Origin of the sequence: Leeuwenhoekiella sp. LLG6367-2.1 (assembly GCF_045055775.1) — a bacterium.
Taxonomy (GTDB): Bacteria; Bacteroidota; Bacteroidia; order Flavobacteriales; family Flavobacteriaceae; genus Leeuwenhoekiella; species Leeuwenhoekiella aequorea.
In genome coordinates this window covers 2168775-2399460 of record NZ_CP159331.1, presented here as the reverse complement: position 1 = coordinate 2399460, position 230686 = coordinate 2168775, and the positions used below count along the sequence as shown (strand labels likewise).

The window sequence follows — 230686 nt, the reverse complement described above, 5'->3', positions numbered from 1 at the left end:
AATAATGTTGATGAATGGGATCACGACTCGATGGGTGATTTTAATTACTTCAGCAATAAAAAACGTGTTTTAAAATATTGGGAAGAACGGATTCAAGAAGCTAAAGATGTAAACGGAATTTATACCATCGGGATGCGTGGCGTTCACGACAGCGGGATGGAAGGTGCCAAAACTACTGCAGATGCAGCTGCAATATTAAATGACGTTATTAAAGATCAGCGCGATTTATTACAAAAACACATAGGAGATCCTAAAAAAGTACCGCAGGTGTTTACGGTATATAAAGAAGTGCTTGATTTGTATGAATACGGCCTCGACCTACCCGAAGATATCACCTTAATGTGGACCGATGATAACTACGGGTATATTCGACAATTAAGCAACGCAGAAGAACGAAAACGCAGTGGCGGTAGTGGGGTTTATTACCATGCTTCGTACTGGGGCAGACCGCACGACTATTTGTGGTTGAGTACAACACATCCCGCTTTAATACGCGAAGAACTACTGAAAGCCTACGACACGGGAGCAGATAAAATATGGATTTTAAATGTGGGTGATATCAAGCCTGCAGAATACAATACGCAGTTCTTTATGGATTTGGCCTTTGAGCCAGAAAAATTTAGAAAGCCTAATAGCTACCAGAAGCATATGCAATATTTCTACGGAAGTATTTTTGGAGAAAATCTGGCTTTAGGTATTAGTGAACTGCGTCACGCTTATTATGAGTTAGCCTGGCTACGCAAACCCGAATTTATGGGATGGAGTCAAACTGAACCGACACGAGCCACACATCTCACCGAATTTTCCTTAAGTGCGGAATACGACGAAATTACAGCACGCATAGAAAAAAATGAAAGCCTTCAAAAAAAGGTGTACACGATTCACAATAACATTCCAAAACATCTGACTGATGCGTGGTTTGAATTGGTTGTTTACCCGGTGCTCGGCTCAAGTGCTATGAATAAGAAGTTTTTATATCGGGATTTAGCAACGCATTATAGCAAAATCGATAATCAAAAATCTGAAAAATTTAAAAATGCTATACGTGCTAATTACGAGAAGATTGAACAATTAACCAGTACTTATAATAGCCTTGCAGCCGGAAAATGGAAGGGTATTATGGATTTTAAACCCCGAAGACTTCCGGTATTTGAGCTGCCCGAAATTTTGGATAACGAGTCAAAAAGTACCGAAGCACCTAAGCTTGCGCTGGTGCGCAACGCAGCGGACTATACACGTGTTACAAACTTTGAAGCAGGGTATCCGCAACAATTAAACGGATTAGGTTATACCCAGCAGATTATACAATTCGCCGCTTCAGATGCATCCAGAATTAATACTATCACAGATTCAACTCCGGTATTGAGCTACAACATTGAGCTTTCCGAAGATTTAAAAAATGCCGAATTGACTTTAATGGCACTACCCAATCATCCCATAACCGGCACACAGCAGTTACAAATAGGTGTTCAGTTAAATGATAATGCTATTAAACTATTAGATTTTAAAACGACTGGCAGAAGCGAAGATTGGAAACAAAATGTGCTTCGCAACCAAGCCCGTAAATCAGTGACTTTGGGTGGTCTCAAATCGGGAAATCATTTAATTAAAATATACCGTCTGGATCCTGGCGTATTGCTCGATTATTTTATACTGGCCGAAAAGGACACAAAACTCCCATACACTCTACCTCAAACCCATTAATATTATGAAAGCATTCAGCCAATTTAGCCGTAACCTGTTATTAATTATCTGCGGAATTGGCTTTTCCTGCAGCGCCCAACAACGCCAGATGGAATATCTAGACCGGGGTGTAGTTGCACTTGCCCAAGGAAATGGGGAAGTAATTGTAAGCTGGAGGTTTTTAGGCACAGATGCAGAAGAACTTAGCTTTAATGTCTATCGGCAATCTGAAGATGCTAAATCTGTTAAATTAAATAAAGAGCCAATTTTAAATCGCACTTTCTTTAAAGACACTACTGCAAACCTAAAGATCCAAAACATGTGGTTTGTAAAATCGGTGACACAAAACATAGAAAATAATGAACCTGGCACATTCACAATAAAGCCTAACGCTGCTATAAAACCCTATTTATCGTTACCCCTTACTAAAATTGATGGCTATAACGCAAACGATGCAGCTGTAGGTGATTTAGATGGTGATGGGCAGTATGAACTTATTGTGCATATGACCGGCAAGGGTCACGACAACTCACATCGTGGATTAACAGACCCTCCTATCTTTCAGGCCTACGAGCTAGACGGCACCTTGCTTTGGCAACTAAGTCTAGGAAAAAATATACGTGAAGGAGCACATTATACCCAATTTTTGGTTTATGATTTTGATGGTGATGGTAAAGCCGAAATGGTATGCAAAACCGCAGACGGCACGACAGATGCATTAGGAAAAGTAATTGGTGACCCCCAAGCAGATTGGCGCGATACTGATGAGCGCTCCCGCACCTTTGGTAAAATTTTAAAAGGCCCAGAATATCTTACGGTTTTTAATGGTCAAACCGGTGAAGCTGTTGCAACCACAGACTATATCCCCGAGCGTGGAAACATTGGTGCATGGGGTGGAGCCGGTGGTAATGGCAGAAATGATAATACCGGGAATCGGGTAGATCGCTTTACGGCTTGTGTTGCTTATTTTGATGGAGTACACCCGAGTATTATAATGGGCCGAGGTTATTATGGACGTACTGTACTGGCAGCTTTTGATTTTAAAAATAATCAATTACACTCCCGCTGGACCTTTGATTCGGAAAATGGGGAAAATCCCTACTCAGGGATGGGTAATCACAACCTTTCGGTTGCAGATGTAGATGAAGATGGTAAAGATGAAATCATTTTTGGTGCGATGACGATAGATGATGATGGTAGCGGTTTATACACCACAGGGTTTAGACACGGCGATGCGATTCATGTAAGTGATCTAGATCCTGAAATACCCGGTTTAGAACGTTTTGGGGTACATGAAATTGAAGAAGGTACAAAAGGACCGGGAGTAGTCTTATATTCAGCAAAAGACGGAAACGTATTGTTTGAGGCTCAGCCTAATGAGGATGTGGGCCGCGGTGTGGCCGCAAATATAGATTCGACACGCATAGGAGCACAAATGTGGTGGTCTGGTAATCGGGATCTTCACGATATAAAAGGCAATCCTATAGGCAGAGCTCCCCGAGTTGCAAACTTTTTAATATGGTGGGATGGTGACCCTACTCGTGAACTTTTAAACAGCAACTATATTGAGAAATATGGAAAAGGCAGAATTTTTAAAGCTGAAGGTGCTCATTCAGTAAACGGTTCAAAATCTACTCCCAGCCTTTCCGCAGATATTCTGGGCGATTGGCGTGAAGAATTAATTCTACCTAGCGATGACGGTACAGAATTGCGTATTTACACTACTTCTATTCCCACTACAATACGTCAATATACCCTGATGCATGATCCGCAATACCGATTGAGTATTGCTTGGCAGAATATTGGGTACAACCAGCCTCCTCATGTAGGATTTTATATGGGTTACGGGATGCAAAAAGCACCTAAACCTAACATCAAATTAGTCCTAAATAAACTTGAATCTAATTAATATGCGCAATCCATTAATATTACTGGGTTTATTCCTGAGCCTTGTAGGAATGCAATCTATTTTTGCTCAGAAAAGCGATACGTTACATCTGGAAGGCAACTGGCGTTTTGAGATCGATGCAGCCGATGTGGGTACAACCGCGCAGTGGTTTTCCCGCAAACTTAAAGACAACATTATACTTCCGGGTTCGATGTTAACGAATAATAAAGGCAATGATATTACCATAAAAACCCAATGGACAGGTAGTATTTATGACAGTTCGTTTTACTTCAATCCGCGATTTGAAAAATACCGTCGAGCGGGAGATGTAAAATTCCCGTTTTGGCTTACACCTGAAAAAGAATATGTAGGTGCAGCCTGGTATCAAAAAGAAATTACTATTCCCAAAGATTGGGATAATAAACATATTTACCTCTACCTAGAACGTCCACATACTGAAACGCTGCTTTATTTGGATACTCAAAAAATAGGGATGCAAAATTCTATGGTAGCACCACATCAATTTGATTTGAGCAGCTACTTAACACCTGGAACTCATACGCTGAGTATTCGCGTTGATAACCGTATAAAAGATATTAATGTAGGGCCAGATTCGCATAGCCTTACCGATCATACCCAAGGCAACTGGAATGGAATTATAGGTAAACTCAAATTAATCGCCACACCCGAAATCTATATTGAAGATATTCAGGCATACCCCGACCGTACTGCAAAAGAAGTTCGTTTTAAAGTTGCTATCGCACAGTTAAAACAACAGGCAGAAAAATTAAAATTAAATGTTGAACTGGAAACATTTAATACAACTACTACTCAAAAACTTAAACCCTACACCGCATCTTTCAAAATCAGCTCAACCCGGGATACGCTATTTGCAACCATTCCGTTAGGTGAAAAAATTGCGCTTTGGGATGAGTTTGACCCGGCGCTATATCGTGCAAAAGTCACCTTATCTTCTTCCGCAGGAATAGATCAACAAGTGCTACAATTTGGAATTCGGGATTTTAAAACGAAAGCTACTTCCTTCTTAATCAATGATAGGCCCGTCTTTTTGAGAGGAACTTTAGATAATGCAATTTATCCACTTTCCGGACATCCACCCATGGATGTAGACTCCTGGACAAAAGTATTTAAAACTATTAAAGACCACGGGCTCAATCACGTAAGATACCACTCTTGGTGTCCCCCCGAAGCTGCTTTTAAAGCTGCAGATTTAGTGGGAATCTATTTGCAACCCGAAGGTCCCAGTTGGGCAAATCACGGTAGTGCTCTAGGCCTGGGAAGGCCCATAGATACCTATATTTATGAAGAAACTAACCGTATGGAAACCCATTACGGTAACTACGCCTCCTATGTGATGCTGGCTTATGGCAATGAACCTACGGGGCGTCAAGTTGAATATTTAAGTGCCTTTAATGAGTATTGGAAACAAAGAGATAACCGCCGCCTGTACACAGGGGCATCTGTAGGTGGAAGCTGGCCGATTGTACCCAATAATGAATTTATGGTACGCGGCGGTGCCCGAGGACTCGACTGGAAAAATGAAACGCCACAAACCCTAAAAACTTTTACCAAAAATATCGCACAATTTGAAGTTCCGTTTGTGTCTCATGAACTCGGACAGTATTGTGTTTTCCCGAATTTTAAAGAGACTGAAAAATATACAGGCCCGCTTAAAGCTAAGAATTTTGAACTTTTTGAAGAAGATCTTGCAGATCATCATATGCTTGATCAGGCAGACGATTTTTTTATGGCTTCCGGTAAGTTGCAGGCGTTGTGTTACAAATATGATATAGAAAAAGCATTGCGCACACCTAATTATGCCGGCTATCAAATGCTTTCCTTAAGTGATTATTCGGGTCAAGGAACTGCCCTTGTGGGTATGTTGGATGCATTTTGGGATCCAAAACCCTATATAGATGTGACTGCATTCCGGGAATTTGCAAACACTACAGTGCCTTTAGCAGAACTACCTAAGTTTGTATATACCAATGACGAATTGTTTACTGCTACCGCTCTTGTTTCTCATTATGGTAGGACTATTTTAAACGCTAATCAAAATTGGCAGATTACTAATGAAAAAGAAGCTATTCTAGCTTCAGGTAGTTTTGATACTCCTGAAATAGGATTCGGTTTATCAACTTTAGGTGAAGTAAAAGTTCCGCTTAGCGAAATCAAAACTCCGCAAAAATTGACGCTTACCATAGCTATTGAAAATACCGAATTTAAGAATCACTGGGATTTTTGGGTATATCCCAAAGAATTACCCGCTGTAACTACGCAAGTTTATGAATGTACTTCGCTTGACAAAAAAGCGCTAAAAACTCTAAATGCTGGCGGTACGGTTTTATTAAATGCGGCAGGTAAGATTGTAAAAGGTGCCGAAGTGATACAAACTTTTATCCCAGTGTTTTGGAATACCTCGTGGTTTCAAATGCGACCACCACATACTACAGGAATTTTAATAGATCCTGAGCATCCGTTATTCAACGAATTTCCAACCGAATATCACAGCGATTTGCAATGGTACAGCATTGTAAATAAGCAGCAAGTGATGCATCTTGAAGACTTTCCGGCAGATTTTAAACCGCTGATTCAACCTATAGATACCTGGTTTATGAATCGCAGACTTGCGATGGCTTTTGAAGCAAAAGTTGGCAACGGGAAATTGATGGTGGTGAGTGTTGACCTTAACGATCCCGAGAAAGATGCAGCTGCCCATCAATTTTATTACAGCTTGCAAAAGTATATGGCTTCGGCAGAATTTAACCCGAAAAATGACCTTCATATTGCCCTAATTGAGGATCTATTCAAAACCCCTTCTAAGCAACAGTTTGATAAATACACAAATGACAGTCCTGACGAATTGAAGCCTAAAAACAAAGGGAAATGAGTATTTCAGCCAAAAAATTAGCTCGCTTTTTAATACCTCTATTTTTAACTGTAGTAAGTTTTACATCGGTAATCGCTCAAGAAAATGCGTTGTGGCATAATCAAAAAAGACAGCTACATTATAAGCCAGACGGCAGAAATTTTCATTTAGTAAACGGAAACCGGAAATTTAACCGCGCGTTATACGGTACAAATACTGGCTTTAGAGTAGAAACCGGAGACTTACCCGAGTTTGCTTTGTATATGCCGGGAATGGGCGGCAACTTTAAACTAGGTATTAGTAATGGAAAAAACTCCAAATGGATCACGAAAGCTGATAGTATTGAAGCTCGCTATGCGCCCGGAGTTATGGAATACATATTACGGGATGCAATTTTAGGCAACGGGATGGTACAGCTTACTGTAGTAGCTTCGGCGACACACGAAGGTTTTTTACTTAAAGTAACCGAAACCAATTTGCCAAAAACGGTTGATATCAATTGGTTGTTTGGTGGAGCCAGCGGAAAGAAATTCCATAGAGATGGAGATATTGGTGCAGACCCCGAATCTGTATTTTACCTGCAACCAGAATATTGCTTACAAAACACCTATACCCTAGCCAAAAACAAGTTTACTCTTAAATTTAATTGGGATCAAAAAACAAGTAAAAATACCAAGACACTTATTGGCACAATCCCTGCAGGCTCATTAAAACTAGGTAGTGCAACTGCGATTCAAAATCCCATAAGTTTAAACAACTCAACTGTAGATTCACTGCCTGTAGTGCTTGGCACCGTTACACGGAATGCTTCAAAAACCTATTACTGGAATATTGAAAATCCAAATTCTATAACTACTCAAGATACTAGTACTACAGAAGAAGCATTTAATCAAGCGTTAGATAAAGCAAAAATACTTGCAAATAGAGTAACTCTTACCACTCCAAACCCCTACTTCAACACGCTGGGTGGCACCCTAGCAACTGCAGCAGATGCTATCTGGGAAAGTCCGGCGTATTTACATGGTTCAGTTGCCTGGCGGATGCACCTCAACGCCTGGCGTGGTGCGTATGCCGCAGATGTATTAGGTTGGCACGACCGTGCTAAAACGCACTTTAGCAGCTACGGAAAATCACAGGTTTTAGAACCCGAGACCGGTCCTGCAGTTTTAGACAGCAGCCGTCATTTTGCACGGCAAAAGGAAGTTTTGGGCACAGCACTGTTTAGCGAGGGCTATATTAGCAGACATCCCAATCGCAATGACCGTGCGCATCATTATGATATGAATCTGGTTTTTATAGATCAGCTGCTCACGCATTTTAATTGGAATAATGACTCTGAATTTCTTGAAGAAATCTTTCCCGTGATTGAGCGGCATCTAAAATGGGAAAAGCGCAATTTTGATGCAAATGATGATGGACTCTATGATGCCTATGCAACCATCTGGGCGAGTGATGCCTTGCAATACAGCGGTGGTTCGGTGACGTATACGTCGGCATATAATTATCGTGCAAACCTTATGACTGCGCAATTGGCAGCGCTTTTAGGAAAAGATCCCCAACCTTATTTGGCAGAAGCCGAAAAAATTAAAAACGCCATTCAAAATACACTTTGGCTTCCTGAGCAAGGCGTTTTTGCAGAATATAAAGATGCGTTAGGCAATCAACTGCTACACAAAACTCCCGGAATCTGGACGGTGTATCACGCGCTTGATAAAGGTATTTCAGATAATTTTCAAGAGTATCAAAGTTTGAATTATGTGACAAATGAGATTCCGCATATTCCTGTCGCGGCTAAGGGTTTACCATATGATGATCTCTCTTTAGTTGCAACGACCAACTGGCAACCTTACACCTGGTCTGTAAACAATGTCGCTCTAGCAGAGAATCTTAATATGGCACTCGCCTACTGGCAAGGCAGTCAACCTGAAAAGGGTTTTAAACTTTTTGAAAGTGCACTTATAGAAAGTATGTATTTGGGGGCATCACCTGGCGGCTTTCAGCAGTTATCGTTTTATGATGCCATGCGAGGCGAACTCTACCGGGATTTTGCAGATCCTATAGGTGTTGCTGCACGAGCATTAGTTGAAGGGCTCTTTGGCATAAAGCCAAATTTCATCAATAATGAATTACTTATACAACCGGGTTTCCCAAAAGAATGGGAACAGGCTTCCTTACAACTGCCCGATGTCTCGTTGTCTTTTAAGAGAACAGGCAATACCGAAATCTATACCTTAGAAAATAAATTTAGTACTGATTTGAATCTTCAGCTAGAATTAAATGCCGCCTATTCTACCATTGAAAAGCTAACTGTAAATGGAAAAAAAGCAAGCTATACTATAGATACCAATTCAGTAGGAACTCCACAAATAAACATTAATGCGGGTAATGCTAAGCAGTATATAATTGAGATTAAATGGGGCGGTCAAACCTTAGATAGTATTACTTCAAAAACAAAATATGTAACAGAAGAATTATTGAATCTCAAAACTTTAGACGCAGAAATTCTGGAAGTTCACGATCCGCAAAAGGCACTTTTAGAAATTAATACTTCTGCTAAGAAAATTGAAGCAAAAATAAATTCTGGTTTAGGGCATAAAACTGTTTTCATAAAACTGAAACACGATGAGATGACCTGGTGGCAACCGATAATGTTTGAGGTTATTCCAAAATTAAAAATTATAAATAACCAATATTCTTCTGGAACCGCAACAATTAATTTACAAAGCAATAGCACAGAAACTTTAGAAGGCACTCTACAAATAAATACCCACCAACTACAAAAAATAAAATTTGCACCATCAGCGAACAAACAACTGAAAATTCCACATTCAGAAGTGGTTCCCGGAACAAATATAATACGGTTTGTTTCATCTTCTGGTGAGAAATTTGAGTTGGCATTTACTAACTGGGACATTCCCATCTACCAAGAACCTAAATTTGATTTTGTTGATTTATCGAATCATTTTAATGCTGTCGTAAACCAAATTTTCAAACCACAGTATTGGAGTCCGCGACCAGAATCACCTACACTACAACTGCCCACAACAGGAATTGGCAATTGGTGTTATCCTAACATTTCCGATGAGATAATTATAGACGATAGTGGTTTACGCAAGGTAGCAGCACCTACAGGAATAATAAAGAGTCCACAATACATACCATTTAAAACAGCACCGCAAGCAGCTGATGAGAATGTAGTTTTCACCTCAAAATGGGATACCTATCCAGACACGATTACCATACCACTTACGGGAAAAGCAAGCCACGCTTACTTGATTATGACAGGTACCACAAACCCAATGCAGACCCGAATGGAAAATGGCAGGGTTACCGTAACCTATACCGATGGAACTTCAGATATGCTGCGTCTAAAAAATCCAGAAAACTGGTGGCCCATTGAGCAAGATTATTACACAGACGGCTATGCATTTACAACCGACGCTCCAAAACCTCCGCGCCTCCTATTTAAAACAGGAGAAATAACCCGGGAATTTGATGACTATACAGACATTCACGGTTTTACGCAGTATGGAATTGATGGTGGAGCAGGAACACTTTTAGATCTTCCGCTGGATGCGAAAAAAACGCTACAAAGTATACACATAGAAAGTATTACCAATGATGTGATTATCGGTTTGATGAGTCTCACCTTACAACGCTAACTAAAATTATGAATCTTAAACAGCTATTTAGTCTGATTTTCCTCGGGTGTACATTAGCCTGCACTCAGGAAATTAAAAAAGAAACTACTTTAGAAACTAAAATAGATCGCAAAGCTGTAGTCTCGCGTCACAATGTACATCTAACCGAGATTGACACACTGGCGTCGTTAGCGCTGGGTAATGGTAATTTTGCCTTTACAACAGATGTTACCGGCTTGCAGACGTTTCCCGATTTCTACGAAAAAGGAATTCCCTTAGGAACACAATCCAATTGGGGCTGGAATGCATTCCCCAATACAGAAGCTTTCGATTTTAAAGAAACGCTATTAGATTATGATCAAAATGGCCGAAAAGTATCTTATGCTACACAAGTAAAGACACCTCAGCATGCCAAAGATGCCGCTGAATATTACCGATCCAATCCGCATCGGGTGCATTTAGGAAATTTGGGTTTTGATATCACCAAAAAAGATGGAACACCTGTAAAACCAGAAGATATAGAGGCTGTTAATCAAACCTTAGATTTATGGACGGGAATATTAATTAGTAATTTTAAAGTAGAAGGCGTTCCGGTAAAAGTGATTACCTCTTGTAGTCAGGAGCAGGATGCGATAGGTGTTACCGTAGAATCTGCACTACTCAATACGGGCCAACTTAAAATACGCTTGCGCTTTCCTGCACCCACTACCCAGTGGTCTGATTATGGCACTCATTGGAAAAATCCTAAACACTATACCAGTACGCTTACCACAAATTATGACAACACTGCGGCAATCAATCGCTCGTTAGATTCGCTGTCGTATACGGTGGGGTTAAAATGGGAAGGTGATGCAAAAGTTATAGAAAAGAAACAGCACTATTTTAGTATAGTCCCTAAAGGCGAAAAAATCACATTTACCTGTACCTTTTCTGATAAAAAAATTGATGAATTAGCCACTGCAAATACCGTACACGCAAGCAGCACTACAGGGTGGGAACAGTTTTGGGAAAGCGGAGGGATTGTAGATTTTTCTGGCAGTACAGACTCCAGAGCAAATGAACTGGAGCGTCGCGTGGTGCTATCACAATATTTGACCAAAGCGCAAACTAGCGGCAATATGCCACCTCAGGAAACCGGTTTAACCTATAACAGTTGGTATGGCAAACCTCATCTAGAAATGCACTGGTGGCACGGAGTTCATTATGCGCTTTGGGGAAGACCAGAATTGCTGGAGAACAGTTTAGGATGGTATAACACCGCTTTTGAAAATGCTAAAAAACTTGCATTCCGACAAGGTTTTGAAGGCGCAAGATGGCAAAAAATGACCGACCCTTATGGGGATGAAGGACCTTCATCGGTTGGTGCTTTTTTGGTATGGCAACAACCGCATTTTATCACCTTTGCCGAATTAGTGTACCGTGCAGACGCTACTAAAACTACATTAAAAAACTATAAAGACCGGGTGTTTGCTACAGCAGAATTTATGGCTTCGTTTCCTGATTATGATGAAAAAAATGACCGCTATGTTTTAGGTCCGCCGGTGATTCCTGCACAGGAACGTTTTGAAAAAACAGAAACCTTTAACCCAACCTACGAACTCGCCTATTGGAACTGGGGCTTAAAAACCGCTATAGAATGGAAAGAACGTATAGGTGAACCTGTACCTGAAAAATGGAAAGAAGTATTAAGTAAACTTTCAGAACTACCGATTCAGGAAGATTACTACTTGGCGACAGAAAGTGCTACAGACTCCTATACCAATCCTGAGTTTTTAACCGATCACCCTTCGGTTTTAGGAGCTTATGGGATGCTGCCTGCAACTACTTTACTTGATAAAACCACAATGCAACATACATTTAATAAAGTGTGGGAGATATGGACTTGGGAAGATACTTGGGGGTGGGATTTTCCTATGACTGCGATGACTGCTACTCGATTGAGAATGCCACAGAAAGCAATTGATGCCTTGTTTATGGATGTGCAGACCAATACATACCTCAAAAATGGACACAACTATCAAGAAGAGCGTTTAACTCTATATATGCCAGGAAATGGCGGACTATTAACCGCTGTTGCAATGATGTGCGCCGGTTGGGATGGAAATAAAATAAAAAATCCCGGCTTCCCAAAAGATGGAAGCTGGGATGTGAAATGGGAAGGTCTAAAACCGTTTTTTTAATTGCATAAGCTACTTAATAAAGGGTTTTTGATATTATCTTGCTAAGACAGTTTTTACGTTTTCCAAAAATGCTGGCGAAACTTTAATTGCAGTCCCGTGGCGTATACCATCCGGAAAAGTAACTTGATCTGAAATATCTGTCCAGGTTTTTAAGTCTGAAGACTGTACAGCACCGTATTGATGATCGATATATTTATCAAAATACACAATCCATTTTCCGTTTACATATAAAGCCGTAGGTCCTTCTGCCCAATACTTTCCAGTGATGGGTTCGCTGGCTTCAGAATAGGGACCGGTTAAATTTTCCGCGAATGCGACTTTTAAATTTTTACGAGCCGGCTCGCGGGTTTCATCTTTTAAAAACATCACATACTGCTTTCCATCCCATTGAATACTTGCATCAATAGAATTAAAACTAGGATCATAAAGCACTTTAGCTTTTGTAAATTCTTTAAAATCCTTAGTTAGGGTATAATACATGCGATGGTTGTAACCGGCGTCTTTTTCAGATTGGGTTTCGGGATACAATCCGGGAATGGTGGTTGCCCAATATATCATGTACTCCTCATTTTTAGCATCGTAGGTGATCTCTGGAGCCCAGCAGTTACGAGCGTTTTCTTCGTGTTGCATTACCGGAATCAATTGCTGCTCAGACCAGTTAATTAAATCTTTTGAGGAGGCATACCCTATACCCCGTTCTGTCCATCCAGTAGTCCACACCATATGGTATTTACCATCACCTCCAAGAATTACTGCAGGATCACGCATTAATTTTTGCTCACCAATCTCTGGAGTCAAAATAGACTCGTCCAAGTTTAATGATTCCCAATGTAAAGCATCAGTACTGTATGCCAGGTGTAAACCATCTTCTCCATTACCTTTAAAGTAGGTGAATAAATAAGCGGATTCTTGAGCTTTACAGGAAAACAAGAATAGTAGTATGAAACTAAGGGTGAAGAGTCTGATCATAACTTTAATTATTAATGTTCATTTTTTCCATCGATGAAAAAGCGAACCAAAAAAATCTAGACTTGTGAAACTCTAGCTAAATTTATTGCTCGACGTCTAAATTTTAGAAACTCGCTTTAAGCATTTTAGGTAAATCAAAAATCGTTTGGCTCAAACAGTCTAAAATTTTACGACCTCTTCACTTCAATTTATATGCTAGATTTTAAATAGGCCGGTTAAAATTTAAATGAGTAATACTAATTTGTAATGAAACTGTGTTTCTTGAGCCATAGACTTAAAGCTTCAGGCCAAGAATCTGCAGTAGTTGAACGTCCCATCCCAAAACCGTGACCACCATCTTCATAAATATGCATCTCGACAGGCACTTTTACATTTTTTAAAGCCAAAAAATAATTGATACTATTTTCAACGGGAACGGCACCGTCGTCACTGGCGTGAACTAGAAAAGTCATTGGAGTTTTAATAGTAACCTGTTCCTCTCCTGAATACTTCTTAATTAAGGCAGCGTTTGGATTATTCCCTAATAAATTATCTCGAGAGCCCTTATGGGTGACTTCATTTTTCATACTTACAACAGGATAAATTAATACGGAAAAATTAGGTTTTGCAGATACTCCTTCATCACTTTCATAAACTTTTTCATCATATAATGTTGAAGCAGTAACGGCTAAATGACCACCTGCCGAAAAGCCCATTACTCCCACCTTTGAAGAATCTAAATGGTATTTAACAGCATGTTGCCGAACGTATCTTATCGCCCGTTGTACATCTTGTAAAGGTCCAATTGTTTTGTCTTCCATAATGGCGTCATTAGGCAACCGGTTTTTCAATACAAATCCTGTAACACCCTGCTCTGCAAACCATTCGCCTAATTTATAACCCTCCTTATTAATCGCAAGATGACTGTAACCTCCTCCTGGGCAAATGATCACTGCAGTGCCATTAGCTTTCCCTACTTCTGGAGTAAAAATAGTAAGTGTAGGTTCTGAAACCTTGTTATAACCTCGTATTTGATCTCCCTCGTATTGTTTTTCTTCACTATACTTTTTGTTTGCAATACTTCCCGGTATTACCTCCCATAGTTTAACTTCTTCTTCTTGTGCCAGTAACCCGTTGCTTATAAATAAGCTCATTAAGATTATTTTTAATTTCATACTAGAAAGTTAAACAAAGAATTATTAATTGTTGTTAGTACATTTTAAATTTCTAAGCGGTACATTTCTGAACCTGCCAAAAGAAAACAACCTAAACCATAATCCTCAAAATCAGGTTGTTTATCATAACGTAATGGCTGACCATCTTTAGGTTCTTTACCCGTAGATTGCAACCAACCTAGAAAGCCATTTTCATGTACACTATCTGAAATCATCGCATTCCAAGCTTTAGTAATTACAGGTAAATAGGTCTCACGGTCTAATAAATTATTGTTAATACCATATGCAATACCGTATACAAACAAAGCAGTTCCTGAGGTCTCTTTACCTCCAAAATGTGTAGGGTCGTGTAAACTTACATTCCAAAACCCATCAGGACGTTGCACCTTTTTTAAAGCTTTTGCCATAGCCTGTAAATCTTCTACATACTGTTCACGATGTGGTGCTTCTTCAGGTATTATAGAAAGCGTTTTAGCTAAGGCAGCAATCACCCACCCATTCCCACGGCTCCAGTATGAATCTTCGCCATTAGGCTCTTTATATGGCGGATCAAAATCGGCATCTCGCCACCAGAGTCCGTCTTGAGCATTATATAAGCCCTTGCCACCTATTATATTTCGGCTTTCCATATACATTTCATACATCTTTTCAAAATAACGTGGATCCTTATCGAGCACACCCATTTTAGCAAAAACAGGCATTCCCATTTGTATAGCATCAATCCAATCCCAATCATCATTCTGTGGCGTATGCAAAAACTTCTGCATACAGGCTCGTGTATTTTTTAGCTTTTCAGGATCGGGCTGCAAATTATACAAGTCAATATATGTTTGAGCTGCGTCATAATCATCAGCATTACGAGTCTCATTACCACTTCTAAAACCCCAATCGTGGAAATTTGCCCAATCTAGTGCATATTTATAATACTCACTTTTAGGATAAATTTCGTGGAGCGCCATCAATCCTTCGTAGTATACGCCACGGGTCCAAATGTGACTTGGCCGTTCTTTGTTTGTAATAATCGTTTTGCCTACATCTGGCCATTTTTGCATAAAATAGGAATTTGTCAATTCCATTGTAGCTAAAATATCGTTACGGTCTATTGTTTTTTGAGCTGCACAGTTGATACTGAAAGCTGCAAAAAGTAGCAATGCAATAGTTTTGTTCATTTGATTATTCTTTATTTTATCAAGTTATTTGGTTACTACTTTTAGCGGAATCAATTTTACAGGACCTAATAAACCGGAAGGTGTAGGCTCCCACACAGTCGCGTCAAAAGGTTTGTAATCTTTGTTTACCATATTAATTTCGTGAAAAATTTTCCATTCTTCACCACGTAGTTCTTTAGCTCGAAGTCTGTTTGCCGCAAGATTTGTCACCTTTATTTTTAAAGTATGTTTTCCTGCATCCAGTTTACCTAAATCTAAGTTATAGGGCACAGACCAGGCTGTACCTATATACCTGTCATCTAACCAAACCGCAGCACTCTCCCTCACATCACCTAAATCTAATCGCCAACTATCTGCTTTTATATCTGGTGTATTAAACATTGTTGTGTACGTAGCAGTTCCTGAAAAATTAGTAGCATCCTCACTTACGGTCGTCCAGGATTTTAATTGTTTTAATTCCGTAGTTTGTGGCAAAACAGGACCACCTTTATCAAATTTAATTTCCCAAGAATTTGTTAACTCCACACCTGTATTAATAGCCTCAGAGTACACCCAATCATTTTTAATTGCTGAGGTATTTGTTTTAAGAATTAATGCATCGCCAGATGCGATTTGCACTTTAACGGTAGATATACCATTTGCTTTTATAGTACGTGCTGCGCCTGCTTTGCGAGTGAGTGGATCTAAGATCATCACATTATCGACTTCTCCTGCAAGCGGAATATATTGATCTATCATATTAGCTGTATGATTTACCAAGTAGTAAATTTTGCTTCCATCAACATCACGTCGTATGAATTTTAGACCTGTATTCACTAATGTTTCAGGATACACTGAAGCTGCTTGCAGGCCTGTATCTAGGTCTGCTTCTGTAAGAGAATTGCTTTCAATAAGCGTCTTTAACTCCTTGGCTTTTTCTTGATAGTTAAAAAATCCAGGAACACTTTCAGGCATTCCTCTAAAGATTATAGAAGCACCTTGATTTTTTAATTCTATTAATTTTTTTAGCGTTGCTAAAGGCATAAAATCGGTGTCGGGCACTACTAGTGATTTATAGGTTCCTCCAGGTAAAACAAGCTTCCCTTTTTGTACTTCTATTTGCTCTAAAAAATTATCTGAAAGAAAATCTACGCCGTATCCTTTTTGCATTAACTCCTGTGTGGTTTCATAAAAAGGAGTACCTAGCAACCACTCATCGAGTGAATGAATTTTAAACTCAAAAAACAATTTACCCTTTTGAAATTTATTCCACTCATCGTGTATAGGCCAATATAATAAGATTTCATTATCTGGTTTACCTTCCTGTAAAACCGATTGGACATTTGTCAAATAGGAAAACATCGCCGGTACATCCTCCCAAATCGTATTTTTTGGACTAAAATTAACCGAAGCATAAAATTTCCACCCCGGCCATCCGGCTCGATCTGGCGAATATGTTGATCCATGCAAGAAGATATGATTAACACCATTAAGCAATAACTCTTCAGCTTCAGGTTTTGTCTGTGATAGCGCTGTTTTAAAATGTTCCCGCAACCAAGTGAATGTCTCAGAGGAAATCAAAGGTTTGCCTGCAATATGCCCTGCTGAAGATGAAAATTTAAGCATTACGGGGTCTGCATCACCTGATCGAATGTTTTCTGCTTCACGTCTAAATCCCTTAATATCATAGGGCATAGAGCCAAAAGTCTCACATTCCGGAATATCTGCTGAAGCGTATAAATCGATAAGATTACCTGGTGAACCATGTGCTTGCAACTTAGTTTTAAATCCACCCTTATTAGCCCATTGCGTCCAGGGTTCATCAAATTGTGTAAGTAACAATTCAGAGATAGTATACTTATAATCTGCCTTTACTCGATTGCCAAGTTCTTCATCCTCTTCACTTAATAAAAGGTTGATGTACTGTTTAAGATCGTAGCCTCTATTTTGTTTGAAAAATGAAAAGAATTTAGGAGTAAAGTCTGTGCCATATACCTCATAACTATCATTAAAAATAGCACGTAGATTCCCATTTAGTTGGGCAAACGCCGAATCATAAGGTTTTACATACGCTTCAAAAGCATCTGTAGAATAATGATCTAATGTATAGCCTGCACCACCAGGAGCTGAGCGTTTTACCTGCTGCCCAGTTTTACCTGTAAATAGTGCATAAACGTTATAATTTGAATCCTGTGGTGTCCAATTTAATACTCCAGATTTAGTCTGAGCTGTCAAGTCTTTAAAACCTCCCTTAGAATCATAGGCTAAAACGGCTGTAAGTGTTGCAGGTTGCTTTTCTGTCGCTTCTGGTATTAATTCTTGATTGAAAAATTCTCCTTTTTTAATTCTATAATTACGTACCACCAGCTTAGTGGCTGCATATTCCCGAGAGACTTGCGGTCCGCCGTACGGCCAACCAGTTCCTAAAACCATATCAACTCCCAGTCCTAAACTGTCTGCAGTTTTAATGGTATAATCTAGCATATCCAACCATTTAGGCGAAAGATGGTCTATAAAATTCTGTTCCTCACCTTTAACACCATATATAGGAGTAATTTCTACACCTCCCAAACCTGCCTTTTGAAAGGCTATAAGATGTTTTAGAAGATTGGGTTTGTCTACAGCACTTCCCATCCACCACCATCGCGTCCACGGTTTTGTGGTGTTTTTAGTATCGGGCCAGATGCTAGCATTTGTTTTTGATAATTCAGGTGCTTTACAACTTAGTACTAATATAAATGCTAAAAAGGAAATACACTTCGAGTAGTTATTCATGACACTTAACTTGATATCTAAAAATATTCTTGAACTACATCTTTATGTAGTTATGCTAAAAATATGTTTATTATTGAATCCCCCTGTCCTGTGCCGTCCTGTTAGGGTTCACTACAATAATGAAATTTAAAATTAACAAAACACAGGATAGTACAGCCCGGTAAGTACAGGATAGCACAACTTAAATCTTTAACTACTTTTAACATAAATTCAAAACTTAAGCTTATCTCAACAAATTAGAATCAAATATGAAACAAACGCAAAAACGCCTATTACTAATTTTTAGCCTTTTGTTGCTCGCAACTCCGTTATGGGCTCAAAATAAAAATGTTTCGGGCACAGTAACAGATTCCCAAGGAATGCCTCTACCCGGTGTAAATGTTTTAATTAAAGAAACATCCTCTGGTACGCAAACAGATTTTGATGGAAATTATAATATTTCGGTAAGTGAAGGGCAGACATTACTTTTTTCTTTTGTAGGAATGAAATCGATTTCGCTAATAGTTGGCTCCTCTTCTACTTATCCTATTATATTGGAAGAGGATAGTTCTGTATTGGATGAAGTTGTTGTCGTAGGTTATGGTACGCAAAAAAAATCTGATATTACAGGAGCTATATCTCAGGTATCATCTGAAGAATTAAATGATTTTCCAGTACAAAACACATTGCAAGGTATACAAGGTAAAGCTGCGGGTGTAAATATCTCATCTAATGCAAGACCTGGTGAAATAGGATCAATACGTATACGTGGGGAACGTTCTATAAGTGGAAATAGTAGTCCATTATATGTAGTAGATGGAGTTCCTTTACAATCTGGAGGTTTGGAAGCTTTTAACCCTAACGATATTGAATCTGTTGAAATTCTGAAGGACGCCTCTGCCACAGCGATATATGGATCCCGTGGTGCCAATGGTGTGGTTTTAGTTACTACAAAAAGCGGTAAAGATGGAAGGTTTCAGCTAAACTACAGTACAAATGTTACTGTTGAAAATATACGCAATCTTGCAGATTATTGGAATGCTGGTGACTATGCTGAATACAGAAGAGATGCACTACGAGGGGCAGGTTTATATCAAGGAAAGGGGTATGCAGATCCTACCTTAGATACGCAGTATTTTGGAGGAGATGAGACTGCTCTAAATAATATTTTAGATGGTTACTCTTGGGTTGACCGAGATGCTCGTATTGTACAAATGCGACCTACTACTGCAGAGGAGCAAGCTCAATTTGGAGTGAGTGAAATTCCTGTTTATGATGGCTCACAAATACCTACTGCAAACTGGACAGATTTTGCAGAACAAACTGGGATTCTTCAACAACATAACATAAGCGGAAGCATGGGTTCTGAAAAAATGAAGGCCTATATTTCTGCAGGATATCTGGATCAGCAAGGTACTGTTCCTGGTCAAGAATATACTCGTTATAGTGCTTTAATGAATTTAGAATTATCACCAGTTGATTGGTTTACAATTGGAGGAACCATAAACACCAGTTATTCTGTTCAAGATTATGGTTATTCTGCTGGTGGCTCTAGAGGTTCAAGGACTTTATACGAAGCTTCACTAGGACAATTACCATACGCCCAGCCTTATGATGAGAATGGTGAATATATTTTTAATCCAGGCGGTAATCCCAATATAATTAACCCTATTCGAGATATTGGCGAAGTGATGAATGAACGTAAGACAGCACGGATGTTTGGAAGTTTTTTTGCTGAATTAAAGATTGCGGATGGATTAAAATTCAAAACTATTTTTGGCCCAGATATACGTAATTTTAGAAATGGGCAATTTCAAAGTGCCGCATCTAGTTTACGTGGTGGTGGTAGCTCTTCTTCTACAAATTATGCACGTTATTCAACTAGTGAGAGCGTATCGTGGACCCTCGAGAATTTACTTTACTATGATAAAAACTTTAATGATGTACATAATTTAGGAATTACATTACTACAGAGTTCTTCACGAGTAACTGGAGAAAGTAATGATATGACCGCCTCAGATCTGCCGTATGACAGTCAACTGTGGTATAACTTAGGTTCTACTAATAGAGGAGCTCTTGATGGATGGGGATCAAGCTATACTAAGAGAACACTTACCTCATACATGGCTCGCTTTAATTATGGTCTTTTAGACAAATATCTACTTACGGTAACAGGTAGAGCAGATGCCGCTTCAGTTCTAAGTGAAAATAATAAATGGGATTTCTTTCCATCGTTAGCATTAGGGTGGAAAATGGAAGAAGAAGATTTCATGAAAGATATAGACTGGATCAATCAGTTTAAATTAAGATTGGGCTACGGAGAGGTAGGAAATCAAGCAGTAGACCCCTACTCGACTTCTGGAGGTTTAGTTAGGTTGCCTTATATATTTGGTTCTATAGCTGCTCCAGGTTATGTCGTAGGAGATCCTAAGGGTTCTGATCAAGGAAGTTTACCTAATAAAAATTTGGGTTGGGAACATACTAAACAAATTAACTTAGGCTTAGATTTTGGATTTATAAACCGAAGAATAACAGGATCTATTGAATATTATGTAGCAGATACAGATGATATTCTTTTGAGAAAAACCCCTAACTCTGTTACTGGATATGGCTCTATTACAGTTAATGCAGGAAAAACCAAAAATACTGGATTTGAATTTGCACTTTCTACAGTAAATATTGAAAGTCCTGATTTTAGATGGACTTCAGATTTAACCTTTACTTCAAATCGTACCGAAATTGTATCCTTGGTAGATGGCAGTACTGATGATGATATTAATAACGGTTATTTTATAGGTGAGCCAGTAGGAGCTATTTATGATTTTAAAAAAATAGGTATATGGCAAATTACAGATGCTGATGAAATTGCTAGATATAATGCGAATGGTGCCGATTATGAGCCAGGAGATATACGGGTTGAGGATGTAAATAATGATGGAATTATAGATCCTACAAATGATCGTCAAATAATTGGGAATGGTAATCCAGAATGGATAGGAGGACTTATTAACACGTTTAGTTATAAAAATTGGGATTTGTCTGCCTTTTTATATTCAGAATGGGGTGCTACAATAAGAGGAGGGGCAGTAGATCTACAAGGTCAATATGTACATAGAGCCGTTGACTACTGGACACCGAATAATCCAACAAATGAATATCCCCGTCCTAATTACAATAATGGCGGGCAACCATTATATTATAGTGCTATGAATTACCAGGATGGTTCTTTCATAAAACTAAGATATGTATCTCTTGGTTATAATTTTGATAGAGAATCGTTAGAAAAAGTAGGTTTATCTAATTTGAAAGTTTACGCTCAGGCAATCAATCCTTGGTTATATTCTAAAGCAGATTTCTTAGACCCTGACAGTAGTTTTCAAAATGGTGGGTCAAACAACAGTGCTTCCTCAATTACAACAAATAGTTTCGTGCTAGGTCTTAACGTTACATTTTAAAAAAAAAAATAGAATGAAAAATTTATATAAAACACTAACATTTTGCGCACTTGCAGCTTTACCTCTGAGTTACAGCTCTTGTAGTGATGATTTTATTCAAGAAGAACTCGTCGCAGTCTTAACCCAAGAACGCTATAATAGTCCAGAAGGTATAGAAGAGCTGGTTAATGGTGCTTATGAGGGTCTACGCTTTCATTTTAATTATGAGTGGTCCTATGTTCTTACAAATTATGGAACAGACACCTTTACAAATGGTGGAGGAACTAATCACATTAAATGGAATCAATACAGTAGTGAATTAGACGCTACAGAATCAGACAATCTTGCTCCTTATTGGAACAATATGTATGCACAGATAAATCTTGCAAACATTGGAATTTCTAAAATACCTGAAGTACTGGCAGATAGCCCATCTTTAAAAGATACACGTATGGGCGAGCTTTACTTCTTTAGAGGATTCAATTATTATAATTTAGTAACTCAATTTGGAGATGTGCCTATTTCGACAGAACCTATAACTACAGATCGTGCAGACTTTCCTAGACAACCTAAAGCTGATGTTTTTAATCTATTAATTGACGATTTAACAAAGGCTGTAGAAATGCTACCCACTGAAGAAACTCAGGAAGGACGTCTTACAAAAGCTGCTGCACGTCACTTTTTAGCAAAAGCTTATCTTACAAGAGCTAGTGAACTCAATGCTGAAATTACTCAGCCTAATGATTTGCAAATGGCGGCTACAATAGCCGATCAAGTAATTAGTGAACGTAGTCTTGCAACTAATTACTATGATATCTTTAATTATACAGCAGTAAATGGTCCTAACGAGCAATTATCTGAAATTCTATTAGCTGCGCAATTTGATAATACACAGGCTCTTCTAGGGCGATATGGAAATCAAACTCATTTATATTTTCTATCAGTTTATCGCTTTTTTCCAGGTATGACACGTAATTTGGCAGATGGACGGGAGTTTCAACGCTTAAAGCCTACAGAATACGGCCTTGACAATTTTGACCGCGTAAATGACTCCAGATTTTACAAGAGTTTTCAAACGTCTTATATCGCTCAGAATACAAACTCAGTACCTAGATGGACAGCAGCAACTGCACCAAGTCCAGATTTAATTGGAGAATTAAAATTTAATGTAGGTGATACTGCAGCCATTTATGTTGTGAATGAGCCTGGTGACACACGTTTTACACCAGATTATAAAGCGACCTTAGCTCCTCTTGTTGTCGCTAGATATGCGGTAGATGCGAATGGTAATCAAACTACAGATTATAATATAAGTACCTACCCATCACTGCTTAAATATGCAGATCCTTTTAGAACCAATTTTAACGATGCAAAAGGAACACGTGACGGAATTATAGCACGTCTGGGAGAAACCTATTTAATAGCAGCAGAAGCTTATGGTAGAATGGGACAATACGGTACAGCCCTTGGATATATCAATGATTTACGAGAGCGTGCAGCCTATAAAGCCGGGGAAGATCGAGGTTATGTTTATTATCTTACTGAAACTGAAGTTGATTTTGATACTCAAACCAGTACCTCAGAGGCTATGCAAGCTACCGAGGCTTATTTTACACCCGGTACACCTGAAGCTAATTCTCAATTATACCCTACAGGTGCTGGATCTAAAGCAGACTTATTTGTAGAATTTATACTCAATGAGCGAGCACGTGAATTGATGGGTGAATTTTACAGATGGGTAGATTTAACTAGAACCGAGCGTTTAATAAGCAGAGCTAAAGCATTTAATCCTGATGCAGCGGCAAATGTGAGTGAAAAGTTCTTGCTACGTCCTGTACCACAATCATACCTTGATGCTCTCAAAATTGACGGCGCATCGTTATCTCCTAATGAAAAACAAGCTATGCAAAACCCAGGATTCTAATAATCGATGGTCCTGATTAACTTAGAGAATAGTCAAACACTATATATGGTGTTTGACTATTTGTGTTTATACTTTCAACATAAATATTATGCGCTTATCTAATTTTATTCTTAATTTCTTGCTTACAGCATCGCTAACAGCTCAAACTACATTGGGCGATTTTCAATCTATTGAGAGTCGGGATAGCAAACACATACAAATGAAAACGGCTGAGGGTTATTTACGCATTGAAATTTGCACTCCTGATATGGTAAGATTTAGAACCTCTTGGAATGGCAATTTTGAACCTAACGAATCTTATATGGTTACAAAATACGATTGGGAAGAAATTAATTGGGATCTAAAGGAATCAACAGATGTATTAGAGTTAAACACATCGCACCTTACTATTGAGGTGACTAAAAACCCTGTTCAGATTACCATTAAAGATCAATCCGGAAAAGTACTTTCCAAAGATGTTAATTTCGGAAACTATATCACAAATAAACAGGTGGGTACTCAAAAAGAACTTTTTGCTGACGAGCACTTTTTTGGATTTGGAGAACGTATGGATTTTTTGGACCGAAGAGGGAAAATAACAAATCTTTCTGTGGGTCGTGGAGAAGGACTACCACATATAGTAGGAGCATACAATGTACTTGAGGCAAACTACAGCCCTGTTCCATTTTTTATGAGCACTAGAGGTTATGGAATATTTTTTCATACCTCATTTGAAACGTCCTGGGATATGGGACATACCGCTAATGATGTATACCGTTTTGAAGCAAAAGGTGGAGAACTGGACTATTACTTTATCTACGGACCCGATTTCCCTTCTATATTAAATCACTATACTTCCTTGACCGGTAAATCTCCATTACTTCCTAAATCTGCGTTAGGTTTGCACGTTGGTACTTATAGTGGCGGAACTTGGGGTTACGAAGAAATGACTTCAGACCAATATCCTATTAAACTTGTAAAAAAATTTAGAGCTTTAAACATTCCTATAGACATTTTACATCTCGATTCTACATGGCGTATTTTCGGTAAAAATGGTGGTAGTGGTGCTACTACATTTGAATGGAGAGAAACATTTGAAAATCCGGAAGCGATGTTTGATAGTCTATATGCACAAGACTTAAGTATGGTAGGCGTACATGTAAGACCTCGTTTTGATAATGGTAATAAGCTGGATCTACTCGATAAAGCACGTTTGGCAGGTTTTGTATACCCTGAGCCTAATAATTCTGGAGAATTTGTGAATTTTTTTAATGAAGAAGCTGTTAACTGGTGGTGGGAGAATGGTGCTAAACGACTTGCAGATGCTGGAGCTATGTTTTTTAAGACGGACGAAGGAAGTGCTTTTGGAAGGAAAGCCAATGAAAGTGATAAAACTGGTCCGCAGGGAGAAGAAATCAAACGACTTCATAATTTGTTTCCGCTGGCTTATGCAAAAGCTCCCTATGAGAAATTTGAAAACTATAATAATCAGCGTGGTATGAATCATACGCGTGAAGGATACGCAGGTATACAACGCTATCCCTTTATTTTTGCTGGGGATTGGCCTAGTGAGTGGCAATATTTTGAGCCCGTAATTAAAGCAGGTCTAAATATTGGCTTATCTGGAGTGAGTAACTGGGCGCATTGTATGGGTGGTTTTGAACATGTGGCAGACCCCGAATTGTATATTAGATGGACGCAATTTGGATTACTAAGTCCTATTGCCCATCTTTTTGGTATGGAGCACCCCAATTATAAAGAACCATGGAATTATGGAGAAGAAGCTCTAGCAATATTTAAAAAATATGATGAGTTACGCTATAGACTGAATCCCTATTTATATAGCGCAATGTATCAGAATCATATTAATGGCTCGCCCCTAATGCGCGCGTTAGTGCTCGATTACCAGAATGATAATAATGTTTATACAATAACAGATCAATATTTACTTGGTAACGACCTTATGGTATGCCCAGTTACTACAAAAGGTGCACAAACTAGAGTAGTTTATTTCCCTGAGGGTAATTGGATAAATTTCTGGACTAAAGAAAAATATGAAGGAAAGCAGTATGTAAATATTCTGTGTCCATTAGATGAAATGCCAATATTTATAAAAGAAGGTGCAATCATTGCTACTCAACCTCTAGAACAAACTTTAGGAGTTAAAACACCAACAACTATTAACCTTGACATTTATGCAAATGCGAATGGTAAGTTCGCTCTATACGATGATGATGGCAAATCATTAAAGTATCAACAAGAGAATTTTTCATTGACAACATTTTCTTTGTCTACCAATTCGAATTCAGTGGTATTAGCAATAACATCTGAAAGAAATAACTATAAGTTGAAAAACAGAAAATATAATATTAAAATTCATTCATTAAAAGAACCAAAATCCATAATCATTGATGGTAAACCTACAGATAACTTTACATTTAAAAATGAAGTTTTAAACCTGTTATTTTTTCCCAATAAAAAAGACAGCTCAATTGTAATCAATAATTGAAAGCACTCTGCAGAAAATGTTAAAGTAACTTAAATAGAAATAGGATTTGTAATTTAACTTATAATATATATTACTTTTAGGCCCCCTAAAACTTAAGGAATTGATACCCAAAGATATTCTACGCGTTCAGAAATTGGCAGACTTAGATCTGGATTACGATGCATTGCGCAATGAATTTGGTCCGCTTAGTACCTTAGCGGCAAAAGTTGCAGGCACCGAACTTTCTGAGGTTAATTTAATCGATAACTATACGCAGTGGACGGTTGCAAGTTCGTGTAACGAATTATCTCAAATGAATCGTGAGGATTCTATTTGCAATATCACCATTCAAGAAGATACCGACTTTAAATCCCGAGTTGATCTAGATCCTCGTTTCAATCAGTCATCATTTGTCACTAAAGAGGGATACAAATTCTATTATGGTATTCCGCTTAAACTTAAAGATAATATCGCTGTAGGAACACTTTGTGTGGGTAGTAAACATATCGAAGACCTGTCTGAAGCACAGATTCAGCAGCTACATATAATTGCTAAGCAAATTGTAAAACAACTCGAACTAAAATACGAATTACAAAAGGCGAAGCAATTAACTTATGATGAAAAACTTATTAAACTAAGACTCGCTCATGATATTAGGAGTCCGTTGAGCGGTATATCTCAACTTGTCGAACTCATAGATTATGAGAATATAACAAAAACTGAGATCAAAGAAATTGTCGATTCTATTTCATCAGCTGCTGCAGGTATTCTCCAATTAACCAGCGATATTTTAAAAGACGACAATTTTGATTCTACCCATGTTGACGAAGCGACCTTTACATTAGAATCTTTAGGTAAAAAATTAACTGATTTATATACACCACAGGCAAAATCAAAAGGAATTTCTCTTTCAATAAATGCAGAGTCTAATCCTTTAAAGTTTCCTAAGCGAAACTTATTACCTCTAGTTGGCAATTTAATTGCAAATGCGATAAAGTTTACTCAATTAAAAGAACAGGTTGAAGTAGCTCTTACGATAACAAACTCAGAACAAAGAAAAATTCTTTCTATAACTGTAGCAGATTCAGGAATTGGAATGACACAATCACAGGTTAATTCTATTTTAAATACCCAATCTGTACATAAAAACGGCACCTCCGGCGAATTAGGTTACGGAATGGGACTATTGTTTGTAAAAGAACTAGTAGCAAACTTAGAAGGAATAATGTCGATTGAAAGTGAGAAAAATATTGGAACAAAAATTCAAATTCAGATTCCTATTGTTGATTAGGACCTAAATTTGAAAAAATAAAAAGCCCTTAGAATTTCATTCTAAGGGCTTTTTATTAATAAGGTATTGAGAATTATTTAGAAGCTATTCTTAAAGCGCTCCCATAAACTAGGTTGTGTTTGTCCATATGCATAACCGTATTTATTACCATAACCGAAATTTGCATTTTTCACATCATTGATAACAAAACTCACATCGTGCAATTTACCTTCATTTGTCGAATCTACCGCAAATTGTAACAAACGTTTCTCGGTATAACCTGCGCGCGTAACATATAAAATTAGATCTGCGTGCTTGCTAATTAAGAATGTGTCGGTAACGAGCATTGACGGTGCAGTATCTACAATAACATAATCAAATTTCGCCTGAAGCTCTTTTAACATCGTTCCAAACTTACTCTGTCTTAATAATTCAGATGGATTAGGAGGAATACTACCGGATAAGAATAATTTGAGATTATCATGAAATTTAGAGTCGTGTACCAGATCGTTAAGATCGTGATCATTATTAACTAAATAGTCACTTACGCCTAACAGACTCTTAGAACCCGTATCATAACGCTGTAATTGCGGATTACGCAAATCTGCCCCAATTAATACGACCTTTTTACCGGTATTAGCTATTGTTAAAGCTAAGTTAATTGAGGTAAATGTTTTCCCCTCCCCTTTTACTGTTGAAGTGGTATAAATACAATATCCTCTATCATCATTTTTTGCATTAACTAATAAGTATTGCAAATTGGTTGTAAGTATTCTAAAAGATTCTGCTAAAACCGAACGGTCATTTTCTACAATAAGATCAGATTCTCCTTTTGCGATACGGGGTAACTCTCCTACAATTGGTATTGATTTCGTCACTTTTTCAATATCCTCCCTACGCTCAATTTTATTATTAAGTAGGCGTTTAAAATATATAAAACCAAAAGGTAGAAGTAATCCACTTAAAAGAGCTCCCAATAATATACTTCCAGAATTAGGAGAAACTATACCTCCGCCATAAGCGCTATCCACAACCTTAGCTTTAGGAGGAGCAATAGCTAAGGACAATACACTCTCTTCTCGCTTTTGTAATAAAAATAAATAAAGGGCTTCTTTAATATTTTGTTGCCTTTCAATAGCTCTGAATTCGCGCTCTTGGTTTGGCACCGAAAATATTCGAGATTCAACCTTGCCTGCCTGAGTATAGAGGTTTTTTAAATTAACTTTGAGACCATTGATGGAATTTTTTAAATTTGAACTTATTTCACGTTTTAAAATTTCTAAATTGGCATTCAAATCTCTAACTACAGGGTTTTCATTTGTTGAGGATCTTAATAAACGATTACGTTCAAGAAGGGTTTGATTGAAGTTGAGGATTGCTGAATTAATATTGCTTTCTGCGATTCCTATGTTAGCAGGAATTGTAGATTCTAAATTCCCATTATCGACGTACTCCAATAGCATTTCCGCTAATTCAAGTTGGATTCTATAATTTTCAATCTCTTGTTTAAATTGATTTGCATTGTTTGTAAGAATTTGAGATTCTGATTGAATATCAATAAGTTTATTATCTTCTTTAAATACTTCTATATCGCTTTCTACGTCATCTAAATCTTTTGATAAAAGCACAATACGTTCTTCTATGAAGTTTTTTGTATTGTTAGCAATTAAATTCTTATCAGCTATAACATCTGCATTAAATTCTACAACTAACTGATCCAATATATTCTGTGCTTTTAGCAGCACAGGATCCTTCATGCTCATTTCAATAATTGAAGATTTTTCAAGAGTCACAATTCCCAACCTTCCCCTATAACTATTCGCAACGCTTTCAGAGTCATTAAAAGTTACTAAAACAGAACTGTTATCTGTCAAACTAACATCTGGATTTTTCGTTATAACAAAGCTTCCAAAACTATAATTAATTAATTTATCTAAACCTGTCTTAACTATTATTTTACCTGATAAATCCTGAAGTATAATGTTATCACTTTTTGGCACTTTAGATATCCTAAAAGAGCGTTTGTCTTTAGAAGTAGACCTTAACTCCTCTTCATCAATTTCAATTGTCTTTATTAAAAAAGGAGTGTTTTTATACAGTTCAATATCCTTCAAACTTCCTTCACCATAATATGTAATATTTATTCGAAGAGATTCTACTACGTTTTGCATTAAACGCCTGGATTTTAAAATCCCTATTTCATTTGCTATTCCAGTGCTTCCAAGATTGCCTAGAAAACCCAATTCACTGAATGCTGAAGCCTCCGAAGATTGTTGTGTATCTTTTATTAAGACAGTACTTGTAGTTTGATAAATAGCTGTTGCATATCTCAAATAAATTTTTGCAATAATTATAAATAAAAGACATGTAATTATAAACCAAGGCCAGTATCTTAAATATTTTGCGATTTCCTCTCTTAAATCTAAAGAATTATCATTTATGGAATGAATATCGTTTTGTTGTTTTCCATTCATAATTTAACGCGTGAAAATTAGTGCAAGTGAAATGATAACTGAGGTCAATCCTAAATAGGTTGATATTGTTGATAGATAGCCTCCTTTTTGAATTGAAGCCGTATTAGGTTCAACATAAACAATATCGTTTTGTTGCAAATAATAAAAGGGAGAACTAAACAACGAATTATCACGAATATCTAAATAATTATAAGTCAACTTATTATTCTCTTCTCTTATAATTAGTATATTATCTCTTCTAGCTGATATTTTTAAATCCCCAGCTTGGCTAAGTGCATTTGGTAAACTAATAAAATCCTCTTCTACAATTATTGTTTTTGGGCTAGATACTTCACCCATAATAGTAACTTTGAAGTTTTGAATTCTTACTTGAACAATAGGATCTTTTAAAAATTCTGTCAAATCGGCACTTAATTTTTTAGATAAACTCTCCTGGGATAGTCCTACCACATAAACGTCTCCCAAATAAGGGAATTTTATTGTACCCTCATCAGAAACTTGGTAAGTCTCCTTGTTTGATGAATTGCCACCACCTCCAGAATTGTTTACCCTTGTAGATAAATTGAAAGGTGTTGCTGTTTCTTGCAATGGCGCAAATACAGTAATAGTTAGAATATCATCAGGTTGTATTTTAACATTATCTTGGGGTAATTGTAAGTCTGACGGAAGATTCTCTAAGTTAAAAAAGGGTATAACCTGTTTCCGTGTAACGCAGGATGTCGCAAAAAAAATGCAACAAATTGAAAACGTAGAAAGTCTGAAAAAACGTGATAAATTCATTTAAATATTATTTTTGCAAATATAGGATTTAATAAAAAATAAGAATCATTTATGCAAAGAGTTATTAATAGGCTTTTTCTTCACCTTGAATTGCATTTATAACAGTCTTAATAACAATTTTTATATCAAGACGTAAAGACCATTTCTCTACATAAAAAATATCTAAACGTGTGCGATTTACAATATCGGACTGTTCAATAATTTCACCACGATATCCTTTTATTTGTGCAAGACCTGTAATTCCAGGTTTTACAAAATGTCGCACTAAATATTTATCTACAGAGCTTTGATACATTTCTGTGTGTAATTCCATATGAGGTCTGGGACCTACCACACTCATATCGCCCAATAATACATTAAAAAACTGAGGCAACTCATCAATACTTGTACGACGTAAAATACGCCCGAGTTTCGTAACGCGTTTATCGTTTTTAGAAATCATGGTTTTATGTGCATCTGGCGTTGTTGTCATGGATCTGAATTTATAACACCAGAATGTTTTTCGCTCTACACCATGTCTTTTTTGCTTAAAATATAGTGGCTCGTTAGAGTCAAAGCGTTGTAAAATAAAAATAAACGGACTCAACCACGATAGTATTCCCACAATAACTAAAAGTGAAAATGCTATATCAAATATGCGTTTTGTGACATGTGCCCATAAGGTGTCTAAGGGTAATTCACGCATATTTAATACGGGTACAGATCTATACATTTCAATTGTCATTGCTCGGGTAAAAACCTCCTTATTATCTGGAATAATTTTTAATTTTTTCATGTTATTATCTGCAAAAGCCATCAAATTCAAGAGTTCTGCCTGTGATAATCTAGATACTGTGCAAAAAATCTGATCAACATTATTATTTAATATGAATTGAAAACATTCTTCTATTTTTCCAAGATAAGTTGGACTTTGTGAGTATTGATTATCAAAATATCCTTTGTAGCGATAGCCTAAATCTTCTTCATCAAAAACACTTCGTATTTTTTTTAGATTACGATCCCTACCAATTACAACAACGTTAACTTGATTACCTCCCATTTCTCGATAACTGGAACGTGCCCAAAAGAAAGAAATTCGATAAACTAAAAAACAGATGTAAATTACTCCTAATGTAAAAAATAGACTACTCGATGCAGTAATATCTGCTCTTTTAAATCCAAACCAAGCAAAGTAAGCCAACCCAAAAACAACTAATAATTGCAGAAAACTGTGAAACTTATCCCAAAAACGTTCTTTACGTGATGTAGGATAAAAGTTGAGCCAATAGGTACTTAATAACCATGAGGTATTAAAATAAATTATAGCCCAAATATTCAAAAATGTGTCAGGTATAAAAATACTTAAAACCCCATTTATAAGGACTAAATGGATAAAAATGGATATCGGAATAGTATATTTTGAAAAACGCAAATTGAGCTATTTATTAAATTTATTCGTTTGTAGGCGGGGTATTATATACTGCGGGATTTTACGGGCTATTTTAAACACTAACGTACATAGTCCCCACAACCTATACCTGAGAATGATGTCCAGATCTTCTGTAGATTTCTTTTTCTGAAGTGCCGCAGTGGTGCTTTTTCCGCCCAAACGCATCTTGACCAACCATCGGTCAAGAAAATAAAATTTAATATCGGGATTTTTAAACCAGCGTAAGCTCATCTCGTAATCGCCGGCAATACGGTAACCTTCTTCATACATACCGTATTTCCTAAATACAGCGGAAGTGGCGTACATAGTTGTATGTAAAGGTACCCAGCCAAAATTCAATAATGATTTTCTAAACGCAGTACCCCTATACACCCGCTTAATGTGTGTAGGATCGTCGCGATCTACAAACATCCCATTACCGTAAAGTACATCGGTCTTAGTGCTTTCAAAAGCGGCCACTACTTCGCTTAGTGTAGAAGGACTATAGTAAAAATCATCAGAATGTAAAATACCAATGATATCTCCCTTAGAGGCGCGTATTCCTTTATTCAAGGCGTTATACAAACCGGTATCGGGTTCAGAAATATAATAGCCTAGGTTATCCTTATAATTCTCTATAATTTGCTGTGTCCCATCAGTAGAACCTCCGTCAATAACTATATGTTCTATATACGGGTAATCTTGACTTTGAACAGCCTTCAGGCAAGATTCAACAGTGGTTTTATTATTAAATACTATAGTGATTACAGAAATTTTTAGCATTGCCTATCTTAAAAGTGTATTGAAGTACGTTATAGTTTTGGACAAACCGGTTTTTAAATCTGTTTGAGCCTTCCAACCATTTAAATGCGCATAAGCTAGAGAAACATTAGGTTGTCTTTGTTTAGGATCATCCTCGGGTAAGGGCATATATCGTATTTGAGACGTAGAACCCGTTAAGCTCAATATGGTTTCCGCTAGTTCAAGCATTGTAAATTCCTCAGCATTGCCCAGATTAACAGGATTCGTAACGTCTGACCCCGTATTCATTAAGCGTATTAAACCTTCAATAAGATCATCAACATATTGAAACGACCGGGTTTGCATCCCATCCCCAAAAATAGTAATGTCTTGTCCCTTTAACGCCTGTACAATAAAATTGGACACCACACGCCCATCCTGAGGATTCATATGTGGACCATAGGTATTAAAAATACGCGCGATTTTAATAGCTACCTTGTTTTGACGGTGATAATCTACAAACAAGGTTTCTGCACAGCGTTTCCCCTCATCATAACACGCCCGCGGACCTATAGGATTTACATTCCCCCAATAACTTTCTGGTTGCGGGTGCACTATAGGATCTCCATAGACTTCAGAGGTACTAGCCTGCAGAATTTTTGATTTAATACGCTTGGCTAGTCCAAGCATGTTTATCGCTCCCATAACAGAGGTCTTCATCGTTTTAATGGGATTGTACTGGTAATGCACTGGGCTCGCAGGACACGCTAGATTATAAATCTCATCTACCTCGGCATAATAAGGTTCGGTGACATCATGCCGTACAAGTTCAAAATACGGATTGGCAAGCAGATGAATGATATTTGATTTACTCCCAGTAAAATAATTATCTAAACAAATAACTTCATTCCCTTCTTTTAAAAGACGATTACATAAATGCGACCCTATAAATCCTGCACCACCTGTGACTAAAATTCGCTTCATTAAATTTTATTTATTCGTTGACGTATAGCTTGAGCAGGATTACCTTGATATATCATATACTCCTCCATATCATTTGTCGCTATAGAGCCCACTGCTAGAACACAATGACTTTTACAACGTACCCCGGGACATACCGTACTTTGAGCACCTATCCAGACACCGTCTTCTAAATAAATAGGCCCGTTCATATAATCAAAGCTTACAGATTTATAATCATGGTTTCCGGTAAGTAAAAGGGCTCCCTGAGAGATACACACATGATTTCCGATAGAAACCCGGTCTAAATTATCAATCCAAACCTGCTCGCCTATCCATACATGATCGCCTAGGATTAACTTCCATGGAAACTTAATATTTACATTGGTTTTAATAACTAGACCTGCTCCCACCTGGGCTCCAAAAGCTTTTAGTAAATATACTTTTAAGGACACCAAAGGGAAAAAAGAACTTTTAAAAACAAGCCCGTTCACCAACATCCAGCATAAAATTTTAAACACCCCCGCTTCTTTGGAAAAAGTGGAATTGTCAAATCGGGATAAATCTACACGCATAATAAATTGATTTTCACCTGCTAGTTAAAAATAGATTCTTTTATTTTTTTTGCAAAATTCAGGTTGGTAAAATAGGTTTCATAAGCACATCTAGCATTCCGTTTCATATGCTTTTTTTCGTCCGGGCCCAGGGCAATCCACCGATCCAGCATTTCAGAAACTCCCTTAAGTTTGTCGGTACATATCAATCCCGCCTTCATTGACTCGATTTCCTTCCAGATATTTACCTGATCGCTTATCAGCACCGGTACGGAACATGCAAGAGCTTCTGCTACCGCTATTCCAAAATTCTCTTGATGACTGGGCAAAACAAAGGCCTCACACTGTTCAAAAAAGGCCCACTTTACGGCACCGGTTACCATCCCTGTAAAATGTATATGAGAAGATCCCTGCGCTAAGGCTAAAAGTTTTTTGCCATACAGACTATCCATACCTGGCCCCGCCACCACAAGATCAGGTATATTAGAATATTCAAGCCTCTTTTCAATATAAGCTTCAAGCAGTAAATCGACTCCCTTCTTGGGATCGATTCGGCTTAAAAACAAAAAATAAGGAGTTTCCTGCAATCGGGGAAATGCGGCTTTAAAGACATTAAGTTCCGTTTCCTTGACGGGCGGTGGCTCGTTGATTCCATACCCCACATTCAATTCTTTTTGAGGACAATATGCTCCAAAAGTAGTTCGTGCTAAAAGCAGTTCCTGTTCACAGGTAAATAGCAATCCGTCTACCCCATGAATCACCCGCTTTTCTAAAATGTGCCAAAAGATACGATTTCGTAAAGCCTTTAACCGGCGTTCCGGGGCTTTTTGAAAATAGGGATCCAACATCCCGTGCGGCATTACATAAAGTTGGGGATATACGGTATGGTTTTTTTTATACTGCTTCCATACCCGGTACGTTCCATAACTTGTGTACTGCCACAAGCCATGGATAATTACGGCATCAAAACGCTCAAAATGCTGCTGCAACCAGCCTTCAAATCCGGAGCAATACGAATAGGGACCCTTTGCAGGTCCTATCGCGTGAATTTTAAAAGTATCGGTTCCTAAATACAAAGAATCAGGTGCATCAAAACAAACCACCTCGTTCGCAATTCCTAAGTCCTCTAAAGGGGGTATACTATTGCGGATCCCTTGGCAAGGACCGCCATAAGAGGGATCCATAGTCACTATTACACGTAGTATTTTCATTGTCTAGTGTTTGGAATTTGATTGATAGATTTGAAATACTTTATTGTAAATAGCTTCTAGCTCCTGAAGCGCAAAATCGGTATCAAAACGCTTGGCGTTTAACAGCCCTTTAGATACAAAATCCGCCCGATCTGCTTCAGACCACCCAAGCACCTCTTGAAGAGCTGCCACTCCGGATTCTAAAAATACCTCCATGTTCATTGAAGACTTTCGGGGAATATATAAAGCGGCGTCTCCTCCCACCTCATTCATAGGGGGTTTACCGGTCGTAATTACTGGACAACCGCTCGCCTGTGCTTCTGCAATAGGCCATCCAAAACCTTCTTCTAATGAAGGATAAATCATAACTAAGGCTCCCTGATACAAAGTACGTACGAGTTCATCAGAAAGACCGCTGAAAAAATAGACCGTTGAATTACCAGACATTTGATTTTTCATTAACAGCAGATCTTCTGTTGGAGAAGATCCCACCATAACTAAAGGAACCAAATTTCCCGTTTTCATTCTATAGGCAGATACGATTTCCAAAACACCCAAACGATTTTTATAAAATTGATTTCCGCCTACATGAAGCAGATAGCCGGAGGACAGGTCGATATTAAGGTGTTTGGATAGCATTTCCCGAACTTTATAAGGCTCATCAGGATTAAAGGGTTGATTTAAACCATTATACACCACTTCAGACAGAAGGGGTTTTTCGGTTAAAAACTGATGCAAATCCTGTTGGCTTTTTTTAGAAATGGATATAAAATATTTTCCTTGTTGATATCCCCTGCGTATAAATTCTTGATACCATCTTCCAGTTTTTCCGGTTTTATTTTCTGCGAGTTCACCTAATGCCGAGCGCTGAGCCAGAAAATCGTGACAATGAATCACGTGGGGTTTGTTTTTAACTAAAGGAACCCACGGTCCTAAGGCTTGATCAGCAAAAACATAAAGGGTGTTGGCTTCAGATTTTTTTAGTTTAAACAAAACAGGAAAAACCAGATATTGATCCATATACCCTAACCACTTTTTAAAAGAACCTGGAAGCGGAAGTTTGAAAAAAAAAGGAGTGGCTGTTACTTTCTTAACTTCATAACCCCGAGCACGCATTCCTTCAGAAAGCATCCGGGCGTAACGCGGCATACTGCTGGAATTTAAAAAATCAGGATGCGTTAATAATAGTATTCTCAATTAGTAATTTTTAGCGATGCCAGTAAAAGTCCACCTCCCAAAATGGCAAAACCAAGTGATGTAGGTTGTCCCCACTGTCCTAATATGATAATTTGAGCCACAAATGAGAGAAGCAACCAACTCATTAAATTATTCGATTTAGTCGCTTTCCAAGAAGAAAGTCCCATTTTAAACACAACTAAAATGCGCATAAAAATAACAACCATTCCCAAAATATAACCCCGTTCACCTATAAGCCGGCCCCATTCACCCTCTGAAATTAAAAATCCTTTAGTTCCGGATATTAATTTAGCTCCTGCATTGGTTCCCATTCCCAACCCTTGGCCAACCCAGGAAACAGACGGATTAGTTATGTTTGAAAGTAAACCTCCAAAAATACGGTCTATTAAGGTCCCTTGAATAACATCTCCTTCTGAAGCAGATGCTGCTTGAAATCTAGTTTGTAAAACATCTACTAAATTTGAAAAAAAATTAAGATTAAGTAAGAGTACAAATCCGAAAAATCCGAAAAATACAATCCCAGCAATCCCTCCTATAATTTTTTTGTTTGTTGCCGATACAGCAACTAAAAAAAGGAAAGTTAAAACAGTTTGAAAAAAAACACTTCTACTAATACTTAAGGGTATTGCTAATATATATGCAAGAGTTGCAAGTATAAGAATAAATTTATTGACGCTTGTTTTATTGACCAACCAAAAATATAGAATAAATGGCAGCACTAGCCCGTAAAAATGAGTAAGACCATTCGTAAAAGAAAACATTCCGGGCACCCGTTTATAGCCTCCAGCCCCACTAAAACCGGAACCTTCCAAATCCCCTCCAATCCCTCGGTTTATCCATGCGGACTGTGGGCTGTAAAATTGCCAGGCCACAAGTACGGTCATAGCTATTGTAATATAGAGTAAGCATTTCCCAATTTTTAGAACATCATCTGCACTGAGAAAATGCCCTATAATAAAAATTAAGGGAAAATGGAGCAGCATAATACGACATCCGTAGAGCGCAACAACTAAATTACCATGTCCTACAATAAGCGTTAGACATAAAGAAATAGCGGTTAATATATAGGCCGTATTTATCCACTCATTAAAACGATACAACCCGCTATAAGTACTTTTATAAATTAAATAAATGGCTACCGGATCCCGAACGATAAGAAGCGGTTGGGCAAGTCCTGGTAAAACCCACTTACGTAACCCCCCCTCGATAATTAACAATATAAAATAGACCCAGATAGCCCATTTAATTTGCTTTAGATTTTTATTCCTCGAATTAGACAATTCTTGATTTATCAAAGTGAACGGGATATTAAATCAGTTACTAATGCACTAACTTTCTGAGAATACTGCGAATTTGGGTTTTCTTGTGCAGTTTCAAAAGCCAATATTCCCGCGTCCTCGATAAGTTCTGGATTTTTAAGGATGTGCTGTAATTTGGTTTCTAAAGATTTTGAATCCCCGGCCTTTACCAGCCAGCCATTCTCACCATCCCGGATATAATCGGCCCCACACGTATGTGAGGTGGTAATCACGGGAGTACCCTGTGCCATCGCTTCCGCAATAACCAGCCCATAGCCTTCAAACAAAGAAGGGAATACAAAAATATCGGCGTCTCGCATTTCGGTTAAAATTTCAGGATGAGAACAGGAAGAAATCCACTCGACTTTTTTTAAAGAGTTGTTGAGTACCTCGCAGTCTTCAATAGGCTTTCGCCCGATGACTTTCAAGCTTACCTGATCTTTTAGCAATTCACACACCTCAAAAAGTTGTGCGATACCTTTACGCTGTGATAAACCGCCCACAAATAGAAGTTTTAGTTTCCGTAACGAAGTATCACTATAGGTTTTAATTGGAATTCCTTCCGGAAACCCATACGGAATAACATGTACAGGTGCAAGTCTATTAGGATAGGTCTCAAGTGTTTTTTTGGTAAAACTGCTAGCTACAATAATATGATCCGCATGGTGAAGCTCGGCATCTTTCCGTGCTAATTTTTGTTTAGAATCTTTCAATCCGGTTAGTGTTTGTGACCATTCCGGATATAGAATACGATCCCGTTCCAATATTTCGTGCATAGCCCTCCAATAACCAATTGGTAAATCATACAGGCATACGATTCCTAATTTAGACGCCGTGGAAAAGGTATGAAAAGCACCATCTTCATAAGCATAAACCGCGTCAATTTGAGGATTCTTAGCAAGAGACAGACTTACCTTTTTGTCAAGATCATGATACATGGCATCCACACTAAAAATACCGGTCTCATGAGTTACAAGAGACGATAGTCCAAAACGGGAAGCCACAAGTCTCCCCAACTGCTTTAATGGATAATTTTTGGTCAGAGCTTGAAGATTTTCAGTATAACGCCTTCTTTTAAATTCAGAAAGTCCCGGTAGTTTCTCAAAAAACCTCCAGACGCTATCTTTAAAATTTGCGATACTGGTATGGTAACTATGTAATATTCCGGCTTCTGAAAAACCGCTAAGAAGCGCACGGAGGTTAGCGTTACCGGTTGGATGACTAACTAATATCTTTTTCTTTTCTGGAACCACGTATTCAGTTTTTATACAGTTTTCTCGTAAACAGATGCATCTTAGCTATTAAACAGTACTACTAACGAAAAACTTTTTTTTCCACTGATGTAAAATTACAGGTGATGCATATTTTTCGTTATAAAGATGTATTTGATCTTCTTGTTGCGAAGTACCGGAAAGGATATCCTTAGAAAATTGAAGTACTTTATCTTTAAACTCCTGATAAGACAAATCAAAAGGGATAACCTGAGTTGTTAAAGGATTTAAAGCGATATCCGGTATCCCTCCACGATTGGTAGCCAGCCACGGAATACCGGCACTCATAACTTCCAGTAAACTTATAGGCAAGCCTTCTGGATGTGTGGATAACAGAATAAAAGCATCGAGTTGATTTAAAATAAACTTCAATTCTTCGTCACTGCTGAAGATGCCATGATAATTTACATTGTCAAAATTTTCGAAAAAAGAATCAGGATAGGAAGCACCTTCCCCCCATATGTTAAATTTAATATGTTTTAAATCTTCCTCTTCACTCAATTTACAAATCAAATCAATCCCTTTTTCAGGTATCAGCCGCCCATAATATCCAAATTCTAAATAACCGCCTTTAGATTCCGGTTTATGGGAAGAAGCACCTATATTTCTGGAGAAACAGGGTATGCTGTCTATTTCGCGATTTAGATTAGCTTTCATAGCGAAGGCGTTACGTTGCGAACAGGCTATAACGGTATTCGCTTGCAACATAGCTTTTCGATACGTGTTACTCCATGTATTTTGATCGGCTAAGTCTCCGGAAGTATGATGATGATGTACCCAATTTTTAAATCGGATCAATTTAGAAATCCACATAATACTACTCCCCTGCCCGTTGGTATATAGTCCGTCAAAAATGATCGATCTTAATTTATATCCGATTGTAAACAACCAGCTGATTTTTTTTATAGCACTTAAATTTCCTTGACTATTTACAAAAACATGTTCACATAAACCTTCTAAAACCAATGTATTTGAAGCACTAATTTGTGAATTTAATACGATAAAAGTAATTTGTATGTTATCACGCACACATTCTTTTATAAAATGCAACAGATGGCTTTCAATACCTCCCGTAGACATCATTTGAGTGGAATAAACAAGTAAACGGTTAGGCATAGTTTTATTTTAGACCGTAGATACGTTGAAGATCTTTTCTTTTAAGTCCTAATTTAAACATGAGAAGCATCATTCGATTGTATAATTTTGCTTTTCGCTCACTTTTCCTCTTTAAATTTTGAAAATAAGAGGTTTCACCAAACTGCACGCTGTTTTTCCTTAATTCTACAGATTTGGTAACAATATTTTTTAGAAAATGCTGGCGCTCTTGTAGCTTTACATAATCAACTTTAGGGCGTTTAAATGAACTCATCTTTAATATAGACTCATAAGAGACTGTTTCCATAAACTCGTTTACAGTTTCAAGTCTGGGATCATTAGGATTAGGATGAATTAAAACCACATTAGCACCCATTCCTAAACAGGGAAGCGTGCAGTGAATTTTCGTTGTAAATATAAGTTTCGCATCACAGTACCGTTCCAATAACCTTTCCATTTGATCTTTTCCCGCCTTTACATAGTCTTCAAAAGAACCCTCTGTCTGCTCAGGATCATGAGACACCCGTATCAGTTTTGAATTGGTAAGTTGCTCTAATTTTTCAACAACGGCATCAGGAACAGGATGGTCCACGTTATCTACCAAAAGAACCTCTCCGTTATTTGAATTATTAATTGCTTTTCTTGCACACGTGGTAGTGGTAAGGCAGCCCGAATAATATGCTGGTATTCCCCAACCTAAAAACAATTTAAGCGTTTTTTGATCTCTGCAACCAATAGGAGCATGTTCTTTAAAGTGATTTCTAATTCGTTCTATTCGCAGCATAGCAGAATCTGCAATATGAACTGATAAATAAAAGGGTATAATATTTTTTGGAGGAGGAAAACTTTCAAAATGATGCATATACCACCCATTACCAATCATAAAAGCAGGTTCAGTTTTTGGTAAAGAAGATAAATTCTCACGGTTAACAGCTTTTTTAGGTTCAGGCAAAAAGGGTTCCGCAACCATCCCCTGCAAGACGTCTCCTATATTATTACGAATTTCTCCTTCTACTATATAATAATTCATCTTTTAACTTTTTATCTTATTTAGCTTTAATATATCTTAACCTAGTAGTTTTTGATAAAACATGCTAGCAATTACTTCACTCATGGGATGCTTTTCAAATGCTTTAAATTTAAGATGGATATCTTTTGAATAATGCAACTGTTCATAAAAGTATTGATCAATTAAATCATTTTTATTGACTACGCGTTCACCTTTTAGTAGAATTGGAAGTCCGTGCTCTAACATTGCCATACTTGACCCGCTTTTCCCTAACATATCCCGGTCTGCTCTGGAAATTCCTAAATCAGAAAGCTGTAATAATTTTGATATTTCGTGTTCAGACGTTCTGCCAAAATCCACAATTTCAAAATTTTGAAATTGTGACCGTATTAACTCTAAAGATTGTTCTTTATAGACACCACCAGATCCTACACACAAAATCTTTACTTCTTTAATCTGATGTTTAGAAGATATATTACAGACAAAATTCAGTTGCCCTTCCAGCTCCACCAAATCACCTGTAAAATTCCCAAAATGGATTACTCTAAATACCTTATCTTTTTCCTTTAAATCCGGAACATTAATGAATCCTATATTACTAAACAGGGGCAATACCGATACAACATAATTTTGCAATAATTCTGCATAAAAAGTATTGGATGTTGTTGCGAGACTGGGTTTTAATACTTTAAACAAGTTAAAAACAAGAGCCTTTTGGATCTTTTTTATTAATGCTTTTTTAAAACTTAATGCATGATTTGTACCTACCCATAACTCATGAAACATAATATGCCATTGAAAGTTTCCATGCAGTTTCTTTAAATGATAGACCAGAGTAATAGGCATCCCTTTTTTATGAAATGAATAAGGTACAAACTGCAAACTTATCCAGCAGGGATTAAACTTCTTTACAATACCAGATAAATGCGCATATCGCAATTGTAAATTGAATTCTATAGGTACTCTCGAAACAGCCACCTCCCTTTTTTGAGAGTATTGGCACTCTTGAGTTAGAACGTCAACATCCTTATCATAGAGGGAAACAATATGAGTAGTACACCCAAATTTTTGTAGTTCTGCGGCTAAAATACGGGTATAATCGCCAACCCCGTCCTTTCCCGGTTCTAGAGAGCCACATATAAATAATACTGAGATATTCAAAATTGATGTACAGAAATAAACTTGATATTATAAACTCCTCTAAACATTTATAACTAATTTTTGAAGTCTTTTTAATCCCCCCAATGTTAAAATTTCCCTCCTGTGGTATCTCGAAAAATAGATTGATAAAGCTTCCTTTTTTAATCCATTATTAAGAGCCTGTGTAATGGCTATAGCTGCTTTATACTTTAAAAAATCATTCCTTAACGTATTCAGAAATTCAGCATCAAAATTAAGTTTTTCAACCAGCTGAAAGGCATAAAAAGCTGAATCTGTTGTTTTAGAAACCCCATCTGCAGAATCTCGGTAATAGGATATAAACCGATTAACAAATTTAAAATTAACTTCGTTGATAGCAAGCTTATAGCAAAAATGAAAGTCCACACCATTCCCTCCGAATTCTTTTTTTCCGTAACCAATTTTTTTAGCTAATTCTGTTTTAATCAAAAAACTATTACTGGGAAGTTGTTGTCTTAAAAGAACAGAATACGGATTTAAATCTTTCCCTTCATAGCTCTCATCTCGGGAAAAGGTTTTATTCAATTTTTCAGTACCGCTCTTATTTATTACCCCATTCTGATTTATTAAATACTGTTTACCAAAAACAACATCTGTTTTAGAGTTCTCTTTAAGTATTGAATTTAAATCTTCTAGAGCATCAGTTAGCAAGTAATCATCGTCATGAATCAAGAGAAGTAAATCTGTATCTACAGCTCTAATTAAACTATCTACATTTTCACCCTGACCTAATGCAGGTTTATTATGTATATATTTTAGCGGTACAGAAGAATTTAGTTTTTCATTTAAAATCCAATTTTCTGTAACGTCGTCCTTTGAGTCATCACTTACAATAATTGCATCTGGTAATAGGCTTTGACTATAACAACTATTTAATGTAATTTTTAGATATTCTAAACGATTAAATGTGGGTATGATAACAGTAATCGACATAGGTCTAATTTAAAAAATTGATTTTCTTAGTTTGAACTGATATAGTTTATAAACTATAATTTATTAAGATAGAGCTTTTCTGCACTTTTGGCCACCTCTATCCACCGGTAATTTTTAGACACCTCAATTGATTCTTGGGAAAATTGAACTAATAAAGCCTTATCTGCTAAAAGTTCTAATACTTTTTGAACTAATTTTTTTTTATCACCTATACTCACCAATAAATCTTCAATAATAAAATCACAAGGACCTGCGCTCGAATAGGCAACTACAGGAAGACCTGCACACATCATTTCCAAGGCACCAAAACCGAAACTTTCCCAATATGATGGGAATATTCCCATCTGACAATCGGAAAGTAATTGAGGTAAATCTAAAGGATCAAATTCTGTAACGACTTTAATATTATTACGATTTTTTGAAGGAAAATAATTTAGAACTTGAGATTTAGTTTGAAATAAACCTTTAGTTCCAATTAATTTGAAAACCGCGCCGGGATACGCTTTAGATATACTTTCAACTATGTATTTAAAGTCAAATGCACCTTTACGATAGTCGAAAGTACCTACGAAAGCAATCGTGGGAGTTGTGCTAAGTGTACTATAGTTAGGATTAATATTTTGAAATAAATCAAACCGATCGTCACCTATTCCGTTAGGTATAATAATAATTTTTTTTTGTGGAAATTTTTTTTGGAGTATCTCTTTATCTTTTGTGTTTTGGACTTGAATTAAGTCAGAATTTTTTAAACTTTTGAAAGCTATCTTTTCACTATAAGTAGATTTATTTCTCCTTAATATCTTAGAATTTATAAAAGACTTAAACGTCGCTAAGAAATCCATAGGTATTTTAATTCCCTTTTTATGCTCTTTCAGTAAAGCGGGCCTTGCGATAAATAAAGTTTTAGAATGAAATAAATTTCTATCAAATGGTAAGCTGTCATATTCGTATAATATGACAGTAAATTTATAAGCATTCTCTATTAAATAACTCTTCAAACTTAAAGAGTAATTTTCTTTTGTTAGGTTTACGTTTGTTAAACCCAACTCTTTCGGTCCAATATAAAATGTTTGCCAGCCTAATTTTGATAATGCATCCCCAAACTCGATCCGATTCTTTGTAGCACCAAGTTTTTTCGAAAATTTAATAGGAGAGAAAAAAGCGATCTTTTTTTTCATTATTTTTTTTAATTAAAATGCTTTAGATTTTAAATATATTTTTAATAAAGCTGAAGACCTGTAAAAATCCATTGTGCCCAAATATAAATTACGAATTATAAATACTCCTATTTTATACATTAAGGGAATTTTTGTTTTATAGTTTTTTATTTTATTCCACTCCCAAAATTTTGGCCTAATTATCATTACGAAAGATTTTAAAATTTGAATAAAAGTTATTTTTTTAAAAAAAAATATCGATTGTCCAAGACCTACACGTTTCGCTTTTTTAAATAATTCAGTATAAGTATCCCGCGCAGGATGATTAATAATTACCTTTTCAGTAAAAACTAGTTTCTGACCTAAATCTCTTGATCTAATACCCCATTCGATATCACCTCCAGACATAGTATTCGAATTAAAATTTCCAACAATATTAAATACTTTTCTATAGGTAAATAAATTAGCTGTTACACAAGTTCCGCTTTTTGAGAGAGGATCTTTGGGAAATGCATAAATAAAGTCGTGATATTCTATAAGAGTAGGTTTTTCTTTTTCACTAAATATTTCTATTGGCCCTGTAAGTCTTTTGACATTCAAATTACTATTAAGAAAATTTACAGCTGCTTTTATCCAGTTTATATCCGGTATACAATCTGAGTCGGTAAATCCAATGATTTCCCCTTTTGCTATTTTTAAAGCTGCATTTCTAGCTGCATAAGATCCTGGTTTACCTTCGGAAATAAGAACACAATTTTTAGGTATTTGAAAAACTGATGGAGGTAGGTCATTCGGATCATTATTAACAACTATGATTTCGAAATCTGCAAAAGGAAAAGACTGATTTTCTAAAGCTTTTATGCATAAAGAAAGACGTTCCCAATCGTTATAGGTAGGTATTATAATAGATACAATCAATACTTAATATTTATTTCTGAGAGCAGGTAAAGAATATATGTCTTCAAGTTTTACGTTAGTATTTACACCTCCTGCAATTGTGCCATTCTTTTAAAATTTAAAGAACTCTGTAGAAGCCCCTTAAAATTATTGACATCTTCGATAGAACCTTTATTTAAAAGAACAATTTTATCCGCATTTTTAATAGTCGCTAGACGATGAGCCACAATTAATATAGTTAGTTTCCCTTTTAAGTTATCTATGCTTTGTTGAATTGCTTTCTCGGTTTCTGAATCTAACGCGGAAGTAGCTTCATCCATTATTAAAATATCTATATCCTTATAAAGTTCTCGGGCGATTGAAATACGTTGGCGCTGTCCTCCACTCAAGTTCACCCCTTCATTACCCAATGTAGAATTTTCCAAACCTTCTAAACCCATTACAAACTCGTATATAGATGCTTGTTTTATGGCATTATTAAAACGTTGCAAATTATCTTCATTATACTCATCCCAAAATGTAACGTTATTAAATATCGTATCATTAAATATTACTGGTTCTTGTGTAATAAAACCAATTCGCTTCTGATAACTCTTTCGATTCAATTCTGAAAAAGAAATATTATCTATTGAGATACTTCCTGAATCTATAGGCATCAATCCCGCTATGAGATTTACTAAGGTTGTTTTACCGCTGCCACTCTCCCCAACAAACGCAACAGTCTCTAATTTATTTATTTTTAGATTTATTTTATTAAGTACAACTTTGCTATCATAAGAAAGTTTAATGTTCTGCAAAACGATCGCGCTTTCAAATTTATGTATTTCGTTTACGCCGTCGATTTCAAATGCTTCAACCAACTCCATTTCAAATTTTGTCATACTATTTTGAGATCCAGAAACTTCTAAAAACTTATTATAAATAGTTTGCATTTGCATTAAAGAATTCATCGCTTTATAAAAAAACAAAAGACTTATCAATATTGCACCCAGTTCGCCACCCATAAGATTTACTTGAATAAGTATAACGGTACTTACTACAATAATCATTAATGGTTCACGTACTGAAGTTATTATAGATGAGAGTTTACCTATCTTAAGATTATGTCGCTCTATATAAAAAATAGTTTTCTTAAGCTTTTTAGTGTAGTTTTCTAACTGCCCAGTAGCTTTTAAATATTTAAAATTTGAAATTAACTGTATTATTAGTTTTTGATAAAAATGCGATCCCTCTGTAATTTCTGACGAAGAATTTTTAGTTATCTTATAAAGTGATCTGAAGAATACATTTGTAATTAAACCTCCAACGGTTATAAGTAGTGCAAATTCGGGATTGATTGTAAAAGCAAATCCCATATAGACAATTGTTAAAATAAATTGTTGAAAGGCACCAAAATAGGTTTCATAAGATTGTGAAACACGAGCCACCTCCCCTATTAAAGTATTACTAATGCGACCTGCATCAGAAAGAACGAATTTCTTATACGACATGCTTGCTATCATATCGGAGAGATTATTTCGCATAGTTCGTATAAAATACATTTTAACCCGAACAGCATAGATTGAATTTATATACGATGCTATACCTTTTAGTAAAAAAAATGTAGTCATTACTATTAAGATGTTCAACAAACTGAAAGCGATACCTAAATTAGCTATAAATTCTACAACGAAATCAAGCTTTCCTAGAGACTTAGATCCAGTGTTAGGTGATTGATCTCCAGTCATTTCTAGCAATGGCAAAAACATAACCAAACCGAACCCATCTAAAGCTCCGACACTAATATTTAAAAATATGCGGACAAAAAGTCTATGTTTTAACTTTTTATAGAAATATATAAATGTGGTAAAATACTTAACTAAAAACTTATTTAAATACTTCATATTTCAATTAAATATGTTAGCTTTTTTAACATCACTCGAACTTTCAGAACTATATAATTGTTTTGAGAAAAAAATCTTCAGTTTTGTGGCCAAATTATTTCTCCCTATTTCCTCTATCAAAATTTTTCTATTATGTTCGATTTCATCATCTGTTAATGGCATTGAAAGTGATTTTTGATCAAGATCTTTACTTATGGAGAAAACAATAGAACCTGATCTAATTAAATACTTATATAAAGTATTGCGTTCATCTAAAAATACTTTAGCTCCCATCCAAAGCATTACAAATACATTACCTACAGCTTGTTGTCTATAGTTATTCATAATTACATAACCACATCTTTTTATAAACTGAGTATATTCTGTTAGTGGCATAAAATCCTTAATAATCATTAAGTTATTACCAATTTTATTCGCACCAATAATTTCAACTTCTTTACCGTAATATTTATCACCGTAACTAAGAGGAACTATGACTTTATGATTATCTAAATCTAACTTTGATAAAATATCAAAGGCTTCGGCATGATTATTTGTGTAATGAGAGGAATTACCTAATAGAATATCATTTCCATAAATTTGATCGGATTCATCTGAAACCATCTCTTCTATGGGAAAAAAAGAGAATATAAAATGTTGTAATTTTTCATTATTAATTTTAGACTTTATAAGTTCTAAATCCTCCTCAAAAGTTACACCTAAATAATCAATGCGTTCCATTGCCTTTTTAGTCTCTAGACTTTGATTATTAGTATTAAACCAAATTCTATTAAAAATTCTTTTAATCTTCTTTCTTAAAATATTTTTAAGAGACCTTTTACTAGCCTTAATTTTTTCATCAATTTCAAGAGTCAAGTTTCCTAAAATATCTTTCCTGTTTATAAAATAAGGATTATTGTAAAATTCAAAACCATAGAAAATCCAATAAAGTTTAACGTCTTTAGAAATTTTATTGACTAGAATACTACTTTGATGAAATAATCCGTGAAAAATAACCAGGACATCAACACTTATAGACCTTGCTATTCTATCTAAATTTGAATTATTGTAAGCTTCAACTCTAAGTTTTTTTTGAAAAGTGACATGTTTCAATGGTTTTTGAGAATTTTCAACTAAAACAATATATTCACTAAGATCTGGGAAAGAATTTTCAAACTGATGGTGAACACTATTTACAAATTTCTGATCTACGGCAATATGTATAAATTTCAATTTATTAGTTTGCATAGAAACTCTTTATAGAACTTATTATATGATCTTGTTGAGTTATGTCTAATTCTGGAAATAAAGGTAAGCGTATCAAACAGTCTGAATAATTATCTGAATATTTCATCGCACTACCCTCATAAATGTCTTTATAAAATGTGCTTTTGTGTAATGACAAATAATGAAAAACGGCTAATATACCTTTCTCCTTAAGATGTTTCAACATTGCCTTACGCTCTTTTTTATTTTTAAATACGAGATAATACATATGTGCATTATTTGTTGTAAACTCCGGTATAAAAGGTAATTGAACCTCATATTTAATATCTAAACAGCCTCTAAAGGCATCATCATAGATTTCCCAAATAGCTTTTCTTTTATTTTGTATAAGTGTCAAATTCTCTAATTGCGCATAAAGAAAAGCAGCGATAATATCTGATGGTAAAAAAGAGCTGCCCATATCAACCCAGCCATATTTATCTACTTCTCCTCTAAAAAATGCGGATCTGTTTGTTCCTTTTTCCCTAATAATTTCAGCACGCTTTACAAAGCGCTCGTCATTTATTACCAGCATTCCCCCCTCACCTGAAATAATGTTTTTAGTTTCATGAAAAGAAAAAGCAGCCATATGTCCAAAACTGCCTATAGGTTTATCTTCATAATATCCATCAATAGCCTGAGCCGCATCTTCTATTACAAATAGACTATATTTAGCCGCGATATTCATTATCTTATTCATATCACAAGCTACGCCTGCATAATGAACAGGAATTATAGCTTTAGTTCTTTCGGTAATTAAAGATTCTAATTTATCTTCATCTAAACCCGGATGATCTCTCCTGCTGTCTACAAAAATAATTTTAGCACCTCTTAGTACAAAAGCATTTGCTGTAGAAACAAAGGTGTACGATGGCATAATAACCTCGTCTCCAGGTTTAATATCTATTAAAATAGCTGCCATTTCCAATGCGTCTGTACACGATGTCGTAAGTAAAACTTTTTTAAACCCTAATTGATCTTCAAAAAAATGATGGCATTTTTTTGTGAAAATACCATCTCCCGATATTTTACCAGATGCGACAGCCTCTTTAATATATGTTGTCTCTTTACCTGTAAAAAAAGGTTTATTGAAGGGTATTAAATTCATAACGTTCCGAATTTTTTGTTTTTAAACTTGATAAAAAAAGATTCAAAATAATTATATGATATATGACTAATTCCAAAACTTAGCCCGAAAATGAATATATATATTAAAATATTGAACCATATTATACTCTTATTTGGATCGATATATTCTATGAGAACAGGAAACACTAAGAACATTATAAAGGGATGGTACATGTATATACCATAAGATATTTTACCTAAGAACGAAAAATAATCATTTCTAAAAACAAGTTTATTTGTATCGTTTATCGTAATAAGAATTAATGTTAAAAAAAGTATGCTTAGCCCTATGTTTTGAAGATAACCCGGGAATAGTTTAAAAAAAAGAAAAAGAAAAATCAATAATAGATTTAATAAATAAAAATATTTTGATTGTGTATAAAATTTAATTTTTTCCGAATAATAATAGTATAAATATCCGCCGATACCCCCAATTGCCATATACTCAAATGGTATCAACTTTGTAATTAATGATATGTAGGGTATATGCAAGTATGTTGTAGTTATAAATAAAAAAGCAATACTTATAAAAACATAAATACTTTTTTTGGAGCTGAACAATAATAATATAAAAGGCCAAATGACATAAAATTGCTCCTCTACACCTACCGACCAGGATTGCGAAGCTCCAACTAAATAAATTTTAAAATAGTAAAGTGCTATATTAGGTAAAAATAAAACATAATAAATAACTGAACTGAATGAATAATTATATGGGTTGGTGATTTTTAAATAATAACTCTGAGTATTTTCGAATATATTAAATTCCTTAGTAATCAAAGGTATAATAACAAAAGAAACAAAAATAATTAAATAATATAATGGCCAAATTCTAAACATCCTCCTAAAAAAAAACTTTTTTAGAAGGATAGTATCATATTTACTTTTCTCTTGAAGTAATAAGAAAGTTATTAAAAACCCACTTAAAACAAAAAAAAGATAGACTCCGTTTTTACCTAAGTGGTCAATAAAGTAGGTAAAGTAATTGAGATTATAAATACTTGAGATTCCTTCTCTAAATTTAAATAATTCTATATGATGAAATATTACAAAACAAGCTGCTAAGGCACGTAATTCATTTAATCCTTTAAAAAAAAACTTTTTATCCTTCATCATTTATTTAACAAATCTAAAAGGATTGCCTACATAAAGACCAGACTTTACGATGTCTGAAATAACAACACAACCACCTCCTATTTGCGTATTACTGGCTATTTTCAAATTATCTATAAGAGTTGCATTAATTCCTACAATACACAACTCCTCAATTTGTATAAAACCAGCTAATGCTGCACGAGGTGATAAAAAACAATGCTTCCCTACTATAGTATCATGAGCGACTGTACAACCTATATTTAATACTGTGTTATCTAAGACCTCCGCATGAGCATCTATAAAACAACCGGGATATATAACCGTTCCTTGAGCTATGTGTGCTGTTGCATCTACCCAAGCTGTCGAATGTATGATTTTACCAAAGGGAATAATATTTAGAAAATGCTCGTAAAGCTCCTTTTTTTTTTTCAAATGTTTATACCCTATTCCTATTAAAAGCTCATGGAAATAACCTTCCCTATAATACCGTTCAATATCATCAACCCCTCCTAGAATGGAATAACCATCACGCTGAATATCTAGTGTATAATCATCAAAAAAAACAACATTCTCATAATGATTATCTGCAATTGCATAATTTGCAAATTGTTGTCCTAAATGACCAGCTCCTAAAATAGCAAGTGTTTTATACATTATATGAAATCTTTTAGATTGCGTAAACTCGAAATTCTACTATTAAGATGGGGATAAAAATTATCACGATCTATAATTAGAGTTTTAATACCTAACTTCTGAGCAGGTTCTAAATCAAGTTTAATAGAATCTCCAACATAAAGAATTTCATTAGGTCTGAAAGATAGACGTTCTAGAGCTCTCTCATAAAATTCAGTATTAGGCTTTGCTACACCCAATTCTTCAGATACAAAAACATCAGAAAAAATAGATCCGAAAAACTCTTGTATTTTATCTTTTAATGTTGTGTTGAAATTTGAGATAATTCCAATAGGTAAAGTAAAATCTCTCAAAGCATCTGTATCTTCAAACCTTTCCCAAGGTAAATAAGTGCAATTTTTAAAAATTGACGTAAGTATTTTAGTTTCTGGCACAATACCAAGAAGATATAACAAGTCAGAATTAAATTTGTTATAAAATTGTTCATCTGTCCGATCTGGAAAATGAATTATTTCAGACAGCATTTTATGTTTAAACTTTAAATCTTCTGGCGATATAAAGTGCCCATGTGCGTTTAATGCTTTTTCGATTTCACTAAATAAACTTGGCTTTCCTAATAATGTACCCGAAACATCAAAAAAAACATATTTTATCATATCAAAATATTTTAAAATTAGTTTTTTGAGCACCTTGATAATCCACTGCTTCAGGATATATGACGTCCATTAATATTCTACACGCAATACCCTTTATTGGTTTTGGTGCATCTGGCTTCTCATTTAATAAGTATTCTTGTAACGCATACTTAACATCTTGGAAACCTAAATTATGTCTGATAGAGTTCGTTCCTGATATTCTGCAATTAATCTCAAAGGGTATAATATCTCCAGTATCTGTAACAATACTTTGTATATTAAAACTACCTTTCAACCCTCCTAGATTAATCATATTTTGAGCAATTTCACGCAACTGGTTGTCATAATCAAAAACTACTATAGACTCTGTAGTGGTACCATTTGTAAGTTTACGTTGCATAGTAAATAAACCGTGCAGTTTATTATCTTTGGTTACATATACTGCGGTAGTAATTTCTAAACCTTTATGTAAAGGTTGTATCATATAACCTTCAGGTAAATCATTAGGGTTTTCAGGGTTTATCAATAGACCTCTGGAGCCACGACCTTCTTTAGGTTTTGCTATAATATCTTTTTCTGAAAAATCATAATCCCCGGTCAACCAAGATTTTGCAAAAGGTATATTATTTTCAGATAAGTAAATAAAGGTTGCATATTTATCTAAAAAGGTTTTAGCAATTACGGCATCGCTTGCCACAACTGTTACATTCAAAAGAGCTCTATTAAAGGATAAATAATAAATTTCGTAGTCTGTAGAAGGGATAATTAGGTCAATGCTTTCTTCATTTATAATTTTTATTAATGAAGGAATATAGTCGACATCATATGAATAAGGGACTTTATAGGTTGCATCGCATAAATGATTACCGGAAGTAAAGCTTTCAATATCTATACCTATCAGTCGTAAATTTAAATTTAAGGAATTTATATTACGTAATATACCCTGACCTACATTACCACCAATGCCGGTTACTAAAATTGTTTTTTTTTCCATTCAATATAGTTTCCAACCTCTTCCTGTAAGTTTGCTTTAGGATGCCAATTAATAAGAGATTGTGTAATTATGTTATTATATAATAGAGATTTTGAGAAATCTGTGTTTGTATATTTTATAACTGCATTTGTTTTACCCGCAATTATTTGTGCTAATTCTAAATTAGAGTATTCCCGGTTGTGAACAGCAAGCAATGTTTTATTCACTACCTTTTCAAAATTTAAAATACACTTTTCGATCAGGAGGCAAGTATCATCAACAAAAATATAATTCTGCTTTCTTTTACCCTCACCCCATACTTCAATTTTATTTGATGCTAGTGCCTGACTAACATAAGTTGGGATTATTGTATTTTCTTTCATTGAAATTCCATATAGTGAAGATAGTCTCACAATTACCGATCTATCAATGTTTTTAACCAGAATTTCCGCCCAGTATTTAGACATAGCATAAGAGTTAGAAGGTAAATCAGGACTTGTTTCAGATATCAACGTTACATCTGGATTATAAATAGATGCAGTTGAAATATAAATAATTTTAGAATGCTTAAATTTTTTTAAAATACGCTCTGTAACATCTACATTAACATTAAAGAGTTGCTTATTTTTTAAGATCTTATTTCCTGATGCAACTGCAGCGTGACACATAATTATAAAATCTGGCTGTAATGGTATTTCTTCTAAATCATCAGACCCATATACAGGAACTTCTCCAATAGTAGATTTCTGTGATGAAAGACCAAGTAAAGAATAACGGTCATTAAGAATTTCTTTTATCCTATTACCTAAAAAACCATGTATCCCGGTAATTAATAATGTCTTCTTAATCACTTATAAAGATTCTATTTGTACGATATCAGATTCAAACTTTTTATTTTTCCAATAAACCTCGCCACCGTCTAGCCAAGGATGATTTAATTGCTTATTCAAAAAATCTTTTTCCCAACTTTTAGGCACATCCGTTTTTTTAACTTTAATCTTAAAAACTGCATCATTAAGGTCTACATTATTTTTATGAGCCCAAAAAGCAGTAAAATCGCGCACACTCGCAGCTAATACCTCTTGATCTATTTCAGGCGCATTGGATCTGAAAGTCCATTTAGCCCAAATCTCACCATACATATATGGTCCAGGAGACCCATCATTATTAGTAATGGGAAGCCAAACTTCTTTTTCATTATTAATATATACAACACCTATAGCGTGATTATAATTTTCGAAATGAGAATCCACAAATACCCCATGATGTGTTATCCCAAAGAAAGGTTTACTAATATCTCGATGTAACTCTCGCGCATAAAAGTCTATTGTATTAATTATTTTGAAATTAGAAATACCAGAAAAATTTTTAGCATTTTTTAATAATGGAGAATTATAGGTTACAATTACCTGCATTAATACTAAAATTAATAAACCAATGAAAAGTATTCTGATTTTTAAATCCTGTAGAGTAAAGTTTGTAAGGATTTTCATTTCTTCTTCTCTTGGGGGCAATACGGGTAATTCGTAGCCGCAGCTTTCTTCTGTACAGCGTTCTGTATTTCTGTTTAAAGCTACATACCCATATACTTTTTTACCAATATGATAAATACCTGGTACAGATAAAAACCAAGATAATGGTTTAAAAAACCATATTGCTTTAAAAACTCTTATGTAGGTATCTATACCCCTATAAACTTTGTTTTTATGATCTACACTGTAAATATCATTTAAAAGGGATTGTTCATCAATACCATCTAGGGCACCCTCATCCTCTGCGTTAGCCTGCACAGTAAGAAATAAAATTTTATTATTTACATCAAGATGATTTAATACTATTCGAGTCCGGTTACACAAAGGGCATTCTGCATCATAATAAAATTTAACATATGCTTTTTTGATATTTTTTTTAGAAAATAATTTCTCCCACATACCTACTGGTACAAGTAGTATATAAATACTAATGACGCCTAATGCAAAGAAAGGTATGGGAAAAGCTATTAAAATTCCTAAATGTAATCCTACACCTATAATAATTAAGGGGGTTCGAAAACTCTTAAAGAAAAATATAAATATAAAAATCGCTTCAAAAGCTAGAGTTAACCAACTAAGGAATATTGTTAAATATTTAATATTTAGTAATGGGGTCAAATTTAAATATATTGCTTGTGGAATTGATGCTGGCAACCAAATACCATAACCTTGAAGCCAGATATTAGAAGATAATTTAAAAAAAACAGAATCGAAATAAACGAATCCTATACTCATTCCTGTTAAAATGAAATAATTAACAGCGGATACATCAGTAGGAGGATTGTACCTAAATTTTGTATTTGAATATTTTAGTTTAAGTCGGAGTCTATCTAACGAAAAATTTCTGGATATCGGTAAAAATATAAATAGAAAGTTTACAATGAGGTAGGTATAAAACATGTGATATTCAAAGGAAGTAATAGTACCTAAAACGATTACAGTAAGTATATAATTTATAATCGCTGCTACTCTGGTAAATAAACCGAAAATCACAAATATGATGGCTATTATCCAGAACAAAAAAGCAGGCCACATTGATATTTCAAAAGTTTCAATGTATGGTATCTCATCAAAGATTAAATGCCTGAAGTAATTAAGTTGAAGTACTTCTCCAAGAAATACAAGTGAAAAAACAATTCTAAAGATAGCCAAGCCCTTACCGTCAATTTTTTTTAGGTAACTTTTTTCTAAACTACTGAATATTCGTTTCATTAGACGCAGTGTGGTTAGTCTTTAATTATTAAATCAAGATACTCATAGTAGTTCCCTTTTTTTCCCGCAATAGAACTAAGTAGTTCCTCCTTAGAGATTAAGGACATACGATAAGCAATCTCTTCAAGACATGCAATTTTAAGACCTGTTCTCTTTTCTACGGCTTTGACAAACTCCGTAGCTTCTGCCAGTGCATCGTGCGTACCTGTATCAAGCCAAGCAAATCCTCTGCTTAATATTTGCATTTTCAACTCATGTTTATCTAAATAAACTTGATTAACTGTAGTAATTTCAAGTTCTCCTCTTTCTGATGGTTCAATTTTTTTTGCTATATCAATGACTGTATTTGGGTAGAAATACAAACCTACCACAGCAAAATTTGACTTCGGATTAATTGGCTTTTCTTCAATACTTATAACATTTTTTTGAGTATCAAATTCTGCTACTCCATACCTTTCCGGATCGTTAACATAATTGCCAAATATTACAGCTTTTTTTTCTTCTCTAACCGTGTTAATCGATTCAAAAAGTAGTTTTTGAAGTCCAGAGCCATAAAATATGTTATCTCCTAACACAAGACAGACATCATCATCACCTATAAACTCTTCACCAATTAAAAAAGCCTGAGCTAAACCATCTGGGCTTGGTTGCTCTTTATATTTTAAGGATATACCAAAATTACTACCATCACCTAATAAACGCTCAAAACTAGGCAAGTCGTAAGGAGTCGAAATAATTAAAATTTCTTTTATCCCCGCAAGCATCAACACAGACAAAGGATAATAAATCATCGGCTTATCATAAACAGCTAGAAGTTGCTTACTAACCGCTAATGTAAGTGGATGTAAACGTGTTCCTGATCCACCTGCTAGAATTATTCCTTTCATAAATATATTGTATTAGTAACGTTTAAAATTATAAGACAAACAACTAGAATTTTATTAACTCTCATATTGATTACTATAATATTCTTGATATGACCCTGTTGTCACATTTCTAAGCCAATCTTTATTATCAAAATACCAATTTATAGTTTTAATAAGCCCTTCTTCAAAATTAACAGATGGCTCCCATCCCAATTCTTTATTAATCTTCGAAGCATCAATAGCATAACGCAAATCATGGCCCGGTCTATCTCTAACATAGGTTATTAATTTTTCAGAAGTTCCCGGTTTACGGTCTAATTTCTCATCCATTAATTTACAAAGTAGTTTAACCAGATCTATATTTTTCCACTCATTGAATCCACCTATATTATAGGTTTGTGAATTTCTTCCTTTATGAAAAACAAGATCAATAGCTCTTGCATGATCTAAAACAAATAGCCAATCTCGTGTATAATTTCCATCTCCATAAACGGGAAGTGCTTTATTGTTAATTATATTATTTATAAATAAAGGAATTAGTTTCTCGGGAAAATGATTAGGCCCGTAATTATTTGAACAATTCGTAATAACATAGGGTAAATCGTAGGTCTCGCCATAAGCTCTTACAAAATGATCTGAGCTAGCTTTAGATGCTGAATATGGAGAATTAGGCTCATAAGGTGTTTCTTCAGTGAATAAACCTTTATCACCTAGTGAACCATATACTTCATCTGTACTAATATGATAAAATTTTTTCCCATTAAAATTATTCTTCCATATATCTTTTGCTGAATTTAATAGATTCATTGTTCCGATTACATTCGTCTTGACAAATGATAATGGATCTTTAATAGATCGGTCTACATGAGATTCTGCTGCTAAATGTATGACGCCATCAAATTGCTCCCTACTAAAAAGGGTATCAATAAAATTAAAATCTGTAATATCACCTTTTATAAATTTATAATTTGGCCTACTCTCAACATCTTTAATATTTTCAAGATTACCAGCGTAGGTTAGGGCATCTAAATTATAAATTTGATAATTTGGATAATTGATAACGAATCTACGTACTACATGAGAACCTATAAATCCTGCTCCTCCCGTTATTAATAATTTCATTTTAGTAAGTTATATATTGTATACCTGTAGATAACATTTTAGAAAAGGTGGTCTTAAAAAATATTCTAAGTATTGATTGAAAATCGGCTACTATCTAATTTAAAATATTGATATCAAAACCTTGTAGACGAGTAGCAAATTAATGGAAAGCATCTACGATCTCCAGTCTAACCATTAGATAATTTGGGTGGTATACCATCGGTACAGTTCAGTAATTCCGTCCTGTAATTTTACATTATAACCCCATCCCAAAGCGGTTAATTTGGAAACATCGGTTAATTTTTTCATGGTACCATCAGGCTTATCGGCATTAAAATAAAGTTGCCCCTTAAAACCTACGCTGGTTTGTATTAGCCTTGCCAGGTCTTTAATAGAAAGGTCTTCTCCGGTTCCGATGTTGATATGCGTATTTCGAACCTCGGCGCCGGTTGGTACGACATCCTTAAAATCCCGGCTTTCCATAATAAAGACACAGGCATCAGCCATATCCTCACTCCATAAAAACTCCCGCATGGGTTTGCCGCTTCCCCAGATTTCTACCTGTACGGAATCCCCCTCCTGACCTCCCCCTAATGGTGAGGAGTTACGAATACCGTAGTTGCCTAAAATAGTAAGTATAGCATCTTCTGATGCGGTACCATCTACTCCTTCAATAGGAAGTCTATTCAAGTCTTTTCGAAGAGCATCCCAATTGTTATTTTCGAGGGCTTTACCCAAATGCATTTTCCGGATTAAAGCTGGAAGTACATGCGATTTCTCCAGATCAAAATTATCGTTTGGCCCATACAGGTTGGTTGGCATCACCGAAATAAAATTCGTACCGTATTGCAAATTATAGCTTTCACACATTTTAATACCTGCAATTTTCGCAATCGCATAAGGTTCGTTGGTATACTCTAAGATATCCGTCAACAAATAATCTTCTTTCATTGGTTGGGGACAATTCTTCGGATAAATACACGTACTGCCTAAAAACAAAAGCTTTTGAACTCCCGCTTTATAAGCCTGATGAATTACATTATTCTGAATCATTAGATTTTCATAAATAAAATCAGCACGATAGGTATTGTTGGCTACAATACCACCCACTTTAGCAGCAGCAAGAAATACATACTCTGGTTGTTCTGCTTGAAAAAAACCAGCAACCTGATTGGAATCTCTTAAGTCAAGCTCACTGCTGGTTCTAAAAACCAGATTCGTATAGCCTCTTAACTCCAGATTTTTCACAATCGCCGAACCCACCAAACCGCGGTGTCCGGCCACATATATTTTAGACTTTTTTTGCATCAAATTCAAAATGTAATAGAAATTGCATCAATAATCTTCTACTCCCATGAGAGTGATTAGTGATGGTGGGTTCTTCAATATTATTCGAAGTAATTTAGAATTTTATAACCGCCATCCTTTAGATATTGATCTTTTTTCATTAAGCTCAAATCGCTCTTCATCATGTCTTCCACTAAGTCCAGAAGTGTATACTCCGGTACCCATCCTAGCTTTTCTTTTGCTTTGGTTGCATCTCCAATTAATAAATCTACTTCTGTAGGTCTAAAATATTTAGGATCAACTGCAAGTACTTCTTTACCGATTTCCAGTTGATACTCCCGATTAGTACATGCTTTTACATAGCCTTTTTCATCAACTCCTTCTCCTTTAAACTCCAATTCAATACCGGCGTGTCCAAAAGCCATACGCACAAAATCACGTACCGGTGTGGTCTTATTCGTGGCAATAACCCAATCTTCTGCCTCGTCTGCCTGTAAGATCATCCACATCATACGCACATAATCTTTAGCATGTCCCCAGTCTCTCTTAGCATCCAGATTACCCAAGAAGATTTTATCCTGAAGTCCTAAAGCGATACGCGATGCCGCACGGGTAATTTTACGGGTAACAAAAGTTTCCCCACGTATAGGAGATTCGTGATTGAATAAAATACCATTACACGCATACATACCATAAGCTTCGCGGTAATTTACCGTAATCCAATACGCGTACATTTTTGCTACGGCATACGGAGACCTTGGATAAAAGGGAGTGGTTTCCGTCTGTGGAACCTCCTGTACTTTACCATACAATTCTGAAGTAGAGGCTTGATAAATACGTGTTTTTTCACTTAAACCTAACAAACGTACTGCATCTAAGATACGCAATGTACCTAAACCATCTGCATTACCGGTGTATTCTGGTACTTCAAAAGAAACCTGAACGTGACTCATCGCCGCCAGATTGTAAATCTCATCAGGCTGAATTTCCTGAATCAGACGAATTAAATTCGTACTATCGGTCATATCACCATAATGCAATATAAAATTACGGTGTTCTACGTGTGGGTCTTGATACAAATGATCTACACGATCTGTATTAAACAGCGAAGATCTTCGCTTTAACCCATGTACTTGATATCCCTTTTTTAATAAAAACTCGCTTAGATAAGCTCCGTCCTGCCCGGTTACACCGGTAATTAATGCTACTTTCATAATAGATTGGTGCGAATAATTCTTTAATATTTAGGAACCTATTGCATAAAATTCAAATCCCACTGCTTCAAGTTCGTTGCGGTCTAGTAATCTACGTCCGTCAAACAGAAATGCCGGTTTAAGCATATCTTTATATACTTGCTTCCAGTCTAAAGCTTTAAATTCATCCCACTCGGTCATAATAGCAATGGCATGAGCTCCCAGTGTTGCTTCAATTGCGCTATTGACTACGGTTATATTTGCGCGATTCTCTGCTTCAGTACGCGTTCCTAAATAGTCTAAATCTGCAAGAATTTGTTCCTTGTTTACTTTAGGATCATAAATCACAAGCTCAGCTTGTTCATTTAATAAATAATCTGCAACATAAATAGCTGCTGATTCGCGCGTATCGTTAGTATCTTTTTTGAATGCCCAACCCAATAATGCTATTTTCTTACCAGATACCGTATTGTACAATGTTTTTACCATCTTCGCTGCAAAACGACGCTTCTGATGGTCATTCATAATAATAACTTGTTCCCAATAATCTGCAACTTCATTCAAACCAAATGATTTTGCTATGTAAACTAGGTTCAATATATCTTTTTGAAAGCACGACCCCCCAAATCCTACAGATGCCTGTAGAAATTTAGGTCCTATTCGGCTGTCCATTCCTATGGCTTTAGCTACTTCTTTAATATCTGCACCGGTTTGCTCACACAATTCGGATAAGGCATTAATACTGGAAACACGCTGTGCTAAAAATGCATTAGCAGTTAATTTTGAAAGCTCTGATGACCAAACATTAGTTGTCAAAATATTCTCCTTAGTTACCCAATGTCCATACACATCAACTAGAGCTTGTATTGCTTCTTTGCCCTCATCAGTGTCTAAATCCCCACCAATTAATACACGATCTGGTTTATGCAGGTCAGAAACAGCAGTTCCTTCTGCCAAAAATTCTGGATTAGATAAGATTTGAAAGTTAACTCCGTTGCCCGTATTATCTAAAATATTTTTCAGCGCTTCCGCAGTTCGTACGGGCAAAGTAGATTTTTCGACTACGATTTTATCAGTTTTAGCAACTCGTGCTATTTGTCGCGCACATAACTCTATATACTTTAAATCTGCAGCCATCCCTTTACCAATTCCGTAAGTTTTGGTAGGCGTATTTACAGATATGAAAATCATATCTGCTTCATCAATAGCTTTATCAACGTCTGTTGAAAAAAATAGGTTTCGTCCACGAGCTTCAGCTACTACCTCAGCTAATCCAGGTTCATAAATAGGTATATTATTTACATCTGCATCATTCCAGGCAGCTATGCGTTTTTCATTGATATCTACTACTGTCACCGTAATTTCTGGTGACTTTTGTGCGATAATAGCCATTGTAGGCCCCCCAACATATCCCGCACCAATACAACAGATGTTTTTAACCTTCATTTTAATCTTTTTTAAACTTTAAATTCAATCTTTTAGTCACGGCTTCGCCGTTGTAAGTCCCTTTTAGGACTCACTTATAAATTACCAATCTCAAATTATCTCAGCTAATCGCTAAGCTTCAAGCACATCTTTAAACTTTGCCTGAACAACCATTCCAAGACATTTTAGATACAGCCTCATTTTATTACCACTAACTTCAATGATTTCTGCATCGCGTCCCTTCAAAACACCTTTAGTGAGTTGAATATTGCTTCCAGGTACATAATTCTCCAATTCTATATCCTCCAGATTATCTTGATCAAGCCATTTTTTTATAGTCTCGATCTCCTCATCCCTTACAACCGCAGGTTTTCCTAACCAAAATAAATAGCGTACCGCTCCCGGAACACTAAATACTGAATTGCGTTCTGAAGCGCTAAGATTAACAAATATATAGGATTTAAAAAGGGGAGTAATCACTTTCTTTTTTCGGTCACTCCAAATCCTGGTTTCTGTAATGGTAGGGCAAAAAACTTCTATACCTTTATCTTGAAGTGCCGAAGTTACTTTCTTTTCAGATTTGGATTTAACATATAGTACATACCAGCTCATGAAACTAAGACTCTGATTTTATATCTCTAATTAATAAATAATTAAGATTTTATTCGCCGCGAAAATAAAGCAAACCAACCGTTAAGCAAGGGTAATTTAGCATTAAATTAAGAAACCACAATCATGCGCTATACTATATCTTGTTTCGCAAACGATATAAGCACAACCTTTATATGTACCTATTCTAAGTTTAACTAGGAACAAAAAAAAAGAGCCCGTTGGACTCTTTTTTTTTGCTCACTTTTTAATTCCTATTCTTCCTGGTAGGTAACCTCACCATCCCACTCCATAAAACCTCCTACCAAATTATAAGTGGTTTCAAAACCCAACTGATCCATCAACTGAGCAGCCTGACCACTACGGTTTCCAGATCGGCAATAGATGTAGTAATTTTTAGATTTATCCAGCTCATTTACTTTATCTATAAAACCCTGACCTTCATAAATATCTATATTGTGAGAGTTTGGTAAAATCCCCTCATCCACCTCATTCTGAGTGCGCACATCCAATATATAAGCATTGTCATCTTTTGCAAGCTGCTCCTCCCACTCTTCTTGTGTTATATTTTTCATCTTATGTGTATTTAAATTTGATACTCAAAAATAAGAATTGTTCTTTTCTTAATCAGATTTTCACGCTTATTCTTTAATTGAACAACCTATCGCTTTTGTACTCGTTGTCTTTATATCCTCATCACTAAGAAGTGAATTAATGGCGTTTTCCACATAATTTTCGGTTACCGTTTCAGAATCACGCACGCTGTCATCAATAGCTCCTATATATTTAACAACTAAACCACTTTCCTTTTTTAAGATAAATACGTGAGGGGTTTTCGTTGCTCCGTACTGCGGATAAACCTGTTGGCCTTCATCAAATAAATAAGGAAACGTAAAGTTTTTCTCCTTGGCGCGTTGTTGCATCGCTTCAAAATTATCTCCCGGACTCACAACCGGGTTATTCGGATTTATACCTATTACCGGGAATCCCACCGACTTATATTTTTTATCTAGTGCTAGTATGCGTTCTTCATTAGCAATTGAAAATGGACAAGTATTGCACATGAAAACTAGAATAAACCCTTTTGCATCATTGAACTGAGATAAGGAAACCTGTTTACCGCTAACATGTTTTAAACTGAAATCTGTAGCTATATCGCCCACTTCGTATCCTGATTTGTAATCCCGCATTCCAAAAATTACGGCAGCTGCTGCAACTAAAGCTACCGTTAACAGGACTAATATTTTTAATGTTTTCATAGTATGATGTCTTATTCTTCTAATAATTCTTCGATTTCAAGCGCTAATTCCTTATAAGAAAATGACTTTTCAAAAAATTTGTAGCTGTCTTGAGTGATTATTACGGTTGCAGGGATTGCACCACTCCAGTCTTCAGAAACTTGCGGTATCCATTTGTTACCATACGGGTCGTCTAAAAATAAGATTTTAGATTTTAATTTTTGCTTTTGAATAAATGGGATTACACGGCTAACTAATTGCCCGGGAAAATCTAAACTAACCAGCGTTACTTCAACCCCTTTGTCTTTGTAATTAGTATTAAGCATTTCAAAAACAGGAATTTCTTCTACGCAAGGCGCACACCAGGTAGCCCAAAAGTTAATGACCTTTATCGCTTTATCTTCAGAATTATCAAATAAAGGTTTTAGACTTTCAAAATCATGTACTTCTAAAGCTACATCTCCCTCTTTTACTATTTTATTTGGTATCAGAATTCCAGCACTTGTATTAACTGAAGAACAACCACCTATAAGAAGACTAAGGAATATTAAGAGAAGAAAATACCGCAAAATAGGAACTAATGATTTACGTGCACAAACTTAACGAATTAGCGTATTCAGTTTAACGTTTTAAGATTTGTATAACATTTTCAGCACCCTTTGAAAATAGATCCAGCTATTAAATATTAGTTAAAATTAGTACTAAAAGAAATTTGAACGATGATTCGCATTACATTTGTACCTACAAATATTGTATCAACAACATTAAATGAAAATAGAAGACGCACTTAAATTAAGTTCGAATACAGATCTTAAATCAAAGACTTTAATAAATCTGCATTATACTTCCAGATTTTTTGAAGAACGTTTTGCATCGTTATTAAAAGAATTTGACCTCAGCGTTCCTCAGTTTAATGTATTGCGCATTCTTAGAGGTCAGAAAGGGAAGCCGGCGAGTTTAGCGTGTATTCAAGAACGTATGGTCGATAAAAACAGTAATACCACCCGCCTGGTTGACAAACTCATTCTTAAAAATCTCGTACTACGTAAAGTATGTCCTGAGAATAGAAGAAAAATCGAAATAACCATTACAGAACAAGGTATGGATTTACTTAAGACTCTTGATCCAGTAACCCAAAAAAGCAATGCCGATCATACTTCGGCATTAAGCACCGAAGAGTTAGAATTATTAAATAATCTATTAGATAAACTAAAAAGTCATGAATAACTATATCGAAGATTTAAAATGGCGCTACGCCACAAAGAAATTTGACGCAACTAAAGAAGTAAGTCCCGCAGACCTCGAAAACCTTAAAGAGGCCGTTCAACTATCAGCGTCATCGTATGGCTTACAACCTTATAAAATATTCATTGTTAAAGATTCTAAGGTTAAAGCTCAACTTAAAGAAGCTGGTTACAATCAATCGCAATTTACAGATGCTTCAGAAATATTTGTGTTTGCGCATCAAACCGATTTTGGTCCTGAATTAGTAGACAGTTATATCGCTCATGCAGAACGCATTCAAGACGCAGAAAAAGGAAGTATGGATGACTATGCTAATATGATGAAAGGTAGCCTTGTTTCTCTTCCGCAGGAAGCAAAAGCAGGATGGACAGCAAGACAAACATATATAGCTATTGGAAACTTATTAAGTGCTGCTGCAACTTATAAAATCGATGCGTGCCCAATGGAAGGTTTTGATGCTGAAAAATTTGACGAAATTCTAAATCTTAAGGGTAGTAATTTACACGCAATAGCAGTAGTTGCTATCGGCTACCGAAGTGAAGATGATAAATATCAACACGGCAAAAAGGTAAGACGTCCCCAATCTGAACTTTTTAAAACTATATAAATCAACAACAAATTATCTAAATACATATTATTATGAAAACAACTATTAAATCTATTCTTATTCTTGCTGTAGGCGTTGCAGCAGCATCATTTACTTCAAAATCCGTAGAGCGCGTAACCGTTAAAAAAAGTACCATTAACTGGGAAGGAGAAAAAGTAACAGGATCACACAGCGGTACAATTAATCTTAAAGAGGGTTATTTTGAGATGGACGGTGATGCAATAACTGGCGGCGAATTTGTTATCGATATGACCAGCATCGCTGTAACCGATCTTGAGGGTGATAGTAAAGGACAACTAGAAGGACATCTTAAAAGTGATGACTTTTTTGGCACAAGCTCTCATGCTACCGCAAAACTTGTAATCACCAAGGCCGTAAAGCAAGGATCGACTTATAAGGTAACTGGAGACTTAACTATCAAGGATATAACTAAACCAATTAGTTTTGATTTAAACAAAGCGGGCAACACCCTGTCCACAGAACTTACAGTAGATCGCACAAAATATAATGTACGATATGGTTCTGGAAGCTTCTTTGATAATCTTGGAGACAAAACGATTTATGATGACTTTAAATTAGATATTAAACTATACATATAAATTTTTTAAAAGTTATTTTGAATTTTGTTTGTTAGCTGTTCTTCAATAATTATCTTTGATGTCAATATGAAAAACAAAGCATTAAATATTTGGTGGTGGATCTCGCAACAGTAACGTCGTGAACAAACCTTGTATTTAAAATTCAAATAAAGAAAGGCCTGTCTCACGACAGGCCTTTTTTGTTATTAGCAGATCAACATCATAATGAAATACACTTTAAAAACTTTTAGAAAAAAAATACTTGCAGATACCATAACTCCTGTTTCAGTATACTTGCGTTTGCGGGATAAGTTTCCTAATAGCTTATTGCTTGAAAGTAGTGACTACCGGGCTAACGACAATACCTTCAGTTACATTTGCTGTAAACCCATCGCGTCTATTACGGTTCAAGATGAATGTGTAAAAGAGATTTTTCCTGATGGCACTACTAGAGAAACAAATATCACCTCAGAAACAGATGTGGTAGGTATTATCGAAGCTTTCGCTAAAACTTTTGATACAGATAAAAATGACCAGAAATTTATTCAAAATGGTCTTTTTGGTTATATGAGTTATGATGCTGTGCGTTATTTCGAAAATATTTCAGTTACTAAAAAAGAAGGAGCCTTACAAGTGCCTGATATTTACTACGCAGTCTATCAAAATATTATTGCCATAAATCACTTTAATAACGAGGCACATATTCTCTCCCATACTTATAATGAAGATAATAATCTAGAGGAAATTGCTCAGTTACTTAAAATCAAAAGTTTTGCAGAATATAGTTTTAAGTTAGAAGGTGAGCGCACAAGTGTTACCACAGATGAAGAATTTAAAGAACTCGTAAGCACCTGCAAAAAACATTGTCAACGAGGTGATGTTTTTCAGATTGTACCTTCAAAACGGTTTTCACAAGCGTTTAGCGGTGACGAATTTAATGTTTACCGAAGCTTGCGTAGTGTAAACCCTTCTCCATATCTGTTTTATTTTGACTACGGAAACTTTAAAATTTTTGGCAGCTCTCCTGAAGCACAATTAATAGTTCAGGATGGTAAAGCTGAAATTCATCCTATTGCCGGCACGTTCAAACGCACAGGAAATGATGAGCAAGATGCAGATTTAGCAAAGAAACTTTCTGAAGATGCTAAAGAAAATAGTGAGCACGTTATGCTTGTTGATCTCGCGCGTAATGATCTAAGCCGCAATGGTTCTAACGTAAAAGTAGAAACGTATAGAGAAGTACAATTCTTTTCTCACGTGATTCATTTAGTGAGTAAAGTGACAGGTACAAAACACCCGGAAACCTCCACAATGCGTGTGGTGGCAGACACTTTCCCTGCAGGCACCTTAAGTGGTGCACCTAAACACAATGCAATGAAATTACTTGAAAGTTATGAGCCTATTAATCGTGACGTTTACGGTGGGGCAATTGGTTTTATGGATTTTAATGGCAATTTTAATCACGCTATAATAATTCGTTCATTTTTGAGTAAAAATCACAAATTACATTACCAAGCTGGAGCTGGCGTTGTTAGCGATAGTGTTCCTGAAAAAGAATTGGAAGAGGTTTATAATAAATTAGGAGCCCTTACTAAAGCACTTGAATTGGCTGAAGAAATTTAAAGAAATTAATTCGCAGACAGAATTAATTTCTTTGCTTCTGCTCTTAAAGTAGAAGCATAAAATAAATAATGAATAGTAAAGCATTTTATGCTAATTAAATATGGAAACTAATAATACAAATACAAAAGCGTCAGCATCTTTAAAAGGTTCTAAACAGCTTAAAATATTAGTTATAGATAACTATGACAGCTTTGTATATAATTTAGTACACTATCTGGAGGAACTGGATTGTACGGTTACGGTTAAACGCAATGACCAGCTAGATCTTAATGAAGTGGAACAATACGATAAGATTCTATTATCTCCGGGTCCCGGTATTCCTGATGAAGCAGGATTACTTAAGGAAATTATCAAGCAATATGCTCCTACAAAGAGTATGCTTGGTGTTTGCCTTGGCCAACAGGCAATAGGAGAGGTTTTTGGTGGTAACTTGACTAATTTAGACAAAGTTTTTCACGGCGTTGCAACCTCAGCAACACAACTAGTGGCAGACGAGCCGCTTTTTAAAAACATCGATAAAGAATTTGAAATAGGCAGGTATCATTCTTGGGTGGTTTCTTCTGAAAATTTCCCTGTTGATTTAGAGATTACCTCACTGGATCAAAACGGACAAATAATGTCATTGCGACACAAACACTATGATGTACGTGGCGTGCAGTTTCACCCAGAATCTGTATTAACTCCTGAAGGAAAGAAAATGATTAAGAACTGGGTGGAAAGTTAATTTTCTCACTTCAGTTTCAGCGCCAAGCCACCTATTTTAAAAAGTAAACTTGGAAGCTTTTATAATACAATTACAAATTAAAAACAGTTCTCTCTAATTGGAGAGATGCCCTGAGCAGCGAGCAATTATGAAAACTATATTAAACAGACTCATTAATCACGACCAACTCTCAAAAAGCGAAGCACGTGAGGTATTAGTAAACATATCTGAAGGAAAGTATAATTCGAGTCAGATTGCTGCATTTATTACTGTTTATATGATGCGCAGTATTACCGTAGAAGAGCTTGCAGGTTTTAGAGATGCTCTTTTGGATTTGTGTATCGCCGTTCCTTTTGAAGGTTATAATGCTATTGATTTATGCGGTACAGGAGGTGATGGTAAAGACACTTTTAATATCTCTACGCTATCCTCATTTGTAGCAGCAGGTGCAGGTGTGCATGTTACAAAACATGGTAATTACGGAGTGTCCTCTGTAAGTGGAAGCAGCAATGTGATGGAACATTTAGGCATTAAATTTAGTAGCGATAAAGATTTTTTAAAACGCTGCCTTGATGAAGCAGGTATTTGTGTGTTGCACGCTCCCCTATTTCATCCCGCAATGAAAAATGTAGGTCCTATACGTCGTGAATTGGGAGTTAAAACCTTTTTTAATATGCTCGGCCCTATGGTTAATCCTGCATTCCCGCAGAACCAATTAGTGGGCGTTTTTAATCTGGAGTTAGCAAGAATGTATGGCTACTTATACCAGCAGGCAAATAAGAATTTCACCATTCTTCATAGCATAGATGGATATGACGAAATTTCTCTAACAGGTGCTACAAAAGCGATTAGAAACAAAAGTGAACGCATGTTGTATGCCGAGGACTTTGGGGTAAAACAGATTACTCAAAAAGAAATATATGGCGGTGATACCATAGAATCCTCTGCAGCTATATTTAAAAAAGTTATAAGTGGTAATGGCACTGAAGCACAAAATAATGTGGTAGCGGCAAATGCAGGAATGGCAATTGCAACTGTAAATAATCTCGAGCCCAAACAAGGTTTTGACCTGGCAAAAGAATCATTACTTAGTGGTAAAGGTTTAGAAAGATTGAATAAACTAATCGAATTAAGCAAAAATCACTAGTTGAAAGCTAATTGCTTAAAAGTTTTTATTAATAGTATTAGAAAATTATAACGTGAATATTCTAGATAAAATAGTCGCAGATAAATACAAGGAAGTTGCGCTAAGAAAGCAGTTAATCCCGGTAAAACAACTTGAAAATTCAGTTTTATTTGAACGCAGGTGTACATCTCTTGCAGCTGCTTTAAGCAAGAGTAATTCTGGAATCATCGCAGAACATAAGAGACGTTCTCCCAGTAAATCTACTATAAATAATGGCTTAAACGTTCAGGACGTTGCAATGGGATATCAGAATGCCGGAGCCTGCGGAATGAGCATTTTAACAGATGGTAAATATTTTGGTGGTTCCTTAGATGATTTAATACTTGCACGTGCAGCGTCTAGTTTTCCTCTATTACGCAAAGAATTTATAATTGATACCTATCAGATTCTGGAAGCTAAAGCTTACGGTGCGGATGTTATTCTTCTCATTGCGGCTGTTCTTTCTCAGCAAGAAATTAAAAATCTTTCTGAATTTGCAAAATCGTTAGGTATGGATGTTTTATTAGAGGTTCACGATCTTGACGAATTGCAAAAATCTATTATGCCGTCGCTGGATATGCTGGGTGTAAATAATAGAAATCTCAAAACTTTTGAAGTAAGCCTGGATATAAGCAAAACATTATCAACTTCGATTCCTGATGATTTTGTAAAAGTATCAGAAAGCGGAATTAGCAGTGTTGCAGCAATAAAAGAACTGATGCCTTATGGTTATAAAGGTTTTTTAATAGGTGAAAACTTTATGAAAACTGACAATCCGGGATTAAGCGCAGAAACGTTTATTAATCAATTATAAATTGAGATCTCAAAACTGAAATACACAAGATGACACAAAATACTAGTCCCTCTTCTAGCAATAATTCGGCTTCTATAAAAGCGAAAGCATTACGCATTAAAGTTTGCGGAATGAAGTCTAACACAGCTGATGTTTCAAGACTTCAGCCAGACTATTTGGGATTTATATTTTATGATAAAAGTCCGCGTAATTTTGAGTTGCAGCAAATGCCATCTATAGCTGAAGGTGTAAAAAAAGTAGGTGTATTTGTCAATGCTGAGATTGATTTTATTTTAGAAAAAGTGCAGCAGTTTAATTTTGATGTAATTCAATTGCACGGTTCTGAAACTCCTGATTTCTGTATGAATCTGAAAAAACATCTTGCCGAAATGGTTTCAGAATTAAATCAGCCGGTTAAAATCTGGAAAGTTTTCAGTATTAAAGATGCTTTTGATTTTTCAGTTTTAGAAAGCTATGAGGCGGTAGTTGATGCATTTTTATTTGATACCAAAGGGAAAGAGAAAGGTGGGAATGGATATACTTTTGATTGGAATGTGCTAAAAGCTTATTCTTCAAAAAAACCATTTGTTCTGAGTGGCGGTATTGGACTCGAAGAAATTGAATCTGTAAAAGAATTGATAAAATTAAATCTTCCGCTCTATGCGATCGATGTTAATAGCAAATTTGAAATAGAACCGGGATTAAAAAATACAGCTGATTTAAGTGATTTATTTTCAGCTTTTAGAAATAACAAATAAAGAATCTGTCCTCGCGGAAATAAAAATAATAATATGAATTACAACGTAAACGAGAAAGGGTACTATGGTGATTTTGGAGGTGCATACATTCCAGAAATGCTTTATCCTAATGTAGAAGAGTTGCGCCAGAATTACATAAAAGTAATGCAGGAGCCAGAATTTCAGAAAGAATTTAATGAGCTTCTGAAAGAATATGTAGGACGCCCGACTCCACTGTATTTTGCGAAGCGATTTTCTGAAAAGTACGGGGTTAAAATATATCTCAAGCGTGAAGACTTATGCCACACAGGAGCGCATAAAGTAAACAATACCATTGGTCAGATCTTAATGGCAAAACGTCTAGGTAAAACGCGTATTATAGCAGAAACGGGTGCAGGACAACACGGCGTGGCGACTGCAACAGTTTGCGCTTTAATGGGACTAGAATGTATCGTTTATATGGGAGCTGTGGATATTAAGCGTCAAGCACCTAATGTTGCTCGTATGAAAATGCTGGGTGCCACGGTCGTATCTGCAGAGTCTGGTAGTAAAACATTAAAAGATGCTACTAACGAAGCAATTCGTGATTGGATCAATAATCCTACAGATACACATTATATTATAGGCAGTGTGGTGGGACCTCATCCTTACCCAGATATGGTAGCTCGTTTTCAGAGCGTTATATCTGCGGAAGTAAAAAAGCAATTACTTGAAAAAGAAGGACGTGAAAATCCAGATTATGTAGTTGCTTGTGTGGGCGGCGGCAGTAATGCAGCAGGTATTTATTACCATTATCTTGATAATCCAGAAGTAGGTATAATCGCTGTAGAGGCAGCAGGAAAAGGAATTCATAGTGGTGAAAGCGCGGCTACATCAGCCTTAGGTAAGGAAGGAATCATTCACGGTAGCAAAACGCTACTTATGCAAACAGCAGACGGTCAAATTACAGAGCCTTATTCTATCTCTGCAGGTCTCGATTACCCAGGTGTAGGACCTATGCACGCTAATTTATTTAGAAGTGGCAGAGGCGAATTTATTAGTGTCACTGATGCTGATGCTATGAAAGCAGGTCTTGATTTAAGTAAATTAGAAGGTATAATCCCTGCTATAGAAACTTCCCACGCACTTGCAATTTTTAACGATCGTAAGTTTAAAAAGGATGATATTGTAGTAATTAACTTAAGTGGCCGGGGTGACAAAGACCTTAATACTTACATAGAATATTTTGACCTAGCATAGGGGCGTTTCCCTACTCTATTGAGCAGGGTCGGGCTTTCGGCAGTCGCTTTTTTCAAGTAGTAATTACTACTTAAAAAAGAGCTCCAACAAAGTCTCAATCCCTAACTCAAATTCAAAACATATAATAATTTCCGCCTTTGCAGAAATAACTAAAGACAACTCAAATGAATAGAATAAATAAACGATTACAAGAAGATAAAGAGCTTCTATCGATATACTTCACCGCCGGTTATCCAGATTTAGAAGATACCGTTCCTGTACTTGAAGAGCTAGTGAAATCTGGAGTTGATATGATTGAAATAGGTCTTCCTTTTAGTGATCCACTTGCAGACGGACCAACAATACAGGAGAGCTCAACAGCAGCATTAAAAAATGGAATGACTACTGCCAAGCTTTTTGAGCAGATAAAGGATATTAGAAAAATGGTAGATATTCCGCTTATTTTAATGGGATATTTTAACCCTATGCTACAATATGGGGTTGAGGCTTTTTGTGCAAAATGTGCCGAAATAGGAATTGATGGTCTAATAATGCCAGATTTACCACTTGCCGAATATCAAGAACACTATCAATCTATATTTGAAAAATATGATTTAAAAATGGTCTTTTTGATTACTCCGCAAACTACAGACGAGCGCATAAGACAAATTGATTATGCTACTAATAGCTTTATTTATATGGTAAGTAGCGCAAGCACTACCGGTAAAACATCAGGTTTTGGTAATGTACAAACCGATTACTTTAAACGTATCGCAGCATTATCACTTAAAAACCCGCAAATTGTAGGATTCGGAATAAAAGATGAAGACACTTTTAAGGCTGCTACGGCAACAGCTAAAGGAGCAATAATAGGATCTGCTTTTATAAAAAACCTTACTGAAAATGGCATTTCCGGTATTGTCGACTTTATTAAATCTATTCGACCATAAGCAATTAAATCTTAACCCGTTTAGTTGCTGAGTCTTAACCTTGTTTTAGGATGCCGTTATAATATATTAACAAGACTACTTTGTAAATTTATAATGAACTAAAAAACAAGAATCATGGACAAGAAATTTGATAGAAAAACAGACCAAACAACTCCCACCAATCCAACGGGAAATAGAAACATAAAAACAAATAAAGTTGATATTGATGAACCAACAATCAAAGATCAGCAAAACAAAAAATAGCTGAATTATTCAGCATAAAAAAAGGCATTACTAACGTAATGCCTTTTTTTTATTTAAACTCGAAATATTATTCTGTTTTGTTTTCAACAAGCTTATACGTAGGATCTTCCATAATATTTACATCTATTATAGCTTCCGCATTCTTTAACAAGCGAATGCAGTCTTTACTTAAATGTCGCAAATGAACTTTTTTACCTACCTTATGATAACGCTGCGTGACAACATTTAACGCTTCAATTGCAGACATATCTGAAACGCGACTATCTTTAAAATCGATAATCACCGTTTCGGGATCGTTTACCACATCAAATTTCTCTATAAAATTTGTCGTTGACGCAAAAAATAACGGTCCGTATATCTCATAGTGTTTAACACCGTCCTCATCGACAAATTTTCGAGCTCTAATGCGTTTAGCACTTTCCCAAGCAAAAAACAAGGCCGATAAAATCACACCTACAAGTACTGCTAATGCAAGGTTATGAAGTACTACTGTAATTACGGCAACAATTATAACTAAGAAGATATCCTTTTTAGGTACTTTATTAAAAATTTTGAGGCTTACCCATTCAAAGGTTCCTATAGCTACCATAATCATAACTCCCACCAAAGCCGCCATAGGCACATGCTCGATTATAGGAGCACCAAATAAAACGATCATTAATATAGTTAGGGCAGCGATTATTCCAGAAAGACGTGCTCTTGAACCTGCTGATAAGTTTACAAGCGTTTGTGCAATCATCGGGCATCCTCCCATCCCGAAGAAAAAGCCATTAAGCATATTAGAACTTCCCTGAGCAATACACTCTCTATTCCCATTACCTTTAGTTTCAGTAATCTCGTCGACAAGATTTAAGGTAAGTAAACCTTCTGTAAGACCTACTGCAGCCATCACCATAGAATAGGGCGCAATAATTTTCAATGTTTCAAAACTTATGGGAATGTTTGGGATATGAAATGGAGGGAAACCACCACTCACCGATGCAATATCTTTAACCGTTTTAGTATCTATTCCTAAGAAATAAACCAGTACAAATACAACAATTATGGCTACTAATGAAGAAGGTACTGCTTTGGTGAATTTTGGTAAAAAAACAACTATCGCAATAGTTAGAGCAACAAGACCCGCCATTATTAACAAAGGAGTACCTGTCAACCAGGCAACCTCTCCATTTACAATAGTTTTAAACTGTTTAATTTGTGACATAAAAATCACAATAGCGAGACCATTCACAAATCCAAACATTACAGGATGCGGTACCAGCCTAATAAATTTACCCAGTTTAAACAGACCTATCAAGATTTGAATTACTCCGGCTAAAGCTACCGCGGCCAGAACATATTCTAGTCCATTAGAATTCATTAAAGCAATTAAAGTAATCACTGTGGCTCCTGCGCCACCAGAAATCATACCTGGTCTTCCTCCAAATATTGCTGTTATTAATCCTGCTATAAAAGAAGCATACAATCCCATTAAAGGGGGGAAACCAGCTAAAATGGCAAAAGATAATGATTCTGGAATCATTGTCATTGCAACGGTAAGTCCTGCTAGAATTTCGGTTTTGTAATTTACTTTTTGTGTTAAGTCGAAGAGGTTAAATACTTTTCTCATAAAATAAATAAGATTGCATTCGGTAATTATAGTATCGCTATTTACATTCAAGTGGCATTCTACGATGCTAAAAGAATAATTTAAAGAGCGATTAATACTTAGAAAAACCGAAAATGACTGTAACTAAAGGGGTTAATTTTTATGCATTCAAGCTGCAAAATTAACCTTTTATATGAGAAGAGTACACTAGACTTTTAAAGAATAGTTTGTATACAATAAGAGTGACATTTTATATGAGTTTCAGTTTAAAACCGCTGCTAAATAAAAATTGATTTGATTCTTATAATTAAGCCTAAAACTTTATCAAATTAGAAAATATCGAGCTCATAAATAAGATTTCTAATAATTATAAATAGTTCGTAACCTGTATTTACACTCCCGTTAAATTTATACTAATGCGCTGATATAAAGTCAATGCAAAATTCTTATATATTATTTTCGTAAAAAATTAAATTTATGAAAACATATCTCTACGCCGCAGTTAGTTTATTGATGCTTTCGGCATGTAAAAATGAAAAATCTGTTTCTGATGCTGAGAAAGAAGAACTAGCAGACAATGGAATTACTACAGTACAAACTGCTGTAGGTCCGCTAGATCTTGTAGCTCCTTTTTCATCTGAATCTCAAGTAAAAGAGAGTAAAGTTGTAGGATGGGAAAATGGCAAAACACCTATTGCCCCAGAAGGTTTTGTAGTAACTCGTTTTGCAGACTCTTTAGAACATCCTCGATGGACGTATGTAGCTCCTAATAATGATATTTTTGTTGCTGAAGCAAACACAAAAAAAAGCGCTAATCGCATTACACTTCTTAGAGATAGTAACAATGATGGTGAAGTAGATGCCAGGTTTGTTTTTAAAGATGGCTTAAATCAAAATTTCGGAATGCTTATTTTAGACAATTATTTCTATATCGCCAATACAGATGGTTTGTACCGATACCCATATAAAGAAGGCCAGACAAAATTAGAGGGTGAAGGAGAAAAAATTGTCCCTCTTTCTGCTAGTGGTTATAATAATCACTGGACTCGTAATATTATTACCAACAGTGCAAAAGATAAAATTTATATTTCTGTAGGATCTGCTAGTAATGTAGGTGAACAAGGAATGGAAAAAGAAGAACGTCGCGCAACAATACTAGAAGTAAATCCAGATGGTAGTGGTGAAGTTGTTTATGCATCTGGACTTAGAAATCCTGTAGGAATGGACTGGAATCCAGTAACCGGAGATTTATGGACAGCAGTTAATGAGCGTGATGAATTAGGAAATAACTTAGTGCCAGATTACGCAACTAGCGTACAAAAAGGAGGCTGGTATGGATGGCCTTACAGTTATTATGGCCAAATTAAAGATCCGCGTTGGGCAGATGATCCACACCAGGACTTAGTTGACAAAGCTATTATGCCAGATGTACCTTTAGGATCTCATACAGCTTCACTAGGTTTTACTTTTTATAAAGCAGACAAATTTCCAGCAAAATATAAAAATGGAGCATTTGTGGGTCAGCACGGCTCTTGGAATCGTGTACCTTTCTCAGGTTACAAGGTGGTTTTCATACCTTTTGAAAATGGTAAACCACAACCTGCAGAAGATTTCTTAACTGGATTTATTGCTAATGATGGAGAAAATAAAGTATACGGTAGACCAGTAGGAACAACTGTAGGCCCTGACGGATCATTATTAGTAAATGATGATGATAGTGGCATTATCTGGAAGATCTCTGCAAAATAATCTATGAATAACATAGCTATTCTTTTTCTGCTGTTACTTTCAATTTGTGCTCAGGCACAAGTGAAGGCAACAGCAGATTCTGTTTTGACCCGTAACGCACTAGGCGAAGTTTATATAACTTCTACTCCTATTCAAAATGAATTGCAGCGCATACCTGCTTCGGTAAACGTAATCAGTTCTGAAGACTTACAACGTGGCGATCAACTTTCTATCGCTAACGAAATAAACAAAAATCCCGGAATACAAATGCAGCAAGGCGCACTCAATACGAGTCGTATTAGCATAAGAGGTCTGGGAGCTCGCAGTCAATATTCTACAAATCGAGTTAAAGCTTATATTGAAGGTATACCGCTAACCACCGGTGAAGGTGAAACCACACTTGAAGATATAGACCTCAACTTGATAGACCGTCTTGAAATAATTAAAGGACCGGCAAGTAGTAGTTATGGAGCCGGGTTAGGTGGCGCGATTAATATTTCGGTTATAAAACCTAAACCACAAAGTACTTCTGTAAGATTAAATAGCCTAGGTGGCTCATTTGGTCTTTTTAAAGGAGGTGCTACTGCTCTACTTGCTTCAGAAAACACAGCCGGCTTTTTTAGCTACAATCATCTTGAAAAAAATGGATACAGAGCTAACAGCAATTACAATCGTAACACATACACCGCTTATGCTAAAAATCAAATTAATGCGGTAAGTGCACTTACTTTTTTTGGTAATTATACACGCTTAAAAGCATTTATACCGAGCTCCATAAACGAAGATGATTTCAAAAACAACCCTGAAAAAGCTGCTTTCACCTGGGCTCAATCACAGGGGTATGAATCCTACGATAAAGGATTAGCCGGACTTTCTTATAGTTGGAATTTAAATGAATCAAATTCCTGGACAACCAGCATATTTACAAATTTTAGAGATGGCTATGAGCCTAGACCGTTTGATATTTTGGACGAAAACTCAGTTGCTTTTGGAGTACGTAGTAATCTAGCTTCTTCCTTTTCAGTTTTAAATATTCCCATAAGCAGCAATATTGGTGTTGAATATTTTGATGAGCATTATAAAGCAAAACTGTATCAAAACCTATATGAAGATACCAATGGCAACGGTAGTTTACAGGGAGATCTTTTTAGTAAACAGGAACAAGATCGTAAATATCTCAATTTATTTGCTCAGGCAAATCTTAAATTATCAACGCGTTTACAAGCTGAAATAGGGCTTAATTATAACCATAGCAGATACGTACTTGATGATTATTTAAACGAATCAGAAATAGATAATTCTGGAGTCTACACGTATCCGCGTTTGTTTTTACCTCAGGCAGGATTAACTTACGAACTAGTGAATGATAAATACTTATATGCCACAGTGAGTCGTGGTTTTTCACTACCTACAGTTGCAGAAACACTTACTCCTGAAGGAGCCATTAATCCTGAAATTAAACCAGAAACCGGATACAATTATGAAGTGGGTCTAAAAGCACAATGGCTGGATAAAAAGCTATACACCGAACTAGCCTTTTATACGGTTCAAGTTTCAGATTTACTAGTTGCAGAACGTGTAGATAATGATCAGTTTGTAGGTAGAAATGCCGGAAAAACTTCTCATAATGGAATTGAAGTTTTGATGAATTACAAAGATCGTATGTTTAATTCGCTATTAATTAATCCTTACGCTTCACTTACTATTAACGATTATTCATTTGAAGATTTTACCGATAATGATATTGATTATGCAGGGAATGACCTTACCGGAGTGGCAGACAAAGTATTTAATCTTGGTTTGGATTTAATTCACGATTCGGGTTTACGCTTTAATGTAAACTATAGACATACTGGAAAAATCCCACTAGATGATGCAAACAGCATTTACAGTGACAGTTATAATCTTGTAAATCTGCGGGCTGATTACGAGTTTAAAATAGCTCAGCAATTTACTACTACGCTTTATAGTGGTGTAAATAATGTTTTTGACACCAATTATGCCGCTCAGGTTTTACCTAATGCAACAGGATTTGGTGGTGCTGCACCTCGTTATTATTATCCCGGAGATCCGGTAAACTTCTATATTGGACTTAATTTGAATATATTTTAGAACTTAAACAGCTGCTTACTAGCCGCCTTCTGACTCCTTGTTAAAATTTTCAAGCTCAGCTTTAAAATTTGCACTTAGTTTCATCAAGGCGTCTAGTAAATCCAGCTGATGTTCGGGTAGTAGAAGTTCTCCCTTTAACTGCATAGCATCACAGTACTCAAAAAATAAATTTTGATAGTAAGGTTCGATTTCTAATTGACGGGTTAAAAATTGCTGATCAAAATAATCATTAGTAGCAAATAGTTCCTGGTACTGCTCATACGTTATAGGCGCATATTCCTTTTGTTGCTTTGATGGATCTTTTTTAAACAACCCCATAAAACGCTTAGCCAGCATTATAAAATCTACCCCATTACTGGTATATTGAGGTCTGTATTTTTGAGGATTTTGCTTGATGTCATTTTGAATTAGGGTATTAACTTCGGCGGTATATTCTTCCTGACTAAATTTTTTCTCCTTTGGGGCTTCCGTAAGACGCACCTCATCCAATTCATTTAAGTTTTCATTAAGCTCTACAACCCAACGCTTTTCTAGCTGATAAGGCTCAATAATAAAAATTTGAGTTTCCATAAAGGGAGCGCTAAAAACCAAGGAATCATTGATTCTTGCAGCAATACTAAAATCGCCTTCATCTGTAGTTACCATACTCCTATTTTGAGTACGATTTTCTACCAGTACTCCCGGCACTCTTTTATCTCCTGCGTAAACTTTACCGCTAGTATTTTGTGAATAGCCTGAGAAGGCCAATATAAATATCCCCAGAAATAGAAGTACTTTATAATTCATATATAAAACTAGAGATTAAATGTGTTAGTTTTCGGTAATTGCTAGATCGTGGAATTCATCGCTTCTTTTCAATAAAAAATCTAAAAACCGAATTTGATTCTTTTTATCTAATAATCTGGAATCTATCTGCTGACTTTGACAATAGTCAAAAAATGTAGGCTCCTCTTTTTTAGAAACGGCTAATTGATTCCGAAGCAAATCTTCATTAAAAAAATCATCTTTCTTAAAGAAAACAATTAATTCTTCAAGACCTAAAATTCTAAAACGCTTGGCTGCCTGATTATCATTTCTCTTTTGATTATTAATACCCTTAAGTATCATTTTGCCTAAAGCAATAAAATCGATTCCGCCCCCAGAAGATGGCGGGCTATAAGCGTAGGGGTTATCTCTAATATCTTTTTGAAGCCAGCTATTAAAGTTCTTGCTGTACTCGGCAACACTAAACTCCTTCGCCTTAGACATACCCGTTAAAAGCACCTCATCAAGTTCGTTTCTATTTTCTAATAATTCTACAACCCAAATCTCATTTAAATGATATTCTTGTACACGAATTATTTGGGTTTTAAAAAAGGATGCGCTAAAAACCAAAGAGTCACCAATATTTGCAGCAAAATTAAAATCTCCTTTAGCATTTGTAGAAGCCATGCTATTTTGAGTAGTATTAATTATCAACACACCTTCCATAGGTTTGTTATCTGCGTACACCTTACCTGTAGTTTTTTGAGAATAGCCCTTAAGAACAATTAAAAGAATAATGAAAACTAGAATTTTTCTCAGCATAAAATAGATCTGTTAATTAAAGACCTATTCGCTGTCAAAAAGTTGCAAAGATTTAAATGCGGACAGCGTCTGGTACTAACCCCGTGTAGTCACCTCCATTGCGTATAACGTCTCGCACTATTGATGAGGAAATATAACTTTTCCCAGATGATGTAAGCAGGAATACGGTTTCAATTTGAGAAAGTTTTCTATTTGTATGTGCGATTGCCTTTTCAAATTCAAAATCCCCGGGGTTTCTGAGTCCCCGCAATATAAACGCACTATCTGTTTCATTACAAAAATCAACCGTAAGTCCTTTGTAGGTCATTACTTTAATTTTTGGCTCGTCTTTAAATGATTCTTTCAAAAAAGTTTCTCGCTGTTCTAAGGTGAACATATACTTTTTATCTGCATTAACACCTATAGCTAAAATAATCTCGTCAAAGAGTTTTAACCCACGCTCAATAATATCGTAGTGACCTAATGTAAGTGGATCAAAAGATCCTGGAAAAACTGCGCGTTTCATAGACGTTATATCGATTGAAATTAAAAGTACAAAATGTATGAGGAATATTTATTGAATCAATAAGCTTTCAACTGAAAGCAAATTGACACTTTTATATAACCTCTATTGGTTAAGCGCTTGCTCGATTACATTATCAAATAAGTCTGTCAGACTCATGCCTGCTACTTTTGCCTGCTGCGGAATGATACTAGCCGGACTCAAACCCGGAGTTGTATTTACTTCTAGAAAATGAGGCTCCCCATTATGAAAAATAAATTCTGCACGTGTAAGGCCTTTTAGTTTTAAAACTTTAAAAACCTTTTCTGCTTCTCGCTGTACTGTGCTTGTTTGCTCGTCGCTGATGCGTGCAGGAGTGATTTCTTGTGATTTACCAGCATATTTTGCTTCATAATCAAAGAAGTCATTGTCACTTACAATTTCGGTGACCGGCAACGCTTGTATTTTTCCGTGGTAATTAATTACACCTACAGAAACTTCTGTGCCCTCTAAAAATGATTCGATTATAATTTCGTCATCCTCTTTAAACGAAATTGCAATTGCCGCTTCGAGTGCATCTTCTTCATAGACTTTAGATACCCCAAAACTGCTACCTGCTTTATTGGCTTTTACGAAACAGGGTAAACCTACCTTCGCAACAATTTCTGAAGTATTTATAACATCACCTTTATTTAAAAAATAATTTGTCGCCGTTTTAATACCATACGCACTAAGTACACTTATACAATCACGCTTGTTAAAAGTAAGGGCGGCTTCATAATAATCACAAGCTGTTTGAGGAATACCCAGCAACTCCAAGTAGGCTTGAAATGTGCCATCTTCTCCGGGAGTTCCGTGAATGGTATTAAACACACAGTCAAATTTTATCTTTGTACCGTCTATGGTAATAGAAAAGTCACTTTTATCTACCGGAAATGGTTTGTGATCAGAATGGCTGCAAAACCAACCTTCCTTTATTATAGAAATAGGATAAACTGTATACTTTGAAGTGTCAAGATGTTTACAAACTGTATTTCCACTAAGCATCGATATCGCTACCTCGCTAGAAAAACCACCCATTATAACCGCTATATTTTTTTTTGACATAGTAAATAATAACTCTTTGCGTTTCTTAATAATAAATCGGGTTCAAAGAACGCTATTTTTAGAATAAATAGGCAAAAAAAATGATTGCAATTGAGGGTCACCCAATTTTAAACTAAGTTTGTAGCCGCAAAATCGCATGTGTATGGGACTAATAAAATTTATATTTAGCAAAGCATTTTTAATGCAGCTACTTCTTGCCTTAATCGTATTGGTTATTTTAGGATTTGCCTTTATGTTTTGGCTTAGCTCTTCTACAAATCACGATGAGCGCATTGCAGTTCCCGATCTTAGTAAAATGTCGTTAAGCTTAGTAAAGCAAGAGCTTGACAATGCTAATTTAAATTACATTGTGATTGATTCTTCTAATTACAATCCAGATTACCCTACGTACTCTGTCATAGAGCAAAATCCTGCAGCAGGGAAATTTGTAAAGGAAAACAGAAAAATATATCTCGTTTTAAATCCTTCCGGATACCGCGAGATTGCAATCCCTGCATTAGTAGGAAGAACACAGCGCCAGGTAGAACCTACATTACTTGCTTTAGGATTCAAAGTAGGTAGAATAGACCTGCGCGATCACATTTCTGAAGATGAAGTTTTAGAATTAAGACATAACGGGACTACCCTAAAAGAAGGTGACAGATTGCGTAAAATGTCTGTTATAGACCTTGTTGTAGGCAATGGAAAAGATAATTATTACAATAATGCTACTGAAGATTCAGTAGATATAGATGATTCTATTAACGAAGATGAAGAATTAGAAGATGCAGGATTTTAATACAGAAGGACCAGACGAACAAGAAGACGAGCTTTTTGAACATTATAATTTTACCGCAGGAAAAGGTCAAGAACCTCTGCGTGTAGATAAGTTTTTAATGAATTTTATTGAGAAAGCAACGCGTAATAAAATTCAAACTGCAGCTAAAAACGGAAATATTCAAGTTAATGGTGCAGTCGTAAAACAAAATTACAAAGTAAAAGCAGGTGATGTCGTTCGCGTAATGTTTGAGCATCCGCCGTATGAGTTTTTACTTACTCCAGAAAATATTCCGTTAGATATAGTTTATGAAGATGACACACTGCTGGTGGTAAACAAACCTGCAGGCATGGTCGTTCATCCGGGACATGGTAATTACAGTGGCACATTAATAAACGCTCTAATCTATCATTTCGAAAATTTACCTGAAAACAGTAGCGGCAGACCGGGACTTGTACATAGAATTGATAAAGATACAAGTGGCCTGCTGGTGGTGGCAAAAACCGTAGCTGCAATGACTCACCTTGCCAAACAGTTTTTTGATAAAAGTAGCGAGCGCGAATATGTAGCAATCGTTTGGGGAAATGTCGAAGAAGAAGAAGGTACAGTTGAAGGTCATATAGGCAGACATCCTAAAAATCGTATGCAGAATACAGTTTTTCCGGAAGGTGATCAGGGTAAAGAAGCTGTAACGCATTATAAAGTTTTAGAGCGTTTGGGTTATGTAACTAAGATTTCGTGTAGGTTAGAAACCGGTCGTACCCATCAAATACGCGTGCATTTAAAATACATAGGACACACCCTATTTAACGATGAGCGCTATGGAGGAGATGCTATTTTAAAAGGCACCACCTTTACAAAGTACAAACAGTTTGTAGACAATTGTTTTAAAATATTGCCTAGACAAGCATTACATGCTAAAACATTAGGTTTTGTGCACCCTAAAACCGGTGAATGGATGAGCTTTAACAGTGATATCCCACAAGATATGGTAGACTGCATCGAGAAGTGGCGTGGTTATGCCAAGCATGCGATGGAGTAATTTTTGATAGCGCTTACGCGGAAAACTTATAGTTTATCTTAAATTTAAAGTATGCTAGATTTTATACCTGAAAATTTACAGACAATACTCATTGTCGTTGTCCTTGCCTTATTATTTCTTGCGGTAATGAAAAATAATAAGCGTAATCAAAGTAAAATGAGGGATCGAAAACGACGCAGTTTTAGAGCGGACTACTTTGAAAGAAAAAACCAGCGTGATCAGGGAGATAATTCCTCAAATTAAAAAATTCAATATCTTGAAAATTTATACAAAAACCGGAGATAAAGGTACTACAGCACTCTTTGGAGGAACGCGTGTTTCTAAACACGACATTCGTATTGAAAGTTACGGTACACTTGACGAACTCAATTCACATATAGGTTTGCTACGCGATCAAGAAATAGATTCAAATAGTAAAAAACAACTTATTACTATTCAGGAAAAACTATTTGTTATAGGTGCAATTCTTGCGACTGACCCTGAAAAGGCAATCTTAAAAAATGGTAAAGAACGATTAGATATTAAGCGTATAAATGATCTTGATATCGCACTTCTGGAAACCGAAATGGACATCATGGATGAACAGCTACCTCCTATGACTCACTTTGTACTTCCCGGAGGGCATCAAACAGTGTCATTCTGTCACATAGCGCGCAGTGTATGTCGTAGAGCAGAGCGACTGGCAACTGCTCTTTATCAAGAAGTTCCGTTTGAAGATAATGCCTTAAAATATTTAAACCGTCTTTCTGACTATCTCTTTGTAATGGCACGTTTCTTGTCAAATCAGCTACAAGCAAAAGAGATTAAGTGGATACCAGAAAAATAGCTTTTCAGTATTCGTTTTAAGTCATAAGTACCGTTATCTTAACAGATTACATACGTTCTTAAAAATAATATTGAATTAATTGATATTTTCCTTGGTTATTACGCTAATAAATTTATTTTTGCAAAAAATTAAATACGTTAACTATGTACTGGACATTAGAACTAGCCTCTCACCTAAGCGATGCACCTTGGCCGGCTACCAAAGATGAATTGATTGATTATGCAATTAGAACGGGAGCGCCACTTGAGGTTGTAGAAAATTTACAATCTATGGAAGATGAAGGTGATTCTTATGATTCTATTGACGAGATATGGCCAGACTACCCGTCTGACGACGACTACCTCTGGAATGAGGATGAATACTAGATTTTACATCACGTAAACACATAAAAAGTCTCGCATTGAGGCTTTTTTTTTGCTTAAATTTGAACTGCTTGAGAAAGCAAATTGTCGTAACATAGCGTTGCGTTTATCGGAAGATTAATTTATTAATAGCCACGCCTCAAGCGCAACTTAAGCAATCTATTGATAATAAACTATTTACCAAATTATGGGCTTATTAGATAAAGTATTAAAGGTATTTGTAGGAGACAAATCAAAACAAGATGTCGCCTCTATACAACCTATTGTTGAAAAAATAAAAAGTTTCGAATCTCAACTCGAGAAACTTTCTCACGATGAATTAAGGCAAAAAACTACTGAGTTTAAAGCTAAAATTGCTAACGCTCTCGCAGATAATAACGCTGCTCAACTCAAATTACAGGCAGAAGCAGATGAAACTGAGGATATAGATCGCAAAGAAGAGATCTACACAGAAATAGATAAGCTTAAAGATGACGCCTACACTATAAGCGAGCAGGTACTTAATGATATTTTACCAGAAGCTTTTGGCGTTGTTAAAGAAACTGCTAAACGTTTTTACCACAACACTTCTATTAAAGTTACCGCAAATGCATTTGATCGCGAATTGAGTGCAGAAAAAGATTATGTAACCTTAGATGGTGATCACGCAGTCTGGGCTAATAGCTGGGATGCAGCTGGTAAAGCAATTACGTGGGATATGATACATTACGATGTACAGCTCATAGGTGGTGTGGCAATGCACCAAGGTAAAATTGCTGAGATGCAAACGGGTGAGGGTAAAACCCTGGTTGCTACTCTTCCGGTTTATTTAAATGCGCTTACCGGAAAAGGGGTTCACTTAGTAACAGTAAATGATTACTTAGCTAAAAGGGATAGTGCCTGGATGGCACCTTTGTTTAATTTTCACGGTCTTACCCTTGATTGTATAGATTTTCATAAGCCTAACTCAGCAGCGCGTCGCAAAGCATACGCGGCAGACATAACTTACGGTACAAATAATGAATTTGGTTTTGACTACCTAAGAGATAATATGGCTCACGCGCCAAACGATCTGGTACAACGCGCTCCTAATTATGCAATTGTTGATGAGGTTGACTCGGTACTTGTAGATGATGCCCGTACCCCATTAATTATTTCTGGGCCGGTTCCTAAAGGGGATCAGCACGAGTTTGATGCTTTAAAACCTAAGATTGATAGCTTAGTTAATTTGCAACGCCAGCAATTGACAGGTACGCTTTCAGAAGCCAAAAAATTAATAGCTTCCGGCGACACAAAAGAAGGAGCTATATTATTATTACGCGTTTACAGAGGTTTACCTAAAAACAAAGCGTTAATTAAATTCCTTAGTGAAGAGGGAATTCGCTTACTGCTACAAAAAACCGAAAATCAATATATGCAGGATAACAATCGCGAAATGCATGTGATTGATTCTGACCTATATTTTACAATAGATGAAAAAAACAATCAGATAGAACTTACCGATAAAGGTATTGAGCATCTGTCTGGTAAAGACGATCCTAATTTCTTCATCATGCCAGAAATGGGCGTAGAAATTAATAAGATCGAGAGCGCTAACTTAACTTCTGAAGAGGAAGCTGAAAAGAAAGAAGAACTTTTTAGAGAATTTAGCATTAAGAGCGAGCGTATTCATACGATGAATCAATTGCTTAAAGCTTATACCTTATTTGAAAAGGATACTGAATACGTGGTAATGGACAACAAAGTAAAAATTGTTGATGAGCAAACCGGTCGTATTATGGATGGGCGTCGTTACAGCGATGGCCTACACCAAGCTATCGAAGCAAAAGAACATGTAAAAATTGAAGACGCTACTCAAACTTTTGCAACCGTAACACTTCAGAATTACTTTAGAATGTACCGCAAACTTTCAGGGATGACGGGTACAGCTGTTACAGAAGCAGGTGAACTTTGGGAAATTTACAAGTTAGATGTTGTAGAAATCCCTACAAATCGTCCAATCGCACGAGATGATCGTGATGATAAAGTTTATAAAACTAAACGCGAGAAATACAATGCTGTTATAGACGAAGTACAAAATCTTGTAGATGCGGGAAGACCTGTACTTATAGGTACCACTTCGGTAGAAATCTCAGAATTGTTAGGTAAAATGCTTTCGTTAAGAAAAGTTCCTCACAATGTATTAAACGCGAAGTTACATAAGAAAGAAGCAGATATTGTAGCAGATGCAGGTAACTCTGGTCAGGTAACTATTGCTACTAACATGGCAGGTCGTGGTACAGACATCAAACTTAGCAAAGCTGTAAAAGATGCTGGTGGTCTCGCTATCATAGGTACAGAACGTCACGATTCAAGACGTGTTGACCGCCAGTTACGTGGTCGTGCCGGTCGTCAAGGTGATCCAGGTAGTTCGCAATTTTATGTTTCTTTAGAAGATAACTTAATGCGACTTTTCGGTTCAGAACGTATCGCAAAAATGATGGACCGTATGGGTCTTAAAGAAGGAGAAGTTATTCAACACGGAATGATTTCTAAATCTATAGAACGCGCTCAAAAGAAAGTAGAAGAAAACAACTTTGGGGTACGTAAGCGTTTACTAGAGTATGATGATGTGATGAATGCACAGCGTGAAGTAATTTACAAACGTCGCTACCATGCTTTGTTTGGAGAACGTCTGCGTGTAGATATCGCAAATATGATCTATGATACTTCTGAAGTAATTGCTGAAACAAATAAAGCGGCTCAGGATTATAAGAATTTCGAATTTGAATTAATTCGTTTCTTCTCAATGAGTAGTCCGGTTGATCAAAAGGAATTTGAGTCAACTTCAGCTAAACAACTAGCTTTAAAAGTTTATGATGCTGCTCTTATACATTACAGAGAAAAAATGGAGCGCAACGCAGCAGTTGCCTTCCCTATCATAAGTAATGTTTATGAGAATCCAGATAGTAATTATGAGCGCATTGTTGTTCCTTTTTCTGACGGTATCAAAGAACTTAAGGTGGTAACAAACCTTAAAGAAGCTTATGAATCTAAAGGGAAACAGTTAATTACAGATTTTGAAAAGAATATAACATTAGCGATAATTGATGACGCCTGGAAAACTCATTTACGTAAAATGGATGAGCTTAAACAAAGCGTTCAATTAGCTGTTCACGAGCAAAAAGATCCTTTATTAATTTATAAGTTTGAAGCTTTTGAATTGTTTAAGCAAATGATTGACCAGGTTAATAAAGATGTAATTTCTTTCCTATTTAAAGGAGAATTACCTGTACAACAAGAAAGCCAGATTAGAGAAGCTCGACAAGTGAAGCAAGCTGAAAAAGTGCAAACAAGCAAAGAAGAAATTCCTAATCTTGATGAGCGCGCTTCACAAAACAGATCTGCTGGCAATACGCAACCTCAACGTCAACAAGTGACTGAAACAATTACTCGTGAACGTCCTAAAATAGGTCGTAATGATAAAGTTACTATCAAGCACGTTATGAATGGTGAGAACAAATCGATGAAATTTAAACAGGCAATTCCATTGCTAGATAATGGGGATTGGGTTCTTGTAGATGAATAAGAAAACATCCTAAAATTCTTTAAAAAACACCCGTTAATAACGGGTGTTTTTTGTTAATAACATTCGTGAAATCACTCCTAAATATTCTTCACACAAACTTAATATTGCAGCCAACAAAGAGACATACAATACCCTTAAATTTATACCCTAACTACTTTATAAATTGTACAGTAAAAATCGCTTACATCAAGAATTAAAAGAGGCTACTAATATGAAAGCCGTTGAGTTACGTGCCTGGTTGCGCACCGACATTGCACCATTAACCGTAGCTAATTATGACGATGCTCCATCTATGGATCAATCGAACAAACTTCTAGTGATTTTAATGAAAGATACCGAAGATCTAACAAAATCTGACTGTCTTTTTATTCAAAGCATTTTGCAGCGTATTAAGTATATTAAAAATACAAGAAGCCGAGTTCCTCATACTAAACTAGACTGGGAAAACTCATTACGCAACTTGGGTTATGATGTGAAAAAGAAAAATCAAGCGAAGAAAAAAGTAAAAGAATATAACTAATTCTCGCTTACAAACTACCAGCCACGCCTACCCTTTTATCGATACATACTTCTCCTAAGCACAGAATATTTCTATAATTAAATTTTTATAGTATCTTCATAATTGCTTTAATACTTGAGTTATGACATTTCCACGTCTAGAGCTGAAATGGGCTTTTATCTATACCATATTTTTGTTGGTTTGGATGTGTGTTGAGCGCTTTTTAGGCTGGCACGATGAGAAAATTGATGAGCATCATCTCTACACTCTTTTTTTTTATTTACCGGCTATTGCCATTTATTTTATCGCTTTAATAGATAAAAGAAATAATTTCTACGGAGGAATAATCACCTATAAACAAGCTTTCATATCTGGATTAATCTTAACTGTATTTATAGCAATTCTAGCCATCCCCGCTCAGTTTATTATTAGCGAAGTTATTAGTCCGTATTATTTTGAAAATGTAATAGAATATGCAGTTTCTAGCGGCATAGCAAGTCCCGAAGAAGCTAATGAGTTATTTAATTTAAAAAGATACTTACTTCAATCTGTGGTGAGTAGTTTGGCATTTGGATTTGTTATTACAGCACTAGTTTCCGCATTTATTAAAAGGAAATAAAGCGGTTATTCTTTATTAAAAAATGCTTGTGTTATCTTTGAGTTATGGAAAGAAAACTAAAACTTCTTTGTTCTGATATCGATGGAACAATACTCAATACAGATCGTGATATTGCTCCCGAAACAGCATCGGCATTTGCAAAGCTACCTAAAGATTTTCCGATAATATTGGCATCTTCAAGGATGCCTTCTGCAATGTATTATGTGCAAGAGAAAATAGGTGCACACGGGAGTCCGTTAATATGCTACAACGGTGGATTAGTCCTTGACAGCAGAGGATCAACTTTGCATAGTCACACGGTCTCACTTGCCTTTTTAGATACGGTAATCCAACATCAAAAAAGCTTTGATTACAACATTAGTACATATTGCACAGATACCTGGAGAACGGCTGAAGAAGACTACTGGACCACACGCGAAATAAGAACTACTCGCGTAGAACCCGTTCTAACACCCTTAGAGGATCATATTGCCGTATTAGAAGCAATTAATGAACAACCTCATAAAATAATGTGTATGGGTGATCCTGAGGCGTTAGACGATTTAATTAAAGTGCTGGAGAAAGCGCATGGAAATGAGGCGCACTTCTACAGATCTAAGGATACGTATCTTGAAATAAGTGCAAAAAATATAGATAAAAGCACTGCGCTCGAACAGCTAATTAAAGACACCTATAATCTAGAAATGGAAGATGTGATTGCATTTGGCGATAATTATAATGACATTACAATGATTAAAAATGTAGGCTTCGGAATTGCTGTTGCAAATGCTACACAAGAAGTGAAAGAAGTTGCAGACTATGTAAGTGATTTTTCTAATAAAGAGAATGCAGTTGCACTAGCAATTGAAAAGTTTCTTCATTAACTATAGAATTAGAATGTAGTAACTAATAGAAAAAAAAGCGAGAGGCGCCCTCCAACCAAAAAGTGCGCCTCTCAAAACAACCTAACCAATAATCTTACTAACCAATTATTATCTTCAATTATTAATTCAAATATTTTGTGTAATTATTCACTGTAATTTTTGCACCTAGATCGTGCATTAAATTATACAAACCAAAAAAGGTTCTGTTTATATATAAAAAATGCTTGCTTCCCCTATTCCCATTCATTTTACGCAACTGGGTATCCTTAGAATACTTATCACTTAGATCTGCAATATGGGCAAAAAATGACTCATCGCTAAAATCAAAGCTTTCGTGATGAAATGGCTTAGTAAATAAACTAAGCATCTCGTGAAACAACTCTGAAAAGAATTTAAGCTCTTCTTCAGAATCATCTGCTCTCAGAATCTCTAACTCAAACATTTTATTTCTAAAAATATCAGGGTTATTGATATTCTCAGGTTCAGCTAATTCAAAATAGGGAGTGTAGAATTCTTCAGGAACTTTTTTAATACAACCAAAATCGATTGCGATCAAATTATTCTCTGAATCCACTAAAAAATTACCTGGATGAGGATCTGCATGTACTGCTTTCAAATGATGCATTTGATACATATAAAAATCCCATAGGGCCTGCCCTATTTTATCTGCAGCAACTTGATCTTGGTTATGCGCTGTAAATTCGCTTAAATGCTCTCCAGTCATCCAGTCCATTGTGATGATTCGTTCACTTGACAAATCTGGATAATAATTAGGAAATTTTAAGTTCGGAATTACACTACATTTTTCAGTAATCGACATACTTTGACACACTTCTAAAATATAGTCTGTTTCTTCTAAAAGCTTGTCTTCAACTTCCTGAAAATACTTTTCTTTGTCCTTACCTTTTAGATTAAACATCCGGCTAGCAATAGGCTTCACTAGAGCCAAATCACTACTAATACTATCTGCAACTCCCGGGTATTGTATTTTCACAGCAAGATTTTTCCCATCTAATGTTGCCTTGTGCACCTGACCGATACTAGCAGCATTTACACTTTGAGTTGTGAATGTATCAAATATCTCTTCCGGATATTTATCTAAATATTTTTTGAACGTCTTTCTCACTAAGGGTGCAGACAATGGTGGTACAGAAAATTGGGATAATGAAAACTTCTCCACATATGCCTTTGGCAATATGTTTTTTTCCATACTCAACATCTGTGCTACTTTAAGCGCACTACCCTTTAAACTTTTTAAGCCATCGTATATATCTTCAGCATTTTCAGAATCTAACTCTTCTCGAGTTAATTCGCCATTAAATGCTTTCTTTCCGTAGTATTTTGCATAATTACCCCCTACTTTCACGCCGGTTCGAACTAACTGTGAAGCACGCTGTAATTTATTAGTTGGGATGTAATCTATCGTTTTCATAGGTTCTTAATTAGATCTTGAAAAATTTTCTTTAAATATAAATTTCCCAAAGTCAAGAATACTTTCTAATGGTGTAGTATTGAACACATCAAAAATTGCGTTTACTGACTTTTCTATAGCTACATCTGTTTTTTCAAAACGAGCAGAATTGTCGTCCATCCAAAATTTAATCAAGAATAAAGTTTGCAGCCAAGCACCCTCACTAAATATCGAAACCGGATTTTTAGTAAGACGTGATGATTTTTCCTCGTTAGCTTCTTCTATCAAGTTACCTGCAAAATCTCTCACTTTCAATCTTAAATCTCTCAATTGACCTAAACTTTTTAAAGCATCCTTTTGCTCTTGCAAAGCAAAAAGCACATAACTACGATTTGCAGTTAACACTTCAAAAAAAGTGTAAAAAAATGAAAGCATCTTTTCCCTATTCGGGTATGTTGCGTAGGCTGGGTTCTTGCGTAATACCGCAATCGTATTTTCATAGAAACTCACCCAAATATTTTCTCTTATACCCTGAAAAGAACCAAAATAATTATAGAAAGCACCTTCCTCAATATTATGGTCTTTACAAAACTTAAATACCGAAGTTGGTCGATGACCATTTTCTAAAACATACTCCATATACATTGTCGTAATTAACTCTTTAGAGAGACTGGGAGCAATTTGTTTAATAGTGTTTTTTTTATTTGTGGTAGCCATATCTTATTGGTTTACTGATGTAAATTTAAAACTGTTTAACCCCTAATCAAAAAAAGTAAACAAAATCTTTAGTTAAAGTTCTTTCAGCAATTTTGAAAGTTGTGTCAGTTTGTCACAACCCTACATTTGGTACTTTTTTTGACTTTAGGGAAGAGAATCTGGTAGTATTACTAGGTCACGAATTAAAACATAAATAATCCGATAAATTAGTCGGCTATTTTAAAAAAATCATACACTATGTCTACAGGTAAAATTAATGTTGCTGTTGAGAACATTTTTCCGCTAATCAAGAAATTCTTGTACAGTGACCATGAAATCTTTTTAAGAGAATTAGTTTCAAATGCAACAGATGCTACGCTAAAATTAAAGCACCTAACTAATATAGGTGAAGCCAGTGTAGAATATGGGAATCCTATAATTGAAGTTAAGGTTGATAAAGAGGAAAAAACCATCCGTATTATTGACCAAGGTCTTGGTATGACCGAAGAAGAGGTTCAGAAATACATCAATGAAGTTGCATTTTCTGGAGCAGAAGAATTTTTAGATAAATATAAAGATTCGGCTAAAGATAGTGGTATTATAGGTCATTTTGGACTTGGTTTTTATTCTGCATTTATGGTTGCTCGTAAAGTAGAAATTATAACTAAATCTTTTAAAGATGAGCCAGCTGTACGTTGGGAATGTGATGGTTCTCCAGAATTCACACTTACTCCAGCAGATAAAACAGAACGCGGTACAGAAATCGTTTTACACGTTGCTGAGGATTCGGAAGAATTTTTAGAAGAAAATCGCATTAGTCAGTTGCTAAATAAGTACAACAAGTTTATGCCTGTGCCAATTAAATTTGGTACAACTGAAGAAGCAATTCCATTACCTGAAGACGCTCCAGAAGATGCTGAAGCGGAAACTAAAACTGTTGACAATATAATCAACAACCCAAACCCGGCTTGGACAAAGCAACCTACAGATCTTGAAGAGAAAGATTATAACTCATTCTACCGCGAGTTGTATCCTATGCAATTTGAGGAGCCTCTATTCCATATTCACTTAAATGTAGATTACCCATTTAACTTGACTGGTATTCTATATTTCCCGCGTTTAGGCCAGGATATGAATATCCAAAAAGATAAAATTCAGCTTTATCAAAACCAAGTTTATGTAACAGATAACGTAGAAGGAATTGTACCAGAATTTTTAACCATGTTACGTGGTGTGATTGATTCTCCAGATATTCCACTTAACGTATCACGCTCATACTTACAAGCAGATGGAGCTGTTAAAAAGATATCAAGTTATATCACACGTAAAGTTGCAGATAAACTAAAATCACTTTTCAACGAAGATCGTGCAGATTTTGAAAAGAAATGGAATGATATCAAAGTAGTGATTGAATACGGGATGCTTAGCGAAGATAAATTCTTTGAAAAAGCAGATGCCTTTGCACTATATCCTACTGTAGATAATACCTATTACACTTTTGCAGAATTGCAAGAGAAAATTAAAGACACTCAGACAGATAAAGATGGTAAGCTTATAGTTCTTTATGCATCAAATAAAGATTCGCAACATCAATATATTGAGGCTGCAAAAGCAAAAGGATATGAAGTACTACTATTAGACTCTCCTATCGTTTCTCACTTATTACAAAAATTAGAAACTTCTAAAGAGAATATTAGCTTTGTACGTGTAGATGGAGACAATGTTGAAAGTCTTATTAAAAAAGATGAAGAACAAATCTCAAAACTTTCTGATGAGGAAAAAGAAAGCTTAAAAACACTTCTTGAAGAGACAATTGCAGATAAATCATATACTGTAAAATTAGAAGCTATAGATAGTAGTGCAGCACCATTTATGATTACTCAACCAGAATTTATGCGTCGTATGAAAGAGATGCAGGCAACTGGTGGCGGTGGTGGAATGTTTGGTATGGGTAATATGCCAGATATGTACAATGTAATTGTTAACACTAACAGTGATCTTGTAAATGAGATTTTAGCAACTAAAACTAAAGAGAAACAAGAACGATTAATTACTCAATCTATGGACCTTGCTCGTTTATCTCAAGGTTTGCTAAAAGGAGAAGCTTTAACTAACTTTGTTAAGCGTTCCTATGAGATGATCAAATAGGAAGTTAGATCTTAGATTTGAGAAGCTAGATCTTAAATCCTAACTTAAATATTAAGAGCCACTCGTTTTGAGTGGCTTTTTTTATAGCTACGGTTTTCTAACGTTTCTTTAACCCTCAATTGCAAAGCCTTAATCGGTTTATTAGTAAATTCACATAGACTAAATACTTATTATGTTTCAATACACCGCAACCTACACAGACCTCTACCAATTGAGTATGGCGCAGGTTTATTTCAATAAAAAACAAAACCAGGAAGCAACATTTGATTATTATTTTAGAACACTTCCGTTTAAAGGTGGATATGCTGTTTTTGCAGGTTTAGAAGAACTCCTTACAATTATAGAAGAATTGCGATTTTCTAAAGAGGATCTGGCATATTTGAAAACACTTGATTTTGAAGATGAATTTTTAAACTATTTAAAAGATTTTCGCTTTCGCGGAAAAATAACATCAATGGCAGAAGGTGAAATTGTATTTGGTACAGCACCTATTCTTCAGGTAGAAGCAAATCTTATCGAGGCACAAATAATAGAAACTATATTATTAAACACCCTTAACTTTCAAACTTTAATTGCTACTAAAGCCAGTAGAATTAGACAAGTTGCAGGAGATAAAACTTTACTTGATTTTGGTTTGCGACGTGCACAAGGCCCAGGTGGTTATTATGCGTCTCGCGCAGCAATAATTGGTGGGTTTGACGGCAGCAGTAATGTTATTACAGGAAGAGACTTTGACATAAAAATTAGTGGTACAATGGCACATGCTTTTGTGCAAAGTTATGATGATGAACTCACGGCATTTAGAGATTTTGCAGAAAACAGACCTTCTAATTGTGTTTTATTAGTAGATACGTATGACACGCTTAAAAGTGGTGTTCCTAATGCCATTAAAGTGGCCAAAGAAATGGAAAGCCGAGGTCAAAAATTATTAGCCATACGTCTCGATAGTGGCGACCTTGCCTATTTATCTAAAAAGTCAAGAGCCATGCTGGATGATGCAAATTTGTCTTATGTACAGATTGCTGCTTCAAACCAGCTTGACGAATATGTGATTCAAAGTTTACAAAACCAAAAAGCCCCAATAGATATATATGGTGTAGGCACAAATCTAGTAATTGGCAAACCTGATGGAGCTCTTGACGGAGTCTATAAATTGTCTTACGCCAATGGTAAACCCCGCATAAAAATTTCAGAAAGTATATCTAAAGTGACTCTACCTTTTAAAAAACAGGTTTATCGAATTAAAAATAGTGAAGGAGTTTTAATAGGTGCAGATGCGATAGCTATAGCAGATGAACATCATGTAGAACGTATGAATCACCCTGTAGAACCTTTCAAAAATCTAACTATAAAGTCGCTTAGCCAAGAGCCGATGCTAAAACCAGTGATGGAAGATGGGAAGCGTATTAATAAAATAAGAACGATACAAGAAATTGCTTCTTACACTAAAGAAAAGCTCTCTGAACTTCCTGAAGAATACAAACGTTTTGATAATCCGCATATATATAAAGTGGGTATAAGCGATAGATTAAAACAAGAACGTGATAAGCTCATCGCAGAACACAAAAGATAAATGTGACCTTTAAAATAAACCAAAGTCTAATTCATATAAAACGGAATGAAAGCACTGATAATTATTGATATGCAAAATGATTTTATGCCAGGTGGTTCACTCGCTGTCCCCGGAGGAGATCAAATAATTCCGCTTGTTAATAGTTTGCAAGAAAAATTTGATCTTGTTATTGCAACCCAAGATTGGCATCCAGATAATCATTCAAGTTTTGCAGAAAATCATACTGGCAAATCTGAATTTGAACAGATAAACCTAGGTGGTATACAACAAGTTTTATGGCCGGTACATTGTATTCAAACAACGAGTGGCGCAGACTTTCACCCCCATTTAAATGTATCTCGAATAGAAGCTATTTTTAGAAAAGGTACAGATTCCAAAATTGATAGTTATAGTGGGTTTTATGACAATGCTCATAAAAAATCTACAGGTCTTTCTGGCTATTTAAAAGGTAAAGGAGTTACATCTCTTTATTTCTGTGGACTCGCAGCAGACTATTGTGTTTCATATTCTGCCTTAGATGCCCTGGCGGAAGGCTTTAAGGTTACCTTATATGAAGATGCGACGAGAGCTATAGATGACAATAACTTTGAGGAAATGAAAAAACAAATTATCGCCGGCGGCGGAAGAATTAAATATGCTGAAGAAAAATTCTAAAGTTTTCTAGCTAAGGGTTAATTTTTAATAATACTCATTTAGTATACGATTAAAAAATTTGAATATTTCACTATCAATAAACGCATTTAATTAATAAATACTGTATAACACTATATTTCAGGTATTTATTAATAATATTTAAATTCTTTTGGTAACAAAGAATTATGAAATTTAAATGAAAAAAGTATTTAAATTAGTTTGCTTTTATTGACTTATATCACTGAAAGCAATTTATTGAAGTTTTGAAACTATCTAATTTTAAATGCTTTTATGATACATCCACACACTGAAATACGTTTCATTAATGAAATTATCGGTCACGGCGTTGTTGCTACAAAAATTATCCCTGCCGGCACTATAACCTGGGCTTTAGATCGTCTAGATCGAGAGTTTACACCTGGTGAATTTGATAAGTTAGATCCATTATATCAGAATATTCTAGAAACATACAGTTATAGAAATAAACTAGGTAATCTAGTGCTCTGCTGGGATAACGGAAGATTTGTAAATCACAGTTTCAAAAGTAATTGTTTGAGCACTGCATATGATTTTGAAATAGCTATACGGGATATTCATCCTGGTGAGCAACTCACAGACGATTATGGTTATTTAAATGTAACCGAACCATTCACAGGAATAGATGAAGGTACAACCCGCAAAACTGTTTATCCCGATGATTTACTAAATTATGCATCACAATGGGATGAGCAAGTAAAAGCAGTATTTGATGATATTCTAGAAGTTGAGCAGCCATTAGGATCATTACTCTCTAAAGAAGTTTGGAATACTATAAATCTTATTAAATCAAGAAAAATAGAAATGGCCTCAATCGCTGAAAATTATTATAATCCCAGTAATCTCATAAATCATCAGCTAATTATTGATTAATGTATCCACTATAAAATCCCGATCTATTCGGGATTTTTAATGATTTAAAGAATTTTCTTATTGCTAAATAATATTTTAATTGACTTTAAAAAATCAAGTTATACCTGACTTATATAGCTACAAATAATAAAATTTTAATTAAATACTAATAATTATAGCATTCTGTAAAAAAAATTCAATCTGGAGTATTATATTGCCAGCCAATAATCTAAATATCAGGTATGATGATATTTATGCATTTTAATAGTTTGAAATCACCCCAATGAAATCAAAATTTATTACAATTATCAATTATGAAACGACATCTTTTTAAGACATCTCGAAGTATCATTAATCAAACATCCCCTACTTATTGTTTATCAACAACTGGGAAAGATGGAACTGGCAAATAAAAAGAACACTACACTCATTACATTAGCAATTGCTATTATTTGGCTAATATTTGTAATATTTAGGATCGTTCGCTATTCAACATTTAGTTGGTTTGACCTACTTATGCTTGTACTGTCTATTTATTACTTTAGCAAGTTCTACTACCTGCGTACTCATCCTTATCTTGCATTAACAAAAACTCATTTTATTAAATATTGCATACTTAGGAACACCCGAATACCTCTAAACTCATTAAAAGGGTTTAAACATAATAATCAGGGAGATCTTATAATAGTAGGAAAAAAAGATAAAATTTGGATTTCACCAAAGTCAGTAGATGCAGAGATGTATGGGAAATTTGTAAATCATATTAAACACATAGACTTCAAATCTTGATATTTTCAGAATTAAGATCGTGCTTAATAGTGACCAAGCGAATTCTAAATGACTAAATTGCTTCACGTATTAATAGAATTCAATTAATCTCAAGCAAATTTGAATATGAGTATATATCCCTGGCATCTTTACTTAATGGCCGCAATGTATATCATTGCAGGTTTTATGCATTTCATCAAACCAAAGGCCTATTTACGCATAATGCCTAGATACTTACCAAGTCCAAAATTGTTAGTTTATCTAAGCGGGTTAGCGGAGATTATTCTAGGTGTGGGTTTATGCTTTGCAGTCACCAAAGATTATGCAATATGGTCTATCATAGTTATGCTGGCTATTTTTCTACTTGTTCACTTTTATATGCTGTCTTCTGCTAAAGCAGGCCTCAATCTACCTAAATGGGTTTTATGGGGTAGAGTTATTTTACAGTTCGGCTTGATGTATTGGGCGTATATTTATCTAGCCTTATAAAATAAATAAAGCCCTCAATTGAGGGCTTTACTATATAAAAGTTTAGATGTGTAGATTAATTTATTTCAATCTCTTTTGAGAAATAGTCCTGACCTATAGTTATACCCACTAAGTAAGTTCCATTTTTTAAACCTGAGAGATTTAATGCTTGCTTTACAACAAGATTTCTATCTGTAATAGATTCAATAACCTCCCCATTTTCATCATAAACACGTGTTGTAGTTTTAACTTCTTTAGGATTTGTAAAAGAAATTAATATGATGTCGTCTTGTATTCTGTAATTAGGCTTAAAAATTGTTCTTGCCTCATCACTTACGATATCTAGACCTGTATTTTTCTTATTAATAGATGTGTATGACTTCGCATAGTCATCTTCATAAACAAGATAATACTTACCAGTAGGTAATGCCTCAAGACTTAACGTTTTATAATCGTTAGCATTTTTACCTGCAAATTCTTTGAATAACTTTTGCCCTCTAGAATCCTCTAAATAAATCTGAGCTCCCTCTATTGCATTTGTATATTCTACTTTAACAATAAAGTTTTCATTTATTGTAACTGCAATTCCATCTGCGGCATTCATGTTAAAGCTTACAGCTAGAACTAATGCCAATACCAAAGTTTTAATAGTTGTCTTCATAGTTTTGGGTTTTGTGATTTATAAAAAATTTCACATTACAAATGTATGCACATCATAGACTCAAAAATAGAAGCAACTAAACCTATTTATGTACTATCTTACCCTTACAAATAGTTTATATTGCTATTTTGCGAAAATTATACATATTAAGGTCAATTTAGCATTGAACTTAAGCTAACTTGTTGTTTATATTTATAATTAATCAATACTAAGAATATGATTAAGTCTGCAAAACCTGCATTCGAAAAAATAGAGCCCGGTTTTGGAAGTTCCTTTTCTTGCAGGACTTACGACGAAAATAATGAGAATAATAGTCATACTTTTTGGCATTATCATCCTGAATTAGAACTAGTTTACGTAAAGGGTGGCACAGGAAAAAGACAAGTAGGTAGTCATATTTCCTATTACCGAAATGGTGAATTAATTCTCATAGGTTCTAATTTACCTCATTGTGGTTTTACAGATTCTCTCAATAATTACGAGCAGGAAACAGTTATCCAAATGCGACCAGATTTTTTAGGAGAATCTTTTTTTGATATTCCTGAGATGAGAAGTATTAAAGCCCTTTTTGAACGCGCCAAAATGGGTATTGTATTTCACGGGGATGTAAAAAGACTTGTAGGTTCTAAAATCGAAGAACTTAGAAGCGCTTCTAATTATGACAGACTTACAGGACTCTTAGAAATCCTTAAACTTCTAGAGGCTGCTGAAAATTATACCGTATTAAATGCCCAGGGTTTTATTCTGGAGACAGAATTACAAGATAATAATAGAATTAATGTGATATTTAATTTTGTCAAAGAGCAATTTAAAAGACAAATTGCTCTTGAGGAAATCGCAGAATTAGTAAGTATGACCGTTCCCGCCTTTTGTCGTTATTTTAAAAAAATAACTGGCAAAACATTCACACAATTCGTTAATGAATATAGGCTCGTTCACGCTGCAAAATTACTACACGAGAAACCTATTAGCATCACTGATGTTTGCTTTGAGAGTGGCTTCAACAATTTCAGCCATTTTAATAAACAATTCAAAAAGTTTACCGGCAAAACGCCTTCCACCTACCGAAATGAGCTTAAATTTATAATTTCATAAATTCAGTTTACTAACTAGCGGCTTCAACTAAAAAACACCTAATTTCTAATTATTTTTTTTACAACTTTCTAATTATCAATATTTTAGTTAAATTTGCTATATATTGAAATGATCTGTTATCTTCTAAAAGTTGTTTGATACTTCTACTTTTTCCGTCGATAAAATCACTTTATCAAGATCCAATCTAATTTCTCTATTAAATTGAATTCTTCCTATGGAATTCATATTAATTATCATAAATTAAAAGTATAAATCCCTTAGACCCCTATCATACATATGCAAAAAACAAATTTTACCAATTATGACTCAATTGAATCTCCAGGATATATTTCTTATACAACGTTTTACAACATCGCGATGGGATAGTCAACCCAAACAAGATTTCTATTTTGAAATTATTTTCATTGAAGATGGCAGTGGTAAAATACTATTAAATGGAAAGACACACACTTACAAAGCGAGAGATCTATTTGTCCTAAGTAAAGACGAGGTGCTCGATGTTAAGATTCACGAGACCACAACTTTCGTCATATATAAATTTACGCAGCTACTACTTTCAAGTAAAATCAGCTTTCCAGATAGACAATATTGGTTAAGACGAAGCGAGTTTATATTAAATCATCCTAAACGGGTTTTTAAGGATGCAATGAATAATACCGAAGACCGTGACTTAATCTGGAGAATAGTATTCTTTATTAGAAAGGAAAATAATAATAAGGAACAATATTATTTGCACATAATTGCAAATATGGTTAGTACAGCATTAAGTGTTATAGCCCGAAATATCACAGAAGCAAATCCAGAAAATAAGATTATTAGAGCACCGGCTAAGTCAAATCGCATCGAGGAGATCTATGCTTACATCCGTTACAATATCTATGATTCTCGACTACTAAAAATCTCGACTATAGCTAAGCATTTTAAAATTACAAGCAGTACTTTAAGTAATTATTTCAAGAAAGAAACTGGAAATTCACTTCACAACTATATCCTATTGTACAAATTAGGAATAGCTAAAGACAGATTGGGAAATTCAAATTTCACAGTTTCTCAAATTGCTAACCAACTAGGCTTTACAGATGAAAGTCACCTCACACGGATCTTTAAAAAATACTGTGAAAAAACCCCTAAGCAGTACAAAGACTCCTTAACTGCAGACAAGTAATTGATTAGTTAAATAATTCATTTAAGACAGCTGCAAGACGTACTCCCCCTTTTTTAATTTGCTCTTGCACTGTTTTAAAGTTATCTGCCTGGTAACGGTAACTTAGCTTTTCTCCTATTTCTGCAGATGCATATACTTCTTTTGCTAAATCTTGACCTTCATTTACCCAATCAATAAGAGTACCTTGGGTTAAATTTTTCTGTTCTGCCTTAGTTACAGATCCAAAATTTGATGCCAACTCAGAATAAGACATTCCGTAGCTATCAATCATTTTACTATCCCACAGTGAGTGAAGATTTGTACCGTCATTAAACCACCGCACTTGAAAATCATTACCTCCTTTATCTGCTGCGTTACCAAGGTGAAGCGGTTGATGTAGATCTCCTATAAAATGAATGAGTAATTTTAAATAAAATGTCTTGTCCTCGTTTGAAGCATCCTCAGAGAGTAAAACTACTTTACATTTATTAATTCCTTGTATAAGATCTCCTTCCGGGTTCTTTATATCTTCAAAATACGTTAATCCTGGAGCTATATTTACATAATGCCAAGAGCTATATTTTCTATATTCCTCATAACTCTTAATATCATCAGCATATGTAGATACGGTTACCAGATTGTCTGATCCTAATAACTTCTTAATTTCTTTTTTAGTTTTAGACGTCAAATAGCGCTCTGCCACAGCAGCCGTCGCACGGTGACCAGTTCTTCCCCAATCATTTGCACTTAAGATATTTGTACTTAAACCAATAAAAATTAATACAATGTAAAGATGTCTCATTAGATGATTTTTTTTTGCAAATCTAAGCGATTCTCTACATAAATATCGAGGTACGTTTCTTCAAATTATCAATCGAATATTATAAAGCTGATTTTTAGATATATAAAATTTGCCAGTGTCATTTTACTTAATAACATTTAAGTTTAACTTACGTTTTATAAATTAGTGATCCCCATTTTTAGTAATAACTTTACCACACACTATAAATTTATGAAGTCAAATAAATATCAATATGTTTAAAGAGATACAACGCTTTGATCAATGGTGGTTAAGATTACTATTGATTGTAATTTTATGTATCGCCATTAGTCCGTTAGTGATGGATTATGACACGCTCATTTTATCAAGATTTGAATTGGCTTCTGTGATTCTAAGTATTTTAGTAATTCTTGGTCTCTTTATAGGTTTCTGGTATATTTTTAAACTAGAAACTACTTTTGATGAAACTGGTGTCACCTATCGTTTTGTTCCTTTTCATATAAAATCACGATTTAGATCCTGGGCAGAAATAAAATCTGCAACCGTGCGTAAATACAACCCTATTAGAGAGTACGGCGGTTGGGGATATCGTATTTCATTTACAAAGCGTAAAGCGCTAACAACAAAAGGAAATCGCGGTATACAGCTTGTATTTCAAGATGGAAATGAATTGTTACTAGGAACACAGCATCCCGATAAAATAATAGCAATACTTAAGCAGTATAATATTCCTATAAATATAAGTTCTAAATGAAAATTGTAGTTTTTATCATCGCTATCTTCATTGGAAAATTTGCTCAAGGTCAAGAGATAATAGAATCTGATGTACGCATAAATACATTTGTTAACGGAACCCTTTTGCAGCCCAAAAATGCACAAGACACTATTGCTATAATTATAGGTGGTTCTGGTCCTACAGATCGTAATGGGAATCAACGCACCTCTCAGAATAATAGCCTAAAAAAATTAGCTCAAGGCTTATCAAATGATGGTATTGCTACTTTTAGGTATGACAAACGTATTTTTGCACTTATACAACAAAATGCTCTTGTTGAAGAAAAAATAAGTTTTGATGATTTTGTAAATGATGCAATTGCAGTTATAGATTATTTTAATACTAAAGGTTTCTCAACGATTATACTTGTAGGTCATAGTCAAGGAGCTTTAATAGCAACATTAGCTGCACAGAAGAGAGACGTGGATATGCTGGTTTGCATTGCCGGTGCCGGTCAAACTATTGATAAAGTTATTGTTGATCAATTGGCTCTACAAGCTCCTGGTCTTGTAGATAATGCCACACAAGCTTTTACAGATCTAAAGCAAAAAGGTAAATCCGAAAAATTCAATATTGGTTTAGTTTCAATTTTTAGACCTTCTGTTCAACCATTTATGAAAACTTGGATGCGCTATGATCCTGCAGTCGAATTATCAAAACTATCCATTCCTATATTACTTGTTAACGGCTCTAAAGATCTACAGGTAAATGAAAAAGAAGGTGAAATTTTAAAAAATTCTAATCCTAATGCAAAATCTATACACGTTAAGGATATGAATCACGTATTAAAAATTATAGAAGGAGATGATCTTGAAAATAGTAAGTCTTACAATGAATCCTATAGACCTGTGGCAACAGAGCTAATTGAACATTTAGTAACCTTTATAAAATCCTAATTAAGATTTTAATCAACCTCATTTGATAATTGTGAAGGGTTTTTAATTTATAGTATTTTATTAGTCCACTTCATATCAAAGTCAGGTAACTTCAAATTAAGCCAATTATTAAGTATTCTAGTTTTTAAAAAAGAATTTAGGCATATTTGCACCAAATCAAACCAAAAAAAATGCGAATTAAAATTACCTTATTAATTATTTGTCTCACAACACTAATAGGTTGTAATAGAGATGCCGATTTTGTACTTACCGGAAAAATTAACGGATTAAAAAAAGGTACAATTTATTTACAGCGTGTAGAGGATACAACTTTAATTAACCTTGACAGCTTAATAGTTAATGGTGATTCAGAATTCGAATTTTACGCAAAGCTAAAAGAACCACAAATTCTGTATTTGACATTAGAAAAAGTGGATGCATTTGAATACGATGATCGAATTATGTTTTTTGCAGAACCCGGTGAGATGACATTGAATACTTCTCTTAAGAATTTTGAAAGTCAGGCTGCTATAACAGGATCAGAGAATCAAATAAAGTTAGAAGAATACAACAAAATTATTCATCGATTCAATGACGAAAATTTGGATTTAATTAAAAAAAGTTTTGAGGTACGCAAACAGGAAACCGAAGATTCTATAATCTATTATGATCAGAAATTGCAAAACTTGACAAAACGTAAATATCTATATACGGTAAATTTTGCTATGAATAATAAACAGCATGAGATTGCTCCTTATCTTGCCATATCCGAAATCTTTGATGCAAATGTTAAGTATTTAGATACGATTTATAATTCTTTAGAACCTAAAGTTAAAAAATCGAAGTACGGTGATATTTTAAAAGACTTTATCAAAGACCGAAAAACCTCTGATAAAGAAGAAGAAACAACTCAAATTACTACAGTTCAAGAATAAAATAGTCTGAACTAAAAAAAGCCCCAATACTAATTTGTATTGGGGCTTTTTTTATGAGATAAATGAAAATTTATAGTGAATTAACACGCTCTATAAGCGCTCTTCCTCTAGTCTCTAGTTCTGCATTTACCGCTTTAAGATGTTTACTTCTGTTTTCAACTTTATTATCGTTAACCTTAGCTATTAATTCATCAAAAGTTAAGATTGCATCGTCGACAACAGCCTCAGATTTAGCGTGATCTTCTTTAGGATTTAAAGCCTCCCAAAGGTATACTGCGTCTATAATATCTCCTAAAACAAAGTTTATATCTTTCTTAAGGTCTCTAATATTTGCCATAATTTAATTTTTTGCAAAAGTACACTAAATTTTTATTACTTAAAGATACACCTCAAGTATTTCGCAAGTGGAAGACTCCAGTACAACACCAGAATTTTCGGCAGGTATTAATAAAGTCTCTCCTGCTGCCAAAGTTCCTTGTTCGCCATCACCAGAAAACTCTAAACTTCCTGCTACAACTATAATAATGGTAAACGATCCAGTACGATTTATAGAATAAGGTTTATTACTCAATTTAACCCAATCAGTCTTAAAATAAGTATGATGCTTTACAACTTGAGCCGTATTTAGGCTATCTCTATTGTAATCTAACTTAAAATCTTCAGTAAGCTCAAAATCTAATACTTCTCTTGATTCAGCAACATGTAAATCTCTTAGGTTTCCAGAGTCATCTTTACGATTATAGTCATATACCCTATAAGTAACGTCTGATGTTTGCTGAATTTCGGCTAATAAAACCCCTCCACCTATTGCATGTATACGGCCTGCATTAATGAAGAATGCGTCCCCCTCATAAACGACGTGTTCATTCATCACCTCTTCTATACTCAGATTTTCAATATGAGCGTCGTAATCTTCTTTCGTAATTTTCTCCTTAAATCCTACAGTTAGTTTAGCTCCGGGATCAGCTTGCATAATATACCACATTTCCGTTTTACCTACACCGGTAGGCGAGGTTTCATCTGTAGGATGCACCTGAATGGATAAATCACTAGCTGCGTCGATAAATTTTATAAGAAGAGGAAATTGTTTACCAAATCTTTCATAAACACTTTTTCCTAAAAGACCTTCAGGATTTTTAGCTATAATTTCATTTAAAGCTGCTCCTTTTTGAGCACCATTATTGACTGTACTTTGACCTTCTTCTAAATCTGCAATCTCCCAACTCTCCCCTAACTTTGAAGTGGTATTTTCTCCTTTATTAAACAGAGAATTTAATTTATTTCCACCCCAGATTTTTTCTTTTAGGACAGGCTGAAATGTAAAAGGATATAATTCTTGGCTCATAATTTTTTAGGTATGATTAAGGGCTTTAAGTGCTTTTGTAATATGATTTTTACTTTTTATACTGTTATAGCGCATTATTAATTTTCCTGTTTTATCAAATACAAATGTTTCTCTTCCTGGCAGAAGACCTAAAAGAGATGACTTAACATTAAATATTTTTCTCAATTTTCCTTGAGAATCAGAAAGCATAATAAAGGGTAGATTGTGTTTTTTAGAAAACTTAGCGTGAGAATCTGTATCATCAGAGCTTACACCTATAACTTCTGCTCCAGCATCTTTAAAATCTTCATACTTATCTCTAAATTCGCAAGCTTCTGCAGTACACCCCGGAGTAAAATCCTTTGGATAGAAATAAATAACCGCTGCTTTGCCTTCTAACGAACTAGAATTAAATCGCTCAGCATACTGGTTCTCAAGTTCAAAATCTGGTATTTTATCTCCTAACTGCATCATTTTTAATTTCCAGAGTAGGTCACAAAGTTACGAGCAGTTTCATATAGCGTGATTTCAATATCAAACTTAGCTTCCAGTTTCTTTCTTAGTTTATCATAAATAACAACACAAATGTTCTCTGCTGTTGGATTTAAGTGTTTAAACTCCGGAACATCAAGATTGAGGTTTTTATGGTCGAATGGTTCTTCTATTTCAGTTTTAATAAGATCCTTTAAGATTTTTAGATCAATAACAAAACCAGTCTCTTGATCTATTTCTCCAGTAACCGCCACAATTAAGTCGTAATTATGACCGTGGTAATTAGGAAGGCTACACTTACCGAAAACATCAAGGTTCTTATCTGCATCCCATTCCTTTCTAAAAAGGCGGTGAGCAGCATTAAAATGCGCTTTACGTTTAACTGTTACCTTCATTGTTCGATATGCGTATAAAATTTATCAAATATGATTTTAAACCATTCTGTATAAATATCGGGATTTTCTAACATATCTGTATTAATATCAGATAAAGACATCCATTTCCATTCTGATACTTCCTCGGGGTTTAAATTGGGATCATCTTCATAGTTTCCTAGAAGGATATGATCAAACTCATGTTCTGTAAGGCCGTTATCAAATGGAGCTTTATAAATAAAAGATATGCTCTCTTCAAGATTAGTCTCAAAACCCATTTCTTCCATCAACCTGCGTTTACCCGCAGCAATATTTGATTCTCCCTGACGCTGATGACTACAACAGGTATTTGTCCATAATCCCGGAGAATGGTACTTATGGCTAGCTCTACGTTGCAACATCAACTCTTTATTCTTATTAAATACAAAAACCGAAAATGCTCGATGTAATAATGCTTTCTCGTGCGCCTCCATTTTTGGCATTAATCCGACTTCTTTATCATTTTCATCGACTAGAATGACAAGTTCTTCGCTCATAGTTCTTTTTGAATGTAAATGTACAAATACCTCAAGGTGCCTACAATAGAAAAAGCCTTCTAATTAGAAGGCTTTTTCTATTGTATACTAAAATACAGACTAATAATCTTGTACTATAAATTCACTTCTACGGTTAAGTTGATGATCTTCTTCACTACATTTTACTCCATTACTGCATTTATTCAGCAGTTCTGTTTCACCATAACCTCTTCCAGACAAACGCTCTTTTGCTATACCACCTTTCTCGATAATATAATTAATGGTAGATTGATTACGTCGTTCTGATAGCGATAGGTTATAAGCATCAACACCACGACTATCTGTATGTGATCTTACATCAATACGTAATTCTGGATATTCTTTTAATACCTCAATAATCTTAGCTAACTCTACTGCCGCATCTGGACGAATATTTGATTTGTCAAAATCAAAATAAATAGGATTTATCAACTTACCTAAATCAAAATCTGGCGGAATAGTAGTTATTGCCTGTTCTAGCTCAATCACAACAGTTACATCGCTTGATTCTTTAGGAACATTTATCAGCTTTTCTGCAGTACTGTAACCTTCCTTTTCTGCTCTTACAAAATAATCGGCATCGCAAGACGGATTTTCGAATAGGTAACTTGCATTAGGAGATTCTGTCTCTCCCGAAATTAAAAGTTCATTATCCAAATCACGCACCCCAACTAATGATTCGTTGAGTGGTTCTCCAGTCGCTTTATCAACAACCAGAATGGTAACTCTACTTTCACACGCTGTACGGATAAATTGATAAATATCATCATCTAATGGATCGTTTGCTCTGTTTGAAGCAAAATAACCAGTTTCAGATTCTGTATTATAAATAAATGTAAAGTCGTCAGAGGTACTATTGATAGGCTCACCTAAATTAGTAATTTCATTTTTTTCAGAATCAAAACTATATATATCAAGACCACCTAAACCGCCGCGTCCATCTGTAGAGAAATATAATTTTCCGTTATTATCCACAAAAGGGAATGTTTCTCTTCCTGGAGTATTTACTGATGTTCCTAAATTTTCAGGCGAACTGTAATTCCCAGATTCATCGACTGTAACTTTCCAAATATCAGACTCTCCAAAAGTACCATCTCGATCTGAGGCAAAGTATAAAACTTTTCCATCTGGAGATAATGCAGGATGTGCGGTTGAGAAAGAATCACTATTAAAAGGCAATTCTGAAGCAACTCCAAACTCTCCATTTTTATCTCTGTTAGATTTATAAAGCTTTAATTTATTTGTTCTCTTAGAATCGCTTCGGTATTGATCTTTAGTAAAATTATTTCTTGTAAAATACAATGTGTTTCCATCTGCAGATAACACAGCTGTACTTTCATGAAACTCTGTATTTACAGAACCTTTTAGCTTGGTAGCCTGTCTAACTTGTCCATCGTTTTCTACGTTCGCAGAATAAAGATCTAAAAATGGCTGATTATTCCATTTATGAATCCGAGTACTCATTGACCCCGTATCTCTAGTAGATGCGAATAAAATTTGCTCTCCATAAAATGAAGGTGCAAAATCTGAATAACCTACTGAATTTACGTTTAGTTTTTCAATCTCATATGTTCCGTTGACATAACCGGTACGAACTTCTGCACTACTACCATTGTAATAATTAGCATCCTCAGCATTCATCATATCCTTATATCGAGATATCATTTCTACCGATTTGTCATACTCTTTATTTGCTCGCAGAGCTTGAGCATATCTAAAATATTGATCAGGAGTTACTTCAGAAGGATATTTTTCTACGAGTTTATCATACCAGGTTTGGGCTTCTGAATAATCAGCATTATAGTAAAATGCATCTCCCAACTTACTAAAAAGTTCTGATGACTCATAACCCGCTTCTGCAACCTTTAAAAATATCTTTTGAGAGTCTACAAACGCATATTTATTAAACTGCTTTGTTCCGCTAGCTATTTCTCGCTCCTGAGAATTCCCAGTGAAACTAAAGGTGAGTATTATAATAAGTGTATAGAGTAATTTGTGATTCATGGGGTTGAAAATTTAGGGAATTAAAAGAATCGCGGGGTTAGCATTCTATTGTACTCCTTGAAAAGTTCAAATCGAATAAATAATTCGTAAGTACCATCATTATAAGTTGCATTACCTAAGTCTGTACTCTCTCTATCGTATGCAAATCCTATAAGCATCCCATCTGAGACTTGAAAACCTACTAAAGCACTCAAAGCAGCACTCCATCTGTATGATGCCCCAAGAGTTAACTTATCATAAAATAAGAAATTTGCGTTTACATCAACGGCCAAGGGAGCTCCTGCAACCATTTTTACAAGAGTTGATGGCTTAAATTTTACATCACGCCCTATATCAAACACGTAACCTGCAAGGCCGTAATAATGAATGCGCTCTTCAGCCACAAAAGTTTCAGCACCGCCTGTCGTCCCACTTCGTTCAAAATGGTCTGTCTGTAATAGGTATGGCGCAGATAAACCTCCATAAAATTTAGAATCATGATAAAACAAACCTACACCTACATTAGGTGAAACTTTGTTATCAATATTCTGTATAAAGGGGTCTCCTGAATTAAATGGATTTGTTCTACTAAAATCAACATCCAATAAATTTAATGTTCCTTTAATACCAAAACTCAATTTACCTTCAGCACCTGTCTCAATTGTATAACTAAAATCTCCACTGAAATTTGTTTCTCTTGCCGGACCTAAAGCATCATTAACAAGACTAAAACCAAGACCTACTTTGCCAAGTCCTATGGGACTATGAACAGAAAGATTTTGAGTACGAGGAGCACCATCCAAACCTACCCACTGGCTACGGTGAAGTAAGAGAATACTTGTCACCCCTCGGTTACCTGCATATGCAGGGTTTATTACCAAGGGATTATACATGTATTGTGTATACTGTGGATCTTGCTGACCGTAACTTGAGCTTGCAAAAAGCAACACTACAAGTACTAATATCTTACCAAAATTTTTCTTCATCATTATAAGCGTGTTACTATAATTACTCATTGAGTGATGCTTTTTTAGTTAATGTATAAGAATGAAGCCAACTTGCGTATCTCTCCTCCGTCTCTTTCATATGTAATTATATAATAATAAGTACCTGTTGGAAGTCGTTCCCCTCTTCTTACTGTTGCACGACCATCTGAATAACCTCTAAAGGCATTATCTGAATTAGGATCATAACCTTTTGTACTGAACACTTCAACACCCCAACGGTTAAATATCTGCACCGTGTTATTAGGGAAACTTGTAATGTTCTGAATCATAAATACATCATTCAATCCATCTCCGTTAGGCGTCATTACATTATAGACTGTTATATCTTCTACGGGTAAAACACCATCTAGTCTTGTAAATGTAGGATCATTAGTTGGATCACCATCTATATCATCTGTATCAAAGGTACTTTCCTCTTCATCGTCCCCATTATCAGAGAGATCTTCTATAACAGTACCATTTGAAAGAACACCACTACCAATTGCTTGATTCTTCACACCTGCATTTTCTATATCAGATTGTGTGATCACATAAACAGCACTAAAAGTATCTGTATCAACAGCTCCAATTGCAAGATCTATTGGGCCGCCAGTAACCGTTACTAATGGATCGTCAATTACGATATCAAATAGAGCAGTCTGACCCGTATTTCTAACAGTGAAAGTGTATGTAATTGTCTCACCAACTTCTGGCAACTGATCTCCATCTTCATCGTTCCAAGTTCCGAATTTGTAAACGCTTAACGCACTTAATCCCGGAGTATTAGTAATTGTAGGATCATTAGTTGGGTCACCATCACCATCCTCATCTACGGTTTCATCTCCATTATCAGAAGTATCAGTCACCTCTTCATTATATGGATCTGTTCCTGTAGCTAATGCTGAGTTCGTAACAAAACCAGTTTCAATATCAGCTTGAGTAATTTCATAACTCGCTGTTGCAGTTCCTACTTCACCTGGCAATAAATTAGCCGGTGCAATACTTAGTCCATTAATGTTTAAGAAAGCATCATCAATTGCAATATCACTTACAGGAGTATTACCCGTATTTGTAACAGTAAAAGTATACGTTATTGTCTCTCCTACTTGAGCAAAAGTATCAGCATTCTCATCATTAAATAACCCAGTTTTCACTAGAGTAATCTCAGGGTTTGGTTTTTCAGAAACTAATATATAAACCGTAGCAATATCTGTAGCAACAGGAGATCCTGCGTCAAATATCGAATATGTAAATTGATCAGTTCCTGCAAAATCAGTATTTGGAGTATATTCAAAAGTCCCATCAGGATTTATAACTAAAGTCCCATTTGCAGGTCCATTTGCTGGTGACAATGCCACATCAACAGTCTGGGTTTGACCTTCTGGATCCGTATCATTATCTAATACATTTCCGCTGATACCCGAATTGATTTCAGCAAAGTATACATCATCATTTGCATTTGTAATATTTCCAGAATCAGGAACCACTTGTATTACTACAGTTGCCGTATCACAAGCCTGTGGAGTACCATTATCACATATGGTGTACTCAAAAGAATCCTCTCCTGTAAAGCCAGGATTTGGAGTATATGTATACGTACCATCAGGATTTACTATCACTGTTCCATTATTTGGAGTTGTATTACCGGTTACTGTAATGGTATCTCCGTCAGGATCAAAATCATTTACAATTACATTACCATCAATACTTACACCCACTTCAGTTGTATTTGTATCGGCATTTGCTACTGGCGGATCATTTTGAGTAGTTTCTAAAGGTACTACTTCAAGATAAACACTAGCCGTATCACAAGCCTGTGGACTTCCACCATCACATATTTGATAAGTGAAGGTATCCTCTCCTATAAAGTCTGTATTTGGTGTGTAAGTATAGCTTCCATCAGGATTAAATACTAACGTTCCATTTACTGGCTGAGTTACTACTGTAAATACCTCTGTTCCTGCAGGACCATCAGGGTTCTGATCGTTAGTTCCTACATTTCCACTTACCGCTTGATTAACAAACGTATCGTTAATGTCATTAACAGCTAGAATTGTATTTCCTCCGTTTGGACTTGGATCGATACTGATATAAACCGTAGCAGTTGCAGTTGCTCCTGCAGCATCAGTAATTGTATACGTAAACTGATCTGTTCCGCTATACGTTCCATTTGGTGTATAGGTTAAACTTCCGTCTGCATCTAATACAACCGTACCGTTTGAAGCTGCTGTGTTTGAACTTACACTGAAACTATCTCCTTCCGGATCACTGTCATTAGTCAACACATTTCCTGTGATAACTGCTTCGATAAATCCAAAGTACGCATCATCATTAGCTACTGTAGTATTTCCAGCATCACCTATTACTTCTATAGTAACTGTTGCTGTACTACATAATGATGGAGTACCATTATCACAGATCGTATAGTCAAATGTATCTTCACCCGTAAAGCCTGAGTTTGGAGTATATGTAAAGCTTCCGTCAGGATTAACCACTACAGTTCCATTGTTTGGTGTTGTATTACCAGTTACTGTAATTGTATCTCCATCAGGATCAAAATCATTTACAATTACATTACCAGAGACAGGTGTTCCTGATTCTGTAATTGAGGTATCATCGTTAGCTACCGGTGCAGCGTTATCCGGACCTCCTTCCGGAAGTACCTGAATAGTTACACTAGCCGTATCACAAGCCTGTGGACTTCCACCATCACATATTTGATAAGTGAAGGTATCCTCTCCTATAAAATCTGTATTTGGTGTGTAAGTATAACTTCCATCAGGATTAAATACTAACGTTCCATTTACTGGCTGAGTTACTACTGTAAATACCTCTGTTCCTGCAGGACCATCAGGGTTCTGATCGTTAGTTCCTACATTTCCACTTACCGCTTGATTAACAAACGTATCGTTAATGTCATTAACAGCTAGAATTGTATTTCCTCCGTTTGGACTTGGATCGATACTGATATAAACCGTAGCAGTTGCAGTTGCTCCTGCAGCATCAGTAATTGTATACGTAAACTGATCTGTTCCGCTATACGTTCCATTTGGTGTATAGGTTAAACTTCCGTCTGCATCTAATACAACCGTACCGTTTGAAGCTGCTGTGTTTGAACTTACACTGAAACTATCTCCTTCCGGATCACTGTCATTAGTCAACACATTTCCTGTGATAACTGTTTCGATAAATCCAAAGTACGCATCATCATTAGCTACTGTAGTATTTCCAGCATCACCAATAACTTCAATAGTAACTGTTGCTGTACTACATAATGATGGAGTACCATTGTCACAGATCGTATAGTCAAATGTATCTTCACCCGTAAAGCCTGAGTTTGGAGTATATGTAAAGCTTCCGTCAGGATTAACCACTACAGTTCCATTGTTGGGCGTTGTATTACCAGTTACTGTAATTGTATCTCCGTCAGGATCAAAATCATTTACAATTACATTACCAGAGACAGGTGTTCCTGCTTCTGTAATTGAGGTGTCATCGTTAGCTACCGGTGCAGCATTATCCGGACCTCCTTCCGGAAGTACCTGAATAGTTACACTAGCCGTATCACAAGCCTGTGGACTTCCACCATCACATATTTGATAAGTGAAGGTATCCTCTCCTATAAAGTCTGTATTTGGTGTGTAAGTATAGCTTCCATCAGGATTAAATACTAACGTTCCATTTACTGGCTGAGTTACTACTGTAAATACTTCTGTTCCTGCAGGACCATCAGCGTTCTGATCGTTAGTTCCTACATTTCCACTTACCGCTTGATTAACAAACGTATCGTTAATGTCATTTATGGCTAGGATTTCATTTGAGATAATCGTTCCCGTTCCTGTTGTACTTGGAGCTGCTATAGTTCCACTAGCTACCGTTCCAGTTACCGTAAAGGTTTCATCTACTTCAAATAAAGCATCGTCTACTGTTGGGAAGGTAATTGGTCCGCTGGTCTGAGTACCTGCAGGGATAGTTACCTGTAACGGTGTTCCGTCTGTATAATCTTCAGGGTTTGTAGCTGTGCCATCTGCAAAGGTGATGTCTACTACAATATCCTGATAACTTGGCTTATCTAAAGTCACTGCAAAAACTGCATCTGCTCCTTCTGCTACCGTTACATCTTCTATAATAATGGTTGGTGCTGACCCGTCGTTGTCGGTGATTGTTCCCGTTCCGGTTGCACTTGGAGCTGCTGTAGTTCCACTAGCTACCGTTCCAGTTACCGTAAAGGTTTCATCTACTTCAAATAAAGCATCGTCTACTGTTGGGAAGGTAATCGGTCCGCTGGTAGTTGATCCCGCAGGAATGGTTACCTGTAGTGGGGTTCCGTCTGTATAATCCGCAGGATTTGTAGCTGTTCCATCTGCAAAGGTGATGTCTACTACAATATCCTGATAACTTGGCTTATCTAAAGTCACTGCAAAAACTGCATCTGCTCCTTCTGCTACCGTTACATCTTCTATAATAATGGTTGGTGCTGACCCGTCGTTGTCGGTGATTGTTCCCGTTCCGGTTGCACTTGGAGCTGCTGTAGTTCCACTAGCTACCGTTCCAGTTACCGTAAAGGTTTCATCTACTTCAAATAAAGCATCGTCTACTGTTGGGAAGGTAATCGGTCCGCTGGTAGTTGATCCCGCAGGAATGGTTACCTGTAGTGGGGTTCCGTCTGTATAATCCGCAGGATTTGTAGCTGTTCCATCTGCAAAGGTGATGTCTACTACAATATCCTGATAACTTGGCTTATCTAAAGTCACTGCAAAAACTGCATCTGCTCCTTCTGCTACCGTTACATCTTCTATAATAATGGTTGGTGCTGACCCGTCGTTGTCGGTGATTGTTCCCGTTCCGGTTGCACTTGGAGCTGCTGTAGTTCCACTAGCTACCGTTCCAGTTACCGTAAAGGTTTCATCTACTTCAAATAAAGCATCGTCTACTGTTGGGAAGGTAATCGGTCCGCTGGTAGTTGATCCCGCAGGAATGGTTACCTGTAGTGGGGTTCCGTCTGTATAATCCGCAGGGTTTGTAGCTGTGCCATCTGCAAAGGTGATGTCTACTACAATATCCTGATAACTTGGCTTATCTAAAGTCACTGCAAAAACTGCATCTGCTCCTTCTGCTACCGTTACATCTTCTATAATAATGGTTGGTGCTGACCCGTCGTTGTCGGTGATTGTTCCCGTTCCGGTTGCACTTGGAGCTGCTGTAGTTCCACTAGCTACCGTTCCAGTTACCGTAAAGGTTTCATCTACTTCAAATAAAGCATCGTCTACTGTTGGGAAGGTAATTGGTCCGCTGGTAGTTGATCCCGCAGGAATGGTTACCTGTAGTGGGGTTCCGTCTGTATAATCCGCAGGATTTGTAGCTGTTCCATCTGCAAAGGTGATGTCTACTACAATATCCTGATAACTTGGCTTATCTAAAGTCACTGCAAAAACTGCATCTGCTCCTTCTGCTACCGTTACATCTTCTATAATAATGGTTGGTGCTGACCCGTCGTTGTCGGTGATTGTTCCCGTTCCGGTTGCACTTGGAGCTGCTGTAGTTCCACTAGCTACCGTTCCAGTTACCGTAAAGGTTTCATCTACTTCAAATAAAGCATCGTCTACTGTTGGGAAGGTAATTGGTCCGCTGGTAGTTGATCCCGCAGGAATGGTTACCTGTAGCGGGGTTCCGTCTGTATAATCTTCAGGATTTGTAGCTGTGCCATCTGCAAAGGTGATGTCTACTACAATATCCTGATAACTTGGCTTATCTAAAGTCACTGCAAAAACTGCATCTGCTCCTTCTGCTACCGTTACATCTTCTATAATAATGGTTGGTGCTGACCCGTCGTTGTCGGTGATTGTTCCCGTTCCGGTTGCACTTGGAGCTGCTGTAGTTCCACTAGCTACCGTTCCAGTTACCGTAAAGGTTTCATCTACTTCAAATAAAGCATCGTCTACTGTTGGGAAGGTAATTGGTCCGCTGGTAGTTGATCCCGCAGGAATGGTTACCTGTAGCGGGGTTCCGTCTGTATAATCTTCAGGATTTGTAGCTGTGCCATCTGCAAAGGTGATGTCTACTACAATATCCTGATAACTTGGCTTATCTAAAGTCACTGCAAAAACTGCATCTGCTCCTTCTGCTACCGTTACATCTTCTATAATAATGGTTGGTGCTGACCCGTCGTTGTCGGTGATTGTTCCCGTTCCGGTTGCACTTGGAGCTGCTGTAGTTCCACTAGCTACCGTTCCAGTTACCGTAAAGGTTTCGTCTACTTCAAATAAAGCATCGTCTACTGTTGGGAAGGTAATCGGTCCGCTGGTAGTTGATCCCGCAGGGATGGTTACCTGTAGTGGGGTTCCGTCTGTATAATCCGCAGGATTTGTAGCTGTGCCATCTGCAAAGGTGATGTCTACTACAATATCCTGATAACTTGGCTTATCTAAAGTCACTGCAAAAACTGCATCTGCTCCTTCTGCTACCGTTACATCTTCTATAATAATGGTTGGTGCTGACCCGTCGTTGTCGGTGATTGTTCCCGTTCCGGTTGCACTTGGAGCTGCTGTAGTTCCACTAGCTACCGTTCCAGTTACCGTAAAGGTTTCATCTACTTCAAATAAAGCATCGTCTACTGTTGGGAAGGTAATTGGTCCGCTGGTAGTTGATCCCGCAGGAATGGTTACCTGTAGTGGGGTTCCGTCTGTATAATCCGCAGGATTTGTAGCTGTTCCATCTGCAAAGGTGATGTCTACTACAATATCCTGATAACTTGGCTTATCTAAAGTCACTGCAAAAACTGCATCTGCTCCTTCTGCTACCGTTACATCTTCTATAATAATGGTTGGTGCTGACCCGTCGTTGTCGGTGATTGTTCCCGTTCCGGTTGCACTTGGAGCTGCTGTAGTTCCACTAGCTACCGTTCCAGTTACCGTAAAGGTTTCATCTACTTCAAATAAAGCATCGTCTACTGTTGGGAAGGTAATTGGTCCGCTGGTAGTTGATCCCGCAGGAATGGTTACCTGTAGCGGGGTTCCGTCTGTATAATCTTCAGGATTTGTAGCTGTGCCATCTGCAAAGGTGATGTCTACTACAATATCCTGATAACTTGGCTTATCTAAAGTCACTGCAAAAACTGCATCTGCTCCTTCTGCTACCGTTACATCTTCTATAATAATGGTTGGTGCTGACCCGTCGTTGTCGGTGATTGTTCCCGTTCCGGTTGCACTTGGAGCTGCTGTAGTTCCACTAGCTACCGTTCCAGTTACCGTAAAGGTTTCGTCTACTTCAAATAAAGCATCGTCTACTGTTGGGAAGGTAATCGGTCCGCTGGTAGTTGATCCCGCAGGGATGGTTACCTGTAGTGGGGTTCCGTCTGTATAATCCGCAGGATTTGTAGCTGTGCCATCTGCAAAGGTGATGTCTACTACAATATCCTGATAACTTGGCTTATCTAAAGTCACTGCAAAAACTGCATCTGCTCCTTCTGCTACCGTTACATCTTCTATAATAATGGTTGGTGCTGACCCGTCGTTGTCGGTGATTGTTCCCGTTCCGGTTGCACTTGGAGCTGCTGTAGTTCCACTAGCTACCGTTCCAGTTACCGTAAAGGTTTCATCTACTTCAAATAAAGCATCGTCTACTGTTGGGAAGGTAATTGGTCCGCTGGTAGTTGATCCCGCAGGAATGGTTACCTGTAGTGGGGTTCCGTCTGTATAATCCGCAGGATTTGTAGCTGTTCCATCTGCAAAGGTGATGTCTACTACAATATCCTGATAACTTGGCTTATCTAAAGTCACTGCAAAAACTGCATCTGCTCCTTCTGCTACCGTTACATCTTCTATAATAATGGTTGGTGCTGACCCGTCGTTGTCGGTGATTGTTCCCGTTCCGGTTGCACTTGGAGCTGCTGTAGTTCCACTAGCTACCGTTCCAGTTACCGTAAAGGTTTCATCTACTTCAAATAAAGCATCGTCTACTGTTGGGAAGGTAATTGGTCCGCTGGTAGTTGATCCCGCAGGAATGGTTACCTGTAGCGGGGTTCCGTCTGTATAATCTTCAGGATTTGTAGCTGTTCCATCTGCAAAGGTGATGTCTACTACAATATCCTGATAACTTGGCTTATCTAAAGTCACTGCAAAAACTGCATCTGCTCCTTCTGCTACCGTTACATCTTCTATAATAATGGTTGGTGCTGACCCGTCGTTGTCGGTGATTGTTCCCGTTCCGGTTGCACTTGGAGCTGCTGTAGTTCCACTAGCTACCGTTCCAGTTACCGTAAAGGTTTCATCTACTTCAAATAAAGCATCGTCTACTGTTGGGAAGGTAATTGGTCCGCTGGTAGTTGATCCCGCAGGAATGGTTACCTGTAGCGGGGTTCCGTCTGTATAATCTTCAGGATTTGTAGCTGTGCCATCTGCAAAGGTGATGTCTACTACAATATCCTGATAACTTGGCTTATCTAAAGTCACTGCAAAAACTGCATCTGCTCCTTCTGCTACCGTTACATCTTCTATAATAATGGTTGGTGCTGACCCGTCGTTGTCGGTGATTGTTCCCGTTCCGGTTGCACTTGGAGCTGCTGTAGTTCCACTAGCTACCGTTCCAGTTACCGTAAAGGTTTCATCTACTTCAAATAAAGCATCGTCTACTGTTGGGAAGGTAATTGGTCCGCTGGTAGTTGATCCCGCAGGAATGGTTACCTGTAGCGGGGTTCCGTCTGTATAATCTTCAGGATTTGTAGCTGTGCCATCTGCAAAGGTGATGTCTACTACAATATCCTGATAACTTGGCTTATCTAAAGTCACTGCAAAAACTGCATCTGCTCCTTCTGCTACCGTTACATCTTCTATAATAATGGTTGGTGCTGACCCGTCGTTGTCGGTGATTGTTCCCGTTCCGGTTGCACTTGGAGCTGCTGTAGTTCCACTAGCTACCGTTCCAGTTACCGTAAAGGTTTCATCTACTTCAAATAAAGCATCGTCTACTGTTGGGAAGGTAATTGGTCCGCTGGTAGTTGATCCCGCAGGAATGGTTACCTGTAGCGGGGTTCCGTCTGTATAATCTTCAGGATTTGTAGCTGTGCCATCTGCAAAGGTGATGTCTACTACAATATCCTGATAACTTGGCTTATCTAAAGTCACTGCAAAAACTGCATCTGCTCCTTCTGCTACCGTTACATCTTCTATAATAATGGTTGGTGCTGACCCGTCGTTGTCGGTGATTGTTCCCGTTCCGGTTGCACTTGGAGCTGCTGTAGTTCCACTAGCTACCGTTCCAGTTACCGTAAAGGTTTCGTCTACTTCAAATAAAGCATCGTCTACTGTTGGGAAGGTAATCGGTCCGCTGGTAGTTGATCCCGCAGGGATGGTTACCTGTAGTGGGGTTCCGTCTGTATAATCCGCAGGATTTGTAGCTGTGCCATCTGCAAAGGTGATGTCTACTACAATATCCTGATAACTTGGCTTATCTAAAGTCACTGCAAAAACTGCATCTGCTCCTTCTGCTACCGTTACATCTTCTATAATAATGGTTGGTGCTGACCCGTCGTTGTCGGTGATTGTTCCCGTTCCGGTTGCACTTGGAGCTGCTGTAGTTCCACTAGCTACCGTTCCAGTTACCGTAAAGGTTTCATCTACTTCAAATAAAGCATCGTCTACTGTTGGGAAGGTAATTGGTCCGCTGGTAGTTGATCCCGCAGGAATGGTTACCTGTAGTGGGGTTCCGTCTGTATAATCCGCAGGATTTGTAGCTGTGCCATCTGCAAAGGTGATGTCTACTACAATATCCTGATAACTTGGCTTATCTAAAGTCACTGCAAAAACTGCATCTGCTCCTTCTGCTACCGTTACATCTTCTATAATAATGGTTGGTGCTGACCCGTCGTTGTCGGTGATTGTTCCCGTTCCGGTTGCACTTGGAGCTGCTGTAGTTCCACTAGCTACCGTTCCAGTTACCGTAAAGGTTTCATCTACTTCAAATAAAGCATCGTCTACTGTTGGGAAGGTAATTGGTCCGCTGGTAGTTGATCCCGCAGGAATGGTTACCTGTAGCGGGGTTCCGTCTGTATAATCTTCAGGATTTGTAGCTGTGCCATCTGCAAAGGTGATGTCTACTACAATATCCTGATAACTTGGCTTATCTAAAGTCACTGCAAAAACTGCATCTGCTCCTTCTGCTACCGTTACATCTTCTATAATAATGGTTGGTGCTGACCCGTCGTTGTCGGTGATTGTTCCCGTTCCGGTTGCACTTGGAGCTGCTGTAGTTCCACTAGCTACCGTTCCAGTTACCGTAAAGGTTTCGTCTACTTCAAATAAAGCATCGTCTACTGTTGGGAAGGTAATCGGTCCGCTGGTAGTTGATCCCGCAGGGATGGTTACCTGTAGTGGGGTTCCGTCTGTATAATCCGCAGGATTTGTAGCTGTGCCATCTGCAAAGGTGATGTCTACTACAATATCCTGATAACTTGGCTTATCTAAAGTCACTGCAAAAACTGCATCTGCTCCTTCTGCTACCGTTACATCTTCTATAATAATGGTTGGTGCTGACCCGTCGTTGTCGGTGATTGTTCCCGTTCCGGTTGCACTTGGAGCTGCTGTAGTTCCACTAGCTACCGTTCCAGTTACCGTAAAGGTTTCATCTACTTCAAATAAAGCATCGTCTACTGTTGGGAAGGTAATTGGTCCGCTGGTAGTTGATCCCGCAGGAATGGTTACCTGTAGTGGGGTTCCGTCTGTATAATCCGCAGGATTTGTAGCTGTTCCATCTGCAAAGGTGATGTCTACTACAATATCCTGATAACTTGGCTTATCTAAAGTCACTGCAAAAACTGCATCTGCTCCTTCTGCTACCGTTACATCTTCTATAATAATGGTTGGTGCTGACCCGTCGTTGTCGGTGATTGTTCCCGTTCCGGTTGCACTTGGAGCTGCTGTAGTTCCACTAGCTACCGTTCCAGTTACCGTAAAGGTTTCATCTACTTCAAATAAAGCATCGTCTACTGTTGGGAAGGTAATTGGTCCGCTGGTAGTTGATCCCGCAGGAATGGTTACCTGTAGCGGGGTTCCGTCTGTATAATCTTCAGGATTTGTAGCTGTTCCATCTGCAAAGGTGATGTCTACTACAATATCCTGATAACTTGGCTTATCTAAAGTCACTGCAAAAACTGCATCTGCTCCTTCTGCTACCGTTACATCTTCTATAATAATGGTTGGTGCTGACCCGTCGTTGTCGGTGATTGTTCCCGTTCCGGTTGCACTTGGAGCTGCTGTAGTTCCACTAGCTACCGTTCCAGTTACCGTAAAGGTTTCATCTACTTCAAATAAAGCATCGTCTACTGTTGGGAAGGTAATTGGTCCGCTGGTAGTTGATCCCGCAGGAATGGTTACCTGTAGCGGGGTTCCGTCTGTATAATCTTCAGGATTTGTAGCTGTTCCATCTGCAAAGGTGATGTCTACTACAATATCCTGATAACTTGGCTTATCTAAAGTCACTGCAAAAACTGCATCTGCTCCTTCTGCTACCGTTACATCTTCTATAATAATGGTTGGTGCTGACCCGTCGTTGTCGGTGATTGTTCCCGTTCCGGTTGCACTTGGAGCTGCTGTAGTTCCACTAGCTACCGTTCCAGTTACCGTAAAGGTTTCATCTACTTCAAATAAAGCATCGTCTACTGTTGGGAAGGTAATTGGTCCGCTGGTAGTTGATCCCGCAGGAATGGTTACCTGTAGCGGGGTTCCGTCTGTATAATCTTCAGGATTTGTAGCTGTGCCATCTGCAAAGGTGATGTCTACTACAATATCCTGATAACTTGGCTTATCTAAAGTCACTGCAAAAACTGCATCTGCTCCTTCTGCTACCGTTACATCTTCTATAATAATGGTTGGTGATTTATCATTATCAGTAATAGTGCCTATTGCCTCTAAATCACTGCTTGCAATATTCAAATTTGAACCTACCGGAGTAAGCACCATATTAAAAGTTTCAGAAACTTCGAATATAGTGTCATCATTAGTATTTACAGGAGTAAAGGGAATAGTAGTTGTTCCTGCCGGAATTTTAAATGTGCCGTTTGTAATAGTATAATCTACCCCTCCAATTGCGCTACTAAATGTAATTGGCGAATTATCCGCAGAACTATAATTGAAAATAATATCTTCAGAACTAGCTCGTGATAATGTTAATTGAAAAATAACATCCTGACCTTCTACAGCAGATGCATCAGATATTTTTACAAATGGATCTAATGCGTCAATAAAGTCATTACCACAAGAAGATCTTAGATTAATATTCCTTGTAATTATGTTATCATTAGGATCAACTGCATCAGAAACAGAAAAATACTTTACAGGATCTGTTTCAGTAATAGTATATTCTACATCCTTAAATGCAGATAAATCTGACGTAACATGACGATATTTTCCATTTTCATCCGTTAGTAAATTAACATTAGTTTTATTAGTTCCGGTAATATTTACAGTAACACCAGCTAAAGGTTTTCCATTATCATCAGTAACTTTTCCACAAATTACTGGAGCTGTTATTAACGTACTAACAGGCTTATCATAATCTGCATTTTTTAAACCAAGAGAATAATATCTGTCGTTATCACCATTATTCTTACCAATGGTATAATTTAAAACTGATTTATTCTCCCAATAATTACTAAATGTATATCTGGGATCAATAGAAATATCTCCACCTGGGGCTGTTGTAGCATTTCTAGCAGTCCCACGAATTGAAGCTGATTTTCTTTGAATATCTATCAAAGTATTTTGAGACTGATAATATGCATCTGGCAAACTAAGCTCAGAATATTCACGTGTTCTTTGGCTATCTCCATCAATATCGAAAGAAGTACCAAAAAACGATAAAGGAATTTGATTACTAGCAGTTCCTCCTGAGGTAACGAACATTATTTCAAATTCTACACTTTGATCTCCAGAATTTGTGCTATTTATTTGAGGCTGAAAATTTTCTGAAAGACCTGACCCCGTTACATCTATATTTAAAAGAGAAGCTCCATTATTAAATTTTACAATTTTTACGAGAGCATCTATAGGAAATGGACTATCTAAGAATACATTCGAAAATCTGTAAACAGCATCTACTTTCAAATTCTCACCGTATTCTAATTTAGGATTTACAAAGTTTGATTTTTCGACAAAAGGAGCGCAATCACAGCTTCTTTCACCAGGCAATACAACAATTACATCAGATACAGTAATTGTTACAATTGCTTTACTTTTATCTCCATTAGCATCTTCTATTGTATATTCAAATGTATCCTCTCCAGAGAAATCTTTGTTAGGAGTATATAAAATGGTATCATCTGAAGGATCATTTGGAGTACCATTTTCATTAACTATAGCCGTACCATTTTTAGGGTTAGTACTAACGCTAATCGGTTTATTAGACTTACCGTCTATTCCAAAATCATCATTACTAACAACATCAATATTTAGGGACGTATTTTCAAAAACTTGTGCAAAATCATTTTGAGCAGTCGGTTTATGATTTGTGCCATCTACAACTACTGTCTTTACAACGCTACAACCTTTAGAATCTGTAATTGTAACAGTATAATTACCCGCATTTAGACCTGTAATTGTTTGAGTCGTTAAATTGTTTTTTGACCACTTGTAAGTATACGGTCCTACACCACCAGATGCATTACCTACCGTTGCAGTACCGTCATTTCCATTAAATTTTGTTTCAGATGTAGATGAAGTTGTAGCGGTGATTTCATCATTTTGATTAACAGTGATGTTATTTATAGATTTTTTACATCCATTTTTATCAGTTACAGTAAGTGTGTATTTGCCTGCTGGAACATTTACAAGATTACTTGTTGTTGCTCCATTACTCCACTTATATGTATATGGTGCCAACCCTCCAGAAACTGTAACATTAATTTTACCAGTAGATTCGCCGAAACACACCACATCAGTTACATTAGGTGTACCAATTATTAGATTGCTTATAGAGACCTTTGTGATCTTTTTTGATTCACAACCTGAATTTATATTTTTAACCCGTATGGTATAGCTACCATCTCCTAAATTAGCGAATGTTGCAGATGATTGATAAGCACCTTCATTTAAAGAATATGCATATTGCGAACCTATAGGCTTAGTAATAGTAATACCTTGATCACTAGAATCATTGCAATCCAAAATATATTCAGCCGTCTCAGGAAGAGCTGCAAATGTGAGGGTCACTTTACCAGAATCACAAACTGAAGTATTGGGAGCCGGCAAACAAACTTTGTATTCAAAAGTTACATCTCCAACGAAATTATCTTTTGGAACATAACTATAAGTGCCATTGGGATTCAAAGTAAAAGACTTACCCGCAATAGATGGTCCGGAAATTAAGCTATATGTTGAATTAGAGGGGACATTATTATTAATATTAAGGTCACCACTAATGGTTTCATTTTCACAAGCAAGTTCATTTTGATCTACAGCATATTTCTGTAGAATAAAAAACTTACCATCACCGTGATCTCTAGTTGCAGCAATAAAATCTATCTTAGTAATTTTAGATCCCGTTGGGGCAATACTATTTAAATTAAATAGAGCAATGGCAATTGTCTGACCATTGTCTTGCTTTCTACCTGAACCCCAGTAATCACTATTTGCAACAGGGGGCTTATAAGCACCATCCCTACTATCACCAACACTTCTTACAAAAGTCTGACCTAATTTTGTTTCAGCACCTCCACCTACAGGAATACCATAAACCTCCACATAAAAACAGTTATTACCTCCTCTTTCAGTAACGGCTAATATAGCTCCTTCATTTGAAGGTATAGCTGGATCGTAGGATATTGTTTGTTTCTGAGCATCTGTAGTCTTTGCAGCTTCAAAGTTTCCGCAAATATCTCGACCATTCGGATTAGCGGTAAAATAGTGATTCAAATTTTTATCCTGAAATGCTGCTAAAGCACCAGCATTCCATGTACTAGATGCACCTCCAGTAAAGCTATTACTATTAGGTATTATTGTACTCCCATTTTTTATAATTTGGTTTTTTCCGTTCCCATCAGGCCCTAAACGAGTCATCTCATAGGCTGTTGGAACAACAAATGTATTATATAGAGTTCCGTTTACAGTTATAGATTTAATTGTAACCGCCTCGCTATTACTTGATTGCGTATTTTTCTCAAAAGTAAAAGAAACACCGGTTCGAATAGATGACGCCTGCTGAGCAAGAACTGCCGAAAACGAAAACAATAGAAGAAATATCGAAAACAATAATGTTCGATTTCTAGAAGTCAGTAAATAAAACTTCGTTAAGTAGTTTTTACCCATATTATATGAATTAAATCAAAGTATATATCAGAACAAATATTCTGACGTAAATATTTTATATAGAGAAACATGGAGTTGAATTACTCACTGTGAGGAAAGTAATTGTAATCCGTAATAAATTGAACCTGCAAAGGTCTTAAAACTATGAAGTTGGGCACCGCAAATATATCAATAGGTTAAGTGTAATTCTATTTGGAAATATTATTTTAGACATAATACACAATAGTCGGCAAAAGAACACCTTGAAGCATTATTTAGTAGGAATTTATAAAGATTTATCTTACAAAATCAAACCTTTGTTTGCGTTGATCTGGTTATATGCTAAGATGTTTTCTTTGTTTTACAACCAATAACGTCTTATTTCTATAAACAATATGATCAAACTTCATTAATTTTCTACATCGCTATTTTTAACCTTTACCTATGTAAATTTCTTGAAAATCATTATCAATATGTACTAACAGAATGAATGAAATCAATCTAAATGATCAACAAATCATATCTTTGCGTTCCTAAATTTTACAAATGAACGTTAAGAAAGAAATAGCAAGGAGACGTACCTTCGGTATTATATCACACCCTGATGCCGGGAAAACAACTCTTACCGAGAAACTCCTTTTATTTGGTGGTGCAATTCAAGAAGCAGGTGCTGTAAAGTCTAATAAAATTAAAAAGGGGGCCACCAGTGATTTTATGGAAATTGAAAGACAGCGTGGGATATCTGTAGCTACTTCTGTACTTGCATTTGAATATAATGGTACAAAAATCAATATATTAGATACACCAGGTCATAAGGACTTTGCTGAAGACACATTTAGAACCCTCACAGCTGTAGATAGTGTTATTGTTGTAATAGATGTTGCAAAAGGGGTTGAAGAGCAAACTGAGAAACTGGTTCAAGTTTGTAGGATGCGCAAAATCCCTATGATCGTATTTGTAAATAAGTTGGATCGAGAAGGAAAAGATGCTTTTGAACTTTTAGATGAAATTGAGCAGAAATTATCGCTTACAGTGACTCCCTTAAGCTTTCCTATAGGAATGGGTTATGATTTTAAAGGAATCTACAATATCTGGGAGAAGAATATCAACCTTTTTAGTGGTGACAGTCGTAAAAACATAGAAGAAACTATTAAAATTAAGGATATCCAATCTGATGATTTAGATAAACTTATAGGTGAAAAACCTGCGGAAACGTTACGTGAAGAATTAGAACTTGTAGATGGTGTTTACCCTAGTTTTGATCAAGAGGCCTACTTGGCAGCAGAACAACAACCTGTGTTTTTTGGTTCAGCTTTAAATAATTTTGGAGTAAGAGAGCTTTTAGATTGTTTTATTACAATTGCGCCTACGCCTAGACCTAAACAAAGTGAAGAGCGTATAGTTCATCCTGATGAAAAGGAATTTACGGGATTTGTGTTCAAAATTCACGCAAATATGGATCCAAAACACCGTGATAGACTCGCTTTCATCAAAATTGTTTCAGGTGTTTTTGAAAGGAATACCCCATATTTACACGTTAGAAATGGAAAAAAATTAAAATTTTCAAGTCCGAATGCCTTTTTTGCTGAGAAAAAAGAGATTGTTGATATCTCTTATCCCGGTGATATTGTAGGACTTCACGATACAGGAAATTTTAAAATTGGTGATACTCTTACTGAAGGAGAAGAAATTCATTACAAGGGAATTCCTGCTTTCTCACCAGAGCATTTTAGATACATCAATAATGCTGATCCTATGAAATCTAAGCAGTTAGAAAAAGGTATTGACCAACTCATGGACGAAGGTGTAGCTCAGTTATTTACATTAGAGCTGAATGGAAGAAAAGTAATAGGTACAGTTGGCGCTTTGCAATATGAAGTAATTCAATATAGATTAGAACATGAATATGGTGCTAAATGTACTTATGAGCCGCTAAGTGTTCACAAAGCATGTTGGGTTGAGCCTAAAGATCCTAAGAGTGAAGAGTTTAAAGAATTCATACGTGTCAAACAGCGATTTATGGCTAAGGATAAACGTGGCCATCTAGTATTTCTTGCAGATTCACCTTTTACATTGCAAATGACTCAACAAAAATATCCTAATGTGAAGTTACATTTCGTGTCTGAGTATAAATAATCATTCTAAAGCCATTTAGGAGGTCCTATGTAAACAAATGATTACTATGTCGTAAACATTTTAAAGATCCCGTAAATGCACTTAGATAACATCAAATATTTTTGAGAATAGATTTTAAAAATGGTAATTTAATTATCAATAAAATTAGATTATAATTAAAAAAGTCCTAAACTGTGTTTAGGACTTTTTTAATTTAAGCTTGACCACTAGGACCAAAATTTAAAGGAATCGGCTGTTTTTCGTAATCTTTAATTTCACCGTGCGCTTTTTCAAAACGCTTAACATTTTCCTGTAGTGCTTTTGCCAGTCTCTTGGCATGTTGCGGTGTTAAAATTATACGTGACTTCACTTTACTCTTAGGCGTGCCTGGCATAATATTTATAAAATCGACTACAAATTCAGATACTGAATGATTAATTATCGCCAGATTGGAATATTGTCCTTGTGCAATCGTCTCGTCAAGCTCAATATTTAATTGACCACTTTCATTATTTTTTTCTTCTGCCATTATATATTACTTTAAATAAAAAAAGCAGCTCCATTTCTGAAGCTGCTTTTGTATATACAGTTAAATTAATTAAAATTCACTTCTTCCCGAGCCGCATTGAGCTCTTCTAGTTCTTGTTTACTTCCTACGATAATCTTATCATATCTACGTAAACCTGTACCTGCCGGGATTCTATGTCCAACGATAACATTTTCCTTAAGACCTTCAAGATCATCAATCTTACCACTTACTGCTGCTTCGTTAAGAACTTTTGTAGTTTCCTGGAAAGAAGCTGCAGAAATAAATGATTTTGTTTGAAGTGATGCTCTCGTAATACCTTGAAGTACTGGAGTCGCAGTCGCTGCAACAACATCACGCGCTGTAGCTAGATTTTTATCTTCTCTTCTTAAGATAGAATTTTCATCACGTAAATCACGCGGAGAAATTATCTGTCCAGCTTTTAAAGTTTCAGAATCACCAGCATCTTCAATTACTTTCATTCCGAAAATTGCGTCATTTTCAGTAACAAAGTCATCTTTGTGCACGAGTTGATTCTCAAGGAAGATAGTATCACCTGGATCCTGAATTCTAACTTTACGCATCATTTGACGTACTACTACCTCAAAGTGCTTATCGTTAATCTTCACACCCTGTAAACGATATACTTCTTGTACTTCATTAACGAGATATTGCTGTACTGCAGAAGGACCTTTAATAGATAAAATATCTTCTGGAGTTACAGAACCATCAGATAATGGCATACCCGCTCTTACAAAGTCATTTTCCTGAACTAATATCTGGTTTGATAATTTAACAAGATATTTTTTAACTTCTCCAAGCTTAGACTCTACTATAATTTCACGGTTACCTCTCTTAATTTTACCAAAAGAAACTACACCATCAATCTCACTTACAACAGCTGGATTAGAAGGATTACGTGCTTCAAATAATTCAGTTACTCGAGGAAGACCCCCTGTAATATCACCTGCTTTTGCAGATTTACGAGGTATCTTAACTAAAATTTTTCCTATTTTAATCTTATCATCATCATCTACCATAAGGTGAGCTCCTACTGGAAGGTTATAAGAACGAATTACTTCGTCTTTTTTACCTAAGATATGTAATGTAGGAATCATACGTTTGTTACGTGATTCTGAAATTACTTTCTCTTGGAAACCAGTTTGCTCATCTGTTTCTACTTGATAGGTTAGACCTTGCTCGATATTCTCGTATTTAATCTTACCAGCAAATTCAGATATAATAACACCGTTATATGGATCCCAACTACAAATAACATCTCCTTTAGAAACAGTATCACCATCCTTTGCAGAAAGTTGTGAACCATAAGGAATATTATTGGTACTTAATAAAATACCGGTTTTACTATCAAATATTTTAGCTTCAGATGTACGTGAGATAACGATTTGAGAAATAGAACCATCTGGTGCTTCACCTTCAACAGTCTTAAGATCTTCAATCTCTAAGCGACCGCTAAATTTAACAACAACCTTATTCTCTTCTGAAATGTTACCTGCAATACCACCTACGTGGAATGTTCTTAGTGTAAGCTGTGTACCCGGTTCACCAATAGATTGTGCTGCCACAACTCCTACCGCTTCACCCATTTGAACCATTTTATTGGTTGCTAGGTTTCTACCATAACACTTAGAGCAAATACCTTTAGTAGCTTCACAAGTTAATGCAGAACGTACTTCAACAGATTCGATAGGTGCTTTTGTAATTTCAGCAGCTAGCTCTTCAGTAATTTCTGCTCCAGCTTTTACGATTACTTCACTATCTAACGGATTAATAACATCATTTAATGCTATACGACCGATGATACGTGCTTCTAAAGTTTCAACTATTTCTTCATTTTTCTTTAATGCAGAAACTTCAACACCTCTTAAGGTATCACAATCTTCACTGTTAATGATAACATCTTGAGATACATCTACAAGACGACGAGTTAAATAACCCGCATCTGCAGTTTTAAGAGCCGTATCGGCAAGACCCTTACGAGCACCGTGAGTAGAGATAAAGTATTCAAGAATTGAAAGACCTTCCTTAAAGTTAGAAAGAATCGGGTTTTCAATAATTGCTCCACCTCCATCATTAGATTTCTTAGGCTTAGCCATAAGACCACGCATACCAGTTAACTGGCGAATCTGCTCTTTAGAACCCCTTGCACCAGAATCTAGCATCATATACACCGAGTTAAATCCTTGCTGATCTTCGCGAATGCGCTTCATAGCAAGCTCTGTAAGTGAAGCATTTGTTGATGTCCAAACATCAATAACCTGGTTGTAACGTTCCGAGTTAGTAATAAGACCCATATTATAGCTAGACATAATTCCGTCTACCTGAGTATTTGCCTCATCAATCATTTCATACTTTTCCTTAGGAATAATAATATCACCAAGTGAGAATGAAAGACCACCTCTAAATGCAAATGTATAACCAAGAGTTTTAATACTATCTAAGAATTCCGCAGTACGTGGAACACTTGTAAGTTTTAAAATACGTGCAATTACATCTCTAAGTGATTTCTTTGTAAGAACCTCGTTAATATAACCCGCTTCATCAGGTACGCTTTCATTAAATAATACACGACCTACAGTACTATCTATGATTTGGTAAACAAGCTTACCTTCTTCATTAAAATCTTTAGTACGTATTTTAATCATCGCGTTAATATTCACACGCTTTTGATTGTGAGCTATAACAACTTCCTCTGCACTATAAAAAGTAATTCCCTCACCTTGAATAGGATGCTCTGGAGTACTCTTACGCGCTTTAGTCATATAATATAGACCAAGTACCATATCCTGAGATGGTACCGTAATAGGAGCACCATTAGCAGGGTTAAGAATATTATTAGAGGCAAGCATTAACATTTGAGCTTCCAAAATTGCTTCTGGGCCCAATGGTAAATGTACTGCCATCTGATCCCCATCAAAATCGGCGTTAAAAGCCGTACAAACTAATGGGTGTAACTGTATCGCTTTACCTTCAATAAGTTTTGGCTGAAAAGCCTGAATACCTAATCTGTGAAGCGTAGGAGCACGGTTAAGTAATACTGGGTGTCCTTTAAGAACATTTTCTAATATATCCCATACTACTGGCTCTTTTTTATCTATAATTTTCTTTGCAGACTTAACAGTCTTTACAATTCCACGCTCTATAAGCTTTCTAATAACGAAAGGCTTATAAAGTTCTGCAGCCATATCTTTAGGAATACCACATTCGTAAAGTTTTAATTCTGGCCCAACAACAATTACTGAACGTGCAGAATAATCAACACGCTTACCAAGTAAGTTTTGACGGAAACGACCCTGCTTACCTTTTAATGAATCTGAAAGAGATTTTAAAGGTCTGTTAGAATCTGTTTTAACAGCTGAAGATTTACGAGTATTATCAAATAATGAATCTACCGCTTCCTGAAGCATACGCTTCTCATTACGCAAAATAACCTCAGGCGCTTTAATTTCCATTAAACGCTTAAGACGGTTATTACGAATAATTACACGACGATATAAATCATTTAAATCTGAAGTTGCAAATCGACCACCATCTAATGGCACTAATGGACGTAATTCTGGTGGAATAACCGGAATTACTTTCATAATCATCCACTCTGGAAGATTCTCGCGATTTTTATTTGCATCTCTTAAAGCTTCAACAACTTGAAGACGTTTTAGCGCTTCCGTTTTACGTTGTTTTGAAGTTTCATTGTTTGCCTTATGACGTAAATCATAAGAAAGCTCATTAAGATTTATTCTCTTTAAAAGCTCTATAAGACACTCAGCACCCATCTTAGCGATAAACTTATTTGGGTCGCTGTCATCTAAATACATATTTTCTTGAGGTATAGATTCAAGAACATTAAGATATTCCTCTTCAGTAAGGAAATCCATTTTCTTTAAATCATCACCCTCTTCACTTTTAGCTATACCTGGCTGTATTACTACATAGCGCTCATAATAAATAATCATGTCTAATTTCTTAGATGGAAGACCTAATATGTAACCTATTTTATTTGGCAAACTTCTAAAGTACCAGATGTGAGCAACAGGCACAACTAGATTGATGTGACCTACACGATCTCTACGTACTTTCTTCTCAGTAACTTCTACACCACAACGATCACAAACAATACCTTTATAGCGTATACGTTTGTATTTCCCACAAGCACACTCATAATCCTTTACAGGACCAAAGATACGCTCACAGAACAAACCGTCACGTTCTGGTTTGTGTGTACGGTAATTTATAGTTTCTGGTTTTAACACCTCTCCGCGCGATTCAGCCAAAATTGCTTCAGGAGACGCAAGACCAATAGAGATTTTATTAAACCTCTTTACTGCATTCTTATCATTATCTCTTGCCATAATACCTTATGTCGAAAATTATTCTTTTTAAAATTCTTTGATACTATAATAAGTTTCGCTTCCGAAGAAGCGAAACCTTTATTGTATCTAATCTTCTAGACGAATGTCTAGTCCAAGACCTTTAAGCTCGTGCATTAATACGTTGAACGATTCTGGTAATCCTGGCTCTGGCATAGGCTCACCTTTTACTATACTTTCGTAAGTTTTAGCTCGACCTATTACATCATCAGATTTAACTGTAAGAATTTCACGTAAAGTTGCTGAAGCACCATAAGCTTCAAGCGCCCAAACTTCCATCTCTCCAAAACGCTGACCACCAAATTGTGCTTTACCACCTAATGGTTGTTGGGTTATTAATGAGTAAGGACCTATAGAACGTGCGTGCATCTTATCATCTACCATGTGACCTAACTTCAGCATATAAATAACACCTACAGTTGCAGCTTGATCAAAACGATCTCCTGTTCCACCATCATATAAATAAGTATGTCCAAATCGAGGTATACCCGCCTCATCTGTCAACTCATTAATTTGATCTAATGTAGCTCCATCAAAAATAGGTGTCGCATACTTACGACCTAATTTTTGACCCGCCCATCCAAGTACAGTTTCATAAATCTGACCAATATTCATACGTGATGGTACCCCTAATGGATTCAACACAATATCAACCGGAGTTCCGTCTTCTAAGAAAGGCATATCTTCTTCACGCACAATACGCGCAACAATACCTTTATTTCCGTGACGACCTGCCATTTTATCACCCACTTTTAGTTTACGCTTTTTAGCAACATAAACTTTAGCAAGTTTTATAATACCAGCAGGTAATTCATCACCTACAGAAATTGTAAATTTCTCACGACGTAAGTTTCCTTGTAGGTCATTTTCTTTGATACGATAATTATGTAACAGATCTGCGATCATTACATTGGTAGTATCATCAGTTGCCCAAGTTCCTTGATTTAAATGCGTATAATCTTCAACAGAATTAAGCATCTTTAAAGTGAATTTCTTTCCTTTAGGAAGTATTTCTTCACCTAAATCATTTTTCACACCTTGAGCAGTTTTTCCATTAACTAATTGGAATAACTTATCTACAAGAACTGCTTTTAAATCATCAAATTTTTGATCGTACTCAGCTTCTAGAGCAGCGATATCTTCTTTATCTTTAGCTCTCTTACGCTTATCTTTTATAGCACGTGCAAAAAGTTTCTTCTGTATTACCACACCTCTTAATGAAGGAGAAGCTTTTAATGAAGCATCTTTAACATCACCTGCTTTATCACCAAATATAGCACGAAGAAGTTTTTCTTCTGGAGTAGGATCAGATTCTCCTTTAGGAGTAATTTTTCCTATTAATATATCTCCAGGCTTCACCTCTGCACCTATACGTATCATACCGTTTTCATCAAGGTCTTTTGTAGCCTCTTCAGAAACGTTAGGTATATCATTAGTTAATTCTTCATTACCTAATTTTGTATCACGTACATCTAGTGAATATTCATCCACGTGAATTGAAGTAAATATATCTTCACGCACAACTTTCTCAGATATCACAATAGCATCCTCAAAGTTATACCCCTTCCAAGGCATAAAGGCTACTTTCATGTTACGACCTAAAGCAAGTTCCCCGGCTTCGGTAGCATATCCTTGACAAAGTACTTGACCTTTCTTAACACGATCACCTCTACTTACGATAGGCTTAAGGTTAATAGAAGTACTTTGGTTAGTCTTACGGAATTTAATTAATTGGTATGTTTTGCTATCTTCTTCAAAACTAACCATACGTTGTTCTTCGGTACGGTCATATTTTATAGTGATTTCATTAGCGTCAACATATTCAACTACACCATCACCTTCGGCATTTATCAATACACGAGAATCAGATGCCACTTGACGTTCTAGACCTGTTCCTACAATAGGAGAATCTACACGTAAAAGCGGTACTGCCTGACGCATCATGTTAGATCCCATCAATGCACGGTTTGCATCATCATGTTCTAAGAAAGGAATTAATGATGCAGATATCGATGCAATCTGGTTAGGAGAAACATCGGCATAATGCACCGTGTTAGGTTCCACAACCGGGAAGTCACCTTCCATACGAGCAATTACTTTCTCTTCGGTAATTGACCCATCATCAGTCATAGGATTGTTTGCCTGAGCAATTAACATTCCTTCCTCTTCTTCTGCACTTAAATATCTAGGTTCAGTTTCAAGATCAATTTTACCATCGGTTACAGTACGGTAAGGAGTCTCAATGAATCCCATGTTGTTAACCTTAGCATAAACTGCTAATGAAGATATCAAACCAATGTTTGGTCCTTCAGGAGTTTCAATAGGGCAAAGACGACCATAATGTGTATAATGCACATCTCGTACCTCAAAACCTGCACGCTCACGAGAAAGACCACCTGGTCCTAATGCTGAAAGACGACGCTTGTGCGTAATCTCTGCAAGAGGGTTAGTCTGATCCATGAACTGTGATAACTGGTTTGTACCAAAGAATGAATTAATTACAGACGAAAGTGTCTTTGCATTAATTAAGTCAATTGGAGTAAATACTTCATTATCACGTACATTCATACGCTCACGAATTGTACGAGCCATACGAGCTAAACCTACACCAAACTGAGTAGATAATTGCTCTCCTACAGTACGTACACGACGGTTAGATAAGTGATCAATATCATCAATCTCAGCTTTAGAATTAATAAGCTCGATTAAGTATTTTACGATAGTTATGATATCTTGCTTGGTAAGCACTTGCTTATCCATCCCGATATCAAGACCTAGTTTTTTGTTCATTCTATAACGACCTACCTCACCTAAGTTGTAGCGTTGATCACTAAAGAATAATTTGTCAATAATACCACGTGCTGTTTCCTCATCTGGCGGCTCAGCATTACGTAATTGACGATATATATGTTCTACAGCCTCTTTTTCTGAGTTTGTAGGATCTTTTTGTAGCGTATTGTGAATAATCGCATAGTCACCTAATTGATTATCTTCCTTATGAAGAAGAATCGTTTTAGCACCAGCATCTAATATTTCATCTACATGTTCTTTTTCTAAAACGGTATCACGATCTAAAACAATCTCATTACGTTCGATAGAAACAACTTCACCTGTATCTTCATCCACAAAATCCTCGTGCCAAGTGTTAAGAACACGAGCAGCAAGCTTACGGCCTAAATATTTCTTAAGACCGGTTTTTGAAACCTTAACCTCTTCTGCAAGGTCAAAGATTTCTAAAATATCTTTATCACGCTCAAAACCTATCGCGCGAAAAAGAGTAGTAACAGGTAACTTTTTCTTACGATCTATGTAAGCATACATTACACTATTAATATCTGTAGCAAATTCAATCCAAGAACCTTTAAAAGGTATTACTCTTGCTGAATAAAGCTTGGTACCATTAGCATGAAAAGACTGGCCGAAGAATACACCAGGTGAACGGTGTAACTGAGAAACAACTACTCGCTCTGCACCATTAATACAAAAAGTACCGCTTGGTGTCATGTAAGGAATAGTACCAAGATATACATCCTGTACTATTGTTTCAAAATCTTCGTGCTCATCATCAGTACAGTATAATTTTAAACGGGCTTTTAATGGAACGCTATACGTTAAGCCTCGTTCGATACATTCTTGAATAGAGTATCTAGGTGGATCAACAAAGTAATCCAAAAATTCTAGTACAAAGTTATTACGGGTATCCGTAATTGGGAAATTCTCTAGAAATGTGTTGTAAAGTCCTTCATTTCCTCTTTCTTCAGACTTAGTCTCTAATTGAAAGAAATCTTGAAAGGATTTAATCTGAATATCCAAAAAGTCAGGATACTCAGGTCTGTTCTTTACCGATGAGAAATTCAGTCTTTCAGCTTGTTTTGCTTGCATCTTCAACGAACGGAATTTAATTAAAATAAATTGAAGATCTGTATGATCAGATCTATTTGATTTCTTAACATAAGAAATCTAAAGCAATAATAGTCGTAAATAATATGAAAACCTTATATACGACAAATGGTTTAGGCCTATTTCGAAAAATCGAAAAGACCTAAACCCTTGTATTTATAAGTGTTAAGCTTACTTAAGCTCAACTTCAGCACCAGCTTCTTCTAACTGAGCTTTAATAGCTTCAGCTTCGTCTTTAGCGATACCTTCTTTAATTGGACTTGGAGCGTTGTCAACTAATTCTTTTGCTTCTTTAAGACCTGCACCAGTTAATTCTTTAACTAGTTTTACAACTGCAAGTTTAGAACCACCTGCTGCCTTAAGGATTACATCAAATTCAGTTTGCTCTTCAGCGGCATCATCACCACCACCAGCAGGACCAGCCATAGCTACAGCAGCTGCTGCAGGCTCGATACCATACTCGTCTTTTAAAATAGTAGCTAACTCATTTACCTCTTTTACAGTTAAGTTAACTAGTTGTTCTGCGAAATCTTTTAAATCTGCCATTTCTATCGTTTTAAAAAAAATTATTCTATTATTATTATTTGTGCGTACGTAATTATTAACCTTCCTTTTCAGAAAGAGTCTTAAGAAGTCCAGCGATTGTTTGACCTCCTGATTTAAGAGCGCCAATAACGTTCTTAGCAGGTGATTGAAGAAGACCAATAATCTCTCCAACAAGTTCTTCTTTAGATTTAATATCAACTAGAGCATCTAATTGATCGTCACCTATGTAAATCGCTTCTTCAATAAATGCTCCTTTAAGTAAAGGCTTTTGAGATTTCTTACGAAACTCTTTAATAACCTTAGCTGGCGCATTTCCAGTTTCAGAAAGCATAATAGATGTATTTCCTTTTAAAATAGAAGGTAATTCACCAAAATCCTTATCTGAACTCTCCATTGCTTTTGCAAGCAATGTATTTTTAACCACGGCTAGTTTTACGTTTGCCTTAAAGCAAGCTCTTCTTAATCTAGAAGTAGTTTCTGCATTTAAGCCAGAAATATCTGCTAAATATATGTGAGCACTATCAGCTAACTGCGCAGTCAAATCTTCTATTACTTGTGATTTTTCTTCTCTTGTCATAATTTAACTTTTACTGCTCAGCAAAACGTTTTGAATCTACTTCTACGCTAGGACTCATCGTGCTAGACATAAAGATGCTTTTAATGTAAACACCTTTAGACGTAGTAGGCTTCAATTTTACTAATGTGGTTATCAATTCTCTTGCGTTATCTGCTATTTTATCTGCATCAAAAGATGCTTTACCTATAGCAGCATGTACAATACCAGTCTTATCAACCTTGAAATCTATTTTACCAGCTTTAACATCAGAAACAGCTTTAGCCACGTCCATAGTTACAGTACCGGTTTTTGGGTTTGGCATTAAGCCACGAGGACCCAAAACACGTCCTAAAGGACCTAATTTACCCATAACACTTGGCATAGTGATGATAACATCAACATCTGTCCAACCGTTTTTAATTTTCTCTAGATATTCATCAAGACCTACAAAGTCAGCTCCAGCTTCTTTAGCCTCAGCTTCTTTATCTGGAGTTACCAGAGCAAGAACCTTTACGTCTTTACCAGTTCCGTGAGGAAGTGTTACCACTCCACGAACCATTTGGTTTGCTTTACGTGGATCTACATTAAGACGCACAGCCAAATCAACAGAAGGATCAAAATTAACTTTGCTTACTTCTTTTATTAAAGCTGAAGCTTCCGCTAGTGTATAAGCAGAACTACTGTCTACCTTAGCGCGGGCTTCTTTTTGCTTTTTTGTTACTTTTGCCATTTTAAATTGCTTTTTTGGATGTTAAAAAGGAGCTTGTCCTTTTACAGTTATTCCCATAGACCTTGCAGTACCTGCAACCATCTTCATAGCACTTTCGATTGTGAAAGCGTTTAAATCTGGCATTTTGTCTTCTGAGATAGCTTTAATTTGATCCCATGTTACGCTAGCAACTTTTTTACGGTTTGGTTCACCAGAACCTCCTTTAATCTTAGCTGCTTCCATCAATTGGATGGCAGCAGGTGGTGTTTTAACCACAAAGTCAAAAGATTTATCACCGTAAACAGTGATAGCAACAGGCAATACTTTACCGGCCTTATCTTGAGTTCTAGCATTAAACTGCTTACAAAACTCCATGATATTTACTCCGGCAGCACCTAAAGCTGGTCCAACAGGTGGGGAAGGGTTTGCGGCTCCTCCCTTAACTTGCAACTTAACAACCTTACTTATTTCTTTTGCCATTTTTAAAAATTTAGTTTGATACGTTCATTTGTGGAAGCAGTAGAACAATATCTAATATATGTGTAACACTTATACTTTCTCAACTTGCATGTAGCTCAATTCTAAAGGAGTCTTTCTACCGAAAATCTTAACCATCACCTCTAGCTTACGCTTTTCTTCATTAACCTTCTCAACAGAACCATTAAAGCCGTTAAAAGGACCATCTATAACTTTGACAGTTTCTCCAATAACAAAAGGTATAGCGACGCTATCTGATTTTACAGATAATTCATCTACTTTACCTAGCATTCTGTTTACTTCTGAGATTCTTAATGGAACAGGATCACCACCTTTAGTTTCACCTAAGAAACCGATAACGCCATTAATAGACTTTATCATGTGAGTCACTTCACCACCAAGGTTAGCATGAATCATAATATATCCAGGAAAATAAACACGTTCTTTATTTATCTTTTTACCATTACGTATCTGGATAACTTTTTCTGTAGGAACAAGAACTTGCTCAATATAATCTTCAAGGTTAAAGCGAGAAATCTCTTGCTCTATATATCCTTTAACTTTGTTTTCCTGACCACTAACGGCCCTTACCACGTACCAGTCTTTATCTTTGGTATTGTTTACTATAGCCATTGTAATTATTTTAAGCTCCTACCAGATTAAAATACGCCTCTATAGCCCTGCTAAAAACAGTATCAACACCCCAAATCCCTAACGAAAAAATAATTGTGAAAACAGCAACAACAACAGTCAAACGTTGCGCCTCAGATAGCGGAGTCCATGTTACGTGATTTTTTAATTCGTTATAAGACTCTTGAATGTAATTAACTAATCCGGCCATATTATTGTATATTATTTATAAGGCTCTATACCTTTTAAACTAACCATTACTATTTATTAGTAACAGATTAAATATTATTAAAATTTAAATAGATTTTAATAAGTCTGCACGGGCTGAGAGGCTCGAACTCCCGACACCTGGTTTTGGAGACCAGTGCTCTACCAACTGAGCTAAGCCCGTAAGAATTAAGAATTAGCTAAAGAGCTGTCTTCTTAATAAAAATCAAGGCATCCGTATAAACGGACGCCTTAATTCTATAAATTATAATCCGTGATTATTCTACAATCTCAGTTACCTGACCTGCACCTACAGTTCTACCACCTTCACGAATTGCAAAACGTAAACCTACGTTCATCGCGATTGGCTGAATTAACTCAACATTAATTGTTAAGTTATCTCCTGGCATTACCATTTCAACACCCTCAGAAAGAGAAATGTTTCCAGTTACGTCAGTTGTACGAACGTAAAACTGAGGACGGTAGTTATTATGGAATGGAGTGTGACGTCCACCTTCTTCTTTTTTCAAGATATAAACCTCTGCTTTGAATTTAGAGTGAGGCTTAACTGAACCTGGCTTAGTAATAACCATACCTCTAGTGATCTGAGATTTTTCAATACCTCTTAAAAGGATACCTACGTTATCACCAGCTTCACCTCTATCTAATATCTTACGGAACATTTCAACTCCAGTAATAGTAGATGTAAGTTTTTCAGCACCCATACCAATGATCTCTACAGGATCTCCAGTGTTTGCTACTCCAGTTTCAATACGACCAGTTGCAACAGTACCACGACCAGTAATAGAGAATACATCTTCGATAGGCATTAAGAATGGCTTATCAACATCACGAGCAGGAAGTTCAATCCAGCTATCTACAGCTTCCATAAGCTCCATAACTTTATCAACCCAAACTTGCTCACCATTTAAAGCACCTAAAGCAGAACCTTGAACAACAGGACCATTATCTCCATCATACTCATAGAAACTAAGAAGATCTCTTACTTCCATCTCAACAAGCTCAAGCAATTCTTCATCATCAACCATATCCACTTTATTCATGAATACAACGATACGAGGAATACCTACCTGACGTCCTAAAAGGATGTGCTCGCGAGTTTGTGGCATAGGACCATCTGTTGCAGCAACAACAAGAATAGCACCGTCCATTTGAGCAGCACCAGTAACCATGTTCTTAACGTAATCCGCGTGACCTGGACAGTCAACGTGAGCGTAGTGACGGTTAGCAGTAGAATACTCTACGTGCGAAGTGTTAATAGTAATACCTCTTTCTTTTTCTTCTGGAGCGTTGTCAATAGAGTCAAAACTTCTCATTTCAGAAAGACCTGCGTTAGCAAGTACAGTAGTAATAGCAGCAGTTAAGGTAGTTTTACCGTGGTCAACGTGCCCTATAGTACCAATATTTAAGTGAGGTTTGGAACGATCAAATGTTGCCTTTGCCATGATTTAAATAATTTTAATCTTAGTTATTATTAGTGTTTATTTTTTAAACTTACCTGACACGCTGATTATAGATTCTTTACAAAACGCAAAAAACCGAGCGTAAAACTACACTCGTTTAATTAGCAGCGACTGCTATTGAGCCAACGACGGGATTTGAACCCGTGGCCTCTTCCTTACCAAGGAAACGCTCTACCCCTGAGCTACGTCGGCTTAAATTACTTCCCATCAAAACGACCGAAGTCAGAATTACCCAGGACCGACCTTCTCAGCTAAAGGGCTCATAAAAGTCATATAATGACTACAACCAAAGCCTATCAGATTTGGTTTAATAAGACCGAAGATATAAATCTAACGACCTTGCTTGCGATTAATTAAATTAACAGCAATTAGAGCGGGAGACCGGGTTCGAACCGGCGACATTCAGCTTGGAAGGCTGACGCTCTACCAACTGAGCTACTCCCGCATTAACGATATGATAAATCATACGTTTTGCATAAATTGTGGGGAGAGCAGGATTCGAACCTGCGAAGTCGTAAAACAACAGAGTTACAGTCTGTCCTCGTTGGCCGCTTGAGTATCTCCCCAATATTGGTAAATCAATATTTCAAAAAACGCTTTTACCGCGCTTAGCGCAAGTTTTTAAACTTATACAATTTAAAAACTCTAGTTTAAAAAGAGCCGATGGAGGGACTCGAACCCACGACCTGCTGATTACAAATCAGCTGCTCTAGCCAGCTGAGCTACATCGGCTTTTTGTTAGATTTTGAGGAGTAAAAAACTCCGCTGTTTCTAACGGAGTGCAAATGTAAAACAAAAAACATATTACCAAAACATTTTTTGAAATTTTTTTATGCAATTGCTCTATTTTTTTCTTTTTGCTTAACCAGGAGACGCTCTAATGAGCTCGCACAACTATAGGCACCAGCCTCAAAAGATTTAGCTTGTTTTTTAACAATCAGCTCGTTACCCGGAATACTCAACAATATTTCGACAATTTTATTATTTCTACTACTCGTATTCTGAATTTTTAAAAAAATATCAGCATAAATGATCTGATCGTGAAATTGATCTAATTTATTCATCTTCTTTTGAAGATAATTAATCAATTTTTGATCGGCTACAAAATGGGGAGTTTGGACATTTACTTTCATAGATTTGGATTTAAAAGTTAATTAATACATCAAAAAACTAATTTTTAAGATTTCTAGGATGGGCATTTTTATAAACCTTACCCAATTCAGCTATACTAGAATGCGTATAAACTTGAGTTGCTGCTAAACTGGAATGACCCAATAGCTCTTTAACCGCATTTAAATCTGCTCCATTATTTAATAAATGAGTAGCAAATGTATGTCTTAACATATGCGGACTTATTTTAGTTTTTTGAGACACCTCACTAAAATAGCGAATTATGACCCTATAAACAAGAGTTTCATATAGTTTATCTCCTTTATTAGTTAATAATAAATATGGCGAATGATCACTACCCCAAGTTCGTGCTCTTAGGCTGATATATTCTTCTATGAGACCTTCTAACCATTTTATCATAGGTATTAACCGCTCCTTATTCTGCTTTCCCAGAACCTTGATCACATGAGATGAAAAATCGATATCAGAGATCTTAATATTAATTAGCTCACTTCTCCTTATCCCGAGAGCATAAAATATTGAGATAATCACATAATCCCTTTTCCCTTCAAAAGCATCTGACTTACTTAAGTTCTCTATGACTTGATTTACTTCACTCGGAGAGAAAGGAATTTGAATTTCCTTTTTAATTTTTAAGGATTTATGTTTTAATAATGGAGATATCTGAATTTCTCCTACTTTTTGCAAGAATTTAAAATAAGCCTTTATAGAAGCTATTTTTCTGTTTATACTTCGATGACTTAATTCCCGCGTAGAGAGGTGAACCACGTAAGCTCGTATAAACACATACTCCACAAGCTTAGGGTTATCGATTAGATATTCTTCCTGAAGAAAATTGAAGAATGTTTGTACATCTGCATTATATGCAAGAATAGTATGAGCACTATAATTACGTTCGAGTTTAAGATAATCTAAGAATGCCTCTAAATACATAAATTAAAAAATGAACAGGAAGATACAAAACAAAAAAAATCCGCTAAGAAATAATCTTAGCGGATTTTATATTGTTGAAAGAGGATTAGTCTCTCTGTTAATAATCCTAATAAGAATAAAAATTCTTACAGACGGAAATTATTAAATATTCTCTTGATCGCGAAGTCCTTGAATATAAGAAGCTTTTTGAATTTCACGTCTTCTAGAAACAGAAGGTTTTGTGAAAGCTTGACGATCACGCAGCTTACGCATTGTTCCCGTTCTATCAAATTTTCTTTTGAAACGCTTCAGCGCTCTATCGATATTTTCTCCGTCTTTTACTGGTATAATTAACATAGTGGTACCTCCTTTCTTTAAAATTCTTTTCAGTTTACAGGCTGCAAATATAATCTAAACTTTAAAACTAGCAAGCCTGTTTTTATTTTATTATTAGCTACGCTTAATTTGCGGCTGGCTTATATTCTTTTTTGTCAATTACCATCTTGGCTATAATTTCTTTTAATATCTCTGAAGTACCTCCTCCTATTGGCCCCAGCCTACTATCTCTAAACATTCTTGCTAGCGGATAATCTTCCATATAACCATATCCACCTAACATTTGAAGACACTTATAAATTACTTCATCTGCAATTTTTGTAGACAATAACTTAGACATACTTGCTTCCTTCACCACATAATCTCCACTGTTAAGGTTGTTAGCAATGCTGTAATTGAAAGATTTAACCATCTCAATTTCACTAGCCATCTCAGCCACAGTATGTCTCAAAGCTTGAAATTTATCTATAGTTTTCCCAAAAGCTGTACGTTCGGCCATATAACCTAATGTATATTCGAGAGCATATTCAGCTCTTGCATGAGCGTTTACACCCATAATTAGGCGCTCTAATGCAAAATGCTGCATAATATATGAGAATCCTTTGTTTTCTTCCCCCATAAGATTATCTATAGGAATTTTTACATCAGTAAAAGCAATCTCACCTGTATCTGATGCACGCCATCCCAGCTTATCCAGTTTTGTTGCACTTATGCCAGGGGTATCTCTATCTACTATAAATATACTTAAGCCTTTATTTCCCTTTTCAGGATCTGTCTTAGCCGCAACAATAAGATAGTCAGAATAAACTCCATTTGTAATAAAAGTTTTAGATCCATTTAAAATATAGTGCTCTCCACTGCGTACCGCCGTACTGCGCATTCCTGCAACATCAGAACCACCAAATGGTTCCGTAATGCAAAGACAACCTATAAGCTCTCCTGAAATACTACCTGGAAGATATTTTTCTTTTATTGCCGATGTTCCTTCTGCTTTTAAATGCGTCATTGCTAAATAGGCGTGAGCCCACATAGCAGCAGCAAAACCTCCACTATTTATTCGTTGTAATTCTTCGAGAAATATTACCGTATAGAAAATATCGAGGTCTAAACCTCCATATTCTTCTGGAGAGGCTAAGCCGAAATATCCCATATCCCCCATCTTTGTCCAGATAGAACGATCTATAGTACCGGTCTCTTCCCAAGTATCAATATTAGGAACAACTTCTTTTTGTAGAAATCCTCTAAGACTTTCTCTAAAGAGCTCATGCTCTTCTGAAAAGTATATATTTTTCATTTAATTACGCTTTATATTATTATAAGGTCACTGGAAAGGGAATTTTGCAAGGAGAAATTGCATTATTCTCAAATAAACCTGCATTTTATTGGTTGGTTGACAAATATAATTTAATTCGATCTAACTTGTATGCAGTTATACCTTCAATTTTTAGCAGTTCATCAAGATTTACAATTCCTTCATTTAAGATGCGATAATCTACTATACTTCTTGCAATATCAAATGTCACAAATGGAATAGTTGCAAGATCTGATGCATTGGCCTCATTCACATTTAAACGATCAATATTTGGTTTTGTTTTTACGGTAAATTCTTTTTTAACCTCAAAAACTTGAGCTCGCTTTAAATTGTAGATGTCGTACAATTGATCATCTTCAAGAAAACCACCTATCTTTTTTCTATAGTTTAAAACAAGCCTCGCGCTTTCGTTAGTAAAATTTGGAAGGCTGGATAAATCTGCAAAGGTTGCACTATTAAGATCACGTTTATTAGCAAATGATTTATATGCTGAATTAGTATTGCTCTTTTTACTTTGAGCATTCTTAACCCAATCTGGAAACTTAAAATAAGGTGAAATGGTAGCCAATAGCGAATCTGAAACCCCGGTGACAGTTTGAAAATCTGAAGCAGAATTAATCCATAAGTTTTGAGATCTATACGCAAGTAGCTTATCAATCTCTTCTGGACTTAATCCTAAAGAATATCCTTTATAATCTGTTATGAAATTAGGATTGAACGGAAAGATTTTAATTGTTTCTTCAGCAGCTTTACTTTTCCGAAGTGAATCTATTTGCCGCTGAATTAATAGTGCGTCGGAATCTGATATGGATTCTTGTTCGATTTTCCCTAAACTGAAGTACACCCACCAAGAACAAATAAGAATTGCTATTAAAAACAAAATCCCACTTCGCTTTTTGTTATCAAGCTGAAAGTGGGATTTTAGATTCATTTATCTTTATATTGAGACTAACTCTTTTCCTGAGCTACACGTTGCTTTTTAAATAATTCATTAGCCTTAAGTTTTCTAAAATACTCTCTCAAGTCTTTTCTCACTTCCCCACTCATAATATAGAGTCCTATAATATTAGGAAATGACATAGCTAAAATCATCATGTCTGAAAAATCGAGGACGGCTCCTAAACTTACCGAAGCACCCACCACTACGAAAAATAAGAATAAAATTTTATATAATAATTCCATCTTTTTACTTTTTCCGAATAGGTATGTCCAGGCTCTCATTCCATAATAAGACCAAGAAATCATAGTAGAAAATGCAAATAAGAATACTGCCGCAGCTAGCACATAAGGAAACCAAGAGATAACACTACCAAAAGCATCTGAAGTTAAATCTGCTCCTGCTACTCCTGTTACTTCGTGCATTCCTGTAAATATTAATACTAAAGCTGTAAGTGTACACACTACTACAGTATCGATAAAAGGCTCTAATAATGCTACAAATCCTTCAGAAGGTGGGTGATTGGTTTTAGCCACACTATGTGCAATGGCTGCAGAACCTACACCAGCTTCATTAGAGAATGCCGCACGTTGAAAACCTACAATTAAAACTCCAAGAATACCCCCTTTAAGTGCACTTGGACTAAATGCACCATCTATAATAGCATTAAATGCAGGACCTATATTCTCTATATTTATGAATATTACGGTTAATGCACCAAGAACATATACCCCAGCCATAAAAGGTACAATTTTACCGGTAACTTTAGCAATACTGCTGATTCCACCAATAATAACAACACCTACAAGAACCGCTACTGTAATTCCAAACCAAAAACCGTTTCCTTCTAACCCAGGAAACTGCCCACTTAAGATTTCAAAGGATTGATTAGCCTGAAACATATTACCTCCACCAAATGAGGCTCCAATTGCTAAAATTGCAAAAGCTCCTGCAAGCACTTTACCAAATCCACCCATATTACGCTTTTCTAAACCGTAACGTAAATAATTCATAGGACCACCAAAAACACGTCCGTCTGGTAAAATATCACGATACTTTACTCCTAAAGTACATTCCACAAATTTTGATGACATACCTAGAAGACCAGCAACAATCATCCAGAATGTAGCTCCTGCACCTCCTAAAGAAACTGCAACAGCAACACCCGCTATATTACCTAAACCTACAGTAGCTGAAACTGCAGTTGCCAATGCCTGAAAGTGAGTTATACTTCCCGGAGCATTAGGATCATCATATTTTCCTTTTGCCAATTCAAGACTATGACTAAAACCTCTAAAGTTTATGAAGCCCATACGTACGGTAAAAAATGCCGCTCCAAATATCAACCACACAACTATAAAAGGAATACTATTTGTTTTCTCATCTCCATTAGCATAAACTAACGGAACCGGATCATCATAAAAAATCTCTGCAAATACATCTGCATTTGTTTGAATTAAATGCTTTTGATTGTTCGCGTTGTATATAACATTACCTACTTCCTCAAGGTGCTTAATAGTACCATTTGCATCAGCCCTGACTATAATTTCAGTACCGTTGCTTTCAGAAATGACAGCAATCTCCTGATCTTTTTTAACTTTCGCTCCATCAGCTACAAGCCATTCATTTAAAGTAAATGTATCCTGTGTATCTGACGTCCATCCTGGTATAGAGACCATTTTTAGATCTGCATATATTACAGGATCATAAAGACCTAAAGCCGCAAAGGGATCCCAAAATAATACGGAACCCATCGCCGCTACCGCCGGTGTCATAGTACCATTAAATATTTCTGTTATAGCTTCTGCTTCAATTTTAAATTCTTTTGTAATAGTTGTTCCTGCAGCGTCGGTAACCATTACTTTATGGGTAACACCCTCTGTAAGGGAAGTAGCTTCATTAGAAGTTAGGGCGGTACTCTTGTCACTCCATTTGTAGGTATATGGAGCTTCACCTCCAGTTACTGAAATTTTTGCAACACCGTCGTTGATTTTTGAAGTAGGGTTTGAAGCTTCTGCTGTTACTTTTAAATCTTGCGCGAATACCATAATTGGTAAGACGAAGGTCAAAAGAAATAATTTTACTTTCATAGTTCGTATTAAGTTCAATATTTATTTTGTCAAAAGTTGCAATATGCTAAAAAAAAAGACCTTCTCAAAGATCAGGCTCGTTAAAAATGAAACGTTAATTGGATTTTACCTAGAATCCTGCAATTAATATCTATCATCTTTAGCAATGTGAAGCTTAAAATTTCAGCAAGGTATCAAATCAAAAAAGCTCTGCTTGCAAATTACAAACAGAGCTCTAAAGTTAAGTTAAATACCTATTATTTAATTGCTTCTCGTTTAAGTTTTATAGCAGCTAGGTATCTGTCTAATTGTTTTTTAACTACCGGAAATAAGAAAAACAATCCTACCATGTTTGGAAAAATCATAGCAAAAATCATTGCGTCAGAAAATTGCCATATAGATCCCATATTTGCTGCTGCACCAATAACTATAAAAGTCAAGAACAACATTTTGTAAACTAAATCTGCCAGTTTTCCTCTTCCGAAAAGAAATTTCCAAGATTGTAAGCCATAATATGACCAAGAAATCATTGTTGATACCGCAAAGAGAACTACAGCTATAGTTAAAAAGATATTTGAAAATGGGATATAAGCATCAAAAGCTTTTGATGTTATACCTGCTCCTTCATAAGATAACCCATCTATTATAACAGCTCCTGTACCATCACCACCATATTCAAAATATCCGCCAAAGTTGAAAATTATAATTACTAAAGCAGTCATTGTGCATATTACTACCGTATCGATAAAAGGTTCTAATAGCGCAACAAGTCCTTCACTAGCAGAATATTTAGTACGTACTGCAGAGTGTGCAATAGATGCAGAACCGGCTCCTGCCTCATTAGAAAATGCCGCTCTCTTAAAACCTACGAGTAGTACTCCTATTACACCACCTACGCCTAAAGCTGTAGGATTAAAAGCTTCTTCTACAATAAGGGCTAAAGCATCATCAATTAGCGAGAAATTAGATCCTATAATATAAATACAAGCCACTAAATACATAATAGCCATAAACGGCACTACTTTTTCAGTTACCTGAGCAATTCTTTTAATACCACCTATTATTATTATACCTACCAGAACGGCAATTACAACACCAATCCAAAAACCAGCTCCTGCACTTTGAAAGTTAAATAACTCTTTTAATACTATAGTTGCTTGATTACTTTGAGCCGCATTACCTCCTCCAAAAGAACCACCAATACAAAAAATCGCAAAAATGACAGCTGCGATTTTTCCTAAAGTCGCAAATCCTTTCTCTTTAAGACCTTTAGTCAAATAATACATAGGACCACCATACACAGTCCCATCCTCACCTACATCTCTATATTGAACACCAAGTGTACATTCTACAAATTTTGTCGACATTCCCAGTAAACCACATACGATCATCCAGAATGTTGCTCCGGGACCACCCAGTGCAATAGCTAAGGCAACACCTGCAATATTTCCATTTCCAACAGTTCCTGAAACAGCTGTAGCTAAGGCCTGAAAGTGACTAACTTCTCCTGCAGAAGCTTCATCTCGTATCGTATCTACAATATCACCATCAATTGCAAGGTTATCATCTAATTGCTCTATATGTTCTTCAATATCTACTTTATTTAGATCAACCCCATTTGCAATCCCATCTTCACCATAAAGCAATTTTGCACCGTGATTTTCTATGTCTTCATACTTACCACGAACTGTTTGTATTGCTCTCCAGAAATATTTAAAATTTGGAAAGCCGAAATAAATAGTAAAGAAAAAAGCACTAAATACTAAAAGGACCAGTACAAATGGTATTCCTAAAACATTGAAAAAAATAAGATTAAAGAAGAAGTCTGAAATCGGAGCAAAAGCCTGATCAATTTTCTGGTCGATACCTATTTCTACCGTTTCTTGAGCAGACAAATTAGATACAGATAAAAGCAAGAAACTTGCTAAAGAGAGTTGTTTCATAAAATTGAAAATACATTTAATTAAAAATAGAGTAATCCTTAAATCATTACTGATAATGTTGCTTACTCATCAATATTTAGTAAACATACTACTAAATAGCAAATTCTTTATGTAAATTTTCAATCTGTTCTGGCCTACCTATTACTATAAGTTTAGAATTTTTCTCAAGCAACATCGATGCTTCAGGATTTATCACGTAATCTCCGTTAGGAGCCTTGTAGCCTATAATAGAGCAACCAGTTTTATTACGTAAGTCAATATCTCTAATTGTGCGTGTAACGTGATCAGGACACACAGCCTCAAATGTAATTTCCTGCACATTTACGCGACCTGCAGTAGTAACTTGTAGATTATCTAAAAACTCAACTAAATCTGGAACGACCACTAGAGAAGCCATATGATCACCACCTATTTTATCTGGCATTATGACATTATCGGCTCCAGCAAATTTTAGCTTTTGATAAGTAGTCTCTTCAGAAGCTCTACTTATGATTTTCATAGATGCGTTCATTTGCCTTGCAGACAATACTACAAATAAGTTGTCAGAATCATCCGGGAGTGCAGATATTAAAGTAGATGCTCGCAAAACTCCAGCTTCGATCAACACCTCATCTTCATTAGCATTACCTTGTATAAAGGGCATGGATTCAGATTGAAATTTATTTACAACTTCTTCATCCTTTTCAATAACAACAAAAGGCTTTCCGTAGGTTGTTAATTTCTGAACCGCTTGTTTTCCATTGCGACCATAGCCAACAACGATAATATGATTTTTAAGACTATCGATTTTTTTTTGCACTCTCCGCTTTTTTAATAATTCTACATTACTCCTGCTTAAGATATATTCAGTAATTATTGAAATGGCATAACCCAGTACAAATACACTTACTAGTATGAGAATTACCGTAAAAATTTTTGCGGTATCATTAAGCGGTTGCACCTCACCAAAACCCACCGTACTAATGGTGATTATAGTCATATAAATAGCATCTGTCCAGGTATATAATGCCAGAAAACGGAAACCCATTATTCCCAGGCAAAGCATTCCTATAACCAGTATAATTGCTACATAAATTCTATTCTTAAAAATAGTCTCCATTGTTATAAATCAAACACAGATGTACGCTTCGTATAAACCAGATCTTTGAGTTTAAACCAGAAGGCTAATACTAGATAAACAGCAAAACCTAAACCAGCTGTTGCAAAGGAGAGATAGATAAAAAACAAGCGTACATTTTTTGCTCTAATCCCCATGCGATCTGCAAGACGTGAAGAAACGTAAAATCCATTGCGCTCAAAAAAGTGCCTAATATTATAAATCAATTCCATTTCTAGAGTTTTGAAGCTTCTGCAAATTACTAAAATTAAAGCTGTACCAGAATACTAAGTTTTGTTGAGAATAGAATTTCCTATTTGGCACGACAAACACCTATTCTTATTGCAGTAATTTTTTTTTAATTCTATAAAAGCTTGTGAATGTAAGGCATCATTTTTAAAATTCTGCAGTTCTTGAAACCCTGTAACTATAGTATTTTTTTCTGAAGGAATACTTCTAACTAATTTTAAGAGATCATCTTCTGTAGTTATTCCCTTTGCCCTTGCATATGCAAATTTTAGAGGGAGGAGTGTATTAATTAGTAAAAGGTCTATAAAAGAAATGGTGAGTTTCTTGACACGTTTTTTGTGTAGTTTGTTGAAGTTATAATGTGTGCTCCAATATTCTGATGTAGTTATATTAAAAAGCTTGTGAAATTCTTTCCGGTTACTTACTGTTATAATTTTAGAAAATAAGGATTCATTCTTTTCATATAAGCGTGCCAATTGCGAAAGTCGAATGGTGGGAAAATTAGGTGGGCGTAACTTAAAAAATTCGATACGGTGCTGCAAAGCAGGTTTGAAATTATATTTTGCCTTTGCATATGTATATGCCTCTTTCCAACTCTGAGTTTGAGAATCTAAATGTTCTGTTTCATTTAGAAATCCGCATAGACCAAAAAACACCGCCTCTAATTCTCCGCTACTTTGCGTAAGCTTACGAATTGTTTTTATGGGTAGCGCTTCTGCTAATTCCTCAAATGCATCAGCATTAATGACGGTTCCGAAGTTACGAGCCAACATAGTAAACAAAACAGCCTCCCAGTCTCCTTTTTTTACTTTTAATAAATGATCGACACCAATTACCTTACGCTCTAATCGTTCAAAATAAATACGCTCTAACCAATTGTTAATTATGATTGCATCTACCTCAGCAAATTGGTTTTCACAATTTATAAAATTGTAAGATTTTGCTTCCAGTAATTTTCGGTAATTAATGAGCAGTGCAGGATCTATCCTATCTTTAAGTGTTAGTGTAGGGATTGCTTGATTTGACCTATTAAACACCTCACAGTCTTCTTCCCAGACTACGTGCAAAATAACATTAGAATAAGCAGCGTCATTTTCGTGATTATGCAAATACCAGTCTGAACTTTTTATATGAATTTCTACATTACCCGCCCATAGTTGTTCTCCTATACGTAATTGGGCGCTAAAGAAATCTGGCCCAGATTGATGATTATGAATTCCGGTATTAATAATTGCTATTGTTTCACCTGAGGTGGTGACGAGAGGAGTCGATAATGTGTTAGCACCCAACTTTCGGAATTTCCATAAATAATGAAGTAATGCCTCTTTCATTACTATAAATGTAATTCAATTTTAGCAAAACCTTAATAACATCAACCAATAAGGCTTATTACTTTTAAATAAAATCTAAATATATTACTATGAAAAAATCACTTTTTATATGGGGGTTAGCTACAACTTTAGCTTTCTATTCCTGCGGAAACCGTCAAACAGATAACGATGAAATACGGCTAGAAGACAAACCCGAAAAAATCTCTCCAGACCAAATGGATCAAACCGGATTGAGCGTTTCATCACAAGATCCTGACGAACTTGCTGCAATTAACAGCGCTAAAAACCAAGTAAACAAATATTTTGAAGCGCTAAATAATGGTGATGATTTAAAAGCCTATGAAGAAATGGCTACTTCTAGCGATCGTGGTACACGCTCTTCATTTTCAGAAAAAAATGCAAATATCGAATCTGTAGAATTAAGTTTTACTGAAGATGGTGAAGTGTCCATGCAAGGTGATAACACAGACATTAAATTACCTATACGATATGTTGTAAAAACAAAACAAGGCAATACTGAATCCTATAATGGATACGCCACAATCTCCAAAAAAGGAGATGATGGCGATTTTAAAATACAAGAGATGAATGTTACTCGTGAGAACCAGTAATTAATCTAGAAATCCTTTTTCACGCATCCACTCGTCGTTATATATTTTACCTACATAGCGGCTACCGTGATCGTGAAAAAGGACTACTACAACATCATCTTTCTTAAAATGATCTTTGAGTTGTAATAAACCCTTAATTGCAGCACCGGCAGAGTTTCCAAGAAAAAAACCTTCTTCTTTTGCTAGACGCTGTGTGTAAACAGCTGCGTCCTTATCTGTAACTTTTGTAAAGCCGTCGATAACATCAAAGTTCACATTCTTAGGAAGAATATCCTCCCCTATCCCTTCTGTTATATATGGATATATTTCATTTTTATCAAAAATTCCCGTCTCGTGGTATTTTTTAAAAACTGAGCCATATGTATCTATTCCCCATACTTTAATATTGGGATTTTGCATTTTTAAATATTTACCTACTCCAGAAATTGTTCCACCTGTTCCTACACCTACGACAAAGTGTGTGATCTTTCCTTCAGTTTGTTCCCAAATTTCAGGACCTGTAGATTCAAAATGAGCTTTGCTGTTACTTGGATTATCGTATTGATTTACATACCAAGAATTGGGAGTTTCTTCGGCTAGACGTTTAGATGTACTGTAATATGAGCGTGGATCCTCCGGTTCAACATCGGTAGGACATACAATTACTTCACTACCCACAGCTTTTAAAATATCTATTTTCTCTTTACTCTGCTTATCTGAGATTACACAGACCATTTTGTACCCCTTAACTATAGCCACTAATGCCAACCCCATACCCGTATTACCAGAAGTTCCTTCGATAATGGTTCCGCCAGGTTTTAAAATGCCGGCTGCTTCTGCATCTTCAACCATTTGCAAAGCCATGCGATCTTTCACAGAATTTCCCGGATTGAAAGTCTCATACTTGGCAAGTACTAAGCAAGGTAGTTCTGCAGTTAGTTTATTAAGTTTTACAAGAGGTGTTTTACCTATCGTTTCAAGAATATTTTGAGCGTATTGCATAAAATTTTAGCTTAAGTGTGCAAGGTATAATTTTATTAGATTTTTACGTAATCACGCATCACAGTATTTAATTCGAAAAATGAGTTAAATTTTAGAGATACAAATTACATTTTCAGCAGCAGGATCACACTTAATTCTTCTAGGTAACAATTGCATAACTAGTACTTCAATTAACTTCTGGTCGTGGCGATGTTCTTCTCACCTTTTTTATATAATATATAATGAGTGCTGTACCAAAAAACGAAGGAATTATCCAAATTGCCACACCTGAGATACTTAATCCTGCTACTAGAAAAGCCGTGACAGAAGCAATGTAAGCTCCCATAATTTTACCTATATGCTGTACCAACCACGTATTTCTCGTTTTGTGAGGACTTCTTAAAAATCTATAGTCTGAAATACATAACACAACTCCAACTATTCCGAAGTATATATAAAGGACTGAAACCTGCTCAAACAGCAAACTACCACAAAGTATCATTACTATTGAAATACAAAACATAGCTATAGTAATTGTCCAGTCTAATCGAGATACCTTATTTTTTCTAAACTTATAGCGCAAAGCACGCTTTCCTACTACTACCATGTAAATCGTGAAGAGACCAATCAAAAATAGAAACGGATTAATGTGACCCGGCATGCACGCAATAGGAAGAGATATTCCAGAGCTCAACAACATACCGATTACAAACCATTTACCTGATTTTCTATGTAGTAAACTTCCTTTTTTTGTGATAACGCTTAGTGTGCCGGCAATTAAACCTATTCCTCCAAATAGGGCGTGTACATAAATGGCTAGTGTAATTAGTGTCTCAATCATATTTAAAATCTTTAATGAAATCAAATATGAAGAGATTTACCTATTATAAAAATTAGTAATTACCCAACTGTAGAATTTTCAACCTGAAGTGTTCTTTTTAAATAATACTTCTTAATTGAATTTAATGGTCTTGACAGGTGATATTCTAGTTATCACATAAGACGGTACTAAAAGCATTATAGCACAGAGCAAGAAAGTTCCTAAATTAAGAAGAACGATATAATACCAATCTAAATATACCGGTGCCTGACTCACATAATAAGTTTCTGGATTGAGAGTAATTATTCCAAAATATTTTTGAATCATCAATAACCCAATACCTATAACATTACCCCAGAATAAACCTATACCCACAAGATAGAGCGCATTATACATAAATATTTTACGTATGCTCCAGTTACTTGCACCTAAAGCTTTAAGAATACCTACCATTGGGGTGCGCTCTAATATTAACACAAGCAGAGCTACAATCATATTAATGCCAGCAACAATAATCATAACCACAATTATAAGCGCGATATTAAAGTCAAATAAAGACAACCACTCAAAAATTGAATAGTATTTATTTGTAATAGTCATCGAATTCAAAAAGGAACCTGTATTCTCAAAAACAGCATTTCCTATTTCATCAAGACGATCAAAATCGGAAACAAATACTTCAAAAGCACCTACTTGATCATCGTTCCATTTATTCAATTTTTGTACATGTCGAATATCTGCAAACAAGAAAGTCTCATCAAATTCCTGAAACCCGCTATCATAAATACCTACAATATCAAACCGTCTGTTCAAAAATCCTCCATCATCTTTTAAAAAGAAAACAATGACTTTATCTCCATTTTTAAAACCTAAACGATTGGCCTGGTAATTACTAACAAGTATTTCAGTATTAAGTGAATTAGAATAATCTGGAATTCTACCTTCAATAAGAAATTCCTGCATATAACTCCATTTGTAATCAGCACCTACACCTTTTACGATAATACCTTCAAAGTCTGAAGGGGTGCGTATAACTCCAGCTTTTGTGGCTGTAGCTTGTATATGACTTACCTCAGGAACTGAAGTAAATTTCGGATAAAATGATTGCTCTAACGGGATTGGGTTTAAGGTAATATCACTGTTGTTCCCATCAAACTGTGAGATTATAATATCTCCATTAAAAGCAGAGACTTTTTCTCTAATTTTTTGCTGTAGCCCTACACCTGTCGCAATGGTAATCATCATCATTACCATCCCCAAAATAATAGCTATAATGGCAATTTTAATAATAGGTGTTGAAGCAGTACTTTTATACTTCTTTGCGCCAATTATGCGTTTAGCTGTAAAATATTCAAAATTCAATCCTATGGCGTTTCGTTCGCTCAAAAGTACCTTTTTTTTAGTTTTTGTAATTGCAATTTCCTGCGGAAACGGTAAACAGACAAAAACTGATGATTTAAAAGCAGGTTCTAACTCCGCTTCATTACCTCAAGAGCCAAATTCCGAAGATCTTGAAAACCCACACCTTATCTTAGGGGCAAACCGCACTGAAACTTATCTACCCTTACTTTCGGGAAAAAGAATTGCTATAGTAGGTAACCCGAGTTCGTTAATTTTAAAAGACTCAAAAAAGCCAGAACGCTACACACATCTGGTTGATTCGCTGTTGAGCCTTAATCAAAATGTGGTTAAAGTATTTTCACCAGAGCACGGCTTTAGAGGCAATGCCGATGCAGGCGAAGCGGTTAAAAACGGTAAAGACCCTAAGACCGGACTTGATGTAATCTCCTTATACGGAAACAATAAAAAGCCAAAACCCGCACAATTAGAAGGTATTGATATAATCATATTTGACATTCAGGACGTTGGTGTACGCTTTTACACCTATATAGCAACTCTACATTATGTATTAGAAGCTGCCGCAGACTCTAACATTCCGGTACTTGTTTTTGACAGACCTAATCCTAATGGAAGTTATGTTGATGGCCCTGTAATGGAAAAAGAACACACCAGTTTTTTAGGAATGCACGCCGGCGTACCGTTGGTTCATGGTATGACAATAGGTGAGTATGCAAAAATGATGGCTACTGAAGGTTGGCTTAACACTTCAAAAAAAATAAATCTACAGGTGATTCCTATGGAAAACTACGAGCATACAATGCCCTATTCGCTACCTGTACGACCATCACCTAATTTACCAAACGATCAAGCGGTACTATTATATCCCAGTTTAGGACTTTGTGAAGGCACTGCTCTCAATGCCGGTCGTGGCACCGAAATGCAATTTCAGGTTATTGGTTCACCATTCTTGCCTTCTAACCTGTATAAATTAACCTATACACCACAACCTAATTTTGGCTCTAAAAATCCTAAGTTTAATGGTGTTACCTGCAACGGATTAGATTTACGATCAATAGAAAACCCTAGAGAAGTAAATCTTCGATTTATTATAGATGCTTATACTAGTTATTCACAAAAAGACACGTTCTTCGATACAAAGAATTTCACTGCACACGCTGGTACCGCTAAACTTCAAAAACAAATTCAAGAAGGAGTTTCTTTTGAAGATATACAATTAGGATGGCAAGAAGATCTGGAGAAGTTTAAGCAAATACGCCAGAAATATCTACTTTACAAATAAATTCTTGCACGATAACCCTGATTAAATCAATAGTATTTTAACTATAATATTTTCTAAATTAATTACGAAAACGATATATATTTCTGTAATTTTAATATCTTACGCGCTAATATGCTATGGCCTAGTATATGAGCTAATTTATTTTAAGCAGACCAGAAATGAAATCTTTATTACTTTTTTCTTGTTTTTTACTGTTTTCAGCTAACTTTTATGGGCAACGTCTTTACGGCACTATCTCTGACGCAGAAACAGATCAACCCATTGCGGGAGTAAATGTTTTTATAAAATCTTTAAAAAAAGGTGTTACTTCAAAAAACAATGGCGTCTTCTATTTTGAACAAGCAGATGGCTTAAAAAAAGAGGATACTATTCTTTTTAATATGGTAGGTTACAAAACACGCACGCTTACTCTAGAGGAATATGAATCTCAAAATAATAAAATCAAACTTTCAGAAGAGCAATTTAATAGTTCAAAATTATTAAAATCTTCAGGTAGAATTATATCAATAGGATCTACAAATAAAAACAGTGAGTAGAATATAGAAAATAGTTCAATTATAAATTCAATACGCCTTAATCAGGGCGTATTTTTTTTTGCGGTAATTATAAATGAATTTATTAAAGATTAGCTTATTCATCTAACTAAGCAAATGTTTAAGAATGCTCATTTTATTACTTTAATAATGTAGTGAATAAACCACATAATCATTGAAAAATCACATAGAATAGACTTCAGTGTTACTAAATCGTAACTAGTAAATTATTTTATTAAAAATAGTTGCATTATTTTTAAGACATAACTAACATCTATTTTAATGAAAAAAACCTTTTATCTACCGGTTTTAGGTCTTATGTTGAGCACAAGCCTATTTGCTCAAGACCAGAAAGAAACCGTTAAAAACATTGTAAGTGAGGCAACTACAAACTCACAACTTAAAAATCTAGCTCACGAATTACTCGACGTGGTAGGGCCACGATTAGTAGGGTCTCCAGAAATGAAAAATGCGCACGACTGGGCCGTTCAAAAATATGCAGACTGGGGCATTCCTGCCGAGAATGAACAGTGGGGTGTTTGGAGAGGCTGGGATCGCGGAATTACTCATATAGATATGGTAAGCCCGCGTAGTGTAAGCTTAGAAGGGATGCAACTTGCTTGGAGTCCTTCTACTTCATCTAAAGGAATTGAAGCTGAAGTGGTAATTCTACCTGAGGCAAAAGACTCCCTTAGTTTTCAAAAAACTTTAAATTCGGTTAAAGGCAAATTTGTCTTAATCTCAATGCCACAACCTACCGGAAGACCTGATGACAATTGGGAAAAATGGGCTACGCCAGAATCATTCGAAAAAATGAAAATGGAAAGAGAAGCACAAAATGATGCTTGGAATGCACGCATTAAAACAACGGGATATTCTTCACGAGAATTACCTAAAATTCTTGAAAAAGCTGGTGCTGCAGGAATCGTAACGAGCAACTGGTCTAGAGGTTTTGGTGTAAACAAAATCTTTTCGGCATATACAGAGAAAATACCAATGGTAGATATCGCTCTTGAAGATTACGGACTTCTATACCGTCTTGCTGAATATGGTGATAAACCGGTAATTAAAGTAATGGCACAATCAAAAGATGTAGGTGAAGTACCTACCTTTAATACAATTGCTCAAATTAAAGGATCTGAAAAACCAGAAGAATATGTAATTCTTTCTGCGCATTTTGACTCTTGGGATGGAGCTCAGGGAGCAACAGACAATGGTACTGGTACCATAGTTATGATGGAAGCAATGCGTATTCTTAAAAAAGTATATCCTAATCCTAAACGAACAATTTTAGTAGGTCACTGGGGAAGTGAAGAGCAAGGTCTTAATGGGTCACGCTCATTTGTTAAGGATCATCCAGAAATTGTAGCAGGTGTTCAAGCAGTGTTTAATCAAGATAATGGAACCGGTCGTGTGGCAACCATTTCAGGGAATGGCTTTTTAAATGCTTACGATTATGTAGGTAGCTGGTTAGCTGCTGTTCCTGATGAGGTAGCAAGTATTGAAACTAATTTCCCGGGTATTCCTGGAGGTGGTGGATCTGACTATGCTTCTTTTGTTGCAGCTGGTGCTCCGGCATTTAACCTAAGTTCATTAAGTTGGGATTATTGGAATTATACGTGGCATACTAACCGCGATACTTATGACAAAATTGTTTGGGATGATGTGCAGAACAATGCCATTCTTACTGCAGTTTTAGCTTATATGGCTAGTGAAGATGAAGATAAAACTTCACGTGATAAGATTGTCTTACCTATAAGTAAGCGTACAGGTGAGCAAATGACTTGGCCTGAAGCTCGCGATAGCATGAGACGTGGCGGACTTGATGATTAATAATAAATCACATCAATTAAGATTTTAATGAAAAGAGCCTTGAGATTATTCTCAAGGCTCTTTTTAAATATTGCTAGTTGCAGTCCTCTCACCTACACGTTTTGATTTTTTAAAGATTCTTAATTTCCATAACTTCTGTCTCACTTACAGTAAGCAAGCCAGGTTTTACTAGCCTTCCTATCATCTCGCGCCAGTTTTCATTCTGTTCAAAAATTGCTTTAAAAATAGGTTTAGCCTTCTCAAGCTGTCCATCATTTGCCATGGCCACTGCCTTCCAAAATTTCATTTCTAAGTTATCTGGAAACAACTCTTCTGCAGTACCGTATTGTTTTAATGCTTCGGGCATATCACCTGCTTCGACAGCAAGATCACCTTTATTCATATATTCATAAGCACGGGCTACTTTTAATAAACGATCGAGTTCTTCTATAGGATTCTCATGATCATCAACGCGTAAGTTAATTCGGTATTCTTCCCACGGATTTTCAACTAGATCAGGACCTACAACAATTAGTGCCGCACTTTGTTTTCCGCGGATATCTCCACCAGCTTGCTCTGCCGCCTTTAAAACTGCTACCATGCGTTCAGCCAGTGGCATTCCTTTATTGTCGCTAAATGCCTTTTCCATTGCAGGTACCGTTTGATCTGTAAGCATCATATTTGCCTGTACCGAAAAATTATCACCGGTAATTTGATCTGCATAAATCACACATTTTGCTCCAGTGTAAGCTGATGCGTTTCCGTTTACATCAAGAAATGCTACCTGACGGTAATCCTTGCCATCATCTGCAGCTATAAGGTTTTGCAAAGCTTCCTCGGCAGACAGGCCTTCTTCCATTAATTGTAAGCCCTTAGGTCCGTAGGCAGGATTTACAAAAGATTGAGTGGCTACTACCCCAACACCACTTTTTCCCCAGGAGACCAGCGACCCTACACTAAACCAATGACTTTGAACCGCCACCGCCATTTCTCCTGTAGCAGCATCTCGTGCTACAATTGAAAAAGTATGAGCAAAAGCACTTTTTTCTGCCGGAATATTTTGGCTATGACTGAGCATTGTGATTAAACCAGTAAGAATTGCAATTACAACTTTCATAATATCTATTTTAATTTAATACGGTCCTTCATTTTCTCAACAATATTATACGCTGCTGGACATACAGGAATATTCTTTAAGGTAATATTGGTGATTTGCTGAAATTTTTTACGGTTGGTATGCGGGAATTCGGCACAAGCTTTGGGGCGCACATCGTAAATCATACAGTAGTTATCTGCTCCTAAAAAAGTACAAGGCAAATTTTGTAGAACATAATCATTGTCTTCATCAATGCGCAAATAAGTATCTATAAACTGCGCATCTTTTATTCTAAAATGTTTAGCGATGCGAGTCACATCTCTATCGGTAAACAACGGTCCCGTAGTCTTACAACAGTTTGCACACTTTAAACAATCTGTTTCAGCAAACTCCTCCTCGTGCAATTCTTGCATTTTATAATCAAGATCTTTTGGTGGTTTGCGCTTCAGCTTTTTAAAATAGGCAGCATTTTCTTTATGCTTATCTTTGGCAAGATTGGGCAACTGCTCAATAAATTCATCCATAAGACAAAAATAAGTAAATAAATCGCCTCTAATTTATGCTGAAAAAAGATTCTGATCATCCTGATATTTTTGGTTCTGCTTTGCTCGATTACCATTCCAATAATTATACTGAAGATATTACTGTTATCTCCTCCCTTACCGAAGATGATGAAATACCGGTCCCTTATCTTTTTAGAGCCTATGCAGAAATGCCCGAAATAGAGCAGACGGCTTTAAATCTTACAGTAGGTAAAACGCTAGATATAGGAGCGTGTGCCGGTAGCCACAGCTTATATTTACAAGAGCAAGGTATTGATGTGTTGGCTCTTGATCAATCTAAAGGAGCAATAGAAGTGTGCTCAAAACGAGGTGTACATAAAACTAGTGTTACAGATATTTTAGATTATAAGGAAGGTTCTTATGATACGTTATTATTAATGATGAATGGCACCGGTATATTTCAGAGATTAGAATATACTCAGAGCTATTTAAAACATCTTAAGGAACTACTTAATGATAATGGACAAATACTCGTAGACTCTTCTGATATATCATTTATGTATGAAGAAGAAGATGGCAGTTATTGGCGTGATGCAAGTAAAGATTACTACGGAGAAGTAACTTTTCAAATCAAATATAAAAATCAAATATCTGAAGCATTTGACTGGTTATATCTTGACTTCGATAGTCTTGAGAAGGAGTCACTGCAAGTAGGTCTCAAATGTGAGAAAATCTTAGAAGGATCGCATTATGAATATTTAGCGCGTCTTACAAAACTTTAAACCTCGCTACTGCGTAGATTATATACGTTAACAATGCTAAATCTATCCTAAACCCTGCCATACAGGCTTGTTTAAATAAGCTTTAAATTATTTTTAGCATTTTCCAAAACAGACTAATGAAATTAAATTCGATTACCCCCTACCTTACCTTAATTGCAACCCTATTTATACTTTCTTGTTCATCAGACAGTAGCACTCCAGTAGTAGATCAACCTAATAATAAAAATCTAGGATCATCGGCCCGGGACTTTTTGAGTGCCGAAGAATATACGGGATTGAGTGTAGAGATCGCATATGTTGAAGGCTTTAAGCCATCGACTACAACTCTTAATAACCTAAGAACATTCTTTAATGAACGCCTTAATAAGCCAGACGGTATTACATTCAAAGAAACTATTGTGCCGGCTACTACTTCAGGAAGCCTAAATCGTGAAGAATACGTCAAAATTGAAAATGATAACAGAACCTTGTTTAATACAGGAGACGAGCTTGCAGTATGGATCTTTTTTGCAGATCAAAATTCTGAAAGTGATGAAGGCAACACGCGTATTTTAGGAACCGCATATCTAAATACATCTTGTATCATATATGAAAAAACCCTTCAGGAATTTAGTGGTCGCATTGGCGGAGCAAATTTAACGCTACTAGAAAGTATAACCACCCAGCACGAATTTGGTCATTTGTTTGGTTTAGTAAACCTAGGAACTGAAATGGTACGACCACACGAAGATCAGCAGCCAGATTCAAGTAATAATGAGATTATAAAAGATAATAAGCACTGTAATCAAGAAGACTGCTTAATGTACTTTCAGACGGTAGGAGACGCTTTAGGTGGAAGAATGACAACCCTACCTGCATTTGATGAATTTTGCCTGGAAGATTTACGCGCTAATGGCGGTAAGTAAATAATAATTTAGAATATAAAAAAAGACCGTTTTAGAAAACTAAAACGGTCTTTTTAATTTATTTATAATTGCTTATTAGTCTAAAACAAGACTTGTTGTTGCAATTACCTTACCTCCATCAAATACGTTGATCTTGTATAATCCTTTTGGAAAATCGCTTCCTTTTGGTGCGATATTTTCACAGATGTCAAGCGCTGTATTTTCATAATAGAACTTAGAAATTGTACTGTAAGTAATGCTAGTAGCATCATCAATCTTTACAGTTTTATTGTCTCCTAAAATGTTATTTTGAGGATCTAAAACCTGTACATATAATTGCTTGTCACCAGCTTCAGCAATTCTGTTTTGAGGTACAGTATAACAAGCTCTAATACGATCTACACGACGCGCATTGTCATTCTCTACAAGTTTACCGCTATTTCTAACAATTACACCTGTTCCTACAAGCTTGTTTGCTGCAAGAGAAGAGCCTAAAGCTACTTTTTCTGCAAGTGCATCTTTTGCTAACGCAAGACTGTCACGCTTCATTTGAGACACTTCTAGCTCATAAGACGTACTATCTACACGCATCGCTAATACACGGTTCATTCCTTTTAAACTATCATTTTGAGCAAATAAATAGTCGCGCTCTTTCTTAAGTTTATAAACCTCATCGCGGTATTTACGCAATACAGAAACGTTAGCTTCCATTTTTTGAACTGAATCGATTAACGTTTGTATACGATCTCTAGCTTGATTAAGCTCTGTATCTTTTAGGTTGTTTTCTTCGATAACAGCATCATACTTAGTCACCATTTGCTTAAGGTCATTAAGTACTAGTTCTTTCTCTTCAGTTAATTCTGCCTTCGTATTTTTTTCCTGATTATACAGTTTAATTGCAAAAGCACCGGCAATGATAAGAAGCACGGCTAGAATACCCGTTACTATCTTTATACCATTGTTTTTATTCTCGTTTTCCATAAATTCTAAATTTGATTAGTTTAAGCTTTTCTACTTAATTAATTGTTAACGCGTTTCAAGATTCAAAAGTGTGTAAAAGTTTTAAAAACAGAAACTATAATTTACTGTTTTTTAACGATAACATCAGAATTGTTCCCTAAAAAAGCGAGCAAACTTACAAAAAAGACAAATACGTTTGTTTAATATTATAAAAATGAATTAAGTAATATTTTTCATATTCCTATCTTTGTTTTATGAAAGAAGAACACAAACGCGCTAGCATTCTTTTTGGCGCATTAGCTGTAATAGCAATAATTGTATGGTTTTTTAATGCCAGCTTTGGCAAAGGACTTTTACTAGGTTTAGGGCTCGCTGCTTTGATCTATATTTTACGCAGTTTCTTACCAAAACGCCAATAATTAGAGTATTTCTAAAAGCTCTTTTGCACTAGAAAGCGCCTTAAATTTTGAGTGATTAATTGCTTCATCTACCTGCTCGTGAGACCAAGTAGTGTGAAATGGAATATGAAAAGCATATCCTCCCATAGCAAGCACCGGTATAACATCTGACTTTAATGAATTACCTATCATTAAAAATTCGTTAGGCTTAATATCTAAATGCTTTACTAGTTTTTTGTATTGCGTTTCCTTTTTATCAGAAACTATTTCTACGTGATGAAAATAATCAATTAGACCGCTCTTTATTAATTTTCGTTCTTGATCTAGGAGGTCTCCTTTTGTGGCAACCACTAATTTATATTTCTTTGACAGCTGCTCTAAGACACGTTCGATATGAGGTAAAAGGTCCACAGGCTCAGCCAGCATCTGCTTTCCTTTCTCTAAAATAAACTCTGTAATTTCAGAATTCATTTTATCTCCCATAAGACGATGGGCAGTTTCAAGCATAGATAATGTAAATCCTTTTATGCCGTATCCGTAAGTATCCAGATTTTTAATTTCGGTATCTAATAAAATACGTACGATATCTTCTTCATCACCATACGCAGATAACTCCTTTGCAAAAGCTATTTCTGCATCTCTAAAAAATGTCTCATTAACCCAGAGCGTATCATCTGCATCAAATGCTATAACCTTAATCTCGTTTAAATTCAATGTATATTATTTAGAATTAGTTGCAAAAGTACTATTTACATAGCGGAGGCAGGCAACTTATTAAGTGTTCTACTTATCATCAGAAATATTCTCACTATCTTCAAAATAAAAATTGAAACTTAAAATATGTTTGGACTATTCAAGAAGAAAACCGAAAAAGAGAAATTACAGGAAGCGTATAAAAAGCTCATGAAAGAAGCTTACGATTTATCTACCAGTAACCGTTCTGCCAGTGACAACAAATACGCTGAAGCAGATGTTGTTATGAAGAAGATTGAAAATTTAGAATAAAAAAAAGGCAATTCTACATAAGTAGAAATGCCTTTTTCATAATATAACAGAACGTTTATTTTTTCTTCTTTTTCATTTTATTAAGCCAGATAAGCGTACCAGTCACGGGTAAACTTGTAGCAATAAGACACGTGATGAAATAAATTATTTTTGAAAAATAACCATAAATTTCACCTGTATGTAGTGGTTTAATCAACGATGCTATTTGCATACCTAATGGCTTATCACTAAACTTTTCTACATCTAAAACAGCACCCGCCTTAGATAAATACACAACATCATAGGTTACTGGTGAAAAGTTAGCCGTATTGTATTTTCTCACACTATAGTACGGAGAACGACCTCCCGGTAAACTTACAGAAACCTCCCCTGCATAGTCAAGCTCAGTGTTAACAGTGGATAATACTTCTGGTAATGTAGCCACTTTTTCATCAGACATATCTACCTGATATTCTGGAGAAGATCTATTAAAAATTTCAGCACCTATAACTTTACTTAATCCTTCTCTATATCCCTCAAACGACCAGCACAATCCGGTAATACCCATAATCACAACAAAGATTAATGAATAGAACCCTAACGTGTTATGCAAATCGTGATTAACCCGTTTCCAGTTAGCTTTAGTTTTTATTTTAAAACCAGATTTTACATTTTTCCATTTTACCTTCTTCGGAAACCAGAGCACTAGTCCTGTAACCGCTAGAATAAGAAAAATGATTGTCGCTACACCTACAATAGGTCTTCCTATTGCACTGTCGAGCAATAACCAGCGGTGCATCTTAAAAAAGAAAAAACAAAAGGCATCTGCCGGGTTTGCTTCAGGAACTAAAGTTTCGGCAGTATATGGATTAACCATAAGATTTGTTCCACGTCTTTCTTTAGGATTTTCCTTAATTGAAAATATATAGGGTTCATCAGCACTTGCAGGAATATTTATACTCGTTAGAACCCCCTTATTTGCTGCTGTAACTTTTTCAGTTAAAGAAGTAATACTTAATTTTTCGCCTTTAGGTTCAACAACTAACTCACTTGCAAATGCATCTTTAATCTCATGTTCAAAAGCTAAAATTGTACCGCTTAAGCATACTAAAAATAAAATAATACCACTTGCAAGTCCTAGCCATAAGTGAACATCATTTAAAAATTTTCTAAAAGTGTATTTCTTTTTTTTCTTCATGTTGTGAAATCAGCTATAAGTAACCTTAATCTAATGAGTGATATTATTTATCGAATTAAGCGCAAATATAAAAATCAAAATGACTTTGAACTATTTAGACTTAATAAAAATAAAATATTTTCTTGTTATCACATTCACGCTCTTCAGAATTGAGCTCATAAAAAAGCCCCAGCATACTAAAACATATACTGGGGCTTACAATTGGGTTAGCTCAACTTAGCGAACTAGCTTTTTATATTTAATACGCTTTGGCATTAAATCTCCACCAAGACGTTTTTTCTTGTTTTCTTCATAATCTGAGAACCCTCCTTCAAAGAAATAAACTTGACTATCTCCTTCAAAAGCCAGAATATGCGTACAGATACGGTCTAAGAACCAACGGTCGTGAGAAATAACAACAGCACATCCTGCAAAATTTTCAAGACCTTCCTCAAGAGCTCTTAATGTATTAACATCAAGATCGTTTGTAGGCTCATCGAGAAGAAGTACGTTACCTTCTTCTTTTAAAGTCATAGCAAGGTGCAAGCGGTTACGCTCCCCTCCAGATAATGTTGAAACTTTTTTGTTTTGTTCACTTCCACTAAAGTTAAAACGACTTAAGTACGCTCTCGAGTTTACTTCTTTGCCGCCCATTAGCACAAGTTCCTGTTCATCAGAGAAGTTTTGCCATATAGTTTTATCGGGATCAATATTACTATGACTTTGATCTACGTAAGCAATTTTTGCTGTGTCTCCTACTTCAAAGGCGCCCTTATCTGCTTCTAATTCACCCATAATCATCTTGAAAATGGTTGTTTTACCTGCACCGTTAGGTCCTATAATTCCCACAATACCAGCTTGAGGAAGATTAAAATTCAAATCTTCGTACAGCAATTTATCTCCAAAGGCTTTGCTCACCCCTATAGCCTCAATTACATTTGTACCCAGACGAGGGCCGTTAGGAATATAAATTTCTAATTTTTCATCTACCTGCTTTTGATCTTGGCTCATCATCTTATCATAGTTCTGAAGACGTGCCTTTTGCTTAGTTTGACGACCCTTAGCACCCTGACGTACCCACTCGAGTTCGCGCTCTAAGGTTTTTTGACGTTTTGAAGCTGTCTTACTTTCCTGAGCCATACGTTTTGACTTCTGGTCTAACCAAGAAGAGTAATTACCTTTCCACGGGATACCTTCCCCACGGTCTAATTCAAGAATCCATCCTGCCACATTATCTAAGAAATAACGGTCGTGAGTTACCGCGATTACAGTTCCTTTGTATTGTGCAAGGTGATGCTCTAACCAATGTACAGATTCTGCATCCAAGTGGTTTGTAGGTTCATCCAGTAATAATACATCAGGTTCTTGCAATAATAAACGGCACAAGGCTACACGTCTCTTTTCACCACCAGACAATACTCCAACCTTTTGATCTGCTGGTGGAGTGCGTAATGCATCCATTGCAACCTCTAGTTTATTATCTAATTCCCAAGCCCCACGTGCATCGATCTCATCTTGTAACACAGCTTGTCTAGCCATTAATTTATCCATTTTATCAGGATCAGAGTAAACCTCTTCTAGACCAAATGAATCATTAATCTTATTGTATTCTTCAAGTATAGCCACCGTTTCTGCTGCACCTTCTTTTACAATTTCTAGTACAGTTTTTTCAGGGTCTAATTTAGGCTCCTGTTCTAAATATCCTACCGTAAACTCTTTATCTGATGTTACATCTCCTTGAAAATTTGTATCTAAACCGGCAATGATTTTCATCAAAGTAGATTTACCAGATCCGTTAAGACCTAGAATACCAATTTTTGCTCCGTAGAAAAAACTTAAATATATTTTCTTTAATACCGGGGTATTTGCTCCGGGATAGGTTTTACTCACACCGGTCATCGAAAAGATGATCTTTTTATCGTCGCTCATATGCGTTAATTAATTAGTTAGAAAACTGCAAAAATCACTTTCTACAATTGTTTTGCAGCGGTGCAAAGGTATTGAAAAGACGTGTGTTTAAAAACTGTTTATTAAGCTGAATTCGGCTCTTTTATCAACTTCATTATTTTCCCATTTTTTGTTATTTGGGAAAATTATAACAGCATATAGAAACTAAGCTTAAAGAATATTACAGAAATTTATAACTAAGCAACAACAAACTGCTTGTTACAAAATTAAATTTCATAATCCTTTATCACATAATTGATTATGTAATCACTAACCCAATTTAACAAAGGTTGCAAATGGATAATTCTCAAGACAGCTCTGAAAGTAATACCAATAAGCGAATGCTTGATGACGAGGAAAAAATTTTAGACGATCTGGGAATTTTCGGTACTGCTAGACGTTCCTTTTTAGGCCAGTTATCTGCCGCAGGCATTGGTCTTGTAGCCCTACCCCATTTTTCATCAGACTTATTTGCTCAAAAAACTAAAAATATTTTGCCATTGGAACCAAAAGCACTTCTTAACGCGATTGAAGTTCGACTTCAAATAAACGGCGACACCTATCCGCTCCAAGTAGATTCAAGAATGACATTGCTTGATGCCCTGCGTGAACGACTAGATCTTACAGGAACAAAAAAAGGCTGTGATCACGGTCAATGTGGAGCTTGTACAGTAATAATTGATGGGGAACGTAAACTGTCTTGTCTAACCCTTTCGGCATCCTGCAAGGACAAAGAAATTAAAACTATAGAAGGTATTGCGTCCGCAGATAAAATGCACCCTATGCAGGAAGCTTTCTTAAAACACGACGGGTTTCAATGCGGATATTGTACTCCTGGCCAAATTTGTTCTGCAGTCGCATTACTAGATGAAGCAAAACGCGGTGAAGTAAGCTATGTAACCCCTAACGTAAAAGATAAGGTAACTACACTTTCAGACGAAGAAATTCGAGAGCGTATGTCTGGTAATATTTGTCGATGTGGAGCGTATAACAACATCCTGGACGCAATTAAAGAAGTACACTTAGGACAAAGCACTAGTACAAAATGGAGCTTTGCAACCGAAGAACAATTAACAAACAGTAAATCTGCAGATTAACTAAAAAATAAACCAATGAGACCATTTGAATTTTATAGTGCACAATCTGCTTCTGAAGCTGTAGTACAACATACTAAAAATAAGGAAACACATTATCTTGGTGGAGGAACAAATCTTCTCGATTTAATGAAGGAAGATGTAAAACGTCCCGAGCATTTAATAGAAGTTGCAGATCTTCCATATAAAGATATTAAAACCACTTCTGAAGGTGGACTCGCATTAGGTGCAATGATGAGTAATACGCATACCGCTAATAATACTGAAGTTAAGAATAAATATCCGCTCTTATCGATGGCCATTTTAGCTGCGGCTACAGAGCAAATACGCAATATGGCAACTAATGGCGGTAATTTACTACAGCGCACACGTTGTCCATACTATTTTGAAACTTCAATGCCGTGCAATAAGCGTGAACCCGGTACGGGTTGTGGCGCTTTGGATGGTGAGAATAGCAAGCATGCCATTTTTGGATGGAGCGAATCTTGTGTAGCAACGCATCCTTCAGATATGAGTGTCGCTCTCGCGGCTTTAAATGCTACAGTGGTTGTTCAAAGTGAAAATGGAGAATCTCGCAGGATTCCTTTTACCGAATTTCACAGACTTCCAGAAGATCGCCCAGAAAAAGACACTACACTTAGTGATTCAGAATTAATTACGAGTATAGAATTACCAAAATCAGAATTCCCTACTCATTATTATTATTTAAAAGTTAGAGAGCGTTCTAGTTATGCTTTTGCCTTGGTTTCAGCCGCAGTAGGATTGCAACTTGACGGTAAATCAATACAGAAAGCGGGTCTAGCATTAGGAAAAGTTGCTCATAAACCCTGGAAACTAGAAAAGGTTGAACAATTTTTAATAGGAAAAGAAGCCACAAAAGAAGTTTTTGAGCAGGCTGCAGAGTTAGCCTTGCAAGATGCAAAACCTTTAAAACACAACGCGTATAAGATTGAACTTGCAAAGAAAACGCTCGTTCGTGCACTTTTACAAGCAACCTCTAGAAGTTAAAACCGGTATATGAAAGATCAAACAAAATCAAAAACAGGCGCTTCAGTAAATCGTTTAGAAGGTGCTTTAAAGGTAATGGGTAAGGCAAAATATTCTTCAGAATTTGCTATTGATAATTTAGCTTTTGCCCAAGGAATACAAAGTACGATATCAGCTGGAAAAATAACGAGCATTGACACTTCATTAGCCGAAAAACAAGAGGGCGTAATTAAAATTATAACCCACGAAAATGCTCTAAAGCTTAAAGGTTACGGTGGGCGCTTTGAAGAACCAGACACAAAAAGTATCTCTCCTAGTCTTCAAACTCCAGATGTACATTACTATGGAGAATATATAGGCGTGGTAGTAGCCGAAACCTTTGAGCAAGCTCGATATGCTGCTAATCTGGTCAAAGTTACCTACGCTAAAAGCGAGCCGAAATTTATTTTTGATGAGCATTTAGACGAACTCTACATGCCTAAAGAAATCAACGATAAGGCAAAAACAAATACGCAATGGGGCGATGTAGAAAAAGGACTTAAGGATGCTTACAAAACCATTGATGTTACCTACAACACTCCTGTAGAACATCATCACCCAATGGAGCTTCATAATATTATAGCAACTTGGGAAGGGGATAAGGTTATTGCTTATGCCTCTACACAAATAGTAGCTCACGCCGTAAAAACAATTGCAGATACTTTTGAAATTCCAGAAGATAACGTGCGTGTTATTACACCCTACGTAGGTGGAGGATTTGGTTCTAAATTGCAATTACGAGAGCACGGAACTTTAGGAATAATGGCTTCTAAAATGATCGGGAGACCTGTACAACTAACTGTAACACGACACGAGATGTTTACGGCAGTAGGTTTTAGACAGCACAACAGACAACATATGCGTCTGGGAGCAGATAAAGAAGGTAATCTTACTGCATTATCACATGAAACCTCAGCTGCTACATCTACTTATGAAGAATTTCAGGAACCTTGTGGCGCTATATCACAAACACTCTACAATACTCCAAACTCATTAGTAACCCATAAACTAATGAAATTAAATCTACCATCCCCGAGATGGATGCGAGCTCCCGGTGAAGCTCCTGGAAGTTTTGCACTAGAATCTGCAATGGATGAACTGGCTTATAAATTACAAATGGATCCGGCAGAATTCCGTATTAAAAATGATACACAGCACGATCTTAGCGTTGATAAACCATTCTCATCGAGACAGTTTGTAGAATGTATACGCATAGGGGCAGAGAAGTTTGACTGGAAAAATAAATGGAAACCTACACCCGGACATACTAAAAAAGAAAATTGGTTAGTAGGTTACGGTATGAGTGGTTCTTCTAGACAATCGCCCTATATGGAAAGCTCGGCGCTTATAAAGTTGAAACTAGACAATGATAAAGTGCAAGTAACTGTACAAACAGATGCTACCGATATAGGCACCGGAAGTTACACTATCATTGGGCAAACTATTTCAGAATATCTTGATATCCCATTAGAACAAATAAGTGTCGAGTTAGGAGATTCAAAATTTCCAAAAACACCTGGATCGGGTGGCTCCTGGGGTGCTGCATCCTATACAAATGGTGCAAAAGTAGCTTGTGATAATGCTATAAACACCCTTAAAACTTTAGCAAGTACCAGTGAAGATCTTTCGGTCATCGAATTAATGAAGAAGGCTGATTTAACTGAATTTGAAGCAAAAGGAACGGCGGGTCCAACTGAAGAATTTGAGAATTATTCGGTGTATTCATTTGGGGCCAACTTTTGTGAAGTGTGGGTTGATGAGTATAGTGGTATGGTGCGCCTTGAACACTTTGTAAATGTTGGATCTGCAGGAAAAATATTGAATCCAAAAACTGCTTATGGACAAATAATAGGAGGTATTACCTGGGGTTTAGGACAAGCATTAACCGAACATTCGCAGGTTGAACCTAACCACGGAAATTTCATCACACGTTCTTTTGCCGATTACCACGTACCTGTAAACTTAGATTTAGGTAAAATTGATGTAATATTTTTACCAGAAGATGATTATATCGCTAACCCCATGGGAGTTAAAGGTATAGGTGAATTAGGAATCACCAGCATCGCTGCAGCAATTGCAAATGCAGTATTTAATGCAACCGGCAAACGTGTGCGTGATCTACCTATTACGCCAGAAAAAATAATGAAGACAAAAATGGAAGTAGCTTAGTGCAGACCCAGCAGTCTTAATATAAGTGCTAATTGACCGGTATGATAAGCATTATGCTCGATAACAAGCATTAGCTCTCGAAGTATAGATTGTTTTTCGCCATGTTTTGCTACAGCCAATAAATCAACATCTTCCCGTTCAATAAAATTTGAAAGGGCAGAACGTTCTGAAATAAAATTTTCTTTAAGTTCTTTCCATTCTTTTTTTGAACTAGCAGTATTTTCTAATGGCCAGTAATCTGCTGGCCAATTAGGAAGTATATAATTTTCTGAAATACAGAAATCGAGAATATCCCGTTGAGCAAAACGTATGTGATAGAAAATTTCATAAAATGAATATGGAAGACCTACCGGACGATCACCTATACTTTTAAAACTTATTTTTTCAAGCAATTCATCAATAGACATGAACGCTTCGCCTCCTTTGAGATGTTTTAAAAGTTGGTCTTTGATCGTATTTTCTATCATTAAACCCGTCCTTTTAATGCGTTGAAAACCCAGGCAATGGCAAAAAAGCCAATACCCACTGCAGCAAAACCATAACCTGCAATTTCATTATATCTAAAAGCACCTAATGCTATAAGTGCCAGTCCCACAACTATCATTATAAAAGTTGCCCAACTAAGTACTGTATTTTTATTCATCATGAGTAATAGATTTAATTTGCAAACATCGAGAAACTGAAAGATTTATTAAATACTGCGTTGGATATATAATCTAAGTATAAGTTTTTTTTTGCAACGCAGCTACAATCAGGAATATAATGCAAAAAGCAAATATCGCCTTTTTTTCATTTAAATATAACCGAAGTTACGAAAGCGATTTCGTATTTTCGTTACAATACAATCAGGCCCTGTTCTGCAAGTAATCAGCTCTTATAACAAGGGCTTTTCTTTTCAGTTATCAGCTTGATCTGAACATTATACACGTATCGAATGGATATAAAATTTAACAAAAACGAAGACCATAATAAACTTCTCGTATCTGATTTAAAAAGACGCTTCGCGAAAGTAAAATTAGGTGGTGGTGAAAAACGTATAGAAAAACACCACAACGCTGGTAAGCTTACTGCTAGAGAACGTATAAATTTTTTACTGGACAACTCGGAGAAAGCAATAGAAATAGCTGCTTTTGCGGGTGATGGTATGTATGAAGAGCACGGGGGTTGTCCCAGTGGTGGTGTCGTTGTTAAAATAGGAGAAGTGAGTGGCAAGTTATGTATAGTTGTTGCTAATGATGCTACCGTGAAAGCAGGCGCTTGGTTTCCCATAACTGGAAAGAAAAATTTAAGAGCCCAGGAATTAAGCATAGAAAATAATCTTCCTATAATATACTTGGTTGATAGCGCTGGAGTTTACCTGCCTATGCAAGACGAGATATTCCCAGATAAAGAGCATTTTGGCCGTATTTTTAGGAATAACGCCGTAATGAGTAGTATGGGAATTACTCAGATAAGTGCAATAATGGGTAGCTGTGTCGCCGGTGGTGCATACTTACCAATTATGAGCGATGAAGCCATGATCGTTGATAAAACCGGGAGCATCTTTTTAGCAGGTAGCTATTTAGTAAAAGCTGCAATAGGAGAATCTATAGATAATGAAACGCTGGGAGGAGCTACTACCCATTGCGAAATTAGTGGTGTTACAGATTACAAAGCGCTTGATGACAAGGACGCACTTACCCGAATAAAAAATATTATGGGTAAAATAGGAGATTTTGATAAGGCAGGATTTAATCGCATTAAATCTTCAAAACCTACAGAAGACCCTAAAGATATCTATGGCATCTTACCGGCTAAACGGAGCGATCAATATGATATGAAAGATATCATAAAACGATTAGTTGATAATTCTGAATTTGAAGAATACAAAGAAGCATACGGTCAAACTCTAATTACTGCTTATGCGCGTATTGATGGGTGGGCAGTAGGTATTGTTGCCAATCAGCGTAAAATAGTGAAAACTAAAAATGGTGAGATGCAATTTGGTGGTGTGATTTATAGCGATAGCGCAGATAAAGCAACGCGATTTATTGCTAATTGTAACCAGAAAAAAATTCCTCTTGTTTTTCTTCAAGATGTTACCGGGTTTATGGTAGGTAGCAAAAGTGAACATGGTGGTATTATAAAGGATGGTGCTAAAATGGTTAATGCAGTAAGTAATTCTGTAGTGCCAAAATTCACTATTATAATTGGCAATTCGTATGGTGCAGGAAACTATGCGATGTGCGGTAAAGCTTATGATCCCAGATTAATTGTAGCTTGGCCTTCGGCGGAATTAGCAGTAATGAGTGGTAATAGTGCTGCAAAAGTTCTTTTACAAATAGAAACTGCGTCTCTAAAGAAACAAGGAAAAGAAATTACTAAAGAAGTAGAGAAAGAACTCTACGACCGAATCAAAGCGCGTTATGATGAGCAGGTTTCTCCATACTATGCTGCATCACGTATTTGGACGGATGGAATTATAGATCCGTTAGATACGCGAAAATGGATTTCAACAGGAATTAATGCTGCAAATCACGCTCCTATTCAGAAAAAATTTAACTTGGGGATTATTCAAGTGTAATTTGATGACTACAAAATTTAAAAAAATCTTAATTACCGCAGTAGTAGCAATTCCTACTGCGGTAATTTCATTTTTGGTGATTCAGTACCTGTTACGAGATAAATCAGATATTTTTCAATCGCTACAAAAAGAAGCTGTCTATATTAACAATCAAACACCTTTGCAACTGGATGAGGAGACTACTCTTGACAGTGCTGTTGCAATGAATAAAAATAGCTTTGCATATTACTATACGCTTATTTACAAATCTGATGCTGTTAATAAGGACACCGTTACAAAATATGTAAAACCGGCACTCATTGCACGTTTAAAGAATAATCCGGAAATGGATTACTTTAGAGAAAAGAAAATTACACTCTACTATCATTATTTTGGATATGATAGTTTACCGGCAGTTACGCTAAAAATAACCCCAGACCTTTACAGTAATTAATATGTATTCTGAAGAGAAGTCTACTGATAAATCAGATTTAAATCTTGAATATTTCTTTGAGCTTTCTCCAGACTTAATGTGTGTAGCCGGTTTTGACGGATACTTTAAGAAAGTCAATCCGTCTTTTATAAACACATTGGGATACACTGAAGCTGAATTGTTTGCCAAACCTATTTCAGAATTTATTGTTCAGGCAGATCGGGCAATAACAAAATCAAAACGGGAAAACTTACTCAAAAGCAATCTTCTTACTCATTTTGAAAACCGGTACCAGCATAAAAATGGTGGTATCATATGGTTGAGCTGGTCTTCAATTGCATTACAAAACGAGCAGGTAGTGTATGCAGTTGCTAAAGATGTGACAGTTAAAAAGAATATAGAAATCGAACGCAATAGGTTGCTGCAGACATTAAATGAGACAAATAAAGACCTCAAGCACTTCAACTATTCTAGTTCCCATGATTTAAGATCTCCACTAAGTAATCTTTTGGCCTTACACCAACTCTTAGATGACAGTGCTATTGAAAGCCCAGAAGTCGCAGAATATATTGCCCTTTTAAAATTATCTACTCAAAATCTGAATGAAATCATTAGCTCCTATATGGAAAAATGGATTAAGAAAGACCGACTGATCCTGGATCTTATAGAAATCAAGTTTGATGATGTTTTAAATAAAACGAAGAACGCTATAAATGAATTAATACGTAAAGATAAAGTAACCTTTCTCACTGATTTTAATGAAGCTCCAAGTGTAATATTTTCACTAGACTACCTCCAAAGTATTTTTTTGAATATCATCACTAATGCTATTAAATATGCCCGATCGGGTGTAAGTCCTATTCTTAGAATTTCTTCAAAAAGGAGCGGGAATAATGTTCAATTGATATTTAGTGATAATGGAATAGGAATCGATCTAGAAAAAGCAGGAGAGAATCTTTTTAAACTTCATCAACGCTTCAATCCAAGTGCTGATATTGATGGTAAAGGAATAGGACTTTATTTAGTTTATAATCACGTTACCAGTCTCGGAGGAACAATTGAAGTTTCAAGTCAGCTTAATGTAGGAACGACTTTCGTCATAACTTTCAAAGAACGAAAACAAATCTAAAATCAATTTTTTATGAAATCCCTTATACTACAATTAACTAACTAAATCGGTTAAGCAAACATAGTTTCAGTCCTAAAATCTATCATATATTTGCGCGATAGTACCCATTCTCTATGTGTTGATGGTAATTTAAAACAGTATTATGTTTAAAAAGAGTCTAATAGCCCTGGCAATAGGTGGTTTTGGAATAGGAATGACCGAATTTGTTATGATGGGTATTTTGCCTGATGTTGCTAATGACCTCAACATAAGCATCCCTCAAGCCGGGCATTTTATATCTGCTTATGCGCTTGGTGTTGTTATAGGTGCACCCATACTGGTGGCAATAGCTGGAAACTATTCTCCTAAAAAAATCTTGCTTGCTCTTATGGTAGCGTTTACAATTTTTAATTCGCTATCAATATTTGCTAATTCTTACAACTTTATGTTTCTCTCCCGTTTGCTTTCTGGGCTACCTCATGGAGCATTCTTTGGTGTGGGAGCTGTTGTAGCCAGTAGACTCGTCCCTAAAGAAAAAGCTGCCAGTGCAGTTGCAATGATGTTTAGTGGATTAACCGTAGCAAACATTATCGGCATTCCGTTAGGCACATATGTAGGCCATAATATATCTTGGCGTTATACATTTATGATTGTTGTAGTAGTAGGAATAATCACTGTATTGGCCATACTTTTCTGGTTGCCCAAAATAGAAAAAAATACTCCTATCCCTATTAAAGACGCCTTAAAGATATTTAAGCGAGCAGAGCTGTGGTTAATTCTCGGAATTACAGCTATAGGAACCGGTGGTTTTTTTGCGTGGTATAGTTACATAACTCCCTTACTTACCGAAGTGAGTAATTTTGATGATGGTATGGTGATATTTATACTAATGCTCGCGGGTCTGGGAATGACTTTTGGAAATGTATTGGGCGGCAAATTAGCAGATAAATTTTCTCCTATAAAGGCAACGGCGATACTTCTAAGTGTAATGACCCTCTGCTTAATTACTATATATTTTATAGCACCTATACAATGGATGATGCTAATAATGGTATTTGTTACGGGAGCATTTGCCTTTTCAACAGCTCCATCTATACAGATGCTTATGATTAAATCCGCAAAAGAGTCTGAGATGCTAGCTTCCTCTGTAAATCAGGCAGCGTTTAATGTAGCCAATGCACTTGGAGCGTTTCTAGGTGGTCTACCTATCGCAGCTGGTTATGGTTATACATCTCCAGAACTTGTAGGCGCAATACTTGCTTTATGTGGTGTAGGTCTATCAATAGGAGTAATCTATCATAGAAAACAGTTACTACTTCGTCCCGAAAGCGTTTAATTATTTAATAAGTATCAACTCTTCCTGACGCTTGTTTACATAACTAAAACCTTTTGAACTCCATAATCCGGCCTCTTCAAGCATTATGCGAATATCCTTATTCCACTCTGTTAAAGTCACGGTTGTGTTAAGTTCGATTGCATAAACCGTATTAGGAAACAATTTGTAATCCCCGCTTCCTGCTACGCCGTCTTGTGCATCCCACATTCCTATTGTGGTACCAGCCGAGTGACCGTACAAACCTAGTGGGTGAGTATATATTGAAGGTACTAAACCTTCAGATTTTGCTTGGTTTAAAGATGTTTCAAGAATTTCATTACCCGTTTTACCAGTCGCAAAATTGGAAGTTAAAATATCCTGCACTCTATTTCCCTTAGCAAAAGCATCAACTAGAAATTGAGGAGCACTTGATTCTCCTTCCTTTAAAATATAGGCGTGTTGCTGACAATCTGTATTTAATCTCAAATAGGAAATCCCAAAATCACAATGAATTAAATCTCCGGGTAAAATTACCTGACCCGCGTTGTGATTTGTAAATGCCGTAAGGTGACTCTCTAGTTTTTCATTTGCACGTTGAATATCAACTGTGGGATGAAACCAAGTCTCTAAGCCAAGATCTGTTACTTTTTGTCGTAAAAACCAAACTACATCTTCGGTACTAGTGGTTCCCGGTTTTATTACTGAATCGCTAAAAGCTTCCTTAATGATTGAATGAGTAATACCTACCAGCTCTTGAAAAAGCTGAATTTCTAATGGACTTCTAGTCTCTATCCAACCAACAGCTAGTGGTTCGGCAGATACAACTTTTGAAGCATATTGCTCGGGCAATTCATTCATAAAAGCATCGTAATCTGTCTTTACAATACCATCTGCAATTCCAAAATCTTCTGAATAATTAAGAGCAATTTTATTGGGATTACGCTCTTCTATGAGCTTAACCAAAGCTTTCCACTGATCGGGCTCCTGCTCTTTATCCCAGGCAGAAGTAATATTATCTCCTATGTTGTATCTGGAAACAGCTAATTTTTCTAGTTTGTTTTTAGATTCGTTCCAGTAAAAAACAAGAATCGTGCGTCTGCGGGCATTGAGCCAAGTTGCCGGAAGCATTGTTCGCATAACCGGATCTTCATTATACTCTCTAGATATTAAAACCCACATATCTATCCCGGTACGATACATTAAATTAGGCAAAACGTTATCAAACCGATCTGCCAGAATTTTGTCTACCAGATTTGCACGATCACGCTCTGGTAAAATCTGAGCTTGCGCGTTACTAAAAATTAAAAAAATGAAAATGGAGAAGAATTGAAAATAACGCATACCGAATAAAATTTCTAGCCGAAAATACGTATTAACCACCAATAAAAAAAGGTGCTCAAGGCACCTTTTACAACTAATTATCTCTGTCTTTTTTTCGCTTTCGAACCGCTGAAGAAGAAAAATCCATCGCAATAAATTTTTCTATTTCCTCTTCCGTAAGAATGGACTTTAGGTTTGTTTTAAATTCCGTTTGCATACGTTCAAAATCTTTGCGCAGCGTTTCGGCATCTTTAGTTTTATCTTTTTGCAATCCCATTACATTATCAAAGTGATCTTCTAGATAGGTACGTAAAACTTCGGTTTCAAAAGGATCCAATTCAAATGTTGTTACATAATCATTGATTCGCTCATCCACTAACTCTGCAGAAGTTTTGGGTTCTTCACGAGGTCCTTGTTGAGAAGCACCTGCTCCCATCATACTACTACCCATACGACTACGACCATAACCGTTACCTCCATAACCGCCACCACCGTAACCATACTGCGCTGATGCATCATAAATACCTAAAATAATTACAGTTGCAATGAAAAATAAATACTTCATAATTCTAATTTATATACAAAGGAATAAAAATATTATTAATTAGACGCCTTAACTAACCTTATAAATTCTGCTCTAAATCCTTCCTTATCATCCCCTCTACCCTTTTCAGCCAGATCAAGTGTTAACGCTAAGGATGCATCATTTTTAAACGGAGAATCTCTTAGCTGCATTCCAAAAAGGGCTAGGCTAGCAACAAAATTAAAATCGTCTGAAGTGCTTTTAATTTTTTTATCTTCAAAAGAAACAGCTTTCTCAATTAATTTACTTATTTCTCCATCAGGCTCTTTATAACGCAGTTTAACCGTAAATAATTCATCTTTAGAATTCGGTTTTACAGCTTTAGTACTTGTGTATTTAAGATCGTCAACTGGCTTTAGAAATTTAGATTCTTTGCCTGAAAGCAGTACCTCATAAACGGCAGTTACACTATGACCACTTCCTATCTCGCCGGCATCTTTTGTATCATCATTGAAATCTGCATCATTTAAGAGCCTGTTTTCATATCCTATAAGCCGATAACCACTCACGACTGCGGGATTAAATTCAACTTGTATTTTCACATCTTTTGCAATAGTATGCAACGTTCCACCAAATTCAGTCCCTAAAACTTTTTGAGCTTCTTGCATTGTATCGATATAGGCGTAATTGCCATTTCCTTTATTGGCTAATAATTCTAGCTTTGAATCTTTATAATTCCCCATCCCAAAACCTAAGGCCGTGAAATATATTCCAGAATTTCGCTTTTCAGTAATAAGATTTTCCATCTCGCGATCACTAGATAAGCCTACATTAAAATCTCCATCTGTTGCTAAAATAATTCTGTTATTCCCGCCATCGACAAAATGATTTTCAGCTAAAGTATACGCTAATTTTAAACCTTCTTCTCCCGCAGTACTTCCACCTGCTTTAAGGTTATCTAAAGCATTTAAAATTTCAGTTTTGTTTGATCCATTAGTAGGTTTTAATACCGTTCCCGCTGATCCTGCATAGACTACAATCGACACTTTATCTTGCTCGCGCAACTGATTCACAAGTATTTTAAATGCAGATTTAAGTAAGGGTAGTTTATTAGGGCTATTCATAGAACCGGATACATCTAGTAAGAAAACAAGATTAGAAGGAGGTAAGTTTCCTACCGGAATTTCTTTTCCTTGGATTCCTATCTTTACTAATTGCGTATCTGCATTCCAAGGAGTTTGTGCCTGTTCTGTTTGTATTGAAAAAGGCTTGTCACCATCGGGTTGTTTATAAGAATAATTAAAATAGTTAATCATTTCTTCTATACGTACAGCATCTACAGGGATTTTTTGTCCTGCATTAATCATCCTACGAATGTTACTATATGCGGCACGATCGACATCTACAGAAAAGGTAGACAAGGGATTTGTGCCTACGTGTTCAAATTGATTTTCATCTATACGTGCATAACTCTCTGTATTTCTAACGGACGATGAATAATCTGCAATTAGATTTGTTTTAGAATAAGAATTGGACGCATAGCCTCTAATTGCTATATCAGAAACTTCATTGACTACTACAATCTCATTTAAAGACTGGCTGGAGCGTAAATCAACTTTTAAATAAGTTGCTTCTTTAATTGCTATAAATTCTGTTTCAAATCCTAGATAACTAAAAGCTAACGTATCACCTAAATGCGTTGCAATGGTAAAGTTACCCTTTGCATCTGTGCTGGTTTTTTGTTTAGTTAATTTGCTTGCTACCTGTACTCCAGAAAGTGGTTTGCCTTCGCCGGTTACGATACCGGAGATAGTTAATTTATCTTGCGCCCAGGAAGTGGAACTTGCTCCAATTAAGAAGAGTAGTAATAGGAATAAAGTAATTTTTTGCATCTGATGTTTGCTTTAAAGTTCGCTATTGAAAATATCAACTTTCCTGCCAAAGATCTTAAACGATGCTAATTTAGATTTTTTGATCTGATTTTAAGCCGGTTATAATATCGCTCCGCTTAATTTTTCCATTAGGAGTACGTGCAAATTTAGGAACACAAAATAATTCTTTAGGAACTTCATATTTCTCTAAAACCTCGAAGTTGAGCTTAGAAGCATCAAAACTATCGCACTCCATAATCAATATAAGACGCTCTCCTAACTGGTCATCTGCAATACCAGCAACCAGAAAATTCACATCTATTTGATGTGCCAACTTTTTTTCTATACTCTCCGGAAATAACTTTATACCTCCGCTGTTTACCACATTATCTATACGTCCCAGCCAGTGGAATTTTTTATACGAAAGGAGATTCACCAGGTCATTAGTAATTATAGGATCTGTCGTGACTTTGGGAGCTTTTACAATAAGACATCCTCTATCATCTTGACTTACGGTAACCTTATTTAATGTTTTAAATGGAGGTTCCTGATCTCTCGCTTTCTTCCCATTCACTCGGCGTATTGCAATATGAGTAATGGTTTCTGTCATCCCGTAGGTTTCATATATTTTTGCAGTACTATCTTTTACGAGTTCTTTTAGATTCTCAGAAAAAGCGCCACCGCCTATAATTAACTTACCTAGAAGATGCAACCTTGCTATACTATTATCTAGCTGAAAGGGAGTCATTGCAGAAAAATCATAGCGTTTGTAAACCTGATCTAATGGATTTGAAGAAGGTGGAACAACATCGAGTTTCCATCCCAAAATTACAGCACGTACAAACATCATCTTACCTGCAATAAATCGTGTGGGTAAACAGTGTAGCGCAGTAGTTCCCGCATCTAATTTAAACTGTTTTCCTGTTGCTTTAGCACTATTTATCATGTGCTTTTTAAGCAGTTTAATACTTTTAGGTGCTCCTGTAGAACCAGATGTATTTACAAAAACAAAATCCTTATCGTTAAGCCAGTCTAAAATAAAAGAGGCGAGCTCTTGTTCATAGAGTTCGCCACTTTCAATAAGTTCTGTCGCTAAGATTTTTAAGTCTGCTGCTTGCAGCGACTTGCCGTTTAATTTAAAATCTGGATGCACTTCATATTTAGACATCGCCTAAGTTTTTAATCTGCCACAAAATGGTCTTCTAATTTAGGACTTTCCGGCTCATTAACTGCTCCAAAAAGTTTTTCTTTCCATCCTGTCCACTTGTATTTATAAGCTAGAATTCCTAAAAATATAGGATAAATAATAAATACGGGCAACACATCTAGTATGTCTGCTCTAGGATCTGATATGTCTCTAAAGATAGAATCTGTTTGAAAGGCTGTCCAGTCTGCAGTCACAAGTAATGCTGTAATAAGATTATTTGCGGCGTGATATCCAAGTGCGAGCTCCATCCCTTCATCCATTAACGTCATAATTCCAAGAATAAGACCGGTGCCAAAATAAAATACCATTACAATATCTCCCATAGCGCTAATCTCCGGATTGAAGTAATGTAACCCCCCAAAAATAAATGAAGTAAGTAAAAGTGGGAACCAGCGATTTTTAGCCAATACTCCAAAACCTTGCATTAAGTAACCTCTAAAAACAAACTCTTCAACACTTGTTTGAATAGGTATAAGTAGCACAGCAATTACTGCCAAAATTAAAAAAGGAACGAGATTAAAAGAAACCTGCATATCTTCTGGAGCAAAAAAGTAAGATAAGAGTACGGTTATAACTGTATAAATTGCGATCATACCAAAGGAAAACCAAACCCTGCTCCAATCAAATTGTTTTCGGGTTGTAATTATATCCTTAAAACGCTGTTGATGTATAAATTTTAAAACAAATAGTAAACCTCCCAGAGCAAAGACAAAGGAAATCAAGATTAAAAATAACGTGAGATTTTTATCTAAAACCCCCATAATCGTATTTTGATCTAAGTTCTCCATAGAGCTTTGCATCTCTTCAGGATTGTCCATCTTGGACAATCCCATTTTGAAAAGGACTGCCACAGTTAAGGGTATTTGACCTATTGTTGATGCTAGAATAACAAGCAAAGAACCTAAAAGATATCTCCAAAAATTGTGTAACGACTTATAAGCTAATTCTATAAACATAAACTAAAATTGAAAGCTCCAGTTTTGAAGCGGATTGTACCACAACATTCCTTGCTTTATTTCTAATGGGGAAGATACATTATTTGAGTATAACCCGCCAGTACCAAGGCCTTGCGGAGTTATCGTATTTTTAGAATACGTATACTGCGCGATGGCATTTAAGCCTATATTACTTTCCAATGCCGAAGTAATCCACCAGCCTATACCTTGTTCTTCTGCAAGCTGTATCCAAGCATCACAACCTCTATAACCGCCAATTAGACTGGGTTTTAAAATTATGTATTGCGGTTTAATTTGTTGTAAAAGTTGCTTTTGTCGCTCATAACCATAAACCCCTATTAGTTCTTCATCTAAAGCTATAGGCAACGGAGTATCAGCACATAGTTGCGCCATATTATTTTCCTGACGTTGTTTTATAGGTTGCTCTATAGAGTGTAAATCTAATGCCGCTAGTCGTTTTAATTTATGAAGCGCTTCTTCAGGTTTGAATGCTCCATTAGCATCAACTCTCAAAGTAACTTGCTCTGCGGAAAATTTCTCACGTATTCCTTCTAAAAGTTTAATTTCAGCATCAAAATCAATTGCTCCTATTTTCATTTTGATACAGTCAAAACCAGAATCCAGTTTATCGGCAATTTGAGCTTGCATAAATTCCGGCTCACCCATCCAGATAAGTCCATTAATTGGTATTCCTGAAGTTCCATTTGTAAAGTCTGAAGGATCAAGTATAAATGGATTCTCTGCATGAAATGATCTAAAAGCCATTTCAATTCCAAATTGTATACTCGGGAAATCAACTAGTCGATCGTATAGTGTTTGCTCGCCCAAGTGAATATTATCACACGCCCATTTTAAATTTTCTTCATAATCGGGTCGGTCATCTACACTAAGTCCTCTGAGAATTCCGCATTCACCAATACCCATATTTTGGGCTTCCTCAATCTTTATAAACCAGGTTTCCTTTTGATTGAGAATACCGCGTGAGGTCCCACTGGGTTTTTTAAAGTCGAGTACGTACTTTTTATAAGTTGCTTTCAACTACTCGTGTTTATAGTTCAAATGATTCTCCTATTTCTAAAAGAGTAAGTTTTTTTTCAACTGCCTCAAATGCTTTTCTGGCACCATCGTGATCGATCTCTATATAGCCAAATGTATCATAGTGACATCCTATAACATTATTACATTCTATAAAGTCACTAGCGCGTACAGCATCGGCAATTCCCATCGTAAAATTGTCACCTATAGGTAGTATTGCAAGATCCAGATCAAACTCTAAGGGTATAAGTTTCATATCCATCGTAAGTGCTGTGTCACCTGCCATATAAATAGTTTTGTCGCCTATACTAAAAACAAAACCTCCGGGTTGACCTCCATAACTTCCATCTGGGAAAGAGCTGGTGTGAATAGCATTTACATATTTCACTTTACCGAATGAAAACTCCCAGCTCCCTCCGTGATTCATAGGATGCGTTTCAATATCTTTTTCAGAATAGTGATTTGCTATCTCATAATTACTTACTATGGTTGCACCGGCTTGCTTGGCAATCGCTTCAGCATCTAAAGTATGATCTTGATGCGCGTGAGTTAAAAATATGAAGTCTGGATTAAGCTCTTTTATATCAATTTTATCTTTAGCCAAATCATTTCCTGTAATAAATGGATCTGTAAGTATAAAATTATTTTCAGTTTTAAAACCAAAGCAATTCTGGCCGTAATAAGTAATTTCCATAATAGTTTCGTTTGCTATTTTTCAATATTCGAAATTTACGAAAACCACTATTTTACTTCTACCGCTAAGCTGATAAGGTTTCGTTAAAAAAGAAATCCTAAAGCAAACAATAGTGAAAAGAAAAATGTTGCTAGTGCTACTTTTTTTAATTGAGGATCCAGAAGCGCCGGACTGTGATTTGCTCTCACAACTTTAATATGCTTTGCTAAGGGAATAAAAACAACCAGTGCGGCTGCAGAATATTTAAAAGTGTTTGTAAGCTGAAAAAAAATCAGGCTTGCAATAAAAGCTCCACCAATTAAGCTGTAATGGTAAATTTTTGCCTTTTTCTCTCCTAAAATAACAGCAAGTGTATTTTTCTTAGATCTGGAATCAGATAAGCGGTCACGCATATTGTTGAGGTTGAGCACTGCCATACTTAAAAATCCAATGGTTAATGCCGGAAGAAAAACAACCTTTCGCAAATTAAGTGTGTACATATAATAAGTACCTACAACTGCGACAAGTCCAAAAAATATAAAAACAAAAAAATCTCCTAAACCTCGATATCCATAAGCACCGCGACCTACGGTGTATTTTACCGCTGCAAGGATTGCAGACAAGCCTAAAATAAAAAACAATAATGATTGGATGAATTTATCAGAGCCAAAGGCAGTATATATTAATGCAAGACTCAAGAGGCTTGTCAAAATTGCTGTAAAAACAATACCTGTTTTTAATTGATTAGCAGTTAAAAGTCCGCTTTGCATTGCACGTGCAGGTCCTATGCGCTCCTCATTGTCGGTACCTTTAATACCGTCACCGTAATCATTTGCAAAATTAGAAAGAATTTGAAATCCCAGCGTTGCCAGTAATGCGAGTATACATATACTCCATCTGAATGCTCCGGCATTGTAAGCTAACGAACTGCCTACAATAATTCCTGAAACAGACAATGGAAGTGTACGCAATCTGGCTGCAGAAATCCACACTTTTACTCGTGTCATAAAACTTATACTTTATAGGTAAAAGTAGTCTTATCTACCCGTATATTAAAATCACACTAGGGAAGCACTTCAATGAGCTAAGCTTTAAAATCAATTTCTAAAATCTTATAGTTTACCTCAAAATACTTACTTTTCATTTTTTAAAATTCAACTAGACATGAAACAAATAGTACTCTTTATCTTTTTAAGCTGTTGCTTAGTAGGTTGCAAATCTAAGAATGACAATTCTAAAACGGTAGCTACAACAGAAAGCGCCGCGACACAGACTCCTTTTATATGGGAGGCTGCCAATATCTATTTTTTACTTACAGATCGCTTTAATAATGGTGACACCAGTAATGATATCAATTTTGAGCGTACCGAAGACACTGCAATTCTTAGAGGCTTTGAAGGTGGTGATATTACCGGTATTACTCAAAAAATTGAAGACGGTTATTTTACAGAACTGGGTATAAATGCAATATGGTTTACTCCTGTTGTTGAGCAGGTACACGGTTTGGTTAATGAAGGAACGGGTGCTACTTATGGTTATCACGGTTACTGGACACGCGACTGGACATCACTTGACCCAAATTTTGGAACCTACGAAGAACTTCAGAAATTAGTTACAACAGCTCATAAGAACGGAATACGCATCGTTATGGACGTGGTACTTAATCACACGGGACCGGTTACCAGCATAGATAATTTCTGGGGAGAAGAATGGGCTAGACAAGAGCCACAATGTACATACGACAGCTATGACGCTACAACTATATGTACATTAGTTAGAAATCTGCCAGATATTAAAACGGAAAGTGATGCGGTTGTAGAATTACCTCAATTCTTAATTGACAAATGGAAAAAAGAAGGGCGTTATGAAACTGAGATTGAAGAGCTAAATACATTTTTTGCATACAGCGGTTTGACAAAAACTCCTCGCAACTACATCATTAAATGGCTTACAGATTACATACGTGACCTGGGAATAGATGCCTTTAGAGTAGACACTGTTAAGCACGTAGATGAAGAGTCGTGGTCTGTTTTAAGAACCCAGGCAGATTCCGCATTTGAGACGTGGAAGCAAAACAACCCAGAATTAGTTCTGGATGACAATGCCTTTTTTATGCTTGGAGAGGTTTACAATTATAATATAGGAAGTGGTAGAACTTATGATTTTGGTTCTAAGAAGGTAGATTACTTTGCCCACGGTTTTGACAACTTAATAAACTTTCAATTTAAGTATGATGCGACTGGTGACTATGAAGTTATGTTTGCCACGTACGACTCTATACTTAACAACCAACTTAAAGATAAAAGTATTTTAAACTACGCGACATCTCACGATGACGGTCAGCCATTTGATAAAGATCGTAGTAAGGCTCTTGAAACAGGAACCAAATTGTTACTAACTCCAGGTTTATCTCAAGTCTATTATGGAGACGAGATTGCTCGTAATCTTAACATTGAAAATGCAGAAGGTGATGCAACATTACGCAGTATGATGCCATGGGAGGATTTAAATAACGCTGCTACTAAAGACATATTAGAACACTGGCAAAAATTAGGGAGATTCCGTAGAGATCACCCAGCTATTGGAGCAGGAAGACATAATATGCTTCAAGCTAAACCTTACTTGTTTTCAAGAACGTATAATAAGAACAATGTTGAAGATTATGTAATTGTAGGATTGGATTTAGCTGAAGGCGAAAAGACGATAAGCATCCCACAAACTTTTGGTGACGGAGTGCTATTAAGAGATGCATATTCTAATACGGAAGCAACAGTTGAAGACGGAAAAATTTCAATTAACACACCTTATACGATTGTTTTACTTGAGAAAAAATAATTAGAATGTTGTTGTTAGTGGGAGATATATAAAATTTAAAGTGAGGCTATTCTTTCCATCAACTTTTATTTAACACAGCTACTTATCATAGATCAATTTTTAAATAGATTTATGCCCATAGCTTTGCCAAAATAAATTTAACAAGTAGTGTTTAGCTACACTTTAAAATATAACAATTATGAAAAAGGTATTATTTGTTCTTACGAGTCATTCTGAATTAGGCAACACAGGAGAAAAAACTGGTTTCTGGGTTGAAGAATTTGCAGCTCCATACTACTTACTTCATGATAAGAATATAGATATCACTATTGCTTCTCCTAAAGGAGGTCAACCACCTATAGATCCTAAAAGTGCTGCAGATGATGCACAGACTGAAGCAACAAAACGTTTTAATGACGATACAGCTTTACAAGAGAAATTGGCTAATACCATCGTCTTATCAAAAGTAAGTCAGGATGATTTTGATGCCATATTCTATCCGGGAGGTCACGGTCCATTATGGGATTTAGCAGAAGATAAAGACTCAATTGCATTAATTGAATCTTTTTATGCTAATAATAAACCCGTAAGCGCCGTTTGTCATGCGCCTGCTGTATTTAAACATACAAAGGCAAAAGATGGCAGCTTTCTTGTAAAAGGTAAAAAGGTAACCGGATTTACTAACACCGAAGAAGAAGCTGTTCAACTTACAGATGTGGTTCCTTTTCTTGTAGAAGATATGTTGAAGAATAACGGAGGTCTTTATGCTAAGGGTGATGACTGGAGCGTATTTACTCAGGAAGATGGTCTTTTAATCACGGGTCAAAATCCTGCTTCATCAGAAAAAGTTGCAGAGCTTCTATTAGAAAGAATTTCAGCATAACTTATAAAAATAAGTCTTCAAATTGCTGAATCGTTTTCCCTAGAACTTATAGCAATTTGAAAATCAAGAAACGGGTTGAATTAATTTTCAATCCGTTTTTTTTGTTCCCTTCGCCAAAACTTTAAATCGCCCCAATTCAACTCTTTATTTAATATGAGGAAGATTCTATATAAATACGCTAAAGTTTAACATCTTGAAAACCATAAATAAATTTTAATCATAACTAGCTAATATAAAGATATCTACACTATTAAATTATCTAAAAATTTTGAATTTACTCTTAACACTGCTTAACATATTGCTATATTTTTTTAGTAAATCATAGGCAATACACGAGTTTAAATGTGACTAGTTTAGCTATAACATTTAAAATCTAAAGAAATGAAACGATTATTTTTATATACAACAAGTGCAGTTTTAGGGTTATCAATTGCTGCCTGTAACACAGATGTAAAAAACACTGATGTGGCAGAAAACACACAAACTGAAGTAAAAATTGAGAAACCAGAACCACCTGCTCTAGTAGTTCCTGAAGGATACGAACTCTATAAAAGTGGGACGTTAAATAAAGAATGGAAACTAACTATGATTCATCCTGAAAAAGCATCTGTCGATGTAGTTGGGAATCAATTAATGGTGAAATATTCTGGAGAAAACAATTCTTTCTATGGAGGTCTTACAGACGGATTTAATATGACTGTAAGTATTGTAAATAATGAGGATTCTCAAAAACATATAAAAAGCACAACACCTGAATTAATAGGTAATTATGAGATGTTCAAATACTCAGCTCCTAATAGTTTAGGATTACAAGTAGAACACTACTTAGTGAAAATTACTAATAATGAGGAAGCAGAGGATACATACGTTGATGTAGCTCTAGCTGTGAAAGGAGATGATAGTATAGCGTATAAAACAATGATTCACGATATTCTAGAAACTATGGAATGGGAAAAGGTTGTTGCGTAACTTAACTAGATTAAAGTAAATAAAAACCGCTTTCAAAAAGAAAGCGGTTTTTTTATAAGTACTTATTAAAGTTTAGCTGCGTTAATTTTTGCTTGGTTAAAGTCAGACATTATTTCTCTCACTATATCTGCAGCCGGTTTGATCGTATTAATGAGTCCTGCTATTTGGCCTATCTCGAGTTCGCCTTCATCCAGATCTCCTTCAAACATGCCTCTTTTTGCACGAGCTCTTCCTAATAAATCAACTAGCTGTTCTTTAGTTGGTGATTTTTTATAAAGCTCTTTAACCTCATCATAAAATTTATTTTTAAGAAGACGTACCGGCGCTAATTCTTTTAGTGTAAGCTCTGTATCACCTTCTTGAGCTTTCAGCACACTATTTTTAAAATTGAGGTGACTGCTAGCCTCATCAGAAGCTACAAATCTACTGCCTATTTGAACACCGTCTGCACCCAGCACCATTGCTGCAAGCATACCTGTACCGGTAGCGATACCTCCTGCTGCAATAAGCGGAATACGAAGATGCTGCTTAACCATAGGTATAAGAGTAAATGTTGTGGTCTCTTCACGTCCATTATGTCCGCCTGCTTCAAAACCTTCAGCTACCACGGCATCAACACCCGCTTCCTCGGCTTTGAGTGCAAATTTCACACTACTTACTACGTGTACAACAGTAATTCCTTTTTCCTTAAGGTAGGAAGTCCAGGTTTTTGGATTTCCCGCACTGGTAAATACTATCTTAACATCTTCAGCAATTATAATTTCAATTAGCTTATCAATATCTGGGTATAATAAGGGTACATTAACACCAAAGGGTTTTGTGGTAGCTTTTTTACATTTAATAATATGCTCTTTAAGAACATCAGGATACATAGATCCTGCTCCTAAAATCCCCAATCCACCAGCATTACTTACCGCACTAGCTAGTTTCCACCCACTGGCCCAGATCATTCCCGCCTGAATTAGTGGGTATTGTATTTTGAAAAGTGATGTGATTTTATTCAATGCTATAGTTTTATGATATAACTCCTGAGCCTAGACATTCGGCACCATCATACCAAGCTACAAATTGTCCTTCACTTATTGCTGCCTGAGGTTCATCAAACGAAACATACAAACCGCTATTCTCTTTGTGAAGCCACGCCTTTTGGAGTGGCTGACGGTATCTAATACGCGCTTCGACCTCTCTAATTTCTCCATTTTCAAGACGTAAATCCTCTCGTATGTAATGAATTTCACTCTCCTGAACAAATAGTGCAGAACGTAATAAACCCGGGTGATCTTTACCTTGCCCTGTATAAATTATATTTTCTTCAACATCAGTATCGATGACAAATAAAGGTTCTGCAGTACCGCCTACCGCAAGACCTTTACGTTGGCCTTTTGTAAAGTAATGAGCTCCTTGATGTTTGCCTACAACTTTACCATCGGTGATGGTATACTTAGGTTTTTCAGCAAGTACTGAAACCGCCGCGGCAGATATTGCAACACTATCTATTTGTTCTTCTTGTATTGAATCTAATTTTTCTTGAGCTTTTGCTGCAGAAATTTCTACAATAACTCCCTCCTTCGGCTTTAACTGCTGCTGAAGAAAATCTGGAAGACGAACTTTTCCTATAAAACAAAGACCTTGAGAATCTTTTTTATCGGCTGTAACAAGGTTTTGCTCTTTGGCTATTTTGCGTACTTCACTCTTTTGCAGACTTCCAATAGGAAATAACGTTTTTGCTAATTGCTCTTGAGATAACTGACATAAAAAATAAGATTGATCTTTATTATCATCTGCCCCTGCCTTTAATTGAAATACCGGTTTTCCATCCACTTCAATTTCTCCTTTCTGACAATAATGCCCCGTTGCTACAAAATCTGCTCCTAGCTCTAGTGCAATTTTCATAAAGACATCAAACTTTATTTCTCGGTTACACAATACATCAGGATTAGGCGTTCTTCCCATCTCGTATTCCCTAAACATGTAGTCAACGATGCGATCTTTATACTCAACACTTAAATCGACAGTTTGAAAAGGTATACCCAGCTTTTCGGCTACTAGCATAGCATCATTACTGTCATCAAGCCAAGGACAATCATCTGAAATGGTCACAGAATCATCGTGCCAGTTCTTCATAAACAGACCTATTACATTATATCCTGCTTCCTTTAGCAAATATGCAGAAACACTACTATCTACTCCTCCACTAAGACCTACAACTACGGTTTTCATAAACTTCTATTTGTATTTTTTTAAGTCGCAAAACGTTTTGCAAAATTACGAAACATTGTCTCATAGTATACAACTACATCCATGTCATCGTATAGAATCCTAATTTCAACAAACATAACTATTATAGAAGCATCCCTTTAGTTATATCAATATTTGCCAATTACACCCTAAATAAAAAAGCCCTTCAAGTTAACTTGAAGGGCTTTACATTTAGCATTGCTGCTTTATTATTTCTTCTTTTGTTGCGCTTCGGCTTGCTCCATCATTTCAGAAAACTTCTTAGTGAAACGATTTTGCTTTTTAGGTTTTGCTTTAGCAGTAGCAATCTTAGCGTGAATTTTATTTTCATCTAAAATGAAATTCTTAATAACAAGCATAATACCTATTGTAATTAAGTTTGATATAAAATAATATAAACTCAATCCACTTGCATAGTTGTTGAAGAAAAACAACATCATCAACGGTGACAAGTACATTAAAAATTTCATATTAGGCATCCCCGGTTGTTGTGCCTGTTGCATACTTTGACCGGTAGTCATTGTCATATAGATAAAGATCGCAATAGAAGCTAAAATTGGGAACAAACTTACGTGATCACCATAAAACGGAATTGAAAACGGTAAGTCTGCTATTTTATCATAGCTTGATAAATCGTCTGCCCATAAAAAGCTTTCGTGTCTTAAGGCAAATGCAGATGGGAAAAATGTAAATAAAGCATAGAAAACCGGTATTTGTAGCAATCCTGGGATACATCCGCTTAACGGACTCGCACCAGCTTTACTATAAATTTTCATAGTTTCTTGCTGCTTTTTCATCGCATTATCAGCATATTTCTCGTTAATCTCATTAATTTCAGGTCTTAGAACCTTCATTTTTGCCTGAGATAGATACTGCTTGTACTGAACTGGAGAAAGTAATAATTTGATAGCAATCGTTAATAATATAATTGCAATTCCTGCAGGGAAGTAAGCAATCAGAAAGTTAAAGAATGGTATAATTAAATACTTATTGATAAATCCAAAAATTCCCCATCCTAAAGGCATAGCCTCATCAATATCACGATCATAGTTATTAAGAACTTGATAATCTGTAGGACCATAATAGAAATCCATTGCATAATTAAGCTCTCCATTAACCGGAGTAAGTAACATTTCTGCAGCGTATTTTTTAGTAAAAATTGTATCTACTTCCTCATCTTCAACGAGATTTTGAGATTTAAAAGTTACCTGCTCAAAAGGCTGATCTGTAAGTAAAATAGAACTGAAGAAATGCTGTCTAAAATTCAACCAGTCTACATCATTTTCAATAGCATCATCTTCGCCTGATTGGTCTAATTTATCGTGATCTCCACTTTCATACTCATAAGTTAAACGCGTGTATCTGTTTTCATAACTTATACTTTTAGCATGACGGTAACCTTTAAGTTCCCAATCTAAGTTAATAGGCTGAGAGGTATTAATCACATTTTGAAGACCTACCGTTTTTATACCAAAGCCCATCATATAGTCATCTGGCTTCAATGTATAACGGTATTCTAAATATTCGTTAGCAGCAACCTTTAACTTCATAGAAAGAACTTGATTTTCTCCTTCTTCAGTTAAAGAAGGCTCAAAATACATATTCTCACTATTAAGCGTACGGTTATCTGTTGTTGCGAAGTTTAAATTGAATCTGGTGTTTCCGTCCTTTATTAGATAAACCGGTAAAGAGTCATAACTTTTAAATTGCTTTAAACGAGCTTCAACAATAAAACCTCCTTTATTGCTAATTTTTAGAGCTAAAACATCATTTTCAAGTTCGGTAATATTATCTGTAGCAGATGGTAACGAAGCAGAATAGGCAAAACTACCTAATGTTGCTTTGTATTGTTCCATTGCCACGGAATCTTGCGGTAGAGTTGCGTCAGCAAGTTCGGTATCTTTTGTAGCTGTAGGAGTTACTGCTCTCTTTTCTGCATCTATTTGCTCTTGTTTAGCTTTTTCTGCAGCCAGCTCTTCTGGCGATGGCTGGTTTTGCCAAAGCATAAATAATAAAATTGCTCCTATTAAAAGGAACCCTATCATTGACTGTTTGTCAAATTTCTTTTCTTCCATAATTGTGCGGCAATATGCCTATTCTAATTTTTAATCAACTTGCGTACATACCTATCGCTACAGCGAAAATCTACAAACGGCTTAGAAGCAATAACAATCCCAGAGATTAGTTATGTGCCACATTGTCTGTACTTTTTGACTGGCTATATTTTACAGCAGCCTGTACGTAAGCTACAAATAGTGGATGTGGATTAGCGACTGTACTTTTATATTCGGGGTGATATTGTACACCTACAAACCAAGGATGGTCTGCTATTTCAATAATTTCTACAAGTCCGGTTTTAGGATTGGTACCGGTAACTTTAAGTCCGGCATTCTCTAGCTGAGCTCGGTAAGCGTCATTAAATTCATAGCGATGACGGTGACGCTCGGTAATAGTAGCTTTTTGATACACATCAGATACAATGCTATCTTCAGCTAAACTACAATCCCACGAACCTAAACGCATAGTGCCCCCCATATGCTTAAGATCTTTTTGATCTTCCATAAGGCTTATAACCGGCATGGTAGTGCCAGGTTGCATTTCTGTAGAATTTGCATCAGAAAGACCAGCTACGTTACGAGAAAACTCGATCACCGCCATTTGCATACCTAAGCAGATACCTAAAAAAGGAATTTTATGCTCACGCGCATATTGTACAGCTTTAATCTTACCTTCTATACCACGCTCTCCAAAACCAGGTGCGACTAATAGACCGTCTAATTTTGATATTTTATCGTCTATAACCTGCTGAGAAATAAATTCTGAATGTATAGGCTCAACAATTACACGCACTTCATTTTCAGCACCTGCGTGAATAAATGCCTCGAGAATTGATTTATAAGAATCCTGAAGCTCAACATATTTTCCAATCAATCCTATTCTAACCTCGGCCTTAGGATTTTTATGTCTGCGTAAAAACTCATTCCAGCGTGTTAATACAGGTTCGTTTTCTGCAGATAAATTTAATTTTGAAAGAGTAATTGTATCTAGTCCTTCTTCTAGCATCATATTAGGTACATCATAAATTGTTGATGCATCTATAGACTGAATTACTGCTTCTTTACGCACATTGCAAAATAAAGCCAACTTCTCACGTAGATCGTCGCTTAATTCGTGCTCTGTTCTGCAAACCAAAATATCTGCTTTTATACCACTTTCCATTAGGGTTTTTACAGAATGCTGTGTTGGTTTGGTTTTCAACTCTCCAGCAGCAGAAAGATAAGGTACCAAAGTAAGGTGTATAACTAAGGCATTCTCATCTCCAAGTTCCCATTTAAGTTGACGTACCGCCTCGATATAAGGAAGTGATTCTATATCACCTACAGTACCACCTATTTCGGTAAGAACAATATCATAATCACCCGTATTACCTAGAGTTTTAATACGTTCTTTAATTTCATTGGTGATATGAGGTACAACTTGAACAGTTTTTCCTAGAAATTCCCCACGTCTTTCCTTCTCAATTACACTTTGATAAATACGTCCGGTGGTTACGTTATTTGCCTGAGAGGTATTTACATTTAAAAAACGCTCGTAATGACCAAGGTCTAAGTCGGTCTCTGCACCATCATCTGTAACATAACATTCCCCGTGTTCATATGGATTTAATGTACCCGGATCAACATTTATATATGGATCTAATTTTTGAATTGTAACACGATAACCACGTGCCTGTAACAGCTTTGCTAATGAAGCTGCGATTATACCTTTACCTAATGAAGAAGAAACCCCGCCCGTGACGAAGATGTACTTAGTATCTGCCATCTGTATCTTGATTATTTATGCCCACTTTAACAATCTGAGCACGTCTACGGGATGCAAAGGTAGGGATTTAATGGCGAACCCTTTTAACCGAATTGTCTATTATTTTTTGGTTTTGTTTTTAGCTTAGGGGCAGGATATTGGCTCTTAATTTTATAAATAAGTTCTTCTAATCCGTTTACTTTTATCTCATACATCTGCTGCATCATCATCCCTAATTTCCCATCAGGAAATCCTTTTTGCTTAAACCACGTATAATAGTATTCTGGTAAATCAACTAAATAGCGATCTTGATATTTACCAAAGGGCATTTTATAGTGTGCTAATTCTATTAAGTTTTCTGGATTCATACTTATATTTTCACAAGTTTCAAAGGTAACTTAAGTACGTTTTAAAGTAGCTACAATCTCAATTTATAAATCATTCAAAGATTTAGATAGTCTATAACATAGCATTAACTCTAGTTAACAGATAATGCTCCTAGCTTTGTTATAACTAATAAAAAAACTAGAAAACATGAAAAAGTTAGGAATTTTAAGTGCACTATTAATATTATTCGTAGGCACTAGTTTACAAGCACAAAACGAAAAAGATCAAAAAATAATTGCTGATGCAGAAGTTGCTATGAAGGCAATGATCGCTGAAGATCAAGGTTTAGAAAATTTCTTTTCTGAATCTGCAGGTTATGTGATTTTCCCTAATGTAGGAAAAGGTGGTTTTATAGTGGGTGGTGCTTCTGGAAATGGAGTAGTTTATGAAAATGGCTCAGTTGTAGGAATGGCAGATCTAAAGAAACTTGATATAGGACTACAAGCAGGTGGTCAAGCGATTTCGGAAGTAATTTTCTTTGAAGACGAAGCTGCACTTGCAGACTTTAAACAAGGTGAGTTTGAATTTTCTGCACAGGCATCAGCGGTAGTTGTAAAGTCTGGTAAAGCTGAAAATGCTCAATATAAAGATGGTGTTGCCGTATTTGCTATGCCTAAAGCTGGTTTGATGGCTGAAGCTGCAGTAGGCGGACAAAAATTTTCTTTTAAGCCTATTCAGTAGTTAACTGACGATAATACTATAAAAAGTCCGTTTGAAACAGATCGTTTTAAACGGACTTTTTAATTGTCGATTATTTTAATAGAATAGCTCTGTAGTAATCCCTTAACTCCTTCATTGCTGAAAATTGCACCTTTTATCTTATTCTGCTCTGGATGTATGTTATAATTAGTAGCTGTAGAAAAATCTACATTAGAAAGATTTGTTTGTTGAAAAATAGTGCCGGCAAGCTCACAGTTATTTAATGAAATGCCGGCTAAATTTGCTTCTGTAAAATCTACTTGATTTAATTGACAGCTTGTAAATTGAGACAATCGTAAATCTACTTTATAAAATGTGCTAAAATCCAATGTACAATCCTTGCAATTAAGCTGAAATAAAAAATCACTACAATTTTCAAAATTTATCCCCAGCATTTTACAGCTTATAAATTCGCACTCCTGAATAGCAGTCGCTATCACTTTTACGCTACTAAAGTCACAATTTTCAAAAGTACATTCTGTAAAACTTAGGTGTGATATAGTAGCTTCAGAAAATGAGCAATTTTCAAACGTGCACAATTCAAAATCTGCCTTTATAGGTTCCTCTTTAAAATTGATCCTTCTGTAATTTTGATCGGTGATTAGATCATTCATAATATTCTATTTTATCAAGCTTTCTGAATAAGTTTTCGGCTTAAATAGATAAATCGCGCATACAGTAATATTGCTGAAGCGCTCAACCCGGCGAGTAAACCATACCAAATTCCCTGACTACCCATCATATCTTCTTTTCCAAAATACCAGGCTACCGGAAACCCAATTAACCAGTAGGCAATAAAACAAATTCCCGTAGGTATATTCACATCCTGAAGTCCGCGTAACGCTCCTAAAATTACTACTTGCAACCCGTCGCTTAATTGAAATAATGCAGCAACAACTAGAAGCTGTGATGCAAGAACAATCACCTCTATATTATCTATATAGAAAATAGGAAGTATATCTTTTAGCAGGATAAATCCGATTGCAAAGACAGCCTCAATTAAAAAAACCTGAAGAAATAAAGAGATCGCTATACGTCTCATATTTTTATAATCTCCTTTCCCTTTTTGATTACCTACACGTATCGTTGCGGTAACTCCCAGACCTACTGCTATCATAAATGTCATTGCCGCAAGGTTTAATGCAATCTGATTTGCAGCCTGTGCATTTGTACCTAAAATTCCAGAAAGAAAAATACACGAGGTAAAAAGTGACACTTCAAAAAGCATCTGCATTGCAGTAGGAAATCCTAAATCAAATAATTTTTTAAAAATGGGCAGCTTAAAAGCTTTACGCCTTGTCCAGATAAAATAAGGCTTAAATTTTTTCTTCTTGCTAAGAATATAATAAAGCATCCAAAGCATAAAAAATCTAGAAATTAGAGTACCATATGCAGCTCCTACAAGTTCTAATCTTGGGAAAATCCAGAATCCATAAATGAGTATAAAGTTAAAAAACACGTTAACCACGTTTGCAACTAAGGTAGCATACATCGCATAACTTGTATTAGATAAACCATCTGCAAATTGCTTAAATGCCTGAAACACCATCAATGGAATAAGAGAAAATGCTACAATTTCCATATAAGGAATAGCCAGTTCTACAACTTCTACAGGTTGATCAAGATAATAGAGAATAGGCTTTGCTAAAAGCAAGAGTATAAAAAGAAGAATACCATTAAGCGTACACATTACAATGCCGTGATGAAAATAATTGCGCCCCATAGCCGTATCTCCTGTACCATCAGATTCTGCAACTAAAGGCGTAATAGCAAATGAAAAACCAATTCCCAATGACAAGGCGATAAATATAAGACTGTTACCTAGTGATACAGCGGCTAGCTGCGCAGCACCAAGACGACCCACCATAATATTATCTGCAAGTGCAACTAAAATATGGCCCAATTGACCCAGCATAACAGGGTAGGCTATTTTTAAATTTTGACGAAATTCTTTTGTATAATCAGCTAACAAAACAAGGTATTTTTGAGAAGTGCAAAAGTAAGCTTAAAGTATAAGATAGGTATCACTCAAGTAAACCTGCTTAATCAATTTGTAGTGAATTATTAATTTACCGAAGCCTTAACAACGCATCGCTAGTTGTATTCTTAAATTTGAAGATTATGCTAAAGAAAACAGACTTTGACAATAAAATAATTCCTGAAAGTATTGAGCGCGAAATTAAAATTGCACTCGAGTATTATCCACAATTAGCAGGAACACCCATAACTTTTAAATTCAAAGACGATATTAAAAAGTCTACGATGCAGGCTCAACCGGCATTTAAGTCTCTACTCAAATCACGTAAAAACAGATCGTATTTTATTTTTATTAGCCGAAAAGTTCAGATAGAACAAGAATCTTTTAAAATTACCGATATCCCTTCAGATGTTCTTATAGGATGGATAGGACATGAACTAGGACATATAATGGATTATAGAGAGCGTAGTAGCTTAGGTCTGGTTATCTTCGGTATTAAATATCTATACTTTTCAAAATTTATAAAGGAAGCAGAACGTGCTGCAGATACATTTGCAGTTGCTCACGGAATGGGTCAATATATCCTGAAAACTAAAGATTTCATTTTAAATCACGCACATATTTCAGAAGGATATAAAGCACGTATAAAACGCCTTTATCTTTCTCCGGAAGAAATAATGAATCTTATAAACAAAGATTAGCAAGTACTAATCGAAATACGTAGCTAAAGAATAAAATATTAGCCTTGCGTATGCTCTTTTACAAAAGCTTCCCACTCGGCAAACTTCTCTTCATTCATTACTTTTTCCATTTTAACCTGACCTCCTTTTTTCTTATTAGCACCACTCCACTCATAAAATATCTCGGGCTTTACGGTATTTACAAAAACTCCCTTTAAAGCTTTACTGCGGGCAACACCATAATTTTTGTTAGCAGCTTGCAAACTAGCATCCAGCTTACGGGCTAGTTCTTCATTTGAGACTGTAGTTTCAGTTCCCAAATACCAATAATGATAAAATTCGTCGTCTACAGGATTGCGCTTTGCAGCAATTGTGAATTCGGGAATTTTAATATCAAATTCTTCTTCTAGCTCCTGTACAGCAGCTTCCATTTTATTAACAGATAACTGAGATCCTACAGTATTTAGAAAAAATTTGGTGCGGCCGGTAATTTTAATTTCCGCTCTTGCTTTGTCTGTAAATTTTATGGTGTCACCTATAAGATACCTCCAAGTCCCAGAAACTGTAGAAATAATTAAAATGTAATCTTTTTCTTCTTCAACCTCAGCAAGTGTATAAACAGGTGCATCTTGTACAATAGAACCGTCTTCATTAATATAGTCTGGATTCATAGGTACAAATTCAAAATAGATCCCATTATTTGTGACCAACTTCATAGCATCGGTTTCAGGACGTGCTTGAAATGCAATAAAACCTTCTGAAGCCAGATACGTATCAATAACCGTTATAGGCTTCCCTAGTAATGCATTAAAGCTTTTCTCATAAGGTTGAAATGCAACTCCGCCAGAAGTATAAACTTGAAGATTAGGCCAAATCTCGTGTATGTTATTCAAATTATGATGTTCAATCACTTTTTCTAACATCAACTCAATCCAACTGGGAATACCGCTTAAAGCTCCTATATCCCAATCTTCGGCTTTTTCTGCAATGTGCTGTACGCGCTCATCCCAATCTTCAATTTTAGCTATTTCTTCTCCGGGCTTATAATATCCTCTAAACCAAAACGGAATATTACTAGCGCTAATTCCACTTATCTCACCTTCCTGATGCCCATCCTTTTCTGCTAAATCTGTCGAACTACCTAGCATCATAATTTCTTTTTCAAAGAAATCTGCTTCCAAATCAAAATGGGCCAGCGCTCCTACTTGTTTAATACCTGCATTACGTATTGCATCGATCATTTCATTTGTAACCGGAATACGCTTGCTGCTTTTACCGGTAGTACCACTACTTAAGGCAAAATAATCTGGAGTTCCCGGCCAGGTAACATCGCTTTCACCTTCGTGTAATTTTGACCACCATTGCTTGTTAAGGCTGTTATAATCAAAAAAAGGTATCTGCTCAGCAAATGCAGTCAATGGGTTTTCAGAATCCAAGAGCGATTCAAAATTGTAATGCTCCCCAAACTGTGTGTTTTTGGCTTTCCTCAGCAGTTCTATTAAAACTTCTCGCTGCTCATCAATAGGATTTGACTCTGCTATAATTTTATCTGAAATATCAATTATTCCTTTTATAAGTGCGCCTAAGATTGCCATTGGATAGTTTGTTTTGGATATTCTCAAAATTAAGAGACCTCGTAAAAACGAGGTCTCAAGTTATAAGAAGTTTAACAAGAATATGTTGCTATAATTTGAATCAATTTAATTGGGGTAATTCTCCTTTAGATTTGGCTATACGTTTTAAGTTTGTGGCTAATTATCATATATCTACGGACTCTTTAAAGCTATCTCTCACCCGCCTATTATTCTGTTCTTAACTGCAAATTACCATCAGCTATTATCCCCTTCTGCGCTCAAGCAATATGAGCATCATAAGTCCTAGCATTATTCGCTCACTATCACCCTCGTCTAATTCACCCAGCTTTGTAATTTGAAACTTACGCCCAAAGAACGAAGCTTGCTTTTTAAGTCTAGCTATTTTCTCGCCTTTCAAATTTGTCACGCTATAAGAAGGATTAAATAAATAGCCTGTAAAAGCACCTGCGACAGGTATTTCACCCAGTAAAGAATCGGCTACTTTGACCCATCCATTTTCTTCTTCGATTGTATATTCGGGATTATTGCTAGCATCTACAATTTGATACTTTGCTTTCCATATCGACCGCCATCCCTTTCTTACAATCTTACCGAAAGCATTTCCGTTTGCATCATAAAAGGCATAAGCCGCAGAAAAATCTAACCAACGATCTGCTTTTATCTGATAGTTCATTTGATTTTTAGAAGTGTCAGCAAAAATCTGAATATCTTCTTTAAGCTTAAACATTTTCTGGCGAGCATATGCTAATAGATTTCCGTTAGCATCTGTTGCGGTAAAGTCATTAGAAAAAGTTCCTATTTTAAAAACAAGGTCTATAGGAAATTTGAGGTTTTTCATAAATTAAAATTAACAGTCATTTCTCAATTAAGCAGGATACTATCTTTCACTTACAGGAATTACGCCGTAGGTATCAAACAAGTACATCAGACTTGTCATAGTCGCTGCACCCAGTTCAAGTTCGCGTTTATTAACTGCATCAAATGTATCATTACTAGCGTGGTGATAATCAAAATAGCGTTGAGAATCTGGCCTGAGACCGGCTAGAACAATTGCTTCATTTTTTAAGGGACCAATATCTGCGCCACTACCACCCAGTTCGAAATAATGAATTAAGTAAGGTTTGAAAAGTGAAGACCAACTTTCAACTTGCGCAAAATTTGCAGGATCGGCATCAAAAGAAAAACCTCTTGGCGTAAAACCACCAGAATCACTTTCTAAAGCAAATACATGATTTTCACCTTTTTTCTTTGCTACTGCGGCATATTCATTCCCCCCACGAAGACCATTTTCTTCGTTCATAAATAGAACTACTCTTATACTATGCTTTGGAGTATAGTTTGCAGCCTTCATTAAACGTAGCACTTCCATACTTTGTACAACACCTGCTCCATCATCGTGACTTCCGTCTCCTAAATCCCAAGAATCAAGATGTCCACCTACTACCATAAAATCTTTAGGTCGCTCACTACCTGTAAGCTCTCCAATAACATTAAATGAAGGAACATCTTCGTAATTTTTACAATTCATTTTTAAATAGAATTGTGTTTTATCATTTTGCTTGAGCATTTTACTCAATAATGATGCTCCATTTGTACTTATAGCAGCAGCAGGCACACGCTTTTCATTAGGAAGATCACCATATGACATTGCGCCCGTGTGTGGGTAGTCATCCATTCTCAAATTCATGGAACGCACTATAACACCTGCAGCACCATATTTTGCAGCTTCGCTCGCTCCAGAATAACGTTGATCTACGCAACCTCCGTAAGCTGAAAACGTCTGAATTAAATTTGCTTGCATAGGACGATTGTAGAAAACAATTTTTCCTTTTATTTTATCTGTACCCAATTTTTCTAAATCAGCCAGACCTTGTACTTCTATAATCTCTGCAGTAAGACCATCCTGTACAGTGGCTACAGATCCTCCCAAAGCACAAACAGGAACTTCTATTCTTCCATCAGGACCTTCTATATACGCCTTTTCAGCAGCACCACGTTCCCACTTAGGAACCATCACCGGCTGTAGCCATACTTTATCGAGCCCTATTTTTTCTAATTCAGACTTCGCCCAGTTAACAGCATTTTCTGCGCCTTTGCTACCGCTAAGTCGCGGTCCTACATCATTAGACAAATCTTCTAACCATTGATAACTTTGCCCTTCGAGTAATGCTAAATCGTAAAAGTCACGTATTTGTGTTGAATCATTTTTAACTTGAGCAGAAGCAATACTGCTTGTAGTTAATAACACTAAAAGTACCAGTCTTTTCAAAATATCTTGTTTAGAGTTGAATTTTAAAAATAAGCTACTCATTTGTTAAATACTGCCTTAAACAAAAAAATCGCTTCCTTGGAAGCGATTTTTTTTATTCTCGTTTTATAATCGAAACTATTCAGATTCTAGTTGTTTTCTATATTCATCAATATTTGCAGCCGTTTTAGCATCTAATTCTGGCTCTTTAATATCTGTATAAGCCTGAAGTTTTTCTAAAACTATCTTAGCCAATATAAGTCTTGCTGTAGGTTTATCGTCTGCGGGCACCACGTACCAAGGGGCGTGAAACTTTGATGTTTTATTAATCGCATCTTCGTAGTACTCTTGATAGGTATCCCAAAGTTTACGTTCTTTTAAATCCCCCGGAGAAAATTTCCAATTTTTGTTCGGCTTATCTAAGCGGCGTAATAATCTATTCTTTTGCTCTTCTTTAGAAAGGTGTAAAAAGAACTTAAATATAATGGTGCCGTTTTCAGCAATGTGCTCTTCAAAATTATTTATTTGCTCAAAACGTTTTTCCCAGAATGCTTCATCAATGTCTGAAAGTTCATTAATCCCTGGAATTCTTTCACCTAAAATATACTCAGGATGCACACGAGTTACCAGTACATTTTCATAGTGCGTTCTATTGAAAATCCCGAATTTTCCCCGTGCGGGAAGCGCAATATAATGCCTCCATAAATAGTCGTGATTAAGTTCTAAATCTGTAGGAACTTTAAAGCTATGTACAACCAGCCCGCGTGCATTAAAATTTTTAAACACTTCGCGTATAAGACTATCTTTCCCTGCGGTATCCATACCCTGTATACAAATCAACACAGCATACTTTCCATGTGCATACATGGCATTTTGAATTTCCGCAATATCTTTACTTACAGAATCGAGCTCATCTTCCAGCTCACTTTTTTTGCCAAAATCTTCGTGAGTCTTTCTATCCTTTAAATGTATGGGTGCTGTAATTTGATAATCTGCTGCTTTCATAATTTCTATTTACTTGCAAATAATTTTACATCTTCTTCTGAAACCTCTGAGCCACCAAGAATGATAAGTCGCTCTACCACATTGCGTAATTCTCTAATATTACCCGTCCAGTCATACTCTTGTAACTTCTCTATAGCTTTAGGCGTAAATACCTTTAAGGCAGTTCCCTGTTCACTCGCCACTTTACTAGAAAAATGGTTTATTAAAAGAGGAATATCATCACGACGTTCATTAAGTGCAGGGACAGGTACTAGTATAACTGCTAGTCTGTGATATAAATCTTCTCTAAAATTCCCATCGGCAATTTCTTTCTGAAGGTTTTTATTTGTTGCTGCCAATACTCGCACATTAACCTTAATATCTTTATCGCTACCCACGCGAGACACTTTACTCTCCTGAAGCGCACGTAACACTTTTGCTTGTGCAGATAGGCTCATATCACCTATCTCATCTAAAAATATTGTTCCACCGTTTGCAGCTTCAAATTTACCAGCTCGGTCTTTGTTTGCAGAAGTAAATGCACCTTTCACATGACCAAACAATTCGCTCTCTATCAATTCTGCAGGTATAGCGGCACAGTTAACCTCAACCAATGGTCCTTTTGCACGCTCACTTTTCTCGTGTAACCAGTGTGCCACAAGTTCTTTACCCGTACCATTAGGTCCTGTAATAAGTACACGAGCTTCGGTAGGTGCTACTTTTTCAATTATTTCTTTAATTTTTGAAATTGCATCACTCTCCCCAATCATTTCATATTGCTTACTCACTTTTTTCTTGAGCATGGTATTTTCAACAACCAGATTCTTACGATCTAATGCATTGCGTACCGTGTTAAGGAGTCTATTAAGATCTGGCGGTTTAGAAATATAGTCAAAGGCACCCAGACGCATAGTATTTACAGCGGTGTCTAAGTCTCCATGACCAGAGATCATAACCATGGGAATTTCTGGTTTTATTTTTTTTGTAGCCTCAAGAACCTCAACTCCATCCATTTTTGGCATTTTGATATCACACAAAACAAGATCGTAATCATTGTCTTTAATTTTCTCCATACCCGCAAGCCCATCTTCTGCCTCTTCAACCAGATAGTCTTTACTTTCTTCAGATAAGATTTTATTTAAAACTCTGCGAATCGCAGCTTCATCTTCAATAATTAGAATCTTTGCCATTTTTAAAATTTAAATTTTACTCCAGATCTAAAGTAAAAGGTATTCTCACTGTTTATTGTATAAATATCGTCACGCTCATTGTTTCGCAATCTAAAATCATTGCTAATAGAATGTGTTGCGTAAGCGTAATATAACAAATGCTTTGTAAAAAAATGCTCATAGCCTAATCCGCCCAATATAATGGTCATCGATATATTTTCTGCGGTATTTCCATCAACAACAACATTGTTTTGAATATTAGCAAAAAAGTTGTCTAAGGTTACAAATGCCTGCAGCGCATCTTTATGACTGTTATTTAAATAATGTCTAACATTTGTTTTAGGCACTCCTAGAGTGTATGTCCAATTGGGATGAAACTCCCTATAATAGTTTATGAGAGGCAGTGGATAATTACGCCCTGGAGTTGTTGAATAATCCAATCCAAAAATCCATCGATATGGTTTATTTACAGATGTAGCGTCTTTCATATCATTTATAAGATATACAGAACCTGTATAAATCCAATCATCACCCATTAAACCATCTCGAAGATTAGAACTAATTCTGGCACCAGCTTTAACACCTAATCTCCAATTTTCATTTAATTTCCACGTGTAACCTAGAAATCCATCTATACGATGTAGCGTTCCCACATCTCTAGTATTAAAAGTAGGTGGCGTTTCATCATTAATATCAATATTAATATTCTGATATTCAAAACCTACTACAAAAATTTTATCTAGTTCTTTATCTAAAGGAATAGGCACTTGTACTAATCCTCTAAATCTACTCACCGTATTTTGAGAATTACTAAACGGAATATGCATATATTCTACACGCGCAATATCTGTACTTTGCGATTGCATATTTGATACTGCAAGAACCACTATTAAACTTACAAGAAGCCTCTTAATCATTTTATTAATTGTATTAAATTTATGTTGGGGTTTTAAAAACATGTACATCCCGTTGCGGAAAGGGAATCGAAATATTGTTCTTTCTAAACTCTTTGTCAATTCTGAAGCGTATTTCGCTTTTTATTCGCGGGTCTGAAAAGCTATCTGTTATGAAAAAATAGACTCCAAAAGCTAACGAACTATCTGCAAAATCTTCAAAAAGAACAAAGGGCTTAGGGCTTTTAAGCACGCCATTTTGATTAGCTACACAGTCAAGCAATATTTTCTTTACCAGATCTGTATCACTTCCGTAAGCTACTCCCACTTTGACAGCTTCACGAGTTGTACGATGATTTTGCGTGAAATTAAAAACAATATCACTTATAAACTTATGATTTGGTATAATGATAACTTTATCATCTCTGGTTAAAGCACGAGTTGTACGTAATTTTATTTCAAATACCCGAGATACTTTTCCTTCTACTTCTATCACATCACCTACTGAAAGTGATTTGTCTAGCATAATAAAAATCCCTCCTATGATATCTGTGAACAAATCTTGCAATGCTAAACCAAGACCTACAAAAAGTGCTGCCGAAGCAGTCAATAATACCGTAACATCTATTCCTGAAGCACTAAGCGTTATGAGTATAACAGTAAGATAAACGAGGTATCGTATAAACTTAAATATACTTTTAAACTTGAGTTCATTCTCCAGGTCCATTTTGCGGGTAATTAAACTCCTAATAAGCCTGAGAATACCGCTAGCAACTATAAAAGCAAGAATAACGAGTAACAAATGTCCTATCGTTAAATCGATAGTACTATTACCACTCTTAAAATGAAAACCGATCGACAAAAATTCTAAAATGGTACCCCAGACATCCTCTTGTATGACATCTTTTACCTTTTCGGCTCCGTCCTTGACCGTTTCTTTTACATTTTCCTGAATCATTCTAATACCTAATCCATTTTAGAATTTCTTTATATGTGGGCTTTTTACCATACATAAGAATTCCTACTCGATATATTTTTGAACCAAACCACACAGTAAATAAAAAACTACCTACTAAAATCCCTATAGAAAGGGCTAACTGCCACCACGGCACGCCAAATGGTATACGCATAAGCATTACGATAGGAGAGGTAAGTGGTATCATTGAAAATGTAGTTGCTACCGAGCCGTCCGGGTTGTCTATAACCGCAAAAAAACCAACATAAATTGCCAGCATAAGCGGCATTATTATAGGCAACATAAATTGCTGTGTATCTGTCTCACTGTCAACTGCCGCGCCTATTGCTGCGTATATTGAGCTATAAAGAAAATATCCTCCTATAAAATAAATCAAGAAGAAACCAGCCAACTTTAATAGGGGTAGTCTCAAAATATCTAATAGAATGAGTTCGATTTTATCAAGATCTGTTGCTGCCATATTGCCCACCGGAGTTTTAGCTGTTTCAGGATCAAGACCCAAGTATAGAGTAAGACATATCAACAACCCTCCACCGATAATTAACCAAATCATAAATTGTGTAATACCGGCCAGTGTAGTACCTAATATTTTACCCATCATTAACTTGAAGGGCTTTACAGAGGAAATAATTACTTCGATTATACGATTTGTCTTTTCTTCAATAACAGAACGCATAACCATATTGCCATAGATAATTATAAACATCATTAACAGATAACCTGCTCCACCTCCAAAACCTGCTTTTATCCAGTTTGATATTTTTGAAGTACGCTCTCCTTCAAAATCTTCAATACTTACAGAAACGGAAGTTGCAGACTCATCAATCATATCTAAATCTACACCACGATCAAGTAATTTCTCGTTAGTTAATTTTGCAGATATTTGATTTTCAATGCTTTCTAGCGTGGCAAATCCAGGTACTTCATTGCCATAAAACCGTACTCCAGAAGTATTAATTTTTATATTAGCTGGTATATACAAAAGACCAAAATAGTTATTGTCTTCTACTTGATCTTTTGCAACGGCAAGGCCTGCAGGAGATAAATCTACATAGTCTATCCTTTCTGTACTTTCAAAATCTTTGTAAAAAAAACCACTCTCATCAACAACTACGATCGTACGTTTACCTGCTTCATTAACTTGTGTGAGATAAGTGATAAGAAAAATCATTCCTACTACTATCAACGGACTCAAAAATGTCATTATAATAAATGACCTGTTTGTTACTCTCGCTTTGTATTCACGTCTAATAATTAAACCCAGTGCTCCCATCAATCTGCATTTATCGTTTGAATAAAAATGTCATTTACTGTAGGTATAACTTCTACAAAATGATTTATTGAACCTTTATTAGAAAGATAAAGTAGTAAATCCTTAGATTTCAATTCCTGCGGAATTTTCACAATCATCTTAAGATCATTTTCATTAATTGTTTTAAAATTAGCAGGAGTGACTTCCCAATGTGCTGCCATTTCTGGTAATAGTATTTTTTCGAGATTTTCTAAACTACTTCGGCTGTCATCTGCTGTTTCTATTCCCACCTCGTAAGTTTGTGTGCGATAGTCACGTTTTATGTCAGATAATTTACCATCCAGAATTTTATTACTCTTATTTATGAGGGCAATATGATCACACATCTGTTCTACAGACTCCATCCTATGGGTAGAAAATAAAATAGTCGCACCATCATCTCTAAGTTTTAAAATCTCATCTTTAATAAGCGAAGCATTAATAGGGTCAAATCCGCTAAAGGGTTCATCAAAAATCAATAATTTAGGTTGGTGTAATACGGTAACTATAAATTGTACTTTTTGTGCCTGCCCTTTTGAAAGTTCTTGTATTTTTTTATTCCACCAACTCAACATCCCTAATCGCTCAAACCAGTAGAGACTGCGTTCTTTAGCTTCAGCTTTAGAGAGCCCTTTTAATCGAGCAAGATAAATAACCTGCTCACCTACCTTCATAGATTTGTAAAGTCCGCGCTCTTCTGGCATATACCCTATATTGGCAATATGCTTAGCATCAAGAGGTTCTCCATCTAACAACACACTACCAGAATCTGGCATCGTTATTTGATTTATGATACGTATTAAAGTGGTTTTACCAGCTCCATTAGGTCCCAAAAGACCAAATATGCTTCCTTTTGGAATTGAAATAGAAAGGTTATTTAGTGCAGTATAGTTGCCGTATTTCTTGTGTATATTATCAGCGACTAGCAGGTTTGTCATAGAAAAAGAAATAAAGTTTAAAGATATTGAAATGATTAGAGCCTATAGGCTTCTTATGATATATTTAGTACGCCAATAAAAAATAATTTTAAATATTCGTTTTAGAAACTAGTTAATCAAATAACTAGTTTGCAATTTATTAGGTGAATATTCTTCAACACAAATTAGCCTAAAACAAAAACCCACCCTTAATTTGCATCAAGGATGGGAAAAAAATTGCTATGAAAAAGAAAAATATCACTAACTAGTGATTAGTGATATTCAAATATACACATTTTTCTTAATAAGCTCTTAAAATCTAAGAAAACATGTCTTTCACCTTCTCAAAGAACGATTTATCTTCGTTTTGAGGTTGAGGAGAAAAGTGCTCATCATCGAGCATATTTTCAAAAAATTCTTTTTGCTCTTTATTTAAATTTTTAGGAGTCCAGACATTTACGTGTACTAATAAATCTCCTTTGCCATAACCATTTATAGAAGGAATCCCTTTTCCGCGTAAGCGTAAAATTTTACCACTTTGCGCACCTTCTTCAATCTTAATACGCACTTTACCAGTAACTGTATCAATGTCTTTACTTGTTCCCAGAACTGCCTCCGGAATACTCACATACAAATCATAATGTAAGTTATCGCCTTCTCTACTAAGAGTCTCGTGAGGAGCTTCTTCAATTACAACCAGTAAATCTCCTGAAACCCCATTATTACCTGGAGCCTCATTTCCTTTTCCGGTTACTTTAAGTTGCATACCATCTACAACACCTGCAGGTATTTTTATAGATACAGTTTCCTCTTCAGTAAGCATACCTTGAGAATCTGCTTCTGCCGGTTTTGAGTCTATAATTTGACCACTACCTCCACAAGTTGTACAAGGAGATGCTGTTTGCATTCTACCTAATATCGTATTGGTAACACGGGTAACTTGCCCCATACCATTACAAGTAGAACACGTTTTGTACGTGGTGCCACTAGCTTGCTTTTTACGCTTAACTTTTATTTTCTTTTCTGCGCCGTTAGCAATTTCCTCCAGCGTAAGTTTTACCCGTATACGTAAGTTGCTTCCTTTGGTTCTACGTTGACCGCCACTAAAGCCGCCACCAAAACCTCCAAAGCCACCGCCTCCGCCGCCGAAAGCACTGCCAAAAATATCACCAAATTGACTGAAGATATCATCCATATTCATATTACCACCGCCATAGCCACCGCCACCTTCAAAGGCCTGGTGTCCATATTGATCGTAACGCGCACGCTTATTCTCATCACTTAGAATCTCATAAGCCTCAGCTGCTTTTTTAAACATATCTTCGGCCTCATTATCTCCTGGGTTTTTATCCGGGTGATATTGAATTGCCTTTTTACGGTATGCCTTTTTAATTTCGGCAGCAGTTGCTCCTTTACTTAATCCTAATATGTCGTAATAATCTTCTTTCATCCCAATCGTCTCTTCAATAATTTAAATCGTATTCTTCGCCTCGTTTTGCAGGTTAACTATTTACCGGTAACAACCTTTGGAAAACGAATAATTTTTTCACCAAGTTCGTAGCCTTTTTCGATAACATCTACAATCTTACCTTTCAAGCTGTCTTTAGGTGCAGGAATTTGAGTAATTGCCTCGTGTATATCTGCATCAAAAACATCTCCAGCAGAAACTTCCATTTCTTTAAGTCCTTTTGACTTTAAAGTCTCTCGTAATTTGTTAGATATTAACTCTACTCCCTTTTGAAGATTTTTATCTTTTGCTTTCTGAATTTCAATAAGTGCTCTGTCAAAATCGTCAAGAACCGGAAGCATAGATTGCATAACCTCTTGCCCTGCAGTTTTAAACATCTCTACACGTTCTTTACCAGTACGTCTTTTGTAGTTCTCAAATTCTGCAAAAAGTCTAAGAAATTTATCTTTTTCCTTATCTAATTCTGCTTGTAAATTAAGCACTTGATCTTCTACAGTTAATTCGTTTTCAGAAACTTCAGTTTCTTGATTGCTAGTCTCTGTATTTAGATCTTCCTGATCATTTACTATATCGTCTCTATTTTCTGAACTCATTTTTATTGTAATTTCTCTTGCATAGGCAAAATTGCTGCCAATATTATTAAAATGTCAAAATGTCACTGAGATAATTTATATTTTATTTAAGAGGTTATCTCGTACAATCTTATAAATTTGATTGCTAAAAATTAACACTTAAAGGTATATCAAATGAAGATCAAATTATTATCGCTTTTTACTATGGCTGTGCTTGTTACAGCTTTCGTTTCTTGCAAGAATGAAGCAAAAAATGAGACTGAAGCAACAGATGCAGAATCTGCTGTAGAGGCTTCTCAGGAAGCTGCAAAATACATGCTAGACAAAGAAGCATCTACAATTAACTGGGAAGGTAAAAAACCTGCAGGAGTTCACACAGGTACGGTAGCTGTAGAATCTGGTGTCGTACGTCTTGAAGGAGACAAAATAAGTGGTAGTTTTCTTATTAACATGACTTCAATTGTTGTTACTGATTTAGAAGGAGATCAAAAAGTAAGTTTAGAAGACCATTTAAAAGGTACAGTTGCTGGTAAAGAAGGTGACTTCTTTAATGTGAAAAAATACCCTACAGCTGCATTTGAAATTACCGGTATTACAGAAAAAGACGGTAAGAAAATGATGTCTGGAAACTTAACTATCAAGGAATCTAAGAAAAATATTGAATTCCCTGTAATGTATGAAGTTGCCGGAAATACATTAACCTTAAAGTCTGAGCCTTTTACAATCGACCGTACAGATTGGGGAGTTAACTACGGATCAAAATCTGTATTTGATAATTTAGGTGATAAATTTATTAATGATGATATTGAATTAGAATTTACAATTGTTGCAAATCAGCAGATGTAAAATTTAGTATTGAACAAAAAAAAGCCCGGCATTGCCGGGCTTTTTTTATTTTAATAAATCCTGTAGCGCTACGTCTACTTGTTTAAACTTGAAATCAAAACCCTTTTGTTCTATTTTATTAGAACTTACTTTTTGACTTTCTAAAACTATAGCAGCCATATCACCCAATAATAATTTGAGCATAAATGCAGGTACCTTTGGCAAAAATAAAGGCTTGTTGAGAACAGAAGCCGCCTCTTTAGTCATTTCTTTATTAGTTACTGGTGAAGGCGCTACAGCATTATAAATACCTTCAAGTTCATGAGTCACCACATAACTAAATACCCGAGCCAAATCCTTTAAATGAATCCAAGATTGCCATTGCTCACCATCCCCTAATGGTGCTCCTATGTACATTTTGATTGGCTGAATTAATTTTTCCAAGGCACCACCTTTCTTTGATAGAACAACGCCAATACGTATCTTAGAAACCTTAATATTTAATTCTTTAAAAAGGTCTGCTGCGTCCTCCCATACTTTTACAACATCTCCTAAAAAACCAGAATTATAAACCTCAAAATTTTCAGAATACTCAATTGTTTTAGAAGATGGATACGCTCCAATAGCACTAGCAGATACAAAATGAGCGACAGTATGATCAATATTTTTTAGTGTACTACATAATAACTGAGCAGTTTTAATTCGACTGTCAACAATTATAGACTTATACTCCTCAGTCCAACGCTCTGCTATACTTGCTCCTGCCAGATGTACTATAGTGGTTACACCGTGAAAGCATCGCACATCGATTTCTCCTTCGCTAGGATTCCAAAGAAAACCTTTATAATTTTCTTTCGTCTCTATTTTATTAGGACTTGTAGTCAGATAATTGACCTGTTTACCAGAATTTAATAATTCTTCGGTCAAAGCTTTTCCTACTAATCCTGTTGCCCCCGTTATTAAAATACTCATCTCGTTTTTTTTCTAAATTACTCACAATATCCCTGCTTCAAATTATATTTAGAACAGCTTTAACATCATTAAATTTTATGAGTAGGTTTTTGATTCTCTCCACGATTTAAAAAATCGAAATCTTAACTTGCATCATCATTTTAGCGTATTATGAAAAACTTTTTTTTAGCCATTTCTTCAGGGATTATACTTGCAATCGCATGGCCTACATATGGATTTCCACTATTATTATTCTTTGGATTTGTACCCTTACTTATAGCTACTCGCAACTACTTAAGAACAGGTATTAAAAGACCTGCATTAAAAATATTAGTAAGCACATACGTAAGCTTTTTCATATTCAATATAATTACGACGTGGTGGCTGTACAACTCTACTGGTTTTGGGATGTGGTTTGCTGTACTTGCAAATGCTCTTTTGATGACATCGGTGTGGTTACTGTATGTACGCATTTCCAAACGCTTTAATACAAACCTGAGTTTGCTGTTTTTAGTCACATTATGGATGCTTTTTGAATATTTACATCTAAACTGGGATTTCTCCTGGCCATGGTTAAATCTAGGAAATGCTTTTGCAATCACAACGGGCTGGATTCAATGGTATGAATATACCGGAACCTTTGGAGGCACGCTATGGGTATGGATCATAAATGTATTGATCTTCAAAGCCATAATTTTTTACAATGAGAATAACAACCTTAAAATACTGATTAAAAACCTTTTGTTGCCATTAGTTGTAGTCGTACTTCCAATTGCAATTAGCCAAATTCTTTACCACACCTATACCGAAGTAAATAATCCTATAGAAGTGGTTTTGTTACAACCTAATATTGATCCCTATACCGAAAAATACAATACTACTAATGATCGCATTGGTGATTTATTATTTGAAGAAGCAAATGCTTCGCTCACATCAAACACCGATTTTTTAATAGCTCCTGAAACAGTTTTAGCAGAAGGTGCAGGTGTAGACCTCAGAAACTTTGATTACAGTGCAGAAAAAGACAAGGCTCAACAATTTTTAGTAAAATATCCTGACCTTAATTATATGGCAGGAATACAATTTTACAGGCTTTATACTAATGAAAACGATCTTTTGCCTACCAGTAATTTTGTAGGTAATGATCGCTTGGGAAATCCACTTTGGGCAGATTTTTTCAATTCTGCATTCCTGCTAAATAGAACTGAAAAATCCCAGATTTATCATAAGAGTAAACTGGTTGTAGGCGTAGAGAATTTTCCATATCAGAGTATATTAAAACCTATTTTAGGAGATGTAATGATAGATCTCGGCGGTACCGTATCTATGAAAACAATTCAAAAGGACAGAACTGCTTTTACAGGAATTAATGGCACAAAAGTAGCTCCAGTAATTTGCTATGAATCTGTTTATGGAGATTATGTAACGGGTTATGTGAAGGAGGGTGCGCAATTTCTTGCAATTATGACAAATGATGCCTGGTGGGGAAATACGCAGGGACATAAACAACATTTAAACTATGCCCGTTTGCGTGCAATTGAAAATCGCAGAAGTATAGCCAGAAGCGCTAATACCGGTATATCTGCACTAATTAATCAAAAAGGTGAGATTGAAAAAGAGCTTGGATATGGATTAAAGGGTACTTTAAAAGGAACTATAAATAGCTCAGACACGATCACCTTTTATACCCAGTATGGAGATTATATTCCGAAGTTGGCTTTTATACCAGCGGGAATCCTTTTACTACTTTCTTTTTTTAGACGGAAAAAATAGCAGCTATTGCCCTCTGTAATAGATTACAGTACTAATGGTTTTGAGAAGAATATTTAAGTCTAAAAATAAGTTACGATGCTTAATATAAAACAAATCGTACTGAAGCTTTTCTAGGGTGTCATCCACAGAGTTTACATAGCGTCCACGTACTTGCGCCCACCCTGTTAAACCCGGCTTCACTACGTGTCTAATATCATAAAAAGCAATTTTTTGAGATAGCTCTTTAACAAACACTGGCCGTTCTGGTCGAGGTCCGATAAGACTCATTTCGCCTTTTAATATATTTATACATTGAGGTATTTCATCGATGCGGGTGTTTCTAAGAATTTTTCCGAAGGGAGTTATTCTTCGGTCAGATTTTTGAGCCCATTGTGCTCCATTAGATTCAGCATTTTTCACCATTGTGCGCAGTTTTAAAATAGTAAAAAGCTTACCGTTTTGACCCACACGGTCTTGAAAATATAGTAATGGTCCGCGATTGCCAAGCATATTACCCACCAGAACCAGCGGCAACAAAAAGATTGCTATAATAAGTACTCCTATGGCAAATATGATATTGAATAATCTGCTTATCGTTAAGTAGAATCTGTTTTTATTGCTGCGACTAAATGGGAAGTATTTATAAAAGTCACGTTCTACATGTTGTACCGGTACGCGTTGTGTAATTTCTTCATAAACTTGCGTATATTCTCTAATAGGAAATCCCTCTCCTAAGAGCAACATCAACTGATTATAAAGGTCTATTCCTACACCTTTAGACGGACTAGCAACAACAATTTCTGATACTGAAAATTTTGAGATTGAATCTACTAAATCTGATACTTCGATAGCCTTTAGCCTTCTATCAAGTGCATCTTTCTTAATTGCATCTGTGTTTATATATCCTATAACCCGATAATTAGGATCGGCAATGTGAAGATTTTCAGCAATTAAATTTATGTCATAACTGTTCCCTACAATTAGTATTCTTTTATTAAATCTAGGCGCAGAGATTAAAGTTATATACGCATACCTCCAGATCAAAAGTCCTAAAACCATCGCAAAATAGAAATAGACAATTTGCAGTCTATTCTCTGGTAAAACGGGTGTTAAAAACGGAGTAAGTATAAAAAACAAAACCGTTACAGAAACGGTTAGTATTACATTTTGAAGAGTTGTCTGATATGATGCTGCTTTCTGCAAATCATACATCTCAAAAATAACGGCAAATACCGAATAATAAGTGGCCAAAACTAAGGTCCACTCCCAACGTTCTGAATTAATTCTAAAATAATCAAACTGAAAAAAAATGACTAAAAGGGCCAGCATAGAAAAGATGGCCGCAAGATCAAATAGGCGCAATAGGATTTTACGCTCTGATATTTCAAAATGGATTTTAGGGATCCAAGACATTTTAAGGGGCATTTGTGGTTTTCAAATATAGCCTATTTATTGTAAGATTTTAATCCATTGATTCTCAACAACAGACCAATTAAAGTCTTTTACCTGTGCACGTGCATTGCCTGTTATTTCATAGATTTTCTGAGAATTATTCAATAAGAACTTTATCTTCTCTACAAAATTTACGAGATCATTATCCTCAACTAAAAATCCGGTAGTTTTATCTTCTATCATATAGGGAATTCCACCCACGTTAGTACTTACTACTGGCAGACCTAGAGCCATTGCTTCGATAATACTCACAGGGAAATTATCAAAATGAGAAGTATTAATGAAGATATCATAGTTTTCTGATAGTGCAATCCACTCCGACTTTGACAACTTTCCCATAAATGTAACAGGCAACTTATTTTTAGCAGCATAAATTCTGCATTCATTTAAGCTTGTATCTTTAGCAGGCCCCACCATGCATAGTTCTGCTAAGGGAAAAGATTGCTTTAAACTTTCTAAAATTTTTAAAGCAAGAAGAGGATTATATAAATCAGCAAATGATCTTACCCAAAGTAATTTTGGCCGCAATAATTCACGCTTTTTAAATTCATACTTTTCAAGTTCTATAGCATTAGGAATATGTATAACCGAGTAACCTTGGCTATTAAAGAACTCTTTGAGATACAAAGACGGACTCACATTCAAGTATGACTTTTTAAATAAGAAGTCACTCGCCTTAGGATTAGATTTTAAGCGATACGGCAAATTACCACCGTGAAGAATAGGAATATATTTCAGTTGAAAAAAAACGCATAATCTTGCTGACAAATAGGCAAACCAAAAATTTTGAGTGCTATAGGTATCTATAAGTACATAATCAATCCAATTTCTATTCTTAAAAATCGCAAATAACATTTGAATTAGACGTTTTGCCTTTGAGGTTTTAGTCCCTGCATAACGTAATGAAAATCCCGATGCCGCTAATTTAGGACCTAGCGTATCTATACTTGTGGGTGTAGCACCCTTAGCCGCTAATTTGTTTCCTATGTACAGGATTTTTCTTTTCATCAATAATATTAATTAGCGCGAGAGCATATAAAAAAGCCGGTGCGGCTATACGCATAGAGGAGTGATTTATCGTGAGAAACCAAAAACCATAAAATGAATAAAACAGATAGTTTTTCCTATTACTTATTCTAAAAAATAACGGAGCTATTAATAAAATAAGTAAAGCAAACAAACCAAATATTCCGTGCTCAGACAATAATCTACTGAGTTCATTATGAGAAGCTGCCAGAATATCTAATTTTTCTTCGCGGTATTCCCGGGTCTTACCAACTCCAATACCCATCACAGGATTTTCAATAAAGAAGTTAAGCTCTGAACTCACTAATTCCTGCCTACCCGTAGAAATATCTTCTTTAATACGACCTGCAGCATCTTTATTTGCATAGCGCAAATCAATAAGACCCATTGTGCGCATTGAGGATACAAACCAAGTCATTGCAATGGCAATTCCAAGAACAATCATATAAAAAGAAAGCGCATTTTTCTTTTTCTTTGATACACCTTGAAAATAAAAAAACATAAATACAACGCTTATAATAGCAGCTGTAAATATTCCTCCCCTAGAAAAAGTAATAATTGCACGATAGGTAAGAAACATCAGTAAGGCCAGATTTAATCCAAATATGAGCTTATTTCTACCATTTACAAATAATTGTATCGTTAACGCAAACATCCCTATTCCTAAAACAGTTGCCACTTGATTGGGGCCATAACCCCCTGATAATGCAAAATTAGATTGAGTTCCATTTAAAACATCTTGAGTATCTGGAGTAAAAAAGTATAGATACGAACCTAAGGCAACAACCGGCATCAAAAGCGCCCAGACGATATGGTGCAGTTGATTTCGAGTTATTCTACGGTCGTAACAATACAGAGCTGCAATACCTAGACAAAATGGTCCGCTTAGATTAAATACAATAGCATTTCTAACATTTGTATCAAAATTGAGTGTTGATGCCGCATAAATCACACCCGGTATTAGAAGCAATAAATAGAGCCAATAAATGGAAGATTTTCTAGAAGTTCCGCTAAAAACTAATCCTAATAAAATAAAACATATAACAGAATATTTACCTGCTTCCCAAGGTATAATACTCCCGCCTGTCATTCTAAAAAAGACTTCGCCAGAAGTCATATAGGCAGCTGCAATAAGCACTTGATTTCGCTTATTCCCAGTTTGAAAAACCCAAAACACTAATAATGCTAAAGATCCAAGAAAGTAGATCATCCCAAGAAACTGAAACAAGTATATAGCAAAACCTATTGCAATGTGTAAAGCAATGAGTTGTATGTAGGTTTTGTTGTAATTAGTGGATGACGTGCTCATATAAATATAATAGTTGTTTTACTTGAGCCTGGTCCGAATACTCGTTATTAACCCGTTCTTTTAATAATGTCGCATATTTCAATCTTAATTCTGGTTCCTCAGCGTATTTTAAAATCGCCGCCACTAAACTGTCTATATTTCCAGGTTGGATAACCTGTCCACATCCGTCAAGAACTTTAGCGCAATCTCCTACATCAGTTGCTACAACAGCAAGACCTGCTTGTCCATATTCTAATAAAGCTAAAGGCAGACCTTCAGAATGAGATGCTAAAACACCTATATCAAAATAAGGCAACACAGCGGATAGTTTGAGATGCGTCCCGTAATAAAAAACTTTTTCATAGAAATGAGGGGCTTTGAAATTACTTAAGATCATTTGTGAATAAACTGGATCTATCTTGCTTCCAAACAAATGCAAAGTATATTCATCATCCATCTTGAGCACTTCCTCAAAAGCTCTCAATAAAAGCATATGATTTTTTTGAGGTCTAAGATTTGCAACACAAACTAATCGCTTTCCTTTTATTCCTTTAGGATTAAAATCTTGATTTAATGGCAACGCATCAGCAATAAAATTCTTTAAAAAAATATGCTTTTCAATATTCAAATATTCATTAGACCAGCGGCTCAATATGTCATTTACAGAAATAACAGCATCAAAATATCGACTTAATGGTTTTAAAAATGTCGTATTTCTTTCCTTTAAATATTCGCTATTGCCATAATGATCGTGCCAAACAACTTTAAGAGCTGGTGTAATAATTTTTAAAAAAACTGCAGTAAAATAAGAACTGCCATGTGCCTGAATAATCTGTATGTTATGATTCTTTACAAATCGACGCAGGCGTAAAAAGGCAAAAAGATCTAATGTATGTTTCTTATTTAAAAATAAATAGGGAATATCAGGTTGCAAAAGGTTTTTTAAATCTCCTTCGGACCGTGTAGTACATAATGCTGAAACTTCAATCTCATTCAATAAAGCATTTGCGTAATTTACAGCCATACGTTCTGCCCCTCCCACTTCAAGACTATCTATTAACTGAAGAACACGCATTATAAGAGCTTTTCGATTTCATTATTAAAACGATCTAAAGTATATGGTCTAGACCATTTTGATGCCTCCACAGCCATTGATTTCAACGCTTCTTTGTTCTTTAATACTGGAATTAGTTTATCTAAATCTGATTTTAAATCAGTACTGATAAGTACTCCCCGCTTCGACTCACCGAGCATATAGGGCACACAAGAAATAGGTGTGACAATGGGGATTGTTCCCCACCACATCGCTTCCGCAACTACCTTTGGCCAACCCTCACTTTTAGATGGTAATATTAAAAAATGACTTTTTTGATAAGCTTCCTGTACATCTTCCGGTTTTTGATTTCCGTGGAAATATAATGCGCCTTTTAAATTTTCATTATTAATATTTCCTTCTAATGACTTTTTTAGAATACCATCTCCATAAAAATGCAATTCACTGGGGAAGCCTTTTAAAATAAGTTCTTCGATAAGGTTAATAGCATATTGAGGTTGCTTACCACTCACTAAACTTCCTACAAATAAAAAACGTAGCGGCAAATCATACTTTCTTAACGGAATATCATATTTGTCAGCTTCTGAATAACTGGCCGTAAAAAATGGCTTAATATTTTCAGTTTGATGGAGCCAATCTCCGTAAACTAAAACCTGCATATTTTTAGTGAGGGTAGTATTACTCAATATCCACTTCTGAAGCCTATAGCTCCCAGGCTGTGTGGCTTTTGGATCCCAATTACCTGCATATTTTGCTGTTTTTCGCTTCCGCGGAAATAAAATCTGTACAAATGCACCTAATAAACCCATATTACCCGGGCATCTTAGATGTATATGATCTGCTTTTGACATCGCACTATAAATAGTAATCAATATACCAGGAAGCTTTATAAGAGCTCTTACAACTTGAAAAAATGATGTAAGATTAATAGCTGATACTTGCTTAAACTCAATTTCATTTATGTTATAATCACTATCAATTTCTGTAGGTATTCCAGAATTGAAGGGTGCTACAATACAAACCTCATCTACAAGATTAAACCACAGATTCATTTCTTTTATATAAGGCGTATAAGAGTAATATTTTCCGCCTGCCTTATAATGTTCAATTTGTGTAATTACTGCAAATCTCATTAACTCCGTGGTTTACTAAAAATCAAACTTAGCCAACCGACTACTCTACCACCTGCTTCTAAAAAGGCTTCTTTTTTTGAAGGAGTTGTAAGTACATTACTAAAACGAATCAACGTTAGTAAAAAGGCAATGGCATTCCATTTTAATCGGGATTTTAAATTAGGCTTTGGAAATTTTATCCGCCATACATACCAGCCATTGCGCAGGACCATCTTACCATATTTAAAAGAGTTTGGTCTACCGGCAGGATCATGATTATGTGTTAATTTTGCCGAAGTGCAAATAACATTCTTCCCATAATGTAACGCTCTGAGACTATAATCTGCATCCTCATAAAGTCCGTAGCCATCAAAATATAAACTGAATTTTTCAGCATCAATAACCCTTCTTTGGAAACTCATAGCCATTCCTATAAGCAAATCCACTTCATAAATATTTCCGGTGAGCGGATAACCATAGGTGCGCCCATGTGAGAATGATGGCATAATACCTGGTAGATCTGACGATTGCAAATTCAACTTATTTCGAAGGTAAAATCGTTGAGATTCGTTGCGTTCAAAACCATCTAAAACATAAACTTTGTCAGTAGATTCAATTCTATCTGAAGGTTTCCATAGATTTTCATTAACTGCAACCCCACCTACTCCTACAACATCATTACGAACTTGAAAAGTATTAATAATTTCTTCGAAATATTTTTTGTCTAAAACTACATCATCATCTAGAAAACAAACGACCTCAGCCTCCATAACCAATTTAGAAATACCATAATTACGCTGTTTTGTAAGTCCGCGATCTTTATCATTTACTTTAAAATATTCAAGATTTCTGAATGTACTTGCTAAAGAAAGATGTTGAGTATCTGGCTCTTTAGAACCATCAACAACAATTATCTGATTAGGATATAAAGTTTGCTTTCTAACCGAATTTAAAAGACTCAGAATAGCTATAGGTCGTTGATACGTACAAATGATCAGGGAAAAATTCATTGCTTTTCTGACAAAAGTTTTTGAGCCCAATATTTGCTAAGGCTCCAGCGTTTTTGCATTTGCCGAAGATAAGAAAATGGATTTTTTACAGATTGATTCTTATAAAACTTTAAAAACAAAAGTGTTTTATAACCCAGAATTTGAAATTCACTTTTATGCTTAAGAAAAAAAGCGAGTACCGTAGGAGAAGGTTTAGGTTCATTTTTTTGATTCTCCCACGGTTTTTTAACTTGTGTTCTAAAGCCTCCTGATGGTGCTTTTAGATGTATTAACTTTAAAAACGGTGTGTATAATATATCTACTCCAGAATTGCGCAATTGCATCCCAAAATCTGCATCTTCCCCAAAACCATACTCAAATGCAAGGTCAAATCGAATAGTATTTAATACGGAAGTTTTAACCAAACTACATCCAGAACCAAAAGCCTCCCATTGTATAACAGACTGTACCTGCTCTTCTTCACCTTCTTGTAAGCAGCTAACAGTAAATGCTTTTGGTTTATTATTACTGATAAACTTTAAGGTATTCTCTAGAAAGTCTGAAGAAATTCTCAAATCATCATCTGCAAGAAAAACCCATTCTGAGGTAACTTGATCCAATGCTAGATTACGTGCATTACAGGCTCCTGTTTGATGAGTAAAGGTATGTTTGATTTCAAAAGGCCACCTTTCAGTGTGCAGATAATCAAGATCTGAAATACTATCAAAATCAGGATTTTGCTCTATCAGTACAACGTATTTTGGATGGACTGACTGAGCAGCCAAATCACGTAAGGTTTGATGTAATATTAACTTTCTTCCCATCGTGGGAATGACCACGTCGATAGATTCCGATAAAGAATTGTCTGTAAAACGTATTTCATTTCGGGGCAGATAACCAATCGTGGAAGTATCTATTTTTTTTTGGACTAAAGCTTTAAAAAAGTAAAACGGACTTATAGACCTCGTATAAATAAGACGCTGAAATTCATAAAGTAAAAGCCAGGCCCTACTTTTTGTTGCAGCGATAAATGAATAAGTGAGTTTCTGTTTTTTAGAAAATCTCATTTTAAAGTCACTGCTTTTAGATTGTAATAAATGGGGTTCGCTATAACATAACAATCCATTTGGCATTCCTAATTTTGCTAAAAGCGTAAGAAATAAGTCAAAGTTTATGTGTGCAGGAATGTTTGAAGCAAAATGTTGTAAAGCATTTGCTGCAATACAACCCACGTCTGCACTCATCAAATATGTAGGATAGGTAACTTTCTGATTCACATTTAAAAAAACCGATTGGTCAATAAATCCCATTTCTTCACTCAAAATGTAAGGGTGTGCTACAGCAAAGCTCAGAAGATTATTAGTTGTTTTCAGCGAGCGTAGAAAATCAAAATTTACCAGGTCATTTACATCCTGATGAACCCAAACTAATGTGCGACCAGTAAACTCATGAGCTAATTCTATTAGAATTTCTGAAAGTACGACAGCCTTTACTGGCACCGTTTTGAAGGTATTGCGATCAATAACTGAAATGGCTCTATCACCATTATGTTTTAAAACAATCAACCTTGTATTACTTTTTTGTAGAATATAATATTCTGATCTACTACGTGTTTCATATCAAATTTCGCCTCCACACGTTTACGCGCAGCTGCTCCCATTTTCTTCCGCAATGTGCAATCTTGTAGAAGTTTAAGAATACGATCTGCGTATTCTGAATGATTTTTAGGATCAACAGTAAAACCGGTTTCTCCATCTATCATTAATTCATTTGCCCAGCCTATATCTGATGTAACTAAAGCCTTTTGCATCGACATCGCCTCAATCCAGGTCATTGGCATAGCCTCTGCAAAGCTGGGTAATACGATTACCGAAGCCTTTGCTATCTCGTCCTTTATCTCATTATAAGGTAAGGTTTCTTTAAAAAAAATACGCTTCTGATATTGCGGCTCTATCTCTTGTAAAAAAAGCTCTCGGGTAGATCGCTGCGTAAAAATATCTTTGACGTCTGCACCTGCTAAAACAAGATGTGCCTTTGGCTCCCTTGTAAAAACAAGATTTACAATTTGAGCCAATTCTAGAACCCCTTTTTTGCGAATGATACTCCCAAAATATAAAAGCTGATAATCAGCCTCAAGTTTGTTATTTGGGGTGAAAATAGTAGTATCGACCCCGTTAGGAATTACCTTTATTTCGTACTTAATACTAAAAATACTTTTTGTTAAATCTGCACAAAACTTACTTACAGAAATAATATAATCTGCTTTTCTTAAAGCTGATTTTTCAAACAAACGATTCTTAGCTTTTTGAGGTCTATTTTCTAGATTACAAAAATATCCATCGCTTCCGTGTAGGCGTATAATAAGTGGACATTCAAAAGAACTAAATGCTGTAATCCCTGTCCAGTCTGGAGCTTCTAATATATCAATCTTATCTTCTTTGATAAACTTATTGATGTAGCGTTGTAAAAAATTACGATACAAAAACCAGCCACCAAACTTAAATTTCCTTTTTGCAACACTATGTATAGTTATTCCCTGATGATTAAAAATAACATCCTTTTGTTGATCATAAACAAAAACGGTTACTTGTATTTTTTGTACTGAAAGACCTTCAGCCAGATTTCTAATACTCGTTCCCAAACCTGCAGAAGCTTTGAGATTCTGATGTGGATATTCTGGAGTAAGAAATGCTATATGCATTAGTTAAGTAAATTAATGTGTTCTGCTACCATTCGGCTTAATGAATACTCACTTTCTATCAAAACCGATGTGTCTTTTGTGATTTCGAGTTCACCATTTACTACATCTTTAAGTATGGAAGAAAGTTTCATTTTATCTTTAGGCTGAAAAAGAAAGCCATTAATTCCATCTGAAATGATTTCTGGGTTACCCCCTACTGTAGTTGTTATAACTGGGACGTTAGCAGATAGACTTTCTAAAATTGATAAACTGAAACATTCCATATACGTAGGCTGAATCAAGTAGTCATAATCAGCAAGTATATTTGGAATGTCAGACGAACTACCTTTAAATTCTATAATTTCTGAAACCTGTAAGTCTTGAGCTTGTTGTTTTAAGCCTTCTTCTAGCGGTCCTTCTCCATAAACACTAATTTCAATACGAGCCTTTATAGTTTCTGGTAAATAGGACACAGCATCAATTAAATCTTGAATCCCCTTAGATTCCCGCAAATGTGATACGACGATAAACTTAAAGTCCGTTTTAGACGCTATCTGAGTGGATCTTTTTTTAAATACCGCGGTGTCAATTCCATTATAAATTACACCAGTTTTTAGAGCAATAGTCTTTCCTAAATCGTTTACAATATGCTTAGCTGTATAACTTGAAACCCCAATAAAACGATCAATTGCACTACTATATAAAAGTGATTTAAATCTATTTTTTAGTTGCTTTTTAAACGGAAAACCATTTAATGGTCTGGGATTATGATCCACTGCAATCACTTGTTTAATAGACCCTAGTTTTTTTGCTTCTTTATAAAATGGAGTGCTCAACGCTATAAAATGAGTTATTAAACCCTCATATTTAGCCCTAGATGTTGAGAGGTGATTTAAGAAAAGTGTTTCTACCGTGAATTTATCTTCCGCAGAAAAAACATTTAAATCTTTATAAAAATCAAAAGTTTCAACATCTGGAAAAAACCAGTCAACCTCATAATTGATTTGCTTTGCGGCAGCATCAAAAGCAACAAAAAAACGATCCATCCCACCTATACGGTCTGCGCGCAATACATAATTACAAATTACTGCTAGCTTTTTTTTACTCATATAATAGCTTTTAAAGCATTCACACATGCTTGTGTGGTTTCATTCAATGGCTGTCCAATTTGCATATTTATTAGCTCTTTTCGCTCACTTTTATTGATCTCAGGATTTTGCAGATAGGCATTAATTGCGCTATAAAGTTCTTCTTTATTCTTTGCTATTTTTACGGCTCCGCTTTTAACTACATTATCGTAATGCTCATAGTTTAAAAATCGCTGATCATTATACAATCCGTTTTCAGGGTTTCCGAAAGCTGTATTAATAACCGGTTTATCAAATAGCATAAAATCGAGACTCATTGTAGATAACATATTTACATTCAGATCTGAATATTGTAAAACAGCTTTAAGAACCGCAAGATCTTTTTGAGTTGGAATGCGCTGAGACCAGGGTTCTGGATGACCTTCACGGGTAAGCTCCCACTTGGGGTGATTCCATTTTATTTCAGGATAAAGGGCTTTCGTTTCAGCAAAACGGCGTTCATCTTCAGCCGGGGAAGTACGCACCAATAATTGGGCATCGCTTATTTCACCACTTCGTAAACCTTCAGCAATTGTGGCGATAATCAGAGGATCGTTAGGACCAATACTGGCGTCTGCACAACTGTAGCAGATTATTTTTTTCTGCGGAAGGAGATTAAATTCTTTATAAAATTCTGCTTCAGAAAGCTCATATTCTGGTAATACATATGGTTCAAATTGCGGTGTACCTACTACTGAAATAGTATTTGCAAGTGTAAGTGGGTAAAACCGCAGCAATTCAGTTTTCATCAAATCGCTCCATACCAGAAAATGATCAAAAGTTGCAGCCATTCTTCCCTTTGATGCCAAATTATCCCAAGAAAAAATAAATGATGCAGTAGGTATATTAAGTTTCCTGGTCCAGTAAACTAATGTTGCGATAAAGGGTGGTCGCTGATGGGTAAAAAATAATAAATCCGTTTTAAATTCAGCTAAAATATCGCCATACTGCTTTACTATTGGATCATTTTTAAAACTTGCCTCCTGAAGCTTTTCAAAAAAAAGAATATTTTTTTCAGAGTGAAAAAATTGACTAATACCATAGATCGCCTTAACAAGAATCGCATGTGGACTCCAGCCCCTACTCTTGTTCATCTGGTAATTATCTGCAATGCCAGGATTCTGCCTGTGATTTTGCAAATGCGTAATTTCTTTAAGTTTACGCCAAAACCAGTTCCGTTTATTTTCAACAAAAACCGGTAACTCAACAATCGTAAATTTGGAAGAATTCAGCTTGGGGTAAGCTGATACAGGCAGAGCTGAAAAAATTACAATTTTAGTAAAATCGTTAGCTGCTTTTTCTAAAAACGAACTCAAAACAAAATTGCGGAAACCAACACCGTCTGTTATAACGATACCGAGTGAATTCTTTTCAGATCTCATAGTTTAATTTGGGTGAGACGAAAATAATGTTTTTTAAGGATTTTACTTGAATAGAAGTAGTTTGACTGATTTGCAAAACTGAATTTGAAAATTTAGATATCTCTAAATTGTTTTTGCTGGTCTATTTTCCAAATTTCTTCCGAATGCAGTGTTTGTAGAAAAAGAGTTGCTGCTTTTTGAGTTAACTTCCTTTTTTTAGGATTTATTTGGAGATTTTTCGCTGTTTTAATTCCATTTAAAATAGCGTCTAGAGAATTGGGGACATGGATAATTGTATCTGTATGCAAATCACGATTCTCTTGACGGCGCCCAATATTTATTGTTGGTAATCCTAAATAAGGAGCTTCGTGTATACCTGCGCTACTGTTACCAATAAGAAACTTGGCATTTTTAAGAAGCGTTATAAAATATTCAAATCTCAAGGAAGGAAAAATGCGGAATCTAGGATTGTCCTTAAGTTTATCATATTCCTCTAGAATTTCCGTAGAGCCTAAATCGTTATTTGGAAAGATTACTATATACTTAGAATCATCTTGTAACAAGCTATTTACAAATTGTATTGCATTCAATTTAGTATTTGAAAAATCTGTAGTAACCGGATGGTAAAGTACCACAGCATAATCTTCAAACGAAATGTCATAATAGGATTTAACTGTTTCTAATGTTGGTAACTCAGAACTAAACAATACATCTAAATCTGCAGAGCCTACTGTAAAAATAGAGCTCTCCAGCTCTCCCATTTGAACCAGCCGTCTTGCTGCTGTTTTATTGGAAACAAAGTGTATATGACTCAATTTACTCACCGAATGCCGAATCAATTCATCTACAGTACCCGAAAGCTCGCCTCCTTCAATATGCCCTACTAAAACATTATTAAGGGAGCCTACAATAGCTCCTGCGAGAGCTTCTACCCGGTCACCGTGAACAACAATTAAATCTGGTTTAAAATCCTTTACATAAGCCGAAAATCCTTCAATAGTTTTAGCCAAAGTAAGATCCATCCTAACCTCTGAAGTATGATTTTTAAAACGATGAATATTTTTAAATCCTGCCTTTTCAATTTCAATTACGGTCATCCCATACTTCTCAAGCAAATGCATACCTGTTGCAAAAATGCCATATTCAAATTCAGCATCATTCTGAACCGCCTGAATCAGTGATTTTAGTTTACCAAAGTCTGCACGAGTGCCACTTAAGAAAGCAATTTTTTTCAAATCTTAGATTTACTTATTAGAAATTTTTCTGGAAAGAATCTGTATTCAGGATACGGTTCATTTAACATTTCTACCTCAAGCTGAGGATTAAAAATTACAGAACAACCGCTTAATATAGAAGCTGTTTTGTAAAGCTTTGAACATTTTGATAACAGTAAACAATCAATCAGAGCTTCCCTATTTACTGCCTTATAATCTCTGAAAGAAATATGGATAGGTTTACCGTTACCTGAACGTTTTAAGGAACGAATTATAAGCGCAGATTCCGGAATATTATTTCTTACAAAATCTATAAAACCCTGATCATCACTGGCGATAAAAAACTTAAGCTTATTTTTTGATTTTTTAATTTCCTGTTGCATAACAGATAAAACGGCATCATAATGTACCGCAGGAGCTTCAGTTATCTTATCTGTGCCTCTATAATGAATTCCTATTACTGTGTACTCCTTAAAATTTAATGTTTCGAAGGTGTTTACTTCATGAAATAATTGAATATTTAATTTTATATATTTTTTTACTAGAAAATTTGCACGTTCAATTGTCAGCCGTGCGTTATAGTTCCAAGGGTCAGGAAGGCTAAGATTTGAAAAATTACGTATTGCAGCATACTTAAGTGAAGTTTTCTCTGAATTTTCTG

188 protein-coding genes and 5 tRNA genes (2 of these 193 only partly in view) are annotated in these 230686 nt (G+C 35.9%); 63 read left to right on the top strand and 130 right to left on the bottom strand.

The window, feature by feature from the left end:
* The 5 genes from ABVM53_RS10880 to ABVM53_RS10860 all read left to right on the top strand — a co-directional run.
* Positions 1 to 1704 carry the 3' portion of a glycosyl hydrolase 115 family protein gene (locus ABVM53_RS10880; RefSeq protein WP_405325976.1) on the top strand. Its footprint begins 813 nt before the window's first position, so 1704 of the gene's 2517 nt are visible here — the last part of the coding sequence; the start codon falls outside the window, past its left edge; its stop codon occupies positions 1702 to 1704.
* 88 nt (positions 1705 to 1792) lie between these two features.
* Complete coding sequence (locus ABVM53_RS10875; RefSeq protein ID WP_405325974.1) at positions 1793 to 3592, top strand: rhamnogalacturonan lyase; 1800 nt, start codon at positions 1793 to 1795, stop codon at positions 3590 to 3592.
* Between the two features lies 1 nt (position 3593).
* Positions 3594 to 6482 carry a sugar-binding domain-containing protein gene (locus tag ABVM53_RS10870; RefSeq protein WP_405325972.1) on the top strand — a complete coding sequence of 963 codons (2889 nt, stop codon included), beginning with the start codon at positions 3594 to 3596 and terminating at the stop codon, positions 6480 to 6482.
* The gene (locus ABVM53_RS10865) at positions 6479 to 10123 is read left to right on the top strand and encodes a DUF4450 domain-containing protein (protein ID WP_405325970.1); all 3645 of its coding nucleotides are present in this window, start codon (positions 6479 to 6481) and stop codon (positions 10121 to 10123) included. The genes ABVM53_RS10870 and ABVM53_RS10865 overlap by 4 nt, the downstream gene beginning before the upstream one ends.
* A gap of 8 nt (positions 10124 to 10131) precedes the next feature.
* Positions 10132 to 12282, top strand: a complete 2151-nt coding sequence (locus ABVM53_RS10860; RefSeq protein ID WP_405325968.1) for a hypothetical protein — start codon at positions 10132 to 10134, stop codon at positions 12280 to 12282.
* Positions 12283 to 12315: 33 nt separating this feature from the next.
* Here ABVM53_RS10860 and ABVM53_RS10855 read toward each other — a convergent pair whose 3' ends face one another.
* From ABVM53_RS10855 to ABVM53_RS10840, 4 genes are all read right to left on the bottom strand, one after another.
* A complete protein-coding gene (locus tag ABVM53_RS10855) occupies positions 12316 to 13251 on the bottom strand; it encodes a glycoside hydrolase family 43 protein (protein ID WP_405325966.1) in 936 nt (311 codons plus the stop codon).
* Positions 13252 to 13487: 236 nt separating this feature from the next.
* Positions 13488 to 14405 carry an alpha/beta hydrolase gene (locus tag ABVM53_RS10850; protein ID WP_405325964.1) on the bottom strand — a complete coding sequence of 306 codons (918 nt, stop codon included), beginning with the start codon at positions 14403 to 14405 and terminating at the stop codon, positions 13488 to 13490.
* A gap of 44 nt (positions 14406 to 14449) precedes the next feature.
* Positions 14450 to 15574 carry a glycoside hydrolase family 88 protein gene (locus tag ABVM53_RS10845; protein WP_405325962.1) on the bottom strand — a complete coding sequence of 375 codons (1125 nt, stop codon included), beginning with the start codon at positions 15572 to 15574 and terminating at the stop codon, positions 14450 to 14452.
* Between the two features lie 24 nt (positions 15575 to 15598).
* The gene (locus tag ABVM53_RS10840) at positions 15599 to 18328 is read right to left on the bottom strand and encodes a glycosyl hydrolase (RefSeq protein WP_405325960.1); all 2730 of its coding nucleotides are present in this window, start codon (positions 18326 to 18328) and stop codon (positions 15599 to 15601) included.
* Between the two features lie 248 nt (positions 18329 to 18576).
* Here ABVM53_RS10840 and ABVM53_RS10835 point away from each other — a divergent pair, with 248 nt between their 5' ends.
* From ABVM53_RS10835 to ABVM53_RS10820, 4 genes are all read left to right on the top strand, one after another.
* Positions 18577 to 21762, top strand: a complete 3186-nt coding sequence (locus tag ABVM53_RS10835) for a SusC/RagA family TonB-linked outer membrane protein (RefSeq protein ID WP_405325958.1) — start codon at positions 18577 to 18579, stop codon at positions 21760 to 21762.
* A 13-nt stretch (positions 21763 to 21775) separates the two neighbouring features.
* A complete protein-coding gene (locus ABVM53_RS10830) occupies positions 21776 to 23665 on the top strand; it encodes a RagB/SusD family nutrient uptake outer membrane protein (RefSeq protein ID WP_405325956.1) in 1890 nt (629 codons plus the stop codon).
* 88 nt (positions 23666 to 23753) lie between these two features.
* Positions 23754 to 26153, top strand: coding sequence for a glycoside hydrolase family 31 protein (locus ABVM53_RS10825; protein ID WP_405325954.1), 2400 nt, complete (start codon positions 23754 to 23756; stop codon positions 26151 to 26153).
* Between the two features lie 100 nt (positions 26154 to 26253).
* Positions 26254 to 27423: a GAF domain-containing sensor histidine kinase gene (locus ABVM53_RS10820; protein ID WP_405325952.1), complete on the top strand. Its 1170-nt coding sequence runs from the start codon at positions 26254 to 26256 to the stop codon at positions 27421 to 27423.
* A 77-nt stretch (positions 27424 to 27500) separates the two neighbouring features.
* Here ABVM53_RS10820 and ABVM53_RS10815 read toward each other — a convergent pair whose 3' ends face one another.
* The 34 genes from ABVM53_RS10815 to ABVM53_RS10650 form a co-directional block, all read right to left on the bottom strand.
* Positions 27501 to 29876 carry a GumC family protein gene (locus ABVM53_RS10815; protein ID WP_405325950.1) on the bottom strand — a complete coding sequence of 792 codons (2376 nt, stop codon included), beginning with the start codon at positions 29874 to 29876 and terminating at the stop codon, positions 27501 to 27503.
* Between the two features lie 3 nt (positions 29877 to 29879).
* Positions 29880 to 30656: a polysaccharide biosynthesis/export family protein gene (locus ABVM53_RS10810; RefSeq protein WP_405325948.1), complete on the bottom strand. Its 777-nt coding sequence runs from the start codon at positions 30654 to 30656 to the stop codon at positions 29880 to 29882.
* Between the two features lie 64 nt (positions 30657 to 30720).
* Positions 30721 to 32067, bottom strand: coding sequence for an exopolysaccharide biosynthesis polyprenyl glycosylphosphotransferase (locus ABVM53_RS10805; protein WP_405325946.1), 1347 nt, complete (start codon positions 32065 to 32067; stop codon positions 30721 to 30723).
* Positions 32068 to 32073: 6 nt separating this feature from the next.
* A complete protein-coding gene (locus ABVM53_RS10800; RefSeq protein ID WP_405325944.1) occupies positions 32074 to 32847 on the bottom strand; it encodes a glycosyltransferase family 2 protein in 774 nt (257 codons plus the stop codon).
* Positions 32848 to 32850: 3 nt separating this feature from the next.
* On the bottom strand, positions 32851 to 33789 hold the full coding sequence (locus tag ABVM53_RS10795; protein WP_405325942.1) for a UDP-glucuronic acid decarboxylase family protein: 939 nt from the start codon (positions 33787 to 33789) through the stop codon (positions 32851 to 32853).
* Entirely contained in the window at positions 33789 to 34340 is a 552-nt protein-coding gene (locus ABVM53_RS10790; protein ID WP_405325940.1) for a WcaF family extracellular polysaccharide biosynthesis acetyltransferase, read from the bottom strand. The genes ABVM53_RS10795 and ABVM53_RS10790 overlap by 1 nt, the downstream gene beginning before the upstream one ends.
* A 20-nt stretch (positions 34341 to 34360) precedes the next feature.
* Positions 34361 to 35530 (bottom strand): glycosyltransferase, encoded by a 1170-nt coding sequence (locus ABVM53_RS10785; RefSeq protein ID WP_405325938.1) that lies wholly within the window; start codon positions 35528 to 35530, stop codon positions 34361 to 34363.
* 3 nt (positions 35531 to 35533) lie between these two features.
* A complete protein-coding gene (locus ABVM53_RS10780) occupies positions 35534 to 36706 on the bottom strand; it encodes a glycosyltransferase (RefSeq protein WP_405325936.1) in 1173 nt (390 codons plus the stop codon).
* A complete protein-coding gene (locus ABVM53_RS10775) occupies positions 36703 to 37923 on the bottom strand; it encodes a hypothetical protein (RefSeq protein WP_405325934.1) in 1221 nt (406 codons plus the stop codon). Before ABVM53_RS10775 ends, ABVM53_RS10780 begins: the two co-directional genes overlap by 4 nt.
* A gap of 74 nt (positions 37924 to 37997) precedes the next feature.
* Entirely contained in the window at positions 37998 to 39008 is a 1011-nt protein-coding gene (locus ABVM53_RS10770; protein WP_405325933.1) for a glycosyltransferase family 4 protein, read from the bottom strand.
* Between the two features lie 297 nt (positions 39009 to 39305).
* Positions 39306 to 40391 carry a glycosyltransferase family 4 protein gene (locus tag ABVM53_RS10765; RefSeq protein ID WP_405325931.1) on the bottom strand — a complete coding sequence of 362 codons (1086 nt, stop codon included), beginning with the start codon at positions 40389 to 40391 and terminating at the stop codon, positions 39306 to 39308.
* Between the two features lie 4 nt (positions 40392 to 40395).
* On the bottom strand, positions 40396 to 41400 hold the full coding sequence (locus ABVM53_RS10760; RefSeq protein ID WP_405325929.1) for a polysaccharide pyruvyl transferase family protein: 1005 nt from the start codon (positions 41398 to 41400) through the stop codon (positions 40396 to 40398).
* 36 nt (positions 41401 to 41436) lie between these two features.
* Complete coding sequence (locus ABVM53_RS10755; RefSeq protein ID WP_405325927.1) at positions 41437 to 42540, bottom strand: hypothetical protein; 1104 nt, start codon at positions 42538 to 42540, stop codon at positions 41437 to 41439.
* Positions 42541 to 42579: 39 nt separating this feature from the next.
* Positions 42580 to 43491 carry a glycosyltransferase family 2 protein gene (locus ABVM53_RS10750; protein WP_405325925.1) on the bottom strand — a complete coding sequence of 304 codons (912 nt, stop codon included), beginning with the start codon at positions 43489 to 43491 and terminating at the stop codon, positions 42580 to 42582.
* A 53-nt stretch (positions 43492 to 43544) separates the two neighbouring features.
* Complete coding sequence (locus ABVM53_RS10745; RefSeq protein WP_405325923.1) at positions 43545 to 44669, bottom strand: glycosyltransferase family 4 protein; 1125 nt, start codon at positions 44667 to 44669, stop codon at positions 43545 to 43547.
* Positions 44670 to 44681: 12 nt separating this feature from the next.
* Positions 44682 to 45566 carry a glycosyltransferase family 2 protein gene (locus ABVM53_RS10740; protein WP_405325921.1) on the bottom strand — a complete coding sequence of 295 codons (885 nt, stop codon included), beginning with the start codon at positions 45564 to 45566 and terminating at the stop codon, positions 44682 to 44684.
* A gap of 62 nt (positions 45567 to 45628) precedes the next feature.
* Positions 45629 to 47428, bottom strand: coding sequence for an ABC transporter ATP-binding protein (locus ABVM53_RS10735; protein ID WP_405325919.1), 1800 nt, complete (start codon positions 47426 to 47428; stop codon positions 45629 to 45631).
* 3 nt (positions 47429 to 47431) lie between these two features.
* Positions 47432 to 48655, bottom strand: a complete 1224-nt coding sequence (locus ABVM53_RS10730; protein ID WP_405325917.1) for a TDP-N-acetylfucosamine:lipid II N-acetylfucosaminyltransferase — start codon at positions 48653 to 48655, stop codon at positions 47432 to 47434.
* Positions 48645 to 49781, bottom strand: coding sequence for a dTDP-4-amino-4,6-dideoxygalactose transaminase (rffA, locus tag ABVM53_RS10725; RefSeq protein ID WP_405325915.1), 1137 nt, complete (start codon positions 49779 to 49781; stop codon positions 48645 to 48647). Before rffA ends, ABVM53_RS10730 begins: the two co-directional genes overlap by 11 nt.
* Complete coding sequence (locus ABVM53_RS10720; protein WP_405330862.1) at positions 49778 to 50914, bottom strand: acyltransferase family protein; 1137 nt, start codon at positions 50912 to 50914, stop codon at positions 49778 to 49780. The genes rffA and ABVM53_RS10720 overlap by 4 nt, the downstream gene beginning before the upstream one ends.
* A 3-nt stretch (positions 50915 to 50917) precedes the next feature.
* Positions 50918 to 51550 (bottom strand): acetyltransferase, encoded by a 633-nt coding sequence (locus ABVM53_RS10715; RefSeq protein ID WP_405325913.1) that lies wholly within the window; start codon positions 51548 to 51550, stop codon positions 50918 to 50920.
* Positions 51550 to 52185 carry an HAD family hydrolase gene (locus tag ABVM53_RS10710; protein ID WP_405325911.1) on the bottom strand — a complete coding sequence of 212 codons (636 nt, stop codon included), beginning with the start codon at positions 52183 to 52185 and terminating at the stop codon, positions 51550 to 51552. Before ABVM53_RS10710 ends, ABVM53_RS10715 begins: the two co-directional genes overlap by 1 nt.
* 1 nt (position 52186) lies before the next feature.
* The gene (locus ABVM53_RS10705) at positions 52187 to 53158 is read right to left on the bottom strand and encodes an ATP-grasp domain-containing protein (RefSeq protein WP_405325909.1); all 972 of its coding nucleotides are present in this window, start codon (positions 53156 to 53158) and stop codon (positions 52187 to 52189) included.
* Positions 53137 to 53988 (bottom strand): NAD-dependent epimerase/dehydratase family protein, encoded by an 852-nt coding sequence (locus ABVM53_RS10700; protein WP_405325907.1) that lies wholly within the window; start codon positions 53986 to 53988, stop codon positions 53137 to 53139. Before ABVM53_RS10700 ends, ABVM53_RS10705 begins: the two co-directional genes overlap by 22 nt.
* A complete protein-coding gene (locus tag ABVM53_RS10695; protein WP_405325905.1) occupies positions 53989 to 55881 on the bottom strand; it encodes a DCC1-like thiol-disulfide oxidoreductase family protein in 1893 nt (630 codons plus the stop codon).
* Positions 55882 to 55895: 14 nt separating this feature from the next.
* Complete coding sequence (gene rfbA, locus ABVM53_RS10690) at positions 55896 to 56768, bottom strand: glucose-1-phosphate thymidylyltransferase RfbA (RefSeq protein WP_405325903.1); 873 nt, start codon at positions 56766 to 56768, stop codon at positions 55896 to 55898.
* 54 nt (positions 56769 to 56822) lie between these two features.
* Positions 56823 to 57869, bottom strand: a complete 1047-nt coding sequence (gene rfbB, locus ABVM53_RS10685; RefSeq protein WP_405325901.1) for a dTDP-glucose 4,6-dehydratase — start codon at positions 57867 to 57869, stop codon at positions 56823 to 56825.
* A 174-nt stretch (positions 57870 to 58043) separates the two neighbouring features.
* Positions 58044 to 59156, bottom strand: a complete 1113-nt coding sequence (locus ABVM53_RS10680; RefSeq protein ID WP_405330861.1) for a GDP-L-fucose synthase family protein — start codon at positions 59154 to 59156, stop codon at positions 58044 to 58046.
* 80 nt (positions 59157 to 59236) lie between these two features.
* Positions 59237 to 60349, bottom strand: coding sequence for a GDP-mannose 4,6-dehydratase (gene gmd / locus ABVM53_RS10675; RefSeq protein ID WP_405325898.1), 1113 nt, complete (start codon positions 60347 to 60349; stop codon positions 59237 to 59239).
* A gap of 30 nt (positions 60350 to 60379) precedes the next feature.
* Complete coding sequence (locus ABVM53_RS10670; protein ID WP_405325896.1) at positions 60380 to 61774, bottom strand: nucleotide sugar dehydrogenase; 1395 nt, start codon at positions 61772 to 61774, stop codon at positions 60380 to 60382.
* Positions 61775 to 61885: 111 nt separating this feature from the next.
* On the bottom strand, positions 61886 to 62365 hold the full coding sequence (locus ABVM53_RS10665; RefSeq protein WP_405325894.1) for a UpxY family transcription antiterminator: 480 nt from the start codon (positions 62363 to 62365) through the stop codon (positions 61886 to 61888).
* Between the two features lie 251 nt (positions 62366 to 62616).
* On the bottom strand, positions 62617 to 62937 hold the full coding sequence (locus tag ABVM53_RS10660) for a rhodanese-like domain-containing protein (protein ID WP_405325892.1): 321 nt from the start codon (positions 62935 to 62937) through the stop codon (positions 62617 to 62619).
* A gap of 66 nt (positions 62938 to 63003) precedes the next feature.
* The gene (locus ABVM53_RS10655) at positions 63004 to 63621 is read right to left on the bottom strand and encodes a thioredoxin family protein (RefSeq protein ID WP_405325890.1); all 618 of its coding nucleotides are present in this window, start codon (positions 63619 to 63621) and stop codon (positions 63004 to 63006) included.
* 11 nt (positions 63622 to 63632) lie between these two features.
* Complete coding sequence (locus tag ABVM53_RS10650; protein ID WP_405325888.1) at positions 63633 to 64169, bottom strand: TlpA disulfide reductase family protein; 537 nt, start codon at positions 64167 to 64169, stop codon at positions 63633 to 63635.
* A 199-nt stretch (positions 64170 to 64368) separates the two neighbouring features.
* On the opposite strand from ABVM53_RS10650, the gene ABVM53_RS10645 reads away from it, so the two are divergent.
* From ABVM53_RS10645 to ABVM53_RS10595, 11 genes are all read left to right on the top strand, one after another.
* Positions 64369 to 64827 carry a MarR family winged helix-turn-helix transcriptional regulator gene (locus tag ABVM53_RS10645; protein WP_405325886.1) on the top strand — a complete coding sequence of 153 codons (459 nt, stop codon included), beginning with the start codon at positions 64369 to 64371 and terminating at the stop codon, positions 64825 to 64827.
* Entirely contained in the window at positions 64820 to 65452 is a 633-nt protein-coding gene (locus tag ABVM53_RS10640) for an NAD(P)H-dependent oxidoreductase (RefSeq protein ID WP_405325884.1), read from the top strand. Before ABVM53_RS10645 ends, ABVM53_RS10640 begins: the two co-directional genes overlap by 8 nt.
* A gap of 32 nt (positions 65453 to 65484) precedes the next feature.
* Positions 65485 to 66051, top strand: coding sequence for a YceI family protein (locus ABVM53_RS10635; protein WP_405325882.1), 567 nt, complete (start codon positions 65485 to 65487; stop codon positions 66049 to 66051).
* 204 nt (positions 66052 to 66255) lie between these two features.
* Positions 66256 to 67653 carry an anthranilate synthase component I family protein gene (locus tag ABVM53_RS10630; protein WP_405325880.1) on the top strand — a complete coding sequence of 466 codons (1398 nt, stop codon included), beginning with the start codon at positions 66256 to 66258 and terminating at the stop codon, positions 67651 to 67653.
* A gap of 100 nt (positions 67654 to 67753) precedes the next feature.
* A complete protein-coding gene (locus ABVM53_RS10625; protein ID WP_405325878.1) occupies positions 67754 to 68377 on the top strand; it encodes an anthranilate synthase component II in 624 nt (207 codons plus the stop codon).
* Positions 68378 to 68504: 127 nt separating this feature from the next.
* A complete protein-coding gene (trpD, locus tag ABVM53_RS10620) occupies positions 68505 to 69503 on the top strand; it encodes an anthranilate phosphoribosyltransferase (protein WP_405325876.1) in 999 nt (332 codons plus the stop codon).
* A gap of 52 nt (positions 69504 to 69555) precedes the next feature.
* The gene (gene trpC / locus ABVM53_RS10615; RefSeq protein ID WP_405325874.1) at positions 69556 to 70335 is read left to right on the top strand and encodes an indole-3-glycerol phosphate synthase TrpC; all 780 of its coding nucleotides are present in this window, start codon (positions 69556 to 69558) and stop codon (positions 70333 to 70335) included.
* 29 nt (positions 70336 to 70364) lie between these two features.
* Positions 70365 to 71072, top strand: coding sequence for a phosphoribosylanthranilate isomerase (locus ABVM53_RS10610; protein ID WP_405325872.1), 708 nt, complete (start codon positions 70365 to 70367; stop codon positions 71070 to 71072).
* A gap of 33 nt (positions 71073 to 71105) precedes the next feature.
* Positions 71106 to 72290 (top strand): tryptophan synthase subunit beta, encoded by a 1185-nt coding sequence (gene trpB, locus ABVM53_RS10605; RefSeq protein WP_371455904.1) that lies wholly within the window; start codon positions 71106 to 71108, stop codon positions 72288 to 72290.
* A 164-nt stretch (positions 72291 to 72454) separates the two neighbouring features.
* Positions 72455 to 73219: a tryptophan synthase subunit alpha gene (gene trpA, locus ABVM53_RS10600; protein ID WP_405325870.1), complete on the top strand. Its 765-nt coding sequence runs from the start codon at positions 72455 to 72457 to the stop codon at positions 73217 to 73219.
* A gap of 114 nt (positions 73220 to 73333) precedes the next feature.
* Positions 73334 to 73462, top strand: coding sequence for a hypothetical protein (locus ABVM53_RS10595; protein WP_262707489.1), 129 nt, complete (start codon positions 73334 to 73336; stop codon positions 73460 to 73462).
* A 67-nt stretch (positions 73463 to 73529) separates the two neighbouring features.
* Here ABVM53_RS10595 and ABVM53_RS10590 read toward each other — a convergent pair whose 3' ends face one another.
* Positions 73530 to 75071 carry a SulP family inorganic anion transporter gene (locus tag ABVM53_RS10590; protein WP_405325867.1) on the bottom strand — a complete coding sequence of 514 codons (1542 nt, stop codon included), beginning with the start codon at positions 75069 to 75071 and terminating at the stop codon, positions 73530 to 73532.
* A gap of 456 nt (positions 75072 to 75527) precedes the next feature.
* Here ABVM53_RS10590 and ABVM53_RS10585 point away from each other — a divergent pair, with 456 nt between their 5' ends.
* Together ABVM53_RS10585 and ABVM53_RS10580 are read left to right on the top strand one after the other, a co-directional pair.
* The gene (locus ABVM53_RS10585; RefSeq protein ID WP_405325865.1) at positions 75528 to 76799 is read left to right on the top strand and encodes a PQQ-dependent sugar dehydrogenase; all 1272 of its coding nucleotides are present in this window, start codon (positions 75528 to 75530) and stop codon (positions 76797 to 76799) included.
* A 3-nt stretch (positions 76800 to 76802) separates the two neighbouring features.
* Entirely contained in the window at positions 76803 to 78890 is a 2088-nt protein-coding gene (locus tag ABVM53_RS10580) for a TonB-dependent receptor family protein (RefSeq protein WP_405325863.1), read from the top strand.
* 18 nt (positions 78891 to 78908) lie between these two features.
* Here ABVM53_RS10580 and ABVM53_RS10575 read toward each other — a convergent pair whose 3' ends face one another.
* From ABVM53_RS10575 to ABVM53_RS10560, 4 genes are all read right to left on the bottom strand, one after another.
* Entirely contained in the window at positions 78909 to 79676 is a 768-nt protein-coding gene (locus ABVM53_RS10575; protein WP_405325861.1) for a hypothetical protein, read from the bottom strand.
* A gap of 24 nt (positions 79677 to 79700) precedes the next feature.
* Positions 79701 to 80456 (bottom strand): hypothetical protein, encoded by a 756-nt coding sequence (locus ABVM53_RS10570; RefSeq protein WP_405325859.1) that lies wholly within the window; start codon positions 80454 to 80456, stop codon positions 79701 to 79703.
* 52 nt (positions 80457 to 80508) lie between these two features.
* Positions 80509 to 80961 carry a pantetheine-phosphate adenylyltransferase gene (coaD, locus tag ABVM53_RS10565; protein ID WP_128758777.1) on the bottom strand — a complete coding sequence of 151 codons (453 nt, stop codon included), beginning with the start codon at positions 80959 to 80961 and terminating at the stop codon, positions 80509 to 80511.
* A 102-nt stretch (positions 80962 to 81063) separates the two neighbouring features.
* A complete protein-coding gene (locus ABVM53_RS10560) occupies positions 81064 to 82044 on the bottom strand; it encodes a D-alanine--D-alanine ligase (RefSeq protein WP_405325857.1) in 981 nt (326 codons plus the stop codon).
* 142 nt (positions 82045 to 82186) lie between these two features.
* On the opposite strand from ABVM53_RS10560, the gene ABVM53_RS10555 reads away from it, so the two are divergent.
* The 8 genes from ABVM53_RS10555 (at position 82187) to ABVM53_RS10520 (ending at position 90559) form a co-directional block, all read left to right on the top strand.
* Entirely contained in the window at positions 82187 to 82822 is a 636-nt protein-coding gene (locus ABVM53_RS10555; protein WP_128758779.1) for a PASTA domain-containing protein, read from the top strand.
* Positions 82809 to 83843: an RluA family pseudouridine synthase gene (locus ABVM53_RS10550; protein WP_405325854.1), complete on the top strand. Its 1035-nt coding sequence runs from the start codon at positions 82809 to 82811 to the stop codon at positions 83841 to 83843. Before ABVM53_RS10555 ends, ABVM53_RS10550 begins: the two co-directional genes overlap by 14 nt.
* Positions 83844 to 84099: 256 nt before the next feature.
* Positions 84100 to 84669, top strand: a complete 570-nt coding sequence (locus ABVM53_RS10545) for a cob(I)yrinic acid a,c-diamide adenosyltransferase (protein WP_371455892.1) — start codon at positions 84100 to 84102, stop codon at positions 84667 to 84669.
* 143 nt (positions 84670 to 84812) lie between these two features.
* Positions 84813 to 85034, top strand: coding sequence for a DUF2795 domain-containing protein (locus ABVM53_RS10540; protein ID WP_028374482.1), 222 nt, complete (start codon positions 84813 to 84815; stop codon positions 85032 to 85034).
* A 184-nt stretch (positions 85035 to 85218) separates the two neighbouring features.
* Complete coding sequence (gene secA, locus ABVM53_RS10535) at positions 85219 to 88578, top strand: preprotein translocase subunit SecA (RefSeq protein WP_405325851.1); 3360 nt, start codon at positions 85219 to 85221, stop codon at positions 88576 to 88578.
* 163 nt (positions 88579 to 88741) lie between these two features.
* The gene (locus ABVM53_RS10530; protein ID WP_405325849.1) at positions 88742 to 89098 is read left to right on the top strand and encodes a DUF3140 domain-containing protein; all 357 of its coding nucleotides are present in this window, start codon (positions 88742 to 88744) and stop codon (positions 89096 to 89098) included.
* A gap of 121 nt (positions 89099 to 89219) precedes the next feature.
* On the top strand, positions 89220 to 89696 hold the full coding sequence (locus ABVM53_RS10525) for a DUF4199 domain-containing protein (RefSeq protein ID WP_405325847.1): 477 nt from the start codon (positions 89220 to 89222) through the stop codon (positions 89694 to 89696).
* A gap of 44 nt (positions 89697 to 89740) precedes the next feature.
* Entirely contained in the window at positions 89741 to 90559 is an 819-nt protein-coding gene (locus ABVM53_RS10520) for a Cof-type HAD-IIB family hydrolase (RefSeq protein WP_405325845.1), read from the top strand.
* A gap of 121 nt (positions 90560 to 90680) precedes the next feature.
* Here the strand turns inward: ABVM53_RS10520 and ABVM53_RS10515 are convergent, their stop codons facing one another.
* Together ABVM53_RS10515 and ABVM53_RS10510 are read right to left on the bottom strand one after the other, a co-directional pair.
* Complete coding sequence (locus tag ABVM53_RS10515) at positions 90681 to 91991, bottom strand: ABC1 kinase family protein (protein WP_405325843.1); 1311 nt, start codon at positions 91989 to 91991, stop codon at positions 90681 to 90683.
* A 6-nt stretch (positions 91992 to 91997) separates the two neighbouring features.
* A complete protein-coding gene (locus tag ABVM53_RS10510) occupies positions 91998 to 92687 on the bottom strand; it encodes a TetR/AcrR family transcriptional regulator (RefSeq protein WP_405325841.1) in 690 nt (229 codons plus the stop codon).
* A 237-nt stretch (positions 92688 to 92924) separates the two neighbouring features.
* Between ABVM53_RS10510 and htpG the strand changes: the two genes are divergently transcribed.
* The 5 genes from htpG (at position 92925) to ABVM53_RS10485 (ending at position 99165) form a co-directional block, all read left to right on the top strand.
* On the top strand, positions 92925 to 94814 hold the full coding sequence (gene htpG / locus ABVM53_RS10505; protein WP_405325839.1) for a molecular chaperone HtpG: 1890 nt from the start codon (positions 92925 to 92927) through the stop codon (positions 94812 to 94814).
* A gap of 172 nt (positions 94815 to 94986) precedes the next feature.
* Positions 94987 to 96387 carry a nicotinate phosphoribosyltransferase gene (locus ABVM53_RS10500; protein ID WP_405325837.1) on the top strand — a complete coding sequence of 467 codons (1401 nt, stop codon included), beginning with the start codon at positions 94987 to 94989 and terminating at the stop codon, positions 96385 to 96387.
* 45 nt (positions 96388 to 96432) lie between these two features.
* Positions 96433 to 97041 carry a bifunctional nicotinamidase/pyrazinamidase gene (gene pncA, locus ABVM53_RS10495; protein ID WP_405325835.1) on the top strand — a complete coding sequence of 203 codons (609 nt, stop codon included), beginning with the start codon at positions 96433 to 96435 and terminating at the stop codon, positions 97039 to 97041.
* A gap of 270 nt (positions 97042 to 97311) precedes the next feature.
* Complete coding sequence (locus ABVM53_RS10490; protein WP_405325833.1) at positions 97312 to 97929, top strand: SET domain-containing protein; 618 nt, start codon at positions 97312 to 97314, stop codon at positions 97927 to 97929.
* Between the two features lie 873 nt (positions 97930 to 98802).
* Positions 98803 to 99165 (top strand): MauE/DoxX family redox-associated membrane protein, encoded by a 363-nt coding sequence (locus ABVM53_RS10485; RefSeq protein ID WP_405325831.1) that lies wholly within the window; start codon positions 98803 to 98805, stop codon positions 99163 to 99165.
* A 55-nt stretch (positions 99166 to 99220) separates the two neighbouring features.
* On the opposite strand, the gene ABVM53_RS10480 is transcribed toward ABVM53_RS10485, so the two are convergent.
* Entirely contained in the window at positions 99221 to 99805 is a 585-nt protein-coding gene (locus ABVM53_RS10480; protein WP_405325829.1) for a T9SS type A sorting domain-containing protein, read from the bottom strand.
* 216 nt (positions 99806 to 100021) lie between these two features.
* On the opposite strand from ABVM53_RS10480, the gene ABVM53_RS10475 reads away from it, so the two are divergent.
* Positions 100022 to 100900 (top strand): AraC family transcriptional regulator, encoded by an 879-nt coding sequence (locus tag ABVM53_RS10475; RefSeq protein WP_128758794.1) that lies wholly within the window; start codon positions 100022 to 100024, stop codon positions 100898 to 100900.
* Positions 100901 to 101201: 301 nt separating this feature from the next.
* Entirely contained in the window at positions 101202 to 102065 is an 864-nt protein-coding gene (locus ABVM53_RS10470) for an AraC family transcriptional regulator (RefSeq protein ID WP_405325827.1), read from the top strand.
* Between the two features lie 4 nt (positions 102066 to 102069).
* On the opposite strand, the gene ABVM53_RS10465 is transcribed toward ABVM53_RS10470, so the two are convergent.
* On the bottom strand, positions 102070 to 102846 hold the full coding sequence (locus ABVM53_RS10465) for a S1/P1 nuclease (protein ID WP_405325825.1): 777 nt from the start codon (positions 102844 to 102846) through the stop codon (positions 102070 to 102072).
* A 232-nt stretch (positions 102847 to 103078) separates the two neighbouring features.
* Here ABVM53_RS10465 and ABVM53_RS10460 point away from each other — a divergent pair, with 232 nt between their 5' ends.
* The 3 genes from ABVM53_RS10460 (at position 103079) to ABVM53_RS10450 (ending at position 105410) form a co-directional block, all read left to right on the top strand.
* Entirely contained in the window at positions 103079 to 103579 is a 501-nt protein-coding gene (locus ABVM53_RS10460) for a hypothetical protein (protein WP_405325823.1), read from the top strand.
* Positions 103576 to 104496 (top strand): alpha/beta hydrolase, encoded by a 921-nt coding sequence (locus tag ABVM53_RS10455; RefSeq protein ID WP_405325821.1) that lies wholly within the window; start codon positions 103576 to 103578, stop codon positions 104494 to 104496. The genes ABVM53_RS10460 and ABVM53_RS10455 overlap by 4 nt, the downstream gene beginning before the upstream one ends.
* Before the next feature lie 170 nt (positions 104497 to 104666).
* A complete protein-coding gene (locus ABVM53_RS10450; protein WP_405325819.1) occupies positions 104667 to 105410 on the top strand; it encodes a DUF4369 domain-containing protein in 744 nt (247 codons plus the stop codon).
* 70 nt (positions 105411 to 105480) lie between these two features.
* On the opposite strand, the gene ABVM53_RS10445 is transcribed toward ABVM53_RS10450, so the two are convergent.
* From ABVM53_RS10445 to ABVM53_RS10410, 8 genes are all read right to left on the bottom strand, one after another.
* The gene (locus tag ABVM53_RS10445; RefSeq protein WP_405325817.1) at positions 105481 to 105747 is read right to left on the bottom strand and encodes a hypothetical protein; all 267 of its coding nucleotides are present in this window, start codon (positions 105745 to 105747) and stop codon (positions 105481 to 105483) included.
* A 39-nt stretch (positions 105748 to 105786) separates the two neighbouring features.
* Entirely contained in the window at positions 105787 to 106755 is a 969-nt protein-coding gene (locus tag ABVM53_RS10440) for a type I phosphomannose isomerase catalytic subunit (protein WP_405325815.1), read from the bottom strand.
* 6 nt (positions 106756 to 106761) lie between these two features.
* Complete coding sequence (locus ABVM53_RS10435) at positions 106762 to 107205, bottom strand: peroxiredoxin (protein ID WP_371456811.1); 444 nt, start codon at positions 107203 to 107205, stop codon at positions 106762 to 106764.
* Between the two features lie 5 nt (positions 107206 to 107210).
* A complete protein-coding gene (locus ABVM53_RS10430; RefSeq protein ID WP_371455874.1) occupies positions 107211 to 107621 on the bottom strand; it encodes a 6-pyruvoyl tetrahydropterin synthase family protein in 411 nt (136 codons plus the stop codon).
* Positions 107618 to 108136, bottom strand: a complete 519-nt coding sequence (gene idi, locus ABVM53_RS10425; protein ID WP_371455873.1) for an isopentenyl-diphosphate Delta-isomerase — start codon at positions 108134 to 108136, stop codon at positions 107618 to 107620. Before idi ends, ABVM53_RS10430 begins: the two co-directional genes overlap by 4 nt.
* Before the next feature lie 99 nt (positions 108137 to 108235).
* Entirely contained in the window at positions 108236 to 110158 is a 1923-nt protein-coding gene (locus tag ABVM53_RS10420; protein WP_405325812.1) for an OmpA family protein, read from the bottom strand.
* A 20-nt stretch (positions 110159 to 110178) separates the two neighbouring features.
* Positions 110179 to 111126, bottom strand: coding sequence for a type IX secretion system membrane protein PorP/SprF (locus ABVM53_RS10415; protein ID WP_128758809.1), 948 nt, complete (start codon positions 111124 to 111126; stop codon positions 110179 to 110181).
* A gap of 41 nt (positions 111127 to 111167) precedes the next feature.
* Entirely contained in the window at positions 111168 to 126419 is a 15252-nt protein-coding gene (locus ABVM53_RS10410; RefSeq protein WP_405325809.1) for an Ig-like domain-containing protein, read from the bottom strand.
* A gap of 525 nt (positions 126420 to 126944) precedes the next feature.
* Here ABVM53_RS10410 and ABVM53_RS10405 point away from each other — a divergent pair.
* Positions 126945 to 128534, top strand: coding sequence for a peptide chain release factor 3 (locus tag ABVM53_RS10405; protein WP_405325807.1), 1590 nt, complete (start codon positions 126945 to 126947; stop codon positions 128532 to 128534).
* Between the two features lie 193 nt (positions 128535 to 128727).
* Here the strand turns inward: ABVM53_RS10405 and ABVM53_RS10400 are convergent, their stop codons facing one another.
* From ABVM53_RS10400 to ABVM53_RS10280, 25 genes are all read right to left on the bottom strand, one after another.
* Positions 128728 to 129042: a DUF3467 domain-containing protein gene (locus tag ABVM53_RS10400; RefSeq protein ID WP_128756706.1), complete on the bottom strand. Its 315-nt coding sequence runs from the start codon at positions 129040 to 129042 to the stop codon at positions 128728 to 128730.
* A gap of 65 nt (positions 129043 to 129107) precedes the next feature.
* Positions 129108 to 133409, bottom strand: a complete 4302-nt coding sequence (rpoC, locus tag ABVM53_RS10395; protein WP_371454851.1) for a DNA-directed RNA polymerase subunit beta' — start codon at positions 133407 to 133409, stop codon at positions 129108 to 129110.
* An 87-nt stretch (positions 133410 to 133496) separates the two neighbouring features.
* Positions 133497 to 137309, bottom strand: coding sequence for a DNA-directed RNA polymerase subunit beta (gene rpoB / locus ABVM53_RS10390; protein ID WP_128756704.1), 3813 nt, complete (start codon positions 137307 to 137309; stop codon positions 133497 to 133499).
* Between the two features lie 189 nt (positions 137310 to 137498).
* On the bottom strand, positions 137499 to 137873 hold the full coding sequence (gene rplL, locus ABVM53_RS10385; protein WP_128756703.1) for a 50S ribosomal protein L7/L12: 375 nt from the start codon (positions 137871 to 137873) through the stop codon (positions 137499 to 137501).
* A gap of 55 nt (positions 137874 to 137928) precedes the next feature.
* On the bottom strand, positions 137929 to 138450 hold the full coding sequence (rplJ, locus tag ABVM53_RS10380) for a 50S ribosomal protein L10 (protein WP_128756702.1): 522 nt from the start codon (positions 138448 to 138450) through the stop codon (positions 137929 to 137931).
* A gap of 10 nt (positions 138451 to 138460) precedes the next feature.
* On the bottom strand, positions 138461 to 139159 hold the full coding sequence (gene rplA, locus ABVM53_RS10375) for a 50S ribosomal protein L1 (RefSeq protein WP_371454854.1): 699 nt from the start codon (positions 139157 to 139159) through the stop codon (positions 138461 to 138463).
* Between the two features lie 21 nt (positions 139160 to 139180).
* Positions 139181 to 139618, bottom strand: coding sequence for a 50S ribosomal protein L11 (gene rplK / locus ABVM53_RS10370; RefSeq protein ID WP_128756700.1), 438 nt, complete (start codon positions 139616 to 139618; stop codon positions 139181 to 139183).
* A 69-nt stretch (positions 139619 to 139687) separates the two neighbouring features.
* Positions 139688 to 140248 carry a transcription termination/antitermination protein NusG gene (gene nusG, locus ABVM53_RS10365; RefSeq protein ID WP_128756699.1) on the bottom strand — a complete coding sequence of 187 codons (561 nt, stop codon included), beginning with the start codon at positions 140246 to 140248 and terminating at the stop codon, positions 139688 to 139690.
* A gap of 10 nt (positions 140249 to 140258) precedes the next feature.
* Positions 140259 to 140456: a preprotein translocase subunit SecE gene (secE, locus tag ABVM53_RS10360; protein ID WP_128756698.1), complete on the bottom strand. Its 198-nt coding sequence runs from the start codon at positions 140454 to 140456 to the stop codon at positions 140259 to 140261.
* A 107-nt stretch (positions 140457 to 140563) separates the two neighbouring features.
* Positions 140564 to 140636: transfer RNA gene (locus ABVM53_RS10355), tRNA-Trp, on the bottom strand.
* 94 nt (positions 140637 to 140730) lie between these two features.
* The gene (tuf, locus tag ABVM53_RS10350; protein WP_128756697.1) at positions 140731 to 141918 is read right to left on the bottom strand and encodes an elongation factor Tu; all 1188 of its coding nucleotides are present in this window, start codon (positions 141916 to 141918) and stop codon (positions 140731 to 140733) included.
* A gap of 138 nt (positions 141919 to 142056) precedes the next feature.
* Positions 142057 to 142128: transfer RNA gene (locus ABVM53_RS10345), tRNA-Thr, on the bottom strand.
* A 180-nt stretch (positions 142129 to 142308) separates the two neighbouring features.
* Positions 142309 to 142381: transfer RNA gene (locus tag ABVM53_RS10340), tRNA-Gly, on the bottom strand.
* A 38-nt stretch (positions 142382 to 142419) separates the two neighbouring features.
* Positions 142420 to 142502 (bottom strand) — tRNA-Tyr (locus ABVM53_RS10335).
* Positions 142503 to 142594: 92 nt separating this feature from the next.
* Positions 142595 to 142668 (bottom strand) — tRNA-Thr (locus tag ABVM53_RS10330).
* A 98-nt stretch (positions 142669 to 142766) separates the two neighbouring features.
* Positions 142767 to 143069: an HPF/RaiA family ribosome-associated protein gene (locus ABVM53_RS10325; RefSeq protein WP_371454856.1), complete on the bottom strand. Its 303-nt coding sequence runs from the start codon at positions 143067 to 143069 to the stop codon at positions 142767 to 142769.
* 37 nt (positions 143070 to 143106) lie between these two features.
* Positions 143107 to 144000, bottom strand: coding sequence for a tyrosine-type recombinase/integrase (locus tag ABVM53_RS10320; RefSeq protein ID WP_405325801.1), 894 nt, complete (start codon positions 143998 to 144000; stop codon positions 143107 to 143109).
* Positions 144001 to 144141: 141 nt separating this feature from the next.
* On the bottom strand, positions 144142 to 144336 hold the full coding sequence (rpsU, locus tag ABVM53_RS10315) for a 30S ribosomal protein S21 (protein ID WP_028377788.1): 195 nt from the start codon (positions 144334 to 144336) through the stop codon (positions 144142 to 144144).
* Positions 144337 to 144439: 103 nt separating this feature from the next.
* The gene (locus ABVM53_RS10310; protein ID WP_405325798.1) at positions 144440 to 145609 is read right to left on the bottom strand and encodes an acyl-CoA dehydrogenase family protein; all 1170 of its coding nucleotides are present in this window, start codon (positions 145607 to 145609) and stop codon (positions 144440 to 144442) included.
* An 85-nt stretch (positions 145610 to 145694) separates the two neighbouring features.
* The gene (locus ABVM53_RS10305) at positions 145695 to 146558 is read right to left on the bottom strand and encodes a ComEA family DNA-binding protein (RefSeq protein ID WP_405325796.1); all 864 of its coding nucleotides are present in this window, start codon (positions 146556 to 146558) and stop codon (positions 145695 to 145697) included.
* 17 nt (positions 146559 to 146575) lie between these two features.
* Positions 146576 to 148654: an amino acid carrier protein gene (locus ABVM53_RS10300; RefSeq protein ID WP_405325794.1), complete on the bottom strand. Its 2079-nt coding sequence runs from the start codon at positions 148652 to 148654 to the stop codon at positions 146576 to 146578.
* A gap of 236 nt (positions 148655 to 148890) precedes the next feature.
* A complete protein-coding gene (locus ABVM53_RS10295) occupies positions 148891 to 150576 on the bottom strand; it encodes a sodium:alanine symporter family protein (RefSeq protein ID WP_128756691.1) in 1686 nt (561 codons plus the stop codon).
* A 91-nt stretch (positions 150577 to 150667) separates the two neighbouring features.
* Positions 150668 to 151675, bottom strand: coding sequence for a potassium channel family protein (locus tag ABVM53_RS10290; RefSeq protein WP_405325791.1), 1008 nt, complete (start codon positions 151673 to 151675; stop codon positions 150668 to 150670).
* A gap of 2 nt (positions 151676 to 151677) precedes the next feature.
* Entirely contained in the window at positions 151678 to 151905 is a 228-nt protein-coding gene (locus tag ABVM53_RS10285) for a PspC domain-containing protein (protein ID WP_371454863.1), read from the bottom strand.
* 54 nt (positions 151906 to 151959) lie between these two features.
* Positions 151960 to 153252 carry a DUF2851 family protein gene (locus ABVM53_RS10280; RefSeq protein WP_405325789.1) on the bottom strand — a complete coding sequence of 431 codons (1293 nt, stop codon included), beginning with the start codon at positions 153250 to 153252 and terminating at the stop codon, positions 151960 to 151962.
* Positions 153253 to 153341: 89 nt separating this feature from the next.
* Here ABVM53_RS10280 and ABVM53_RS10275 point away from each other — a divergent pair, with 89 nt between their 5' ends.
* Positions 153342 to 153863, top strand: coding sequence for a hypothetical protein (locus ABVM53_RS10275; RefSeq protein WP_405325787.1), 522 nt, complete (start codon positions 153342 to 153344; stop codon positions 153861 to 153863).
* On the opposite strand, the gene ABVM53_RS10270 is transcribed toward ABVM53_RS10275, so the two are convergent.
* From ABVM53_RS10270 to ABVM53_RS10260, 3 genes are all read right to left on the bottom strand, one after another.
* Complete coding sequence (locus tag ABVM53_RS10270) at positions 153864 to 154844, bottom strand: PLP-dependent cysteine synthase family protein (protein ID WP_405325785.1); 981 nt, start codon at positions 154842 to 154844, stop codon at positions 153864 to 153866.
* A gap of 166 nt (positions 154845 to 155010) precedes the next feature.
* A complete protein-coding gene (locus tag ABVM53_RS10265) occupies positions 155011 to 155664 on the bottom strand; it encodes a hypothetical protein (protein ID WP_405325783.1) in 654 nt (217 codons plus the stop codon).
* A gap of 111 nt (positions 155665 to 155775) precedes the next feature.
* Positions 155776 to 157005 (bottom strand): ABC transporter permease, encoded by a 1230-nt coding sequence (locus tag ABVM53_RS10260; RefSeq protein WP_405330860.1) that lies wholly within the window; start codon positions 157003 to 157005, stop codon positions 155776 to 155778.
* Positions 157006 to 157009: 4 nt separating this feature from the next.
* Between ABVM53_RS10260 and ABVM53_RS10255 the strand changes: the two genes are divergently transcribed.
* The 3 genes from ABVM53_RS10255 (at position 157010) to ABVM53_RS10245 (ending at position 160650) form a co-directional block, all read left to right on the top strand.
* Positions 157010 to 158284: an exo-beta-N-acetylmuramidase NamZ domain-containing protein gene (locus ABVM53_RS10255; RefSeq protein WP_405325781.1), complete on the top strand. Its 1275-nt coding sequence runs from the start codon at positions 157010 to 157012 to the stop codon at positions 158282 to 158284.
* A gap of 158 nt (positions 158285 to 158442) precedes the next feature.
* A complete protein-coding gene (locus ABVM53_RS10250) occupies positions 158443 to 158820 on the top strand; it encodes a carboxypeptidase-like regulatory domain-containing protein (protein ID WP_371454869.1) in 378 nt (125 codons plus the stop codon).
* A gap of 279 nt (positions 158821 to 159099) precedes the next feature.
* Positions 159100 to 160650, top strand: a complete 1551-nt coding sequence (locus ABVM53_RS10245) for a M20/M25/M40 family metallo-hydrolase (RefSeq protein ID WP_405325779.1) — start codon at positions 159100 to 159102, stop codon at positions 160648 to 160650.
* Between the two features lie 109 nt (positions 160651 to 160759).
* On the opposite strand, the gene ABVM53_RS10240 is transcribed toward ABVM53_RS10245, so the two are convergent.
* Both ABVM53_RS10240 and ABVM53_RS10235 read right to left on the bottom strand, forming a co-directional pair.
* Positions 160760 to 161746: a DUF1028 domain-containing protein gene (locus ABVM53_RS10240; RefSeq protein ID WP_371454871.1), complete on the bottom strand. Its 987-nt coding sequence runs from the start codon at positions 161744 to 161746 to the stop codon at positions 160760 to 160762.
* 5 nt (positions 161747 to 161751) lie between these two features.
* Positions 161752 to 162249, bottom strand: coding sequence for a YkgJ family cysteine cluster protein (locus ABVM53_RS10235; RefSeq protein ID WP_405325776.1), 498 nt, complete (start codon positions 162247 to 162249; stop codon positions 161752 to 161754).
* A gap of 35 nt (positions 162250 to 162284) precedes the next feature.
* On the opposite strand from ABVM53_RS10235, the gene ABVM53_RS10230 reads away from it, so the two are divergent.
* Both ABVM53_RS10230 and ABVM53_RS10225 read left to right on the top strand, forming a co-directional pair.
* Positions 162285 to 163010, top strand: coding sequence for a class I SAM-dependent methyltransferase (locus tag ABVM53_RS10230; protein WP_405325774.1), 726 nt, complete (start codon positions 162285 to 162287; stop codon positions 163008 to 163010).
* Between the two features lie 116 nt (positions 163011 to 163126).
* Positions 163127 to 163915, top strand: a complete 789-nt coding sequence (locus tag ABVM53_RS10225; protein WP_371454874.1) for a membrane metalloprotease — start codon at positions 163127 to 163129, stop codon at positions 163913 to 163915.
* Positions 163916 to 163990: 75 nt separating this feature from the next.
* Here ABVM53_RS10225 and ABVM53_RS10220 read toward each other — a convergent pair whose 3' ends face one another.
* Positions 163991 to 164875, bottom strand: a complete 885-nt coding sequence (locus tag ABVM53_RS10220; protein ID WP_128756678.1) for a hypothetical protein — start codon at positions 164873 to 164875, stop codon at positions 163991 to 163993.
* Positions 164876 to 165108: 233 nt separating this feature from the next.
* Here ABVM53_RS10220 and ABVM53_RS10215 point away from each other — a divergent pair, with 233 nt between their 5' ends.
* Positions 165109 to 165273 carry a hypothetical protein gene (locus ABVM53_RS10215; protein ID WP_164916292.1) on the top strand — a complete coding sequence of 55 codons (165 nt, stop codon included), beginning with the start codon at positions 165109 to 165111 and terminating at the stop codon, positions 165271 to 165273.
* Here ABVM53_RS10215 and ABVM53_RS10210 read toward each other — a convergent pair whose 3' ends face one another.
* On the bottom strand, positions 165274 to 165966 hold the full coding sequence (locus ABVM53_RS10210) for an HAD family hydrolase (RefSeq protein ID WP_405325771.1): 693 nt from the start codon (positions 165964 to 165966) through the stop codon (positions 165274 to 165276).
* Between the two features lie 126 nt (positions 165967 to 166092).
* Here ABVM53_RS10210 and ABVM53_RS10205 point away from each other — a divergent pair, with 126 nt between their 5' ends.
* On the top strand, positions 166093 to 166257 hold the full coding sequence (locus tag ABVM53_RS10205; RefSeq protein ID WP_405325769.1) for a Lacal_2735 family protein: 165 nt from the start codon (positions 166093 to 166095) through the stop codon (positions 166255 to 166257).
* A 55-nt stretch (positions 166258 to 166312) separates the two neighbouring features.
* On the opposite strand, the gene ABVM53_RS10200 is transcribed toward ABVM53_RS10205, so the two are convergent.
* Both ABVM53_RS10200 and ettA read right to left on the bottom strand, forming a co-directional pair.
* Complete coding sequence (locus tag ABVM53_RS10200) at positions 166313 to 167434, bottom strand: PepSY-associated TM helix domain-containing protein (RefSeq protein ID WP_405325767.1); 1122 nt, start codon at positions 167432 to 167434, stop codon at positions 166313 to 166315.
* A 216-nt stretch (positions 167435 to 167650) separates the two neighbouring features.
* A complete protein-coding gene (gene ettA / locus ABVM53_RS10195) occupies positions 167651 to 169342 on the bottom strand; it encodes an energy-dependent translational throttle protein EttA (protein ID WP_405325765.1) in 1692 nt (563 codons plus the stop codon).
* Positions 169343 to 169656: 314 nt separating this feature from the next.
* Between ettA and ABVM53_RS10190 the strand changes: the two genes are divergently transcribed.
* From ABVM53_RS10190 to ABVM53_RS10180, 3 genes are read left to right on the top strand one after another with little or no spacing between them, the layout of a single operon-like run.
* Positions 169657 to 170457: a 2Fe-2S iron-sulfur cluster-binding protein gene (locus ABVM53_RS10190; protein ID WP_405325763.1), complete on the top strand. Its 801-nt coding sequence runs from the start codon at positions 169657 to 169659 to the stop codon at positions 170455 to 170457.
* A 15-nt stretch (positions 170458 to 170472) separates the two neighbouring features.
* The gene (locus ABVM53_RS10185; protein ID WP_405325761.1) at positions 170473 to 171462 is read left to right on the top strand and encodes an FAD binding domain-containing protein; all 990 of its coding nucleotides are present in this window, start codon (positions 170473 to 170475) and stop codon (positions 171460 to 171462) included.
* A 9-nt stretch (positions 171463 to 171471) separates the two neighbouring features.
* Positions 171472 to 173649, top strand: coding sequence for a xanthine dehydrogenase family protein molybdopterin-binding subunit (locus tag ABVM53_RS10180; RefSeq protein ID WP_405325759.1), 2178 nt, complete (start codon positions 171472 to 171474; stop codon positions 173647 to 173649).
* On the opposite strand, the gene ABVM53_RS10175 is transcribed toward ABVM53_RS10180, so the two are convergent.
* The gene (locus ABVM53_RS10175) at positions 173646 to 174116 is read right to left on the bottom strand and encodes a DinB family protein (RefSeq protein ID WP_405325757.1); all 471 of its coding nucleotides are present in this window, start codon (positions 174114 to 174116) and stop codon (positions 173646 to 173648) included. The two genes, ABVM53_RS10180 and ABVM53_RS10175, sit on opposite strands and share 4 nt — an antisense overlap.
* Complete coding sequence (locus ABVM53_RS10170; RefSeq protein ID WP_241652353.1) at positions 174116 to 174292, bottom strand: CAL67264 family membrane protein; 177 nt, start codon at positions 174290 to 174292, stop codon at positions 174116 to 174118. Before ABVM53_RS10170 ends, ABVM53_RS10175 begins: the two co-directional genes overlap by 1 nt.
* Before the next feature lie 291 nt (positions 174293 to 174583).
* On the opposite strand from ABVM53_RS10170, the gene ABVM53_RS10165 reads away from it, so the two are divergent.
* From ABVM53_RS10165 to ABVM53_RS10150, 4 genes are all read left to right on the top strand, one after another.
* Positions 174584 to 176212: an acyl-CoA carboxylase subunit beta gene (locus ABVM53_RS10165; RefSeq protein ID WP_405325755.1), complete on the top strand. Its 1629-nt coding sequence runs from the start codon at positions 174584 to 174586 to the stop codon at positions 176210 to 176212.
* Between the two features lie 4 nt (positions 176213 to 176216).
* Positions 176217 to 176645, top strand: a complete 429-nt coding sequence (locus ABVM53_RS10160) for a hypothetical protein (RefSeq protein ID WP_405325753.1) — start codon at positions 176217 to 176219, stop codon at positions 176643 to 176645.
* 1 nt (position 176646) lies between these two features.
* Complete coding sequence (locus ABVM53_RS10155; protein ID WP_405325751.1) at positions 176647 to 177753, top strand: ATP-binding protein; 1107 nt, start codon at positions 176647 to 176649, stop codon at positions 177751 to 177753.
* 142 nt (positions 177754 to 177895) lie between these two features.
* Positions 177896 to 179068: an MFS transporter gene (locus ABVM53_RS10150; protein WP_405325749.1), complete on the top strand. Its 1173-nt coding sequence runs from the start codon at positions 177896 to 177898 to the stop codon at positions 179066 to 179068.
* Here the strand turns inward: ABVM53_RS10150 and ABVM53_RS10145 are convergent, their stop codons facing one another.
* The 8 genes from ABVM53_RS10145 to menA form a co-directional block, all read right to left on the bottom strand.
* Positions 179069 to 180388 carry a M24 family metallopeptidase gene (locus ABVM53_RS10145; RefSeq protein ID WP_405325747.1) on the bottom strand — a complete coding sequence of 440 codons (1320 nt, stop codon included), beginning with the start codon at positions 180386 to 180388 and terminating at the stop codon, positions 179069 to 179071.
* Between the two features lie 73 nt (positions 180389 to 180461).
* Positions 180462 to 180932 carry a hypothetical protein gene (locus tag ABVM53_RS10140; protein WP_405325745.1) on the bottom strand — a complete coding sequence of 157 codons (471 nt, stop codon included), beginning with the start codon at positions 180930 to 180932 and terminating at the stop codon, positions 180462 to 180464.
* 35 nt (positions 180933 to 180967) lie between these two features.
* Complete coding sequence (locus tag ABVM53_RS10135) at positions 180968 to 182782, bottom strand: von Willebrand factor type A domain-containing protein (RefSeq protein WP_405325743.1); 1815 nt, start codon at positions 182780 to 182782, stop codon at positions 180968 to 180970.
* Positions 182783 to 182852: 70 nt separating this feature from the next.
* Positions 182853 to 183929: an AMP-binding protein gene (locus tag ABVM53_RS10130; RefSeq protein ID WP_371454888.1), complete on the bottom strand. Its 1077-nt coding sequence runs from the start codon at positions 183927 to 183929 to the stop codon at positions 182853 to 182855.
* Between the two features lie 11 nt (positions 183930 to 183940).
* Positions 183941 to 184924 (bottom strand): CPBP family intramembrane glutamic endopeptidase, encoded by a 984-nt coding sequence (locus tag ABVM53_RS10125; protein WP_405325740.1) that lies wholly within the window; start codon positions 184922 to 184924, stop codon positions 183941 to 183943.
* 3 nt (positions 184925 to 184927) lie between these two features.
* On the bottom strand, positions 184928 to 185962 hold the full coding sequence (locus ABVM53_RS10120; protein ID WP_405325738.1) for an o-succinylbenzoate synthase: 1035 nt from the start codon (positions 185960 to 185962) through the stop codon (positions 184928 to 184930).
* Between the two features lie 10 nt (positions 185963 to 185972).
* Positions 185973 to 186653: a metal-dependent hydrolase gene (locus ABVM53_RS10115; RefSeq protein WP_405325736.1), complete on the bottom strand. Its 681-nt coding sequence runs from the start codon at positions 186651 to 186653 to the stop codon at positions 185973 to 185975.
* A gap of 83 nt (positions 186654 to 186736) precedes the next feature.
* Positions 186737 to 187639, bottom strand: coding sequence for a 1,4-dihydroxy-2-naphthoate octaprenyltransferase (menA, locus tag ABVM53_RS10110; RefSeq protein ID WP_405325734.1), 903 nt, complete (start codon positions 187637 to 187639; stop codon positions 186737 to 186739).
* Positions 187640 to 187796: 157 nt separating this feature from the next.
* On the opposite strand from menA, the gene ABVM53_RS10105 reads away from it, so the two are divergent.
* From ABVM53_RS10105 to ABVM53_RS10095, 3 genes are all read left to right on the top strand, one after another.
* A complete protein-coding gene (locus ABVM53_RS10105) occupies positions 187797 to 189467 on the top strand; it encodes an alpha-amylase family glycosyl hydrolase (RefSeq protein WP_405325732.1) in 1671 nt (556 codons plus the stop codon).
* Between the two features lie 178 nt (positions 189468 to 189645).
* Positions 189646 to 190329, top strand: a complete 684-nt coding sequence (locus ABVM53_RS10100) for a type 1 glutamine amidotransferase domain-containing protein (RefSeq protein ID WP_405325730.1) — start codon at positions 189646 to 189648, stop codon at positions 190327 to 190329.
* Positions 190330 to 190710: 381 nt separating this feature from the next.
* The gene (locus ABVM53_RS10095; protein WP_405325728.1) at positions 190711 to 191298 is read left to right on the top strand and encodes a hypothetical protein; all 588 of its coding nucleotides are present in this window, start codon (positions 190711 to 190713) and stop codon (positions 191296 to 191298) included.
* Between the two features lie 65 nt (positions 191299 to 191363).
* Here ABVM53_RS10095 and ABVM53_RS10090 read toward each other — a convergent pair whose 3' ends face one another.
* The 5 genes from ABVM53_RS10090 to ABVM53_RS10070 form a co-directional block, all read right to left on the bottom strand.
* On the bottom strand, positions 191364 to 192308 hold the full coding sequence (locus tag ABVM53_RS10090; RefSeq protein ID WP_128756653.1) for a nitronate monooxygenase family protein: 945 nt from the start codon (positions 192306 to 192308) through the stop codon (positions 191364 to 191366).
* 4 nt (positions 192309 to 192312) lie between these two features.
* Entirely contained in the window at positions 192313 to 193518 is a 1206-nt protein-coding gene (gene mnmA, locus ABVM53_RS10085) for a tRNA 2-thiouridine(34) synthase MnmA (protein WP_405325726.1), read from the bottom strand.
* A 227-nt stretch (positions 193519 to 193745) separates the two neighbouring features.
* Positions 193746 to 195611, bottom strand: coding sequence for a membrane protein insertase YidC (gene yidC / locus ABVM53_RS10080; protein ID WP_405325724.1), 1866 nt, complete (start codon positions 195609 to 195611; stop codon positions 193746 to 193748).
* Between the two features lie 106 nt (positions 195612 to 195717).
* Positions 195718 to 197358, bottom strand: a complete 1641-nt coding sequence (locus ABVM53_RS10075) for a CTP synthase (RefSeq protein WP_405325722.1) — start codon at positions 197356 to 197358, stop codon at positions 195718 to 195720.
* Positions 197359 to 197441: 83 nt separating this feature from the next.
* Positions 197442 to 197705 (bottom strand): DUF3820 family protein, encoded by a 264-nt coding sequence (locus ABVM53_RS10070; RefSeq protein ID WP_405325720.1) that lies wholly within the window; start codon positions 197703 to 197705, stop codon positions 197442 to 197444.
* Between the two features lie 166 nt (positions 197706 to 197871).
* Between ABVM53_RS10070 and ABVM53_RS10065 the strand changes: the two genes are divergently transcribed.
* Complete coding sequence (locus ABVM53_RS10065) at positions 197872 to 198405, top strand: YSC84-related protein (protein ID WP_405325718.1); 534 nt, start codon at positions 197872 to 197874, stop codon at positions 198403 to 198405.
* 59 nt (positions 198406 to 198464) lie between these two features.
* On the opposite strand, the gene ABVM53_RS10060 is transcribed toward ABVM53_RS10065, so the two are convergent.
* Together ABVM53_RS10060 and ABVM53_RS10055 are read right to left on the bottom strand one after the other, a co-directional pair.
* On the bottom strand, positions 198465 to 199037 hold the full coding sequence (locus tag ABVM53_RS10060) for a pentapeptide repeat-containing protein (RefSeq protein WP_405325716.1): 573 nt from the start codon (positions 199035 to 199037) through the stop codon (positions 198465 to 198467).
* A gap of 14 nt (positions 199038 to 199051) precedes the next feature.
* On the bottom strand, positions 199052 to 200338 hold the full coding sequence (locus ABVM53_RS10055; protein ID WP_405330859.1) for an MATE family efflux transporter: 1287 nt from the start codon (positions 200336 to 200338) through the stop codon (positions 199052 to 199054).
* A 206-nt stretch (positions 200339 to 200544) separates the two neighbouring features.
* Between ABVM53_RS10055 and ABVM53_RS10050 the strand changes: the two genes are divergently transcribed.
* Positions 200545 to 201102, top strand: a complete 558-nt coding sequence (locus tag ABVM53_RS10050) for a hypothetical protein (RefSeq protein ID WP_405325714.1) — start codon at positions 200545 to 200547, stop codon at positions 201100 to 201102.
* 38 nt (positions 201103 to 201140) lie between these two features.
* On the opposite strand, the gene ABVM53_RS10045 is transcribed toward ABVM53_RS10050, so the two are convergent.
* The 11 genes from ABVM53_RS10045 to ABVM53_RS09995 all read right to left on the bottom strand — a co-directional run bounded on the left by ABVM53_RS10045 (position 201141) and on the right by ABVM53_RS09995 (position 213215).
* Positions 201141 to 202676 carry a GH3 auxin-responsive promoter family protein gene (locus ABVM53_RS10045; RefSeq protein ID WP_405325712.1) on the bottom strand — a complete coding sequence of 512 codons (1536 nt, stop codon included), beginning with the start codon at positions 202674 to 202676 and terminating at the stop codon, positions 201141 to 201143.
* A gap of 241 nt (positions 202677 to 202917) precedes the next feature.
* On the bottom strand, positions 202918 to 203514 hold the full coding sequence (locus ABVM53_RS10040; protein ID WP_405325710.1) for a hypothetical protein: 597 nt from the start codon (positions 203512 to 203514) through the stop codon (positions 202918 to 202920).
* A 39-nt stretch (positions 203515 to 203553) separates the two neighbouring features.
* Positions 203554 to 204945 (bottom strand): M20/M25/M40 family metallo-hydrolase, encoded by a 1392-nt coding sequence (locus ABVM53_RS10035; protein WP_405325708.1) that lies wholly within the window; start codon positions 204943 to 204945, stop codon positions 203554 to 203556.
* A 117-nt stretch (positions 204946 to 205062) separates the two neighbouring features.
* A complete protein-coding gene (locus ABVM53_RS10030; RefSeq protein ID WP_405325706.1) occupies positions 205063 to 205929 on the bottom strand; it encodes a PPK2 family polyphosphate kinase in 867 nt (288 codons plus the stop codon).
* Positions 205930 to 205934: 5 nt separating this feature from the next.
* A complete protein-coding gene (locus ABVM53_RS10025) occupies positions 205935 to 207098 on the bottom strand; it encodes a sigma-54 dependent transcriptional regulator (protein ID WP_128756641.1) in 1164 nt (387 codons plus the stop codon).
* 2 nt (positions 207099 to 207100) lie between these two features.
* Positions 207101 to 207994, bottom strand: a complete 894-nt coding sequence (locus ABVM53_RS10020) for a hypothetical protein (protein ID WP_405325704.1) — start codon at positions 207992 to 207994, stop codon at positions 207101 to 207103.
* 19 nt (positions 207995 to 208013) lie between these two features.
* Positions 208014 to 208928 carry a mechanosensitive ion channel family protein gene (locus ABVM53_RS10015; RefSeq protein WP_405325702.1) on the bottom strand — a complete coding sequence of 305 codons (915 nt, stop codon included), beginning with the start codon at positions 208926 to 208928 and terminating at the stop codon, positions 208014 to 208016.
* A gap of 1 nt (position 208929) precedes the next feature.
* On the bottom strand, positions 208930 to 210219 hold the full coding sequence (locus ABVM53_RS10010; protein ID WP_405325700.1) for an ABC transporter permease: 1290 nt from the start codon (positions 210217 to 210219) through the stop codon (positions 208930 to 208932).
* On the bottom strand, positions 210219 to 211175 hold the full coding sequence (locus ABVM53_RS10005; protein ID WP_405325698.1) for an ABC transporter ATP-binding protein: 957 nt from the start codon (positions 211173 to 211175) through the stop codon (positions 210219 to 210221). Before ABVM53_RS10005 ends, ABVM53_RS10010 begins: the two co-directional genes overlap by 1 nt.
* 298 nt (positions 211176 to 211473) lie before the next feature.
* The gene (dnaJ, locus tag ABVM53_RS10000; RefSeq protein WP_128756636.1) at positions 211474 to 212604 is read right to left on the bottom strand and encodes a molecular chaperone DnaJ; all 1131 of its coding nucleotides are present in this window, start codon (positions 212602 to 212604) and stop codon (positions 211474 to 211476) included.
* Between the two features lie 56 nt (positions 212605 to 212660).
* Positions 212661 to 213215 (bottom strand): nucleotide exchange factor GrpE, encoded by a 555-nt coding sequence (locus ABVM53_RS09995; protein WP_128756635.1) that lies wholly within the window; start codon positions 213213 to 213215, stop codon positions 212661 to 212663.
* A gap of 153 nt (positions 213216 to 213368) precedes the next feature.
* Between ABVM53_RS09995 and ABVM53_RS09990 the strand changes: the two genes are divergently transcribed.
* Positions 213369 to 214040 carry a YceI family protein gene (locus ABVM53_RS09990; RefSeq protein WP_405325695.1) on the top strand — a complete coding sequence of 224 codons (672 nt, stop codon included), beginning with the start codon at positions 213369 to 213371 and terminating at the stop codon, positions 214038 to 214040.
* A gap of 45 nt (positions 214041 to 214085) precedes the next feature.
* Here the strand turns inward: ABVM53_RS09990 and ABVM53_RS09985 are convergent, their stop codons facing one another.
* On the bottom strand, positions 214086 to 214991 hold the full coding sequence (locus tag ABVM53_RS09985; RefSeq protein ID WP_405325693.1) for a TIGR01777 family oxidoreductase: 906 nt from the start codon (positions 214989 to 214991) through the stop codon (positions 214086 to 214088).
* Positions 214992 to 215141: 150 nt separating this feature from the next.
* On the opposite strand from ABVM53_RS09985, the gene lnt reads away from it, so the two are divergent.
* The gene (lnt, locus tag ABVM53_RS09980) at positions 215142 to 216743 is read left to right on the top strand and encodes an apolipoprotein N-acyltransferase (protein ID WP_405325691.1); all 1602 of its coding nucleotides are present in this window, start codon (positions 215142 to 215144) and stop codon (positions 216741 to 216743) included.
* A gap of 3 nt (positions 216744 to 216746) precedes the next feature.
* On the opposite strand, the gene ABVM53_RS09975 is transcribed toward lnt, so the two are convergent.
* The 12 genes from ABVM53_RS09975 to ABVM53_RS09920 form a co-directional block, all read right to left on the bottom strand.
* Positions 216747 to 218135 carry a sugar transferase gene (locus ABVM53_RS09975; RefSeq protein WP_405325689.1) on the bottom strand — a complete coding sequence of 463 codons (1389 nt, stop codon included), beginning with the start codon at positions 218133 to 218135 and terminating at the stop codon, positions 216747 to 216749.
* Positions 218136 to 218171: 36 nt separating this feature from the next.
* Entirely contained in the window at positions 218172 to 219182 is a 1011-nt protein-coding gene (locus ABVM53_RS09970) for a glycosyltransferase family 4 protein (RefSeq protein ID WP_405325687.1), read from the bottom strand.
* The gene (locus ABVM53_RS09965) at positions 219139 to 220509 is read right to left on the bottom strand and encodes an O-antigen ligase family protein (protein ID WP_405325685.1); all 1371 of its coding nucleotides are present in this window, start codon (positions 220507 to 220509) and stop codon (positions 219139 to 219141) included. Before ABVM53_RS09965 ends, ABVM53_RS09970 begins: the two co-directional genes overlap by 44 nt.
* Complete coding sequence (locus ABVM53_RS09960; RefSeq protein WP_405325683.1) at positions 220490 to 221563, bottom strand: glycosyltransferase; 1074 nt, start codon at positions 221561 to 221563, stop codon at positions 220490 to 220492. Before ABVM53_RS09960 ends, ABVM53_RS09965 begins: the two co-directional genes overlap by 20 nt.
* Positions 221563 to 222675 carry a glycosyltransferase family 4 protein gene (locus ABVM53_RS09955; protein WP_405325681.1) on the bottom strand — a complete coding sequence of 371 codons (1113 nt, stop codon included), beginning with the start codon at positions 222673 to 222675 and terminating at the stop codon, positions 221563 to 221565. Before ABVM53_RS09955 ends, ABVM53_RS09960 begins: the two co-directional genes overlap by 1 nt.
* Positions 222675 to 223664, bottom strand: coding sequence for a glycosyltransferase family 2 protein (locus ABVM53_RS09950; RefSeq protein WP_405325679.1), 990 nt, complete (start codon positions 223662 to 223664; stop codon positions 222675 to 222677). The genes ABVM53_RS09955 and ABVM53_RS09950 overlap by 1 nt, the downstream gene beginning before the upstream one ends.
* Positions 223661 to 225208, bottom strand: a complete 1548-nt coding sequence (locus tag ABVM53_RS09945) for a glycosyltransferase family 2 protein (RefSeq protein ID WP_405325677.1) — start codon at positions 225206 to 225208, stop codon at positions 223661 to 223663. The genes ABVM53_RS09950 and ABVM53_RS09945 overlap by 4 nt, the downstream gene beginning before the upstream one ends.
* A complete protein-coding gene (locus ABVM53_RS09940; RefSeq protein ID WP_405325675.1) occupies positions 225205 to 226344 on the bottom strand; it encodes a glycosyltransferase family 4 protein in 1140 nt (379 codons plus the stop codon). The genes ABVM53_RS09945 and ABVM53_RS09940 overlap by 4 nt, the downstream gene beginning before the upstream one ends.
* Positions 226344 to 227432, bottom strand: a complete 1089-nt coding sequence (locus ABVM53_RS09935) for a glycosyltransferase family 4 protein (protein ID WP_405325673.1) — start codon at positions 227430 to 227432, stop codon at positions 226344 to 226346. Before ABVM53_RS09935 ends, ABVM53_RS09940 begins: the two co-directional genes overlap by 1 nt.
* Positions 227429 to 228832 carry a hypothetical protein gene (locus tag ABVM53_RS09930; RefSeq protein ID WP_405325671.1) on the bottom strand — a complete coding sequence of 468 codons (1404 nt, stop codon included), beginning with the start codon at positions 228830 to 228832 and terminating at the stop codon, positions 227429 to 227431. Before ABVM53_RS09930 ends, ABVM53_RS09935 begins: the two co-directional genes overlap by 4 nt.
* A 92-nt stretch (positions 228833 to 228924) precedes the next feature.
* Positions 228925 to 230046, bottom strand: a complete 1122-nt coding sequence (gene neuC, locus ABVM53_RS09925; RefSeq protein WP_405325669.1) for a UDP-N-acetylglucosamine 2-epimerase — start codon at positions 230044 to 230046, stop codon at positions 228925 to 228927.
* Positions 230043 to 230686, bottom strand: partial view of a hypothetical protein gene (locus ABVM53_RS09920; protein ID WP_405325667.1) — the 3' portion only. 283 nt of this gene lie beyond the right edge of the window; 644 of the gene's 927 nt are visible here — the last part of the coding sequence; its start codon lies beyond the right edge, outside the window — the gene reads right to left on this strand; the stop codon is at positions 230043 to 230045. Before ABVM53_RS09920 ends, neuC begins: the two co-directional genes overlap by 4 nt.

Bases quoted from the DNA above. Each gene is read 5' to 3' on its own strand.
- ABVM53_RS10475 (WP_128758794.1), top strand. From the start codon at position 100,022: ATGATTAAGTCTGCAAAACCTGCATTCGAAAAAATAGAGCCCGGTTTT.
- mnmA (WP_405325726.1), bottom strand. From the start codon at position 193,518: ATGAAAACCGTAGTTGTAGGTCTTAGTGGAGGAGTAGATAGTAGTGTT.
- ABVM53_RS10040 (WP_405325710.1), bottom strand. From the start codon at position 203,514: ATGAAAAACCTCAAATTTCCTATAGACCTTGTTTTTAAAATAGGAACT.
- ABVM53_RS10655 (WP_405325890.1), bottom strand. From the start codon at position 63,621: ATGAAAACATTAAAAATATTAGTCCTGTTAACGGTAGCTTTAGTTGCA.
- ABVM53_RS10490 (WP_405325833.1), top strand. From the start codon at position 97,312: ATGATACATCCACACACTGAAATACGTTTCATTAATGAAATTATCGGT.
- ABVM53_RS10410 (WP_405325809.1), bottom strand. From the start codon at position 126,419: ATGGGTAAAAACTACTTAACGAAGTTTTATTTACTGACTTCTAGAAAT.
- ABVM53_RS09965 (WP_405325685.1), bottom strand. From the start codon at position 220,509: ATGAGCACGTCATCCACTAATTACAACAAAACCTACATACAACTCATT.
- rfbA (WP_405325903.1), bottom strand. From the start codon at position 56,768: ATGAAAGGAATAATTCTAGCAGGTGGATCAGGAACACGTTTACATCCA.
- ABVM53_RS10405 (WP_405325807.1), top strand. From the start codon at position 126,945: ATGAACGTTAAGAAAGAAATAGCAAGGAGACGTACCTTCGGTATTATA.
- ABVM53_RS10870 (WP_405325972.1), top strand. From the start codon at position 3,594: ATGCGCAATCCATTAATATTACTGGGTTTATTCCTGAGCCTTGTAGGA.
- menA (WP_405325734.1), bottom strand. From the start codon at position 187,639: ATGACACGAGTAAAAGTGTGGATTTCTGCAGCCAGATTGCGTACACTT.
- ABVM53_RS10305 (WP_405325796.1), bottom strand. From the start codon at position 146,558: ATGAATCTAAAATCCCACTTTCAGCTTGATAACAAAAAGCGAAGTGGG.
- ABVM53_RS10735 (WP_405325919.1), bottom strand. From the start codon at position 47,428: ATGAAGTATTTAAATAAGTTTTTAGTTAAGTATTTTACCACATTTATA.
- ABVM53_RS10715 (WP_405325913.1), bottom strand. From the start codon at position 51,550: ATGTATAAAACACTTGCTATTTTAGGAGCTGGTCATTTAGGACAACAA.
- ABVM53_RS10185 (WP_405325761.1), top strand. From the start codon at position 170,473: ATGAGACCATTTGAATTTTATAGTGCACAATCTGCTTCTGAAGCTGTA.
- ABVM53_RS10075 (WP_405325722.1), bottom strand. From the start codon at position 197,358: ATGGCAGATACTAAGTACATCTTCGTCACGGGCGGGGTTTCTTCTTCA.
- ABVM53_RS10580 (WP_405325863.1), top strand. From the start codon at position 76,803: ATGAATAACATAGCTATTCTTTTTCTGCTGTTACTTTCAATTTGTGCT.
- ABVM53_RS10190 (WP_405325763.1), top strand. From the start codon at position 169,657: ATGGATAATTCTCAAGACAGCTCTGAAAGTAATACCAATAAGCGAATG.
- ABVM53_RS09995 (WP_128756635.1), bottom strand. From the start codon at position 213,215: ATGAGTTCAGAAAATAGAGACGATATAGTAAATGATCAGGAAGATCTA.
- ABVM53_RS10105 (WP_405325732.1), top strand. From the start codon at position 187,797: ATGAAACAAATAGTACTCTTTATCTTTTTAAGCTGTTGCTTAGTAGGT.
- ABVM53_RS09930 (WP_405325671.1), bottom strand. From the start codon at position 228,832: ATGAGATCTGAAAAGAATTCACTCGGTATCGTTATAACAGACGGTGTT.
- trpD (WP_405325876.1), top strand. From the start codon at position 68,505: ATGAAAACTATATTAAACAGACTCATTAATCACGACCAACTCTCAAAA.
- rpoB (WP_128756704.1), bottom strand. From the start codon at position 137,309: ATGCAAGCAAAACAAGCTGAAAGACTGAATTTCTCATCGGTAAAGAAC.
- ABVM53_RS10225 (WP_371454874.1), top strand. From the start codon at position 163,127: ATGAAATTAAATTCGATTACCCCCTACCTTACCTTAATTGCAACCCTA.
- ABVM53_RS10015 (WP_405325702.1), bottom strand. From the start codon at position 208,928: ATGATTCAGGAAAATGTAAAAGAAACGGTCAAGGACGGAGCCGAAAAG.
- ABVM53_RS10595 (WP_262707489.1), top strand. From the start codon at position 73,334: ATGGACAAGAAATTTGATAGAAAAACAGACCAAACAACTCCCACCAAT.
- ABVM53_RS10435 (WP_371456811.1), bottom strand. From the start codon at position 107,205: ATGCAGTTAGGAGATAAAATACCAGATTTTGAACTTGAGAACCAGTAT.
- ABVM53_RS10860 (WP_405325968.1), top strand. From the start codon at position 10,132: ATGAATCTTAAACAGCTATTTAGTCTGATTTTCCTCGGGTGTACATTA.
- ABVM53_RS09960 (WP_405325683.1), bottom strand. From the start codon at position 221,563: ATGCGTGTTCTTCAGTTAATAGATAGTCTTGAAGTGGGAGGGGCAGAA.
- ABVM53_RS10590 (WP_405325867.1), bottom strand. From the start codon at position 75,071: ATGAGAAAAGTATTTAACCTCTTCGACTTAACACAAAAAGTAAATTAC.
- ABVM53_RS10320 (WP_405325801.1), bottom strand. From the start codon at position 144,000: ATGTATTTAGAGGCATTCTTAGATTATCTTAAACTCGAACGTAATTAT.
- ABVM53_RS10560 (WP_405325857.1), bottom strand. From the start codon at position 82,044: ATGTCAAAAAAAAATATAGCGGTTATAATGGGTGGTTTTTCTAGCGAG.
- ABVM53_RS09985 (WP_405325693.1), bottom strand. From the start codon at position 214,991: ATGAGTATTTTAATAACGGGGGCAACAGGATTAGTAGGAAAAGCTTTG.
- ABVM53_RS10800 (WP_405325944.1), bottom strand. From the start codon at position 32,847: ATGCTAAAAATTTCTGTAATCACTATAGTATTTAATAATAAAACCACT.
- ABVM53_RS10765 (WP_405325931.1), bottom strand. From the start codon at position 40,391: ATGCCTAACCGTTTACTTGTTTATTCCACTCAAATGATGTCTACGGGA.
- ABVM53_RS10830 (WP_405325956.1), top strand. From the start codon at position 21,776: ATGAAAAATTTATATAAAACACTAACATTTTGCGCACTTGCAGCTTTA.
- ABVM53_RS10570 (WP_405325859.1), bottom strand. From the start codon at position 80,456: ATGCTGAGAAAAATTCTAGTTTTCATTATTCTTTTAATTGTTCTTAAG.
- ABVM53_RS10255 (WP_405325781.1), top strand. From the start codon at position 157,010: ATGGCGTTTCGTTCGCTCAAAAGTACCTTTTTTTTAGTTTTTGTAATT.
- ABVM53_RS09975 (WP_405325689.1), bottom strand. From the start codon at position 218,135: ATGTCTTGGATCCCTAAAATCCATTTTGAAATATCAGAGCGTAAAATC.
- ABVM53_RS10135 (WP_405325743.1), bottom strand. From the start codon at position 182,782: ATGCAAAAAATTACTTTATTCCTATTACTACTCTTCTTAATTGGAGCA.
- ABVM53_RS10025 (WP_128756641.1), bottom strand. From the start codon at position 207,098: ATGGCAAAGATTCTAATTATTGAAGATGAAGCTGCGATTCGCAGAGTT.
- ABVM53_RS10825 (WP_405325954.1), top strand. From the start codon at position 23,754: ATGCGCTTATCTAATTTTATTCTTAATTTCTTGCTTACAGCATCGCTA.
- ABVM53_RS10100 (WP_405325730.1), top strand. From the start codon at position 189,646: ATGAAAAAGGTATTATTTGTTCTTACGAGTCATTCTGAATTAGGCAAC.
- ABVM53_RS10845 (WP_405325962.1), bottom strand. From the start codon at position 15,574: ATGAACAAAACTATTGCATTGCTACTTTTTGCAGCTTTCAGTATCAAC.
- secE (WP_128756698.1), bottom strand. From the start codon at position 140,456: ATGGCCGGATTAGTTAATTACATTCAAGAGTCTTATAACGAATTAAAA.
- ABVM53_RS10585 (WP_405325865.1), top strand. From the start codon at position 75,528: ATGAAAACATATCTCTACGCCGCAGTTAGTTTATTGATGCTTTCGGCA.
- ABVM53_RS10520 (WP_405325845.1), top strand. From the start codon at position 89,741: ATGGAAAGAAAACTAAAACTTCTTTGTTCTGATATCGATGGAACAATA.
- coaD (WP_128758777.1), bottom strand. From the start codon at position 80,961: ATGAAACGCGCAGTTTTTCCAGGATCTTTTGATCCACTTACATTAGGT.
- ABVM53_RS10070 (WP_405325720.1), bottom strand. From the start codon at position 197,705: ATGAATCCAGAAAACTTAATAGAATTAGCACACTATAAAATGCCCTTT.
- ABVM53_RS10220 (WP_128756678.1), bottom strand. From the start codon at position 164,875: ATGGAAAACGAGAATAAAAACAATGGTATAAAGATAGTAACGGGTATT.
- tuf (WP_128756697.1), bottom strand. From the start codon at position 141,918: ATGGCAAAGGCAACATTTGATCGTTCCAAACCTCACTTAAATATTGGT.
- ABVM53_RS10440 (WP_405325815.1), bottom strand. From the start codon at position 106,755: ATGAGCCAAGAATTATATCCTTTTACATTTCAGCCTGTCCTAAAAGAA.
- ABVM53_RS10720 (WP_405330862.1), bottom strand. From the start codon at position 50,914: ATGAAGGATAAAAAGTTTTTTTTTAAAGGATTAAATGAATTACGTGCC.
- ABVM53_RS10480 (WP_405325829.1), bottom strand. From the start codon at position 99,805: ATGAAGACAACTATTAAAACTTTGGTATTGGCATTAGTTCTAGCTGTA.
- dnaJ (WP_128756636.1), bottom strand. From the start codon at position 212,604: ATGAAAGAAGATTATTACGACATATTAGGATTAAGTAAAGGAGCAACT.
- ABVM53_RS10275 (WP_405325787.1), top strand. From the start codon at position 153,342: ATGAAAAAATCACTTTTTATATGGGGGTTAGCTACAACTTTAGCTTTC.
- ABVM53_RS09950 (WP_405325679.1), bottom strand. From the start codon at position 223,664: ATGAATTTTTCCCTGATCATTTGTACGTATCAACGACCTATAGCTATT.
- ABVM53_RS10795 (WP_405325942.1), bottom strand. From the start codon at position 33,789: ATGAAGCGAATTTTAGTCACAGGTGGTGCAGGATTTATAGGGTCGCAT.
- ABVM53_RS10760 (WP_405325929.1), bottom strand. From the start codon at position 41,400: ATGAATTATTATATAGTAGAAGGAGAAATTCGTAATAATATAGGAGAC.
- nusG (WP_128756699.1), bottom strand. From the start codon at position 140,248: ATGGCTATAGTAAACAATACCAAAGATAAAGACTGGTACGTGGTAAGG.
- ABVM53_RS10550 (WP_405325854.1), top strand. From the start codon at position 82,809: ATGCAGGATTTTAATACAGAAGGACCAGACGAACAAGAAGACGAGCTT.
- ABVM53_RS10145 (WP_405325747.1), bottom strand. From the start codon at position 180,388: ATGCGTTATTTTCAATTCTTCTCCATTTTCATTTTTTTAATTTTTAGT.
- ABVM53_RS10140 (WP_405325745.1), bottom strand. From the start codon at position 180,932: ATGAAGTATTTATTTTTCATTGCAACTGTAATTATTTTAGGTATTTAT.
- ABVM53_RS10050 (WP_405325714.1), top strand. From the start codon at position 200,545: ATGCTAAAGAAAACAGACTTTGACAATAAAATAATTCCTGAAAGTATT.
- ABVM53_RS10010 (WP_405325700.1), bottom strand. From the start codon at position 210,219: ATGGGAGCACTGGGTTTAATTATTAGACGTGAATACAAAGCGAGAGTA.
- ABVM53_RS10680 (WP_405330861.1), bottom strand. From the start codon at position 59,156: ATGCAAAAAAAGTCTAAAATATATGTGGCCGGACACCGCGGTTTGGTG.
- ABVM53_RS10280 (WP_405325789.1), bottom strand. From the start codon at position 153,252: ATGAAAGAGGCATTACTTCATTATTTATGGAAATTCCGAAAGTTGGGT.
- ABVM53_RS09940 (WP_405325675.1), bottom strand. From the start codon at position 226,344: ATGCATATAGCATTTCTTACTCCAGAATATCCACATCAGAATCTCAAA.
- ABVM53_RS10790 (WP_405325940.1), bottom strand. From the start codon at position 34,340: ATGCGTGTAGATTTATCCCGATTTGACAATTCCACTTTTTCCAAAGAA.
- ABVM53_RS10180 (WP_405325759.1), top strand. From the start codon at position 171,472: ATGAAAGATCAAACAAAATCAAAAACAGGCGCTTCAGTAAATCGTTTA.
- ABVM53_RS10875 (WP_405325974.1), top strand. From the start codon at position 1,793: ATGGAATATCTAGACCGGGGTGTAGTTGCACTTGCCCAAGGAAATGGG.
- ABVM53_RS09955 (WP_405325681.1), bottom strand. From the start codon at position 222,675: ATGAGATTTGCAGTAATTACACAAATTGAACATTATAAGGCAGGCGGA.
- rplL (WP_128756703.1), bottom strand. From the start codon at position 137,873: ATGGCAGATTTAAAAGATTTCGCAGAACAACTAGTTAACTTAACTGTA.
- ABVM53_RS10625 (WP_405325878.1), top strand. From the start codon at position 67,754: ATGGAAACTAATAATACAAATACAAAAGCGTCAGCATCTTTAAAAGGT.
- ABVM53_RS10500 (WP_405325837.1), top strand. From the start codon at position 94,987: ATGTTTCAATACACCGCAACCTACACAGACCTCTACCAATTGAGTATG.
- ABVM53_RS10165 (WP_405325755.1), top strand. From the start codon at position 174,584: ATGGATATAAAATTTAACAAAAACGAAGACCATAATAAACTTCTCGTA.
- trpB (WP_371455904.1), top strand. From the start codon at position 71,106: ATGAATTACAACGTAAACGAGAAAGGGTACTATGGTGATTTTGGAGGT.
- ABVM53_RS10300 (WP_405325794.1), bottom strand. From the start codon at position 148,654: ATGAAAGTAAAATTATTTCTTTTGACCTTCGTCTTACCAATTATGGTA.
- ABVM53_RS10445 (WP_405325817.1), bottom strand. From the start codon at position 105,747: ATGGCAAATATTAGAGACCTTAAGAAAGATATAAACTTTGTTTTAGGA.
- ABVM53_RS10465 (WP_405325825.1), bottom strand. From the start codon at position 102,846: ATGAGACATCTTTACATTGTATTAATTTTTATTGGTTTAAGTACAAAT.
- ABVM53_RS10710 (WP_405325911.1), bottom strand. From the start codon at position 52,185: ATGATAAAATATGTTTTTTTTGATGTTTCGGGTACATTATTAGGAAAG.
- ABVM53_RS10130 (WP_371454888.1), bottom strand. From the start codon at position 183,929: ATGTCTAAATATGAAGTGCATCCAGATTTTAAATTAAACGGCAAGTCG.
- ABVM53_RS09970 (WP_405325687.1), bottom strand. From the start codon at position 219,182: ATGAAAAGAAAAATCCTGTACATAGGAAACAAATTAGCGGCTAAGGGT.
- ABVM53_RS10125 (WP_405325740.1), bottom strand. From the start codon at position 184,924: ATGTTTATAGAATTAGCTTATAAGTCGTTACACAATTTTTGGAGATAT.
- ABVM53_RS10640 (WP_405325884.1), top strand. From the start codon at position 64,820: ATGAATAACTATATCGAAGATTTAAAATGGCGCTACGCCACAAAGAAA.
- rplA (WP_371454854.1), bottom strand. From the start codon at position 139,159: ATGGCAAAAGTAACAAAAAAGCAAAAAGAAGCCCGCGCTAAGGTAGAC.
- ABVM53_RS10630 (WP_405325880.1), top strand. From the start codon at position 66,256: ATGAAATACACTTTAAAAACTTTTAGAAAAAAAATACTTGCAGATACC.
- ABVM53_RS10575 (WP_405325861.1), bottom strand. From the start codon at position 79,676: ATGAATTATAAAGTACTTCTATTTCTGGGGATATTTATATTGGCCTTC.
- ABVM53_RS10840 (WP_405325960.1), bottom strand. From the start codon at position 18,328: ATGAATAACTACTCGAAGTGTATTTCCTTTTTAGCATTTATATTAGTA.
- ABVM53_RS10815 (WP_405325950.1), bottom strand. From the start codon at position 29,876: ATGAATGGAAAACAACAAAACGATATTCATTCCATAAATGATAATTCT.
- ABVM53_RS10670 (WP_405325896.1), bottom strand. From the start codon at position 61,774: ATGAAGGTTAAAAACATCTGTTGTATTGGTGCGGGATATGTTGGGGGG.
- ABVM53_RS10850 (WP_405325964.1), bottom strand. From the start codon at position 14,405: ATGAAATTAAAAATAATCTTAATGAGCTTATTTATAAGCAACGGGTTA.
- ABVM53_RS10540 (WP_028374482.1), top strand. From the start codon at position 84,813: ATGTACTGGACATTAGAACTAGCCTCTCACCTAAGCGATGCACCTTGG.
- ABVM53_RS10205 (WP_405325769.1), top strand. From the start codon at position 166,093: ATGTTTGGACTATTCAAGAAGAAAACCGAAAAAGAGAAATTACAGGAA.
- ABVM53_RS10160 (WP_405325753.1), top strand. From the start codon at position 176,217: ATGACTACAAAATTTAAAAAAATCTTAATTACCGCAGTAGTAGCAATT.
- rplK (WP_128756700.1), bottom strand. From the start codon at position 139,618: ATGGCAAAAGAAATAAGTAAGGTTGTTAAGTTGCAAGTTAAGGGAGGA.
- ABVM53_RS10065 (WP_405325718.1), top strand. From the start codon at position 197,872: ATGAAAAAGTTAGGAATTTTAAGTGCACTATTAATATTATTCGTAGGC.
- ABVM53_RS10665 (WP_405325894.1), bottom strand. From the start codon at position 62,365: ATGAGCTGGTATGTACTATATGTTAAATCCAAATCTGAAAAGAAAGTA.
- htpG (WP_405325839.1), top strand. From the start codon at position 92,925: ATGTCTACAGGTAAAATTAATGTTGCTGTTGAGAACATTTTTCCGCTA.
- rpsU (WP_028377788.1), bottom strand. From the start codon at position 144,336: ATGTTAATTATACCAGTAAAAGACGGAGAAAATATCGATAGAGCGCTG.
- ABVM53_RS10200 (WP_405325767.1), bottom strand. From the start codon at position 167,434: ATGAAGAAAAAAAAGAAATACACTTTTAGAAAATTTTTAAATGATGTT.
- ABVM53_RS10045 (WP_405325712.1), bottom strand. From the start codon at position 202,676: ATGGCAATCTTAGGCGCACTTATAAAAGGAATAATTGATATTTCAGAT.
- ABVM53_RS10750 (WP_405325925.1), bottom strand. From the start codon at position 43,491: ATGTCGATTACTGTTATCATACCCACATTTAATCGTTTAGAATATCTA.
- ABVM53_RS10460 (WP_405325823.1), top strand. From the start codon at position 103,079: ATGTTTAAAGAGATACAACGCTTTGATCAATGGTGGTTAAGATTACTA.
- ABVM53_RS10170 (WP_241652353.1), bottom strand. From the start codon at position 174,292: ATGAATAAAAATACAGTACTTAGTTGGGCAACTTTTATAATGATAGTT.
- pncA (WP_405325835.1), top strand. From the start codon at position 96,433: ATGAAAGCACTGATAATTATTGATATGCAAAATGATTTTATGCCAGGT.
- ABVM53_RS10485 (WP_405325831.1), top strand. From the start codon at position 98,803: ATGAGTATATATCCCTGGCATCTTTACTTAATGGCCGCAATGTATATC.
- ABVM53_RS10150 (WP_405325749.1), top strand. From the start codon at position 177,896: ATGTTTAAAAAGAGTCTAATAGCCCTGGCAATAGGTGGTTTTGGAATA.
- ABVM53_RS10250 (WP_371454869.1), top strand. From the start codon at position 158,443: ATGAAATCTTTATTACTTTTTTCTTGTTTTTTACTGTTTTCAGCTAAC.
- ABVM53_RS10470 (WP_405325827.1), top strand. From the start codon at position 101,202: ATGACTCAATTGAATCTCCAGGATATATTTCTTATACAACGTTTTACA.
- ABVM53_RS10270 (WP_405325785.1), bottom strand. From the start codon at position 154,844: ATGCAATACGCTCAAAATATTCTTGAAACGATAGGTAAAACACCTCTT.
- ABVM53_RS10175 (WP_405325757.1), bottom strand. From the start codon at position 174,116: ATGATAGAAAATACGATCAAAGACCAACTTTTAAAACATCTCAAAGGA.
- lnt (WP_405325691.1), top strand. From the start codon at position 215,142: ATGAAAAACTTTTTTTTAGCCATTTCTTCAGGGATTATACTTGCAATC.
- ABVM53_RS10295 (WP_128756691.1), bottom strand. From the start codon at position 150,576: ATGAAACAACTCTCTTTAGCAAGTTTCTTGCTTTTATCTGTATCTAAT.
- ABVM53_RS10865 (WP_405325970.1), top strand. From the start codon at position 6,479: ATGAGTATTTCAGCCAAAAAATTAGCTCGCTTTTTAATACCTCTATTT.
- ABVM53_RS10310 (WP_405325798.1), bottom strand. From the start codon at position 145,609: ATGAAAAATATATACTTTTCAGAAGAGCATGAGCTCTTTAGAGAAAGT.
- ABVM53_RS10660 (WP_405325892.1), bottom strand. From the start codon at position 62,937: ATGAAAAATATAACACAAGAAGAGTGGGAGGAGCAGCTTGCAAAAGAT.
- gmd (WP_405325898.1), bottom strand. From the start codon at position 60,349: ATGAAAGTAGCATTAATTACCGGTGTAACCGGGCAGGACGGAGCTTAT.
- ABVM53_RS10095 (WP_405325728.1), top strand. From the start codon at position 190,711: ATGAAACGATTATTTTTATATACAACAAGTGCAGTTTTAGGGTTATCA.
- ABVM53_RS10645 (WP_405325886.1), top strand. From the start codon at position 64,369: ATGAAAATAGAAGACGCACTTAAATTAAGTTCGAATACAGATCTTAAA.
- ABVM53_RS10730 (WP_405325917.1), bottom strand. From the start codon at position 48,655: ATGCAAACTAATAAATTGAAATTTATACATATTGCCGTAGATCAGAAA.
- ABVM53_RS10510 (WP_405325841.1), bottom strand. From the start codon at position 92,687: ATGGCTACCACAAATAAAAAAAACACTATTAAACAAATTGCTCCCAGT.
- ettA (WP_405325765.1), bottom strand. From the start codon at position 169,342: ATGAGCGACGATAAAAAGATCATCTTTTCGATGACCGGTGTGAGTAAA.
- ABVM53_RS10455 (WP_405325821.1), top strand. From the start codon at position 103,576: ATGAAAATTGTAGTTTTTATCATCGCTATCTTCATTGGAAAATTTGCT.
- ABVM53_RS10325 (WP_371454856.1), bottom strand. From the start codon at position 143,069: ATGAAAGTAAATGTCCAAACTCCCCATTTTGTAGCCGATCAAAAATTG.
- ABVM53_RS10695 (WP_405325905.1), bottom strand. From the start codon at position 55,881: ATGAAACGAATATTCAGTAGTTTAGAAAAAAGTTACCTAAAAAAAATT.
- ABVM53_RS10020 (WP_405325704.1), bottom strand. From the start codon at position 207,994: ATGATTAAGAGGCTTCTTGTAAGTTTAATAGTGGTTCTTGCAGTATCA.
- ABVM53_RS10030 (WP_405325706.1), bottom strand. From the start codon at position 205,929: ATGAAAGCAGCAGATTATCAAATTACAGCACCCATACATTTAAAGGAT.
- yidC (WP_405325724.1), bottom strand. From the start codon at position 195,611: ATGGAAGAAAAGAAATTTGACAAACAGTCAATGATAGGGTTCCTTTTA.
- rplJ (WP_128756702.1), bottom strand. From the start codon at position 138,450: ATGACAAGAGAAGAAAAATCACAAGTAATAGAAGATTTGACTGCGCAG.
- ABVM53_RS10420 (WP_405325812.1), bottom strand. From the start codon at position 110,158: ATGAATCACAAATTACTCTATACACTTATTATAATACTCACCTTTAGT.
- ABVM53_RS10835 (WP_405325958.1), top strand. From the start codon at position 18,577: ATGAAACAAACGCAAAAACGCCTATTACTAATTTTTAGCCTTTTGTTG.
- ABVM53_RS10785 (WP_405325938.1), bottom strand. From the start codon at position 35,530: ATGAAAATACTACGTGTAATAGTGACTATGGATCCCTCTTATGGCGGT.
- rpoC (WP_371454851.1), bottom strand. From the start codon at position 133,409: ATGGCAAGAGATAATGATAAGAATGCAGTAAAGAGGTTTAATAAAATC.
- ABVM53_RS10285 (WP_371454863.1), bottom strand. From the start codon at position 151,905: ATGGAATTGATTTATAATATTAGGCACTTTTTTGAGCGCAATGGATTT.
- ABVM53_RS10215 (WP_164916292.1), top strand. From the start codon at position 165,109: ATGAAAGAAGAACACAAACGCGCTAGCATTCTTTTTGGCGCATTAGCT.
- ABVM53_RS10515 (WP_405325843.1), bottom strand. From the start codon at position 91,991: ATGAAAACGATAGATTACATCCCAACTAATAAATTACAGCGTGCTTCA.
- ABVM53_RS10430 (WP_371455874.1), bottom strand. From the start codon at position 107,621: ATGAAGGTAACAGTTAAACGTAAAGCGCATTTTAATGCTGCTCACCGC.
- ABVM53_RS10155 (WP_405325751.1), top strand. From the start codon at position 176,647: ATGTATTCTGAAGAGAAGTCTACTGATAAATCAGATTTAAATCTTGAA.
- ABVM53_RS10855 (WP_405325966.1), bottom strand. From the start codon at position 13,251: ATGATCAGACTCTTCACCCTTAGTTTCATACTACTATTCTTGTTTTCC.
- idi (WP_371455873.1), bottom strand. From the start codon at position 108,136: ATGAGCGAAGAACTTGTCATTCTAGTCGATGAAAATGATAAAGAAGTC.
- ABVM53_RS10525 (WP_405325847.1), top strand. From the start codon at position 89,220: ATGACATTTCCACGTCTAGAGCTGAAATGGGCTTTTATCTATACCATA.
- ABVM53_RS10290 (WP_405325791.1), bottom strand. From the start codon at position 151,675: ATGGAGACTATTTTTAAGAATAGAATTTATGTAGCAATTATACTGGTT.
- rffA (WP_405325915.1), bottom strand. From the start codon at position 49,781: ATGAATTTAATACCCTTCAATAAACCTTTTTTTACAGGTAAAGAGACA.
- ABVM53_RS09990 (WP_405325695.1), top strand. From the start codon at position 213,369: ATGAAGATCAAATTATTATCGCTTTTTACTATGGCTGTGCTTGTTACA.
- ABVM53_RS10450 (WP_405325819.1), top strand. From the start codon at position 104,667: ATGCGAATTAAAATTACCTTATTAATTATTTGTCTCACAACACTAATA.
- ABVM53_RS10415 (WP_128758809.1), bottom strand. From the start codon at position 111,126: ATGATGAAGAAAAATTTTGGTAAGATATTAGTACTTGTAGTGTTGCTT.
- ABVM53_RS10705 (WP_405325909.1), bottom strand. From the start codon at position 53,158: ATGGAAAAAAAAACAATTTTAGTAACCGGCATTGGTGGTAATGTAGGT.
- ABVM53_RS10810 (WP_405325948.1), bottom strand. From the start codon at position 30,656: ATGAATTTATCACGTTTTTTCAGACTTTCTACGTTTTCAATTTGTTGC.
- ABVM53_RS10555 (WP_128758779.1), top strand. From the start codon at position 82,187: ATGGGACTAATAAAATTTATATTTAGCAAAGCATTTTTAATGCAGCTA.
- ABVM53_RS10745 (WP_405325923.1), bottom strand. From the start codon at position 44,669: ATGAAAAAAAAGATCGCTTTTTTCTCTCCTATTAAATTTTCGAAAAAA.
- ABVM53_RS10060 (WP_405325716.1), bottom strand. From the start codon at position 199,037: ATGAATGATCTAATCACCGATCAAAATTACAGAAGGATCAATTTTAAA.
- secA (WP_405325851.1), top strand. From the start codon at position 85,219: ATGGGCTTATTAGATAAAGTATTAAAGGTATTTGTAGGAGACAAATCA.
- ABVM53_RS09935 (WP_405325673.1), bottom strand. From the start codon at position 227,432: ATGAGTAAAAAAAAGCTAGCAGTAATTTGTAATTATGTATTGCGCGCA.
- ABVM53_RS10245 (WP_405325779.1), top strand. From the start codon at position 159,100: ATGAAAAAAACCTTTTATCTACCGGTTTTAGGTCTTATGTTGAGCACA.
- ABVM53_RS10055 (WP_405330859.1), bottom strand. From the start codon at position 200,338: ATGCTGGGTCAATTGGGCCATATTTTAGTTGCACTTGCAGATAATATT.
- ABVM53_RS10115 (WP_405325736.1), bottom strand. From the start codon at position 186,653: ATGGAAATTACTTATTACGGCCAGAATTGCTTTGGTTTTAAAACTGAA.
- trpA (WP_405325870.1), top strand. From the start codon at position 72,455: ATGAATAGAATAAATAAACGATTACAAGAAGATAAAGAGCTTCTATCG.
- rfbB (WP_405325901.1), bottom strand. From the start codon at position 57,869: ATGAAATTATTAATAACGGGAGGAGCAGGATTTATAGGTTCTCATGTA.
- ABVM53_RS10265 (WP_405325783.1), bottom strand. From the start codon at position 155,664: ATGATTGAGACACTAATTACACTAGCCATTTATGTACACGCCCTATTT.
- ABVM53_RS10635 (WP_405325882.1), top strand. From the start codon at position 65,485: ATGAAAACAACTATTAAATCTATTCTTATTCTTGCTGTAGGCGTTGCA.
- ABVM53_RS10240 (WP_371454871.1), bottom strand. From the start codon at position 161,746: ATGAAAGTTGTAATTGCAATTCTTACTGGTTTAATCACAATGCTCAGT.
- ABVM53_RS10400 (WP_128756706.1), bottom strand. From the start codon at position 129,042: ATGGCAGAAGAAAAAAATAATGAAAGTGGTCAATTAAATATTGAGCTT.
- ABVM53_RS10610 (WP_405325872.1), top strand. From the start codon at position 70,365: ATGACACAAAATACTAGTCCCTCTTCTAGCAATAATTCGGCTTCTATA.
- ABVM53_RS10230 (WP_405325774.1), top strand. From the start codon at position 162,285: ATGCTGAAAAAAGATTCTGATCATCCTGATATTTTTGGTTCTGCTTTG.
- ABVM53_RS10005 (WP_405325698.1), bottom strand. From the start codon at position 211,175: ATGACAAACCTGCTAGTCGCTGATAATATACACAAGAAATACGGCAAC.
- ABVM53_RS10235 (WP_405325776.1), bottom strand. From the start codon at position 162,249: ATGGATGAATTTATTGAGCAGTTGCCCAATCTTGCCAAAGATAAGCAT.